General features: G+C 32.1%; 218 protein-coding genes, 5 tRNA genes, 1 pseudogene and 1 riboswitch (2 of these 225 running past the window's edge). Of the genes and pseudogenes, 113 read left to right on the forward strand and 111 right to left on the reverse strand.

Going from position 1 to position 230,686, the window contains the following annotated elements:
* The 4 genes in view from DFQ07_RS02050 to DFQ07_RS02065 are tightly spaced (at most 47 nt apart) and all read right to left on the reverse strand, a layout consistent with a single transcriptional unit that may run on beyond the window.
* On the reverse strand, window positions 1–734 hold the 5' portion of the coding sequence (locus tag DFQ07_RS02050) for an AIR synthase related protein (RefSeq protein WP_133534606.1). 445 nt of this gene lie to the left of the window's left edge; 734 of the gene's 1,179 nt are visible here — the first part of the coding sequence; the start codon lies at window positions 732–734; its stop codon lies off the left edge, out of view.
* Between the two features lie 47 nt (window positions 735–781).
* Window positions 782–1,276, reverse strand: a complete 495-nt coding sequence (locus DFQ07_RS02055) for a GNAT family N-acetyltransferase (protein ID WP_133534607.1) — start codon at window positions 1,274–1,276, stop codon at window positions 782–784.
* 2 nt (window positions 1,277–1,278) lie between these two features.
* Entirely contained in the window at window positions 1,279–1,746 is a 468-nt protein-coding gene (locus DFQ07_RS02060) for a GNAT family N-acetyltransferase (protein ID WP_133534608.1), read from the reverse strand.
* The gene (locus tag DFQ07_RS02065; protein ID WP_133534609.1) at window positions 1,746–3,929 is read right to left on the reverse strand and encodes a glutamine synthetase III family protein; all 2,184 of its coding nucleotides are present in this window, start codon (window positions 3,927–3,929) and stop codon (window positions 1,746–1,748) included. Before DFQ07_RS02065 ends, DFQ07_RS02060 begins: the two co-directional genes overlap by 1 nt.
* A 196-nt stretch (window positions 3,930–4,125) precedes the next feature.
* Here DFQ07_RS02065 and DFQ07_RS02070 point away from each other — a divergent pair, with 196 nt between their 5' ends.
* On the forward strand, window positions 4,126–5,151 hold the full coding sequence (locus tag DFQ07_RS02070; protein WP_133534610.1) for a glutamine synthetase beta-grasp domain-containing protein: 1,026 nt from the start codon (window positions 4,126–4,128) through the stop codon (window positions 5,149–5,151).
* A gap of 73 nt (window positions 5,152–5,224) precedes the next feature.
* Here DFQ07_RS02070 and DFQ07_RS02075 read toward each other — a convergent pair whose 3' ends face one another.
* The 3 genes from DFQ07_RS02075 to DFQ07_RS02085 form a co-directional block, all read right to left on the reverse strand.
* Window positions 5,225–6,166 carry a calcium/sodium antiporter gene (locus tag DFQ07_RS02075; RefSeq protein ID WP_133534611.1) on the reverse strand — a complete coding sequence of 314 codons (942 nt, stop codon included), beginning with the start codon at window positions 6,164–6,166 and terminating at the stop codon, window positions 5,225–5,227.
* 80 nt (window positions 6,167–6,246) lie between these two features.
* Complete coding sequence (locus DFQ07_RS02080; RefSeq protein ID WP_133534612.1) at window positions 6,247–7,320, reverse strand: PepSY-associated TM helix domain-containing protein; 1,074 nt, start codon at window positions 7,318–7,320, stop codon at window positions 6,247–6,249.
* Between the two features lie 99 nt (window positions 7,321–7,419).
* Complete coding sequence (locus DFQ07_RS02085; RefSeq protein ID WP_133534613.1) at window positions 7,420–9,804, reverse strand: TonB-dependent receptor; 2,385 nt, start codon at window positions 9,802–9,804, stop codon at window positions 7,420–7,422.
* A 593-nt stretch (window positions 9,805–10,397) separates the two neighbouring features.
* Between DFQ07_RS02085 and DFQ07_RS02090 the strand changes: the two genes are divergently transcribed.
* The 3 genes from DFQ07_RS02090 (at window position 10,398) to DFQ07_RS02100 (ending at window position 10,944) form a co-directional block, all read left to right on the forward strand.
* Window positions 10,398–10,550, forward strand: coding sequence for an SsrA-binding protein (locus DFQ07_RS02090; protein ID WP_133534614.1), 153 nt, complete (start codon window positions 10,398–10,400; stop codon window positions 10,548–10,550).
* A 12-nt stretch (window positions 10,551–10,562) separates the two neighbouring features.
* Window positions 10,563–10,796 (forward strand): putative signal transducing protein, encoded by a 234-nt coding sequence (locus DFQ07_RS02095; protein WP_133534615.1) that lies wholly within the window; start codon window positions 10,563–10,565, stop codon window positions 10,794–10,796.
* A gap of 74 nt (window positions 10,797–10,870) precedes the next feature.
* Window positions 10,871–10,944: transfer RNA gene (locus DFQ07_RS02100), tRNA-Arg, on the forward strand.
* Between the two features lie 124 nt (window positions 10,945–11,068).
* Here the strand turns inward: DFQ07_RS02100 and DFQ07_RS02105 are convergent.
* The 4 genes from DFQ07_RS02105 to DFQ07_RS02120 form a co-directional block, all read right to left on the reverse strand.
* Window positions 11,069–11,269 carry a hypothetical protein gene (locus tag DFQ07_RS02105; RefSeq protein ID WP_243743915.1) on the reverse strand — a complete coding sequence of 67 codons (201 nt, stop codon included), beginning with the start codon at window positions 11,267–11,269 and terminating at the stop codon, window positions 11,069–11,071.
* Window positions 11,270–11,337: 68 nt separating this feature from the next.
* Window positions 11,338–11,763, reverse strand: a complete 426-nt coding sequence (locus tag DFQ07_RS02110; RefSeq protein ID WP_133534617.1) for a VOC family protein — start codon at window positions 11,761–11,763, stop codon at window positions 11,338–11,340.
* Window positions 11,764–11,831: 68 nt separating this feature from the next.
* A complete protein-coding gene (locus tag DFQ07_RS02115) occupies window positions 11,832–12,233 on the reverse strand; it encodes a VOC family protein (protein ID WP_133534618.1) in 402 nt (133 codons plus the stop codon).
* Window positions 12,234–12,416: 183 nt separating this feature from the next.
* Window positions 12,417–12,920: a DinB family protein gene (locus DFQ07_RS02120; RefSeq protein ID WP_133534619.1), complete on the reverse strand. Its 504-nt coding sequence runs from the start codon at window positions 12,918–12,920 to the stop codon at window positions 12,417–12,419.
* Between the two features lie 216 nt (window positions 12,921–13,136).
* Between DFQ07_RS02120 and DFQ07_RS02125 the strand changes: the two genes are divergently transcribed.
* Window positions 13,137–14,117: a GlxA family transcriptional regulator gene (locus DFQ07_RS02125; RefSeq protein ID WP_133534620.1), complete on the forward strand. Its 981-nt coding sequence runs from the start codon at window positions 13,137–13,139 to the stop codon at window positions 14,115–14,117.
* Between the two features lie 86 nt (window positions 14,118–14,203).
* Here DFQ07_RS02125 and DFQ07_RS02130 read toward each other — a convergent pair whose 3' ends face one another.
* The 9 genes from DFQ07_RS02130 to DFQ07_RS02170 all read right to left on the reverse strand — a co-directional run bounded on the left by DFQ07_RS02130 (window position 14,204) and on the right by DFQ07_RS02170 (window position 24,932).
* Window positions 14,204–14,650, reverse strand: a complete 447-nt coding sequence (locus DFQ07_RS02130) for a heavy-metal-associated domain-containing protein (protein ID WP_133534621.1) — start codon at window positions 14,648–14,650, stop codon at window positions 14,204–14,206.
* Window positions 14,651–14,663: 13 nt separating this feature from the next.
* A complete protein-coding gene (locus tag DFQ07_RS02135) occupies window positions 14,664–16,364 on the reverse strand; it encodes an efflux RND transporter periplasmic adaptor subunit (protein ID WP_133534622.1) in 1,701 nt (566 codons plus the stop codon).
* 2 nt (window positions 16,365–16,366) lie between these two features.
* Window positions 16,367–17,077 (reverse strand): PepSY domain-containing protein, encoded by a 711-nt coding sequence (locus DFQ07_RS02140; RefSeq protein ID WP_133534623.1) that lies wholly within the window; start codon window positions 17,075–17,077, stop codon window positions 16,367–16,369.
* 5 nt (window positions 17,078–17,082) lie between these two features.
* Entirely contained in the window at window positions 17,083–18,318 is a 1,236-nt protein-coding gene (locus tag DFQ07_RS02145) for a TolC family protein (protein ID WP_133534624.1), read from the reverse strand.
* Complete coding sequence (locus DFQ07_RS02150) at window positions 18,308–22,069, reverse strand: efflux RND transporter permease subunit (protein ID WP_133534625.1); 3,762 nt, start codon at window positions 22,067–22,069, stop codon at window positions 18,308–18,310. The genes DFQ07_RS02145 and DFQ07_RS02150 overlap by 11 nt, the downstream gene beginning before the upstream one ends.
* 105 nt (window positions 22,070–22,174) lie before the next feature.
* Window positions 22,175–22,594, reverse strand: a complete 420-nt coding sequence (locus DFQ07_RS02155) for an HYC_CC_PP family protein (RefSeq protein ID WP_133534626.1) — start codon at window positions 22,592–22,594, stop codon at window positions 22,175–22,177.
* A gap of 50 nt (window positions 22,595–22,644) precedes the next feature.
* On the reverse strand, window positions 22,645–23,709 hold the full coding sequence (gene corA, locus DFQ07_RS02160; protein WP_133534627.1) for a magnesium/cobalt transporter CorA: 1,065 nt from the start codon (window positions 23,707–23,709) through the stop codon (window positions 22,645–22,647).
* 9 nt (window positions 23,710–23,718) lie between these two features.
* On the reverse strand, window positions 23,719–24,096 hold the full coding sequence (locus DFQ07_RS02165) for a hypothetical protein (protein WP_133534628.1): 378 nt from the start codon (window positions 24,094–24,096) through the stop codon (window positions 23,719–23,721).
* Between the two features lie 2 nt (window positions 24,097–24,098).
* Window positions 24,099–24,932, reverse strand: coding sequence for a universal stress protein (locus tag DFQ07_RS02170; protein WP_166627701.1), 834 nt, complete (start codon window positions 24,930–24,932; stop codon window positions 24,099–24,101).
* Between the two features lie 96 nt (window positions 24,933–25,028).
* Between DFQ07_RS02170 and DFQ07_RS02175 the strand changes: the two genes are divergently transcribed.
* The 8 genes from DFQ07_RS02175 (at window position 25,029) to DFQ07_RS02210 (ending at window position 31,119) form a co-directional block, all read left to right on the forward strand.
* Window positions 25,029–25,556, forward strand: a complete 528-nt coding sequence (locus tag DFQ07_RS02175; protein WP_133534630.1) for a mechanosensitive ion channel domain-containing protein — start codon at window positions 25,029–25,031, stop codon at window positions 25,554–25,556.
* Between the two features lie 403 nt (window positions 25,557–25,959).
* Window positions 25,960–27,351 carry an arginine decarboxylase gene (locus tag DFQ07_RS02180; RefSeq protein ID WP_133534631.1) on the forward strand — a complete coding sequence of 464 codons (1,392 nt, stop codon included), beginning with the start codon at window positions 25,960–25,962 and terminating at the stop codon, window positions 27,349–27,351.
* A gap of 16 nt (window positions 27,352–27,367) precedes the next feature.
* Entirely contained in the window at window positions 27,368–28,306 is a 939-nt protein-coding gene (gene speB, locus DFQ07_RS02185; protein WP_133534632.1) for an agmatinase, read from the forward strand.
* Between the two features lies 1 nt (window position 28,307).
* Complete coding sequence (locus tag DFQ07_RS02190; protein WP_166627702.1) at window positions 28,308–29,087, forward strand: RMD1 family protein; 780 nt, start codon at window positions 28,308–28,310, stop codon at window positions 29,085–29,087.
* A 74-nt stretch (window positions 29,088–29,161) separates the two neighbouring features.
* Entirely contained in the window at window positions 29,162–30,130 is a 969-nt protein-coding gene (locus DFQ07_RS02195) for a deoxyhypusine synthase family protein (RefSeq protein ID WP_133534634.1), read from the forward strand.
* A 4-nt stretch (window positions 30,131–30,134) separates the two neighbouring features.
* Window positions 30,135–30,416 (forward strand): hypothetical protein, encoded by a 282-nt coding sequence (locus DFQ07_RS02200; protein WP_133534635.1) that lies wholly within the window; start codon window positions 30,135–30,137, stop codon window positions 30,414–30,416.
* Window positions 30,417–30,427: 11 nt separating this feature from the next.
* A complete protein-coding gene (locus DFQ07_RS02205) occupies window positions 30,428–30,841 on the forward strand; it encodes a VOC family protein (RefSeq protein ID WP_133534636.1) in 414 nt (137 codons plus the stop codon).
* A gap of 17 nt (window positions 30,842–30,858) precedes the next feature.
* The gene (locus DFQ07_RS02210; protein ID WP_133534637.1) at window positions 30,859–31,119 is read left to right on the forward strand and encodes a hypothetical protein; all 261 of its coding nucleotides are present in this window, start codon (window positions 30,859–30,861) and stop codon (window positions 31,117–31,119) included.
* Window positions 31,120–31,155: 36 nt separating this feature from the next.
* Here the strand turns inward: DFQ07_RS02210 and DFQ07_RS02215 are convergent, their stop codons facing one another.
* The 9 genes from DFQ07_RS02215 to DFQ07_RS02255 form a co-directional block, all read right to left on the reverse strand.
* Entirely contained in the window at window positions 31,156–31,581 is a 426-nt protein-coding gene (locus DFQ07_RS02215) for a TerB family tellurite resistance protein (RefSeq protein WP_133534638.1), read from the reverse strand.
* A 2-nt stretch (window positions 31,582–31,583) separates the two neighbouring features.
* The gene (locus DFQ07_RS02220) at window positions 31,584–31,913 is read right to left on the reverse strand and encodes a hypothetical protein (RefSeq protein ID WP_133534639.1); all 330 of its coding nucleotides are present in this window, start codon (window positions 31,911–31,913) and stop codon (window positions 31,584–31,586) included.
* Window positions 31,914–32,398: 485 nt separating this feature from the next.
* Window positions 32,399–32,683: a hypothetical protein gene (locus DFQ07_RS02225; RefSeq protein ID WP_133534640.1), complete on the reverse strand. Its 285-nt coding sequence runs from the start codon at window positions 32,681–32,683 to the stop codon at window positions 32,399–32,401.
* A 2-nt stretch (window positions 32,684–32,685) separates the two neighbouring features.
* A complete protein-coding gene (locus tag DFQ07_RS02230) occupies window positions 32,686–32,961 on the reverse strand; it encodes an ATP-dependent Clp protease adaptor ClpS (RefSeq protein ID WP_133534641.1) in 276 nt (91 codons plus the stop codon).
* A 5-nt stretch (window positions 32,962–32,966) separates the two neighbouring features.
* Window positions 32,967–33,800 carry a 50S ribosomal protein L11 methyltransferase gene (gene prmA / locus DFQ07_RS02235; RefSeq protein ID WP_133534642.1) on the reverse strand — a complete coding sequence of 278 codons (834 nt, stop codon included), beginning with the start codon at window positions 33,798–33,800 and terminating at the stop codon, window positions 32,967–32,969.
* The gene (gene tpiA / locus DFQ07_RS02240; RefSeq protein WP_133534643.1) at window positions 33,800–34,558 is read right to left on the reverse strand and encodes a triose-phosphate isomerase; all 759 of its coding nucleotides are present in this window, start codon (window positions 34,556–34,558) and stop codon (window positions 33,800–33,802) included. The genes prmA and tpiA overlap by 1 nt, the downstream gene beginning before the upstream one ends.
* Before the next feature lie 41 nt (window positions 34,559–34,599).
* On the reverse strand, window positions 34,600–35,094 hold the full coding sequence (locus DFQ07_RS02245) for a TlpA family protein disulfide reductase (protein WP_133534644.1): 495 nt from the start codon (window positions 35,092–35,094) through the stop codon (window positions 34,600–34,602).
* A gap of 1 nt (window position 35,095) precedes the next feature.
* Complete coding sequence (locus DFQ07_RS02250; RefSeq protein ID WP_133534645.1) at window positions 35,096–35,578, reverse strand: TlpA family protein disulfide reductase; 483 nt, start codon at window positions 35,576–35,578, stop codon at window positions 35,096–35,098.
* A 2-nt stretch (window positions 35,579–35,580) separates the two neighbouring features.
* Window positions 35,581–36,657: an ABC transporter permease gene (locus tag DFQ07_RS02255; RefSeq protein ID WP_133534646.1), complete on the reverse strand. Its 1,077-nt coding sequence runs from the start codon at window positions 36,655–36,657 to the stop codon at window positions 35,581–35,583.
* Between the two features lie 63 nt (window positions 36,658–36,720).
* Here DFQ07_RS02255 and pyrF point away from each other — a divergent pair, with 63 nt between their 5' ends.
* Entirely contained in the window at window positions 36,721–37,533 is an 813-nt protein-coding gene (gene pyrF / locus DFQ07_RS02260; protein ID WP_133534647.1) for an orotidine-5'-phosphate decarboxylase, read from the forward strand.
* A gap of 266 nt (window positions 37,534–37,799) precedes the next feature.
* Here pyrF and DFQ07_RS02265 read toward each other — a convergent pair whose 3' ends face one another.
* Together DFQ07_RS02265 and DFQ07_RS02270 are read right to left on the reverse strand one after the other, a co-directional pair.
* Window positions 37,800–39,287, reverse strand: coding sequence for a RagB/SusD family nutrient uptake outer membrane protein (locus DFQ07_RS02265; RefSeq protein ID WP_133534648.1), 1,488 nt, complete (start codon window positions 39,285–39,287; stop codon window positions 37,800–37,802).
* 12 nt (window positions 39,288–39,299) lie between these two features.
* Window positions 39,300–42,515, reverse strand: a complete 3,216-nt coding sequence (locus tag DFQ07_RS02270) for a SusC/RagA family TonB-linked outer membrane protein (RefSeq protein WP_133534649.1) — start codon at window positions 42,513–42,515, stop codon at window positions 39,300–39,302.
* Window positions 42,516–42,909: 394 nt separating this feature from the next.
* On the opposite strand from DFQ07_RS02270, the gene DFQ07_RS02275 reads away from it, so the two are divergent.
* Both DFQ07_RS02275 and DFQ07_RS02280 read left to right on the forward strand, forming a co-directional pair.
* Window positions 42,910–43,692, forward strand: a complete 783-nt coding sequence (locus tag DFQ07_RS02275) for a LytR/AlgR family response regulator transcription factor (protein ID WP_166627703.1) — start codon at window positions 42,910–42,912, stop codon at window positions 43,690–43,692.
* Window positions 43,693–43,886: 194 nt separating this feature from the next.
* Window positions 43,887–44,231 (forward strand): hypothetical protein, encoded by a 345-nt coding sequence (locus DFQ07_RS02280; RefSeq protein ID WP_133534651.1) that lies wholly within the window; start codon window positions 43,887–43,889, stop codon window positions 44,229–44,231.
* A gap of 87 nt (window positions 44,232–44,318) precedes the next feature.
* Here the strand turns inward: DFQ07_RS02280 and tnpA are convergent, their stop codons facing one another.
* Window positions 44,319–44,735, reverse strand: coding sequence for an IS200/IS605 family transposase (tnpA, locus tag DFQ07_RS02285; RefSeq protein ID WP_133534652.1), 417 nt, complete (start codon window positions 44,733–44,735; stop codon window positions 44,319–44,321).
* A gap of 220 nt (window positions 44,736–44,955) precedes the next feature.
* On the opposite strand from tnpA, the gene DFQ07_RS02290 reads away from it, so the two are divergent.
* Window positions 44,956–45,714, forward strand: a complete 759-nt coding sequence (locus tag DFQ07_RS02290) for an ABC transporter substrate-binding protein (RefSeq protein WP_133534653.1) — start codon at window positions 44,956–44,958, stop codon at window positions 45,712–45,714.
* Here DFQ07_RS02290 and DFQ07_RS02295 read toward each other — a convergent pair.
* The 5 genes from DFQ07_RS02295 to DFQ07_RS02310 all read right to left on the reverse strand — a co-directional run bounded on the left by DFQ07_RS02295 (window position 45,697) and on the right by DFQ07_RS02310 (window position 49,605).
* Window positions 45,697–45,894, reverse strand: a complete 198-nt coding sequence (locus DFQ07_RS02295) for a hypothetical protein (protein WP_133534654.1) — start codon at window positions 45,892–45,894, stop codon at window positions 45,697–45,699. The genes DFQ07_RS02290 and DFQ07_RS02295 overlap by 18 nt on opposite strands.
* A 170-nt stretch (window positions 45,895–46,064) precedes the next feature.
* A complete protein-coding gene (locus DFQ07_RS02300) occupies window positions 46,065–46,772 on the reverse strand; it encodes a DUF4197 domain-containing protein (protein WP_133534655.1) in 708 nt (235 codons plus the stop codon).
* A gap of 53 nt (window positions 46,773–46,825) precedes the next feature.
* Complete coding sequence (locus DFQ07_RS15475; RefSeq protein WP_166627704.1) at window positions 46,826–46,990, reverse strand: DUF5522 domain-containing protein; 165 nt, start codon at window positions 46,988–46,990, stop codon at window positions 46,826–46,828.
* A gap of 84 nt (window positions 46,991–47,074) precedes the next feature.
* Complete coding sequence (locus tag DFQ07_RS02305) at window positions 47,075–47,599, reverse strand: DUF4136 domain-containing protein (protein WP_133534656.1); 525 nt, start codon at window positions 47,597–47,599, stop codon at window positions 47,075–47,077.
* Window positions 47,600–47,610: 11 nt separating this feature from the next.
* Window positions 47,611–49,605 (reverse strand): urocanate hydratase, encoded by a 1,995-nt coding sequence (locus DFQ07_RS02310; RefSeq protein ID WP_133534657.1) that lies wholly within the window; start codon window positions 49,603–49,605, stop codon window positions 47,611–47,613.
* Window positions 49,606–49,907: 302 nt separating this feature from the next.
* Between DFQ07_RS02310 and DFQ07_RS02315 the strand changes: the two genes are divergently transcribed.
* Window positions 49,908–50,231: a hypothetical protein gene (locus DFQ07_RS02315; RefSeq protein WP_133534658.1), complete on the forward strand. Its 324-nt coding sequence runs from the start codon at window positions 49,908–49,910 to the stop codon at window positions 50,229–50,231.
* A 70-nt stretch (window positions 50,232–50,301) separates the two neighbouring features.
* Window positions 50,302–53,727 carry a methylmalonyl-CoA mutase family protein gene (locus DFQ07_RS02320; RefSeq protein WP_133534659.1) on the forward strand — a complete coding sequence of 1,142 codons (3,426 nt, stop codon included), beginning with the start codon at window positions 50,302–50,304 and terminating at the stop codon, window positions 53,725–53,727.
* 36 nt (window positions 53,728–53,763) lie between these two features.
* On the opposite strand, the gene DFQ07_RS02325 is transcribed toward DFQ07_RS02320, so the two are convergent.
* The 10 genes from DFQ07_RS02325 to DFQ07_RS02370 form a co-directional block, all read right to left on the reverse strand.
* A complete protein-coding gene (locus DFQ07_RS02325; protein WP_133534660.1) occupies window positions 53,764–54,498 on the reverse strand; it encodes a hypothetical protein in 735 nt (244 codons plus the stop codon).
* A gap of 6 nt (window positions 54,499–54,504) precedes the next feature.
* Window positions 54,505–56,610, reverse strand: coding sequence for a DNA helicase RecQ (gene recQ, locus DFQ07_RS02330; protein WP_317126678.1), 2,106 nt, complete (start codon window positions 56,608–56,610; stop codon window positions 54,505–54,507).
* A gap of 72 nt (window positions 56,611–56,682) precedes the next feature.
* Window positions 56,683–59,850: a S41 family peptidase gene (locus DFQ07_RS02335; RefSeq protein ID WP_133534662.1), complete on the reverse strand. Its 3,168-nt coding sequence runs from the start codon at window positions 59,848–59,850 to the stop codon at window positions 56,683–56,685.
* A gap of 69 nt (window positions 59,851–59,919) precedes the next feature.
* The gene (trpA, locus tag DFQ07_RS02340; RefSeq protein WP_133534663.1) at window positions 59,920–60,690 is read right to left on the reverse strand and encodes a tryptophan synthase subunit alpha; all 771 of its coding nucleotides are present in this window, start codon (window positions 60,688–60,690) and stop codon (window positions 59,920–59,922) included.
* Window positions 60,691–60,752: 62 nt separating this feature from the next.
* Entirely contained in the window at window positions 60,753–61,928 is a 1,176-nt protein-coding gene (gene trpB / locus DFQ07_RS02345) for a tryptophan synthase subunit beta (protein WP_133534664.1), read from the reverse strand.
* 75 nt (window positions 61,929–62,003) lie between these two features.
* Window positions 62,004–62,627, reverse strand: coding sequence for a phosphoribosylanthranilate isomerase (locus DFQ07_RS02350; RefSeq protein ID WP_133534665.1), 624 nt, complete (start codon window positions 62,625–62,627; stop codon window positions 62,004–62,006).
* Window position 62,628: 1 nt separating this feature from the next.
* Window positions 62,629–63,417, reverse strand: coding sequence for an indole-3-glycerol phosphate synthase TrpC (gene trpC / locus DFQ07_RS02355; RefSeq protein WP_133534666.1), 789 nt, complete (start codon window positions 63,415–63,417; stop codon window positions 62,629–62,631).
* A 123-nt stretch (window positions 63,418–63,540) separates the two neighbouring features.
* Entirely contained in the window at window positions 63,541–64,527 is a 987-nt protein-coding gene (gene trpD, locus DFQ07_RS02360) for an anthranilate phosphoribosyltransferase (RefSeq protein ID WP_133534667.1), read from the reverse strand.
* A 69-nt stretch (window positions 64,528–64,596) separates the two neighbouring features.
* Window positions 64,597–65,175, reverse strand: a complete 579-nt coding sequence (locus tag DFQ07_RS02365) for an anthranilate synthase component II (protein ID WP_133534668.1) — start codon at window positions 65,173–65,175, stop codon at window positions 64,597–64,599.
* 1 nt (window position 65,176) lies between these two features.
* Window positions 65,177–66,568: an anthranilate synthase component I family protein gene (locus DFQ07_RS02370; protein WP_133534669.1), complete on the reverse strand. Its 1,392-nt coding sequence runs from the start codon at window positions 66,566–66,568 to the stop codon at window positions 65,177–65,179.
* Between the two features lie 401 nt (window positions 66,569–66,969).
* Between DFQ07_RS02370 and asnB the strand changes: the two genes are divergently transcribed.
* The gene (gene asnB / locus DFQ07_RS02375) at window positions 66,970–68,631 is read left to right on the forward strand and encodes an asparagine synthase B (RefSeq protein ID WP_133534670.1); all 1,662 of its coding nucleotides are present in this window, start codon (window positions 66,970–66,972) and stop codon (window positions 68,629–68,631) included.
* Between the two features lie 89 nt (window positions 68,632–68,720).
* On the opposite strand, the gene DFQ07_RS02380 is transcribed toward asnB, so the two are convergent.
* Entirely contained in the window at window positions 68,721–69,890 is a 1,170-nt protein-coding gene (locus tag DFQ07_RS02380) for a DUF3103 family protein (RefSeq protein ID WP_133534671.1), read from the reverse strand.
* 483 nt (window positions 69,891–70,373) lie between these two features.
* On the opposite strand from DFQ07_RS02380, the gene DFQ07_RS02385 reads away from it, so the two are divergent.
* The 5 genes from DFQ07_RS02385 to mdh all read left to right on the forward strand — a co-directional run bounded on the left by DFQ07_RS02385 (window position 70,374) and on the right by mdh (window position 76,585).
* Entirely contained in the window at window positions 70,374–70,904 is a 531-nt protein-coding gene (locus DFQ07_RS02385) for a hypothetical protein (RefSeq protein WP_133534672.1), read from the forward strand.
* Window positions 70,905–71,079: 175 nt separating this feature from the next.
* The gene (locus DFQ07_RS02390; protein ID WP_133534673.1) at window positions 71,080–72,174 is read left to right on the forward strand and encodes a helix-turn-helix domain-containing protein; all 1,095 of its coding nucleotides are present in this window, start codon (window positions 71,080–71,082) and stop codon (window positions 72,172–72,174) included.
* A 291-nt stretch (window positions 72,175–72,465) separates the two neighbouring features.
* Window positions 72,466–74,403 carry a DNA topoisomerase (ATP-hydrolyzing) subunit B gene (gene gyrB / locus DFQ07_RS02395; protein WP_133534674.1) on the forward strand — a complete coding sequence of 646 codons (1,938 nt, stop codon included), beginning with the start codon at window positions 72,466–72,468 and terminating at the stop codon, window positions 74,401–74,403.
* A 92-nt stretch (window positions 74,404–74,495) separates the two neighbouring features.
* Window positions 74,496–75,515, forward strand: a complete 1,020-nt coding sequence (locus tag DFQ07_RS02400) for a DUF6588 family protein (protein ID WP_133534675.1) — start codon at window positions 74,496–74,498, stop codon at window positions 75,513–75,515.
* A gap of 143 nt (window positions 75,516–75,658) precedes the next feature.
* Window positions 75,659–76,585, forward strand: a complete 927-nt coding sequence (gene mdh / locus DFQ07_RS02405) for a malate dehydrogenase (RefSeq protein ID WP_133534676.1) — start codon at window positions 75,659–75,661, stop codon at window positions 76,583–76,585.
* Window positions 76,586–76,792: 207 nt separating this feature from the next.
* On the opposite strand, the gene DFQ07_RS02410 is transcribed toward mdh, so the two are convergent.
* Window positions 76,793–77,476, reverse strand: a complete 684-nt coding sequence (locus tag DFQ07_RS02410; RefSeq protein ID WP_133534677.1) for a cell division ATP-binding protein FtsE — start codon at window positions 77,474–77,476, stop codon at window positions 76,793–76,795.
* A 125-nt stretch (window positions 77,477–77,601) separates the two neighbouring features.
* Between DFQ07_RS02410 and DFQ07_RS02415 the strand changes: the two genes are divergently transcribed.
* The 15 genes and pseudogenes from DFQ07_RS02415 to DFQ07_RS02485 all read left to right on the forward strand — a co-directional run bounded on the left by DFQ07_RS02415 (window position 77,602) and on the right by DFQ07_RS02485 (window position 94,478).
* On the forward strand, window positions 77,602–80,622 hold the full coding sequence (locus DFQ07_RS02415; protein WP_133534678.1) for a tetratricopeptide repeat protein: 3,021 nt from the start codon (window positions 77,602–77,604) through the stop codon (window positions 80,620–80,622).
* A gap of 38 nt (window positions 80,623–80,660) precedes the next feature.
* On the forward strand, window positions 80,661–82,442 hold the full coding sequence (locus DFQ07_RS02420; protein ID WP_133534679.1) for a TonB-dependent receptor: 1,782 nt from the start codon (window positions 80,661–80,663) through the stop codon (window positions 82,440–82,442).
* Window positions 82,443–82,492: 50 nt separating this feature from the next.
* Window positions 82,493–83,932, forward strand: a complete 1,440-nt coding sequence (locus tag DFQ07_RS02425; RefSeq protein WP_133534680.1) for a M20/M25/M40 family metallo-hydrolase — start codon at window positions 82,493–82,495, stop codon at window positions 83,930–83,932.
* 3 nt (window positions 83,933–83,935) lie between these two features.
* The gene (locus DFQ07_RS02430; protein ID WP_133534681.1) at window positions 83,936–84,295 is read left to right on the forward strand and encodes a DoxX family protein; all 360 of its coding nucleotides are present in this window, start codon (window positions 83,936–83,938) and stop codon (window positions 84,293–84,295) included.
* Window positions 84,296–84,719: 424 nt separating this feature from the next.
* Complete coding sequence (locus DFQ07_RS02435; protein WP_133534682.1) at window positions 84,720–85,466, forward strand: outer membrane beta-barrel protein; 747 nt, start codon at window positions 84,720–84,722, stop codon at window positions 85,464–85,466.
* A gap of 12 nt (window positions 85,467–85,478) precedes the next feature.
* The gene (locus DFQ07_RS02440) at window positions 85,479–87,239 is read left to right on the forward strand and encodes a S41 family peptidase (RefSeq protein ID WP_133534683.1); all 1,761 of its coding nucleotides are present in this window, start codon (window positions 85,479–85,481) and stop codon (window positions 87,237–87,239) included.
* 109 nt (window positions 87,240–87,348) lie between these two features.
* The gene (locus tag DFQ07_RS02445; RefSeq protein ID WP_133534684.1) at window positions 87,349–88,962 is read left to right on the forward strand and encodes an amidohydrolase; all 1,614 of its coding nucleotides are present in this window, start codon (window positions 87,349–87,351) and stop codon (window positions 88,960–88,962) included.
* 51 nt (window positions 88,963–89,013) lie between these two features.
* Window positions 89,014–89,349 (forward strand): DUF3703 domain-containing protein, encoded by a 336-nt coding sequence (locus tag DFQ07_RS02450; protein WP_133534685.1) that lies wholly within the window; start codon window positions 89,014–89,016, stop codon window positions 89,347–89,349.
* A gap of 261 nt (window positions 89,350–89,610) precedes the next feature.
* The gene (locus tag DFQ07_RS02455) at window positions 89,611–90,150 is read left to right on the forward strand and encodes a sigma-70 family RNA polymerase sigma factor (protein ID WP_133534686.1); all 540 of its coding nucleotides are present in this window, start codon (window positions 89,611–89,613) and stop codon (window positions 90,148–90,150) included.
* Window positions 90,151–90,190: 40 nt separating this feature from the next.
* A complete protein-coding gene (locus DFQ07_RS15865) occupies window positions 90,191–90,568 on the forward strand; it encodes a potassium channel family protein (RefSeq protein ID WP_133534687.1) in 378 nt (125 codons plus the stop codon).
* 42 nt (window positions 90,569–90,610) lie between these two features.
* Window positions 90,611–91,300 (forward strand): NrtR DNA-binding winged helix domain-containing protein, encoded by a 690-nt coding sequence (locus DFQ07_RS02465; RefSeq protein ID WP_133534688.1) that lies wholly within the window; start codon window positions 90,611–90,613, stop codon window positions 91,298–91,300.
* Window positions 91,301–91,364: 64 nt separating this feature from the next.
* Window positions 91,365–92,201, forward strand: a complete 837-nt coding sequence (gene prs, locus DFQ07_RS02470; protein ID WP_133534689.1) for a ribose-phosphate diphosphokinase — start codon at window positions 91,365–91,367, stop codon at window positions 92,199–92,201.
* Window positions 92,202–92,254: 53 nt separating this feature from the next.
* Window positions 92,255–93,178: pseudogene (locus DFQ07_RS02475) on the forward strand (ADP-ribosylglycohydrolase family protein).
* Window positions 93,168–93,674: an O-acetyl-ADP-ribose deacetylase gene (locus DFQ07_RS02480; RefSeq protein ID WP_208107661.1), complete on the forward strand. Its 507-nt coding sequence runs from the start codon at window positions 93,168–93,170 to the stop codon at window positions 93,672–93,674. Before DFQ07_RS02475 ends, DFQ07_RS02480 begins: the two are co-directional and overlap by 11 nt.
* A 75-nt stretch (window positions 93,675–93,749) precedes the next feature.
* Entirely contained in the window at window positions 93,750–94,478 is a 729-nt protein-coding gene (locus DFQ07_RS02485) for a metallophosphoesterase family protein (protein WP_133534691.1), read from the forward strand.
* Between the two features lie 95 nt (window positions 94,479–94,573).
* Here DFQ07_RS02485 and DFQ07_RS02490 read toward each other — a convergent pair whose 3' ends face one another.
* Both DFQ07_RS02490 and DFQ07_RS15480 read right to left on the reverse strand, forming a co-directional pair.
* Window positions 94,574–96,208 carry an adenine nucleotide alpha hydrolase family protein gene (locus tag DFQ07_RS02490; RefSeq protein WP_133534692.1) on the reverse strand — a complete coding sequence of 545 codons (1,635 nt, stop codon included), beginning with the start codon at window positions 96,206–96,208 and terminating at the stop codon, window positions 94,574–94,576.
* Between the two features lie 73 nt (window positions 96,209–96,281).
* Window positions 96,282–96,437, reverse strand: a complete 156-nt coding sequence (locus DFQ07_RS15480; RefSeq protein WP_166627705.1) for a hypothetical protein — start codon at window positions 96,435–96,437, stop codon at window positions 96,282–96,284.
* Window positions 96,438–97,077: 640 nt separating this feature from the next.
* Here DFQ07_RS15480 and DFQ07_RS02495 point away from each other — a divergent pair.
* Together DFQ07_RS02495 and DFQ07_RS02500 are read left to right on the forward strand one after the other, a co-directional pair.
* Complete coding sequence (locus tag DFQ07_RS02495; protein ID WP_133534693.1) at window positions 97,078–98,550, forward strand: nicotinate phosphoribosyltransferase; 1,473 nt, start codon at window positions 97,078–97,080, stop codon at window positions 98,548–98,550.
* Window positions 98,551–98,687: 137 nt separating this feature from the next.
* A complete protein-coding gene (locus DFQ07_RS02500; RefSeq protein ID WP_133534694.1) occupies window positions 98,688–98,942 on the forward strand; it encodes a hypothetical protein in 255 nt (84 codons plus the stop codon).
* Window positions 98,943–98,997: 55 nt separating this feature from the next.
* Here DFQ07_RS02500 and DFQ07_RS02505 read toward each other — a convergent pair whose 3' ends face one another.
* Together DFQ07_RS02505 and DFQ07_RS02510 are read right to left on the reverse strand one after the other, a co-directional pair.
* A complete protein-coding gene (locus DFQ07_RS02505) occupies window positions 98,998–99,555 on the reverse strand; it encodes a hypothetical protein (protein WP_133534695.1) in 558 nt (185 codons plus the stop codon).
* 349 nt (window positions 99,556–99,904) lie between these two features.
* The gene (locus tag DFQ07_RS02510) at window positions 99,905–101,857 is read right to left on the reverse strand and encodes a YgiQ family radical SAM protein (RefSeq protein ID WP_133534696.1); all 1,953 of its coding nucleotides are present in this window, start codon (window positions 101,855–101,857) and stop codon (window positions 99,905–99,907) included.
* Window positions 101,858–102,034: 177 nt separating this feature from the next.
* Here DFQ07_RS02510 and DFQ07_RS02515 point away from each other — a divergent pair, with 177 nt between their 5' ends.
* From DFQ07_RS02515 to DFQ07_RS02580, 14 genes are all read left to right on the forward strand, one after another.
* Window positions 102,035–103,957 (forward strand): CocE/NonD family hydrolase, encoded by a 1,923-nt coding sequence (locus DFQ07_RS02515; protein ID WP_133534697.1) that lies wholly within the window; start codon window positions 102,035–102,037, stop codon window positions 103,955–103,957.
* Between the two features lie 235 nt (window positions 103,958–104,192).
* Complete coding sequence (locus DFQ07_RS02520) at window positions 104,193–105,167, forward strand: serine hydrolase domain-containing protein (RefSeq protein WP_166627706.1); 975 nt, start codon at window positions 104,193–104,195, stop codon at window positions 105,165–105,167.
* 441 nt (window positions 105,168–105,608) lie between these two features.
* The gene (locus DFQ07_RS02525) at window positions 105,609–106,217 is read left to right on the forward strand and encodes a Pr6Pr family membrane protein (RefSeq protein ID WP_133534699.1); all 609 of its coding nucleotides are present in this window, start codon (window positions 105,609–105,611) and stop codon (window positions 106,215–106,217) included.
* 85 nt (window positions 106,218–106,302) lie between these two features.
* On the forward strand, window positions 106,303–106,656 hold the full coding sequence (locus tag DFQ07_RS02530) for an META domain-containing protein (protein WP_243743916.1): 354 nt from the start codon (window positions 106,303–106,305) through the stop codon (window positions 106,654–106,656).
* A gap of 1 nt (window position 106,657) precedes the next feature.
* Window positions 106,658–107,461, forward strand: coding sequence for an META domain-containing protein (locus DFQ07_RS02535; RefSeq protein ID WP_133534701.1), 804 nt, complete (start codon window positions 106,658–106,660; stop codon window positions 107,459–107,461).
* A gap of 17 nt (window positions 107,462–107,478) precedes the next feature.
* Window positions 107,479–107,946, forward strand: a complete 468-nt coding sequence (locus DFQ07_RS02540) for a hypothetical protein (protein ID WP_133534702.1) — start codon at window positions 107,479–107,481, stop codon at window positions 107,944–107,946.
* An 89-nt stretch (window positions 107,947–108,035) separates the two neighbouring features.
* Window positions 108,036–108,719, forward strand: a complete 684-nt coding sequence (locus DFQ07_RS02545; RefSeq protein ID WP_133534703.1) for an aspartate/glutamate racemase family protein — start codon at window positions 108,036–108,038, stop codon at window positions 108,717–108,719.
* Window positions 108,720–108,835: 116 nt separating this feature from the next.
* Entirely contained in the window at window positions 108,836–109,495 is a 660-nt protein-coding gene (locus DFQ07_RS02550) for an SDR family NAD(P)-dependent oxidoreductase (protein WP_133534704.1), read from the forward strand.
* Between the two features lie 53 nt (window positions 109,496–109,548).
* The gene (locus tag DFQ07_RS02555; RefSeq protein WP_133534705.1) at window positions 109,549–110,208 is read left to right on the forward strand and encodes a VOC family protein; all 660 of its coding nucleotides are present in this window, start codon (window positions 109,549–109,551) and stop codon (window positions 110,206–110,208) included.
* A gap of 205 nt (window positions 110,209–110,413) precedes the next feature.
* The gene (locus DFQ07_RS02560) at window positions 110,414–111,469 is read left to right on the forward strand and encodes a sugar-transfer associated ATP-grasp domain-containing protein (protein ID WP_133534706.1); all 1,056 of its coding nucleotides are present in this window, start codon (window positions 110,414–110,416) and stop codon (window positions 111,467–111,469) included.
* 234 nt (window positions 111,470–111,703) lie between these two features.
* Window positions 111,704–112,459 carry a helix-turn-helix transcriptional regulator gene (locus tag DFQ07_RS02565; protein ID WP_133534707.1) on the forward strand — a complete coding sequence of 252 codons (756 nt, stop codon included), beginning with the start codon at window positions 111,704–111,706 and terminating at the stop codon, window positions 112,457–112,459.
* A gap of 65 nt (window positions 112,460–112,524) precedes the next feature.
* Window positions 112,525–113,064, forward strand: a complete 540-nt coding sequence (locus DFQ07_RS02570) for a dihydrofolate reductase family protein (protein WP_133534708.1) — start codon at window positions 112,525–112,527, stop codon at window positions 113,062–113,064.
* Window positions 113,065–113,466: 402 nt separating this feature from the next.
* Window positions 113,467–115,539: an NHL repeat-containing protein gene (locus DFQ07_RS02575; RefSeq protein WP_133534709.1), complete on the forward strand. Its 2,073-nt coding sequence runs from the start codon at window positions 113,467–113,469 to the stop codon at window positions 115,537–115,539.
* Window positions 115,540–115,741: 202 nt separating this feature from the next.
* Window positions 115,742–116,626 carry a hypothetical protein gene (locus tag DFQ07_RS02580; RefSeq protein WP_133534710.1) on the forward strand — a complete coding sequence of 295 codons (885 nt, stop codon included), beginning with the start codon at window positions 115,742–115,744 and terminating at the stop codon, window positions 116,624–116,626.
* 164 nt (window positions 116,627–116,790) lie between these two features.
* Here the strand turns inward: DFQ07_RS02580 and aat are convergent, their stop codons facing one another.
* Together aat and DFQ07_RS02590 are read right to left on the reverse strand one after the other, a co-directional pair.
* The gene (aat, locus tag DFQ07_RS02585) at window positions 116,791–117,414 is read right to left on the reverse strand and encodes a leucyl/phenylalanyl-tRNA--protein transferase (RefSeq protein ID WP_133534711.1); all 624 of its coding nucleotides are present in this window, start codon (window positions 117,412–117,414) and stop codon (window positions 116,791–116,793) included.
* Window positions 117,415–117,507: 93 nt separating this feature from the next.
* Window positions 117,508–118,887 carry a short-chain fatty acid transporter gene (locus DFQ07_RS02590; protein ID WP_133534712.1) on the reverse strand — a complete coding sequence of 460 codons (1,380 nt, stop codon included), beginning with the start codon at window positions 118,885–118,887 and terminating at the stop codon, window positions 117,508–117,510.
* Window positions 118,888–119,044: 157 nt separating this feature from the next.
* On the opposite strand from DFQ07_RS02590, the gene DFQ07_RS02595 reads away from it, so the two are divergent.
* From DFQ07_RS02595 to DFQ07_RS02605, 3 genes are all read left to right on the forward strand, one after another.
* On the forward strand, window positions 119,045–120,601 hold the full coding sequence (locus tag DFQ07_RS02595; RefSeq protein WP_133534713.1) for an NAD(P)/FAD-dependent oxidoreductase: 1,557 nt from the start codon (window positions 119,045–119,047) through the stop codon (window positions 120,599–120,601).
* Window positions 120,602–120,679: 78 nt separating this feature from the next.
* Window positions 120,680–121,312, forward strand: coding sequence for a YqaA family protein (locus tag DFQ07_RS02600; RefSeq protein WP_133534714.1), 633 nt, complete (start codon window positions 120,680–120,682; stop codon window positions 121,310–121,312).
* A gap of 6 nt (window positions 121,313–121,318) precedes the next feature.
* On the forward strand, window positions 121,319–121,555 hold the full coding sequence (locus DFQ07_RS02605) for a DUF1456 family protein (protein WP_133534715.1): 237 nt from the start codon (window positions 121,319–121,321) through the stop codon (window positions 121,553–121,555).
* A gap of 219 nt (window positions 121,556–121,774) precedes the next feature.
* Here DFQ07_RS02605 and DFQ07_RS02610 read toward each other — a convergent pair whose 3' ends face one another.
* Together DFQ07_RS02610 and DFQ07_RS02615 are read right to left on the reverse strand one after the other, a co-directional pair.
* Complete coding sequence (locus DFQ07_RS02610; RefSeq protein WP_133534716.1) at window positions 121,775–122,140, reverse strand: DUF3127 domain-containing protein; 366 nt, start codon at window positions 122,138–122,140, stop codon at window positions 121,775–121,777.
* Window positions 122,141–122,147: 7 nt separating this feature from the next.
* Window positions 122,148–123,008 (reverse strand): flavin reductase family protein, encoded by an 861-nt coding sequence (locus tag DFQ07_RS02615; RefSeq protein ID WP_133534717.1) that lies wholly within the window; start codon window positions 123,006–123,008, stop codon window positions 122,148–122,150.
* A 131-nt stretch (window positions 123,009–123,139) separates the two neighbouring features.
* Here DFQ07_RS02615 and DFQ07_RS02620 point away from each other — a divergent pair, with 131 nt between their 5' ends.
* Window positions 123,140–124,288 carry a sensor histidine kinase gene (locus DFQ07_RS02620; RefSeq protein WP_133534718.1) on the forward strand — a complete coding sequence of 383 codons (1,149 nt, stop codon included), beginning with the start codon at window positions 123,140–123,142 and terminating at the stop codon, window positions 124,286–124,288.
* A 29-nt stretch (window positions 124,289–124,317) separates the two neighbouring features.
* On the opposite strand, the gene DFQ07_RS02625 is transcribed toward DFQ07_RS02620, so the two are convergent.
* The 3 genes from DFQ07_RS02625 to greA all read right to left on the reverse strand — a co-directional run bounded on the left by DFQ07_RS02625 (window position 124,318) and on the right by greA (window position 126,215).
* Entirely contained in the window at window positions 124,318–125,199 is an 882-nt protein-coding gene (locus tag DFQ07_RS02625) for a hypothetical protein (RefSeq protein ID WP_133534719.1), read from the reverse strand.
* A gap of 69 nt (window positions 125,200–125,268) precedes the next feature.
* Window positions 125,269–125,661, reverse strand: coding sequence for an HIT family protein (locus tag DFQ07_RS02630; protein WP_133534720.1), 393 nt, complete (start codon window positions 125,659–125,661; stop codon window positions 125,269–125,271).
* An 80-nt stretch (window positions 125,662–125,741) separates the two neighbouring features.
* Window positions 125,742–126,215 (reverse strand): transcription elongation factor GreA, encoded by a 474-nt coding sequence (gene greA / locus DFQ07_RS02635; protein WP_133534721.1) that lies wholly within the window; start codon window positions 126,213–126,215, stop codon window positions 125,742–125,744.
* Between the two features lie 173 nt (window positions 126,216–126,388).
* Between greA and DFQ07_RS02640 the strand changes: the two genes are divergently transcribed.
* The 4 genes from DFQ07_RS02640 (at window position 126,389) to DFQ07_RS02655 (ending at window position 130,698) form a co-directional block, all read left to right on the forward strand.
* A complete protein-coding gene (locus DFQ07_RS02640; protein ID WP_133534722.1) occupies window positions 126,389–126,799 on the forward strand; it encodes a Rieske (2Fe-2S) protein in 411 nt (136 codons plus the stop codon).
* Between the two features lie 65 nt (window positions 126,800–126,864).
* The gene (locus tag DFQ07_RS02645; protein ID WP_133534723.1) at window positions 126,865–128,022 is read left to right on the forward strand and encodes a 5-(carboxyamino)imidazole ribonucleotide synthase; all 1,158 of its coding nucleotides are present in this window, start codon (window positions 126,865–126,867) and stop codon (window positions 128,020–128,022) included.
* Window positions 128,023–128,113: 91 nt separating this feature from the next.
* Window positions 128,114–128,593 (forward strand): 5-(carboxyamino)imidazole ribonucleotide mutase, encoded by a 480-nt coding sequence (purE, locus tag DFQ07_RS02650; RefSeq protein ID WP_133534724.1) that lies wholly within the window; start codon window positions 128,114–128,116, stop codon window positions 128,591–128,593.
* 77 nt (window positions 128,594–128,670) lie between these two features.
* The gene (locus DFQ07_RS02655) at window positions 128,671–130,698 is read left to right on the forward strand and encodes a M3 family metallopeptidase (protein WP_133534725.1); all 2,028 of its coding nucleotides are present in this window, start codon (window positions 128,671–128,673) and stop codon (window positions 130,696–130,698) included.
* A gap of 59 nt (window positions 130,699–130,757) precedes the next feature.
* Here the strand turns inward: DFQ07_RS02655 and DFQ07_RS02660 are convergent, their stop codons facing one another.
* Both DFQ07_RS02660 and DFQ07_RS02665 read right to left on the reverse strand, forming a co-directional pair.
* Window positions 130,758–131,996 carry a glycosyltransferase gene (locus tag DFQ07_RS02660; RefSeq protein WP_133534726.1) on the reverse strand — a complete coding sequence of 413 codons (1,239 nt, stop codon included), beginning with the start codon at window positions 131,994–131,996 and terminating at the stop codon, window positions 130,758–130,760.
* Complete coding sequence (locus DFQ07_RS02665; protein ID WP_133534727.1) at window positions 131,996–132,466, reverse strand: heme-binding domain-containing protein; 471 nt, start codon at window positions 132,464–132,466, stop codon at window positions 131,996–131,998. The genes DFQ07_RS02660 and DFQ07_RS02665 overlap by 1 nt, the downstream gene beginning before the upstream one ends.
* 98 nt (window positions 132,467–132,564) lie before the next feature.
* Between DFQ07_RS02665 and lpdA the strand changes: the two genes are divergently transcribed.
* From lpdA to DFQ07_RS15905, 4 genes are all read left to right on the forward strand, one after another.
* A complete protein-coding gene (gene lpdA / locus DFQ07_RS02670; RefSeq protein ID WP_133534728.1) occupies window positions 132,565–133,965 on the forward strand; it encodes a dihydrolipoyl dehydrogenase in 1,401 nt (466 codons plus the stop codon).
* Between the two features lie 87 nt (window positions 133,966–134,052).
* Entirely contained in the window at window positions 134,053–134,919 is an 867-nt protein-coding gene (locus DFQ07_RS02675) for a helix-turn-helix transcriptional regulator (RefSeq protein ID WP_133534729.1), read from the forward strand.
* A gap of 46 nt (window positions 134,920–134,965) precedes the next feature.
* The gene (locus DFQ07_RS02680; protein ID WP_133534730.1) at window positions 134,966–135,688 is read left to right on the forward strand and encodes a metallophosphoesterase family protein; all 723 of its coding nucleotides are present in this window, start codon (window positions 134,966–134,968) and stop codon (window positions 135,686–135,688) included.
* Window positions 135,675–135,893, forward strand: a complete 219-nt coding sequence (locus tag DFQ07_RS15905; protein ID WP_449649459.1) for a DUF7220 family protein — start codon at window positions 135,675–135,677, stop codon at window positions 135,891–135,893. Before DFQ07_RS02680 ends, DFQ07_RS15905 begins: the two co-directional genes overlap by 14 nt.
* A 32-nt stretch (window positions 135,894–135,925) precedes the next feature.
* Here DFQ07_RS15905 and DFQ07_RS02685 read toward each other — a convergent pair whose 3' ends face one another.
* The 7 genes from DFQ07_RS02685 to DFQ07_RS02715 all read right to left on the reverse strand — a co-directional run bounded on the left by DFQ07_RS02685 (window position 135,926) and on the right by DFQ07_RS02715 (window position 143,540).
* Window positions 135,926–138,043 carry a peptidylprolyl isomerase gene (locus tag DFQ07_RS02685; protein WP_133534731.1) on the reverse strand — a complete coding sequence of 706 codons (2,118 nt, stop codon included), beginning with the start codon at window positions 138,041–138,043 and terminating at the stop codon, window positions 135,926–135,928.
* A gap of 107 nt (window positions 138,044–138,150) precedes the next feature.
* Entirely contained in the window at window positions 138,151–139,443 is a 1,293-nt protein-coding gene (locus DFQ07_RS02690; RefSeq protein ID WP_133534732.1) for a hemolysin family protein, read from the reverse strand.
* Between the two features lie 5 nt (window positions 139,444–139,448).
* Window positions 139,449–139,640 carry a hypothetical protein gene (locus tag DFQ07_RS02695; protein WP_133534733.1) on the reverse strand — a complete coding sequence of 64 codons (192 nt, stop codon included), beginning with the start codon at window positions 139,638–139,640 and terminating at the stop codon, window positions 139,449–139,451.
* Window positions 139,640–140,212, reverse strand: coding sequence for an LPS export ABC transporter periplasmic protein LptC (lptC, locus tag DFQ07_RS02700; protein WP_243743917.1), 573 nt, complete (start codon window positions 140,210–140,212; stop codon window positions 139,640–139,642). The genes DFQ07_RS02695 and lptC overlap by 1 nt, the downstream gene beginning before the upstream one ends.
* A 9-nt stretch (window positions 140,213–140,221) precedes the next feature.
* Window positions 140,222–141,532 (reverse strand): tetratricopeptide repeat protein, encoded by a 1,311-nt coding sequence (locus DFQ07_RS02705; protein ID WP_133534734.1) that lies wholly within the window; start codon window positions 141,530–141,532, stop codon window positions 140,222–140,224.
* 15 nt (window positions 141,533–141,547) lie between these two features.
* The gene (locus DFQ07_RS02710; RefSeq protein ID WP_133534735.1) at window positions 141,548–142,816 is read right to left on the reverse strand and encodes a hypothetical protein; all 1,269 of its coding nucleotides are present in this window, start codon (window positions 142,814–142,816) and stop codon (window positions 141,548–141,550) included.
* Window positions 142,809–143,540, reverse strand: coding sequence for a type III pantothenate kinase (locus DFQ07_RS02715; RefSeq protein WP_133534736.1), 732 nt, complete (start codon window positions 143,538–143,540; stop codon window positions 142,809–142,811). The genes DFQ07_RS02710 and DFQ07_RS02715 overlap by 8 nt, the downstream gene beginning before the upstream one ends.
* 109 nt (window positions 143,541–143,649) lie before the next feature.
* On the opposite strand from DFQ07_RS02715, the gene DFQ07_RS02720 reads away from it, so the two are divergent.
* Window positions 143,650–143,722, forward strand: a tRNA-Phe gene (locus DFQ07_RS02720).
* Between the two features lie 65 nt (window positions 143,723–143,787).
* A tRNA-Phe gene (locus tag DFQ07_RS02725) sits at window positions 143,788–143,860 on the forward strand.
* A gap of 93 nt (window positions 143,861–143,953) precedes the next feature.
* On the opposite strand, the gene DFQ07_RS02730 is transcribed toward DFQ07_RS02725, so the two are convergent.
* Complete coding sequence (locus tag DFQ07_RS02730; protein ID WP_133534737.1) at window positions 143,954–144,931, reverse strand: endonuclease/exonuclease/phosphatase family protein; 978 nt, start codon at window positions 144,929–144,931, stop codon at window positions 143,954–143,956.
* Window positions 144,932–145,033: 102 nt separating this feature from the next.
* Between DFQ07_RS02730 and DFQ07_RS02735 the strand changes: the two genes are divergently transcribed.
* Window positions 145,034–145,498 carry a hypothetical protein gene (locus tag DFQ07_RS02735; RefSeq protein ID WP_133534738.1) on the forward strand — a complete coding sequence of 155 codons (465 nt, stop codon included), beginning with the start codon at window positions 145,034–145,036 and terminating at the stop codon, window positions 145,496–145,498.
* A 75-nt stretch (window positions 145,499–145,573) separates the two neighbouring features.
* Here DFQ07_RS02735 and DFQ07_RS02740 read toward each other — a convergent pair whose 3' ends face one another.
* The 3 genes from DFQ07_RS02740 to DFQ07_RS02750 are packed head-to-tail and all read right to left on the reverse strand — an operon-like array spanning window position 145,574 to window position 149,028.
* Window positions 145,574–146,092 carry a gamma carbonic anhydrase family protein gene (locus tag DFQ07_RS02740; protein ID WP_133534739.1) on the reverse strand — a complete coding sequence of 173 codons (519 nt, stop codon included), beginning with the start codon at window positions 146,090–146,092 and terminating at the stop codon, window positions 145,574–145,576.
* 7 nt (window positions 146,093–146,099) lie between these two features.
* Window positions 146,100–146,831, reverse strand: a complete 732-nt coding sequence (locus tag DFQ07_RS02745; RefSeq protein ID WP_133534740.1) for a LytR/AlgR family response regulator transcription factor — start codon at window positions 146,829–146,831, stop codon at window positions 146,100–146,102.
* Window positions 146,832–146,838: 7 nt separating this feature from the next.
* A complete protein-coding gene (locus DFQ07_RS02750; protein WP_133534741.1) occupies window positions 146,839–149,028 on the reverse strand; it encodes a histidine kinase in 2,190 nt (729 codons plus the stop codon).
* A 239-nt stretch (window positions 149,029–149,267) separates the two neighbouring features.
* Between DFQ07_RS02750 and DFQ07_RS02755 the strand changes: the two genes are divergently transcribed.
* A complete protein-coding gene (locus DFQ07_RS02755; protein ID WP_133534742.1) occupies window positions 149,268–150,398 on the forward strand; it encodes a vWA domain-containing protein in 1,131 nt (376 codons plus the stop codon).
* Between the two features lie 177 nt (window positions 150,399–150,575).
* Here the strand turns inward: DFQ07_RS02755 and DFQ07_RS02760 are convergent, their stop codons facing one another.
* From DFQ07_RS02760 to DFQ07_RS02770, 3 genes are read right to left on the reverse strand one after another with little or no spacing between them, the layout of a single operon-like run.
* A complete protein-coding gene (locus DFQ07_RS02760; protein WP_133534743.1) occupies window positions 150,576–151,373 on the reverse strand; it encodes a glucosaminidase domain-containing protein in 798 nt (265 codons plus the stop codon).
* Window positions 151,373–152,314 carry a 1-aminocyclopropane-1-carboxylate deaminase/D-cysteine desulfhydrase gene (locus DFQ07_RS02765; protein WP_133534744.1) on the reverse strand — a complete coding sequence of 314 codons (942 nt, stop codon included), beginning with the start codon at window positions 152,312–152,314 and terminating at the stop codon, window positions 151,373–151,375. The genes DFQ07_RS02760 and DFQ07_RS02765 overlap by 1 nt, the downstream gene beginning before the upstream one ends.
* Before the next feature lie 31 nt (window positions 152,315–152,345).
* Complete coding sequence (locus tag DFQ07_RS02770; RefSeq protein ID WP_243743918.1) at window positions 152,346–153,185, reverse strand: winged helix-turn-helix domain-containing protein; 840 nt, start codon at window positions 153,183–153,185, stop codon at window positions 152,346–152,348.
* 162 nt (window positions 153,186–153,347) lie between these two features.
* Between DFQ07_RS02770 and DFQ07_RS02775 the strand changes: the two genes are divergently transcribed.
* On the forward strand, window positions 153,348–153,971 hold the full coding sequence (locus tag DFQ07_RS02775; protein WP_133534746.1) for a hypothetical protein: 624 nt from the start codon (window positions 153,348–153,350) through the stop codon (window positions 153,969–153,971).
* A 493-nt stretch (window positions 153,972–154,464) separates the two neighbouring features.
* Here the strand turns inward: DFQ07_RS02775 and DFQ07_RS02780 are convergent, their stop codons facing one another.
* The gene (locus tag DFQ07_RS02780) at window positions 154,465–156,381 is read right to left on the reverse strand and encodes an ABC-F family ATP-binding cassette domain-containing protein (protein WP_133534747.1); all 1,917 of its coding nucleotides are present in this window, start codon (window positions 156,379–156,381) and stop codon (window positions 154,465–154,467) included.
* A 121-nt stretch (window positions 156,382–156,502) separates the two neighbouring features.
* On the opposite strand from DFQ07_RS02780, the gene DFQ07_RS02785 reads away from it, so the two are divergent.
* The gene (locus DFQ07_RS02785; RefSeq protein WP_133534748.1) at window positions 156,503–156,898 is read left to right on the forward strand and encodes a DUF983 domain-containing protein; all 396 of its coding nucleotides are present in this window, start codon (window positions 156,503–156,505) and stop codon (window positions 156,896–156,898) included.
* A gap of 91 nt (window positions 156,899–156,989) precedes the next feature.
* Here the strand turns inward: DFQ07_RS02785 and DFQ07_RS02790 are convergent, their stop codons facing one another.
* From DFQ07_RS02790 to topA, 7 genes are all read right to left on the reverse strand, one after another.
* Window positions 156,990–158,036 (reverse strand): NAD(P)/FAD-dependent oxidoreductase, encoded by a 1,047-nt coding sequence (locus DFQ07_RS02790; RefSeq protein ID WP_133534749.1) that lies wholly within the window; start codon window positions 158,034–158,036, stop codon window positions 156,990–156,992.
* Window positions 158,037–158,111: 75 nt separating this feature from the next.
* Complete coding sequence (gene porN / locus DFQ07_RS02795; RefSeq protein ID WP_133534750.1) at window positions 158,112–158,972, reverse strand: type IX secretion system ring subunit PorN/GldN; 861 nt, start codon at window positions 158,970–158,972, stop codon at window positions 158,112–158,114.
* Between the two features lie 19 nt (window positions 158,973–158,991).
* Window positions 158,992–160,527, reverse strand: coding sequence for a type IX secretion system motor protein PorM/GldM (gene porM / locus DFQ07_RS02800; RefSeq protein ID WP_133534751.1), 1,536 nt, complete (start codon window positions 160,525–160,527; stop codon window positions 158,992–158,994).
* A 42-nt stretch (window positions 160,528–160,569) separates the two neighbouring features.
* Entirely contained in the window at window positions 160,570–161,208 is a 639-nt protein-coding gene (porL, locus tag DFQ07_RS02805; RefSeq protein ID WP_133534752.1) for a type IX secretion system motor protein PorL/GldL, read from the reverse strand.
* A gap of 50 nt (window positions 161,209–161,258) precedes the next feature.
* Complete coding sequence (gene porK, locus DFQ07_RS02810; RefSeq protein WP_133534753.1) at window positions 161,259–162,638, reverse strand: T9SS ring complex lipoprotein PorK/GldK; 1,380 nt, start codon at window positions 162,636–162,638, stop codon at window positions 161,259–161,261.
* Window positions 162,639–162,736: 98 nt separating this feature from the next.
* Entirely contained in the window at window positions 162,737–163,897 is a 1,161-nt protein-coding gene (locus tag DFQ07_RS02815; protein ID WP_133534904.1) for a formimidoylglutamase, read from the reverse strand.
* 57 nt (window positions 163,898–163,954) lie between these two features.
* On the reverse strand, window positions 163,955–166,441 hold the full coding sequence (topA, locus tag DFQ07_RS02820; protein WP_133534754.1) for a type I DNA topoisomerase: 2,487 nt from the start codon (window positions 166,439–166,441) through the stop codon (window positions 163,955–163,957).
* Between the two features lie 198 nt (window positions 166,442–166,639).
* On the opposite strand from topA, the gene miaB reads away from it, so the two are divergent.
* The 7 genes from miaB to groL all read left to right on the forward strand — a co-directional run bounded on the left by miaB (window position 166,640) and on the right by groL (window position 173,200).
* Window positions 166,640–168,094 (forward strand): tRNA (N6-isopentenyl adenosine(37)-C2)-methylthiotransferase MiaB, encoded by a 1,455-nt coding sequence (gene miaB / locus DFQ07_RS02825; RefSeq protein ID WP_133534755.1) that lies wholly within the window; start codon window positions 166,640–166,642, stop codon window positions 168,092–168,094.
* A 76-nt stretch (window positions 168,095–168,170) separates the two neighbouring features.
* Window positions 168,171–169,403, forward strand: coding sequence for a sigma-54 interaction domain-containing protein (locus DFQ07_RS02830; RefSeq protein ID WP_133534756.1), 1,233 nt, complete (start codon window positions 168,171–168,173; stop codon window positions 169,401–169,403).
* A gap of 36 nt (window positions 169,404–169,439) precedes the next feature.
* Entirely contained in the window at window positions 169,440–169,946 is a 507-nt protein-coding gene (locus DFQ07_RS02835) for an LptE family protein (protein ID WP_133534757.1), read from the forward strand.
* Entirely contained in the window at window positions 169,940–170,689 is a 750-nt protein-coding gene (locus tag DFQ07_RS02840) for a hypothetical protein (RefSeq protein ID WP_317126679.1), read from the forward strand. Before DFQ07_RS02835 ends, DFQ07_RS02840 begins: the two co-directional genes overlap by 7 nt.
* Complete coding sequence (gene secG / locus DFQ07_RS02845) at window positions 170,690–171,034, forward strand: preprotein translocase subunit SecG (protein WP_133534759.1); 345 nt, start codon at window positions 170,690–170,692, stop codon at window positions 171,032–171,034.
* 162 nt (window positions 171,035–171,196) lie between these two features.
* Window positions 171,197–171,472 carry a co-chaperone GroES gene (locus DFQ07_RS02850; protein ID WP_133534760.1) on the forward strand — a complete coding sequence of 92 codons (276 nt, stop codon included), beginning with the start codon at window positions 171,197–171,199 and terminating at the stop codon, window positions 171,470–171,472.
* A 96-nt stretch (window positions 171,473–171,568) separates the two neighbouring features.
* On the forward strand, window positions 171,569–173,200 hold the full coding sequence (gene groL, locus DFQ07_RS02855; protein WP_133534761.1) for a chaperonin GroEL: 1,632 nt from the start codon (window positions 171,569–171,571) through the stop codon (window positions 173,198–173,200).
* Between the two features lie 71 nt (window positions 173,201–173,271).
* Here groL and DFQ07_RS02860 read toward each other — a convergent pair whose 3' ends face one another.
* Complete coding sequence (locus DFQ07_RS02860) at window positions 173,272–174,249, reverse strand: polyprenyl synthetase family protein (RefSeq protein ID WP_133534762.1); 978 nt, start codon at window positions 174,247–174,249, stop codon at window positions 173,272–173,274.
* Window positions 174,250–174,310: 61 nt separating this feature from the next.
* Between DFQ07_RS02860 and DFQ07_RS02865 the strand changes: the two genes are divergently transcribed.
* Window positions 174,311–174,832, forward strand: coding sequence for a hypothetical protein (locus DFQ07_RS02865; RefSeq protein ID WP_133534763.1), 522 nt, complete (start codon window positions 174,311–174,313; stop codon window positions 174,830–174,832).
* Here DFQ07_RS02865 and rlmN read toward each other — a convergent pair.
* From rlmN to DFQ07_RS02930, 13 genes are all read right to left on the reverse strand, one after another.
* Entirely contained in the window at window positions 174,829–175,869 is a 1,041-nt protein-coding gene (gene rlmN, locus DFQ07_RS02870) for a 23S rRNA (adenine(2503)-C(2))-methyltransferase RlmN (protein WP_133534764.1), read from the reverse strand. The two genes, DFQ07_RS02865 and rlmN, sit on opposite strands and share 4 nt — an antisense overlap.
* A gap of 68 nt (window positions 175,870–175,937) precedes the next feature.
* Window positions 175,938–176,987 carry a tRNA preQ1(34) S-adenosylmethionine ribosyltransferase-isomerase QueA gene (gene queA, locus DFQ07_RS02875; RefSeq protein ID WP_133534765.1) on the reverse strand — a complete coding sequence of 350 codons (1,050 nt, stop codon included), beginning with the start codon at window positions 176,985–176,987 and terminating at the stop codon, window positions 175,938–175,940.
* 67 nt (window positions 176,988–177,054) lie between these two features.
* Window positions 177,055–178,284 carry a 3-phosphoshikimate 1-carboxyvinyltransferase gene (locus DFQ07_RS02880; protein ID WP_133534766.1) on the reverse strand — a complete coding sequence of 410 codons (1,230 nt, stop codon included), beginning with the start codon at window positions 178,282–178,284 and terminating at the stop codon, window positions 177,055–177,057.
* 6 nt (window positions 178,285–178,290) lie between these two features.
* Entirely contained in the window at window positions 178,291–178,539 is a 249-nt protein-coding gene (locus DFQ07_RS02885) for a hypothetical protein (RefSeq protein ID WP_133534767.1), read from the reverse strand.
* Window positions 178,540–178,866, reverse strand: a complete 327-nt coding sequence (locus DFQ07_RS02890; protein WP_133534768.1) for a nucleotide pyrophosphohydrolase — start codon at window positions 178,864–178,866, stop codon at window positions 178,540–178,542.
* A gap of 69 nt (window positions 178,867–178,935) precedes the next feature.
* Window positions 178,936–180,192 carry an MDR family MFS transporter gene (locus DFQ07_RS02895; RefSeq protein WP_133534769.1) on the reverse strand — a complete coding sequence of 419 codons (1,257 nt, stop codon included), beginning with the start codon at window positions 180,190–180,192 and terminating at the stop codon, window positions 178,936–178,938.
* 235 nt (window positions 180,193–180,427) lie between these two features.
* Complete coding sequence (locus DFQ07_RS02900; protein ID WP_133534770.1) at window positions 180,428–181,177, reverse strand: cyclase family protein; 750 nt, start codon at window positions 181,175–181,177, stop codon at window positions 180,428–180,430.
* A 12-nt stretch (window positions 181,178–181,189) separates the two neighbouring features.
* The gene (hemW, locus tag DFQ07_RS02905; RefSeq protein WP_133534771.1) at window positions 181,190–182,350 is read right to left on the reverse strand and encodes a radical SAM family heme chaperone HemW; all 1,161 of its coding nucleotides are present in this window, start codon (window positions 182,348–182,350) and stop codon (window positions 181,190–181,192) included.
* A 56-nt stretch (window positions 182,351–182,406) separates the two neighbouring features.
* On the reverse strand, window positions 182,407–182,766 hold the full coding sequence (locus DFQ07_RS02910; RefSeq protein ID WP_133534772.1) for a four helix bundle protein: 360 nt from the start codon (window positions 182,764–182,766) through the stop codon (window positions 182,407–182,409).
* A gap of 46 nt (window positions 182,767–182,812) precedes the next feature.
* Complete coding sequence (ruvC, locus tag DFQ07_RS02915; protein ID WP_133534773.1) at window positions 182,813–183,367, reverse strand: crossover junction endodeoxyribonuclease RuvC; 555 nt, start codon at window positions 183,365–183,367, stop codon at window positions 182,813–182,815.
* An 8-nt stretch (window positions 183,368–183,375) separates the two neighbouring features.
* The gene (ade, locus tag DFQ07_RS02920; protein ID WP_133534774.1) at window positions 183,376–184,998 is read right to left on the reverse strand and encodes an adenine deaminase; all 1,623 of its coding nucleotides are present in this window, start codon (window positions 184,996–184,998) and stop codon (window positions 183,376–183,378) included.
* Between the two features lie 80 nt (window positions 184,999–185,078).
* Complete coding sequence (gene pckA / locus DFQ07_RS02925; protein WP_133534775.1) at window positions 185,079–186,686, reverse strand: phosphoenolpyruvate carboxykinase (ATP); 1,608 nt, start codon at window positions 186,684–186,686, stop codon at window positions 185,079–185,081.
* Window positions 186,687–186,772: 86 nt separating this feature from the next.
* Window positions 186,773–187,153, reverse strand: a complete 381-nt coding sequence (locus DFQ07_RS02930; protein ID WP_133534776.1) for a DUF423 domain-containing protein — start codon at window positions 187,151–187,153, stop codon at window positions 186,773–186,775.
* 81 nt (window positions 187,154–187,234) lie between these two features.
* On the opposite strand from DFQ07_RS02930, the gene DFQ07_RS02935 reads away from it, so the two are divergent.
* The 4 genes from DFQ07_RS02935 (at window position 187,235) to DFQ07_RS02950 (ending at window position 193,076) form a co-directional block, all read left to right on the forward strand.
* Window positions 187,235–188,605 (forward strand): saccharopine dehydrogenase family protein, encoded by a 1,371-nt coding sequence (locus DFQ07_RS02935; RefSeq protein ID WP_133534777.1) that lies wholly within the window; start codon window positions 187,235–187,237, stop codon window positions 188,603–188,605.
* A gap of 198 nt (window positions 188,606–188,803) precedes the next feature.
* Window positions 188,804–189,748: a gliding motility protein GldB-related protein gene (locus DFQ07_RS02940; RefSeq protein ID WP_133534778.1), complete on the forward strand. Its 945-nt coding sequence runs from the start codon at window positions 188,804–188,806 to the stop codon at window positions 189,746–189,748.
* A 120-nt stretch (window positions 189,749–189,868) separates the two neighbouring features.
* Window positions 189,869–190,056: riboswitch (cobalamin riboswitch) on the forward strand.
* A 187-nt stretch (window positions 190,057–190,243) separates the two neighbouring features.
* The gene (gene metE / locus DFQ07_RS02945) at window positions 190,244–192,568 is read left to right on the forward strand and encodes a 5-methyltetrahydropteroyltriglutamate--homocysteine S-methyltransferase (protein ID WP_133534779.1); all 2,325 of its coding nucleotides are present in this window, start codon (window positions 190,244–190,246) and stop codon (window positions 192,566–192,568) included.
* Between the two features lie 79 nt (window positions 192,569–192,647).
* On the forward strand, window positions 192,648–193,076 hold the full coding sequence (locus DFQ07_RS02950; protein WP_133534780.1) for an acyl-CoA thioesterase: 429 nt from the start codon (window positions 192,648–192,650) through the stop codon (window positions 193,074–193,076).
* Window positions 193,077–193,114: 38 nt separating this feature from the next.
* Here DFQ07_RS02950 and DFQ07_RS02955 read toward each other — a convergent pair whose 3' ends face one another.
* The 5 genes from DFQ07_RS02955 to DFQ07_RS02970 form a co-directional block, all read right to left on the reverse strand.
* Window positions 193,115–193,834, reverse strand: coding sequence for a tRNA1(Val) (adenine(37)-N6)-methyltransferase (locus DFQ07_RS02955; RefSeq protein WP_133534781.1), 720 nt, complete (start codon window positions 193,832–193,834; stop codon window positions 193,115–193,117).
* Between the two features lie 417 nt (window positions 193,835–194,251).
* Window positions 194,252–194,611: a hypothetical protein gene (locus DFQ07_RS15715; RefSeq protein WP_208107662.1), complete on the reverse strand. Its 360-nt coding sequence runs from the start codon at window positions 194,609–194,611 to the stop codon at window positions 194,252–194,254.
* 6 nt (window positions 194,612–194,617) lie between these two features.
* Window positions 194,618–195,277, reverse strand: coding sequence for a tRNA (5-methylaminomethyl-2-thiouridine)(34)-methyltransferase MnmD (gene mnmD / locus DFQ07_RS02960; RefSeq protein WP_133534782.1), 660 nt, complete (start codon window positions 195,275–195,277; stop codon window positions 194,618–194,620).
* 7 nt (window positions 195,278–195,284) lie between these two features.
* The gene (locus DFQ07_RS02965) at window positions 195,285–195,704 is read right to left on the reverse strand and encodes an acetolactate decarboxylase (RefSeq protein WP_243743919.1); all 420 of its coding nucleotides are present in this window, start codon (window positions 195,702–195,704) and stop codon (window positions 195,285–195,287) included.
* Window positions 195,704–196,207: a DUF4920 domain-containing protein gene (locus tag DFQ07_RS02970; RefSeq protein ID WP_133534784.1), complete on the reverse strand. Its 504-nt coding sequence runs from the start codon at window positions 196,205–196,207 to the stop codon at window positions 195,704–195,706. Before DFQ07_RS02970 ends, DFQ07_RS02965 begins: the two co-directional genes overlap by 1 nt.
* Before the next feature lie 121 nt (window positions 196,208–196,328).
* On the opposite strand from DFQ07_RS02970, the gene DFQ07_RS02975 reads away from it, so the two are divergent.
* Entirely contained in the window at window positions 196,329–197,378 is a 1,050-nt protein-coding gene (locus tag DFQ07_RS02975) for a branched-chain amino acid aminotransferase (RefSeq protein ID WP_133534785.1), read from the forward strand.
* A 68-nt stretch (window positions 197,379–197,446) separates the two neighbouring features.
* The gene (locus DFQ07_RS02980; protein WP_133534786.1) at window positions 197,447–198,373 is read left to right on the forward strand and encodes a TlpA family protein disulfide reductase; all 927 of its coding nucleotides are present in this window, start codon (window positions 197,447–197,449) and stop codon (window positions 198,371–198,373) included.
* Window positions 198,374–198,401: 28 nt separating this feature from the next.
* Here DFQ07_RS02980 and DFQ07_RS02985 read toward each other — a convergent pair whose 3' ends face one another.
* On the reverse strand, window positions 198,402–198,788 hold the full coding sequence (locus DFQ07_RS02985; protein ID WP_133534787.1) for a pyrophosphohydrolase domain-containing protein: 387 nt from the start codon (window positions 198,786–198,788) through the stop codon (window positions 198,402–198,404).
* Between the two features lie 7 nt (window positions 198,789–198,795).
* Window positions 198,796–199,476 (reverse strand): HAD family hydrolase, encoded by a 681-nt coding sequence (locus DFQ07_RS02990; protein ID WP_133534788.1) that lies wholly within the window; start codon window positions 199,474–199,476, stop codon window positions 198,796–198,798.
* A gap of 211 nt (window positions 199,477–199,687) precedes the next feature.
* Between DFQ07_RS02990 and DFQ07_RS02995 the strand changes: the two genes are divergently transcribed.
* Window positions 199,688–199,900, forward strand: a complete 213-nt coding sequence (locus tag DFQ07_RS02995) for a hypothetical protein (protein WP_243743920.1) — start codon at window positions 199,688–199,690, stop codon at window positions 199,898–199,900.
* A 5-nt stretch (window positions 199,901–199,905) separates the two neighbouring features.
* On the opposite strand, the gene DFQ07_RS03000 is transcribed toward DFQ07_RS02995, so the two are convergent.
* The 3 genes from DFQ07_RS03000 to DFQ07_RS03010 all read right to left on the reverse strand — a co-directional run bounded on the left by DFQ07_RS03000 (window position 199,906) and on the right by DFQ07_RS03010 (window position 203,553).
* Complete coding sequence (locus DFQ07_RS03000; RefSeq protein WP_133534789.1) at window positions 199,906–200,826, reverse strand: ion channel; 921 nt, start codon at window positions 200,824–200,826, stop codon at window positions 199,906–199,908.
* 86 nt (window positions 200,827–200,912) lie between these two features.
* Entirely contained in the window at window positions 200,913–202,946 is a 2,034-nt protein-coding gene (locus DFQ07_RS03005) for a dipeptidyl-peptidase 3 family protein (protein ID WP_133534790.1), read from the reverse strand.
* Window positions 202,947–202,992: 46 nt separating this feature from the next.
* On the reverse strand, window positions 202,993–203,553 hold the full coding sequence (locus DFQ07_RS03010; RefSeq protein ID WP_133534791.1) for a DNA-3-methyladenine glycosylase I: 561 nt from the start codon (window positions 203,551–203,553) through the stop codon (window positions 202,993–202,995).
* A 100-nt stretch (window positions 203,554–203,653) separates the two neighbouring features.
* Between DFQ07_RS03010 and DFQ07_RS03015 the strand changes: the two genes are divergently transcribed.
* Entirely contained in the window at window positions 203,654–204,085 is a 432-nt protein-coding gene (locus tag DFQ07_RS03015; RefSeq protein ID WP_133534792.1) for a DUF6146 family protein, read from the forward strand.
* Window positions 204,086–204,148: 63 nt separating this feature from the next.
* Window positions 204,149–205,894, forward strand: coding sequence for a signal peptide peptidase SppA (gene sppA / locus DFQ07_RS03020; RefSeq protein WP_133534793.1), 1,746 nt, complete (start codon window positions 204,149–204,151; stop codon window positions 205,892–205,894).
* 60 nt (window positions 205,895–205,954) lie between these two features.
* Here sppA and metK read toward each other — a convergent pair whose 3' ends face one another.
* Window positions 205,955–207,208: a methionine adenosyltransferase gene (metK, locus tag DFQ07_RS03025; RefSeq protein WP_133534794.1), complete on the reverse strand. Its 1,254-nt coding sequence runs from the start codon at window positions 207,206–207,208 to the stop codon at window positions 205,955–205,957.
* Window positions 207,209–207,523: 315 nt separating this feature from the next.
* Between metK and trxA the strand changes: the two genes are divergently transcribed.
* The 15 genes from trxA (at window position 207,524) to DFQ07_RS03100 (ending at window position 218,010) form a co-directional block, all read left to right on the forward strand.
* Window positions 207,524–207,841: a thioredoxin gene (gene trxA, locus DFQ07_RS03030; protein ID WP_133534795.1), complete on the forward strand. Its 318-nt coding sequence runs from the start codon at window positions 207,524–207,526 to the stop codon at window positions 207,839–207,841.
* A gap of 68 nt (window positions 207,842–207,909) precedes the next feature.
* Window positions 207,910–208,830 (forward strand): DUF58 domain-containing protein, encoded by a 921-nt coding sequence (locus DFQ07_RS03035; RefSeq protein WP_133534796.1) that lies wholly within the window; start codon window positions 207,910–207,912, stop codon window positions 208,828–208,830.
* A gap of 55 nt (window positions 208,831–208,885) precedes the next feature.
* A tRNA-Asp gene (locus DFQ07_RS03040) sits at window positions 208,886–208,959 on the forward strand.
* 42 nt (window positions 208,960–209,001) lie between these two features.
* A tRNA-Asp gene (locus DFQ07_RS03045) sits at window positions 209,002–209,075 on the forward strand.
* Window positions 209,076–209,340: 265 nt separating this feature from the next.
* The gene (locus DFQ07_RS03050; RefSeq protein ID WP_133534797.1) at window positions 209,341–210,165 is read left to right on the forward strand and encodes a prephenate dehydratase; all 825 of its coding nucleotides are present in this window, start codon (window positions 209,341–209,343) and stop codon (window positions 210,163–210,165) included.
* On the forward strand, window positions 210,162–211,304 hold the full coding sequence (locus DFQ07_RS03055; RefSeq protein WP_133534798.1) for a pyridoxal phosphate-dependent aminotransferase: 1,143 nt from the start codon (window positions 210,162–210,164) through the stop codon (window positions 211,302–211,304). The genes DFQ07_RS03050 and DFQ07_RS03055 overlap by 4 nt, the downstream gene beginning before the upstream one ends.
* On the forward strand, window positions 211,301–211,678 hold the full coding sequence (locus DFQ07_RS03060; RefSeq protein ID WP_133534799.1) for a nuclear transport factor 2 family protein: 378 nt from the start codon (window positions 211,301–211,303) through the stop codon (window positions 211,676–211,678). Before DFQ07_RS03055 ends, DFQ07_RS03060 begins: the two co-directional genes overlap by 4 nt.
* 1 nt (window position 211,679) lies before the next feature.
* Window positions 211,680–212,546, forward strand: coding sequence for a prephenate dehydrogenase (locus tag DFQ07_RS03065; RefSeq protein ID WP_133534800.1), 867 nt, complete (start codon window positions 211,680–211,682; stop codon window positions 212,544–212,546).
* A 10-nt stretch (window positions 212,547–212,556) separates the two neighbouring features.
* Window positions 212,557–213,639 (forward strand): bifunctional 3-deoxy-7-phosphoheptulonate synthase/chorismate mutase type II, encoded by a 1,083-nt coding sequence (locus DFQ07_RS03070; RefSeq protein WP_133534801.1) that lies wholly within the window; start codon window positions 212,557–212,559, stop codon window positions 213,637–213,639.
* A 69-nt stretch (window positions 213,640–213,708) separates the two neighbouring features.
* Window positions 213,709–214,461, forward strand: a complete 753-nt coding sequence (locus DFQ07_RS03075) for a DUF5995 family protein (RefSeq protein ID WP_133534802.1) — start codon at window positions 213,709–213,711, stop codon at window positions 214,459–214,461.
* A 41-nt stretch (window positions 214,462–214,502) separates the two neighbouring features.
* Window positions 214,503–215,444, forward strand: a complete 942-nt coding sequence (gene rsgA, locus DFQ07_RS03080) for a ribosome small subunit-dependent GTPase A (RefSeq protein ID WP_133534803.1) — start codon at window positions 214,503–214,505, stop codon at window positions 215,442–215,444.
* Window positions 215,445–215,490: 46 nt separating this feature from the next.
* Window positions 215,491–215,943, forward strand: a complete 453-nt coding sequence (gene dtd, locus DFQ07_RS03085; RefSeq protein ID WP_133534804.1) for a D-aminoacyl-tRNA deacylase — start codon at window positions 215,491–215,493, stop codon at window positions 215,941–215,943.
* Window positions 215,944–216,588 (forward strand): TatD family hydrolase, encoded by a 645-nt coding sequence (locus DFQ07_RS03090; protein ID WP_133534805.1) that lies wholly within the window; start codon window positions 215,944–215,946, stop codon window positions 216,586–216,588.
* Window positions 216,585–217,301: a tRNA threonylcarbamoyladenosine dehydratase gene (locus tag DFQ07_RS03095; RefSeq protein WP_133534806.1), complete on the forward strand. Its 717-nt coding sequence runs from the start codon at window positions 216,585–216,587 to the stop codon at window positions 217,299–217,301. Before DFQ07_RS03090 ends, DFQ07_RS03095 begins: the two co-directional genes overlap by 4 nt.
* A gap of 64 nt (window positions 217,302–217,365) precedes the next feature.
* Window positions 217,366–218,010, forward strand: coding sequence for a YceI family protein (locus DFQ07_RS03100; protein WP_133534807.1), 645 nt, complete (start codon window positions 217,366–217,368; stop codon window positions 218,008–218,010).
* Window positions 218,011–218,065: 55 nt separating this feature from the next.
* Here the strand turns inward: DFQ07_RS03100 and lipB are convergent, their stop codons facing one another.
* Window positions 218,066–218,770, reverse strand: a complete 705-nt coding sequence (gene lipB, locus DFQ07_RS03105) for a lipoyl(octanoyl) transferase LipB (protein ID WP_133534808.1) — start codon at window positions 218,768–218,770, stop codon at window positions 218,066–218,068.
* 84 nt (window positions 218,771–218,854) lie between these two features.
* Here lipB and DFQ07_RS03110 point away from each other — a divergent pair, with 84 nt between their 5' ends.
* Window positions 218,855–221,806, forward strand: a complete 2,952-nt coding sequence (locus DFQ07_RS03110) for a reprolysin-like metallopeptidase (RefSeq protein WP_133534809.1) — start codon at window positions 218,855–218,857, stop codon at window positions 221,804–221,806.
* 158 nt (window positions 221,807–221,964) lie between these two features.
* Window positions 221,965–222,579, forward strand: a complete 615-nt coding sequence (locus DFQ07_RS03115) for a deoxynucleoside kinase (RefSeq protein WP_133534810.1) — start codon at window positions 221,965–221,967, stop codon at window positions 222,577–222,579.
* Here DFQ07_RS03115 and DFQ07_RS03120 read toward each other — a convergent pair.
* Window positions 222,571–223,305 carry a TrmH family RNA methyltransferase gene (locus DFQ07_RS03120; RefSeq protein ID WP_133534811.1) on the reverse strand — a complete coding sequence of 245 codons (735 nt, stop codon included), beginning with the start codon at window positions 223,303–223,305 and terminating at the stop codon, window positions 222,571–222,573. The genes DFQ07_RS03115 and DFQ07_RS03120 overlap by 9 nt on opposite strands.
* Before the next feature lie 71 nt (window positions 223,306–223,376).
* Here DFQ07_RS03120 and tamL point away from each other — a divergent pair, with 71 nt between their 5' ends.
* The 5 genes from tamL to DFQ07_RS03145 form a co-directional block, all read left to right on the forward strand.
* Window positions 223,377–225,830 carry a translocation and assembly module lipoprotein TamL gene (gene tamL, locus DFQ07_RS03125; protein ID WP_133534812.1) on the forward strand — a complete coding sequence of 818 codons (2,454 nt, stop codon included), beginning with the start codon at window positions 223,377–223,379 and terminating at the stop codon, window positions 225,828–225,830.
* 95 nt (window positions 225,831–225,925) lie between these two features.
* Window positions 225,926–226,984 carry a class II fructose-bisphosphate aldolase gene (gene fbaA, locus DFQ07_RS03130; protein ID WP_133534813.1) on the forward strand — a complete coding sequence of 353 codons (1,059 nt, stop codon included), beginning with the start codon at window positions 225,926–225,928 and terminating at the stop codon, window positions 226,982–226,984.
* 50 nt (window positions 226,985–227,034) lie between these two features.
* Window positions 227,035–227,892, forward strand: a complete 858-nt coding sequence (gene accD, locus DFQ07_RS03135) for an acetyl-CoA carboxylase, carboxyltransferase subunit beta (RefSeq protein WP_133534814.1) — start codon at window positions 227,035–227,037, stop codon at window positions 227,890–227,892.
* 141 nt (window positions 227,893–228,033) lie between these two features.
* Complete coding sequence (rpsO, locus tag DFQ07_RS03140; RefSeq protein ID WP_133534815.1) at window positions 228,034–228,303, forward strand: 30S ribosomal protein S15; 270 nt, start codon at window positions 228,034–228,036, stop codon at window positions 228,301–228,303.
* Window positions 228,304–228,491: 188 nt separating this feature from the next.
* On the forward strand, window positions 228,492–230,686 hold the 5' portion of the coding sequence (locus DFQ07_RS03145; RefSeq protein WP_133534816.1) for a polyribonucleotide nucleotidyltransferase. The gene runs 43 nt beyond the window's last position; the window shows 2,195 of its 2,238 coding nt (coding positions 1–2,195); the start codon lies at window positions 228,492–228,494; its stop codon lies beyond the right edge, outside the window.

The raw sequence follows: 230,686 nt of genomic DNA on the forward strand, positions 1-230,686 counted from the left end.
GTATTTCCTGAATACACCAAATCAGAAGGCACTGAAGCATCAAAACTTTCTGGATATTTCTCTGCTAAATAGTTGTGGAATACATCGTGACGTGCAGAAGTTAATCCATTACTTCCCATACCTCCGTTATATTCTTTCTCGTAAGTAGCTTGTCCGAAAGATTCTAAACCAACAATTACATCTCCTTCTTTGATGTTTGCATTATCAATTACATCCGAACGCTTCATACGAGCAGTTACCGTAGAATCTACAATAATGGTACGTACTAAGTCTCCTACATCAGCAGTTTCTCCACCAGTTGAATGAATCGTTACTCCGAATTCCTTTAATTCAGCAATCAACTCTTCTGTTCCATTGATAATTGCCGACAAAACTTCACCTGGAATATTGTTTTTGTTACGTCCAATGGTAGAAGACAACATAATATTGTCGGTAGCACCTACACACAATAAATCATCAATATTCATGATTAAAGCATCTTGAGCAATCCCTTTCCACACCGAAATATCTCCTGTTTCTTTCCAATACATGTACGCTAAAGAGCTTTTCGTTCCTGCTCCGTCTGCATGCATGATTAAACAATAGTCTTCATCGTTCGTTAAATAATCTGGAACAATTTTACAGAAAGCTTTTGGAAATAATCCTTTATCAATATTCTTGATAGCATTGTGTACATCTTCTTTAGATGCCGATACTCCGCGTTGTGCGTAGCGTTTAGATACTTCGTTACTCATGTGTTGTGTTGTTGTTGCCGCGAAATTACTTTAAAAACAGTAAACTATCAAAGTAATTGTTGTTTTTTACTTCGTCTTTCATACAAAACGGTATCTCTCCATACCCCATCTAACTGAGCTATTTTTTCTCGATATCCTATCTTTCGAAAGTCATATTTAACATGTAGTTTTTCACTTCCTATATTTTCAGGAAATAAACTAGAATACAGTGTCCAAATTCCATTATTTTCAGAAGAGCCTATAACAGCTTCCATCAATAAACTTCCTATTCCTTTTCCTACCACTCCTTGTTTCACATATACACTTACTTCTGCCACTCCTCGATACTCAAATCTTTTGGAAACCGGAGCTATTGCACACCACCCTACTACCTTATTTTCTTCTACAGCAACAAACCGAGAATGTTGATGATGTGACGCATTCCATTCTTCCCAACTTGGAACTTCTGTTCTAAAAGTAGCATTTTTAGTATCGATTCCTTCCTTATATATTACTGCTACTTCTTGCCATTGGTTTTGAGTGAATTTAGCTATACTTATCATATTTATAGGCTTATTAATTCTTTCTTAAAGCAAATACTAGATAGTACGTCTTTATACGGTTCATAATTAGCTATAATATTGTATCCATTTTTTTGATACAGGTTTACTGCTGGTTGCATTGTTTTACTCGTTTCTAAAATAACTGTATCAAACTGCTCTTCTCCTGCCCATTTTTCTAGTTCTTTTAAAACCAGTGTTGCAATATGTTTTCCTCTATATGTTGGTTTAACATACATTCGTTTGATTTCAACTGTCTTATTAGCAATTGCTTTAAACGCTCCACAACCTACAGGTGTTATACCTACATAACATACAACTACATTCTGTAACGCGTCTATCGTATTAAACTGACTAAAAAAATCATCCTGATCACCATTAATTCCTGAGAGGTACTTATCTAGCTCTTGTACCAAAGCAACAAAGTCCTCATCTTTAGAATTGGTTCTCTTTAAGTTTACTGCATTATTCATTACCTCGTAAACAGTAGTTCTCTATACTTTGTTAAAGGCCAAAGATTGTCATCTACCATCAATTCTAATTTATCACAATGGTAACGAATCTCATCAAAATAAGGTTTTACCTTATTACAGTATGCATCCGCATTTTTTTGCCCTGTCAACTTATTCGCTTTTTTACGCTCTTCAATCATTAATTCTACTTTTGAATTGATTTCGGCTATATGAAGTGATATTTTTTGGATTAAATCGATTTGCTCATTGGCATATTTTTCGAAATTATTCCCGAAAATTTCTTTCAACCCTCTTACATTTTCTATCAATGTATTTTGATATTGAATAGCGATTGGTATTACATGGTTTCTTGCAATATCTCCCAGCACTCTACTTTCAATTTGAATCTTTTTTGAATACTCTTCTAATTCAATTTCATGACGCGCTTCTACTTCTACTTTATTCATCACTCCCATTTCTTCAAAAAGAGAAATTGCTTTTTTAGAGACTTTTGCTTTTAAGGCCTCAGGAGTAGTCTTATTATTTGACAGACCTCTCTTTTTTGCTTCCTTTTCCCAAGCTTCTCCATATCCATCACCTTCAAATCGGATACTTTTAGACGCTTTAATATATTCTCTTAATACATTAAAAATAGCCTCGTCTTTTTTAAGGTTTTTCGCATCAATTAACTTATCAACCTCCTCTTTGAATTCATTCAACTGTTTTGCTATAATGGTATTCAACACCGTCATTGGTCCTGCACAGTTAGACCATGATCCCACAGCACGTAACTCAAACTTATTTCCTGTAAAAGCAAAAGGTGAAGTTCTGTTTCTATCTGTATTATCTAATAAAATTTCAGGAATTTTACCAACAATATTTAATTTTAAATCTGTTTTTTCTTCTGGAGACAACTTCCCTTTCGTTACATTTTCTAACTCATCAAGTACTTCTGATAATTGTGTTCCGATAAAAACCGATATGATAGCTGGTGGTGCTTCATTAGCTCCCAGACGATAATCATTACTTGCACTTGCAATTGAGGCTCTGATTAACTCTTCGTAATCGTGAACTGCTTTAATGGTATTAACAAAGAAAGTTAAGAATTGTAGGTTCTTCATTGGAGTTTTACCTGGACTTAATAGATTAATCCCTGTATTGGTAGACAAACTCCAGTTATTATGTTTTCCAGAACCGTTTATCCCTTGAAAAGGCTTTTCGTGAAATAACACTTTAAATTTATGGCGTTGCGATACTTTTTCCATCACATCCATTAATAATGAATTATGATCTACCGCTAAATTTGCTTCTTCAAAAATTGGTGCTAGTTCAAATTGATTTGGTGCCACCTCATTATGACGTGTTTTAACTGGCACTCCCAAAAGCATACATTCTTGCTCTAAATCGCGCATAAAATTTAAAACTCGTGTTGGTATTGACCCGAAATAATGATCATCTAATTGTTGCCCTTTCGCTGGCGAATGACCTAATAAAGTTCTTCCTGTCATCATAATATCAGGACGCGCATTAGCCAAAGCTACATCAATTAAAAAGTATTCTTGCTCCCATCCTAAGGTTGCATTTACTTTACTTACATTCTTATCAAAATATTTACAAACTGCTGTTGCTGCTGTATCTACCGCCTGTAAAGCTCTTAGCAAAGGGGCTTTATTATCTAACGCCTCCCCTGTATATGCTACAAAAACCGTAGGAATACATAAAGTTGTTCCATATACAAAAGCTGGAGAAGTAGGATCCCATGCGGTATAACCACGTGCTTCAAAGGTATTTCTTATCCCTCCGTGTGGAAAACTAGAAGCGTCTGGTTCTTGCTGTACTAATTGTCCTCCATCAAAACGTTCCATCGCTCTGCTTCCTTCAACTGTTTCAAAAAAGGCATCGTGTTTTTCTGCAGTTGCCCCTGTTAAAGGCTGAAACCAGTGTGTATAATGAGTTGCTCCTTTAGACAAGGCCCAATCTTTCATACTAACAGCTATTTGATCTGCAATCTTTCTATCTATTTTAGTTCCAAACTCAATAGCATCGATAACGCTTTGATACGCTTCTTTGGTCATGTATTGACGCATTGCTTGCTCATTAAATACATTTTTTCCAAACAACTCCGAACGGCGTTCGTTTTCTTCAACTAAAACTGGGTTTCTATGTAAAACCTCTTGTAACGCACTGAATCTTAAACTTGACATATATAATAAAGTATAAATTAGACTTCTCAAAAATACAAAAACTAATTTAAACTTAAACACCCCTTAAAAAACAGGGGTCAAATTAATTTAATGTTAATATTTAACAAATTACCCCTTAAAAATTTTGAGTTAACGCAAAAAAAACTCATTTTTGCACCGTAATTAATTCCATAACAACACAAAACAAATATAAATCATGATAAGATCTAAACTAGAGTACATTTGGTTAGACGGTTACTATCCAACTCAAAACATGAGAAGCAAAACTAAAGTTGTTGAAGACTTTAGCGGTAAATTAGAAGATTGCCCAATATGGTCTTTTGATGGTTCTTCAACCAAACAAGCTAAAGGTGGTGACTCTGATTGTTTATTAAAGCCAGTTGCTATTTACCCAGATCCTGCACGCGAAAATGGTTTTTTAGTAATGACAGAAGTTTTAAATGCAGATGGAACTCCACACCCTACTAATGCACGTGCTAAAATTGATGATGACGATAACGATTTCTGGTTTGGTTTTGAGCAAGAGTACTTTATTATGGATACTCATACACAACTTCCATTAGGATTCCCTATTGGTGGTTATCCAGGACCTCAAGGTATGTACTACTGTTCTGTAGGAGGTAAAAACACACACGGTAGAGATTTTGTTGAAGAGCATGCTGACTTATGTATTGCTGCTGGATTAACTTTTGAAGGAATTAATCAAGAAGTAGCTAGCGGACAATGGGAATTCCAATTATTTGCTAAAGGTGCAAAAAAAGCTGGTGATGAAATTTGGGTTGCTCGTTACTTACTAGACAGATTAACTGAAAAATATGGTTACTACATTGAGTACCACCCTAAACCTATTAAAGGTGACTGGAACGGTTCTGGAATGCACGCTAACTTCTCTAATACTTTATTAAGAACTTGTGGAAGTAAAGAAGTTTACGAAAAAGTTTGTGAAGCTTTCCGCCCAGTAACTAAAGAACATATTAACGTTTACGGTGAATACAACGATCAACGTTTAACTGGTTTACACGAAACAGCATCTATTAACGATTTTAGTTATGGTGTTTCTGATCGTGGAGCTTCAATCCGTATTCCAATTATTACAGTTGAAAAAGGATGGAAAGGTTGGTTAGAAGACAGAAGACCTGCTTCTAATGCTGATCCATACAAAGTAGCTGGAAGAATTGTTGAGACTGTAAAGAAGGCTAAAGTTGAAGCTACAGTAGCTTAATAATTCATAAAACTTTTTAATCCCTAATAAAAAAAAACCGTCGCTGACGGTTTTTTTTTATTTTTTATCTTTCTTAAGATACTGTCAAATACACAAAAATGATATAAGTTGCCATTAACAATATACCATCCCTCCAACCTAAACGTAATCCTTTTGGAAAAAAAACCAACGGTAAAATTGCAAATGAAATTCCCAACATCCAATAAATATCATTATTAATCAAACTCAATGCATCAGGCTTTACCTCAATAGGAGTAATAATTGCCGTAAGCCCTAAAACGGCCAAAATATTAAACACATTAGACCCTATTAAATTCCCTAAAGAAATTGCCTTTTCTTTCTTTAACACCGCTATTACAGAAGCTGCTAATTCTGGAATACTTGTACCTACTGAAACTACTGTTACTCCTATTACCGCATCACTCACACCTAAGTTTCTAGCTAAAGAAACTGATCCATTAATTAACAATTCTGAACCTCCCCATAAACCTAGTCCTCCAACCGCTAAAAACAGTGCTGTTTTATATAACGGTAACTCTTCATCATCCTCAGGCATTTCATCTACAACAGCTTGTTTTTGAAAACGCAAAAGGTAAATTAAAAATACGATAAGCATTCCAAAAAGTATCACCCCTTCATAAGTTTGTATAGTTCTATCATCCACAATAAAGAAGTACAACATTATTGAGGCTATCATCATTACAGGCCAATCGGTTTTATAAAAACTCTTCTCTACATAAATAGGAGATAAAATGACAGTTATAGCCAACACTAAAGCCAAGTTTGCTATGTTAGATCCTATCACATTTCCTACCGCTAATCCTGTTGCTCCATCTAACGCTGATTTAATACTAACGATTAATTCTGGAGCTGAAGTAGCAAAAGACACTATCGTCATACCTATAACTATCTTAGGAATATTAAGTTTTAACGACATAGCTACTGCCGCTTTTAACAACCAGTTTCCTCCAAGAATCAAAAACACTAAACCAATAACGATGTATACAATACTCATGAATTATTTTTTTTTGCGAAGATAGGTTTTTTACCAAGTAAAAATGAAAACAAATCCTCCTGCTACCTCTAACAAAAATGTTAATTAACAACCTTTTTTAATCGTTTAGTTTTTGAGCTATAAACCTTAAATCCTGTGATTAGTAAAATTATGGGTACTAAGCCTGATATAAACACGAGTACCCTACCCAATACCCCTGCTATCTCTCCTATATGTACTGGATAAAACTGAGCTGCTATTCGATTACTATTAAGGTCAAAATCAAAACTTGATATCGTTCGTAATTTCCCTTGCTTATTTAGCTCCATTTCTTTTGTTCTTCTAAATCCTGCTTGGATGAACCGATCTTTTATGTACCTAAGTTTATAAACTCTTGAACTATCTTTCGGGTAATAAATAGCTCTTAAAGCATATTTTCCATCAGTTTGTAGTACTGCTTCTTTTAATGAAAATATCTTTTCTTGCTTTGCTTCTTCATCTGATACGATTTTATCTGAACTATTAAAAATAGACAAAGCTGATTTATAGGTTTTATAATAAGTGAAATAGCCTCCTGTAAACGCTATTACCAACAAAGGCAATAAAAAATAAATTCCGAATACTTTATGTATATTGAAGTAAAATCGTTTCTTTTTAGGTTTCCACTTCATCGTAAACCCTTTTGATAAGTTATTTTTATATGCTTTCCACCACATATAAAATCCTGTTGTTAATAAAAAGAAACAGAACAATAAAGTACTTGTTCCTATAATATACTTACCAATTTTAGATATTCCTAACGTACGGTGTAACTTCAGAAGAGTTTCGAAAAACTGTATAGACTCAGATTTTTCACCTAAAAAAACTCTAGTTTTCGGATGATAATAAAATGTTTTTCCGTCTTTATAATTTATTGAAATTGTTTGTTGTTCTCTATAAGGCAAAAAAATCTTACTTACTTCTCCTTCATTCTGTGTGGTCAAAAAATAAGCAGAACTTAAAATTGTTTTTTCATTTACTTTAGAAAAATCTTTAACCTTTAATAATTTCGGATTTAGTAATGAAGTTATTTCTGGTTGCCAAACATACAAGGCTCCTGTTAAACCAGAAAAAGAAGCAATGACTCCACAGCTAAGACCTAGCCATAGATGTATTTTCCAAATTATTTTATGCATCTGTTGCAATTGTACCTCTTGTTTTTTTAAAACCCAGAATCTAAAATATGATAGACCCTGGGTTTTTAATTTTGCAAATGTAAAATGTTGTTAATTATCTTAGAAATTATACAACATACTTAATTTAGCATTTATCCCTTCTCCAGTTCCTGTAAAAGTTCTTAAAGGAGCTGCCCATTGTGATCTTGCTGGTAAATAATATTCGTTTAACAAGTTATTTACCGCTAAGGAAACCGATATATCTTCCTGCAACTTATAATTCATTGACCAATTAAGTAAGGTATAACCTTCTACTGGAAACTGCGTATGTCTAAAAGTATAATTATCATTTGCATCTAAATACGGATTAAAGCGATTTCTATCTCCCAAATTAGTCATTCGTAAAGACGTGCTAATTTTTTCTGTTGGAATCCAAGTTACATAAGCTGTTAATTTTGGAGCAGCAATTACATCACCCCCTAAGTAAGTTAAATTATTTTTATCTCCTACATCATGAGTTAAACCTTCAACATAAGAATACGATGTTCCTATCTGTAATTTGCTATCAAAAGCAGTATAGTCAATTGCTATTTCTCCTCCATAAATATTCTGCGGCTTTTTAGATGGCACAAAAGAATTTATATTTTCATCAAACGTAACCCCTGTACCTAAATTAGAAACACTATAATATCCTACGGCTTCTAACCTAAAATTCTTGAACTTAGATAAAAAACCAAACTCGTAGTTTTTAGTTACTGCTGGTTCTAATTGAATATCCTCAACACTATCTGCTTTCGCTGAACGTAAAACAGAACCTAAATCAGCGATTGAAAAACCTTGAGAGTAACTTACATAAGGAATAAACTCTTGATGTTTAATATATCTTACACCCGCATTAAAAGCTAAATTATCAAAGCCTACCTTCCCTCCTTCTACTGCTACTGAAGGATTAAAATTACCATCTCCTAAAGGTGAATATGGTAACGTATTATAATCATCTATCGTAAGATTCATATCGTCATACCTCAACCCAGCTTTAAGCACCCATTTGTTATTAAATTTAATAGTAGATTGCATGTATGGCGCCCAACTTAGCATGTTAATGTTTGGTACCCAAAGCCTCCCATCTAAAAGTCCTTGATTCGTTTTGTCTTTTAATAAATCTAAACCATAAGTTAAAGAAATATTGGTAGTTGGGCTTATATCTAATGTTGTATTGAAGTTTGGTCTTACACCATACTTTTCAGCATTAATTACAGACTGTCCGCCATTTTCAAACTTATCAGAATAGAAGAATGTATTTTTAGCTTTTTGATAATAAACATCTGTCTCTAAATCTGTAGAACCTCCAAATATATGATTCAGATTATAAGTTAACTGCCCATTTGAAAGTTTAGATCCTGTTGGCTCTTGTCCTTCAATAGAACCTTCAACACCATAACCTGGAGTTAATGAATAATCTCCGTTTTCATTGTATACTTCAAAAGTTCCTGGTACAGCAATAAAAGGCGAATCTTGTAAAGAGTTATATAAATTTCCTCCAAGAATTATTTTTTGATTATCGGATATTTGATATTCCAATTTTGCTAAAGCAGTATAAATATTGGTATTATCAAATCCATAAGTAGGAAGAATAACCTTGCCTTTGGCATCGTACTTATTACCTGTTCTTTCATAGCTTCCACTTACATAGTAAGTAAACTTATTTAAATTCCCTTTTAACGATTGGTATATTCCAATTCCTTGAGCATCTTTCATTTTAGTCAAACTAGAAGTTTGCCAAAGGTTTGTTGCTCCTTCAATTTCTTTACTAGCCTGTGGTTTTTTGGTAATATAGTTAATAAAACCACCATTACCTCCATTTCCAAAAATAGATGTTGCTCCCTTTATAACTTCTACACGACTAATATCGTTTGGACTTATAGACTTTATTCCTAACTGACCATTACGCAATGGGGTTGATTGCGGAATACCATCAATCATCACCAAAAGTGAACGCCCCCTTAATGTTTGCCCCCAATTAGAATATGTTCCTGTAGATACAGCCAAACCTGGAACCGTAAATTCTAAAATTTCATTGATATTGGTTGTTGAGTTTGATAAATCTACTAATTGCTTTTGGTTGACAACAGTTATTGAGGCTGGTATTTCTGAAAGATACTCTGAACGCCTACTTGCCGATACAACAACTTCATTTAAACTCTCTGAATCTTCCTTTAATATTTGCAAAACCTCTATAGTACTATTTTTAGTAAATAGTATTTTTTTTATTTCAGTTTGAAAACCTACTATACTAAAAGTAACCTTCAAGGTTCCTTCTTTTATATTAGTTAGTATAAAATCACCGTTTTCATCAGAAGTCGTACCTTTTTGAAGTTCAGAAATGTGAATATTAACTCCATAAATTGGTTGACCTTTTTCATCTTTTATTTTTCCTTTTAAACTAGACTGAGCTGATACTCCGAAGCTTAAAAATAAAGCTGCTACTATTATGTAAAATTTCATTATATTTATTTAGATTTATTTCAAATTGCAAATATATCTCCTATCAAAATAGCACCAAACATTTATTAAAAAAATCTTATTTTTTTATTTCAGAAAAACGAAACACCCCAAAAAGACCTACTTACAAGACAACCCTCCCTTTGCTTTTTTAAAAACTAAAAAAAGCGCCCTTTACTTTATTACATTTACAAACAATAACTGATATTTTTAATTACAATTTAAAACAAAAACAAAGGAAACTAAATTTCACTCTAAAACAAAAAGAACTTTTTAAACTTCATTTATATATTCAGTTAAATTAATTCTTATTTAAAAATTTGACTAGCATATTTCCTTTCTCATATCTTCATAAAACGATTCTAGAATTCATCAAAAATTACTAACTAAAAAACACAAAAATTAAATGATTGTATTCGCATTAAAACTGATTATTATAGTTATTAAAATTGCTATCTTTTTTACAGAACTGGTATTTTAATCACAGTTCTACCAACTTACAAATACTTAGTCTCTTTATTTTAAGCGAAGTATTTTATACTCCGCTTATTATAACCAATTATTTTTCGTTATTTTTGATATAGAATCAACGACTAATGAAAAAAAGTATTTTTAAGCTTTTAGCCAAGCTAAACAAGACACTGCTACCCTCTTTTACAAAAAAAGAGCTGGATATATCTAAAGCTTCAAAATTTCAATTAGCTATTATTGGATGGAGAGCTTTTGTTACTATAAATTCTTTGGATTAAAACCTATGTATTATGAACAAACATGTAAAAGTTTTTTCAGGAAGCTCAATCACAGCAAATCGGTTGGGACAACTCTTAAATCAAATTGAAGTCCCTTTTTTAATAAAAGACAATAAAGAAGCAGGACGAGTAGCAGGTTTTGCAACACTAGGTGACTCTGTAGATATATTTATCTATGAATCAGACGTTAAAAAAGCTGAAGAAACTATTCACAATTTTAAAGTAGAAATAAACGAGGAGGAATAATTTTAAAAGCGCAAAAAAAAATATTTTTTTGCTTTACAATTTAAAAAACATTCTTATATTTGCACCCGCAAAACGGCCTCGTAGCATAACTGAATAGTGCACTTGATTACGGCTCAAGAGGTTGCAGGTTTGAATCCTGCCGAGGTCACAAAAGACCAGTAATTCTAAATTGAATTACTGGTTTTTACTTTTTTAGAATTTTGTCAATCTAACAAAAAACATCTATACTTTTCTCTTCATAGATTAATTCATAAGTAAATAATCTAGTTCTATCAAACCTCATCAGAGAGCACCTCTATGTTAAATCCGTAGCTTTTCACCAATCTAATAACTGGATTAGGATCAATTATTTCATCCACAATTTCAACACGAAGAATCTTATCACAATCTTCTAAATCAAAATTAATTGTATAGCTAGGAAACTCCTTCTGAAATTTATCCAGAAGGAATGTTGTTTCTTCAACGGTTTGCACAGATGTACTAAATACTTCTACCATTTATCTTTTATCAAACCTATTACTAGACTTAATTTAGTACAGTACTAGACATTCTGTTCACTATAATTCACCATCCAATGAATTCCGAATTTATCTATAAAGCTTCCAAAATAATCTCCCCAAAACTGCATTTCTAAAGGCATTTCTATATCTCCTTCTTTAGACAAACCGTTAAACAAACGATCTGCCTCTTCTTTACTTTCTGGATGTATAGAAATGTAAGAGTTATTTCCTTCTTTTAAAGTGTGTCCTTCATAAGGCAGTATATCAGACGCCATTAAGATAGTATCTTTTGATAATGGTAATGAAATGTGCATTACACGATTTTTATCTTCTTCTGGCAACTTATCTGCATCAGGAGCATCACTCATTTTCATAAGAGCTGTAAACTCTCCACCAAATACAGATTTGTAAAAATTGAATGCTTCTTCTGCATTTCCATCAAAATTTAAATAAGGATTTACTTTCATTTTTTTTAATTTTTATATGTTGTTATATTTAAACTTACTTTATATTCTTCTTTTTCTACTAATTCTTTTTATTTCTCAAGATTCATATGTAACATACTCCATCGGTGCCCATCTAAATCTTCAAATCCAAAGGCATACATCCATCCTTGAGATTCACCAGGTTCTGCAAAAATTGTTCCTCCAGCATTACGAACAGTTACTGCCATTTCATCCACTTCTTGTCTACTTTGTGCGTCTATATTTATTAACACTTCCGTACCTTTTTTAGTATTGCTAATGTTATTTTGCGTAAATGCTTTAAACTCGCTTTCTGGAAAAAGCATCATTACAAAATTGTTTTCTCCTATTAAGAAACTACCAACATGTTCAGCATCTTTACACATTGGATTTTCTTTAAAACCAATTGCGCTAAAAAACTCTTTTGATTTTTTAATATCTTTAACAGGAAGGTTTAACCAGATAGTTTTCATATAATTTTATTTTTAGATTACTTTCTTACAAATTATTACTTGTTCGAATTACAAAACAGATTAAACAGATATCCTCCCAAATCCGCAAATCTGCAAATACACAAACATAATAGCCGTTGTCATCATAGAACTTTTCGATCTTTTCTATGCTTTCCACACCCAAATCCGCCCGTATCCTCCTTATTATTGTTTTATGTTTTCTATAATTTGCTCTAACTGGTGAATATGACGTTGAGTATGCACTGTATTGAACCCAATCCATTCAAGCCTTGTAAAAGATCCAAAACCTGGAATAGAAAAATCTAAGCACGTTTTTGACAAATCCATATTCTTCGTAGCCTTTTTCAGATTCTGAATTTTATCTTGTAAGCTAGTAAGCAACTTTTTTTTATCAATAGTTTCCTCACTAGGCATGATATCTTTAGGAGAATCCATTTTGGTTTCAAGATCTAAAAACAAACCTTGTATATCGTTTAGTTTTTGATCTGGAGAACGATGAGTTTCCTCTACTTTTCCTTTTAAAACCTCGGAGATATCATACGATCTACTTAAATGATCTCCTACCTGTGCTGCAGACCAACCTCCTGTGCTTGGCAAAGTATTCAACTGCTTATCTGACAACGACGAAAGTAATTGAATAAGCTTTCCTGTTACCTTTTCATATTTTTTTACAATCTCTTTTTCCATTATTCCTGTTTTCAACAATTAAACAACAAATTATCAGAATAATAAACTTCAATTAATTCATATAAAGTATTATTACTTTTTTTAACCACATATAGTTAGCACATCAAAGATACATGTACTATTCTACACTTTAAGGGTATGTTTCCGTCAACATAACGGGTTGATTGCGACAAAATGTTAACGTATATTTGAAGTTAATTATCATATTTTCAGTATATGAAACATATTTCCGTACTTGTTCCAGAGGGAGATTCTAGCTTAAGTAACTTAGAAGCCACCTACAAAATGTTTACCATGGCTAACGATGCACTTAAAAGAGCAGGAAAGCCTCCTTTGTTTTCTATTCATCTTGTTGGTATGCACAAAAAAGCAAAATTGAGTAACGGTTTGTTTAGCATAACACCCAACACTACTATTTCCGACATTCAACAAACTGATTTAATTATAATCCCTGCCATTCATGGTGATTATAAAAAGGTAATTAGTGATAACATTCCTTTCATTCGCTGGATAAAAAAACAATACGATAACGGTGCTGAAATAGCCAGTTTATGCATAGGTGCATTTTTACTGGCCAGCACAGGACTACTTGACGGGAAAGATTGCGCTACACATTGGTTAGCTGCTTGTGAATTTAGAGAAATGTTTCCTGAAGTTAACCTTATTGACGATAAAATTATTACCGACGAAAATGGTTTATATACTAGCGGAGGTGCCTACTCCTCTTTAAACCTAAACCTTTATTTAATAGAGAAATTTGCCGGACGTGAAATGGCTGTGCTTTCATCTAAAATTTTTGAAATAGATATTAGCCGTGATAGCCAATCTCCTTTCATTATTTTCAAAGGACAAAAATCTCACGATGATGAAGAAATATTAAAAATACAGGAACATATTGAGCAAAACTTTCAACATAAAATAACTGTTGATGACCTGTCTGAAAAAATAGCTGTAAGCCGAAGAACATTTGAAAGACGTTTTAAAAAAGCTACATCAAATACTGTTGTAGAGTACCTACAACGAGTTAAAATAGAAGCTGCAAAAAAAGAATTGGAAAGAGGAAGAAAAACAGTTAATGAAGTAATGTATGAAGTTGGATATACAGACCCCAAAGCTTTTAGAGAGGTTTTTAAAAAATACACAGCTATCACTCCTTCTGAATACTCAAATAAGTACAACAAAGTAAAACAGGTATAACTCTAAAAAATATTGGTATTTATTTTTCCGAAAGTTTTAAAGCAAAAAAGTGTAACGAAATATAAAATCGTTACACTTTTTTAGAATTAGTGATTAGACATCTCGTCTGCTTTCACATCACCTTTTAAGCTCATTTCCATACTGTGATCATATTGACAACAACCTGGTAAATTACTATAAGCCTCTTCGCTACCTGCTACTTTATCAGTATCATATCCTGAAGCTGCAATTGCGTTATGAATAGCATCTAAATTGGTTTTAGAATCGTCAAACGATACATTAATTTGCTTTCTTAACTTATCCCAATCTGCCGATACTACTCCTTCAACATCATTTACCGCCTTTTCAATTGTACTCTTACACATACCACAGTTACCACGAACACCAAACATTGCTGTAGTCATCGCTACTTCTTGAGTTGAAGTTTGCTCTGTTTGCACTTCTTTTGTTTCTGTTTCTTTTTTAGCCTCGTTTTTACAACTTACTAAACCAATAGTAGCTAACATAGCTACCCCTAAGATTACTTTTCTCATTTTAAATTGATATTTAATTATTATTTATTGTTTCTTTTACTTCACCACATTTTAGCATCATATCGCCAAAATACGGATTTAACACTTGTTTTTCTTTACTTAACCAATAAGCTCCCTTATCACTATCCGCCATAGGACAGTATTGTTTGTAAGTAACTTCTTTAATTCCGAAAGATTGAACTGCCATAATAAAATGCTCTGACAATACTTTAAAATGCTTTCGCTGCATATTAACATCAGAAGCCTGTGCTATTTTTTCACTATTTGTTTTTAACGCCGGAATCAACATCATCCATTCTTTATGTGCCGATTCACTAGCAAGTAATTTCATATCAATCACCTCTAAATCTCTTTTAAGATTTTCAGCGTTTATTTTAGCTGCCCCTGCATCTGTTTTTACCAAAGCATCTTTTAAAACAATATAATTATTGTACGCTTTTTGTAATTGCTCTTTAAATTTTTCTGGAACCTCAAATGATTCTACTATTTCTTTCGTATGATTCATCATTGATTTTTTCCCTTGAAGCTGTGCTGATGCATCTATGGTAAACACACCATTGGTTACAATCTCTTCTCCTGGTTCCAATCCTTTTACCACCTGATAACTCTCTTCTATTCTCCCTCCTAACAACACTTCTCGCATCTCAAAAATTGGTTGATCACTTTTCACTTTGACATACACTACCGATCGTTTTCCCGTCCACAAAACCGCTGTTGCAGGAATACTTAACTGTTGTTCTGTTTGTTTTTCTTTAGTCGTTATTTTTCCTTCAACAAACATGGCTGGCTTAAACTTTCCTTTACTATTATTCAAAACAGCACGCATTGTTACCGTTCTTGTTTTAGGGTTTAATACAGGATCGATAAATGATACTTTCGCATTAAAGACTTCATTTGAATATGCATTTGTAGTAATTGCAATATTTTGCCCTACTTTAAAATTACTTATTTGATTTTCATATACGTCAAAATTTGCCCACACCGAATTCAAATTAGCTATTTTCAATAACGCTTGTCCTTGGCTTACATAATCTCCTTGCTCTACCAATTTCTCTGATACTGTACCAGAAACTGTGGCATATACAGGGAAGTTCTCTTTTACTTTACCTGTTTTTTCAATTTGATTAATTTGATTTTCAGATAGCTTCCATAATTTTAGCTTATTTCTAACCGCTTTGTATAACGCTGGCTGATTTTCTTTTACTGACGCTGCTGTTAATAATTCTTGTTGTGCTTTTACCAATTCAGGGGAATATACTGTTGCCAACAACTGACCTTTTCTTATTTTTTCTCCTGTAAAGTTCACGTTTAAACGTTCTATTCTTCCTGCAAAATAACTCACTTGTACTGCATTTGACTTTTCGTTTTCTGCTATTTTTCCAGATAGCGTAATTGTATTATCAGCACTTATAGCATTACCAATCACAGTTGTTTGCACATTAGCCAATGCCATTGCGTTTTTAGTTAATTTAAACTGATTAGCTGCTAACCCTTCTGCTCCTACTTCTGCAGGGATTAAATCCATTCCGCAAATAGGACAGTCTCCTGGTTCTGGTTGCATAATTTGTGGGTGCATAGAGCATGTCCACATTTTACCTGTTTCTGCTGTATTATGGTCATGAGCTACTTCACTTTTTGAAGAACCTCCAAAAAGTAGCCATCCTAAGAACAAGCCAGCAATTAAAATTACTATGTATATTATATATTTTTTCATTGTTATTTATTTTTATTTTTTACTAGTTTTCTAATAGATGGCGATGTGATATACCATAATAAAAAACCACTTAATACTGTTATTAAACCTAATAATGAAAACACCCTTAAAACAGTAGTATTAAAATTATCTCTTCCTTCATAATCCATCGTATGCGTCATCCATAAAAAGTCGAACCAACGCCAACTTTGATGTCTTACAGTTTGAAATTTTCCATCATTAACAGATACATAAGCTTTTATATTTTCGTCTGCTTTGTATGTTATAACGTAAGCTGGTAGCAACTTCCCTCTGTATTCATGATGTTTTCCTACTTGATTTACTTGTTCTACTGAAGCAACTTCAAGATCACTTTTCATATAGTTATTAGCTATATACAGCGCTTCTTCTTTTGTTATACTTTCTTTTAAGTTTCCATTTAAACCATTGTATAAATACTTTTTATTTACCCAATAATGTGGAACATTGTTAACATCTCTTAACTCAATGGTTTTGATTCCTTTAGAAATATTAAGTTCCGACGGACTAATTAAGTTATTAAATTCTTTAGGTTTAAATTCAGTTTTCTTCAAATGGTCTCCATGAATTTCATCAATATTAGTCCAACTAAAATACAATCCACTTATCGTCCACATTAAAAACTGAATCCCTAAAAACAGTCCTAAGTATCGATGTATTTTCCTAATTTTTAACGATGTCCTTCTATTTACCATTATATTTATTTAATTAAGTAATTAATGATAGCACTTTGCGTATAATAATTTAGCTCAGACGTAATCATATTCATTTGGAATTTTAACTGTAATTCCTGAATGTCTAACACATCATTAAAGTCTATTGTTCCTGTTTCGTAACTTTTTACCAAAATTTGTTCAGCGTTTTTAGCTTGGTTCAAATTTTTAAGCTGCGTACGATAACTTATTACAGCTGTATTTCTGTCTGAAATTGCTCTGTACAACACAGTTTCCAACGTATTATATCGCTGTTCTTTTTTCGATAAAATTTCTTGTTGCTGCAACTTATTCTGTTTACTTACTGAGTTATTTTTCTTATTGAAAATAGGAATTGACAACGACACCATTGGCATGATAATATCTTTTCCATTATCTACCACGTTCATATCCGTACGCTTTTCAACATTTACATAATCAAGCCCGAAACCTATCATTGGTTGCTTTTCTTTTTGGTTTAACAGCTCAGATTTTTCAACAGAGACATACAATTTATCAAACTTGATTAACTCTGGGTGCAATTGTAAGTTACTCGGTTGTATCTCTTCTACATCAGTAGGAATTGGCAAACTATCTGCAACAGAAATAGAGATATTAACCTCTTGATTCAATAATTTATTAAAGGCTTTTTGCATTCCTGAAAAAGTTTCTTGCAATACTTCTTTTTGTTGATTCAGTTCGTTTTGCCTAATCTGTAATTTTAAAACATCTACTGCAGATGCTTTTCCTACTTCGACAGAGGTTAATGCTAACTTTTCGTATGTTTTCAATAAATCAATATTCTCTTCCAATACTTTTTGCTTAGCATTGATTTCATACAATTTATAATACGATTGTGCGACAGAAGTCGCTAACTTACGTTTCACAATTACCATATCTTGGTAAGTAGCATCTGCCAACGACGACACATAGTTTTCTCTTGCTGTTATGGTTCCGAAAAAAGGAATCATTTGTTTTACAGACAACTTAAATCGCTGCGGACCTGTACGTGTTTCTGGAGTACTTACAAAATAACCAGCTCCAAACTCAGTATTTGGCAACGTGTTTACTTCTTCTTTTTTCTCTGAAATACGCTTGTACTGAGCATCAAACTGTTGTACTTCTGGATTATTTTCTAAGGCAATCTTTATATATTCTTGCAAGTCTTGTCCTTGTATACTCAAAACTAAAAACATAGAAGCAAGAAATAAGACTACCTTTTTATTATTTATTTTAAAACTCATCTCTTTTCAATTTTCGTTTCAATAAAAATTCTTCACGCCAACTATACAACACTGGCACTATAAAATAAGAAGTCACGTCTATAATCATTCCTCCAAAAGCGGGTATTGCCATCGGAATCATAATATCACTACCTCTTCCTGTAGAAGTTAACACAGGCAACAATGCTAAAATGGTGGTTGCCGTTGTCATTAAACAAGCTCTAATACGCTTATTCCCTCCGTGTAAAGCAGATGCACGAATAGCTTCGATAGTTTGAGGTTTATCCCTGTTAAATGTTTGTGTTAAATAAGTAGCCATAACTACACCATCATCAGTTGCAATTCCAAATAATGCTATAAAACCTACCCAAACAGCTACACTCAGGTTAATTGGATGCATTTGAAACAGTTCTCTTAAATTCTCTCCAAATACACTAAAATTTAAAAACCAATCTTGCCCGTATAACCACATCATGATAAAACCACCTGCAAAAGCTACTGTTATTCCTGTAAACACCATTAATGAAGTAGTTACTGAACGGAACTGGAAATACAGTATTAAAAAGATAATCATCAATGCTAATGGCACCACTACCGATAAGGTTTTCTCTGCTCGCAATTGATTTTCATATGTTCCTGTAAACTGATATGAAATTCCTTTAGGAACCTCCAATTCACCAGAATCAATCTTTTGTTGAATTGCTTTTTGAGCAATTTCTACCACATTCACTTCTGCAAAACCATCCAACTTATCAAATAAGACATATCCAATTAAAAACGTATCTTCACTTTTAATTACTTGTGGTCCTTGCTCGTAACGAATCGTTGCCAATTCACTTAACGGAATTGGAGTTCCTTTTGCTACTGGTATGTAAATATTTTCTAAATCTGTAGGGTTAGAACGCAACTCTCTCGGGTAACGAACACGAATTCCGTAACGCTCTCTTCCTTCCACTGTTTGCGATAATTGCATACCCCCAACCGCAACTTTCAACACATCTTGTACCGTTTGAATAGCAATTCCGTAACGAGCTAATTTTTCTCTGTCAATATCAATTAATAAATAAGGCTTCCCTACTATTCTATCGGCAAAAACAGCTTCTTTTTTAACTCCTTTAACCTCTTTTAAAATTCCTTCCAACTCAACTCCAAAAGCTTCAATTTGCTTTAAATTTTGTCCTTTCACTTTGATTCCCATTGGTGCACGCATTCCTGTTTGTAGCATTACCAATCGAGTTTCTATAGGTTGTAATTTTGGCGCTGATGTTACTCCTGGTAACTTGGTAACTTTTACAATTTCATTCCAGATATCATTAGGCGATTTGATATGCGGACGCCAATTACGATAAAACTCACCATCTTCATCTTCTATTAATTGATTTGAAGAAACCTCATAAAAAACGACTTCTGATGCCTTATCTGTCAAACTTGGGTTTGCTACCATTTTACCATTTTTTAACAGAAACAGTCCATCCTCATTTACTCTATAACGTTGACGCTCTCCATCAGAATTTAGCGCGTATTCTGGCTTATAATTAATGATGTTTTCATACATTGATAAAGGAGCAGGATCTAATGCAGAGTCTGTTCTTCCAGCCTTTCCTACAACTGTTGCTATTTCTGGAATATTAGCAACTGCCATATCTAATTGCTGCAACACTCGTTTGTTTTCTTCAGTTCCAGAGTGTGGCATTGAGGTTGGCATCAGTAAAAATGATCCTTCATTTAATGAAGGCATAAACTCTTTTCCTGTATTTTTAAAAATGAGGAATCCACAAATTAATACTGTCATTGGGATACCCAAAAACAATAATTTATTGTTCAATGCCCATTTTAATATTAGGCTGTAATATTTTTGAAGCAGGCTAAAAAAACCTAACAAGCCAAAACAGACAAATGCCACAAATAACAGGTTCGTAAAAATAGTTCTATCAACTCCTAAAGGCCTCCAGTACTCAGCTAACAAACCGACAATAGCTAGAGTTGATATGATAATATTAATAGTATTTACTGAAAGTGAAAAATCATAAGTAGAAAATGAAAAATGAGTTGTTGTTTTACCTGAATAACTACTCCAAAGTTGTACAACTCCAAAAGCTGCTAATGCAAAACCTAACCAATACCCATAAATGACAGCTATAATTCCTAATACTATCAAAATTCCATTCAAAATGTATTTATACCCTTTGTTAAGGTTGTTCTTTTTGAATAGAATAGCAGCAAATGGCGGAATAAGAAATAGCGCTACAATAATTGCTGCTATTAATGCAAAAGTTTTGGTAAATGCTAGTGGACGGAATAATTTTCCTTCCGCACCAATCATGGTAAACACTGGAATAAAACTAATAATTGTCGTCATTACCGCAGTTACTATCGCTCCTGAAACTTCTGCAGTTGCATTATAAACCAGCTTATTTATTGGTAATCTTTCTTTTTCTACCTCTAAATGACTTATGATATTTTCAGAGAGTATGACCCCAACATCAACCATAGTTCCAATTGCAATAGCAATTCCTGATAAGGCTACAATATTTGCATCTACTCCAAAGGCTTTCATCGCAATAAAAACCATTAACACTGCCACAGGTAACAACCCTGAAATTAACACCGAAGCACGTAAATTAAACACCATTACGACAATTACCAGAATGGTAATCAATATTTCTAAAGTAAGTGCTTCATTCAATGTTCCTAAGGTTTCGTGAATTAATTCTGTACGATCATAAAAAGGAACAATTGTTAGTTGAGAAGTTCTACCATCTTTTAATTTCTTGGTAGGTAAACCAGCACTTAATTCTTTAATTTTTGCTTTTACATTCGTAATTACTTCTAGGGGATTTGCTCCGAAACGAGACACAACCACACCTCCTACTACCTCTGCTCCTTCTTTATCTAAAATACCCCTACGTGGCATTGCTCCTAACGAAACATTTGCTACATCTTTTACTCTAATTGCCGTGTAATCTTCAGCGGTTACTACTGCGTTTTCGATATCTTCAATGGATTTGACATATCCTAAACCACGCACTAAATATTCTGCTTGGTTTATCTCTATTGTTTGCGCCCCAATATCTTGATTGCTTCGCTTAACAGCTGCTACAATTTGCTGCAAACTGATATTGTATTGACGCATCAACTCTGGTTTTACATCTATTTGATATTCTTGTACATATCCACCAATAGAACTTACTTCCGACACTCCATTTGCTGATGATAGAGCATATTTTACATAGTAATCTTGTACGCTACGCAATTCGTGTAAATCCCAACCACCAGTTACATTTCCGTTTTCATCACGTCCTTCGAGTGTATACCAAAAGATTTGTCCTAAACCTGTTGCATCAGGTCCTAATGACGGACTTACTCCTTCTGGCAATAGATTACTCGGTAATGAATTTAATTTTTCAAGAATTCGAGAACGACTCCAATAAAAATCGACACCTTCATCAAAAATGACATAGATGCTTGAGAGTCCAAACATAGAAGAGCTACGGATGGTTTTTACTCCTGAAATACCCAATAAAGAGGTAGTTAATGGGTAGGTTATTTGGTCTTCAATATCTTGTGGAGATTGCCCATCCCACTTGGCAAAAACAATTTGTTGATTTTCACCTATATCTGGTATAGCATCTACCGCTACAGGATTACTAGGTAAAAAACCCGTATCCAAATTAAAAGGTGCATTCACAGTTCCCCATCCTATAAATAAAACGAGTAATATGACAGCTACCAGCTTATTTTCTATTAAAAATTTAATGCTTTTATTCAGCATAAGAAATGATTTTTAAACAATTAAACATTGATGTTAAAAAAACACCGAATACGACGAATCACCCTTATGAATTTTTCAAAAGGACAACTAGTTATTGTTTAAAAATCATATTAAATATACCTCATCAAGTACATGAATATCCTTGACGACGAGTGGTGGAGTGTAGTTTTTAAAAGGAATTACCTTATCGTGTAATTCTTCAAAAAGATTTATATAACTATAATAAAATGAAGCTATAAAGACTTGTTGATCTAAAGACAAGTAATCTAAAGAAGTTATTTTCAAGTCATCTTGTCCTTGAATCACTGATGCTTCATCATGGCAACAGTTCTCTTTCATCACAGAACAATCGTTTGATTTTGTTTCTTGTGACATTTCCATTCCGCAAGACTTTGCTTTTCCAAAATAACTCGTACCAACTAGTATATCACCACAAAAGTGACTACTAACAGTAAATGACATCGTAGAAAACACTACTATTAATGCCATTGTTATAGACGCTATTTTTTGAAATGCTTTTTTCATTCTTACCTACAAAAGTACAAATTTTTCAATATCAAAAACTTAAACAAAACTTAAAACCACTTTTTGTACTTAAAAAAACCTAACATTATCACTACTATCAACATAATAACTCCTAGCATTGCATAGTATCCGTAACGATATGTTAACTCTGGAATATATTCAAAATTTGTACCATAAACACCTGCTATAAATGTAATAGGTATAAAAATCACCGAAAATATCGTCAATATTTTCATGATGTCATTTAAACGATTATTTACATTTGTTGAATATACAGTAAGTTGCTCACTCAACATATTTTTGTAATTCTCAACCAAATCATGGCTTCTTTGAATCAAATCGTGTAAGTCATTAAAAAAAGGTTGCTCTTTTTTAGTTATTAAATCGGTTTTAAAATCTTTAAAGCTACTTATCGCCTCGCGTGCTGGTCTTATTGCTTTTCTAAAATAGTTAAGCTCAATCTTATTTTTATTAATCTCTTCTAAAATGTTCTTATTGGGTTCTAATAAAATTTTGTCCTCCAAATCTTCTACTTTCTCTCCAAAAGTTTCCATTAAAAAATTGTAATTATCTACAATCAAATCCAACAAACAATATTTTAAATATGTGACATTGTAATTACGAACTCTTCCTTTTTTATTACGCAACCTATCTCTTACTGGTTCAAAGACATCTCCTTGCTTTTCTTGAAATGTGATAAGAATGTTTTTTAATAAATACATAGAAATTTGCTCCGCTTCAAGCTGATGTTTATTTTCATCTAAAAACATCATTTTAATACTTGTAAAAATGTAATTTTCTTCAATATCTACTCTTGGCCTTTGTCCTGTATTTGCGATATCTTCAAGAATAAGTGTATGGATATCAAAAAGTTTACCTATTTCTCTTAGTAACTCAACATCATGTAAACCATCAATATTAATCCACGTTTTTTCGTATTTATTTAAATAATTTGAAAGCTCACTTATCGTTTGTAATTCTATTTCAATAATTTCATCTTCATCATAACCAATTAACCGTATTCTAGTATTTTCTTCTTTTTGACTCCCAACAAAGACAGGCTTTCCTGGAATTACGTGCTTTGTGTGTTTTTGTTTTGTAATAAATCGAGTCATACCCTTATTTTAAACGAGTTTGAATAGTTTATACAATTTAGCAAGAATTATGAGTTCTGACTTATTTTTTCCTGCATAAGAGTTCGTAATTTCATGTGATGCTACTAGCAAGTCATGAACTACTTCCTTTGAAAATTCTTTTTGATGTGTTAGATAATAATTTTTAAAGTTATCGTACGCCTCTTCTGAGCTTACTTTTTCACCAATAAGATGTCTTAAACTTTCATAAATTAATTCACTACCTGATTTACCTCCTGAACTAGACCAGTTTTTTTGTACTCTTTTAACAATACTCTTTTTTTCTTCTACGGTCATTTTTTTATCTGCCATAGAAACCGCATAGAACAAGTTCGCTATACTCTCATAAAATTTTTCCGAAAACCCCATAGTTAAGCTATTTCTGGTAATATTAGTATTGGTATTTTACTGTGAAATGCAGATTTTTTAATCACATTTTCTTCCAACAAACGGTTAAAAAAATTGTGTTTGTAATTTATTAAAACTAACAGTTCACTTTCTGTCTCTTCGATATGTTTTTCTATCGTTAATGTTTCTGAGCCTTCCCAGTCTATTTTTTTATACGCTACATTCAAATTTTGTAATATCTCTCTTAACTTTACTTTATTTCTTTGTTGATTTTCGGTTAGTAATTTTTCTTCGGATAAGTTTACAACCTCAAGTAAGCAGTTTTTTACAACACTCAAGTTAATCAAAAGTTCTAACTCTTTTGTTGTGTATTGTCTTTTATAGTTCGTAAAAAACACTATTTGGTGTAGTGCTTTATATTTATAATTCATCGGAACTACCACAATTGGACATTCATTAATCGCATTAATCATTTTCATTGTATTGGTACCTATAAATGTTTCTGCCAAACTCTTTGCTCCCTTGGTACCTGTAACAACAACATCAATATCCTTTTCCTTAATTGCCTTATTTATTGCTTTAGTTAATGAGTTTGATTCTATTAAATATTGGTAGTGAAAAGTACTCTCTTCTCTTTTCAAAACATCTAACAAATACTTTAACTCATCTTCTATTTCATTATCCATTTCGTTAAACCATTTCTCATTTTTTTCATCACTCAATAATTCTGAGGGTTGACTTATATACACATCTAACAAATAAATATTAGCTTCAACTCCTTTAAACAATTGTTTTGTGTAATTCAAGGCATTAATGGCTGATTCAGAAAAATTATACGGAATTAGAATGTTTTTCATAACGATTAAAATCATGGTTACCAATCAAATATAATTTTTTATTTCGAGATTCTATTTACAAAACCATAAGTATATTTGTATTAAAAAAAATCAATCATGAAAAATCATTTTTTAGAATTGTCCATCTACAATCCTCTCTTACAATTCTTACTTTTATTAGTAATTTTATTTTTTTTGATTTATGTTACTAAAAAACTTACAAGATCATATATAGTAAAAAACGCTATAGAACCTCATAGAAGAAAGCTTATTTTAAATCTAAGTTACTTTTTATACTATACGTTAGCACTATTTATCTCATTAATAATTTTTGGTATTAATTTTAAAGAGGTAATTGTTTTTGCTTCCTCTATACTTGCGGTACTTGGTGTTGGTTTTTTTGCTCAATGGTCTATTTTATCAAACCTAACGGCTAGTATTATTTTGTTTTTTTACCACCCTATGCGTATAGGTGATACTATAAAAATTATTGATAAAGACTTCGATTTACAAGGAGTTGTAAAAAATATTACAGGTTTTTACGTTCTTTTGTACATGCCTGAAGAAAAAAGAGAAATCACCATACCAAATACCACTATTTTATACAAAGGAATTGAGTTAATCAAAAAACAAAAAGACAACTAAACACCTGCAAACCAATAGTTTAAAAAAAATAAAAAAAAGTTTGTTATATTAAAAAATAGCTTACATTTACGACATCTTATTACATAAGTCGAATGTTACGTTTTACTTATTTCGGTAATAGCTTTTATGGGAAGACTAAGAGTTATTTAGTGTTTTGGAAACACAACGAAAAAATAAAGGTTTCTTCCATACCTCATTACTCTCTACCACTGAATTTTTATAAACAGTGCGGTGATTGCTTAGCTTTAAGAGTCTAACTATTCATTTATTTTGGTTTAACAATCTTGTTATAAAATAACAATGATACTTGTTATACGACTTATTTAAAAAAGTTTTGGTCCAGCCTTAACTGCTTTTTGAATAATTTTTCTGTACTCAAAATACAGATACAACTAAAATAATAATGAATACTAAATATAAAGACTTAATAGAACAAACGTTTGATTTTCCTCAAGAGGAATTTCATACAGAAAGCAATAATTTATTTTTTCATGATATCGACATGATGCAATTAGTGAAACAATACGGAGCCCCATTAAAATTCACATATTTGCCTAAAATATCTGAAAATATAAACAAAGCTAAGAACTGGTTTCACAAAGCAATTGAAAAATACAACTATCAAGGAACGTACAACTACAGCTACTGTACTAAAAGTTCTCATTTTAAGTATGTGTTAGACGAAGCTTTAAAAAATGATATACATATTGAAACATCATCTGCTTTTGATATTGACATAGTAAAGTCATTAAAAGAAGAAGGAAAATTAAAAGATGATGCTTACGTGTTATGTAATGGTTTTAAACGTGATCAATATATCGCCAATATTGTTAGCTTAATTGATGGTGGGCATACAAACTGTATACCTATAATTGACAATTATGAAGAACTCGATTTACTTTTAGACGAAACTAGAAGTAAATTTAAGGTAGGAATACGCATCGCTTCTGAAGAAGAACCTAAATTTGAATTTTATACTAGTCGATTAGGAATTGGATACAAAAATATCGTATCTTTTTACGAGCGTGAAATTGCTAATAATCCGCAAGTAGAATTAAAGATGTTACACTTCTTTATCAATACAGGGATTAGAGATAACGCCTATTACTGGAACGAATTATTAAAATGTTTAAGTGTATATATTAAATTAAAAAAAGTATGTCCAACTCTAGACAGTTTAAATATTGGTGGTGGTTTTCCTATTAAAAACTCATTAGCATTTGAATATGATTATGAGTATATGGTAGAAGAAATTATCAATCAAATTAATGTAGCATGTAAAGAAGCTGATGTAGAAGTTCCTAATATTTTTACTGAGTTTGGAAGTTTTACTGTTGGAGAAGCTGGAGGTGCTATTTACGAAGTATTGTATCAAAAAAGACAAAACGATCGTGAAAAATGGAACATGATTAATTCATCTTTCATTACCACTTTACCAGATTCTTGGGCTATTAATAAGCGTTTTATTATGCTGCCTATTAATAAATGGAACCATCGATATGAACGAGTACTTTTAGGTGGTTTAACTTGTGATAGTGATGATTATTATAACTCTGAACAACATGTAAATGCAATATATTTACCTGTGTACGAAAAAGAAAGTCCTTTATATGTAGGTTTTTTCAACACAGGTGCCTATCAAGAAACCATTGGTGGTTTTGGCGGATTACAACACTGTTTAATTCCAACACCAAAACACGTATTAATTGATAGAAACGAAAATGGTGATTTCACCACTAAATTATTTAAAGAACAACAAAAAAGCGAAGAACTATTATCAATTCTAGGGTACTAGTTTAATATTTATAAAAATGGAAAAAAGAAATTACGCAGGTATTCCTGATCAATACGCAAAGTTAGAAACTGCAAAAGTAGTATTAATCCCTGTTCCATATGACGGAACTAGCACTTGGCAAAAAGGAGCTGATAAGGGACCAGAAGCATTTTTAAATGCTTCTGAGAACATGGAATTGTATGACATCGAAACTGATAGTGAAGTGTACAAAGAAGGTGTTTATTTAGCAGCTCCTGTTACTGAAGATTCTTCTCCAGAAGCTATGATTGAAGCGGTACATGCAACTACCAAAAAATACATCAATAAAAACAAATTTGTAACCCTTTTTGGTGGTGAACATTCAATTTCTATCGGAACTATTCGCGCTTTCAATGAGTGTTTTAACAACTTAACTGTGTTACATATTGATGCACATGCTGATTTACGTAAAGAGTACGAAGGAACTAAATGTAACCATGCTTGTGCAGTATACGAAGCAAGCCAAACTACTAATCTAGTACAGGTAGGAATTCGTAGTATGGACGTAACTGAAAAGTCTTCTATGAACATGGAAAAAGTATTCTTTGCTCATGACATGGCGGTTAACGAATACTGGATGGATGATGTAATTGATCAATTAACAGGTAATGTTTTTATTACGTTTGATTTAGATGCTATCGATCCTTCATTATTGCCTAGTACAGGAACACCAGAACCAGGAGGATTGTTTTACTACGAAACTTTAGAGTTTTTAAAGAAAGTGTTTACTGAACGAAATGTAGTTGGTTTTGATATAGTAGAATTGTGCCCTAACGAAAATGAAAAATCATCAGACTTTTTAGCGGCGAAATTATACTATAAAATGTTGAGCTATAAATTCGCTTCTAACATGGAAGACGAAGAAGATTACGACGACGATGCTAGCTCACCTTTTAATAAATTATCAAAATTTAAAAACGACGACGACGATTATTAAAATGCGTTTACAAGCTATTGCATATCATTTAGAAAAACGAATTACACTTAGTACCGTTCGCAATCAATTTAAATCGTACAATTTGGTAAAAAGAGAACATTCCTTTTTACTATACAAAATTAAAAACGGTTCTTACATCTATTTAAAAGATTATGGAAGTGTTGTTTTTATTAATTGCGAAGACGTATTAATAAACAAAATTGTTAGTTTTTTAACAGGTAAAGAGAAGTCAACTACTACTCATTTACCATCAGAAAAGTACACTATCGTTTTTTCTGATATGATTGAAGTTGATTTTGGAAGCATTCAAATTAAAGAATTAAATGATGATGTAGCACATACCATCATGCTCAATTTAGCACAATCGGTAGCATTGATGAATTATGTAAACAAAACATCTGATTTACATGATAAAACATTAGTATATTCAAGGCAATTAGAAAGGACAGGAAGCTTTAAGTTATCTAAAGTTCAAATGAGAAAATTCATTGGTAAAACCATGAATTTAAAAAACAACATTGCAGAAAACCTATTTGTTTTTGACTCACCAGATGTGGCTTGGAACAACAAAGATTTATCTGATTTAGATTATAAATTAAAAGATGAATTAGATATTATAAAACGTCATCAAGGAATTGAAAATAGTTTAAACGTAATTAAAGAAAATTTAGATTTATTCAGTGATATATTACAACACAAATACAGCAGTATGTTAGAATGGATTATTATAATTTTAATCCTTTTTGAAGTTGTACAGGTTATTATTGAAAAGTTAATTTAAAAATATTGAGGTTTATGAAATTATCCCTTCAAATACTTTAGAAGCAATTTCATAAACACACAAAAAACAATAAAATGAATACACCTATAACCAATTTTATAGAAAAATACTTCTTACACTTTAATGCTGCAGCTCTGGTAGATGCAGCAAAAGGGTACGAAGCACAATTAGAGCAAGGATCTAAAATGTTAGTCTCATTAGCTGGTGCAATGAGTACTGCAGAGTTAGGGAAAATTTTTGCTGAAATGATTCGTCAAGATAAAGTTGACATCATTTCATGTACAGGAGCAAACCTTGAAGAAGACATCATGAACCTAGTAGCGCACTCTCACTATAAAAGAGTTCCTAACTATCGTGATTTAACTCCGCAAGAGGAATGGGATTTATTATTAAAAGGATTAAACCGCGTAACTGACACTTGTATTCCTGAAGAGGAAGCTTTTAGACGTTTACAAAAACATATCTTTAAAATTTGGAAAGATGCTGAAGAAGCAGGTGAACGCTATTTTCCTCACGAATATATGTACAAACTTTTGCTTTCTGGAGTTTTAGAAGAGTATTACGAAATTGATTTAAAAGACTCTTGGATGTACGCTGCTGCAGAAAAGAACTTGCCTATTGTAGTTCCTGGATGGGAAGATAGTACTATGGGTAATATTTTTGCTTCATATGTAGTAAAAGGAGAATTAAAGGCTTCTACCATGAAATCTGGAATTGAATACATGACTTTTTTAGCTGATTGGTATACTAACAATTCTGAAAAAGGAATCGGGTTCTTCCAAATTGGTGGTGGAATCGCAGGTGATTTCCCTATTTGTGTGGTACCAATGTTATATCAAGATTTAGAGAGAGAAGACACTCCTTTCTGGAGCTATTTCTGTCAAATATCAGATTCAACTACAAGTTATGGATCATACTCTGGTGCTGTACCTAATGAAAAAATTACTTGGGGAAAGTTAGACATCGATACTCCTAAGTTTATTATAGAAAGTGACGCTACTATTGTTGCCCCTTTAATATTTGCTTATTTATTAAAAATGTAATTTTATGAAACGAGTTATTGTAGACTATGCAAAATTAACTACTGATATTTTGGATTTATTGGTAGAAAAATATCCAGACGGATATGATCACTCAGACATTATCTCCTTCAAAAACAGTAAGGGTGAAACCGTAAAAGCTGTAGAAGTAAGTACTGATGATACCTTATTTTTAGTTAAGATAAGTTCTCAATTACAACAAACAATGGAGGACCATGAAGCTGAAGAAGATGAAGACAATGACGAGTTTGATGAAATTGAAGTATCTGAAGATTTTGACAACGAATAAACAGGTAGCTTATGAAACCAACCTTTCACATATCACTTCCATGTTTAAACATTGAAGAAACGATAAAATTTTATACCGAAAACTTAGGTTTTGAATGCGGAAGAAAAAACACTAAATGGGTTGACATTAATCTATTCAACAATCAATTAACCTTTGTTTTAGCAGATCAATTCAACTTTGAATACCCAAGTTATTCTTTTGAAAAAGACATTTTACCTTCCTTTCATTTTGGTGTTGTTTTAGATACTAAAACATGGGAAGAAATGTATCAGAAAGTTAGCTATAATTCTTCTGAAGACATTATGCAAAAAACTTTTTTAAAGGATAAAAACGGAGAACATATTTCATTTTTCATAAAAGACCCTAATGGATATACTTTAGAGTTTAAACACTTTTTAAAAGAAGATCTAATGTTTGCCTCATAAATAAATTTTAGGTAGCCATGACTTATTACAACTCACAACCAACAGTTACATTAGTCGGTGTTTATCAGGGATATACAAACGGCTATTACGTTTTTGAATTAGAAAACGGTGATATTATAGATTTTGAACGAGTAAATAAGCAAAACTTAGGTCATTTAGACTTAAAATCATCTGCTTTCAAAAACAAGAAATTTGAAATTACCTACAAGGAAATTTTTGATGATGTAGACGATGAAGACATCGTTATTTTTAAGTTAGAAAACTTACACTTACTTTAAAAAAAATCCCATTCTTTTTAGAATGGGATTTCTTTTTTATAAAATTTTGAGCATCGATTTATACTGATCAATATCTATTTTACCACTAAATACTTTAACCGTTTTTGTTATGATCTCTTCAGCTGTATCATGAGAAAAACCTAACTGAATTGCATACTTTAATATTAATTTTCTTTCAGAATCATCAATTCGATGATCTGCATAAATAATTTTAAACAAATCTAGTAAACGTTCTAACCTATCATCAGATCTAAGCTGTGGCACTACTGGATATTTTTTTGAGTTTTTCATTATCTCTTCATATTCAGCCTCCGTAATATCTAATTTTCTAGCAAAACGGCTTACCAATGCTTCTTCATTTTTGTTTAAATCACCATCAACCATAGCAATATTTACTATGGCGCTAAAGTGTGCCACATTATTTCTATGCTTACTTGACTCGTATAAATCTACAATACTCATAGTTAATCTATTTTTTTTATTGAATACAATACAGGAATACCAATTTCATCATCTGAAGTTTCATAGTTGTATGTAATTTCAAATTCCTGATCTATAAATTTGTTATCGTTTAAATTATAAATTTCTAATAACTTTTCAGAGATAACCTCAAAAATAATAGTCTCTTCATCTCCTTCTTCATTTATGAATAAAAAGTTATATCCATAATCATCATGCCCTAGGAAAGTTGCAGTTACCTTTATAGGATCTATTATTCTTTGATTACCATCTGTTCTTGCAAAAATGCTTGTTACAAATAGTATAAAAACTATTTTAATAAATACTTTTTTCATTTTCTTTAAAACTTTTGATTATTAAATCTTCTTTTCTTGGATATTAGCCACAACAAGTCCAAATCTTTTAGCAAAAACCTCCTACAGTTATGCTCGTGACTATAAAGAAAATGATGTTACATAGGCATTATTTTTTAGCAACAATTATTTAACACTCATAAAGATACGTTATTTTTTAATCAATTTCCATTGCTTCTTTTTTATTTAACTAAAAAGATAACCTTAATTAAAAAGACCTTGAATTTTACATCCAAGGCCTTTTTGTCTAACCAAACTTAGTATAAAACTAACTACTACTATTTTTAATTCTATTTCAAAAACTTCTCCTTTCAGCTTCTCTCAACCTAGTAAGAGAAGTTTTTTCATTTAAGGATTAAATCTTTATAAACTTTTATTATCTCTTGTTTGTATTATTTATGACACTACCTTTATGTAAATAGTCACATAAAAACATAAAAAAACTCAAAAAAAGTTTTTTTGAGTTTTTAATACAAATATTTTCTCAGTACAATTCTATGTTCTGGTATTGATTTATCATAATCTTCTACTAAGAGTTCGAGTATTTCTGGCGGCTTTTTTCCTATCTCTTTCTTCGAATTGTATTTTGACACATACAAACTATATACTGGATTTGTATCTTGATTTTTTCTTTCAAAAATTAAAAAATGTTGCTCATTCAATTCTGAAAAACATATTTCATTTTTTTGAAATACTCCAGAGTTGTCTACAAAAAAATCTGAAAATTCGTAATACCTAAAAACATTTTCCATTCTTAAACAATCTCTGCTGATAAACCTAATTCTAATAATTTAGAACATCTAGGCTCTAAATCTTTATATTCTCCTGTTTTTACAGCACATTTGCCCTTGTAATGTACTAAAATGGTACACTGTTCAGCTTGTTCTAATGTATGATCACATACTGTGACTAAACTATCAATTACAAAGTCAAAGGTATTTACATCATCGTTGTACAAAACAATTTCGTATTCTTTGACATCTTGTAATAAAACTTCAAGCTCTTCTTGTATTTTTTCTATCGTACTCATTTGTTTTATTTTTGATATTGCAAAGCTACCCAATTATTTCTTTTTATGGTATTTTTTAGTGTTAAACCATACTTAGAAACCTCATTATCAATCACTGGAATATCTTCTGTATAAAATCCACTTAATAATAAAACTCCTTTTTCATTTAAACAATCAGTATATACTTTCATATCATTTAACAAGATATTTCGATTGATATTTGCTATAATCAAATCATACTTTTTACCTACTAAAAGAGAGGCATCTCCTTCATATACTGATATATGTTGACAGTTATTTCTTTCAACATTTTCTAACGAATTTTCGTAACACCAAGCATCAATATCAATTGCATCGATAGGTTTCGCTCCTTTCATTTCGGCAAAAATTGCTAAAATTCCAGTACCACATCCCATATCTAACACTTTTTTATCTCTAACATCTAAATTAATTAAATGTTGTACCATCATGTGTGTCGTTTCATGATGTCCTGTACCAAAACTCATTTTTGGTTCAATAACAATATCGTACTTCAAATTAGGGTTTTCATGAAATGGTGCTCTAATACTCACCACATCGTCAACTTGAATTGGATTAAAATTCTTTTCCCATTCTTCATTCCAATTAGTCTGTTCTATTTCTTTATGCTGATATTCAATTGAAAACTCATTTGAGTTTAAAACAAAGACATCATTTAAAATATCTGTATTCCAATCTTCTTTTTGAATATAAGCTATAACTCCATTCTCATTTTCAACAAAACTTTCAAACCCTAACGCTCCTAATTCTGCAATTAAAATTTCTGTTGTCGGTTCTTTAGGTGTTACCTCAAAAGTATATTCTATATAAATATTGTCCATTAAATCGATTTAATAATTGCTTTAAAATCTTCTGCTTTCAACGCTGCTCCTCCTATCAAACCACCATCTACATCTGGCTTTGAAAATATTTCTTTAGCATTAGCCGGCTTTACACTTCCACCGTATAAAATTGAAATCGCATCCGCCACTTCATTTCCATATTCTTTAGCAAAAAGCTCTCTTACAAAGGCATGTATTTCTTGAGCTTGTTCTGGCGTAGCAGTTTCTCCTGTACCAATAGCCCAAACAGGTTCATAAGCCAAAACTATATTAGCATAATTGCTCTTTTCTAGATGGAATAATGCCTTTTTAATTTGATTTTCTACAATTTTAAAGTGATTTCCTGATTTTCTATCTTCTAACAATTCACCAAAACAAAAAATAACCTCTAAACCTTGCCCTAAAGCGGTATCAACTTTTTTCGCTAATAATTCATCAGTTTCAGCAAAATATTCTCTTCGCTCTGAATGTCCTAGAATTACAATATTAACACCAATATTAGTTAACATATCAGCTGATACTTCTCCTGTAAAAGCTCCACTTTTTGACTGATGCATGTTTTGTGCAGCGACTTCTATATTTGACTTTTTGGTCTTTTTAGCAGCATAGTGCAGATTCACAAAACTCGGAGCAATAATTACTCTAGTATCTTCATTTACATTTCCTTTAATTTCTTTCTTTAACTGCTTGATGAGTTTTTTAGCTTCATCAAGGTTTTTATTCATCTTCCAGTTACCTGCTACTATCTTTTGTCTCACTTTTATACGTTTTTCTGGTTATTGATTTAATGTTTGCAAAATTACATTATTTCTAAGCTTTGACGAATTAATTTATCAGTAGCTTTTGTCGCGTCAAAAACAATGATTTTTCCTTTTTCATCAATTACCATAAACCTAGGAATCCAATTTAAACCTAAAAACTCACCAAATTTCCCTTCCCATCCTGATTGCATAAAGTAATGATCTCCATTAATTTTTAATCGGTTAACTCCATTTTTCCAATCTTCTTGATTTCTATCTAATGATAAATACATATAAGCTATCTCTGGATTTTCTTCTTGAATCTTTTTTACCTCTGGCAAACTTTTTAAACAATCAGTACACCATGAAGCCCAAACATCAATCAAAACCTTTTTTCCTTTATGCTTTTCAATAACATCTTTGAATAGAACTTTTTTTCCTTCTAAAGAAATAAAAACATCATTTAATGCTTCTTTTGAGAATTGAGTTGAGTTTTTTGTTGAACAACTTAATATTGTTATTCCGATAAAAAATATAATTATGAAGTTTTTCATTTTATTGAACATGATTTTCTAATTTTTCTGACACTTTAGATGATTTGAATACTGTAATTTTTCCTGTTTCATCAAGCACTAAAAATCTTGGAATTGTTTTTAATTTTAAAAACTTACCCAAAGCCCCTTCTCCTTTTTTTGGTATGTAATAATGCTGCCCTTTTACAGGAATATTTTCTAGTTCTCTTTTCCAGTCGAAATAAGAATGATCAACTGACAAAAAAATGTATTCAATTTTTGGATTTTTCTTTTGAAAAACCAATACATCATCAAAACTATCCTGACTTACGGGACAGTAGGTAGCAAAAACTTGTATAAATTTTTTCTTGCCTTTATTTTTATTTAAAACCTCTTGGAGTGAAATCGGATTTCGATCTAAAGTAAGTAATTCTTCACGTAATGCTTCTGTTGTAAAATTTTCAGGTTGAAAAACAGCACAACTTGTAAGTGTTAAGAACACTAATGATAATACAAAAAATCTCATAATTAATGTAATCTTATTCGTGGGTCTAACCAACTATATAAAATATCTACTAAAATATTAATGATAATAAATAACGTTGCTACGACTAATACAGCTCCCATAATTACTGGTAAATCAAGCGTGTTTAATGAGTTTACTATTTCTTTTCCTAATCCGTTCCAGTTAAAGATATATTCTACAAAAACCGCTCCCGCCAACATCGAAGCAAACCAACCAGAAATTGCTGTAATTACTGGATTTAAAGAATTTTTTAAAGCGTGCTTTCGAATTACTTGATACATCGTTAATCCTTTCGCTTTAGCCGTTCGAATATAATCTTGGTTCAGGGTTTCTAGCAACGAATTACGCATCAACTGAATTACTACTGCTAACGGACGAATACCTAATACTATTGCTGGTAAAATCAAATTTTTCCATTGAATGGAAGCTCCTTCTCCAAAATCATCTACTTCATACAAACTTCCCGTCATTTCTAAGTGAGTGTATTTATGCAATACAAAACCAAACAACCAAGCAAACAGTATAGCAGAAAAAAATGACGGAACACTCATTCCTAAAGTACTTACAACAGCTATTATTCTGTCAAAAAAAGTATCTTTAAACAATGCGGAAAATATTCCTAAAACAACTCCTAAAAAAAGTGCTATTGTTATTGCCACCACTGCTAAAACAGCTGTATTGGGTAATGTTTCTTTAATTACTTCAGAAACATTTTTACCATTCTTTTGAAATGATTGACGTAAATATGGAGTTTTTATTACCACCTCTATATCTCCTAAAGAGAATAAGGATTGAGCATTGTATTTCCCTTCAGATAAAAATGTATAACTGTCTTTATTCTTACTATGAAACGACAACGGAGAAACATCATTCAAATAATACAAATACTGTGTAAACACAGGTTTATCAAATCCGTATTTCTTTCGGATATTTTGTAATTGCTCAGTATCTTCTCGTTGGTCTAACATCATACGAGCAGGATCACCTGGTAAGATGTTAAACAGTAAAAAAATTACAGTAACTACCCCATACAGTGTTAAGAAACCATAAAAAAATTTGTTAATGATATATTGAAACATATCTAACAAAGATAACAGAAACTGCTAAATTTATGTACTTTTGCTTAACTTTTACAACAACACATGACAACACAACAACTTGTATCAGAAATTCGAAAAAAGAAATCGTTTTTATGTATTGGACTAGATGTTGATTTAAACAAAATTCCAGCACATTTACTTCAAGAAGAAGATCCTATTTTTGCTTTTAACAAATCAATTATTGATGCTACTCACCATCTTTGTGTAGCTTACAAACCAAACACAGCTTTTTATGAAGCATATGGTATTAAAGGTTGGAAATCTCTTGAAAAAACCATCAATTACTTAAACGAAAAACATCCTGAAATTTTCACTATAGCTGACGCCAAACGTGGGGATATTGGTAATACAAGTACCATGTATGCAAAAGCTTTTTTTGAAGACTTAGCTTTTGATTCGGTTACAGTTGCCCCATATATGGGAAAAGACTCTGTAGAACCTTTTTTGGCTTTTAAAAATAAACATACTATTATGTTAGCATTAACTTCTAACCAAGGTGCTTTTGACTTTCAGACGCTAAGCGTCAATAATAAAGAACTTTATAAAGAAGTTCTTGAAGTATCTAAATCTTGGAATAACTCACAAAACTTAATGTACGTAGTTGGGGCTACCAAGGTTGAATATTTAGCCGATATTAGAAAGATTATTCCTGAGAGTTTTTTATTAGTTCCTGGAGTAGGTGCCCAAGGCGGAAGCTTACAAGAGGTTTGTAAATATGGAATGACAGATACTATTGGTTTATTAATTAACTCTTCTCGTGGAATTATTTATGCTTCTAATAAAGAAGACTTTGCCGAAGCTGCTGCTACAAAAGCAGAAGAATTACAATCTCAAATGGGAAGTATTTTAAAATAAAAAAGCCAAGGTTAATGACTCCTTGACTTTGTAATTAATTCAAATGATTACACCAATGAAAACAAAGTTGGTATAAGTGGTACAAATGTATAAAGCTTAGCTCTTCTCACTTCTAACTTTGATTTGAATCACCTTTTTTTTGAATTAAACCAACCATTATTTAATTTATCAAAATAAAAAGCTGAGAGTAAACTCTCAGCTTTTCTATTTATTAGGGGAATTATCTATTTTTACAAGTAAACTCCTTACTTACAAAAATTAATTCGTTAATTAATGAATGGATTATTTTGTATTTCTGATTGAGGAATCTCAAGAACCAATCTATCATCTTTATAAGTCATAGATTCTCCTGCTAAATACGCATGGTTTGCTCCTCTTGTTAATGTAGCTTTATTTCTTTTTAATGCTAAGAAACTTTTTCCTTCTCCCCAAAATTCAATTCTTGTTTGTAAGTAAATTTCATTTTGTAAAGCTTGACCTGATAAAGCATCTATGTATGCATAATCAGCTGCATCATCAAATCTTTGAGCTAATAAGTCTTTTAAACGATTTTTAGCTTCAGTTTCTAAGCCCTCTTTAGCTGCCATTTCAGCTGATAGCATATACATTTCATCTACTCTCATATAAATGTAATCAGACTCAATATTTCTTTGTCCTCTATACTCTTTTGCAGTATCATAAAACTTGTCTATTGGCATTAAATAACTATCTGATGTTTCATCGCTATCAAACTGTGTTCTTCTAACATCTTCATCTTTTATAGAATTGTATAAACCTAAATCTATTTGTTTTATATCTCCAAATGACTGATAACTAAATGTATAATAATCCATTTGTCCCCACCAAGATGCTAAACTTAAACCATTATCTATAGTGATATCAACTCCCCACATCCAACTTGGGTTTTCTGCCACGCTATTAAATCCACCTGTAGCTCTTTCTTTAGATGTTATAGGAAACCCTCCTTCTGCAATAACTTCCTCTGCTAAATTTCTTGCTTTAACATTATCAGCTCCTTCACCTCTTGATGCATAAACATATGCTAAAAGTCCTTTAGCTACATACTTGTTTATTTGGTATACCTCATCTCTATTGTAAGACTCTAAAAGTGTAATTGCTTCTTCTAAATCTTCTATCATTAAGTTATATACCTCTTCTGTTGTACTTTGTGGTTGTGCTTCAGAATTTGCTTCTGTATATATTGGTAAAACTTTTGAGGTAGGTATATACTCAGGAATATATAACTGAGTTAAATAGAAGTATCCATAGGCTCTTAAAGCTTTTGCTTGTCCCATTTGCTCTCTATTTGCATCTGTAATTACAGCATCATTTCCTCCTAATGATTTAATTACCAAGTTACTTGAATTAATTATTCTGTAATAATACCTCCATGCCGTATAGTTTGGCTTAGTAAAGGTAAAATCGTTAGTAGCAACTAATTGAGCAATACTGCTATATCTATTATAAACATTTTGAGCTAAAGCAAGATCTCCAGACAACATATCGCTTATAACATCATATCCTTTTTGCCCATAATCTTCATGAGAATCAGTCCCACCTGTTCCTGTTTGCAACATTGTTTCATATATACCTCTTAGTGTTCCATTTAAAATACCTGGATATATTTTTCCTGTATCAGCTACATCCTCTACAGAAACATTTTCAGTTGGGCTTTCTTCAAGAAAATCATCACTACAGCTTAACGATAAAGCTGTAATTGCTCCTAATAATATTGGTTTTATATATTTTTTCATATTGTTTTAATTTTAGAATTTAGCTCTTACACCAAAAGTAATTGTTGATAATGGTTGGTAACGATATACATCAGACGAACCAGTTTCAGACGTTATTGGGTTAAATCCATTTCTTGCACTTAATAAAAATAAGTTATCTCCAGACACCCATAAATTTAAAGACTTAACACCTGAGTTTTCAATAAGGTTGCTAGGTATAGTGTATCCTATTCTTACATTACTTAAAGCCAAGTAATCTGTTGATGTTATAAAGCGAGAAGAAACAGAGTTAACTTGTAAATTTCTATCACTTATTAACCTAGGTACATCAGTAACATCTCCAGGATTTTTCCAGCTATTTCTAATATCTGTATGCCAGTTGTCAGAGCCTATTTGACTATTCCCCATTAAACCTGCATATACATTATCGTAAGAGTATCCTCCTAAACTATAACCAAACAATGTATTTATAGTAAAATCGTGTACTTTTGCATTTAATCTAAATGAACCTCTAACTTTAGGAATTATAGATTTCCCTATAAATTTCTGAGTAGCATCACTATATTCGCTCGTAGTAGTTTTACTAATAGCATTGTTAGGGAACTGGTTCTTGTATTCTGCCAAACTTCTAATTCCTTCACCATCATCTATTGTCCCATTACTATTAGCATCATGATAGTATTGATTCCATAGAGGGTTACCTGTTTGTTTATCTACACCTGCCCACTCTCTCATATAATAATCATAAAGTCCTCTATCTTTAGCTCTACCAAAACTTTCAGCAATATCTAAAAACTTTCTTTCTCCCGTAGATGGATCAATAGGCATTTCTGTCAATTTACTATCAAACATTTCACCATTAATACCGAAATCTAATTTATAATTTTCTTTATCAATTAAATGTGCTGTTAAATCAAACTCTAATCCTGAATTTCTTAACTTTCCATCATTAACATCAACAAGTGCATTACCTGTAGAAGGTGCTAATCTTCTCTCGAAAAGAAGATCTTCAGTGTTCTTAATATAATAATCTACAGATCCTTCTAACTTATTATTTAAAACAGTAAACTCTAATCCTGTTTGGAACATTTTCGATGTTTCCCATGTTAAATTAGGGTTTTGAATCGCATTAGGTCTTAATGAAATTTGTCCTCCTAAATTACCTATGGTATAACTATCTCTACCTGAATAGATATCTGCTCCTGCTTGGTCTCCTAAAATACCATAACTAGCTTTTAATTTTAGAAAATTGATGACGTTTACAGTTGAAATAAAACTTTCTTCAGACAATACCCATGAAGCTCCTACTGAACCAAAAGTACCCCATTTATCTTTAGCAAACCTAGAAGAACCATCACGTCTTATAGATCCTGATAAATAATATTTTCTTTTATAATTGTATGATACTTGACCAAAGTAACTTTCTAAAGCTGATCTCGTGCTATAGCCTGTTGGAGGAGAAGAAACTACCACATAATTATTAGGATCTTTCAACCCACCTTGCAAATTCACTACCTTATTTTTACTAAGTGTGCTAGTTTCAAATTCAGTCTGGTTAGTTTCTTGTGCTACTAAAGCAGAAATATTATGATTTCCTAAATTTTTATTATATCTAAAGATATTTAAAAAGTTTTGCGTCAAAGCACTTGTATTTTCTTTATATAAAGTTCCTTCTTGTTGAACAGCAAATCCATAAAAAGGATTTTGAACTTCATTATGAATCTCACTGTAGTACTGAGCTCCATACTGAGTTTCAAATTCTAATCCTTCTAGAAGAGATACTTTAAAAGAAAAGTTCCCATTTAATGAATGACGATCTGCTCCTATAAAATTGTATTCTGCATTCCCTATAGCATTACTACCACCTCCAAAACTTCTGTCTCTATAATCGTACTCATAGCCTCCATATTTGGTGTCTTTGATAAGATTACCATCAGCATCACGCTCAAATAAAGGGTAAATAGAAGGGATATTATCTACAAACCAAAAAATACTTCCTGCATCTTCAGATTGTCCATTCTCTATAGTTTTCCCTAAAGTATAACCTACATTAGCTTTTGCTGTTAACCACTCAGCTGGTTTGTGTGTAATATTTAACCTTGATGAATATCTCTTATATCCAGAATTAACTGAATATCCTTTATCATCTAAATAACCAAAAGAACTAAAATATTTAGTATTCTCACTACCTCCGCTCATCTTAACATTCGCCTCTGTTCTCATTGAAGATTGAAAAGCGTAATCTGCCCATTTTTCTGGAGTATATTTTCTAGATAATCCTGATCTAACTTTTCCTGTTGCTGGATCAATTATTTGAGAAACGTCATTTGTAGTAAAATAGTTAAATTTATTACTAATACCTTTTCTCGAATTAAATAAGTTTTGATTTGCATAAGCAGCTCCGTTAATTGTTGGATCATCAAACAAACCTTGATTTGCCATTGCTTGCCATGACAACTCGATATATTCATCTGGAGTATTTATAACATCATATCTTGGTAATAATTGAAAATTAACTCCTGTCTTTAAATCAACTTCTACAGATGTAGCTCCTGATTTACCTGATTTAGTTGTAATCATGATAACCCCGTTAGCCCCTCTAGACCCATAAATAGCAGTAGCTGATGCATCTTTTAAAACTGTTGTAGATGCAATATCTGATGGGTTTATAGAATTTATTGAACCTGAAAAAGGCACCCCATCAACTACATATAATGGATCTCTACTTCCATTTACAGAACCAAATCCACGAATACGAATCGTTGCAACGGTTCCTGGTTGACCTGAAGTATTAATTACGTTAACTCCTGCAATTTCACCAGCTAAAGCTTGTGATACATTTGATACACTTTTCGCTTCTAAATCTTCGGTTTTTACTACCTTAGCACTACCTGTAAAAGATTGCTTGGTTGTTGTTCCATAACCAACAATTACAATTTCTTCTAACAAATTAGCATCTTCTTTCATTAGAACATTTAGTTCTGAATCCAAACCTATAGTTCTTTCAGTAGTTTGCATTCCTACAAAACTAAATACTAAAACATCTCCTTGGTTGACTTTTAATGAATACTTACCATCAAAATCTGTTTCTGTACCTATGGTCGTACCTTTTAAAATTACACTTACACCAGGCAACGGTCCTGCACTATCAGATACCGATCCAGTGATTTTTTTCTCCTGTGCATTCATATTCAGTAAAAAACCAAAAAAGAACAATACACAGATTACATTCTTGTAATGTAGATTCATAAATTATTAAATTTTTATTAATTAACAGTTGTAAAACTAAAGGCAATAAATATTTTTCATTACCCATTTGAAGCTAACCACCTTTAATTTGATGTGAATAGATAATTTTAAGAGGTTAACATCTTTTCGCATTTAACCAGTAAATTGTTAATGAATGTTAAAATTTTTCTTCTTCATCATTTTGCTTATTTTTTACTCTTTTCTTCATTAAACTTCAGTAATTTTGCGCCCCTATAATGATTTAAAAATTAATTCAACTTAATACCATTACATAGCTATTTTAAAACACTCCCAAACAAATAAAATGAATACTTGTTTTAATAAAAATTTAACTGTTCTTTTATTAGGGTTAGTTTAAATACGGCTGTTATAATTACCCCAAAACAAAATGCAAATGGAAATATCAATTCTAATTGTTGATGATGAAAGTAAGGCTCGAGCAAGATTTAAAAAACTGGTAAATCAGTATAGTTTTTTAAAAATTGTTGGTGAATGTTCTTCTGGAATAGATGCTATTAAGAAAATTAACATATTAAATCCTGATGTAGTTTATCTTGATACAAAAATAAACGATATGACTGGATTTGATATTATAGAAAAGATTACGCTTCCTAAAAATCCAATTTTTATTTTCACTGCCTCATCTAATGAGCATGCTCTTAAAGCTTTTGATTATTTTGCTTTCGATTATTTATTGAAACCTTTAAAAGAAGATCGATTTTACGCTTCTATAAAAAAAGTAATTAGTTATAAAAAGATAGAAGAACGTTCTAACTTCAACAACAACTTGGACAACATTTTAGATCTTGTAAAAGAAAACACACCTGTAGAAACTCCTGTAAAAGGCACAAAGATTAACATCAAATCAGGTAATAAGATTATTTTCTTAGAACGAAATGCCATTAAGTATATTTCTGCCTCTGGTTATTATGTCGAAATTTTTACCACAGATAATAAAAAATATTTACTTAGAGAATCTTTATCAAGTATTATAAAAAGGTTAAACTCTAATCTTTTTGTTAGAATTCACCGATCTACAATAATTAATTCAAATTTTATTGATGAAATCATCACCTCCAATTATGGTGAAACTGATGTAAAGATTAATGATAACAAAACTTTTAGAGTTAGCAAGAGTTACAAGAAAGATTTTCAAGAACTTATGGGGGTTAAATAAATAAAAAACAGCTCTTTTTTATTAAAAGAACTAAAAATCTATTTACTAATAAACTTGTGTTCAACAAACTATACAACCATAATATTTAATAAAAAACTATTGTTAAAACAGGAGACAAACACTACTTTTGGCTGACAAAAAAAACAGGTAGTCGAAAATGTAACAGAGTAGACAAAAAAACTAAAAAAAATTATATGAAAAAAATTATTTTACTATTAACCTTTTTTATAACCATTACTGTTAATAGCCAATCAAAGTCCGAAGTAGAAACTATGGCAATAAAACATGCCGAGTCTGGTTTAAGTTTAATGAATGACTATTCTCAATCCTTGAACATAACATTATTTGGATACTATGATGAAGCATTCAGAAAACGAAAACAAGAACTAACAAATAAGAGTTCCGAAAGCGCTAACAGTTCTTCTAAGCCCTCTAGTATCTCTTCATCTGGAGATAATGAAGGCCTAATCGATGGAGGATCAACTTTAGACAAACTTCTAGATGAATTAATAGAGGAACTAGAGGATGTTTTTAATTAATCCTTATAGCTAAAAATAAACTAAATCACTCTGTACTGAAAGTACAGAGGTTTACTATACTGGGGACTAAAAGTCCCCTTTTTCATTCTAATATAAAATGTTCGGTTTCCTATGATGTTCTAAATATTCGTTAACCATTTCATCTGTAATATTGCCTGTACTCCAAACTCCATAGCCAACTCCCCAAAAATGTTTCCCCCAGTAAAGATCGCTTAACTTTCTAAATTCTTGTTGAAGCTTACGAGAACTTCTACCCTTCAGTTGCTTTACTAAGTAACTCTCACTTTGTTTAGGTGCATATTCTATATGCATATGAATATGATCTGAACTAACTACTCCTTTTAAAATCGATACGTCTTCTGCATCACAAATTTGAACTAGTAAATCTCTACAACGTTCTTGTATATCTCCTTTCAATATCTGATAACGATATTTGGTAACCCAAACTATATGACAGGTTAACCTACTTACTGTATGAGAACCTTTTCGTATTGATCTTTCCATATCTGAAAGGTATTAATTTTTTATATAACTGAAAGTGCTGCAATAAAATTGCAGGGTTTTGAACCCTAAATTGAAACCAATAACTGAAAGGGAGAAATAATATTATTTCTCCCTTTTTCTTGATTTCAAATAATCTAACTTTTAAAAATAAAAAACTAGAAAAACAGAAATAATCTTTTCCAACTTATCTCTATTATTATTGAATTATTATTTTTACGTAATGAGTTTCAAAAAAAACTACAAGCGAATCATTTCTTTAGTACCTAGCCAAACAGAATTATTAGTTGATTTGGGGCTCGAAGATCAAATTGTTGGTGTCACAAAATTTTGCATTCACCCTAAGCGTTTAACCAAAACAAAAACTATTGTAGGAGGTACAAAAAACATTAAAATTGATGTAATAAAAGCCTTGAACCCTGATATTATCCTATGTAATAAAGAAGAAAACACCAAAGAAATTGTTGAAGCTTGTGAGCAAATAGCAATAACTCATGTTTCTGACATTTACACCCTTGCAGATGCTAAAGAATTAATTTCGTTATATGGGAGTTTTTTTAACAAACAAACTGAAGCTCTCAGAATGATTAATCTCTTAGAATCTAAAATAATAGATTTTAAAAAGTTTATAGATAATAAAAAAACAAGGAAAGCAGCCTATTTTATCTGGAGAAAACCATGGATGGTTGCAGCTAATAATACTTTTATAAATCATTTACTTGAGTTAAACAAGTTTGAAAATATTTATGCTAATGAGCAAAGATATCCTGAGGTAAATATTGAAAATATTTCATACAAAAACCCCGAGCTCATCTTACTTTCTTCAGAGCCTTTTCCTTTTAAAAAGAAACATATTTTAGAAATAGAGGAGTATACAAACAAAACCTCCTTTATTTTGGTTGATGGAGAGTTTTTTTCTTGGTACGGTAGTAGGTTGTTAAAAGCTTTTGATTATTTTAAAAAATTACATAATAGTATTTGACAAATCTTCATCTAAATATTTAATTCTATTTAGTTTTTCCAAGATTTTCATTGCTTTAAATGCTGAGCGATCGCTTTTACATTCGTCTACATACTTATAATCATTAGCCCTTTCAACCAACTTACGATACCTATCTTCTAAATGCATTCTATACCTGCGTAATTGGCTAATTCTTGACATTCTTATTAAAATTAAGTGGTTTATAAATATACATAATTATTTGATTTACAACTAAATAAAAATACCCCAAAATATAAAATGGGTGAATTTCCTATTTTTACTATCTAAAACAACAAAAAAGCCCTTGATTTCTCAAGAGCTTACATGTTTATTTTTTTCTGAATCTATTTCTATCTATTGTCCTGCAACGCAAAAACTTGACGTAACAATGCTGTATCTCTCAACCCTACTTTTTCACGGATTCCTTTTTCCTCTACCGCAATCATTGTAAACACTCCTTCTAAAGCTTCGGTAGTAACATAATCTGTTAAATCTGGATTTACCTTTTTTACAAACGGAATACTATTATATTTCGTGATTAAGTTTGACCATATTTTATCGGCTCCTACTTTTGCAAATGAATTCTTAATCACTGGATTAAACTCACTGTATAAAGCTGTTGTTGTTTTTCCTTCCAAATATGAAGTCGCAGCGTTGTCAGCTCCTAATAATATGTTTTTTGCATCAGCGAATGTAATTTCTTTAACAGCGTTTACAAAAATTGGAGTAGCTGTCTTTACTGCATCTTCTGCAGTTCTATTAATTGCTTTTAAACCTTCATCAGCTAAATTCCCTAGACCAATCTTACGCAACCCTTTATCAACAGCTTGTAACTCTTCTGGTAATAAAATTTTTACTAAATCATTTTTGTAAAAACCATCAGTAGCCGTTAATTTACTTACTTGATGTTGAATACCATTATCTAACGCTTGTCGCAAACCATTTCCAATTTGCTCCTGTGTTAACACTCCTCCTTGTGGTAATTGATTCACTACTTTTTGTAATTCTGCACAGCCAATAAAAGCAAGTGCGATAAAGAATACTGTAATTTTTTTCATGTTTACTTGTTTGATTTTATCTATTAGAAACAATAAACTAATTTTTGTCACATTTATTTGAAACTATCGGTATTTTTATCATATCCATACGGACAGTGTTTACAGCCACTCTTACAACAATACCCACGTCGTAAATGGTATGCTTCTTTAAAAACTCTATACCCTTGTTCGTTGATATAATACTCATCAGGAGTGGGTTTTAATATCTCTTTTCTCATACTACAAATATCATAAAAAAAATACGTTAAACAGGTTTTATATTCCTCCTTAACGTATTACTCTATTTCAAAAATATAATTTTACTACTTAACCTTTGGAGGATATTGCGCCATAATTTCGGCTACAAATTCTTTAATACGCGCTTCTTTACGTTGTACACTACTTGTACTCAAAGCTCCGGTACCTATTCCTTGCCATACTAACTCTTTTTTGCTAGCATCTAACAAATCAATAAACAAAGTTCCTTCAGTATATTGAGAAACGGTTACAGGACTTGGACCATAATACCATGGATAATAAAATCCTCCATAGTAATTATCGTTCACATTTATACGCTCTCGTGATTTGGTAAATAAACTTACCAATACATCAGGCGAAGCTGATTTAGTCATTCCTTTGGCCATCAATTCCGCTTCAATAGCACGCATAATACGTTTCTTATCCAAATCAGAGATTGGTGCTTTGTCTATTCCTGTTTTATAAAACGCAAAGGTTTTATACTGATTAAAATTAGTTTGGGTATCATAATCAGTTGTTACTCTTACCGAGCTACATGAGGTTACCAACAAAGCTATGATTGGTAATACTAGTAATTTTATTTTTTTCATTTTCTTAGGATTTACATATTCTCTAATAATGCATCATCTACTAAGTTTGGAAGTGTAACCTTCAGTTTCTTTTCTGCTTCCATGGCACGTTTGATAGCAAAAACAGCTTCGTCATTTCGTGCCCAACTACGTCTTGCAATTCCGTTATTCACATCCCAGAAAAGCATTGATTTTAAGCGTCTTGATGCATCTTTAGAACCATCAAGAAGCATGCCAAATCCACCATTGATTACTTCTCCCCAGCCTACTCCACCTCCGTTATGGATAGAAACCCAAGTAGCTCCTCTAAAACTATCTCCAATTACATTATGAATTGCCATATCTGCTGTAAAACGAGAACCGTCATAAATGTTTGATGTTTCTCGGTATGGTGAATCTGTTCCTGAAACATCGTGGTGATCGCGACCTAACACTACTGGACCTATTTTTCCTTTCTTAATTGCCTTATTAAACGCTTCTGCTATTTTCATACGCCCTTCAGCGTCTGCATATAAGATACGTGCTTGCGAACCTACTACTAACTTATTTTCTTGTGCTCCTTTAATCCACTGAATATTATCCGCCATTTGCTGTTGGATTTCTTCTGGAGATTTTTTCATGATTTTCTCCAACACCTTACAAGCAATAGCATCTGTCTTCGCTAAATCTTCAGGTTTTCCAGAAGTACATACCCAGCGGAAAGGACCAAAACCATAATCGAAACACATAGGCCCCATAATATCTTGTACATAACTAGGATACTTGAACTCTCTTCCTAAAGTCGGATTCGCATTCATTACATCAGCACCTGCTCTACTCGCTTCTAATAAAAAAGCATTACCGTAATCAAAGAAATAGGTTCCTTTTTCTGTATGCTTATTGATTGCTTTTGCATGACGACGCAACGTTTCTTGCACCTTTTCTTTAAACAACTCAGGATTGTTTGCCATCATCTCATTTGATTCTTCAAACGACATATCAACTGGATAATATCCTCCAGCCCATGGATTGTGTAATGACGTTTGATCTGAACCTAAGTCGATATAAACATCTTCTTCAGCAAACTTCTCCCAAACATCAACCACATTTCCTAAGTAAGCTAACGAAACAACTTCTTCGTTTTCCTTTGCTTTTCTTACACGCACTACTAATTCATCTAAATCAGTGATTTTTTCATCAATCCAACCTTGATCTAATCGAACCTGGGTTATTTTTGGATTCACCTCAGCACATACTGTAATACAACCAGCAATATTTCCTGCTTTCGGTTGCGCTCCGCTCATTCCTCCTAAACCAGCAGTAACAAATAAGTTTCCTTCTGGTGATTTTCCTATCTTTCTAAATCCGTTTAACACGGTAATCGTTGTTCCATGTACAATTCCTTGTGGACCTATATACATGTAACTTCCTGCTGTCATTTGCCCATATTGAGTTACACCCAAAGCATTAAACTTTTCCCAATCATCTGGCTTTGAATAATTAGGAATCATCATTCCGTTTGTAACTACCACTCTTGGAGCATCTTTATGTGATGGAAATAATCCCATTGGGTGCCCTGAGTACATTACTAACGTTTGTTTATTTGTCATTTCAGACAAGTACTTCATGGTCAACAAGTACTGAGCCCAATTAGAAAATACTGCTCCATTCCCCCCATAGGTAATTAATTCGTGAGGATGTTGCGCTACTGCGTAATCCAAATTATTTTGAATCATCACCATAATAGCCTTTGCTTGTTCAGATTTCCCTGGGTACTCCTCGATAGGACGCGCATACATTTTATAGTCAGGACGGAAACGGTACATATAAATTCGTCCGTACTTTTCTAATTCTTCAGCAAACTCTGGTAATAATTCTTCATGGTGTTGCTTATCAAAATATCGTAACGCATTACGTAAAGCTAATTTTTTCTCTTCATCAGTTAAAATTTCCTTACGCTTTGGTGCGTGATTTATTGTAGTATCATACTCCTTTTTTGGAGGTAATATAGCTGGTATTCCTTGTTTTATTTGTTCTTTAAAAGTCATTTTATACGTTTTTTGAGTTTTCAATAAAAACTTGAAAACTTGTTAATGTTTAGATTATAGATAAGCGTAAAAAATGAAAAAGCTAGGGATAGCGGATATCTGCTCTGTGATACTGAGCTTCAATCCTCTTCTTATATTTTAAAGTTAAAAAATCCATCTTCTTTGAAGTTTGCACAAATATAAGTTTATACCATTAAAAAAAATGAATTTAAAAAGTATAAAATTCTTTTTCGTTTCTTTATTTATTCTCCTATGCTTACAATAAATTGTACCTTTGGTTAGTTTATTGCATAAACAGGTTTATGATATTTATTTCAAAACATATAATTCCAAAAGGTTTTGCTGGATTAACACTCTATCCGTTCATCTTTTTAAAAAGAGAAGACTTAAAAGGTAATCCTGTTTTAATAAACCATGAAAAAATTCATTTAAAACAACAATTAGAATTGTTAATTGTTTTCTTTTATCTTTTTTACTTCCTTGAATGGTTTATTAGACTACTAATTTACCGTAAATCATCTTTAGCTTATAACAATATAAGTTTTGAGAGAGAAGCTTATCAAAACGAAAATAATCTGGAATATATCACCACTCGAAAAAAGTGGGCTTTCCTTTCCTATTTATAATTGTTAAAACATCTAACTATTTTTTAAGATTTCCGTAAATTGCGTACCCGAAAATTAAGACAATTTACGAATGGAACAAATAACTCCCTATAAACCTAAACACAAAGTACGAATTGTAACCGCAGCTTCCTTATTTGACGGACACGATGCTGCCATTAATATTATGCGCCGAATTATTCAATCTACTGGGGTTGAAGTAATTCACTTAGGACATGATAGAAGCGTTGAAGAAGTAGTAAACTGTGCTATTCAAGAAGACGCAAATGCAATTGCTATGACTTCGTACCAAGGTGGACACAACGAGTACTTTAAGTACATGTACGATTTATTGCAAGAAAAAGGAGCTGGACATATTAAAATATTTGGTGGTGGTGGTGGAGTAATTCTACCAGAGGAAATCAAAGAATTGATGGACTACGGAATTACTCGTATTTACTCTCCTGATGATGGTCGTGAATTGGGATTACAAGGAATGATTAATGATTTAGTTCAACAATCAGACTTTGCCATTGGAGATACATTAAATGGAGAAGTAGATAAATTAGCCGATAAAGAAGTTGGTAGTATTGCTCGTGTAATTTCTGCTGCTGAGAACTTCCCAGAAGTTGCTAAAGAAGCTTTAGAAACCATTCACAAAAAAAATAAAAATTCTAAAACCCCTGTTTTAGGAATTACAGGTACAGGTGGTGCTGGTAAATCGAGTTTAGTGGACGAATTAGTTCGTCGTTTCTTAATTGATTTTCCTGAGAAAACTATCGGATTAATTTCTGTAGATCCATCGAAAAGAAAAACAGGTGGTGCTTTATTAGGTGACCGTATTCGTATGAATGCGATTAATAACGAACGTGTGTATATGCGTTCATTAGCTACACGTCAGTCAAACTTAGCATTATCAAAATATGTAAATGAGGCTGTAGAAGTTTTAAAAGCAGCGGAGTTTGACCTAATTATTTTAGAAACTTCAGGTATTGGGCAATCTGACACAGAGATTATTGAACATTCTGATACTTCTTTGTATGTAATGACTCCTGAATTTGGTGCTGCAACTCAGCTAGAAAAAATCGACATGCTTGATTTTGCTGATTTAGTAGCCATCAACAAATTTGATAAAAGAGGAGCTTTAGATGCCTTACGCGATGTAAAAAAGCAATACATGCGTAACAACAACTTATGGGATGTTCATATGGATGACATGCCTGTTTTTGGAACGATTGCATCTCAATTCAACGATCCAGGAATGAATTCGTTGTACAAAGCAATCATGGATAAATTGGTTGAAAAAACTGGAGCTGATTTACAATCTACTTTTGAAATTACAAAAGAGATGTCTGAAAAGATATTTGTAATTCCACCTAGTAGAACACGTTATTTATCTGAAATTTCAGAAAACAACCGCGCCTATGATAAAACGGTTAATGAGCAAGAAAAAGTAGCTCAAAAATTATATGGAATTTTCAAAACTATTGAAAGTGTTTCTGAATCTGAAATAGTACTAGATAAATCAGGAATTGAAGAAACTTCTATTAACAAAACAGAAGAAAACAAAGATTTTCTTAAGCTTTTAATTGCCGAATTTGATCGTGTTAAAATGGATTTAGACCCTTATAACTGGGAAATCATTTTAAACTGGCAAGAGAAAGTAAAAAAATACAAAGATCCTATATACTCGTTCAAAGTACGTGATAAGGAAATTAAAATAGAAACTCATACAGAGTCACTTTCACACACTCAAATTCCGAAAGTAGCCTTACCAAAATACCAAGCTTGGGGTGATTTATTACGTTGGAATTTACAAGAGAATGTTCCTGGTGAATTCCCTTATGCTTCAGGATTATATCCTTTCAAACGTACGGGAGAAGATCCAACACGTATGTTTGCTGGTGAAGGTGGACCTGAACGTACTAACCGTCGTTTCCACTATGTAAGTTTAGGAATGCCAGCAAAACGTCTTTCTACAGCTTTTGATTCGGTTACTTTATACGGTAACGATCCAGGACACAGACCTGATATTTATGGTAAAATTGGTAATGCTGGAGTATCTATTTGTTGTTTAGATGATGCTAAAAAATTATACTCTGGTTTCGATTTAAGTCATGCTATGACTTCAGTTTCTATGACTATTAATGGTCCTGCTCCAATGTTATTAGGATTCTTTATGAATGCAGCGATTGATCAGAATTGTGAGAAATACATCAAAGAACACAAATTAGAGAAAAAGGTTGAAGCGAAACTTAAAGAATTATACGACGATAAAGGTTTAGAGCGTCCTAGATATAATGGAGAACTTCCTGAAGGTAATGACGGATTAGGTTTGTTATTATTAGGTGTTACAGGTGATCAAATCTTACCTGCAGATGTATACGCTGAAATTAAAGCGAATACTTTAGCACAAGTTCGCGGTACGGTTCAAGCAGATATTTTAAAAGAAGATCAAGCACAGAACACTTGTATTTTCTCTACGGAATTTGCTTTGCGTTTAATGGGAGATGTACAAGAATATTTTATTGAGAAAAATGTTCGTAATTTCTATTCGGTATCTATTTCTGGATATCATATTGCAGAAGCTGGCGCAAACCCTATTACGCAGTTAGCCTTAACCTTAGCAAACGGGTTTACCTACGTAGAATACTATTTATCAAGAGGAATGGATATTAATAAGTTTGGTCCAAACTTATCGTTCTTCTTCTCTAATGGTATTGACCCTGAATATGCAGTTATTGGTCGTGTAGCTCGTAAAATTTGGGCAAAAGCTTTAAAATATAAGTACGGAGCGAATCCAAGAGCACAAATGTTAAAATATCATATTCAAACTTCTGGACGTTCTTTACACGCGCAAGAAATTGATTTTAATGATATTCGTACAACGCTGCAGGCATTATATGCTATTTATGACAACTGTAACTCGTTACATACGAATGCCTATGATGAAGCAATTACAACTCCAACTGAAGAGTCTGTTCGTAGAGCCATGGCAATTCAATTAATTATTAATAAAGAATTAGGATTGGCTAAAAACGAAAACCCAATTCAAGGTTCATTCATTATTGAAGAATTAACTGATTTAGTTGAGGAAGCGGTATTAACTGAGTTCGATAGAATTACGGAACGTGGTGGTGTATTAGGAGCGATGGAAACCATGTACCAACGTTCTAAAATTCAAGAAGAGAGTTTATATTATGAAACCTTAAAACATACAGGTGAGTTCCCAATTATTGGAGTAAACACCTTCTTAAGTTCTAAAGGTTCTCCAACAGTTACTCCGCAAGAAGTGATTCGAGCTACTGAGGAAGAAAAACAATTCCAAATCAAAACAAAAGAGAACTTAAATAAAGCTCATGAAGATAAAATAGAGCAACTTTTATCTGAAATGCAATCGGCTGCAATTAACAATCAAAATCTTTTTGAAAAGTTAATGGACGCTACCAAAGTTTGTTCGTTGGGTCAAATTACTGCTTCATTGTTTGAAGTTGGTGGTCAATACAGACGAAACATGTAAACAAACAATGTTTGCAAATAAGTATAAAGAAACCTCTTAGAAATTTCTAAGAGGTTTCTTTTTTGTTCTAGTTCGTTTACGGAGTTTAAAAATCCTATCGTCATAATACACTTTCAATTCATCGACAAATGACATAGGATTTTTGTACGTTGTTAAAACTTTGTAGGTATAACTATCTAACAAGTCAGTTAGTTGATTTTCTAAACGCTCAATCTCATTTTTTAAATAAGTAGCATTACTAGTTGTTTTCTTAACTAATGAAATATCTTTATTAAAATTCATCATCGTATTACCTCCAAAGATATGTGCATGAAAAGCTTCTAACTCTTCTAAGCTTCCGTTTTGATATATTTCTATTAGCTTTGTTGTTGTTTCTAATGCCTTTTGTTGCTCATTTTCTTGCATTGAAAATTTATCAGGATGCACATACAACATTGCCTCTTTATATAATCTTTTCTTCTCTTTTTGATTTGTTTTTTCTGCTACTTCTTTTTTTGAAATGGGTACAATACCTGTAGGTTCTTTGTAATTTTTACCTTTCCGCTTTTGCTCTAACCTTTTCTCTTTTTTAGCTTTCTTTTGCTCCTTATATAAAACCGTTAATTCTCTTTCTTCTATTAACAAATCGGCTATTTCATTTCGTAACGATTGTTCAAAAGGAAATAACTTAGTCTCAATTGCTTCAATCTTAGTTTTTAACGCATTAATTTTCTCTTTTAAGTTTAAAATAGCGTCTGAATTAGCATCGACAGGAAGATGGTTCTCACTCATAACAACCTATCTTTTCCTTTGTAAAATGGTCAGCCCAACTCGTATTTTTTCATACGAAACTTTCTCTCCCAAAAACTCAAAATAGGGCTTTAAAGTAGTTTCATTTTTCAAAACTTTTTTGGCATTTGCTACCAAAGCTAACGTATCTGCCTCGATAAACTCATCCAAACTCACGTCTTTTCCTTCTAGGTATAACTTAGATAGGTGAGAAAAAATAGTGGCAGGTTTTAGTCCACGGTTTTCAGCTATCTCTTCGACTGTAAAACCTTCTTTATACAACTTAAAAGTCTCTAAAGTAGTGTCTTTTTTAGTCCGCTTCTTCTCGTTTAAAAAAGTTTTAATCTCTTCCATAAACTCAGCTCCATACACTTCTAATTTTCGTTGTCCTACTCCGCTTATTGCCAAAAACTCTTCATCGGACTGTGGCCTTTCTCTTTCTATTTCTTTAAGTGTAGCATCATTAAACACCAAATAGGCTGCTATATCTTCTTCTTGAGCAATACGATAACGTAGTTTTCGCAAACGCTCAAATAATGTATCTTTAACCGCTTTTTTCTTCTTCTCTTTTGTTACTGTTTGTACTTCTTTCTGAAATTCAACTGGAGTAGTTAACTGTACTTTTTCTCCTTCAAAGAGCACTTTAGTTGAAAAATCGGTAAGTTGTAAGCTATTATTTAAATGAAAAGCGATTTGACAATAACCTTGGTTTGTTAACTGTATTAAATAATGCTGCCAATCTCTCCACGAAATATCTTTTCCAACTCCATAGGTTTTTAACGTTTGATAATTCTTGTCTAAAACCCCAGCGTTTTTTGCTCCTCTTAGCACATCTATTACAGTCCCCATAGCTTCTTTTCCTTGTAATCGATAAATAGCTGATAGTCCTTTTTGCGCGATAACAGTACCATCAAAAAACTGCGGCGGGTTCTTACACACATCACAATTTCCGCAGTTTTCTTCAATTAATTCTCCAAAATAACTAAGCAATATTTTTCTTCGACAAACTGTAGCTTCAGCAAATTGCTTCATACGTTCTAATTTTGCCTCTTGCACTTCCTTATTTCCGGTATTCTCTATAAACTGACGCAACTGAATAACATCTGCATAACTGTGAAATAACAAGGCTTTTGCAGGTAAACCGTCACGACCTGAACGTCCAATTTCTTGATAATAACCTTCAATATTTTTAGGCATATTATAGTGAATTACCCAACGAACGTTTGACTTGTCAATTCCCATTCCAAAAGCAATAGTAGCACAAATGACTTCACAATCATCTTTGATAAAAGCCTCTTGTGTTTTAGCTCTTTCCTCAAAAGATAATCCCGCATGATATGCTTTCGCTTCAATATTATTTTGTTGCAGTTTACTAGCTAATTGCTCTGTAGCTTTTCTGCTCAAACAATAAATAATACCTGTTTCATTAGGTCGTTTCTTAATAAACTTAATGATTTGTTGCACTCTATCATTTGCAGGACGAACTTCTAACGCTATATTCTCTCTATTAAAAGAACTAATAAACTGCGTAGCATTAGGTACGGCTAATTGCTCTAAAATATCTTGTTGCGTTGCTTTATCTGCTGTAGCCGTTAATGCAACTATAGGAACTTCAGGTAATGATTTTTTTAAAAATGCTAATTGTTTATACGAAGGACGAAAATCGTGCCCCCACGCAGAAATACAGTGAGCTTCATCAATCGCAATACAACTAATATATGTTTGATTCAATATATTTTGAAGCAAGGACAAACTCTCAGGAGCCACATATAGCAATTTGATTTTTTTATTAATTACAGCCTCAAAAACCGCTTCTTGTTCTTCGGTTGATTGACTACTATTGTAAAAAGTAGCTGGAATTCCGTTAGCTTTCAAGCTATCCACTTGATCTTTCATCAAAGCTATTAATGGAGAAATCACTAAGGTAATTCCTTCAAAAAACAATGCTGGTAATTGATAACAAATAGACTTTCCTCCACCCGTAGGCATAATAACCAACGTATCTTTTTTTGATAAAATATTTTCAATAATAGTTTGTTGTTCTAAGCGAAAACTATCGTAACCAAAATTTACTTTTAACTTTTCTAACAACTCTTGTTCTGTAACCTGCATCATTTGGCAAAAATAGTAATAAAAAAAGCGTAGAGTTTAAACTCTACGCTTGATATTTTCGATGATTTGTTATTGCTATTTTATATCCTGTAACAACACCTCAACTGCTTTCTTTAATTGAGCATCTTCTCCTCTAGCTTTCCATCCTGGTGCATTCTTCACCAAATAATCTGGTACTGCTGGTGCTTCATTCTCCATATTCTCACCTGTTTTCTTTACATACCATGCTCTAAAAGGCATACGAATCATTCCATTTTGTAAACGTTTACCTCCTGTAGAAATTACTGCTCCAAAGGTTGGTTGCCCCACTAATTTTCCTAAACCTAAGTTTTTAAATGCATGTGAAAAAATTTCAGCGTTTGAATAACTATTTTCATTACATAAAGCCACCATTGGTTTTGTATTTACCGATAAAATAGCTCTTTCATTAAACGGATAGTTCTCTTTAAACTTTTTATGATTTTTTAAGCTTTTTGCTGCTCCTCTTGGAACCGTGTATGCATGTTGATCTACATTTAACACTGCCATTAATCGGTCGGTAGTCCAACCTCCACCATTATAGCGAACATCAATTACAATTCCTTTTTTACCATAACCACTTGCTTTTAATTCACGTTCAAAACGCTCAAAACTTGGCATATTCATTCCTTGAATATGAATATATCCTAATTGACCATTAGAATATTCATCTACCAACTTCTTTCTAGAATTCACCCATTCTTCATATTGTAACCTTCTTAATGATTTTTCTGGACGTAATACTACTTCTTTACCATTATCTAAACTCAATAAAATCTCTTTCGATTGCGTATTCTTTAGTAAACTGTAGAAATTTGTATTTCTTTTAATTTCTTGTCCGTTAACAGCTGAGATAATATCTCCTACTTTTAACTTACTGGTTGATTTATCTGCTACTGAATTTGGTAACACATAAGAAACCTTAACTCCTTTTTTAGTGTTCTCTACTTCTAATCCTAATACTCCTACTTTATCACTTGTATTTCTTGGTCCACGACCACGATACCCCATGTGACTCGCATTTAACTGCCCTAAAAGTAGGTTATACATATACTCATAATCTTCATGTGTCGTTGCTGATAATACCCAAGGCTTGTATTTTTTCACCAAAGCATTCCAGTTATACCCATGGAACTCTGGATCGTAAAACCCAGCTGTTAATGCACGAATACCTTCTTCAAAAATTTGTTGATATAATTTTTTTTGATCTATCGTATAGGTAGCACTATGAGGTAGATTAGTAACTTTATCTGACTTTGTATCTAATTGAGCTAACTTTCCTTTAGATATAAAATAAATTTTTCCTTTGCTATCAGTAAAATTACCTGCATTTGTTATTCCTTTTACTAATTTAGGCTTGCTTCCATCCCATTTTACCTTGTAAGTACTTCTTTTTTTAGTTGCTGGATCGGTTGCTGAAAAATAAATAAAATCACTATCAGCACTAAACACAGGACTATATTCATCGTCTTGTAAAGATGTTACCTGTACTAAACGATCATAAATCTTATCTGCATCAATTTTTACAATTACTTCTTTCTTCTTTTTCTTACTTTTTTTATCATCTTTACCCTCAGATTCTTCTTCTTTTCTCTCTGGATAATATGCCCCTTCTTCGTGATCTAACTTCGTTTTTTCCCAATCTGATTTTTCTAACCAAACCATCCATACATCATAATTGATTCCATTTCTATTCGATAAGAATGCTAATTTTTTCCCATCAGCACTCCAAACAGGATTACGATCACTTCTTGGATGCATAGACACATTCATTTTGGTAGATGGATTTTCTATAGATTGAATAAAAATTTCACTATCAAAATTTAAATCCTCCTGAGAATAAGCAATGTATTTACTATCTGGACTCCATGATACTCCTGTTGCTGCTGCCCAAGAATTAGAGTACTCTTTAGCATTTGTTATCTTTCCTTTTTTAACATCAGCAATCATTAAAACTCCTCTTCCTACCTGATACGCTATTTTTTTACCATCAGGTGAAACTAAAGAATATTCAATATCTTCTTTACTATTTGTTAGTTTAGAAACTTTTGTTTTTAAACTGCGCTGTAAGCCTACCAAAGTATCAGTTGACACAACACTGTATAATTGATACACTCCTTCTCTATCTGATGAAAAAACAACTGTTTTATCATCTAACCATTGTGGGTTTATATCTCTATATGGGTGCTTACTTACATTGTTTGAATGCTTCTTTTCTTTGTTATTTTCTTTTACAAAGATCTCTCCATTAATTTCAACTGCAATATTTTTTCCATTTGGCGAAACTGCATAACTGTTAATTTCGTTTGTAACGGTTTTAGTTTCTTCCTCCGCAAAACGATTATCCGACACAATATTTAGCCTAATTTTCTGAACTTTTCCTTCCTCTAATTTATAGGTATCAACTCCACTTAAGTATACAATAGTTCCATTATTACTAACTGAAAAAGTACGAACTCCGTCTTTTGTGTGTTTTGTTAATTGAGTTGCTATCCCACTTACAGTTCCATTAGCTGAAATCACTTGTTTATAAATATTATAACGTCCACTCTCAGCTCCTATATAATACAAGTTCCCTTCTGCATCCCAAGCTGGTGAATGGTCATTTTTATTACTAGTTGTTATCTGATTATATTGGTTTGTTTCTGTGTTATATATCCAAATATCTCGTTGTGCTGAACCTGTATAATCTTCTCGAGAAATACGACAAGCTCCTTTGGTAAAAGCAATTAATTTCCCGTTAGGAGACACCGTTGCCATTTCACCATATGCCGTTAGTAAACGACGTGGTGTTTCCCCTTCTTCATTTACCACATACATTTGAGCATCCCACTCTGGACCTCTAAGTACTCGACGTGTTGTAAATACAACATCTCCATTTTTTCTCCAATCAGTCGGAGTGTTATCTGTAGGGTAATAAGTTAACTGTTTAGGAACTCCCCCATTTACAGAAGTAATAAATACATTATCATTTCCTTTTCTATCAGATGAAAATGCTATTTCAGTCCCTTCATTATTCCATACAGGGTTACTTTCATACCCTTTATTAATAGTGAGTCTTTTTGTTTGTTGATTATTAAAATTATACAACCAAATATCACCATAATAACTAAAGGCCATTTGAGAAGCATCAGGGCTAATGGCAGGTTTACGTATTAAAGCTTGTTGAGCTGACAAGAAGTTACTTGCTAACAATGCCAGCACTAAAAATATCTTTTGGGTCATCTTATTTGTAATTTTAGAATGACCAAATTAATTCTTTACAACTATATTTTCACTAAAATTAGCAATACATTAACACTTCTTAACATTTGAAATAAAGTCAGATACTCCTTTTACTCCATCTTTATCTAAATTCCTTATAAAAGCTGAACCTATAATTGCTCCATTTGCATATTCGCAGGCAGTGGAAAATGTTTTTTGATTGGAGATTCCAAAACCTACAATGAGTTTACTTTTTAAATTCATATTTTGAATTCTTCTAAAATAACCTATCTGTTCTTCGGAAATTTCTCCTTTAGCTCCAGTTATAGAAGCCGAGGCAACCATATAAATAAAAGCTTTGGTTAAACTATCAATCTTACGAATTCGTTCTTCGGAAGTATGTGGTGTAATTAAAAACACATTGGTTATTCCATAGTTGTCAAATAATTGCTGATAATGATTTTCGTATTCAACCATTGGTAAATCTGGAATAATCACGGTATCAATTCCACAATCTTTTACTTTTTGACAAAACCTATCTTCTCCGTATTTTATAATCTGATTTACATACCCCATTAATACCAAAGGAGTTTTGTTCGTATCTTTTATAGAAGATAATTGTTCAAAAACCACATCGAGGTTCATGCCATTTTTTAGTGCTATATCACTACTATGTTGAATAGTTGGTCCATCTGCTAACGGATCAGAATATGGCAAACCTACCTCTATAAAATCTACTTCCGTATTACTTAGTTCAGTAATGATTTTTGTAGTATCATCTAATTTTGGAAAACCTGCGGTAAAGAATATTGATAATAAATCGTTCTCTTTTTGATTGAATATATTTTGGATTGAGTTCATTGTTGCGCTATGTTTTTAAACCTATTTTCTCTGAGATTTCTCACTTCGTTCAGAATTGCAGATTACTCTAAATGTTTAATATATGTTTCTAAATCTTTATCTCCTCTTCCTGATAAATTCACCACAACCACTTGATCTTTTTGTAGGTTCATTTTTGGTAATACCGCCAAGGCATGTGCACTTTCTAGTGCAGGAATAATTCCTTCTATTTTTGTCAATTCGTAAGCAGCGGCTAACGCTTCTTTATCAGTAGCGTTCATAAACATTGCTCGTTTAGTTTCGTGCAAAAAGGCATGTAAAGGACCAACCCCTGGGTAATCTAATCCTGCTGAAATTGAATAAGGCTCTATAATTTGTCCATATTCATCTTGCATTAAAATAGTTTTACTTCCATGAATTACACCTACTTCTCCTAATTGTGAAGTTGCTGCACTTTCTCCTGAATCTACTCCTAATCCTGCTGCTTCAACAGCAATTAATTCAACTTCTTCGTCTTCTAAATAATGATAAAAAGCACCTGCAGCATTACTTCCTCCTCCCACACAAGCTATAATAGTATTAGGATTTTCTTTACCTGTTTGTTCTTTCAACTGCACTTTCATTTCTTCTGAAATGACCGCTTGTAAACGAGCTACCATATCTGGATAAGGATGTGGACCTACCACTGAACCAATTAAATAATAGGTATCTGGATGTTGAATCCAATAACGAATGGCTTCGTTTGTAGCATCTTTCAGCGTTTTACTTCCACTAGTGGCAGGCACTACTTTTGCTCCTAGCATTTTCATTCGAGCTACATTTGGTGCTTGACGCTTGATATCAGTTTCTCCCATAAAAACAACACATTCCAAATCCATTAAAGCACAAACCGTTGCTGTGGCAACACCATGTTGTCCAGCACCTGTTTCAGCAATAATTTTCGTTTTCCCTAAGTGCTTTGCTATTAAAATCTGACCAATCGTGTTATTTACCTTATGTGCTCCCGTATGGTTTAAATCTTCTCGTTTTAAATAAATAGTTGCTCCGTATTTTTGCGATAATCGTTTCGCTAAATACAACGGACTCGGGCGTCCAACATAATGCTTCAATAAATCTTTATATTCTTTTTGAAAAGATTCAGATTCTATAATTTGTATATAGTTATCTTCTAATTCTTTTACGTTTGGATACAATAATTCAGGAATAAATGCTCCTCCAAATTGTCCGTAATAACCGTTATTGTCTGGTTGAAATTTCATCTTCTTGCCGTATGTTATTTAGCTATAGAGAGATTTCTCACTTCGTTCGAAATGACACTTAACTCTTAACTCTTTTTAACTAATATTTTTTTTTAACTTCTTTAATTTCTCTACTGATTTCACTCCTGGTTTGGTTTCAAACTTGCTATTCACATCAATTACATGACAGTATTGTGATTCTTTTCTTTTAAAAAAGGATTGTAATTCAGCTACTTCAGCTAAACCTATTCCTCCACTTAAAAAGTAAGGTTTTGTCGAATTGTAATTTTTTAAAATTCCCCAATTAAACACTTCTCCATTTCCTCCTCGCTCTTTTCCTTTAGTGTCAAATAAAAAATAGTCTATCTCCTCTTCATAGGGTTTCAAAATCTCAAAATTAAATTCGTCTTTAATTCCAAATACCTTGATAATTTCTACTTTTGGTAAATATTGTTTTAACTCTTTTATATAATCGATCGTTTCATCTCCATGTAACTGAACTACATCCAATCGATACTCTTCAATCAATGAAACTACTATTTCTACATACTCATTAACAAAAACACCAACTTTTTTAATTTCACTAGGTAATTCTGGAATAATTCCTTCAAAATTTCTCGGCGATTTTTCATAGAAAATAAACCCAAGATAATCAGGTTGTAATTCAGCTACTTGCTGAATATTTTCTACTGAGGTCATACCACAAATTTTCAGTTTCATATTATCTAATTTGATTGATAAACTCTTGACATGCTTGTCCTGGATTTTCTGTCTTCATAAAGTTTTCACCTATTAAAAAACCTTGAAAATCATATTCTTTTAACCCTGTTATTATTCTTGGATTAGAAATTCCACTTTCAGAAACTTTTATTGCACTTGCTGGAATTTGATTTGCTAACTTTATTGAGTGTTCTAAATCCACTTCAAATGTTTTTAAGTTTCTATTGTTAATTCCTATGATTTTATTATCTAAGTCTCCTATTTTATCTAAATCTTCCTGAGTATGGATTTCATACAAGACCTCTAAGCCTAAATCATTAGCTAATTGCCCGTAGTTTTTTAATTCTTGCGCTGTTAAGCAAGTAGCTATTAATAAAATTACATCGGCTCCAATAGCCTTAGCTTCTACGATTTGGAATCCGTCAACAATAAAATCTTTTCTTAAAATTGGTTTTTGCTCATTGAGAGCTCTTGCTTCCATCAAATCTGCCATGGTTCCTCCAAAAAATGAAGTATCTGTTAAAATTGATAAAGCAGCAACGTTAGCATCTAAATATCCTTCAACAACTTCAGACAATGTAACTTTATCATTAATAATCCCTTTAGAAGGTGATTGACGTTTGAATTCAGCTATAATTCCTGTTGAATACGGATCTAATAATGATTTTTTTAGTGAAATTGGCTGTCTTTTAAAATTAGGACTTTCAACTAATTTTTTAACTGGAACCTCAGCTTTTATTTTTGCTACTTCTTGTTTTTTGAAATTTATTATTTTATCTAAAATAGTCATCTTGTATTCTTTTTGTTATTACGAACAAAGTGAAGCAATCTAAATTATCTTCTTTTACTGAAAGATTCCTTCACTACCACTTCGACTACGCTCAGTGTCCGTTCGGAATGACGGCTTTATATTTTAATTTACTAATTTTTCTAACGATTGTTTTGCTTTTAAACCTAACAAAGAGTCTTTCGCCTCTTCAAAAGCAGTTTCAAAACTCTTCTGTTTATCAAAGGTTTTTAAGGCAAATGCAGCATTTGTTAATACTACATTATTTTGTGCTTCTGTTCCTTTTCCTTTAATAATATTCACAAATATTTCAGCAGCTTCATTAACGCTATTTCCTCCAAAAATAGAGGAAGGAACAATTTGCTTTTGTCCTAAATCAGATGGAGAAACTTGTTGCTCAGCTTCTTTAGTAAATAATTTAAAATCTCCTGTTAATGAAATTTCATCATAACCATCTAACGCATGTACCACTCCATAGTTTACGTTAGATTGTTGCAACATATAGTTGTATACTCTTGCAACCTCTAAATTAAATACTCCTACTAACTGATTTTGTGGTTGACTTGGGTTTACCAACGGTCCCAACATATTAAAAAATGTTTTTACTCCTAATTCTCTGCGGATAGGAGCCACCACCTTCATCGCTGGATGAAATAATGGGGCATGTAAAAAACAAATGTTTGCTTCGTCTAACTGTCTCTTCAAAGTGATTTCATCATTTGTAAAGTTGTACCCTAAAAACTCCAACATATTAGATGATCCTGAAGCAGAAGAAACCCCATAATTTCCATGTTTTGCGACTTTATGTCCTGTTCCTGCTACAATAAATGAAGTTAATGTTGAGATATTGAACGTGTTTTTTCCATCACCTCCTGTTCCACACAGATCAATAGTATTAAAATCCGATAGATCTACTTTTATTGCTAATTCTAATAAAGCTTCTCTAAACCCCGATAATTCATCTACTGAAACTGGACGCATTAAAAACACGGTAATAAATGCGGCTATTTGTGAAGCATTGTATTTTTCTTGTGCAATGTTTAGCAATACTTCTTTCGACTGCTCTTTAGTCAATCGTTTTTGTTCAAATAGAGTGTTTAATATTTTTTTCATTTCTTTTTTGTTTTCTACAGAATAAGTTGACTCTCTTTTAACAGATTTCTCACTTCGTTCGAAATGACATTATTTATTTACACTTTCTATAAAATTCTGAATCATCTTTTTACCTTCTGGCGTTAAGATACTTTCTGGATGAAACTGTACTGCTTCAATAGCAAATTCTTTATGACGTAATGCCATAATACTTCCGTCTTCATCAATTGCTGTCACCTCTAATTCCTCTGGAAAATTAGTATGAGAAGCAATCCAGGAATGGTAACGTGCGGCATCAAATGTTTCTGGAATATCTTTAAAGGTAACTGTGTTATTTTTTGTCACTTTCATTTCGGTAGCTACCCCATGAAAAACATCATTTAAGTTTTCTATTTCACCTCCAAAAACTTCAGTTATTGCTTGTAAGCCTAAACACACCCCAAAAATTGGAATTTTCCCTGCATACGTTTTTATGGTTTCTTTTAAAATACCTGCTTCATCAGGAATCCCTGGTCCTGGTGATAGAATAATAGCATCATAATTTTTAATTTCTTCTACAGAAATTTCGTCATTACGATACACATCAGGCAACTTTCCTGTGATATCTTCTACATAATGTACCAGATTGTAGGTAAATGAGTCGTAATTATCTAAAATTAGTATATCCATCTTATATGTTTTCTGCTAACACTAATGCTTTTTTTAATGCTGCTAATTTGTTATTTACTTCTTGTAATTCGTTTTCCTCTTTTGAGTTGATTACTATTCCTGCTCCTGCTTGATAAAACAAGGTATTATTTTTACTTACAAAAGAACGAATCGCTATAGCTTGATTTACATTTCCGTTTAAACCAATAAAACCAACGCATCCACCATAAAATCCACGAGTTTGGTTTTCATAGGTATCTATTAATTCCATAGCTTTATATTTTGGGGCACCACTTAATGTTCCTGCAGGAAATGTATCTCCTACAATTTCTATCGGGTTCCCTGTGATTTTTCCTGTTACTGTTGATACTAAATGAATTACATGACTAAAATACTGAACTTCTTTATAGGTTTCAACCGTTACATTGGTTGCGTGTTTACTTAAATCATTTCGAGCTAAATCAACTAACATTACATGTTCTGCATTTTCTTTCGGGTCATTTGCCAACTCTTTTGCTAGCTTTCTATCTTTTTCATCATCACCTGTCCTTCTGAAAGTTCCTGCAATAGGATTGATTACTGCTTGACCTTCATCAATCTTAATTTGTGCTTCTGGTGAAGATCCCATTAACTTAAAACTTCCATAATCAAAATAGAATAAATAAGGTGATGGATTAATGGAACGCAAAGCTCTATACACATTAAATTCATCTCCTTTAAACTGTTGTTGAAATTGACGCGATAGTACCAACTGAAAAACATCTCCTCGTTTACAATGTTCTTTCGCTTTAGTTACACTTTGTTTAAACTCTTCATCTGTAATGTTTGAAGTTTCTTCTCCTTGAAAAGTAAAATCGTATTTGGCAAACGACTGAGAATTCACTAAGTTTTCAATTTCAGATAGTCGGGATTCTTCTTCATTAGGAATATTTTCAATCAAAATCATTTCATTTTTAAAATGATTAATTGCTACAATAAATCGGAAAAAACTGTATTGCAACAATGGTATTTCAGAAGAAGCCTTTTTAGAGTTAAACAGGATTGTCTCAAAATATTGTACAGCATCAAAAGTTGTGTAACCGTACAACCCGTTGAATGATTTAATCTCTTCTGAACAATCAACTTCTATTAAATTACTGTAAGCATCAAACTTCTTATAAAAATCTCTTTGAATCGATTCCCTTTTCTTTTCTTCTTTTTTATAAACCAATAACAATTCATCATTTTCTGCCTTAATTGTCACCAAAGGTTCTATACATAAAAACGAATAACTATTTTCTTTACTATGATAATCTGAACTTTCTAATAGCAAACTATTTGCATACTTATCTCTTGTTTTTAAGTACAAACTCACTGGCGTAACCATATCTGCCAATTGTTTTTTTGCTATTGTTTTAAATTTTATTTTTTTCATTTTAGTTTGATGTATAAAAACAAAAAAGGCTTATCATGAGATAAGCCTTTTCGTTGTATTATAGATATAACAAGATGGTCTCACTAACGTAAGTTATGAGTTTTCCACCACCAGTTATTTAATTGTTGATTCATCATTATGGCACAAATGTATAAAGTGATTTTGATTTTTACAAAGTTTCTTTCAATTTATTTTTTTCAACCTTAAAACTATAACCTTTCATGTACTTTTTTGTAAAAAATATTTACATTTTAAACAAAAACAAACAATATAACTTATAATTTAAAACCATTTACCTGATTCTAATTTATAAAAACAAACAACATCTAGTTATTTGCATTGTAAATAAAACGAATCAATAATTACATCCTAAACAGGTTAAGGATACAAAATATAAAATTATGTGTGGAATTGTATGTGCTTTCGATTTGAAAGAGAAGTCTGAGAAATTAAGACCTCAAATATTAGAAATGGCGAAGAAGGTTCGTCATAGAGGTCCAGATTGGAGTGGAATTTATAGTGATGAAAAAACAATAATGGCTCATGAACGACTAGCTATTGTTGATCCTGCTTCGGGTCAGCAACCTTTATTTAGTCATGACCGTCGATTTGTCTTAGCTGCCAACGGAGAAATATACAACCACAAAGAAATTAGAAAACAACTAAAAGAACAACATGAGTTTTTAACAAAATCTGACTGTGAAGTTATTTTGGCTTTATACAAAGAAAAAGGTGTTGAGTTTTTAGATGATTTAAACGGAATTTTTGGTTTCGCAGTATATGATTCAATTACTGATGAATATTTAGTTGCCCGCGACCATATGGGAATCATTCCCCTGTATATGGGATGGGATAAACATGGTACTTTTTATGTTGCTTCTGAATTAAAGGCTTTAGAAGGAGTTTGCAACAAGATTGAAGTTTTTCCTCCGGGACATTATTATACACGTGAAGATGGTTTACAAAAATGGTACTCTCGTGACTGGATGGAATATGAAGCTGTTAAAGACAACCTAACCTCTATTGATGAAGTACGCGATGCTTTAGAGGCTGCTGTGCACCGTCAGTTAATGAGTGACGTACCTTACGGTGTTTTACTTTCAGGCGGATTAGATTCTTCTATTACCTCAGCAATTGCTAAAAAATATGCAGCTAAACGTGTAGAGTCTGATGATAAAGATGCTGCTTGGTATCCTCAATTACACTCATTTTCTATAGGTTTAGAAGGTTCCCCTGATTTAGCAGCTGCTAAAAAGGTATCTAAACATATAGGTACTATTCATCATGAAATCACTTTTACAATTCAAGAAGGACTCGATGCTATAAGAGATGTGATTTACAACTTAGAAACCTACGATATAACAACAGTTCGTGCATCAACTCCTATGTATTTAATGGCTCGTGTTATTAAATCAATGGGAATAAAAATGGTATTATCTGGTGAAGGTGCTGACGAACTTTTTGGAGGGTATTTATACTTCCATAAAGCACCAGATGCTGATGAATTCCACAAAGAAACAGTGCGCAAATTAGATAAGCTATATCAATACGATTGTTTACGAGCAAACAAAAGTTTAATGGCTTGGGGAATTGAAGGTCGTGTTCCTTTCTTGGATAAAGAATTTATGGATGTTGCGATGCGTATTAACCCAGAAGATAAAATGATTAACGGTGAACGCATGGAAAAATGGGTGTTACGTAAAGCTTTTGAAAGTTACTTACCAAAAGAAGTCGCTTGGAGACAAAAAGAACAATTTTCTGACGGAGTAGGCTATAACTGGATTGACACCTTAAAAGAAGTTGTTGAAGCTGCGGTTACTGATGAAATGATGGCAAATGCCTCATACCGTTTTCCTACTCAAACACCAAGAGCTAAAGAAGAATATTATTATCGTTCAATATTTGAAGAGCATTTTCCGAGTGAAACTGCTGCTTTAACTGTCCCGTCAGTTCCTTCAATTGCTTGTAGTACACCTACAGCATTAGCTTGGGATATAAGCTTTCAAAACCAAAACGAACCTTCTGGTAGAGCAATCAAAGCTGTACATGAAGACGCTTACTAAGAAAAATTCTTAGTCTTTTCAAATTTTAGTTGTGAAAAAAACCTCGCTGTTTAGCGAGGTTTTTATATTTATTCTTCTCTTTATTAATATTAATTTGAAGCTATAAAATAAGGAGATAAATTCACCTTTGCATTTCCTCTTGCTCCGTAATAGTTTGTATAACTCTTATTCTTCTCAATAGTATAAAAAGAATCTACATAATCGTCATTATTAGTATACCAACTATCAGGCATTGCTTGAATTATAGCTCCAGCTACTTGCCCTAAAACACTCACCCAAGGCTGAGTAGAAACTGTTCCTATAATTTGGAATACACCATTTACAATAGCAGAAACCAAGTCTTTATAGTTTACATTATCATCTTTTTCAAATAATTGGATATTTGCTGCTTGGTATTGATAATCATCCCAAAATAATAAAACCTGATTCGGGTAATAATCTGTGCCATCATAATCTAAATAATACATAGGTATCACTTTAATTTCTGGATTATTGTTTCCGTCTTTAATCCCTGATGTAACTGCATAAACCTCAGCTGCGCCGCTAATCCAAGGTTCTTCATCATCGTTTAACCTAATCTTATCTAACTTAGTTGTTTCTAAGCCTGCACTTTTTGAAAAAGCAGTTTTTAAGTTTGAATCATTAAACCTAGTATTTTGCACTCCTTCTTCTCTAAGGTATTTATTCATGTATGCTACCTCTCTTTTCAATGTTTCAAAACCATCAGTTTCAATCACAATTACAGGTTGGTTTGGTGCTTCATTTACATCTAAGAAAACTTCCTTTTTATCAATAGTAAAGGCTTTAATTGTAGACCATGTATCTTCATCTCCTTTAGGAGCAAAAGAAAACAACACATTAGAAAAGTCAAGATTTCCTTTAGGATTGTTCATCCAAACTTCGACTATCTCTATCTTTTCTGGAGCCTCATCTTGACTTGCTTTTTTTTCTAGTGTATTTGTTTCTTTAACCAAGCTTTTAAATGATTCTTGATTTTCAACAAACTCAGACGTCTTTTCTAAAATGTCTGACATTACTACACTTGGTTTTTGATTTTTCAGTAAATCCAATGTGACTTCCTTAAAATCTTTGTTTTGCATTAAGTCAATAAACTTAAGAGCTATTTCCTCCTTGTTTACCAAGTTTAATTCAACTTGTTCAGAGGCTTCTAATTGTGTATTTAGTTCATCAGAACTATTACAACTTACTACAAATAATGAAACCAATAAGGTTTTCAAAAGAAATCGGGGGGTTTTCATTTTTTTAAATTTTAAATATTAATTTATATTTACTCAAACATACAAAAAAACACATATAAAACAACAAAACAGAAAAATAACAATAAAAAAAACAACAAAACCAATATTTTAATAGTAAAAAAATATTTTCTTAACATTTACAAAACACAATACAATTTTATCTTCAAGCATTTAAAATGTACTATTCTTACTTCTATTTAACGCCCCTCCTCTTAAATCTCTCTTTTATGCTTCACACAAAAACCAATAAAGTCTTACCATAAAACGCAAGACCAACTTCTTAAAATCTTTATTTTTTTTTATAAAAACTTAAGGTTTTGTTAAACCTTTATATAAAAGTATTGTTTGAATCATTTTTAATACTAAAATGAACAATTTTAACAACTCTTTCTTCATCTCTCGCTTAATTTTGTTACTCCAAAAACTAAATAACCTTTCATTCAATACTCCTTACTTTTTAATAACCATAAAAATCTTAGTATTATGAAAAAATTAATATTTGGTTTACTTTTCTTAGGCCTGACCAACCTAGTACACTCACAAAGTAATGGCACTGCAAAAAACATTATTCTAGAACCCGTTACTATTAAACCTTTAAACTTAAGTTACCTTAAAGAAGTTCAACATGAAGACACTCCCGAATTAGTTAAAAATTTAGAAAATGAAGCTGCCAGATATGATATTACCGAATCTCCTATTTTTGACAGAGAATTTGAAGCTTATGAAGTTATATTCGAAACTAAAAAAGAAGGAGGTACTACTGGATTAATTACTGCTACTTACGATTCAGAAGGTAAAATTTTAAGTTCAATTGAGCATTACAAAAATATTCTACTTCCTAAAACCGTTAGAACTGCTATTTTAAACAAATACCCAGGATGGAATATATACAAAGATGTTTATCTTGTTACTTACAGAAACAATAGCAACTCAAAGAAAGTATTTAAAGTTCAAATTAGAAAAGATGGCAAACGAAAAAATTTAAAACTAGACTACGAGGGTAACATTCAATAAAACACAAACTTGTTAAAGATTTCTACACGATTAAGAAAGTATTTTACACCTAAGTAAAATACTTTTTTGCTTTCTTACCTTTTTAATTATAGTTTTCTTTTTTATATAAATAAGGTTTATTCCCCTTTAACATCTAATTAACGACTACTTCATTTTCTATTCACTAAATTTACATATGTCTGTATATTTAATTCAACATATAACCAATAATAAAACAATAATAGACCTTGCTATAACTTTTTATACCAAACTAAAGAAAACATATAATAAAAAATGCATTAATTGTTGGGTTGATTATAAAAAAAACAGTGTTTTTTATCTAATAAAAGCTGTTGATAAAGAATTTATTAAACAACTTTACCGTAACACCTCACAAATCGCTCCTTATAAAATATCGCTAGTCAACAGTCATTTAGTGTATGAGCTTTTAAAGAGTAAACAACAAGTTAAAAATTTACAGTTAAAATCAGTAAACAATACAAAAAAGCATTTAATAGCTTTGGTTACCCAGACACTCAACGAAAAATTGTATCGTAATAAATTTAATCAAGCTGATTTTTTTGAAGCCTTTTTATATAAAAAAACGATTATTCAAAACCTAATTCACTCATACGATGGCATTCAAGTAAACATTAAAGAAGAAGGTTTTGTTGCTTTGTTTACCTCTAGTAAAAAAGCCTTAGATTGCTCTATTTCAATCCAAAATAAGCTAAACAAAAAAGGAAGTAAAATATCATCAAAACTACTTCTCTACTCTTATTTTGATAGCGACAAAGATAAAATGACTTCTGATAAGATATCCAACCTTGTAAACTCATTACATTTTTTAAACCCAAAGAAGCAACTTATTTTTTCGTCAAGCATTCAAAACTTGTATAACAACAATTATACAAACATCAACCTCACTAACAATATCAAATGGTTATACCCTGAAGAAGAAGCATTTCTCTTTTCTCTTATTGATGTTCTTTCAAAAAATTACCATAATTCCAAGTTTAACATTCCCTCAATTTGTAAATTGATGATGATGTGCAAAACTAAATTATACAGAAACTGTAAAATAACTACAGGAAAATCTATTAATCAAATATTAAAAGAATTCAGACTTTTAAAATCATTAAATTCATTAGCTCAAAATACAACAAACATTAATCAGACTTCCATAGATATGGGATTTAGTAGCAGCTCTTATTTTTCTAACTGTTTTAAAAAACAATTTGGTATTTCTCCTAATCAATTACTTAAACAGCAACTAAACTTTATATACTAATTTTCCTTTTTCGCCACTATTTAGAGTATTCAATTTATTTAAAAAATCGTTTTTAAGCTGTTTTTTTATCGTGTATTGTTTTACAGGAGAAGAAAAAACTTTAAAAATTCATTTAAAGCTATTTTTAAACGTTTTTAGACACTTTTTTCTTTTTAACAAATGTTGATAATTTTAATTCAAAACCGCTTAAAAACTTTAATTTAAACTTAAAAAGCCGTAAATTTGTAAGATAACAAGAATCGCTTTCGAGCGATTTTTTCATGAAAAGACTTTAATTTAATTCACTTTATAATGAGCGAAGAAAAAAAACATAATTATTCCGCCGATAGTATCCAAGCCTTAGAAGGAATGGAGCACGTACGTATGCGTCCATCGATGTATATTGGTGATGTTGGTGTACGTGGTTTACACCACTTGGTATATGAAGTTGTAGATAATTCTATTGATGAAGCCTTAGCTGGTCATTGTGATACCATTGAGGTTACTATTAATGAAGATAACTCAATTACTACAAAAGATAATGGTCGTGGTATTCCTGTAGGAATTCATAAAAAAGAAGGAGTTTCTGCTCTTGAAGTTGTAATGACCAAAATTGGTGCTGGTGGTAAATTCGACAAAGATTCTTATAAAGTATCTGGTGGATTACATGGTGTTGGGGTTTCTTGTGTTAACGCACTTTCTGATCACTTAACTGCTACCGTACATAAAGAAGGTAAAATTTGGCAACAAGAATACGAACGTGGTAAAACTTTATACCCTGTAAAAACTATTGGAGAAACGGACTTTACAGGAACCATCGTTACCTTCTTACCAGACAAATCTATCTTCCAACAAACTACAGTATTTAATTACGATACCTTAGCTACTCGTATGCGTGAATTAGCATACTTAAACAAAGGTATTACCATTACGTTAACTGATAAGCGTAATAAAGATGACGAAGGAAATGATATTGTTGAAGTATTTCATTCTGATGAAGGATTACCTGAGTTTGTGAAGTTTTTAGACGGAACAAGAACACAGATAATTCAAGATGTAATTTCGATGGAAGGTGAGAAAAATGGAATTCCTGTAGAAGTTGCTATGGTCTATAACGATTCATATGCTGAGAATTTACATTCATATGTAAACAATATTAACACACATGAAGGTGGTACACATTTATCAGGTTTCCGTCGTGGATTAACTCATACTTTAAAAAAATATGCTGATGATTCAGGATTACTTAAAAACGTCAAGTTTGAAATTGCTGGTGATGATTTCCGTGAAGGTTTAACTGCTATCATATCGGTAAAAGTAGCTGAACCACAGTTTGAAGGGCAAACAAAAACAAAATTAGGTAACCGTGAAGTAAGTGCTGCGGTATCACAAGCAGTATCTGAAATGCTAACGGATTACTTAGAAGAGAATCCGAACGATGCTAAAACTATTGTACAAAAGGTAATTTTAGCTGCACAAGCACGTCACGCAGCTCGTAAGGCTCGTGAGATGGTGCAGCGTAAAACAGTGATGAGTATTGGTGGTTTACCTGGTAAATTATCAGATTGTTCTGAAACTGATCCGGCTGAATGTGAAATTTTCCTAGTTGAGGGAGATTCGGCAGGTGGTACTGCAAAACAAGGTCGTGACCGTAATTTCCAAGCTATTCTTCCTTTAAGAGGTAAAATCTTAAACGTAGAGAAAGCAATGCAACACAAAGTTTTTGAAAACGAAGAAATCAAAAACATGTTTACAGCACTAGGAGTAAGTATTGGTACCGAAGAAGATCCACGTGAATTAAACTTAACTAAATTACGTTATCATAAAGTAGTTATTATGTGTGATGCCGATGTAGATGGTTCTCACATTGCTACCTTAATTTTAACTTTCTTTTTCCGTTACATGCGCGAAATGGTTGAACAAGGATACATTTATATTGCTACCCCTCCTTTATATTTAGTTAAAAAAGGACAAAAACGTGAGTATGCGTGGGATGATAACCAACGTGATTTGATTGCTCAAAAATTGGGCGGTGGAGTAACCATTCAACGTTATAAGGGTCTTGGAGAGATGAACGCTGAACAATTATGGGACACTACTATGAATCCTGAGTTTAGAACCTTACGACAAGTTACTATAGATAACTTAACAGAGGCTGACAGAATCTTCTCTATGTTAATGGGAGATGAAGTTCCTCCTCGTAGAGATTTCATTGAAAAGAATGCGAAATATGCAAATATTGACGCATAATTAAACACCCTATTCTTAAAAAAAGCTCAATAATTTTATTGAGCTTTTTTTTTATTTTATACTTTTATCAACTTAAAACATAACCCCATATTATGAAAAAAAGTCTTTTATTAATTTTAAGTGTAATTACATTTACTTTGAAAATTAATGCTCAAAATGGTCCAGAAGGAATTTTATTTGCTGATTCAGAAGATACAAATCGCCTAACCAATGCCTATATGGCTCCTGCTATGAAGGGTTTAATATATGGCATGAACAACGGTTGGTACCATACTGCCAAAGTGCATAAAAAATTTGGTTTTGACATCTCAATTGGTTTTAATGGCTCAATGGTTCCTTCAAAGGATGAAATGTTTTCTTTATCAAATTTAAAATCAATTAACCAACCTACAGGAAACATAACTTCTGCTACTGTGGCTGGTTCTGAAAATGATGGTAGTTTAGCTACAGTTACTTTTCAAGAAAATGGAATCACTTATACTGGTACTTTTGAAATGCCTGGAGGTATCAAAGAAGATTTACCTTTAAATGCTGTTCCCGCTCCTGCTATTCAAGCGAGTATGGGATTACCTTTTAAAACCGATGTTATTTTACGATTTGTTCCTAAGGTAGGAAGCGATGACGTAAAAGGAGGTTTGTTTGGTATTGGATTAAAAAAGGAAATTACCGACTGGTTTGGTCCTTTAGATAAAACACCTTTGCATGTTTCTTTATTAGCTACCTATACAAACATGGGAGTTGATTACACTATTACAGATGAAGATCCAGGTGATAATATTGACATACAAAATGGTAAGGTTGACTTTGATTTAAACTCTTATACTGTACAGGCAATTGCTTCTTTAAATTTCCCTGTAATTAATGTGTATGGAGGTGTTGGATATACAGGAGGTTCATCTTCTTTAGATATGTCAGGAACATATACACTTTCTTATAACGGTTCTCTAAACCAGAGAACTTTGACCGATCCCTTAAACTTAGATTCTAATGCCAGCGGTTTTAAAGCTACAGTTGGTACTCGTTTAAGCGTAGGTTTCTTTAAACTATTCGCAGATTACACACTTCAAGAATACAATGCTTTTAATGCTGGTATTGCTTTTAGCTTTAGATAATTCTACAAAAAATAAACATTACTAAAAACCCGTTGAAATATCAACGGGTTTTTCTTTTATATCCATAGTCAAATCGCTATTTTTGTGCATCTTGTGCGGAATCCGCACTTATAAACATATTAATTACAAAAAACATATATAAAATGAAAGTAACGGTTGTAGGAGCAGGTGCAGTAGGTGCAAGTTGTGCTGAGTACATTGCTATTAAAAATTTCGCTTCAGAAGTTGTTTTAGTAGACATTAAAGAAGGTTTTGCTGAAGGTAAAGCTATGGATTTAATGCAAACTGCTTCTTTAAATGGTTTCGACACTAAAATTACAGGAACTACTGGTGATTATAGCAAAACTGCTGGATCTGATATTTGCGTAATTACTTCTGGTATTGCTCGTAAACCAGGAATGTCTCGTGATGAATTATTAGGAATCAATGCTGGTATTGTAAAATCAGTAGCTGCTAGTTTAGTAGAACAATCTCCTAACACAATTATCATTGTAGTATCAAACCCAATGGATACAATGACGTATTTAGTACACAAAGCAACTGGATTACCTAAAAACAGAATTATTGGTATGGGTGGTGCTTTAGATTCTGCTCGTTTCAAATATCGTTTGGCAGAAGCTTTAGAAGCTCCTATTTCTGATGTTGACGGAATGGTTATCGGAGGTCACTCTGACAAAGGAATGGTACCTTTAACTCGTTTAGCTACTCGTAATTCTGTTCCTGTATCTGAATTCTTATCTGAAGAAAGATTAGAGCAAGTAAAACAAGATACAAAAGTTGGTGGTGCAACCTTAACAGGTTTATTAGGTACCTCTGCTTGGTATGCTCCTGGAGCTGCTGTATCTGGATTAGTACAAGCAATTGCTTGTGACCAAAAGAAAATCTATCCTTGTTCAGCTTTAGTAGAAGGTGAATACGGTTTATCTGGTTTATGTATTGGTGTACCTGTAGTATTAGGTAAAAACGGAATTGAAAAAATCGTTGAAATTAACTTAAGCGAAGAAGAAAAAGAAGCTTTAACTTCTTCAGCTGAAGCTGTAAAAAACAACAACGCTGCGTTAACTTTCTAAAAAGTTAAGAGTACATAATTTTAAAAGTCCTGAGCAATTATTTTGTTCAGGATTTTTTTATAAAAAAATGTTAAAGTTGTAATAATGATGTAAGATTCTACAAATCTATACGTCTTTATAGTAGAGAAACATTAGTAGTGTTTCTTTTCATAGTTTTTCATAGCAATTTTCCCACTTCATCCTTGAAGTGGGTTTCTTTTTATAATATTATACCGCTTGCTGTACTACTTCAAACAATTCTCCTCCCTCGCATTTAATCACTTTTTGTTTAAATTTTACAATTAATTGATAATCGTGGGTTGCCATGAGAATTGTTTTTCCGCTTTGATGAATTTCATTCAATAACTCCATTACTTCTAATGAAGTTTTCGGATCTAAGTTACCTGTAGGCTCATCTGCCAATATTAATTCTGGATCATTTAGCAAAGCTCTTGCAATAGCAACACGTTGTTGCTCTCCTCCTGAAAGTTCAAAGGTTTGTTTGTAGTACTTTTCCTTCATTCCAACTTTATCTAAAACTTCATGAATTTTATCTTTCATGTCGTTTTTATTTTTCCAACCTGTAGCTTTTAATACAAATTCCAGGTTTTCAAAAACATTTCTATCATTCAACAACTTAAAATCTTGAAAGACGATTCCTAATTTTCTTCGTAAAAAAGGGATATCACTCTCCTTTATTTTCTTCAAATCAAAATCAACAATACTCCCCAAACCACGTTGCAAACGCAAGTCTCCATATAAGGTTTTTAACAAACTACTTTTTCCACTTCCTGTCTTTCCTATCAGATAATAAAAATCACCTTTATTCAAGGTAAAATTCACTTTTGACAACACTAAATTGTCTTGTTGATAAATATCTGCATTCTCAAGATGTAAAACAGGATTTTCCATGTAATGTATGTTTTTTACAAATCTAAAATTTTATAATGTAATTCTGTAACATTTCTTACTTTTGGTAAAAAATCTTCCAACAAAAATAAAAAACTAACGTTATAGTTTCTAGATAACTAAAAAATATGAGATTTAATTGTTTCAAAAAAAGCTATTGTTTATTCTTTTTTTTAACCATCACCACGTCAATAATAGCACAACAAACGGCTATAAATTATGACATTAATGCCAATTTTCATAAGGCTACTCGTTTATATAATAACAAAGCATATGCTGCTTCTCAAGTACTTTTTAGAGAGGTTTCTAATAACTCAGAAAAACATCATAGTTTAAAGGCTGATGCCGATTACTACGATGCCATGTGTGCAATAAAGCTACAGCAAGATGATGCTGATGATAGAGTGATGCAGTTTGTTGAAAACTATCCATACAACAATAAAAAAGAAAAGGCTTTTTTAAATGTTGGAAACTATTATTTTGCGAATAGAAAAGCTGCGCATTCTTTAAAATGGTATCAAAAAGTAAACGAAAAATTACTAAATCAAGAAGAAAGAGATGAACTAAATTATAAAATGGGGTATGCTCTGTTAGTTTCTAATTATTTGAAAGATGCCAAATCACATTTTCAAGCTTTATTAGGAAACCCTATTTATGGTAACGATGCTCGTTATTACTACGGATTTATTGCTTACAAGCAAGAAAATTTTGGTGAAGCTGAAGACAACTTAAGTCAACTAGCCAATGACGCAACCTACCAAGCAAAAGCAAATTATTATATTTTAGATATTAGTTTTAAAGCTGGAAGATTTGATAAATCAATTCAAATTGGAAAAAGATTATTAGAAACATCTAAAGACCCTAAAGAGGTTTCTGAAATTTCTAAAATAGTAGGTGAAAGCTACTTTAATCTTAAAAAATATGAGAAAGCAATTCCATATTTAAAAGAGTACAAAGGAAAAAATGGTCGTTGGACAAATACCGACTATTATTATTTAGGATATGCTTACTACCAACAAAAAGATTATGAAACTGCGATTAGTAATTTCAATAAAATTATTGGTGGAAACAACAAAGTAGCGCAAAATGCTTATTATCACTTAGCTGAATGTTATTTAGAGTTAGGTAAAAAACTCGAAGCCTTAAACGCATTCAAAAATGCTAGTGAAATGGATTTTGATGCTAAAATTACTGAAAGCGCTTCTTTAAATTATGCTAAATTGAGTTATGAAGAAGGAAATCCATATGAAAGCGTCCCTGATGTTTTAAAAGGGTTCTTAACAAAATATCCAACTTCGCCAAATACCGCTGAAATTAGTAATTTACTAGTTACCTCATACCTACACCAACAAGACTATCAAGGAGCATTGGATTTTTTAAAGACTTCTGAAACACCAGAAAGTAAAAGTATCATTAATGAAGTGTCTTTGTACAGAGGTATTCAATTATTCAATGAAAATAAAATAACAGAAGCCAAACCATATTTTATAAATGCGACAAAGTCTGAGAATGTTATTATTCATAACAAAGGAGCTTATTGGTTAGCTGAAACAGAATATTCACTTGGGAATTACCAGAATGCTCTTGAATACTTCTTGTCTGTTACCGATAAAGAAATTAGTGAAGCTAAGATGTTAAACTATCAAATCGGATATACCAATTTTAAACTAAAAAGTTATCCGAATGCTGCAAAATACTTTCAACAATTCTTAGAACAAAATCTTGATGATAATGGTTTAAACGATGACGCATCTAACCGTTTAGGAGATGCTTTTTATGCTTCTAAAAGCTATACAAATGCTATCAATGCGTATAACAAAGTAATTCAAGAAGGTGGTTTGGGCGCTGATTATGCGCAATATCAAACAGCTATGAGTAATGGTTTTTTAGGGAAAAATGACGTTAAAATTAAAGACTTAGAAACACTTATTAATGAATATGAAGGATCTCAGTTAAAAGATGATGCTTTATTTCAATTAGCAACAACCTATACAACAATAGATAATACTTCAAAAGCACAAAAAACTTATGAACGTTTATTAGCTAATTATCCTACAAGTAATTATGTACCAAATGTTTTATTACGTCAAGGACTATTATACTACAGTAAGAATAACAACAGAAAAGCAATTGAAAAGTATAAAGAAGTAGTAGCAAAACATCCAAACTCTAATGAGGCTAGACAAGCAGTTACCAATATTAAAAATGTATATATCGACTTGGGTAAAGTTGATGAGTATGCAACTTGGGTTAAAAATGTAAGCTTTGCCAATGTTACCAATGCAGAATTAGATAATGCTACCTATCAATCTGCTGAGAATAAATTCTTAGAAAACAACAACGCAAAAGCTATTGAAGGATTTAATAAGTATTTACAAGCATTCCCTAACGGAATTAATGTATTAAAAGCTCATTTTTATTTAGCACAAGCCTATAATAACACTAAATTATTTGATAACGCAATTCCTCATTACACCTATGTAATGAAACAAAGTAAGAGTGAGTTTACCGAAGAATCATTGACAAAACTGGCAAACATCTATCTTGAGAAACAAGATTGGAATAATGGAATTTTAGTACTTCAACAATTAGAAAAAGACGCTAACTATCCACAAAACATCATTTTTGCTCAAAGTAACTTGATGAAAGGATATTATAAAAAGAACGATTATTCAAATGCCATTACCTATGCTGAAAAGGTATTAACCAAAGAAAAACTAGACACTAATATTGCTGAAGATGCTAAAATTATCTTAGCGCGTTCTTCTTTTAAAAACAATGATTTTTTAACTGCAGAAGAATATTTTAACGAAGCCAGTAAAAAAGCTACCGGAGAGTTAAAAGCCGAGTGTTTATACTACAATGCTTTCTTTTTACACGAAAACAAAGAATATGAAGCTTCAACTAAAGCTGTTCAAGACTTAATAGCAAATTACTCATCATACAAATACTGGGGAGTAAAAAGCTATATAATCATGGCTAAAAATTACTATGCTCTAAAAGATGCGTATCAAGCTACATACATCTTAGAAAACATCATCAAAAACTTTACACAGTATAAAGATGTAATTGAAGAAGCTAAAAACGAACTTCGTACCATTAAAAATAAAGAAGCAAAAACAAACGAATCAGTAACTACCCAAAACTAAATTTGTTAATAACAAACGAAAGTTAAATGATTAGATCGATGAAAAAGCACCTAAGTTTACTTGTTTTATTTGTGATAGCATATGCTAATGCGCAAGAAAAAAAAGCTCCTAATAAAGCAAAAGACACCATTATAAAAACAGAAGTTGTAAACGTAGTAACTTCTTATGTTCCTAAAATTACTGACGCTTTTAAAATAAAGCAAAAACCTATAATCGAACACACCAAAGAAACTCAGAAAAAAGCCTTAGAATATCAAATTTTTTCGGTTCCTGTAGCTTCTACTTTTATCCCAAAAAGTGGAACTATGAAAAAAGTAGATCTAGGAAAAAGAGAAAGGCTATACGACAACTATGTATCGGTTGGTTTTGGAAATACGCTTTCTCCTTTTTTGGAGGCTTATGTTAGACGTAGCCAAAGTTACAACAGTGAATTAGGTGCACATTTTAAGTTTTTATTGTCTTCTGATCCTGTTGCAGACACTGAGTTAAGTAGCACTTTTTACAACATTGATTTAAACTTAATCTACACTCAGCAAGAGCGCTATTTTGAATGGACTGCTGGTTTAGATGCTGAAAAAGACAAATACAATTGGTACGGTTTACCTACCAATATTACTTTTACTGAAGCTACTGTAAGCGCCATTGAAGAAGCTCAAAGTTACAATCACTTTAAAATATTTGGGCAAGTAAAACCAGATGATTCTTATTTAGAGGAAGCTAATGGAGCAATTTCTTTCTTTTCAGACTCATTTGAAAGTGCCGAGTTTTTAGTTGATGGTAATGCCCTATTCAAATTTCCTTTAGATAATTTTCACCGTCAATTAAACGATATATACATAAACACTACTCTTAATTATTTAGGAGGTTCTTATGCTTATGCTTACGACGCTACTACACCTATTGATTTTAATTTTATGACGTTAGGTGTGCATCCAACCTATAAATTTAATGTACAAGATGTAGCTATTCAATTAGGAGCAAAAAGTTATTTTTCAATGGATACAGAACGTAGTGAATATAACTTTTTCATCTATCCTGATGTAGAAATCTCATATCCTATTATAAAAGATTTTACCAATGTATTTATCGGAGCTTCAGGTGATTTAACCACCAATATGTATCAATCATTTACAGATGATAATCCATACCTGTCTCCTACTCTTGACATTCGTCAAACTAATAAAAAATATGATGTTTTTGGAGGAATTAGAGGTAATTTAGATCATGAATTCAGTTATAATGCTAAAGTAAGTTATGCTGATATTGAGAACAATCCGTTTTTTGTGCTAAATCAATCAAAATCAGACGGTGATAACATTGCAGGAACCAACGGATTCACTTTTTATGGATATGAATACGGAAACTCTTTTAAAGTTGTATATGATGACATTAAATCCATATCCTTTTTAGGTGAAATTGCTTATGATGGCATAAAGAACCTGACTATTGGAGCCAATGCTCAATTCAATAAATTTACGTTAACCAATGAAGCAGAAACCTGGAATACACCTAAAATAAAAGGTGAAATTTTCGGAACTTACAAAACCAATAAATGGTATGCAGGGGCAAACTTCTATTTTGTTGGAAACAGAAAAGGAAAAGTTTATGATACTTTACCTGCAGACACCTTTACTTCCGTTGATTTAAAAAGTTATTTTGATGTAAATTTTAATGGAGGATATCATTTTGACGACACCTTCTCTGTATTTTTAAATCTAAACAATGTTTTGAACAACAGTTATCAGCGATTTAATAACTTCAATGTACAAGGATTCCAAGCCATGGGAGGTTTAACATGGAAGTTTGATACGCTTTTCTAAAATTTAAAATATAAAACTTACATTTAGGGTGTTAAAAACTAATACCCTAAATGAAAAAATCAACCCTTTTACTAGCGGCAAGTATCACTTTTTTTGCTTGTAAAACAGAACAAAAACAAACCACAAAAGCTTCAAACAACTACACAGAAGCAAATTACAAACAAGATTCAACACAAATAAAACAACTATTCAACTCAGCTCTTACACAAGGTAAATCCTATGAATGGTTACGTGACTTAACTCAAAACATCGGAAGCCGTTTATCAGGATCTGAAGGAGCGGCCAAATCGGTTATTTGGGGAGAACAACTTATGAAAGAAGTTGGATTAGATTCTGTTTGGTTACAACCAATTATGGTACCTCATTGGATTCGCGGAGAAAAAGAAGTAGCTAATTACGAGTTTAATGGAGAGAAAATAAATGTTCCTATTTGTGCATTAGGAGGTTCGATTGCTACCCCTTCTAGCGGAATTACAGCAGAAATTATTGAGGTAAAAAATATAGAAGAAGCAAAAAAAATAGGCGATAAAGCCAACGGTAAAATTGTATTCTTTAATGGCGCTTTTGATAACACACTTATCAATACATTCCGCGCGTATGGAGGCTGTGTTGCACAACGATTTGCGGGGGCTTCAACCGTAGGTAAATTTGGAGCTAAAGGAGTTATCGTTCGCTCAATGACTAACGGAATTGATGATTATCCACATACTGGTTCTATGGGATATGGTGATATTCCTAAAGAAGAATATATTCCTGCGGCAGCAATTAGTTCACGTGCTGCTGAAAATTTAAGTAAGCATATAAAAGAAAAACCGAACTTACAGTTCTACTTTAAACAAAGCTGTAAAAATTTACCTGATGCTCCTTCACACAATGTTGTAGGTGAAATTAAAGGAAGTGAAAATCCTGATAAAATTATGGTGATTGGTGGACATTTAGATTCTTGGGATTTAGGTGATGGAGCACACGATGACGGTACAGGAATTGTACAATCTTTAGAGGTAGCTTATCTATTAAAAAAGAATAATATCCAACCAAAAAACACAATTCGTATTGTGTTTTTTATGAATGAAGAAAATGGTTTACGTGGAGCAACTGAATATGCCCGTTTAGCCAAAGTAAATGGCGAACTACATATTGGGGCTTTAGAATCGGATGCTGGAGGTCATACACCAAGAGGTTTTACTATTGATGCTAACGAAAAGAATTTACAACTTTTACAAGGTTGGAAAAAACTCTTAGCTCCGTACGGATTACATGATATCATCGCTGGAGGCGGTGGTGCTGATATTGGCCCACTAAAAGATGACCATGTTACTTTAGTTGGTTACAGACCTGATTCGCAACGTTATTTTGATTATCATCACGCTGCCACAGACACCTTTGACAAAGTAAACAAACGCGAACTAGAATTGGGTAGTGCTTCAATGGCGAGTATTGTATATTTAATGGATAAGTATTTATATAATCAAGAAAATATAAAACCTTAATTAATGGAAATTTTAATATTAATATTACGGATAATATTTGGTCTTTTATTAGGTTTTGCTGGTGTTATGCATTTTGTAAAGCCAAAAGTATTTAATCGGTTTATTCCTCCTTTTCTTCCCAAATTAGCAGTAAATTATATAGCAGGTTTTTTTGAATTTACTATAGGTATTTGTTTACTTATCAATCAAACCGCTAAACAAGCCGCTTTAGCGATGTTTGTATTAATGCTCATTTTTTTACCAATCCATATTTGGGATGTTTTTAGAGAAAAACCAGCCATTGGATCTAAAAAAATAGCCATAATAAGAGTACTTCTCCAATTTCTATTGTTATACATTGCCTATTTAATTTACACTCACTAATGAGAACTTTTCCTTAATAAAGCTAAAAAGCCTCATATCTTTTAGATGGTTATTTCATAAAAAAACTACATTTAAGTTTAAAAATCTTGAATGTAGTTTTCGTCATTTTCAACTATATTATTAGCAAATAAAATACATGAAGAACATTTTTTTGCAAAAAAAATAAAATTTATTTTAAATTTTATTCGTCAGAACATATAGTAAACTATAATACTACTAACCAAACCACTAACTAACTTTTGTTTTTATACTTTTCACATTAAAATAATGCGAAATTCATTTCTTTTTAACATTAGTTAAAATAAAACATTAGGGTTTTCACCTATTCATCTGTTTTAGTACCGCAATTTTATTCTAGAAAAAAATTACGCTATATCCTTATTCGGATACCATTTATTATTTATTAATTTAAACATTAACACGCATGAAAAATAAAAAAACTCATGGGCGAAAGTATTCTTTTACCCCTAAAGTATTCTTACTCCTCTTTGTTTCCTTTTTAATTAGCTCTTCCCTTTCTGCCCAAAACAAGTTTAGGGTAAGCTTCTCAGGTGGATTGAATAACAATGATATTACATATAGTGCTAGCAATAGAGTAGATACTGAGTATGTAGATGAGGATGGAAATTATTTTAAAACTGGAGTCAACTTTAAAGTATATAAACATATTAGCATACAAACAGGGTTAACCTACCTTAATAAAAACTATAGGTTTCAAAGAACAGGAACACGTGAAGGTGTTTCTACTCTTCATAAATCGAGATATTTTAACATCCCAGTAATGGTAGGAATACAACCACTACACCAAGCTTTAAAAAGTACCAAATTCAACTTTGAGGTTTTTGCTGGTACCTATGTAGGCTGGTGGGACTCACTTAAAAGAGAAAGTACAATTGAAGTTTTTGGAGAATTGGATTTTGATGGCTTCCCTAAGAAAACAGTGACAGAGTCTTACGACTTTGATAAAAATGAAAATCATTTTAACAGAGTAGATTATGGTTTACAAGCTGAAACCAGAATAGGCTATAACTTTTACAAAAACCTAAGTCTATTTGTTGAGTATTCTTTTATGTATGGTTTATCTGATAACCAGAAAAAACAATTAAGAAAAACTTCTAATTATTATTATACCACCTCTAATTACGGTATGGGAATATCTTACAACTTTTAAAAACTAATTATTATGAAAAAACTTAAATACTTATTACAAATATTTATACTAGTTCTATCATTACATACTCTTCAATCTTGTAGAGAAGATTCTTTAGATGTAGCAGAGTTAAACAGAACTGAAGTTGCTAATTATTCTGATCTTTTCAATGCATTTTGGGATACCATGAATAACGATTACAACTATTTTAGCGAACAAGAAGAAAGTTGGGATAATGTATATAAAAAATATAGCCCTAAGTTTAAAAAACTAACAACTTTTAATAAGGCAGATGCAAATCCTATTGACGCTGAAAAAGAAGCTAATTTAGCTTTTAAATATTTTGCTGAAATTATTACTGGAAAAGTTTTAGACCAACATTTCGGTTTAAATGTAACCATCCCTTTACCAAGTGTTAAATTACCTGGTCGTAGCGCTTCTATCTCAGCCGGTTTTTCTAGCAACATGAAGTACAAATACACTGAAGAAGACGGCTTTGTTAGCTTTGGAAGAAATCAAAGAAACCCAAAAATTGACAACGATGATGTAGGTTTCGTAATGACAAATGACAAATTAGATCCTACTACAATTGTTCAAGAAGGTCCTATTTTAGCTGGTTTCTTAAAAAGTGATCCAGAAACAATGTATGTTCAGTTAACTGGTTTTGAAGTTTACCCAACTGCTATAACAGACGGAGCATTCCCTTTATTGGAGGATATAAGTGATATTGAAGGAATTAATCAATCGTATTTTGATGACTTAAAAAAATTAGATAACGAAGCTGGTACTGAGTTTGAAACTCTATTGAAAGAAAACTTAAGTTCTTTTAAAACATTAGTAAGTACAATAATTAACTCTAACGAGTACAACACTTACATAGAGGCTCTTAACAAATTTAAAAACACTGAGTTAATTGACGATTTTGAAAACAGTTTAACTCCTTTAGCCAACTTCACACAAACTGCTAAAAATGAGTTCAAAACAAAACATGCAAATGTGCTACCTACATTAGGTGCTTATTATAATGCTTCAAGTACTACTGAAGCACAAAAAGAAGCTGTTAGTATACTTTACGGAATTTACAATAAACGCATAGCAACTTATCAAAAAGTTTCTAGCTTTGCTAGTACCGTTTCTTTCTTTGGTTTTACTTTTACTGATGAATTTGACGTACTCTTAAACTCTATTACTTCTAATTACAATTTTGATCTTTATCAAAAATTATACAACCCTATAACCAATGGTAAAGCAAAAAAAATAATTTTAGATTTACGTGGTAACGGCGGTGGATATGTAATTGATGCTCGCATTTTCACTGAAAGATTTATAACTCAACAAAAAGTTTGGGGATACCAAAGAACTAAAGAAGGAAACGGTCGTTTCAACTACAGTCCATGGACACCTGTAGAAACAAAACCTCACAAATTTGCCCTTCAACAAAATGTTCCTATCGCAGTCTTAATTGATGAAAACTCTTTTAGTATGTCTGAAATTAGTACTATGATGATTAAATCTCAAGGAGATCATATAACTATTGTTGGAGATAATAGTGGTGGTGGTACTGCTGGTTTAGGAGGTCAAGATTCATTTAATGGTGGTAATAGATTAAGCAATGGATACTTACAGTTTTACATGCCTTTAATGGCGTTTAAAAACAGTGAAGGAAAAGTTGTTGAAGCTATTGGTGTTGCTCCAGATGTAAAAACTATCCCTACACAAGAACAAGTAGACGAACTAACAACAACTTATATTGACCCTGCTTTTGACGCTGCTTTAAAAGCCGTTAGTAAATAGGAACTTTTTCTCTTATGTATTTTTATAAAAGGAAAACTAGTTTTAGTTTTCCTTTTTTTGTTTAAGTTTAAATACATTTGAACATATATACTTTTAATGTAACGCTACCATGAAAAAAACACTACTCTCTCTACTCGCTTTTAGTTTCCTGTTTTCTTGCAAACAAAAAGAAAAAGTAGACACTATTGTTATTAATTCCAATACTTATACAGTAAACTTTAATTTTGACACCTCAGAAAGTTTCGCTATTAAAGATGGAAAATTTATAGCCATAGGAAACAATAAAGAAATACAAGAAAAATACACAGCATTAAACATTATTGACGCTAAAAACAAACCAATATATCCAGGATTTATTGATGCGCATTGTCATTTTTACGGGTTAGGTTTACAACAGCAAAAAGTAGATTTGGTAGGAACTGAAAGTTATGATGAAGTACTACAACGCTTAATTGATTTTCAAAAAGAAAAAAACACAAGTTACATTACAGGTCGCGGTTGGGATCAAAACGATTGGGAAGTAAAAGAATTTCCTACCAAAGAAAAATTGGATAGTATATTTCCAAACACACCTGTAGCCATTCGTAGAATTGATGGTCATGCAATGTTAGTCAATCAAGCTGCTATTGATTTAGCTGGAATAACTCTTGACTCAAAAATTAACGGAGGAGAATTTATAAAAAAAGACGGCAAGCTAACAGGAGTGCTTATTGACAATGCAATGAATTTTATTAATAATCCAAAACCATCAAAAAAGGAGCAAATTCAAGCTTTAAAAGATGCTGAAAAAATATGTTTCGATTTAGGATTAACTACCGTTGACGATGCTGGTTTAGATAAAGAAGTTATTGAATTAATTGACAGCTTACAACAATCGGGTGATTTAAAAATGCGTGTATATGCAATGATTTCTAACAATCAAAAAAACCTTGATTACTACCTCAACAAAGGAGTTATAAAAACTGACAGACTAAATGTTCGTTCTGTAAAAGTCTATGCAGATGGTGCTTTAGGCTCTCGAGGAGCTGCACTTAAAGATGAATATTCCGACAAAAAAGGTCACTTTGGAGCTTTGGTTAACTCGTATAAGAACTTACAAAAAGTAGCCAAAAGAATTGCAGATTCAGAATACCAAATGAACACCCACGCTATTGGAGATTCTGCCAACTATGTAATGTTGAAAACCTACAATGAAGTATTGAAAAACAAAAACGACAGACGTTGGCGTATTGAACACGCTCAAATAGTAGATGTAAAAGATTTTGATTTATTTAAAAATGTACTTCCATCTATTCAGCCAACACATGCTACTTCTGACATGTACTGGGCTGAAGATCGTGTAGGTGCTGAAAGAATAAAAGGAGCCTATGCATACAACGATTTATTAAAAGAATATGAAAAAGTTGCTTTAGGAACCGATTTTCCTATCGAACATGTAAGTCCTATATATACTTTTTATGCAGCTACTATCAGAAAAGATTTAAAAGGTTATCCTGAAAATGGTTATCAAATGAGCAACGCCCTGTCAAGAGAAGATGCCTTAAAAGGAATGACGATTTGGAATGCTTATGCCAATTTTGAAGAAAATGAAAAAGGAAGCATAGAAGTTGGTAAAGTAGCTGATTTTATCATTTTAGATAAAGACATCATGAAAATCGATGGAAAAGAAATTCCAAACACAAAAGTTTTAGCAACCTATATTAATGGAGAAAAAGTAAATTAAAAATGCATCTTTTTCTATTCACTGTAGTCTGATTTACAAAATCAATAAATCATGACACAACTACAACGAAAACAAGAATTTTACAGGCAGTTAACCTTAGCTAAAAAGGCACTTAAAAGCAAAAGCTTTCAGGTGTCTTTTTATCATTTAGAAAACGCTCATGTATTAGGACAAAAGCATGTTTATAGACACACTCTATCTCATTATTGGATGCTAGTTTACGGAATAAAAACAAGCAGTAGTAAAGAAATTATTGGACAATTTTTTAGAATTATAGCTTCAATTTTATTCACTTTAATTTGGGTTCCTACAGGGAATACAGGAGGTACAAATATTTCAGCAGTCAAACCTATTCCTATTAGAAAAGAACTTCGAAAATATTTTTAAAAATAAATGCATCTTTTTACTCTTTTTCTAGTCTACTGTATAAACACACAAAACATATAATATCATGAAAAATAATAATCAATGTAGCTGCACTTGCGAAGGATGTAAAACAGGTGACTGTTCAAATTGTACTTGTGAAAATTGCACATGCAACAATTGTAACTGTTAATTAAATTAACTTTTTAATATTTTGTCATTCTGAATATAATGAAAGTAAAACGTTCATTTTATTCAGCGTGACATTTTTCGTAAATTTATACTATGACAACGCAACAAGTTTGGAAAAAATACGCAGATGATGTAAAACACTTTATTTTAAGTAAAGTGAAAGACTCTACTGTGACTGATGATATCTTACAAGAAACATTTATAAAAGTTCACACAAAACTTCATACACTAAACGATATTACCAAACTAAAATCTTGGATTTTCACGATTGCTCGCAATACAATGATGGATTACTTCAAAAACACTAACCAAACAGTTGAATTAAAAAATTTTGAAGCTCAAACAGACATAAAAGAACACGAACATACAGAGAAAGATTGTTTACGCGGAATCTTACAAAGCTTACCAAAAAAGTATAGAGATCCGCTTTTTTTATCAGATATCAAAGGACTAAAACAACAGGAAGTTGCTGATACTTTAAAACAAAATTTACCTACAACAAAATCTCAAATTCAACGTGCTCGTAAATTAATTGCCCAAGGTTTTATGGATTGTTGTGGGTTTTCACTTAACGAAGACGGGAAATTGGTAGGTGAAATTCAAGACAAAGAAGATTGTAAAGTTTGTAAGTAAGTTATATATTCAACTTTTCTTCTAACTTATTTTTCAACTTATGGTTTCGTTCTTTATCAACTTTTATCGTTTTTGTAAACTTGTTTTTATAGGTATCAAAAAAGATACTGAATTTAGATATTTATTCTTTTTTCTCTCTTTACTATTAACAAGCTCTACTATATTCTATCACAAAATTGAGCATTGGGAGGTTATAGACTCTTTATACTTCTCTGTGATGACAATGGCAACTGTAGGTTATGGAGATTTTGTACCCACACATAACATTAGTAAAATATTTACTATTATTTACACTTTTCTATCTATCGGAACTTTTGTAGCCTTTACAGCAAAAATTGTTCAATTTACGTTGCAAAAAGACAATCGAAAAACACCTTTGCATAAGATAACCTCCAAGTTTAAAAATAAGAATCCTTAATTTTTTTAAAACTTTCGTAACTTTGTGTAAATTCAACACTAAATGAAGATATCACAAAATATAAAAGTTGCTGTAGATGCTGTTGTTTTTGGCTACCAACAAAAAGAACTTTCTGTCTTATTAATAAAAAGAGGGATTGAACCTTTTAAAGGAACTTGGGCATTGCCTGGTGGATTGGTGTTAGAAAACGAATCACTAGAGCATGCTGTTGAAAGAGAGTTATTAGAAGAAACAGGAGTTACTATTGATTATCTTGAACAACTATACACATTCGGAACTCCCAAAAGAGACCCTAGAAATAGAGTTATTTCTGTTACCTATTTTGGCCTAGTAAGCCCCAATCATTTTAAAATCAGTGCGAACACAGATGCAGATGAAGTTCAATGGTTCTCTATTCATGAATTACCCAAATTAGCATTTGACCACAATCTTATTTTAACTACAGCTTTACAAAGACTTCAAAACAAAATAAACTACCAACCTATTGGATTTGAACTTCTAAAAGAAGAATTCCCTTTTTCTGACTTAGAAAACTTATATCAAACAATTCTTGATAAAAAAATTGATCGTCGTAATTTCAGAAAAAAAATTATGAGCTTCGGAATACTTACCGAAACAGACAAAATACACCAACCCTCTAGTGGTAGACCTGCAAAACTTTTTAAATTCAATACTAAAAAGTATAAAGAATTAGAAAAAGAAGGATTCCATTTCGAAATTAAGTTTGCGTAAAAAAAACACTAAAACATTTTTTCTTTTAAAAAACCGTACTATATTTGTGTAAAAATTACGCAATATGATTTTAAACTTAGATAAAAACTTTACTCCCTACGGGACGGAAAACAGTATATACTATAACTTCTTTACTTTTTCAGGAGGAGAACCACACATTAAAATCATTTCTGAACTTGAAAATGTAACAGAAGTAACCATTACACATCGTATTCAGTCTTTTAATGATATAGGTACGTTATTATTGGCTACCAATGCATTAAAAAACATGGGGATTAAAAAGTTACACGTGGTACTTCCCTATTTTCCAGCAGCTCGTCAAGACAGATTGATGGTATCTGGGGAACCTTTATCAGTAAAAGTATATGCTGATATTATAAATGCTCAGAATTACGAGTCTGTAACTATTTTCGATCCACATTCGGAAGTAACTCCTGCCTTATTGAACAACTGTAAGGTTGTCGACAATCACAAGTTCATAGAGAAAATAACACAACAGCTATCAGACGATTTACTTTTAATTTCTCCTGATGGTGGTGCGTTAAAAAAGATTTATAAAGTTGCTGCACATCTTCAAAACTATGAAGTAGTTGAATGTTCTAAAAGCCGAAATGTAAAGACTGGTCAGCTAACAGGTTTCAAAGTATATGCTGATGACTTACAAGGTAAAGATTGTTTGATTGTAGATGATATTTGTGATGGTGGCGGAACCTTTTTAGGACTAGCTAAAGAACTAAAAGCTAAAAATGCAGGGAATTTATATTTAGCCGTAAGTCATGGAATATTTAGTAAAGGTTTCGAAGAGCTTGAAAAATATTTTACTAAAATTTTCACTACAGATAGTTTTAAAACTACTGAAAACAAGAATTGTATACAAATTGAATTGGGAAAATTGCTATAAAACCATAAAAAAATTGCTATGAAAAAAACATTATAAAATCAACATTTATTGGATTGGCAGTAGCTGATGCCCTAGGGGTACCAGTAGAGTTTAAAAATAGGCAGGAGTTAAAACAAAACCCTGTAACAACTATGAGAGAGTTTGGAACACATCATCAACCAAAAGGAACTTGGTCTGATGACAGTTCTCTTACATTTTGTTTAGCTGAGAGTTTATGTCAAGGATACAATTTAGTGGATATTTCATATAAATTTATCCAATGGATGAATGCTGAGATATGGACTCCACATGGTAGCGTTTTCGATATAGGAATTCAAACAAGAAAAGCTATTTATTGACATCATAAAAAAAAAGACTATAAAGAACTAGAAATTTTAAAATATTCTGATGATGAATATACGAATGGTAATGGTTCATTAATGAGAATTATTCCTTTACTTTTTTACATCAAGGATAAAAAAATAAATGACCAATTTAATATTATTTGGCATGTTTCATCACTAACACATCCACACATAAGGTCGGCAATTTCTTGTTTAATATATTTAAAATTAGCTGAACATATTTTAAATGGATTTTCAATTATAGATTCATATAAAAAAATGCAAAAGGAAATTACTGCCTTTTTTTCAGAAAGAAATATTTCTTCTTACGAACAAAATCATTTCTCTAGAATTTTAAAGCAAGATATATCGAGTTTAAAAGAAGAATACATTAGTTCAAGCGGCTATGTTCTACATACACTAGAAGCTTCATTATGGTGTTTACTCAATACTTCTAGTTATAGTGAAGCAGTTTTAAAAGCTGTAAATTTAGGTGATGATACAGATACTACAGCTACTGTAGTTGGGGCTATTGCTGGAATGCACTATGGAATAGATAATATACCTCAAGAATGGGTAGATTCATTAGTAAGAAAAGATGATATTCTTCAATTAAGTCAACAATTTGCTAAAAAATATGGTCATGAAAATTAACCTTATAAAAGGAGATATAACCAAAATGAAAGTTGACGCAATCGTTAATGCAGCTAATTCAAGTTTATTAGGAGGAAGTGGAGTTGATGGAGCGATTCACAGAGCGGGTGGTTCCTCAATTTTGGAAGAATGCCAACAAATTAGAAACAAACAAGGCAAGTGTAAAACAGGGGAAGCAGTAATTACAAATGCTGGAAATCTTCCTGCTAAAAAAGTTATACATACTGTTGGTCCTGTATACCAAAAAGGGGAAAGTAATGAAAAAGAATTATTAGTCAATTGTTATAAAAACAGTATGTTACTTGCTAAGGAAAACGGTTTACACTCCATCGCTTTTCCCTGCATCAGTACGGGAATTTATCGTTTCCCTAAACAAATAGCAGCTGAAATAGCTCTTTCAGTAATAAAAAGTAATCCAATATTGGATGAAGTTATTTTTGTGTGTTTTGATAATGAAAACTACACGATATATAAAAACTTATTAAGCTATGAGTGAGAAAAGCATAAAAAGAAATGGAGTTTGGTTAACTAATCATGTACCATCTGAATTTATCAAATTTGAAGATTTATAATTATGAGAACATTTGTTATTGGAGATATCCATGGAGGACTGAAAGCTGTTCCACAAGTTTTAAAAAAAGCACAAATCACCCCTAATGACACACTCATTTTTCTTGGTGATTATGTAGATGGTTGGAGCGAATCAGCTCAAGTTATTGACTTTTTAATCGAATTAAATAAAAAAAACCAATGTATCTTCATTAAAGGAAATCATGATTTATGGTGTGAAGACTGGTTGAGAACTGGTGAAGGTGAAGCTATTTGGTTAGCACATGGAGGTGAAGAAACCAAAAAAAGCTACGAATCTTATTCAGAAGAACAAAAACAAAAACATCTGGTATTTTTTCAACAAATGAAGCCTTATTATATCGATGACAAAAACCGTTTGTTCATTCACGCTGGTTTTACCTCTATGCACGGAGTTGAAAAAGAGACTTTCAAATTAAATTATCATTTTGATAGAACCTTATGGGAAACTGCTTTAGCTACTGATAAAAACTTATCTAAAAAATCTGAACTATACCCAGAAAGGTTCAAACACTATTCAGAAATATACATTGGCCACACACCAACTATACGCTATAATTCATCAACCCCTATAAACGCTTTAAACCTATGGAATATTGATACGGGAGCTGCATTTACAGGATATTTAACAATTATGGATATTGACAGTAAAAAGTTTTGGCAAAGTGATCAAGTAAAAACTTTGTATGCAAACGAAAAAGGAAGAAACTAGAAGATATTTTTCGTCTATGTCAATTGATTTTAAATAAAATCCTTAAAAATCATATATGGAGTGTAACTTTATATTTCAAATTCAATATATCTAATTTAAACCTCTGCGCACTGTAAAGTCATTTCCATAATGGCTGTAGAATAAAAAAACACTGTACTTTCTTTCATTTCTTCTCCTTCACAATACTCCTTATAAAGTTGAAGAAAAAGTTCAGAATTAATACTCTCCCATTTATTAAGTATTGAATTTTGCATCGCTTTTCGAATTATGCTGCCACTTTTTTTTCGTAAACTATACTCCATGAAAGGAGTGAATGATTCGGTTATTTTTGGAAAAGTAACCTTCTCAGAACAGCCTTTTTTAGCTAAAAATTTTCTTTCTAATATTCGGTTTTTCCTCCAGTTCTCAGGTAGACTCCTGCAAAACCAAATAATTTCTTTAGAACAAAAAGGATCAACAGGCCATACTCCTCTACGTAGATACAATGCTGCACCATAGGCTACAGCTTCTTTAGAAGAAGTTGGTATTAAAGAGCGTGGTGCTCTATCAATAGATTTTTGAGAACTTAAATATATATCAATAACCTCTTTATTAATAAAAGCAGGAACTTTTAAATCTTCAAAAGAAACTTCTCTTAAAATATCTTCTTTTTCCATTAAATCTAGTTCATCCCAATGAGGAAAAAAGAGTTCATCTCCACCAACTCCAGTATACATTATAGTTCTTCCTGGCTGAATACACTCCTGTAACAACTTATCAGTTACTTCATAATAACACTCTTCCCAAGGCATTATTAATTCTTTTTTTACTCGGATACTATCTGCATCCAACGGTGGATAATTTTCAGCTATTATTTCGTAATCAGTATACCCAAATTTTTCAATCATCTCTGCTCTCCTTTCTTGTTGTATTACTCCTTCTTTTCCAGGAACTAAAATACCACACGTATTAATAGACTCATTACTTATCGTTGAGCAAACTGCAGATACAACACCACTATCTAATCCACTGCTTAATTCAGAAACAACATGTGCTTCAGGTGTAAGCCATCGATTAGCTGATTGAGACATTATTTTTTCAAATATTGATAGAACATCTACATTAGGTTTTAACTCCTTCTTATTTGGAGGTTTTATCTCTTTAGGGTAATCTATCTTAATAGAAGCACTTTCTTTATTTTTACTTTCCCAATTTGCGACAGCTCCTTCTGTAAGCATATACATATCTGAAAAGATTGTTTTTGTTGAATAAGGTGTTTCAAAAGCAGTTAAGAAATGAGCTAAACGTTCTTTATCTATTTTTTTACTCTGCATAGATTTACAAACTATTATAGGGTCCCATCCTCCAACAAGACCTTGTTTAGATACAGTAAGGAAAATTGGAGCTGTAGCCCATCTACCATTTTTTATTGACACTTTTAGATTATTAGATGTTGTAGATAAGCTAATTATCATAAAATGCAAAGGCCACTCTTTCATTTCCAACATGATATCCGAAAAATACTTCGTATTTATATCTCCTATTTCAGGAAAAGATAACTTTATTGGTTCAGAATATCCGTTTAATCTTTCTCGTACAATAAAAATCATTTCAGAGTTGCCCTTAAAAGCAAAATATTCTAAAGCAACATGATTAAAAGGTTCTATAAAACTTTGACTACTTTTCCATCTATAATTTTCGGCTTTCCACGACTCTTTAAGCGCATCTTCTGAAAGGTAAAATTTTAGCATAATAATATAATTATTGAACTTGTTTTTTTACAAGAAAGAGATAAGCTTTAACCTACCTCTTTCTTATAGAAGTTTAGCTTTCTCTTTTTTGTCTCTTATCACCCGTATTAGATGTTTTCTTAGACATTTCAACACCGTAATGTTCTTCTTGTTCGTAAACTTCATTAATAATAGAACTTGTCCTTGCTTCAACGAACAATTCTTCACCAGTTTGAATTTTAGGGATCATAATACTTATAAATTATATTTTTCCTACTCTATTGGATAGGCTTTTCAGAATCCGCCTCCACATTTAACTGCGTGGAACAGGTTTATTAAAAATATCGTCACTTATTTTGTCATTACTTTTATTATGTAGAATAACCTTTTTGTTTCCATTATTAAGCCTTAATAATGGAAGTTTTAAAGTATCTCTTTAATACCCAACAAAACATAAACAACTGTATTACAGGCATTAAAGTTAAAAACTAACATGTATCATATTAATTTAAATGTCATGTTCGAGCTCTTTTACTATGTAGATGTGAACTATTTGGGTTTATTCGTAAGAAATAAGCATACATAAGTTACAAATTACCTTTTATACAAATCCTAATAAAGAAACTCACAAAACCATAAAACCCTCATTAACAATTACTTTAAATTAAAATAAAGGCACAATAAGTGAGACCTTATTAAACAATCTCTAAAGGCTACTTTTGAAAACTAGCTTTAGATACATCATGAAACAGAATTAAACCTTAACTTATGAGAAAGTAAAAACTAACAACCTAAACTTTGATAGAATTATAAACGTTTAAATAAAAATAGAAATATATTGTATGAATAATTTAATTTGCGTAAATTTGACACAAACAAAATAACAAACTATGAACCCATTATTATATACAGACGGTTATAAAGTAGACCACAGAAGACAATACCCTGATAACACTACTTTAGTATATTCAAACTGGACACCAAGAAAAAGTAGAATTCAAGGAGTTGAAAAAGTAGTTTTTTTCGGACTACAATACTTCATCAAAAAATATATAATTGAAGAATTTCAAACTAACTTCTTTAACAAACCAAAAGAAGAAATTTGCAAACAATACATTAGAAGAATCAATAATTATTTAGGTGAAAACTCAGTAGGTATTGAACATATTGCAGCATTACACGATTTAGGATACATTCCTATGACTTTTAAAGCATTGCCTGAAGGTGTTGAAGTTCCAATTAGAGTACCAATGTTTACCATGTATAATACTTTGCCAGAATTCTTTTGGCTAACCAACTATTTTGAAACCTTATTATCTACTACAGTTTGGTTACCATGTAATTCTGCAACCATCGCAAAACAATACAGAAAAATATTAGATAAATATGCACAAGATACCTCATCTGTTCCTGAAATGGTAGATTGGCAAGGACACGACTTTTCTATGAGAGGAATGGCTGGTTTAGAAGCTGCAGAAATGAGTGCTGCTGGTCACCTATTAAGTTTTACTGGTACAGACACAATTCCTGCTGTAGACTTTTTAGAAAAATATTACAACGCAGATTCTGACAACGAATTAATTGGAGGTTCTGTTGCGGCAACTGAACACTCTGTAATGTGTATGGGAACCAATAGTGGTGAAGAAGAAACTTTTAAGAGATTAATTACGGAAGTATATCCAAACGGTATCGTTTCTATTGTTTCTGATACTTGGGATTTATGGAAAGTACTTACCGAATATTTACCAAACTTAAAAGAAGAAGTCTTAGCCAGAGATGGTAAAGTAGTGATTAGACCTGACAGCGGTGATCCTGTGGATATTATTTGTGGAAACCCTAACGGTAAGACAGAAGTAGAACAAAAAGGAGTTATACAACTGCTTTGGGAAGTTTTTGGAGGAACAACCAATGAAAAAGGCTATATGGAATTAGATAGTCATATCGGAGCTATTTATGGGGATAGTATTACCCTTGAAAGAGCAACGCAAATTTGTGAACGTTTAAAACAAAAAGGGTTTGCCTCTACTAACGTAGTCTTAGGAATAGGTTCTTTTACCTATCAATACAACACCAGAGATACCTTTGGATTTGCTATGAAAGCTACCTACGGGGAAGTAGATGGAGAAGGAAGAGAGATTTTTAAAGATCCAATTACCGATGACGGAACAAAGAAATCTGCCAAAGGATTATTAAAAATTACTTTAGAAGATGGAGAGTACAAATTACACGATCAAGTTACTTGGTTAGAAGAACAAGAAGGCGAATTACAAGAAGTTTTTAGAGACGGAAAATTGTTAGTTGATGAAAAACTAAGTGAAATAAGACTCCGTACTAAAAACAGTGTATTAGAATTTTCAGAATAACAAAAAAGCAGGAATAAAACTCCTGCTTTTTTATTTAGAAGCCTCATAAAAACACTAAATACCAACACCTTACAAAAAACTCAATTTGCTTAACTCTTGATTTTTTCATATCTTAATTGCAACTAAAAAAGAAACTTATGACAGATCAAGAACAAAAAAGACTAGATACCATGAACGCAGTTTTGGTTAAAATGGAAGACATTAAAAACACCCAAAAAAGTTTAATTGAAAAAATAGGGGTTGTTGAAGTTCAGTTATTTGACATACAGTCTAAAGACCTAGATAAAGAATTAGAAAAAGTAATGATAAGAGCTTCTGATACATTAAATATCATAAAACAAGCTACCGAAGCTTTTGAAATGAAACGTAATCGTTTAGAAAACGAAGCATAAATAAAAAATCCGCAATTAAGCGGATTTTTTTATTCTTTTTGTATAGAATTACTATTTAAGCCATTTCAAGCTTAATAATACATCCAGCTGGGCTTGTTTCCTCTGTGGTAATTTCTGCATTAATAGTTTTATTCTTGTTTTTTACATTTAAAGCCCCTTGACTTCCATAATGCTTATCCATATCATCCAAATCATCCGAAAGGTCTTCAAATGACATATCTTTTGTATAATATTTAGCTTTCACATAATTTGTTTTATTAGGTGGTGTTGCTGCCATAACTCCAAAGTAACTATCAGAATCACCATTTAACATTATTTTTAGAACAACATTACACCCAGCTCCTACTGCATGAAAACCAAGCTCAAAAGTAGTAGCATTAACAGGTTTACTACTATATGGGTCAATCGGTTGTAAAGTACTATTACCTTTAGAATCGTGAAAATCTCCATGACCAACATCGTTATTCCAAGCTACTTTCCATTGAACATTTGTTCCATTTTCAACAGCAATAGCTAAATCATTTCTTTCCGAGTTGCCTCCAAATATGTCTTTAATTAATTGTACGGGGTCAATATTGAAATTAACGGTCGTTTTCCTTTTTGTTTTTAACATTGTTTCTCTTTTTAAGTTAGTAAAAATTGCTACAAAAAATCTTGTAACACCGATTTTTTTCGCTTTATGGCATTTTTAAATAAATAAAAACATAAATATTGTCTTGAGTAATTATAATTCCTCAGCTATGCTTTTATATATTTTAATGCTTCATTTATACAACCTAAAAGTAAATTAGTAGCTACTTAATCAAATATTCAACTTTAGGTTAAACAAATACACATAATTGTATATTTACAAACCAAAAATAAAACATATAAAATTGAATTACAGTTATTTACCCTTTAAACTATCATTAAAAGTTATAACCTAATGTTATTCAGGAATAAGCGTGAAGTTTTTTTCTTTATTAATTTCTTCTCTTCTTTTTAAAACCTTTATTCTTCCTTCTTGATGGCTTTTCTTTATAAGTTACAGTATCATTGAAAGTGTTCTTTGTTTTTCCTGGTTTATTTTTACGCCACGAAGTATCTTCTGGAAGTAATTGTTTCAGTAAATCAACACGTCCAACTTTTGTTAAAGTATCTTTAATCCACTGCTTATTTTCTTTTTTATACCAAAAGAAAAACTTGTGTTGATCTTCCTTCTCCTTTTTAGTTTTTGGAGTTTTTACCTCTTTTAAAGTATATGGATGATAACCACTATAATAAATTACCGTAGCCACTGTCATAGGTGTAGGCGTAAACCCTTGAACTTGTTCTAACTGAAAGCCCATATCTTTAGTTTCAGCAGCTAAATTTGCCATATCTTCTGCCTCACAAGCTGGATGACTCGAAATGAAATACGGTATTAATTGAAGTTTTAATTTCTTTTTTACATTGATACGATCAAACCTGTCTTTAAATAAATGAAAATATTTAAACGATGGTTTACGCATCAACTTTAATACAGGGTCAGAGGTGTGTTCAGGCGCAACTTTTAGTCGACCAGAAACATGCTTTGTCATTACCTCTTCTGTGTAGGCATCCAACTCTTTAGGGTCAGCATTCTTATTGAATTCAGGCACCAACATATCATGTCGAATTCCACTTCCTATAAATGATTTTTTCACCTTAGGATGAGCATCAACAGCTTGGTATAACTTGGTTAACGGTTTATGTGAAGTATCTAAATTACTACAGATTACTGGTGAAATACACGATGGGGCAACACATTTATCGCAAATCGACTGTACTTTACCTTTCATTTTGTACATATTTGCCGAAGGACCTCCAATATCTGATAAGTACCCTTTAAAATCATCCATCTGCGCAACTTGATCTACTTCTCTTAAAACAGATTCTTGACTTCGGCTAGCAATAAACTTTCCTTGATGTGCAGAAATGGTACAAAAGCTACACCCTCCAAAACATCCTCGGTGAATGTTGATAGAAAACTTAATCATTTCAAACGCAGGAATTGGTCCACGTTTGTTATATTTTGGATGTGGTAATCGTGTATATGGTAAATCGAACGACGCATCAATCTCTTCTTCCGTCATGGTAGGAAATGGTGGATTGATCATCAACTTTTTATTTCCAACTTGTTGAAAAATACGACGCGCATATAATTTGTTCGACTCCTGCTCTATCACTTTAAAGTTAGATGCATATGCCTTTTTATCCTTTAAACACGTCTCATGCGAGCTAATTTCAATATCCTCCCAATTCTTATTTTTTGGGACTTTTTCTCCTTCCTCTAATAAAACAGCTGTTTGCTTAATGGTTTTTAAACTTGAAAACGGAACTCCTTTTTGTAACAACTCTACAATTTCACGTAATGGCTGCTCTCCCATTCCGTAGACCAACATGTCTGCTTTAGAAGTTTCTAAAATGGTAGGTAATAGTTTATCAGACCAATAATCGTAATGAGTTACTCTACGTAATGAAGCTTCAATCCCTCCAATTAATACAGGAACATCTGGAAACTTTTCTTTTAAAATCTTAGAATATACCGAAGTAGCATAATCAGGTCTAAAACCTTTATCTCCATTAGGAGTATAGGCGTCTTTGTCTCTACGACGTTTACTTGCCGTATAATTACTTACCATCGGATCCATACAACCACCTGTAACTGCAAAAAACAAACGAGGAGTTCCTAACTTCTCAAAATCTTGCAAATTATCATGTACACTTGGTTGTGGTACAATAGCCACTCGTAAGCCGTAACTTTCTAAAATACGACCAATTACTGCAGGTCCAAATGATGGATGATCTACATATGCATCTCCACTGAATAGAATTACATCTAATTCATCCCATCCACGTAACTTAACCTCCTTATTTGTAGTAGGTAACCAATCTGAAACTCGTCTTATTCTCATGCCGCTGCAAAGGTACGTTAATTATCAATTAGTTTCTATAATTGATATACTTCTCTGTAGAAAATATTGAAGTAAATACATTAATTTTTCTATTGCTAATTAACTACGATGATAATTTGTAATGTATTAGAAAATAATTCCCGCTATTTTTTATATTTACCCTAAATCAACCATATTATGAAAAATCTTTTCAGACTTACAGTCTTATTGCTATTTATAACTGTGAGCTGCACTAAAAAAACGACCACCAAAAAGGCTGAAACACTTGAAGATACCTATGTTAAAGACAACTACACAAAAAAAGAGGTAAAAATTACGATGAGAGATGGTGTAAAGCTTCATGCCACTATCTATTCACCAAAAGATACCAGTAAAACCTACCCTATTTTATTACAACGTACTCCGTATAGTTGTCAACCTTATGGAGAAGATAAGTTCAGAAAAAAAATTGGTCCAAACCCAGTTTTAATGAAAGAGGGTAACATTATAGTATATCAAGATGTTCGCGGGCGTTGGATGAGTGAAGGAGTATACGACAACATGCGTGCTTATATTCCGAATAAAACAGAAAAACAAGCCGATGAAACTACCGATACGTATGATACTATTGATTGGCTAGTTAACAATGTTCCAAACAATAATGGTAAAGTAGGTACTTGGGGAATTTCATATCCGGGTCACTACGCTACTGTTTCAACCATTGATGCACACCCAGCTTTAAAAGCTGCTTCACCACAAGCGTGTATTGGAGATTTCTTTTTCGATGATTTCCATCATAACGGAGCTTTTTTGTTGAGTTATTTTAAAGCTATTTCTTTATTCGGAACTTATAAAGATCAACCTACCGATTCTGCTTGGTATTCGTTTCCTGATATGAAAACACAAGATCAATACCAATTCTTCTTAGATAAAGGACCATTAAAAAACTTAAACGAATATTTTCAATACGACAAATTAGACACCAAAGTTGCCGATAATAAAGAGCGTATTGATGATTTCTTTTGGAAAGAAATGGTGGAGCACCCTAATTACGACTCAATATGGCAAAGCAAAGGAATTATTCAGCATTTAGATAAAGTCCCTTCTACTGTAGCGACGATGATTGTTGGAGGTGAATTTGATGCTGAAGACTTATACGGACCTATAGAAACCTATAAGAACATAGAAAAAAATCAACCTAATAATTACAATACTTTAGTTTTTGGACCTTGGGATCATGGCGGATGGTCTAGAAATAAAGTAGCTAACACCGTAGGAAACTATTATTTTGGAGATTCAATTTCTTTAAAATTCCAAAAAGAAGTAGAAACAAAATTCTTTAATCACTTCTTAAAAGGTGATGGCACTAAAAACTCAGGATTACCAGAAGCCTATGTTTTTGACACAGGAAAGAAAACTTGGAAATCGTATGATGTATGGCCTCCAGAAAATGCACAAAAACAAACATTTTTCTTATCAGAAAACCAAGAATTAACAGCTACTCAAAAAGGAAATGAAAAAATGAGTTTTATTAGTGATGTTAAGCGTCCTGTTCCTTATTCAGAAGATATTAAAACGGTGTTTACTCCGCGTAAATATATGACAGACGATCAGCGTTTTACTGCTCGAAGACCTGATGTATTAGTATTTGAAACAGAAGTATTAACTGAAGATTTTACACTTACTGGTGATATTTTAGCAAAACTACAAGTAGCTACCACAGGTTCTGCAGCCGATTGGATTGTTAAGGTTGTTGATGTGCATCCTGCCGATTTAAAAAACGACAACAAAGAAATGCAAACACATCTAAAATTGAGCAACTATCATTTAATGGTGCGTAGCGAGGTAATGCGTGGACGTTTTAGAAATAGTTTTTCTAAACCAGAACCATTTACACCAAACCAGAAAACAGCCGTAAATATTAAACTACAAGATGTTTTCCATACGTTTAAAAAAGGACACAAAGTTCAAATACAAGTGCAAAGTACCTGGTTTCCTTTAATCGATTTGAATCCGCAAACCTATGTAGACAATATTTACAAAGCAGACGAAAAAGACTTTAAAACACAAACACATTCGGTATTTACCGATTCTAGTATAGAGTTTACTGTGTTAAGGTAACAACAAACTTTTTTCTATTTAAAAACTTACAATACCTTAGAGTATTGTGAGTTTTTTTATGCTCTTTTAGCTATTTCTATCTTAAAATTTAATTTCATCACCTCAAATAATAAACCTCTAAACACAAAATGAAAAAAATAATAATTCTAACAGTTTTTACCTTTTTAATAGTTGCTATTCAAAAAAGAGTAAGCCTATAACGACAGAAGAAATAAAAAACATTGTAAGCAAAGAGGTGAATAATTTTTTAAGACCTCCATACACCTCTTTGTCTGGTGTTTTATATATAAATGGAGTCTCACATCAATTTCACTTTGGGGAGTTGATTGATAAAAATAAAGCAACCAATGAAACCTTATATGAAATAGGTTCTTTGACCAAAACCTATACAGGATTATTACTTTCTCAAGCTGTTTATGATAAGAAGGTTAATCTTGAAAATAACATACAAACATATCTACATGACAATTACCCTAACTTAAAACTAAATAATAACGCTCCTATAACCTTACGCCATTTAATAACTCATACTTCCGGACTTCCTCTTAACATTAATTGTACAGATGTTTACGCTCCTGTGGAGGAACAAATTAAATGTTTTGAATCTTTTACTAAAGAAGATTTCTTTACCACACTAAAAGACATAAAACTAACTCACGCAACTGGAAAAGATTATAACTATTCAAATGCTGGAGTACAACTTGTAGGATATATATTAGAAAACGTTTATCAATTATCTTTTCAAGAGTTATTAAAAAAATATGTTTTCTCTCGTTCAAAAGAACAACATACAAGTTATAATACAAACAACGAGTTTCCTGTTTTAAAAGGTAAGAATAATGAACGACAACCTATGCCTTTAATAAATGGCTTTTATAAACATGCAGGAAGTTTGATTTCCTCTACAAGCTCAATGCAAAACTACCTTAAAATGTATTTAGAAAGTGATGACCCAGTTATAAAACAAGCCATGAATAAATTAGCTGGTAATAATCAACATGGTAGAGCCTATGCTTGGAATACTTATAATTATGATAGCCATAAAAAAATGCTTTATCATAATGGCGGAACTTTTGGCTACTCTTCTTGGGCTGCTCTTTACCCAAACCAAAAAGTTGGTATTTTCTTAGTAACAAACATTATTAATAATCAATCTCAAGGTGACTTAAACGAGCTTTCTAACAAAATAATTGATCAAGTTATTGAGTAACGCAACCTTTTTATAGTCTATACATCTATTTTAAAATGTATAGACTATAAAGCGATGAAAAAGCAAATACTACTTTTAATAATTATCGGAGCTTTTTCTCTTGCTCTAAAGACAATAACGACACCATTAATGATACACCTAATTCTTCAAACCTAAAGAACAATTAATAGGCAGATGGATGCCTGTAAAAACAGTATTAAACGGTCAGGTAACATACGACAGAAACACTTATACTGGATTAGAAAATGATACACATTACGAACGCAGATTACACTAGAGAAGTTACTTTGTTAGAACTTAATGAAAATAAAATGATTTTTTTATTTAAAAACTCACAAGATAATAACATTAATTACCAAATGGATTTTTCAACATATTAAGTATTGGATTTACATTTTAAAATAAAACAGTATATTTAAGACACTGATAAAAAAGCCTTAAATGAAAAAGAAAGCTGAAATTATTGGGGTATGTGTTACTTGGTTGACCATTATAACCCAATTTGTTTTAATGATTTTAAACAGACAAACAGATATACCCGAAACAATTATCCGTTTTTTTAGCTTTTTTACCATCCTAACAAATACACTTGTTGCTTTGTACTTTACCAGTAAGATCACAAGAACAATGAGTATTTTTAACAAAAACGGAGCTTTAACTGCCATTACTACCTTTATTTTAATCGTCGGACTCGTATATCAAATTATACTTCGAGCTACTTGGACCCCTACAGGATTACAACTTATAGTAGATGAATTATTACATACTATAATTCCAGTTTATATGTTAGTTTACTGGTTACTGTATGCTAAACCTAATAACTTTAAACTAAAACCTATTTTACCTTGGTTAGCGTATCCTGTTATTTATATAACTTATATTATGATTCGAGGCAAGTTATCTGGCTTTTATCCTTATCCTTTTCTTAATGTTTCAAAAATCGGACTACAACAATCAATAATTAATATTTCAATAATACTTATTGTATCACTCATTCTTATGAGCTTTTTAATATTTGTAGGAAAAAAAATAAAATCAATAAAACTATAAACCACTACTAATCATGAAAAAAAATGTTTTCTTAACACTATTTGTGTTCACTATGCTTTCTTTCTCATGTTCTTCATTAAAGAATATGAATAGCAAGAAACTTTACGAATCTAAATGGGAATTAGAGTATATTTCAGGTCCTCGAATTGCTTTTCAAGGGTTGTATCCAGATAAAAAACCTCAAATTACTTTTAATAAAGACAGTCAAAAAGTTGAAGGAAATAATAGCTGTAATGGATATTCTGCATCGTATACATTAGATGGTGAATCAATTTCTTTTGGTGAACCAACACCTACCACTATGATGTTTTGCGGACAAGGTGAGCAAGTGTTTTTAAACACAATTAAAAAAGTTAACAAGTTTAGTATCGATACAGAAGGCAAACTAAACTTAATGATTAATGATGTATCAATGATGCGCTTTAAAAAAACTGAATAGTATGAAAAATTTCATACCTGTACTACTAGGTTTATGTTTAGTAGTTTCATCGTGTTCAAATAAAAAAGAAAAGAACAATTCCAAAGAAAATACTGTCACTATCAATGCTTTAACTCAGGAAAAACCTTCAGTGAAAAAACAACTTATAACTGATGCTTATTTTAAAGCTCAGGGTGTTGAACCTTTTTGGATCGTAACTATTTCTGACAAAATAATCAAGTTTAAAACGCCCACCGACTCTATTTTAACACCACATACAGAACCGATTTACGCACAAGACAATAATGTAAAAATGTATAGCATACATACCGAATTAGCTGCAATTAAGATTGAAGTTATTCAAATGGAATGCATCAATGCCATGTCGGGTAAATCGTTCCCATATTCGGTAACTCTTAAATACAAAAAGGGTAAGGATACTGAATTTACGACCTTAGAAGGGTGCGGACAATACATTACCAATTACCGACTGCATGATATATGGGCTCTAGAAGAACTCAATGGCACTAAAGTTAGCAAAGAAGATTTTGGTAAAGAACTTCCTTATATAGAAATAAATGCTGGCGAAAACACCTTTATGGGAACTTCAGGATGTAACAGAGTTACTGGCGAACTTTTTTCTGAAAGAAACAAAATTCGATTTACCAATATCATTTCAACAGAAATGTTATGTGCTAAAGGGAATGAAAAAGAACAAGAGTTTACAAAAGCATTAGCAAGTATTATTTCTTATACAATTGGCAATAATCGATTAACGTTTTCCAACCCTGATAAAACCCTATTGGTATTTAAAAAAGTTGATTAATCTTTTACTCTATAAAAATGAAAAAAATCTTAGTACTCTTCTTAGTAACAGCAGTAGCTATTAGCTGTAAAAAGAAGGAATCAAAAAATGACACGACCAAAGAATCGAAAGAGGCTATAGCTGAAACTCCTACTACATTATTACAAGTGGGTTGTTACGAATACAACAAAGATGAAAACCTAATTTCAATAGAAATTATTGAAATAGATGACACCATTAAAGGAACTATTGAATATGCATTGGCTGAAAAAGATGCTAATATAGGAACATTTATAGGCATACTAAATAATGATAAATTGATAGGTACTTACACCTTTATTTCAGAAGGAACAGAAAGCGCCAGAGAAATTGCTTTTATGGTAAAAGACAATCAGCTAATTGAAGGGTTTGGTGAATTAAACGAAACGGGAAATGCATTTAAAGATAAAAATAACATTAGTTATACCTCAACCATGCCATTAACCAAAATAGATTGTACTAAATAAAGTCCTTATTTATTTTATTACAATAGTTCATTTGTTCAACTAGGCTAAGTAAACAACTCATATAACGACAAGTTAAAAATTGATATCAAATGAAAAAAATAGGATTGGTAGGTGGTATTAGTTGGACTTCTACTCTAGATTATTTCAAGTATATAAATGAAGGAATAAACCAAAGATTAGGAGGTTTAAATTCTGCCGAATGTTTAATTTATTCATTAAATTTTTCAGATGTTCAAGACAAAGGATGGATAAATTCTTTTGATCTAATTTATAATGCTTGTACAAATCTAGTAGCTAGTAATGTAGACGCTATAGTTTTGGGCGCTAACACAGCACACTTATTTGCGGATGAAATTCAATCAAAAATCGATATTCCAATTATTCATATTGCTGAAGCGACAGCTAAAGCTATAAAAGAAGAAAAGCTTAGTAAAGTAGGATTATTAGGTACAAAATTTACAATGGAAATGGACTTTTACAAAGACAAATTAAAAGAAAGTAATATCGAGCCCCTTATTCCATTAGAAAAAAAAGATATTGAAGATATACAGCACATTGTAAAAAATGAACTTGGAAAAGGTGTTGTAAATAAAGAATCGAAGCTGAAGTTTATACGATACGCAAACGAGTTAATAAACCGAGGTGCTGAAGGAATTATTTTAGGATGTACTGAAATCCCTATGCTAATTAGCCAAAATAATTTCGACTTTCCTGTATTTGACACAACAAAAATCCACGTTGAAAACATTATAGATTTTGCATTAAATAGTTAACATTTACCATAATCAAAAACTATAAAAAGCTATAAAATAACTATGTTAGTATTACCTTAATTGATGTATTTTTCAATAGGTTTGATATACTAATACTGTATAAAACCCAACCAATTATGAAAACTGGAATAATAACTGGATGTAGTAGAGGTATTGGATTTGCTATTGCCAATTTATTAACTGATAACCCAAACTATAAAATTATTGGAACTTCTACTTCTGGAAATTGCCCAATTACAAAGTATAATTTTGAATCCTACCAGCTAAACCTTTCTGAAAGTGAGTCTATAAACAATTTTAGCAAAAAGATTAAAAACATAAAGATTGACTTTCTTATTAATAATGCAGGAATTTTACTAGAAAGGTGGGAAGATTCATCCATAAATATCCAACAATTAAAACAAACGTTTAATGTAAATTTATTTGGAACAATTGAATTAACTGAAAAATTAATTCCTAACTTTAAAAAAGACGGACAAATAATTAACATTACATCTGATTGGGGTTCATTTAGCGAAAAGAATTTTGATGAGTTTCAGCCACACTATAAAATGTCGAAGACTGCTTTAAACATGTACACGAAGCTATTAGCTAAAAGACTAGAAAAACAACAGATAATTGTTTCAGCTCTTGATCCAGGATGGACACAAACCAATATGGGAGGTGATGAAGCTTCTAGAAAACCCAACGAAGTTGCAGAAGACGTTAGAAATTTAATAACTAACAATTCTAAAAGTGGATATTTTTGGCATCAAGGAAATATCAGAGAATGGTAAAACATTATGCTTTTACTTAATTAAAATTAACTCTAAGCTTAAAAACTACCAAGATGACGCTAAACGAAATTGAAATAAAAACAACTGATATAAAACCAATTAAGGAATTTTATCAAAATGTATTGGAACTTCCAACCATAAAGGTTGATGACAAATTGATTCATATCAAAATTGGTACTTCCAATTTAAAATTCATAGAAGATTCTGAAAATCCTTCACCTGCTTATCATTTGGCTTTTAATATCCCCGAAAACAAATTACAGGAAGCAATTGATTGGTCAGCTAACAGATTTGAATTCGTGAAAAAAGAAAATGAGGTATTAATTACTAACTTCGAGAATTGGAACGCCAATTCAGTATACTTCTTTGATATTGATGGAAATGTTTTAGAGTTTATTGCTCGACACGATTTAGACAATGCCGCTACAGCACAGTTCAATAGTAGTCAAATTTTAAACATCAGTGAATTTGGAATTGTTAAAGACCAACCTGATGTGTATGGAAAACACCTAGTCGACACCTACGGACTACATTTATTTAAAAAAAACCACAATAGTGAAACGTTCACTGTTATTGGTGACGATAATGGATTGCTGGTTATCGTTAAAACCAACCGAAATTGGTACCCAACAGAAACCCCATCTAAAGCTAGTTGGGCAAACATTAAACTTAACAATTCAGGTATCGAGACAGTTTTAAACATAAGAAAATAAAGTTAGTTCAAACATTGAAAACCTCTTAGAAGCATTATTTATAGGGTTCTTGTACTCTTTTTATTTTTTATATTTGGATAAAAAAAGTGTTTTTATAATTCCATATCGTTAGTATAAAAACACTAAAAACTTCTATATAAATAAGTTATGAGTAAGTTGATTACACAATACAGAGCCGTGCAAAAAATAAAAAAATGTTAGTCTAATGAAAAGAACAACAAAGAAAATCAAGAAAATTAAAAAAGATTTAAGTGATCGATCATACCATTCTCGACATAAAAGACAAGCCTTAAAGATTTTAAAAGACATTGAATCTGTTAAGGGTAAAACCGATAATAAAATAATTGAGTTAGCAAATAAATATGCCAAAGATGTTCTGGGTTCAAAAAAATTCGCACCTTGGCTATATGTTTACAGTGCTATAAATGGAGAATTTGTAGAAGGCTGGATACCTGATAATTATTATGGTAGAATATTAGTGCCCAAACTTAAAGGGAATTATGGTAAAATTGCAGATTATAATTCTCTAACAAATAAATTTTTTAACTGTTCCAATTTCCCTGATATTGTTTATTTTTCAAATGGACTTTGGTTATCTACGAGGTATGATGTTCTATCGAAAACTGAAGCTTTAAATATTATTAATAATGAAGATTCAATGTTATTGTTTAAAACGGACAACTCTAGTCAAGGTAAAGGAGTACATTTTCTAAAAAAAGAAGACTTAACTATTGAATATTTAGAGTCCTTAGGTAATGGTGTATTGCAAAGATATATAAATCAACATCCTTTTTTCCGAGAAATATCTCCTAATTCTGTGGCCACTGTAAGAATCACTAGTGTAATCAATAATCGCGGTGAGGTTTCAATAAATGCTTGCTATTTACGAGTAGGTAGAAATTTTGATACACATGTTAAATCTAGTTCCCATATTAGAATTCCTGTTAATATAACTACGGGAGAATTAGATGAATACGGTTATTCAACAAAATGGCTTAAAATAAATGAACATCCTGATACCAAATTTATTTTTAAAGATAAAAAGATACCTCACTTTGATAAATTTCTTTCAACGACAATTAAGTTTCATAAAATGGTTCCATTTGCAATTTGTATTGGCTGGGATATGATAATAGATATTAATAATGAAATACAAATTATGGAATGGAATGGTTCACATAACGATATTAAATTTTCAGAAGCTACACAAGGTCCTTGTTTTTCAAATTTAGGATGGGATAAATTATGGAAGGAAAACTAGAATAATAAACCTATCCATAACAACACCTATAATTCAGCGTGGTAAATGAACATAGTAAAGTTGGTTTAAATATTAAAAACACATATAAACCGCTATTAAACAACCATTTACCTGTCTTCGTTTTTTTTAAAAATTTGGGCAATTAGGATTTTAAATAATCTACAAATAACTTATATAGACAAAATTTTAGTTTATATATGTGTTAGTATTCATATAAAAAACTTAAAACTAAATTTGATTTCTGAAAAAACATATAGACCAAATGCACCACTTAATCAATTTGTAGATTATATATGGATTGGACAAGCACCTGAATTAAATATTGAATCTAACCATTATGCTCCTTTGTTTACAGAACTAATCTTTAATTATGGTAATATATTTCAAGTAGAAGGGCAAAATATCGAAAACTTCAAAAGCAAATTTGTCCATCAAATAATCTCAGGATTAAAAACAGAACCTTTTAAAACCAAGGTATCTGGAACTTATAATTGTGTTGGTCTTATTTTGAAACCATTTTGCTATGGTTTTCTTATAGATAAATTAGGAACTCATGATTTTGAACACCTTTCTGAAATCATTTACGAATCTCTTTTTGATTGTAACACCCCAAATTTTATAAAATTAGAATCCCATTTAGTAAATCTCTTTAGTAAACATAAAATGGATTCAAACCTAATAAAGTATGAAGAATATATTTCAAAAAAGAATATACATAATGGAGTGATTAAAGATTTTAATCTATCAATTGATATTTCTCAAAAAACCTTTATTCAAAAGTTTAAAAGGCATTATAAAATAACCCCAAATCAATATTTTAAACTTAAAAAAATTAATAAGGCGATCCAGTTAATTCAAAATAACAAAACCTATAATTTAACCGAAGTTGGTTTGAGTTCTGGATTTTATGACCAATCACATTTTATTAAGACTTTTAAAAAATTTTGTGGTTATAGTCCCAAAAAACATTTAAGCCTTAATCAAAGGTAAATTTTGTACAATTTTTTCATCAAAAATTATATGAGTTTTGCATCTGAAATTTTCAAACGATAATTATGGATGAAAAAAATAAAGTGTTTATTGCAACAAGTTTAGATGGTTACATTGCTGATAAAAATGGCAATTTAGACTGGCTACATTCTATTCCTAATCCCAATAACGATGACATGGGGTATATGGAATTTAATAAGGAAATTGATGCACTTGTTATGGGGCGTACAACTTTTGAAACTGTTCTTGGTTTTGATGTCGAATGGCCATATGACAAACCAGTATTTGTATTAAGTAATAAATTAAAAGAAATTCCTCAAAGCCATAAAGAAAAAGCTTTTCTAATTAAAGGAACTTTAACGGAAGTTTTAAATTACATTCATAAAAAAGGATTTAGCCGATTATATATAGATGGAGGAACTACTATTCAGAACTTTTTGAAAGAGGATCTAATTGACGAAATGGTTCTTACGACAATTCCCATTTTATTAGGTGGCGGATCTTCTTTATTTGGAAAACTTCCTAACGAATTAAACTTTGAACTAGTTGGAACTAAAACATATTTAAATCAAATAACTCAAAATCGCTACAAAAGAAAAAAATGAGATATAAAACACCAACATTATATATAAAAACTACTTATATCAAGTAATTTGTTGGGTTGTGTATTTGATATATTTATTTTCATTCAGGTAATGCATCTTCAAACACATAACCTTTTGTATTCAAAAAGAATTCTACCCCCAAAAAACTCCTTTCTTGAAAACATCTACAAAAAACACGATTAGCTAACCTACTACATCTCTCATTTTTTATACTTAAAAAAAGCACTTTTATACCCTATTTTTAGGGTGTAAGAACATCAATAGTACTTATGTAAACTAGTTATTAGTAATTTAGAAAATAAAACTATATACAACAACGGTTACTAAGTAATAACTACTACTTAAAAGAATCAACTATAAAATTCTTTCTCAATATTAAAACTAACTAAACAAATTAAAGCTATGTCTAATCAAACCACTATTAAAGGAGACACAACATTAAAATCAACTAAGGCTATATCTAACCAAATCACTATTAAAGGAGAGGTATCGTTTAATCAATCTAATAATGTTGCTGCAATTGTAAAGTTGTGGGAAGCAAACAATAAAAATGCAATTGGTGAGCATATCATTGCACCTGAGGCAAAAGGAAAATTTACCCTAAAAGCAACTCCAACCTCAAATGATACTATTCTCTACATTACTGCTGAATTAACTGACGCTAAAGTTGTACTGCTATCTGTGCTTTCTCCTAATTTTAAAGAGGACATTACAAAAAATGGAGTTATCATAAACGAGTTAACAACCGTAGCCTCTGCTTTTACCTGTGCTCAGTTTTTTAACGAACTTCAATTAACTGGGAATCTACACGGAATAAGAATTGCCGCTAAAAACACTCCTAACCTTATCAATCCTGTAACAGGAACTTATGGAGAGGTGTTAACAGATCCTTTCAATATTACACAAAATGAAACACTGGCTCGATTAAATACATTAGCAGCATTAATCGCAGCCTACGGAATAGTAGAGATTGAAGGATACAATTGGAAGGAAAATTTCATGAAGTACACAACACCTTTAGGAGGTAATAAACCCAAAAATACTGCCGAAGCTATGATTGGTGTCGCTCAATCTCCTTGGTTATATACAGCAGATTTATTTCATCTTTTTGACAAAGCCTATCCATCACCAGAAGATGGTTTCCCTGCCAAACCCAACAGCAAAGTTCCTACGAGTCGACGCAATGCTCCTTTTGTACCTTATCTAAGTTTTGCTCCTGAGGATTTCGCTATGATTTTAGCTTTCGGTCAAGGGGGAATCTGCGCTCCTGGAAAACTATCTCTTGACAAAGAAGGAAACTTATGGACAGGTTTAAACTGGATGCCAGGAGCACAAAATGGCGTGTATCAAGGTATCGGTGGCGGACTTGTTAAGCTCGATTCAACAGGTAAATTATTATCTCCACCTGTTACGGGGTATACCGGAATGGGCGTTGATGGTGCTGGTTGGGGTACGGCTGTAACCAAAAACGGTACTTGCTGGGTAACGAGTTTTAACGGTTCTATTGGAGTGTATAAATTAGAAGACGGTTCACCAGTCGTTGAAAATGTTCCAGAACATATAGCAGAAGCTTTAAATGAAATTGGAGGTTTACAAGGTATTGGAGTAGCACCGAATGGTGATATTTGGATTGTTGGAACCTCATCTAACATCATGCTTCATTTTCCTGATGGAGACCTTACCAGAGGTAGAGTTGTTGTAAATGAAAAACTTAATGAATCTCTTTCTGCTCCATTTGCTGCTTCGATAGATGCTAACAATCGTGTATGGATTAGTAACACCAATGGTGTATCGCTAGTTCGTTATGCTCCTTCTGAAAAAAACAGACCTGTAGAACGTTTTATTCTTGCTGGTGGCGGACGTGGAGTTGCTTTGGACTCCAAAGGAAATTGTTGGGTAGCCTGCAATACAAGTCCAGATTTCCCTCATACCACTACTACAGATGGCGTTTCCATTATTGAAGGATTTGCGCTTGGATATCCGCACTTACAACAAACAGTGGGTCGTAAGCATAAAACAGGTGCCGTTTTTATGATTCCTGCAGATGCTAAGCCTGTAGATACGATTGATAAAATTACCCATAAATCAAATTTAACACCTTACGGAGATGGTGAACTAAACGCTCCTTGGGGAGTATCTATTGATGGAAATGATGATGTTTGGGTTGCCAATTTTATGGGAAGAGGCGTATCGTTTATGGCAGGTGCTTCACCAACTGGACGAACCGAAGATTTTACTACAGGAGAGGTGATTCACACCATTCATTCGGGTAGTATCCAAATGTTGACCGATGTAGTAGTTGACCAAGCAGGAAATCTTTGGTGTGCCAATAACTGGAACCTACCTCAAACGGTGATGGAAGCAAAACCTGACCCTGCCTATTCTACTTGGGGTGGTGGCTCTGGTGTCGTAGTGGTTTACGGAATTGCCAAACCTGCTCAAACTCCACTTACTGGTCCCGTTAATGCTGTTTAAAATCTATAACAATAAATAAGCGTCTGTTTTAAGGACGCTTATTTAGTTAAAACTTTTTTAGATTCTTCTTCTCTTTTTATCTTTATATTTGGATAACTAAGAATTAAAAAGAAGCCTAGATATATTATATATGGACAAAAATGTTCGCATATATATTTGTTAGTTACAGGCAAAAGAAACGATAGAAAACAACAATAACTAATTGAAAATTATTCAAGAAATATTTAGCAATAGAGAAATTTCACTTCTAATATGGTTGTTATTGATATTATTAGGAATTCTTACTCAAAAAACAATTCGAAATAGTTTATGGGACGTTTTCAAAATGCTATTTCAAAAACAATTCTTAAAAGTCTATTTTTTCTTAATAATATACTTGTCCATAATGTTTTGGTCATTAAACAAAATGAAATTGTGGAATGTAACAGATCTTAAAGATAGCCTGTTTTGGTTTTTTACTGTTGCAATGGTTATGGTTTTTAGCACAAATTCAACTAAGAAAATCACTGACTTTAAAAAACTATTATTTGACACAATCAAAATCACAATTGTCTTAGAGTTTATTATAAACTTGTTTAGTTTTAGTCTATTAACAGAACTAATAATGTTGCCTTTTTTAACTTTTATAGTTATGCTTCAAGTGTTTTCTGAATCTGATCAGAAAAACTTTCAAGTAACAAAACTTTTGAACAATGTTTTGAGTTTTATTGGTTTGTCTATTTTACTGTTTTCAATTTATAAGACTTATACCGAGTTCAATAATATTGCTAATCTTGGAACATTAAAATCATTCATACTACCTATTATTTTAACTATATTATTCATTCCTTTTGCCTATTCGCTTTCTCTTTTCAGTATTTACCAATCATATTTTATTCGTTTAGATTTTATGACTGTAAAAAAAGATAAAGTCAAAATTGCAAAAAAACACATACTAACAATTGCTAATATCAATCTAAAAAAACTTAATAATATAATTGACAATTTTGATAAAAAAGTATTTTATGACGATACTGATTTAAAAGTATACATTAAAGATATTAGTAAAATAAAAAAGCCTATTACTAACACTGTATATAGTAAATAGATTTTTATCGATTCACGAAAATTAAGTAATATTTACAAACAGAGCCAAATCAAGTATTTGGCTTTAAAATAAATAAGATAAAAATAAAATAGAACGTTTTGGTTCAGTGCATATTCGAAAGAGCTTACAGCTTTCTATTACCCTACCTCACTATATACTGAGCGTTACAACCACTCCAAAAACTCCTCTCTAGGAATTTCTCTCGCGCCTAAACTTGCTAAATGGTCATTATATACTTGGCAATCGATGAGTTTATAGCCTCCTTTTTGAGCTAAATGGATAAACGCTACTTTGCTCATATTACTTACTTTGCTAAACATACTCTCGCCACAAAACACCCCGTTTCCTAAATCTACTCCGTACAAACCTGCAACTAATTTATCGTCCACCCATACCTCAATAGATTTTGCATAGCCTTTGTCGTGTAAGTTTATATATGCATCTTCCATTTCATCGGTAATCCAAGTACCTAATTGATCAAAACGATTGATGTGTCGGCAATTAAAAATAACATCGTCAAAAGCTTTGTTTTCTGTTACGGTAAAACCTCCTTTTTTCAATATTTGTTTCATCGATTTGGAAATTTTCACCTCCTCAGGAAACAACACCATGCGTTCCCATGGCGAGTACCAAATTATCGGCTCATCTTCATTAAACCACGGAAAAATACCATGTTGGTATGCGTACACCAATCGTTCAACTGATAAGTCACCTCCTAAAGCTAAAACGCCATCATCAGTAGCCAATTCATATGGCGGAAATTCTATTTTATCTGAAAGCCAAATCATATCATCTGTTATAATAAAAGTCGTCACTGCGAGGTACAAAGCAGTCTCTTGTTTAAAAAGATTACTTCACTCATCTCTTCGTTCGTAATGACACTAAAATAGTAATAATCCCAGCAAATATATAGCACTTCCTACCACCATTGCAATTAATGTATAGGGTAAAATTTCTTTCGCTTTTAACTTTGTAATTCCCAGTAACGGTAATGCCCAAAAAGGCTGTAACATATTGGTGATTTGATCTCCGTAAGCCAGTGCCATAATCGCTTTAGGTAATGAAACTCCTAATTTCAACGCACTCTCCACCACAATAGGTCCTTGTACTACCCATTGTCCTCCTCCACTCGGTACAAAAATGTTCACCAAACCTGCACTAAAAAATGTAAAAATAGGCAAGGTGGTTGCTGTTGAAATCGACACAAAAAAATCGGAAATTAAAGTAACCATCCCTGTACTTTTCATCACACCCATTATACCAAAATACAACGGAAACTGAATTAAAATCCCAGAAACATCACTAATCGATTCTCCCACCGCATTGGTGAACTTTTTAAAACTTCCATGAAGGATAATTCCCAATCCTAACATAAAAAAGTTAATTAAGTTCGGCGTAATTTTTAACTGCTGAATATCTGCCCAATAACGATACCCAAAGGCTATTAAAATCAAAGCTCCAAAAACTATTGCCAAAAGTTTAGAGCTATCCAATTTTTCTGCTTGGGTAGTTGCTTTCTCTTCAGCATTCATTTGATATTCTGGTAAGTGAATCGCTGTAGGATTTGCTTTTTTTCCTAAGAAATAAAAAGTTGCAGATACTGTAATTACCACCACCAAAAAAATCAACAAATTCCACCAACTAAATATGGTTTGTGAATAATCAATCACCTCTGGTATTTGAGCTAAAACCTCTTCCGAAGAAACCGATTGCATAATACTTTTGATATGTCCGCTCTCGTTAATTTTTATGGGTGCCGATCCAGAAATTCCACCATGCCAAACCATCAATCCCATATAGCCAGCTGCTCCAATAATCGGGTAATTTAATTTGATATTATTTTTTTGTGCATGTTCCGCAACTTTACGTGCTAACAACGCTCCAAAAATGAGACCTAATCCCCAATTAAAAAATGCCACCAACATGGTTGTACAACTTACAATAGCAGCGCTATTTGCAGTATTAGTACAATACTTTGTTACTCTTAAAATTAAATTACTCACAGGTTTACTTAACACTAATACGTGTCCTAACACTAAAATCAACATCATTTGGTAGGCGAAAACCAACAATCCGTTAGACCAAATTCCGTTTTCCCAAAACTGTAATACTTCTAATGAATAATTAACAACAGAACTTTCATTTGGTTTGGTAAAAATCAGTGCTAAAAAAAGAGTAACTAAGGTTAATAAAATGGCAATGGTAAAAGGTGAGGGTAAATATTTTTTAAATACATTCTCTATAACCTGTGTAATTTTCATAGTGTAGGGTTTGATTTGCTAAAATAATCAAATAGCAATAAATTATTTTAGAACAAGTTTACAGTCATAAGGTAAAACTTGAAATATTTCTTTTAATCTGCTATAGTATTTAAATCTCATTGAGGGAGTAAATTGTTTTTTTAACTAGCTTTGCAGCATGGTAAAAGAACTTCAATTACGTGTTAATTTAGTAGAAGAACGTAAAGACAATATATTACAGCTAAAAGCTGCTAAAAAACTAGGTATTAACATTGCTGATATTACTAGTGTAAAAGTATTGCGTAAATCGATTGACGCACGTAAAAAAGAAGTTGTTTTCAACTACAAAGTAGCGGTTTATATTAGCGAACCGCAACCTGATACTCCCGACTACATTTTTGAATATAAAGATGTGTCGAATGCCAAAGAAATTCATATTGTAGGATTTGGCCCTGCAGGAATGTATGCAGCGCTACGTTGTATTGAACTAGGGTATAAACCTATCGTATTAGAACGTGGTAAAAATGTGCAAGACCGTCGTAGAGATTTGCGTGCTATTAACCAATTTCATGAAGTAAATCCAGATTCTAACTATTGTTTTGGTGAAGGTGGGGCTGGAACCTATTCTGACGGAAAGTTATATACTCGAAGTTTAAAACGCGGTGATGTTCGTAAAATATTTGAAAACTTAGTATATCACGGAGCTACTGACCAAATCTTGGTAGATGCACATCCTCATATTGGAACTAACAAGCTTCCGAAAATTATTCAAAATATTCGTGAAACGATTTTAAAACACGGTGGCGAAATTCATTTTGAAACCCGTGTTACCGATTTTATCGTTAAAAACAATAAACTACAAGCCATACAGCTACAAAATGGTTCTGAAATGGCTGTGAATGCTGTGATTTTAGCTACAGGTCATTCAGCAAGAGACATATACGAACTACTGCATAAAAAAGACATTTTACTAAAAGCAAAGTCGTTTGCTATGGGGGTTCGTGTAGAGCATCCGCAAGAAATCATCGACCAAATTCAGTACAGTTGTACAGGTCAACGAGACGAGCTACTTCCGGCTGCTGCCTACAGTTTAGTGCACCAAGTTGGAAACCGTGGTGTGTATTCATTCTGTATGTGTCCGGGCGGGTTCATCGTTCCTGCAGCAACAGCCAATGGTGAAGTTGTGGTAAACGGAATGTCGCCATCGCGTCGTAATAACAAGTTTGCTAACTCTGGTATTGTGGTTGAAATTAATGTAGATAAAGACTTACCGAAGTATGAAAAATACGGAGTTTTAAAAGGCTTACAATATCAAAAAGATTTAGAAAAAATGGCATTCAATGCTGGCGGAAGAAGTCAGGTTGCCCCAGCACAACGTTTAACAGATTTTGTAGAAGGCAGACTTTCTTCTTCATTAAATGATTGTTCGTATCAACCAGGATTAAATTCTTCTCCTCTTCACTCGTTACTTCCTAAATTAATTGGTAGTAGATTACGTAAAGGTTTTGCTGCTTTCGGACAAAAAATGCACGGGTATTATACAGCTGAAGCAAATATTGTTGGGGTAGAATCTAGAACCTCATCGCCCGTAAATATTCCTCGAAAAGAAAACTTAGAGCACCCACAAATTAAAGGTCTTTTTCCTTGTGGTGAAGGTGGTGGGTATGCCGGAGGAATTGTTTCTGCTGCAATGGATGGTGAACGCTGCGCCGAAGCTGCCATTGCTAACCTGTAATAATTAACAAATATTTGTTAGTGTAATTTCTAATTACCTCGTACTTTTGCAGTTCCTTAAAATAGAGGCTTTTTAACAATGAGTAAAAAGAATAAGAAAAATAAAAAGAAAATAGACAAACCTCATTATAAACGGTTACATAATTACTATAACCGTACAGGTTTTTATATGTTTATATGGATTAGTTTAAAGAAAGCTTTTTGGCCTATTATTGGAGCTGTTGTCGGATTGCTTTTGTTTAATAAATATGTTTACAATATCAACGATGGTTTGCAAACCATGACCGAGACTTTTTCTAGAGTTGGTATTTTAACTACTTTTTTTATTTCTGAAACGATTTTAGGGTTAATTCCACCAGAAATTTTCATCGCTTGGTCTAAAAAAACAGAAGATCCTATTGTAAACATTTCAATTTTAGCTACACTATCTTATTTAGGAGGATTGTGTGCTTATTTTATAGGAAGAGCTTCTTTAAAAATTGACTCTGTAAGAAATTATTTGGAAGTTAAAATGGCTAAAAACCTTAAAAACACTAGTAAGTGGGGAGGTTTTTTAATTTTAGTAGGAGCTTTATTACCACTACCTTTTGCTATTAGCTGTTTAACTGCTGGTATGATTAAATATCCATTTAAGAATGTAGTTTTTGTAGGCTTGTTTCGTTTTGCACGTTTTGCCGTTTATGCTTGGGCTATATTTTCTGTAGTAAACTAATATAATATGGCACTAACAAACAATGACATTTTTAAAAAGCTACGAGTAGCACATAAACTAAGAGATACAGATATCATCGACATTTGTGCCTTAGTAGATTTCAAGGTTTCAAAATCGGAAATCAATGCTATTTTTAGAAAAGAAGACCATCCAAAGTATATGGAATGTGGCGATCAATTTTTGCGTAATTTTTTAAACGGATTGATTATACACCTGAGAGGCCCAATGCCTGAAAAGAAATAATCATAAATACATTATAATAAAAAACCTTCTGAACTTAATCAAAAGGTTTTTATTTTCCCCTTAAATTCCTCACTCAATAATTCTTATTGAATGATTATATTACAAATGTACTACAGTTCCTTTGTGTACAAAAGTGGATATCCGTAATAGAATATGTATTTTTCCGCAAAACAAAAAAGAGAGCTAAAAAGCTCTCTTCTATATCAATATTCCTTTTAATTAAAAAGGTAAATCATCTGGTTCGTTTGCAGATAAATCTGGAGCTGGTTCAAACTGATCTGCTGGTGGAATGTTTTGTGAAGCTCCTTGTGCTAAATTTTCAATTCTCCATCCTTGAACAGAATTAAAATACTTTGCTTCACCTTGAGGATTAATCCACTCTCTTCCTCTTAAATTAATAGAAACCTTTACATCTTGTCCTACTTGGTAATTGTTTAACAAATCACATTTATCTTGAATAAATTCAATTAATATCATTTGTGGGTATTGCTCATCGGTAGTAACTACCATTTCGCGCTTTCTAAATCCGCTAGACCCGAATGTTTGTGTCTCGTTAATTAATTTAATTTTCCCTATTACTTCCATTTCTATTCTATTTAATTAAAAGTACCTTCCAAGCACTTTCTACATCATTATTTTGTAAATACTCTTGTGCAAAAGTATGTTTTTTTTCAGTTGAAATGCCTACATACTGCGTATGTTCTTTCGCAAAGTTATTAACAGCTTCTTCGTTAGGTAACTCTTCTACATTAGCTAACATCCCTAAATTATTCCCTGTTAACACCGAACTATTTCTTATTTCTGAAGGAATTTGATCTACTCCTATTCCCAATGTAGTTAATGGTTTAGGAATTTCAAAAAAACCATCTCTAGCTCTACTGTAATAATTCCCTCCTGCTCTTGCTACTAAATCAATTTTGTATTGATCTATGCTTCCATCTTCTGCTAATACATCTTCATTAATATGAAGCTTTACCACTTCACACACAATTAAATTTCCTGCCCCACCTTCTTCTCCTGTATAAATAATGTCTTTTACTTTACATTCAAATTGTACTGGTGATTCTGCTACTCTAAAAGGCTTTACCTCATCAGATGGCAACATAGTGAAACCAGCTTTTACAAACTCGTTTACTCCTTTAGGATACATGGTGCTACTCAACGACATTTGCTGTACAATATCGTAATTTACAATATTTATAACTACCTCTTTGGTAGCTTCTGCATTGTCTAAAGTATGCTTAGTTTTATTTCCTCTAACACTTCGTGATGGAGAAAAAATCATGATAGGTGGATTTGCCCCAAATACATTAAAAAAACTAAATGGTGATAAGTTCGGATTTCCTTCTTCATCTATGGTACTAGCAAAAGCTATAGGTCTTGGAGCCACGGCTCCTAATAAATAGCTATGAAGCTTTGCTGTAGGTATATCTTTAGGATTAATTGATAACATTTATAATTATTTACAATATCACCCTAAACTAAGTTTAGGAATGACGAGTATTAATATTCTTGATTTTCAACTGTAAATATACTACCAATTTATAAATTTAGTTATTGTACAGAATAGTTTATATTTGATTGATGACTTTTTTTACAAATACTTATTGGGTAAAACGGATTTCGATTAGTATTTCCTTACTTATTGTTTCTTTTATCTTATGGAACACCTATGTGTTCTTTCAAAAATTCAAAGAAGAGGAGCGTGCTAAAATGGAACTTTTTGCTGCTGCAATGAAAGAATTTGAAAGCAATAAAGATTTAAATGCTAGTTTTAATTTAGAGTTTAAGGTTTTTGAAAATATTGAAAACATTCCCACTATTTTAGTCGATAAAGATGGTACCATTAAACAGTTTCATAATTTAGATTCTATAAAATCAAAAGAACCAAAATACCTTCAGCAACAATTGGCTATAATGAAAAAACAGAACGAGCCAATTTTACTCGAATATTTAAATGTTAAAGAGTATATATACTACAGAAACTCTGATATTTTATACAAACTTAAATACTACCCACTAGCATTAGTGATTATCTTAGGGCTTTTCCTAACCATTATTTACATGGTATACAAATCCAATAAAGTTGCTGAGCAAAATAAACTTTGGACGGGTATGGCAAAGGAAACTGCGCATCAAATAGGAACCCCTCTCTCTTCGCTATTAGGATGGATTGCTATTTTACGTACTGAAAATATAAGTGGCGATTATGTAGATGAAATTGAAAAAGATGTTCGTCGTTTAAATACCATAGCCAATCGTTTTTCTAAAATTGGTTCACTTCCTGAATTAAAACAACATAATATTGTTGCCATTACCAAAACTGCTTTCGACTACTTAGAAAACAGAAGCTCAAAACAGATATCCTTTAATTTTAATACAGAAAAAGAAGAGATTCTTAGTAATTTGAATACTGAATTGTACGGTTGGGTAATTGAAAACTTAATAAAAAATGCTATTGATGCTATGCAAGGTAAAGGTAGTGTTACCCTTAACCTTAAAGAAACGTCTAAACATGTAAAAATTACGGTTATTGATACTGGTAAGGGAATTCAAAAATCGCAATTTTCTCAAATTTTTAAACCTGGTTTTACAACCAAAAAACGCGGTTGGGGCTTAGGTTTATCACTCTCTAAACGTATTATTGAAGATTACCACAACGGAAAAATACATGTGTTAAAATCAGAAGTAGGAAAAGGAACTACTTTTGAAATCTTATTGAATAAGGTTTAGTAATTCCTTCTCTCCTATTTAATGTCGCCTTAATTAATAACCAACTCTGTTGTTACAGTAATTTCTTTTGATGAATTCTCGTCTTTTAACTTTGCTACTAACTTACATGGATTACTTATTTTCCCTTTAGAGAAGCTGATTTTTGCTGTTAATTGGTTTTCTAAAGCTTTAGGGGCAACTCCTTCCTTATAAGCACTCAATAGATTCGGATTAGATATAATTTTACCTCCTTTACTATCTGAAAGTTCAAGTGAAAAAACAGGAAAAACTTTGTTATCACTTAACTCTAAACCTTTTGCTCCCTCAATTATTAAAATAAATAAATGTTCAGGACTTATATTTTTATTAAAAACTGGTTGTTTAAGCGTCTCATTCCACAAATAAATGTTTGTATACTCAATATCATTATTTGTTATTTTGAGTAAATCATTTTCTTTTATAGTAAATGGTAATTCATAGTTGAATTTCCCCTCTCCTTTTTTATCCCATATTTGTACATAAGCCTTATACTTTTCATTATTTTGATATGGTAATGCTGCTCTAAAGTTAGCTTGTAGTTTAAGAGGAAAAAGTGCTGTTCCATCAGTTATATTTCCTAATAAATCAGGGTTAGAAAGTACAGTGTCTTTTTCATTTTTAACAATATACATTGAAAGACCTGGATAAGTTTTTTCATCCAATCTTGTTAAACCAGTAACATTGTTAAAAACTAAATTTACTTTTTCACCAAAAACAAATTCATTTCTCTTTTCAACTTCCCCATTAACTTCTATAACTACATCATCAGATCCTAAACCGTCTCCTCTTGAATATGCTCCTGTTATTAAATCTTTATTCACTGATTGATTAAATTGACAAAAACTAAATAGTATAGTAAATGTTAATAAAATAGGTATGATAGTTTTCTGCATTAATCTTTTTCTTATTTGGTTACTTAATCTTTTGTGTTTATAATCTCGTTAAAATGAATGATGACTCAATTATTCAAAATTCTTAGCAATTTCTTCTGCAACAGCAACAAACTCTTCGTTTGTTAATTTTTCTTTCTTCGTAAATCGAATATCCTCCATTGTTTGCAACGGAATTAAATGTACATGTACATGAGGTACTTCTAAACCTATTACACTCATTCCAATACGCTCACATGGAATCGTTTTTTCTATCGCTTTTGCTATTCTGTAAGAGAAAGACATCAATCCATTGTATTCTTCTTTTGATAAATCGAACAATTTATTTTCCTCTCGTTTAGGTACTACTAAGGTGTGTCCTTTCGCATTTGGGTTGATATCTAAAAAAGCAAAATAATTATCATCTTCTGCAATTTTATATGATGGAATTTCTCCGTTTATTATTTTAGTAAAAATACTAGCCATTATATTTAATTTTAAGTGTTCAGTAAAAATAAAAAAAGCGTTGCATAAGCAACGCCTTAACTGTAAATATTTTTAGAGTTCTATCTAGAAATTTCCATAACTTCAAACTTCATAATCCCATTAGGAACCTGTATTTCAGCAACATCCCCTACTTTTTTACCTAGTAATCCTTTACCGATTGGTGAGTTCACAGATAACTTTCCGTTTCTTACATCACTTTCGCTGTCAGCTACTAATGTGTACGAAAATTCCATACCATTAGCAGTGTTTTTAATTTTTACAATTGAATGGATTAAAATTTTTGAAGTGTCTAACTGACTTTCATCAATAACACGAGCATTTGCTACCACGTTTTTAAGTTTCGCAATTTTTGTTTCTAACAACGATTGTTCTTCTTTCGCTGCATGGTATTCGGCATTTTCACTCAAATCTCCTTTATCACGTGCATCTGCAATTTCTTGAGATACACGAGGTCTTTCCACCTGTTCTAAATGTGCTAACTCTTCTTTAAGTTTTTTTAATCCTTCTTCCGTGTAATATGATACGTTACTCATCTCTTCTCTTTTAAAAATCAATAAACTTCTTTTTTCTTTTATAAACTCCTACTATACTGAATTAGTGCTTATAAAATTTAAAAATCTCACACCGCTAGGAATGAGATTGTAAAACAAATGTACAAAATTTTCGTAAATTCGTTGCGTTATGATTGTAACTCCGTTTAAAAAAAATGAAAAAACTATTCTTTTTATTTCTTATTGCAACATGTTTTAGTTGTAGTGATAGTGTACCTGTAAACAACTGTTTCTCTGGCGTAACGATGAATGCTATTATTGATTTATCACTACCTGAGTATAGTGGCTTACTGGTTCCAGGAGGTGAATCTCAGAACACAATTCAAGGAAGGAATGTTTTTATTTTTAGAACAGGAACTTCAGGATTTAAAGCCTTTGACCAACAATGCCCAAATAGAAATTGTAATTCTTTAATGACCTTTAATGGAGTAGAAATTACATGCCCTTGTGATGACAAAAAATACAATTACTTAGCAGATGGCGCTCCCCTTGATGGTGAAGGATGCAATGCTTTAATGTATTTTGTAACTCCAATTAACAATTCTCAACTAAGAATATCTCGTTAATAGCATTTATACTAACAATTAGATTCTTATTTTTGCGCTAACAACAACACACTAACAACAATACTGTGAAAAATTATTTTTCTTCAAACTTTAAATTGGGCGTTCTTGGAGGTGGTCAATTAGGAAGGATGTTACTTTCCGAAACGCAAAAGTTCGATATCTACACCGTTATTTTAGATGGAAATACTGACGCTCCATGCGCACAGATATGCAACGAATTTCATCAAGGAGATTTATTAGATTATGATACCGTTTACAATTTTGGGAAGCAAGTAGATTTGTTAACTATAGAAATTGAAAATGTAAATATTGATGCCTTAGATACTTTAGAAGCTGAAGGACTAACCATTTACCCTAAGCCTAAAAACTTAAGGACAATTCAAAACAAAGCGTATCAAAAGGTATTTTATCACGACAAAGGAATTCCAACAGCTGATTTTTCAAGGTTTACTTCTATAGAAGAATTGAAACATGCTATTAGTAACGAGGCTGTCACTTTTCCTTTTGTATGGAAATCTGCTCGATTTGGTTACGATGGCAATGGTGTAAAAGTAGTTCGTTCTATTAACGATTTAGAAAACTTACCAACTGGCGAGTGTATTTCTGAAAAACTAATTCCGTTTAAAAATGAATTAGCCGTTATTGTAGCCAGAAATGTCAATGGAGAAACCAAAACCTACCCTGTAGTTGAAATGGAATTTCACCCAGAAGCTAATCAGGTAGAATACGTCATTTGTCCGGCAAGGATTGATGAAACTGTCGCTAAAAAAGCACAAGAAGTTGCTCTTAATGTTGCTAATTCTTTCAACTTTGTTGGTTTATTAGCAGTAGAAATGTTTCAAACAAAAGACGATGAGATTTTAGTAAATGAAGTAGCTCCAAGAACTCACAATTCAGGACATTATTCAATTGAAGCAAGTTACACGAATCAATTTGAACAGCATTTACGTAGCATCTTAAACCTTCCGCTAGGTAATACCGAAAGTAAAGTAGCTGGAATTATGGTGAATTTAGTGGGTGCTGAAGGTTATACTGGTGATGTGATATATGAAAACATCGAAGAAATTTTAAAAATTGACGGAGTTACCCCTCATATCTACGGAAAAAAGACTACAAAACCTTTCCGTAAAATGGGACACGTAACCATCGTTAATCAAGACATAAATGAAGCGAGAAAAATCGCTCAGCAAGTAAAAGAAACTATTAAGGTAATAGCAAAATAAAAAACATGTCATTACGAGTGAAACGAAGTAATCTCACCGTTAACAGATTGCTTCGTCATAAATTCCTCGCAATGACACTAAAAATAAAATTATGGTAGGAATTATCATGGGAAGCGATTCAGATCTTCCAATCATGCAAGAAGCAATAGATATCTTAGAAAGTTTTGATATCGCTGTTGAAGTAGATATCGTATCTGCACATAGAACCCCTGAAAAATTGTTTGATTATGCAAACAATGCGCACAAACGTGGAGTACAAGTTATTATTGCAGGTGCTGGTGGTGCTGCACATTTACCAGGGATGGTAGCTAGTATGAGTCCATTACCAGTTATTGGAGTTCCTGTAAAGAGTAGAAACTCTATTGACGGTTGGGATTCTGTATTATCTATCTTACAAATGCCTGGAGGTGTTCCTGTTGCTACCGTGGCTTTAGACGGAGCAAAAAATGCAGGAATCTTAGCTGCTCAAATTATTGGTGCTTCAGATAAATGTACCTTAGACAAAATTGTAGCCTATAAAGAGGGCTTAAAACTTAAAGTTGAACAAGCCTCTGAAAGAGTAAAAAAATAATAGTATTTTAGTGCTATAAAAAGTAAACCTCACAGAGTATCTTTGTGAGGTTTCTTCAATTTTTAAACTTATTTTTTATGACTAAGAATCCTCTTTTACAAGATTTTAATACACCTCCTTTTTCTAAAATAGCTGAAAAAGATTACAAACCTGCTATTAAAAAAGCTATTGAATTAGCTAAAGAAGAAATCAATACTATTGTAGAAAATTCAGAAGCACCTACTTTTGAAAACACTACTGCTGCTTTAGATTTTACTGGTGAAAAACTAGATAAAGTAACTTCAATCTTCTTCAATCTAAATTCCGCTGAAACCAATGAAGAAATTCAAAAAATAGCGAAAGAAATTTCGCCATGGTTAAGTGAATTTAAAAACGATATGATTTTAAATGAAGCTTTGTTTAAAAGAGTGAAGACTGTTTACGAACAAAAAGACAGTTTAGAATTAACTCCTGAACAGGACATGTTGTTAGACAAGCAATACAAAGGTTTTACAAGAAACGGAGCTAATTTAAATAATAAAGATAAGACTGAACTGCGTAAGCTTGATGCTGAATTAGCGAAATTATCATTGCAATTTGGAGAACATGTATTAGCTGAAACCAATGCTTTTGAAATGCTTTTAACTGATGAAAATGATTTGGCTGGTTTACCAGAAAGTGCAAAAGAAGCTGCGAAAGAACTCGCTAAATCAAAAGAAAAAGAAGGTTGGATGATAACTTTAGATTATCCAAGTTATATCCCTTTTATGACCTATGCTGATAATAGAGAATTGCGTAAAAAACTAGCAATTGCAATGGGTAAAAAAGGTTTTCAACAAAATGATTTTAACAATGAACAAATTGTAAAAGACATTGTAACATTACGTCACCAACGAGCAAACTTACTAGGTTATAAAACTCATGCTCATTTTGTTTTAGAAGAGCGTATGGCTGAAACTCCAGAAAAAGTAATGGAGTTTTTACATGAATTGTTAGAAAAGGCTAAACCTGCTGCAGAACGTGAGTTTAAAAACCTAACAGATTACGCAAAAAAATTAGATGGTATTGACCAATTACAAAAATGGGATAGTGCCTATTATTCTGAAAAATTAAAAAAAGAACTATTTAGTTTAGACCAAGAATTACTAAAACCTTATTTTAAGTTAGAAAATGTTATTAATGGTGTTTTTGAAATAGCCAAAAAACTATACGATTTACATTTTGAAGAAGTGTTTGATATCGATAAATACCACGAAGATGTTAAAACCTATTTGGTAACCGATTCAAAAGGAAATTTCATTTCTTATTTCTATGCTGATTTTCATCCTAGACCAGGAAAACGTAATGGTGCGTGGATGACTTCTTATAAATCGCAACAAGTTAAAAACGGAGTGAATGAACGTCCACAAGTTTCCATTGTTTGTAATTTTACCAAACCTACTCAAACAAAGCCTTCTTTATTAACTTTTAATGAAGTTACTACCTTATTCCACGAGTTTGGTCATGCTCTTCACGGAATGTTAGCTAACACTACTTATAGTAGCTTATCGGGAACTTCTGTTTCTTGGGATTTTGTTGAGCTTCCTAGTCAAGTTTTAGAAAACTGGTGTTACGAAAAAGAAGCTTTAGAGCTATTTGCAAGACATTACGAAACTGAAGAAACTATTCCGATGGAATATGTAAAAAAAATAAAAGAATCTGCAAATTTTCATGAAGGAATGCAAACACTTCGTCAGTTAAGCTTTGGGTTACTTGACATGTCTTGGCACGCTGGTGAATCTCCAGAAACAATTGCAGATGTAAAAGCTTTTGAAAAAAAGGCTTTTGAAAATACTCAATTATATCCTGATGTAGCTGAAAACTGTATGAGTACTTCTTTTTCTCATATCTTTCAAGGTGGATATTCTGCTGGGTATTACTCGTATAAATGGGCAGAGGTATTAGATGCTGACGCTTTCGAATATTTTAAAGAAGAAGGTATTTTTAACAAGGAAATTGCCAATAAATTCAAAAACAATGTACTTTCTAAAGGAGGTACAGAAGAACCTATGGAGCTATACAAACGTTTTAGAGGAAGAGAACCTAAACCAGACGCTTTATTAAAACGCGCTGGGTTAATCAGTTAGTTTACAGTCTTCAACTACCAATAATAAACAGCTATCTGTAGAGTTTTACAGATAGCTGTTTATTGTTTAGTATACTTTGATTTTATCTCAATCCACTTACTCATATATTTGGTGGCTTGTAGTGTTTGATGCTGTAATAGACTTCCTAAAAAATTATTAGCTCGATGTGCTTCTAAATTTTCCTGAACCTCTACTATTTTATCAATGAAAGAGGGTATTAATTTTTCTTTATCATATACTGAATTGATAATTGTTATTCCTTTTTGCTGAGATTTTTTCCAAAGAATTTCATAAGAGTATAACTCAACAGCTTTACTGGCAAACTTTTCAAAATCATCCTCAATAAATCCGTTCCAAGCTAAGTTATCATGCATTCCTTCTGCCCCTATTAAAGTGGTAACACTAGGAGTTCCACATTCCATAGCTTCTGTTAATTTCCCTTTTATTCCTGCTCCAAAACGAATAGGTGCTAAAACAACCCTAGCATTTTTAACCACCTCTAAAACATCTTGCGCAAAGCCTTTAACTATAAATCTTTCTTTTGGGTTATGCAATTGTTGAACCTGCTGTGTTATATAGGCTCCATAAATATGCAATTCTGCTTTGGGTAGTTGTTTCCTGATATGTTTCCATATTGTTTTTAATTGTAAAACGGCATCGACATTTGGAGCATGAAAAAAGTTTCCTACAAAAACAAAATGTTGTCGTTCTTCGAATGGCTTCCAGTTTTCAATAACTTTCTCATCTATTTTATCCAGTAAAAATGGTAAATGATGTAACAAAGCTTCATCAATCTTAAAAACCTCTTTTAATAATTGAATTTCATAAGCAGAAATAATCAAGCTTATATCACAACGTAAAATAGCAGCTATCTCTCGTTTGGCTTCATCAGATTTCAATAAAGCTTCATTAGAAAACACCTCTCCTTTTTTTAGCTGTTGGTGACGTACTTTTCTTAAAAAATGTAAATCTTCAGTATCTAAAATCCGTAAGGCATTCGGACAATTTTCTGCAACACGCCAACCAAATTGTTCTTCCATCATAAAACGATCGAACAACACAATATCTGGTTGCAATACTGTTACAAAATCATCAAAAGAAGATGAGTTTAATTCAATTGATTTCTCTTCTATCCCTAATTCTGTTAAACTTAAAGAATTCTCTGTTTTTTGAGCAGGTGTCGCAAAAGTGATGGTATAATTGTTGGCTTTAAAAACATTGATTATCTGTAACATTCGGTTACCTGCTCCGGTTGTTTTTTCTACCCAAACATACCCAATAATTAAAAGTTGTTGCATTAATTAGCTAGTTGTTGCTCGTATTTAGATTGTACTTCCTTAGCCCAATCAACTACTTGTTGAATTTGTTCTTGCGTTAATTTTGCATTGGTATGCGTCCAAGTATATGAATTTAATAGCATTTTTTTCTTTTCTACCTCTTCCCATACTTCTTTCATCTTATGCTTTTTTTTCTTTAAAGAATACGAAGCCCAGTCAGAAAAATTCAATTCTTCTTTTCCTTCTGATACGTGATTTGCCATCCAATAATTAACTGGGGTAACACTACTATACCACGGATAATTAGTAGTGTTCGTATGACAGTCAAAACATGCAGTTTTTAAAATTTGATGTACTTCTTTAGAAGGATTTACTTCAGCAATAAATGGTTCAAGTGTAGTTACCTCACTTTCATTCTTTTCAGGCTGAAAAAACTGTAAAATAACTAATAAGACTAATAATAATCCAATGATTTTTTTAAGAATCCCCATCTTTTACTTTTTAAGTTTTTAAAGATATGAAAACTAATTTTATCGACAAATAATTGTACTTTTGTACCCATTATTTATGAAAAAATAAAACACAACTCATGAAATACGATGTTATCGTTATTGGTTCTGGTCCAGGAGGATACATTTCTGCCATCAGAGCTGCACAATTAGGTTCTAAAGTTGCAATTATTGAAAAATATTCAACTTTAGGTGGAACTTGTTTAAATGTAGGATGTATTCCTTCAAAAGCTTTATTAGATTCTTCGCACCATTATTATGATGCTGTTCATCATTTTGAGGAGCATGGAATTTCGGTTGAAAAGCCATCTTTCGACTTCAAAAAAATGGTAGACCGTAAAGCAAACGTAGTTGAAACAACTACTGGAGGTATCAAATATTTAATGGATAAAAACAATATTGATGTTTATGAAGGGTTAGGATCTTTTGAAGATGCTACCCATGTAAAAATCACAAAAAATGATGGTACTTCAGAAGTTATTGAAGGTACAAATATCATCATTGCTACAGGTTCTAAGCCATCAACTTTACCATTTATTTCAATTGATAAAGAACGTGTAATTACTTCTACCGAAGCTTTAAAATTACAAGAAGTACCTAAGCACTTAATCGTAATTGGTGGAGGTGTTATCGGATTAGAATTAGGTTCAGTATATAAACGTTTAGGAGCTGAGGTAACGGTTATTGAATTTATGCCTGCAATTACTCCAACTATGGATAAAGATGTTTCTAAAGAACTTACCAAAGTTTTAAAGAAACAAGGAATGAAAATCAATACTAGCCACGGTGTAACTTCTGTTGAAAGAAACGGTGATGAAGTTATCGTAAAAGCTACTAACAAAAAAGGAGAAGAAATTACCTTTACTGGTGACTACTGCTTAGTTTCTGTTGGTCGTCGTCCGTATACAGAAGGATTAGCTTTAGACAAAGCAGGTGTAAAAGTTACTGAAAGAGGTATGGTTGAAGTAAACGATCATTTACAAACCAACGTTTCTAACATTTATGCTATTGGTGATGTAGTTCGTGGAGCTATGTTAGCGCATAAAGCAGAAGAAGAAGGTGTTGTGGTTGCTGAGTATTTAGCTGGACAAAAACCTCATATCGACTATAACTTAATTCCAGGAATCGTTTACACATGGCCAGAAGTTGCGGCTGTTGGTAAAACAGAAGATGAATTAAAAGAAGCTAAAGTTGATTACAAAGTTGGAAAATTCTCTATGCGTGCATTAGGACGTTCTCGTGCCAGTGGAGATTTAGACGGATTTGTAAAAGTATTAGCTGATAAAAATACTGACGAAGTATTAGGAGTTCACATGGTAGGTGCTCGTGTTGCTGACTTAATTATGGAAGCAGCCGTAGCAATGGAATACAGAGCTTCTGCGGAAGATTTAGCTCGTATTTGTCATGGACATCCAACCTACTCTGAAGCTGTAAAAGAAGCAGCCAAAGCAGCTTGGGACGGACAACCTTTAAATGCTTAATAAAAAACTTTAAAACATACTTAAAAAAGCAATCTCATTAGAGGTTGCTTTTTTAACTTTATATAATATCTTATTTCTATTTTAACTATGGTTGAATTTAAAAAAGTAACAAAGCTTCCAAGCTTTTCACATCAGCTTGACAATAAAATATTATATTCAGAACATAACGAAGATATTGAAGTTAATTATAAATCTACCTATACATTAAAATATGTTATTGAAGGTTCAAAGTGCTATAATCTCAACAATAAAGACATTCATGTTTCTTCTGGACAATATTTAATCTTAAATGACAGTAATATTAACACTAAAGCCTTTAAAGGTACTAGAGGGTTTTCTCTTTTCTTATCTCATCAATTAATATCAGAGATACACAACAACCTATATTCTAACAGTGATTATTCTTTAGATTTTTTTGAGTATCCACAATCAAGCTACAACAATGAAATTGGCTATCAGCTGTGTAAAACAACCTATCTTTTTAACAATAATCCTTCTGTTTTTAAACTTCAAATGCAAGATTTATTTATTAAACTTTCAGAGATAATTATTAAAGAACAAGTTGATTTAGAAAAGAAATTTTCTGAGTTAAAAATTCAGAAATACAACACGAAAAAAGAAATTTTTAAACATGTTATTTCTACTAAAGAATTTATTAATGATAGTTTTTCTCATAAAATCACATTAGAAAAATTAAGCGAAAGTATAGGTATTAGTAAATATTATCTGCATAGATTATTTAGTGAAGTTACAGGAAACACTCCTATAGAATATTTAACCTTTGTACGATTAAAAAATGCTAAACAACAGTTAAAATATTCAAACAAATCTATTTTTGAAATAGCTATTGATTGTGGCTTTGATAACACTCCATATTTTTCAAATATTTTTAAAAGCTATTTTGGTGTTCCACCTACAGTATATAGAAAAACTAAAATCAGCAAGATTTTATAAATTCTACTTATAAAGTGTAATTATTTTTACCCAATAAAAATAACTTATGCTAAAGAGAATAGCTCATATTACCGACTTACACTTAGACGAAAAGTTTCCTGAAGAACATAAAATTTCCACAAGAACTAGACTCCGTAATGTTCTACAGGATATTTTAGAACAGAATATTACAGAAATTGTGTGTACTGGAGATATAGGAGAAAGTCAAAGCTTAGAATTCTTTTTTAATGAATGTAATAACTTTAATTTATCAATCACTTTAGGCAATCACGATTCATTTGAAAAAGTTCAAAAATATTTGAATCATCAAAAATCAAAAGAATTAAACAAGCTATACTATAGTCAAGAAAAATCACACTATAAATACATATATCTAGACTCTTCATCGGGCCAAATTGACAACAATCAATTAGTTTGGTTAAAAGAAGAACTTGTTAGTTCAACACCTATTATTATTTTCATACACCATCCCATACTTGGTTTACCTTTAAAAGTTGACGAAATTGGCTATTTAAGGAACAGAGAAGATGTTTTATCCTTACTTAGTATACAACCAAATGAAATCACAATTTTTTGTGGTCATTACCATTTAGAAAGCTTTATTCCTTATAAAAACATTAAACAATATATTACCCCAGCTATATCTTTTCAGATTAAAAAAAATTCTCATACTATAGAAATCGGTACAGAAACGTATGGTTATAGGATAATACATATTAATGACCATAATATTTCATCTAAAATACAGCTACTTCATGATTCAAACTAAAAAACAATCTTTAATAGAAAGCTTGATTAATGTCTCGATTGGTTTTATTATAACTATCATTTCTTTAAACATTATCTTTCCTATTCTTGGTATAAAAAGCAATCCTGAGAAAAATATTGTTTTGACTATTTACTTTACTATACTTAGTATTATTAGAAATTATATAATCAGAAGGTTTTTTAATAAAAAATCCCGAACTAGTTAGTTCGGGATTTTTTATTTGTATGACTTTATTTCTTATTGAATTCCGTAGAAAGAACTCATATTATCTTCAATCTTAGCCGCCTTTTTAACAGCTTCATACATTTGGAAAGTCTTGCTCTTTCTTTCGTTTGCTATACGCTTTCTAAATGTATCGTAGTTAGGTAATGCCGTTGGTAATTCTTTTTTCTCAACTACAAAAGCAAATACTCCTTTATCTCCTGCTACGTTTTTAATTACTTGGTTTTCTTTTGCGTTTAACATAGCTCCTACAATCTTAGGCTCATATCCTACTCCTGAAATTGTTGGTGAATTTAAGTTTACATCAGTAGCTACTCTTACTGTTTGACTAACAGACTTTGCTATTTCATCTAACGTAGATCCACTAATTTCATCTTCAATCATTTTAGCTTTTCTCTCGTTTGTTAAAATAGGACGTACACTTGAAATTGCTTTATCTACAGGCATTAAACCTTTTTCTACTTTAGCTGTTAACACAGCTACTACATAACCTCCATCAACATCAAAGCGCTTGTAGTCACCTTCATTCACATCTCTATCAAAAGACCAAGTAATGATTTCTCTTTCGTTTCCTACTCCTGGTACATTTTCATCTAACGACTTTAATCCGATAGCTGGTAAAGAACTTAAGTTCTTTTCTTTTACAGCTTCATCAAAATCTTTTCCGTTTGCTAACTCTAATGCAAAAGTTTCAGCATTTTGAAAAACGGTATTCTCTGTAGCTTCAGAAGCTTCTATTTTTCGTCCGTAAGTTGCTAATTTTACAACTGGTTGGAAGTTCTTTTGTCCATCAATTTTAATAACATGGAATCCGAATTGAGATTTTACTACTCCCATATCTCCTTCTTTACCTTCAAAAACAAAATCTCTAAACGACGGTACCATTCTGTTATAAGAGAACCAATCGTAGAATCCACCTTTATCTGAAGAACCTTTATCAGAAGACATCTCTTTAGCTAAATCAGCAAACTTAGATTTATCAGCTTTTACAACTGCTAATAAACTATCTGCTGTTATTTTTGCTTCTTCTTCAGACTTTACTACCGTAGCATCTGCACTTGAAGCACCAACAAAAGGTATTAAAATATGACTTGCTTGAGCAGAATCTGGTAATTGAGCAACTTTTGTTACTTTAGATATTTTGAAGTAATCAGCATCTTTATAAGGACCAAAAACATCTCCTTCTTTACCACTAAAAACTTCTTCAGCTATCGCTTGTGGTACTTGAACTTTAAACTTGTAGTTATCATCAAAAGCAATATCAGAATTATTTTCTTCTAAAAACTCGTGGTAATCTACCGCATTTTTCAATCCTTTAACTGGAGTATTATTTACCTCAGAATCTTCAATTAATTTAGCTACTTCTGCTTTGATAGCTTCTTCATCTTCTGACGTAGGTGCTATATCAAACTTTACAAATTTAATATCTCTTGAAGCCTCTACTTGAAAAGCTTCTTTATGACTGTTGATATAATTGCTAACATCACTTTTCTTTAAAGTCACTAAACTATCTGCTATAGTAGAATAAGGTACGTACACGTATTTACCTGATACTTTAGTGTTTTCAGTTAAATATTGAGCTTCACCTTCTTTTAATGAAGCACCTAAACCAGCTGCTACTAAGTTATCGTAAGTAGTTTTTTCTATATTATTTTTTAAAGAAGCCATATAATTTTGCCACGCAGCCCACTCTTCTCCATTTTCTTCTTTAATAGTAGCTAAATGCTCTTTTAATTTATTTTTATCGAAAATACCTGAAGTTTGAAATCTTGGATCTCCTTGAAGTGCTGGCGACTCATACAATGCATTCATGATATCAGCTTCACCAACAGTAATTCCTGCTTCTTCTAACTGTGTTTCATAAATTTTTTGACGGATTAAGTTATTCCAAACAGTTTTAGCTGCTTGCATTTCAGAAACTCTATTACCTGTTTGTGCTTTATAAGCATCTAAAGCTTCTGCAAATTCTTGACGCGAAATACTTTCGCCATTAACTTGTCCTATTTCGTTTACTTTGCTTGCACTGAAAAAATCTGATATTGTAGAAGGGTCTAATACAAAAGCAAAAAGTGCTAAACCAATTACAAGAATTAAGAACATTGAACGTTCTCTAATTTTCGATAAAATTGCCATACCTCGTTTATTTTATTAACAGTGTGCGAAAATACAATTTCATAGTTAATAATGCAATGTTTTTTTATGCTGTTTTTGAGGGAGTTCCTCGATGAAAGAAGAAAAAGTTAATCTTCTTTATTAGTTACTTTAAAGTAAATATCATCAATTTTGGTTGCGCTTACTTTTAGTATTTTAATTTGGAAGTTTTCTATATACAAAACTTCATCTTGTAGTGGTATTGTTTCGGTATGATTTAAAATAAAACCTCCTAAGGTTTCGTAAGCTTCTTCTTTAGGGATATTCAATCCGTATTCTTCATTTAAATAATCAACTTCTAAGCGTGCAGAAAAGTTAAACTCAGTTTCACTAACTCTTTCTTCTAACAATTTTTGAGTATCGTGTTCGTCTTCAATTTCTCCAAACAACTCTTCAACAACATCTTCAACCGTTATGATACCAGAAGTTCCACCATATTCATCTACAACTACAGCAATGCTTTTACGTTTTTTAATTAGGCTATTTAACACATCGTTAATAATCATAGACTCAGGAACAAACTCCACCGGTAATAAGATAGACTTAATTGTTCGTGGTTTTTTGAATAGTTCGAAAGCATTCACATACCCCAAAATATCATCCAGTGAATTTTTATAAACTAAGATTTTTGATAACCCTGTAGAAATAAACGTCTTTTTTAAATTACTTACCGATTCGTGTAAATCTACTGCTACAATTTCGGTCCTAGGCACCATAATTTCACGTGCTTTTACCTTGTGAAACTCTAACGCATTTTGAAAAATTTGTATTTCAGAATCAACTGCCTCTTCATTGTTCCCAGCATCTAACTGTTCAGAAATATAATTACCAAGCTCCTCCTTACTAAACTCCGTTTGAATTTCATCTTCTTTAGTTCGAAAAAAAACACGCAAGAAAAAGTCTGAAATCTTCGTAATGACAGAAGTTATTCCATAGAAAAACACATAAAAAACGTAGGCTGGTATAGCAAATAGCTTCAGCATTTCATTTGCGTAAATTCTAAATATTGCTTTGGGTAAAAACTCTGCTGTAACCAATATAATTATCGTTGAGATAAGTGTTTGAGTAAGTAAACTTACATCAGACAGTATATAATTGATTATTACATAATCTGAAGGTAAAAATGTTTGAAACCACCTCATTAATAACTCTCCCATAAAGTAACTGTAAATTACTAGAGATACGTTATTTCCTACCAACATAGTAGTAATAAATTTGGAAGATTTTTCAGTAAGTCTTGTTAAAACTTTAGGTAGTATACCTTCGCGCTTTTTTTCTAATTCAATGTGTAGCTTATTTGCAGAAATAAAAGCTATCTCCATACCAGAAAAAAAGGCAGAAAATAAAATAGAAGCAAAAATTATTACGACTTCAGCCTGCATTAACGTTATTGATTTCTTTTTTCTATTTTTCTTCTAAAATGTCTTTTAAAGAAGAAAATTAATATGATAAAGATAGCAAATCCGAACATAATAAAAGCCTCTTCTCTATCTGAATTCCATTTCAAAATTCCTTCAACAAAAAAGATAGCTCCTACTACAAGGTATCCGTATTGTAAATATTTCCAAAGTGTATTCATTATATATCTTTTTGAGTTGTTTCTATGTCACCTGTAATATCTTTGGCCATCCATTTAGTCAAATCTTCGTTAGATTCAAATCCAAAGCCATTAATTACACTTTCTGGAGTTGTAAACCGAAAACCATCTTCCGTAAAGAAATAGTGTTCTTTTTGATCCCAAAACAACTGATTCGTTTCTAATTTTGTTTGCTTTGCGTGATTGGTAATTACCACATTTCCTCTAATCTCAGATATTTTTGTTTTATTGTAAGTTAACGCATAATTACCTGAAATTGTTGTTGAATCTGTACCTTGCTTATTGATGGTTATAATTTTTATTCCTTGTGGAAACTCATTGTAAGGATGTTCTTTTCGGTTTGAAAAATCATAAAAAACAGGTGCCTTTGTTTTGGAGGTTATTCTTCCTGAATCTTTATGCACATGATAAATATTTACAGCCGAACCTACAGGTAAATTTTTATCTGCTAAAAAATCTCGCACTTCCTTTTTTGAGTTGGTGCAAGAAAAAAACATTGCTATCAAACAAATGATAGCAATGTTATTATATATGTGTTTTGATTTTGTAATCATTCCGTACTATTAAGGAATACGAACACTCTCACCAATCCAACATCCAACTCTATAGCTTCCACCTGAAGCAAGTCCTTTTTGGAAAATTAATTTTTTAGAAGGAACATTCTTTTTGTAGCTACTAATATATCTACCTGCTCCACAACCTGGATCAACTTGATTCGCTTTTAATGCTTTATTTAAAGCCGCAACATATACCATTCTTTTTTCAAACTCATCGCTACCACAAGAGTTTGCACTTTTTTGGTATAAACTAGCAATAAATAAATATGCTTTACCCATGTTAGGGTTATACTTTAATGCCTCGTATGCTAAAGCTCTTGCTCTGCTTCCACTAGCACTTTGTGCTTCTCTTAACTTATACTTCGCTTTTTTGAATGGATCAGTTTCTAAATCGAATGCTTTCTTTCTCATTTCAGCAGCACTACTTTTATCTCCATTCTTAGCTAAAACTCCTGCTAAGAAATTATAAGCATCAGCAGATTGTGTTACCTCAGCATAAGCATTTGCTAACTTTTCAAATAACGGATCAGCTGTACACTCTTTGTTATACATTCTTGATACCGCTCTTTTTAACCAAACTCCATCAGTTTTGTTTTGTTCGAAATCTCTAGAGTAAATAGGTATTAATCTTTCACATGTTGCTATCTTAGAGATTTTTGCATCTAAACCACCCTCTACTTTACCTAATAATCCTGAGTTAATTGTATAAGCTTTTAAGTTTTTCTTTTCTCTAGAACTAATAGTTCCTAAAGAATCCTTTTCTTGCAACTTAGCAATCTTCTTACTATAGTCTTCTAACTTCTCATCTACAGATTCCATTACATCATCATAGGTATCAAAAACTTTTTGAGGATTAGAATCTTGATACTTTTCAGCAATAGTTTCAAAATATCTAAAAATATTCTTCACTCCCATATCTTTAGCTCCAGCCTTATATCCTTTTTCTAAGATTTTAAAGATTTCTTCATCTGACGCTAATTTGTTTTCACTTAAAAAATCTGCATAATCACTATGCGCTTTAGCTGGGTCTTTATCTGGAAAATTAGCTAACCTTGTTTCATATACTTTCTTTGCTAAAACTGGATCTTTTAGATTTTCAGCAACTTTGGCCCCGTATTTATAGATGTTAATAGATAATCCTGCACAGTTATCTAATAAATATTCTAAATCTGGTTTAGCTTGTGTGTATTTTTTTGTAGTAGCATATCCTTTAAAAAGGTTATACTTTATATTACACTCCTGACTTGCTTGCGCTTTCGCTCCATTTACGGCTACAAACAAAAATAATCCTGCTAGTAAATACGTAATTTTTTTCATCATTCTCGGTTTTTGTTAATCTATTCGTGTTTTATGGAACCATTTAATACTATTCAAAGATAAACTTAATCTTACATTAAAGTAGTTTTCTTTTATTAAGTTATTGTTAGTCGTTCCCCTCTGTCCGTACTCAAATCCAACGTTTACGTTAGATAATTGTCTTGGTAATGGCAATCCTAAACCAACATTTATGCCAAAGTCTTTTACTGCTGTAAAATTATCTGTTGTTTTCACTAATAACCCTGTATCTTCAAAACGCAAACCTGCTCGATATGTAACTCTATCCCAGTAACTTGAAATAGAATTAATCTTAGGAATATAGTATCCTCCTATTGCAAATTTATTTGAATCATCATATTTATATGAACTTCCGTTAGCAACAAATACATTATCATTTTTTAATGCACCTTGAAACTGTTGATTTACTCCCAAATACCACTTATCTTCTTTTCCAATACCAAATCCAAAAACACTTTTCAATGGTACATTAATTTCTCCATTTTGTGATCTGTTGAACAATTCATCTCTTGGTGTTTCTAATCCCGAACTACTAAGCGACAAAGAATACATTTTTTCTGTCCCTTTTGCTGTTAAATCTGTTGATAAGGTAAAAGAAGCTCCTGTATATAACTGTAACTTGTTTTTCAACTCCTTTTTATACTGTGCTCCTAATTTAAATTGTCCTCCTCTTATATTAAGAGATTCTTCATACTTCGTAGCTAATGCTACATCTGCTCTTTGATTTAAAATACTATTATCTATGTTTCCGAAAATAAAACTCGCCTCAGCTCCAATCGATAATCCTTCGTAGATATATCCTCCTAAGGCTGCATAAATTTTATTTGTCCCTCCTTCTCCTCTAAATAACGTAGCATTATCTTCATTATTATCATCTAATAATGAATAACCTACAGAAGAAAAAGGTTGTAACCCAACAGTAAAACCTGCTTTTTTTCCAATTGGAAATCCTAGTGATATATATCTTAAGTTTGTTGAATTTCCTGTTTGAGAAGCATCTTGTTCTTTTACTGTTAAAAAAGTTAAACTCCCACCAATAGCATAGGTTGCTGCTCTTAAATCAGCATTAGATGCCGGGTTTGTAAAATTTAAATGAAAATTATCTTTCATTGCTACTCCAATCCCCCCCATAGAAGCCTGCTCTACAGTAACAGCTTCAAAATTTTCACCTATCCCAAAATAAGAATATGGTGATGCACTATTTCTTTGTGCTAATATTGCCGATGTAGTAAATACAAAAACCCCTAATATAAATCTCTTAATCATTCGCTATATTGTGTATCAAAATAGTATGTAACCCTTCCAAAACAAAATTTGGATGGGCAAATATGACACTTTTTAATTGTTTAGACAAAAAATATGTATCTCCTCCTGTTAAAACTACTGTTAAATCTTGATACTTTTTTTGATATTGTTTAATTATCCCGTCTATTTCATTAGAAATTCCATTAACTATGCCCGAATGTATTGAACTATTTGTATCTCTTCCTATAAAACTTTCAACTTCACTAGGTTCTAGCAATGGTAGTTTAGAAGTAAAAGTATGTAATGCCTTATATCTCATCGCAATTCCAGGTGAAATTGCCCCTCCTAAATACACTCCTTCTTTAGTAATAAAATCATACGTTATGCATGTACCTGCGTCTAGCACTAATACATTTTTATTAGGATATTTTTTTACTGCTGCTGCTGCTAATGCTATTCTATCAACCCCTAACGTTTTAGGTGTTTTATAATTATTTTTAAATGGAACTTTTGTTTCCGAATTTAAATAAACTGGATTCAGGAAAGTATCTATTTTTTCTTTTTCTTCTTCAGAAAAAATAGCCACAGAAGACACAATACTACTAGAAATTGAATATTTAGAAGTAATTTTTTTTAGCTCAGAAATAATCTTTTCTTTTTCAAAAATAAAAACTTCTTTAACAGTATCTATTTCAGTAACAGCCACTTTAACTCTTGTATTTCCTACATCAATAATTAGGTACATATTTCTTTTCTTAGAGGACGTAAATTTACGTTACATTTTTTTAAAGCTTTTACTTTGTATAATTAAAAAACGATTGTATATTTGCATCCGCTTAACGAAAGTAGCAACTGGTGCCTTAGCTCAGTTGGTAGAGCAAAGGACTGAAAATCCTTGTGTCCCTGGTTCGATTCCTGGAGGCACCACAATAAAACTCGTATCGTAGGTTACGAGTTTTATTTTAAAAATGTTACTTTTTTAAGCTATGACTGGTGCCTTAGCTCAGTTGGTAGAGCAAAGGACTGAAAATCCTTGTGTCCCTGGTTCGATTCCTGGAGGCACCACGATAAAAACCCGAACAAAATTGTTCGGGTTTTTTAGTTTCTAATTTTATTTTTAAATAAAAAAGCTCGACAACAATTACCGAGCTTCATATTTTATTTCAATTTAAATTGCATTTCTATAGGCAAATGATCTGATACCTGCCCAAACTCTTTAAGTACTTTACCTCCTATATATTCTATAGTGTTTTCTGTATAAAATATATAATCAATACGTTCAACAGGATCTTTGGTATCAAAAGTGTTTTCTGGACTTTCAGAAGAAAATGCCGCATTTCCAATGCCATCCATCGCAAACATTTTTCGAATAACAGCTTCCTTATCTCTTGCCTTTGAGTTAAAATCACCTAATAAAATCGTAGGATAATCATTTTTATATTTATTGAAAAGATTCTGTACATATTCAAACTGATGTAATCTTGTTAATTTATCAAACGCTTCTAAATGTAAGTTTATCACTACCACTTCCTTTCCTTCCAACTTAACTTTCACTACTTGTACTAACCTGTCTAAATACAAAGCATCTCTATAAAAAGGATTATTAGCAACGCGTTCTAACACAATACGTTCATAATCTTTCAACTCATACTTACTTAAAATTGATTGTCCTGAAACTATTTTACCAAAATGCATACTTGGTGGCCAATACGGAAAAGGTACATAATGTTCATCCCAATTTATCCCTCTTGCCACATAATTGTAACCTAATTTTGCAATCTCATCTTCTTGATTTACCTCATACGATCTTGCAGCATTATAATCAATTTCCTGAAAAGCAATAATGTCTGGGTTTACCTTTTCAATTTCTGTAACTACCTTTTTTAAATTCACATCAAACAGTTCTTTAGGCTTAGCAACGGCTCTATTGTTTGTCATCCCACTTAAATAACCAATATTATAGGTAACAATACTATAAACAGAATCGTTATCTACCTTACTATCATAATTATGTGTGATTATTTTAGCGTATTCTGCTTCATCCATTGTTGGCGATGACGCCCAGAAAAAAAACACGACAACTAAACCTGTAACTAACAGTAATAACTTTACTATGACTCTGAAAATGTACTTCATAAAGGATTAAAAAAATGTTAAATTCTTTTTCAAATTTAAACTTTTTCGCACTTGGAATGTCAAATAGGTGTAAATAATTACAAAACTTTAAATTTTAAACATATGAAGAAATTACTAACAGTATTGATTTTAGCGATAGGATTTACCGTTACAACTCATGCCCAAAGAGGAGATAAAGGTCAACATGAACAATTAACCGTAGAACAACAAACAGAATTAGCGGTTAAAAAAATGACTTTAAAATTGGATTTAACTGCTTCTCAGCAAAATCAGTTAAGACCTTTAATAGCTAAACAAATTGCCGAAAGACAAGAAATGAGAGCCAAAAGAAAGGCAATGAAAAATAGTGATAATAAGCCTACTGCTGAAGAACGCTACGTTATGAAGAATAAAATGTTAGATAAGCAAATTGCTTACAAAGCAAAGATGAAACGTATTTTAAATAAAGAACAATATGAGCGTTTTGAAAAAATGACCGCTAGAAAAATGAACAAACATAAAAAGAAAGCTGAGCATAAAATGCATGAGAAAAGAAAACTTCATAAAGAACACATGCAAGAGAAATAATTTTGGTGGATTGATAAGTTAGTTTTGATTGAAAAAAACCCAGTTTTAACTATAAAACTGGGGTTTTATTTTTGTTTACTCCTCTTTAAACCAACTTGAATATTTTACATAGTTATTGGCTATTCTATCAATCTCTCCAGAAATAAGTTCTTGAGAGATATCTTTTACTTTTTTTGCTGGAACTCCTGCATATACACTTCCGCTTTCGATATGCGTATTTTTAGTAACTACAGCACCTGCCGCAATAATAGAATTCGATTCTACCACGCAATCATCCATAATTATACTACCCATTCCTACCAGTACATTATCATGAATCGTACACCCATGTACCAAAGCATTATGTCCAATAGATACATTATTTCCTATAGTTGTAGGTGATTTCTGATACGTAGCATGTATTACCGCTCCATCTTGCACATTCACTTTGTCTCCCATTTTTATATAATGTACATCTCCTCGAATTACGGCATTGAACCACACACTACATTCATTTCCCATTTGTACATCTCCGACAATAGTAGCATTTTCTGCTACATAACAACCCTTTGGTATTTGTGGATGTTTTCCGTTTACAGGTTTTATAATTGGCATATATTTTTTATTTAAAAAATGATAATAAATTGGCTTTTTTTGAGGAAGAAACCATAATTTCTTTTCCATTTGATAGTATCACGCTTCCTCCCTTTCCTTTTTTATACTTTGTTATTTCGTTAACGTTTACTAAAAACGATTTATGAATCCGTGCAAAAGAATTCTCGTTTAAGATATCTTCAAAATATTTTAGTGTTTTACTTACTAGTTTTTTAGAATCTTTAAAATACACTTCGGTATAGTTATCATCTGCTTTGCAAAACACAATATCATGAATATTTACCACTTCAAAACCATCTTGTTGTGGAATGGTTATTTTCCCATTGATAGTAGTTGCTTTGGGGGTTAAAATAGCATTCTCTAACTCGTTTTCTTTTTCTTTAATTTCTGTAACTAAACCTACCGCTTTTATCAATTCATCTATAGAAATAGGTTTTAGCAAATAATACGTTGCTTGATTATTCAACGCTTCGATAGCATAATGATCGTAAGCCGTAACAAAAACGACTTCAAAAGTTCTATTCTCTACTTTTTCTAATAAATCAAACGCATTTCCAAAAGGCATTTCTACATCTAAAAACACCAAATCTAATTCATGTTTTTCTATTAACTTTTGTGCATCCTCAATATTACTTGCTTCTCCTAACAACTCAACATTAGGGCAATATTTAGCAATATAATTTCGTAGAATGTCTCTACTGATTTGCTCATCTTCAACAATAATTGCTCTTATTTTCATAATCCCATTAATCTTTTTTTAAGGTCAACCCAACTTTGGTTCCGCTTCCATCTTCAAAAGCATCTGAAACAGCAACCATGATTTTATCTTGATACATATCATTGAGAATAGCTATTCTTTTTTTGATAGTACTCATTCCTTTCGATTTTTGTTTCAACTGATTCTTAGTTTTCATTTCCATCGATTGTTGTCTTCCTACACCATCATCTTCAATCAAAATTTGAATCGCATCTGAATCTTTATAAGTCATTGAAATATTCAAATTTCCTTTTTCTTTTTTATATCGAAGTCCATGCCAAATCGCATTTTCTATATACGGTTGTAACAGCATTGGCGGAATCGAATATTCATCTAACGGTATGTTTTTATCTATATGGATACTGTAATCGAACTTATCTTTAAATCGATTGTGCTCCAACTTTACATACAACTCTAACAATTCTATTTCTTTGGTAAGCGGAATGAAATCTTCATCTGAATTTTCTAAAACCGCACGCATCAACACCGAAAATTCTGACAAATATCGGTTAGCACTTCTCTCATCACTTACTGCAATAAAACTGTTTACTGAATTCAATGCATTGAAAATAAAATGCGGATTCATTTGCGAACGCATCGATTTTAATGCCAATAAGTTATTGGCTAATCTTTGCTGTTTGTTAATTCTAAACATAAAATACACCAACAAAATCATTAGTAAAAAACCAGCTACTAACGAGTAAATAACCCATTGTTGACGTTTGTTACTCTCTTGAATTAACTGCTGATCTTTATACGCTAAACTAATTTTACTCTCGCTTAATTCTTTATCCTTTTCTAAACTTGCTATTCTATTTTGGTTGTCTAAAATCCGTTTACTAAAGCGTTTTACTTGTTGAATTTCCTGTTCTTTTCGTGAGTATAATGTATCAACTAACGTTACGTAATCTTGGTAAGTTTTTAATGCTTTTGTATAATCTCCAACAGTTTCATATACTTCAGACAATCGTTTTGTTGCGTCTTTCTGAATGATTAAATCCTCATTTTTATCGGCATCTGCAATACTCTTTTTTAAATACGGAATGGCTTCTTTATACGCTGCTTTTTGCATGTAAGCATTTCCAATTTTATAATTGATTTTTTGCGAAGTAATCGAATCAACTAAAGACTCACTGTTTTCAGCTTCAACAGGTATATCTTCTGCTTCTTTCAAGCTTTCTTTTCTAAGCTGAATTTCCTCATCATAACGTTGAGATTGGTTATAAAAATCAGCTACTTTTTGCTGTTCTTTTAACGAGCGTTTCTTATTCTCTTCGGATGCTAACCTTAAAGAATTTTGATAATATCCGTCTGCTTCTTGAATATTTCCTTGTGCTGCATATACTTCAGCTAGCTTAGAATTTAAATCGGTTATTTTTGGGGTAATTAAATTAGTTTTGGCTATTTCTAAGGCTTTTTGATAATTGCTTTTAGCTTCATCAAAGTTTTCTTGAACCATATACACATCTCCCAAACCTTGAAATGCTGTTAATTGCTGATAATTATTCAACTTTCCCTTTAATGTAGTTTTATAATTTTGTTCACTATCACTATAATTTTTAACTAAATAAGCAGTTTTAGCTAATTGTAACCGAACAGCTGGATTATTAACTTGTAGTAAAGATGTTTGATAATTCTCTATAGCCAAATCGTACTGATTCCAGTAAAAATATACATCTGCTAATTCCTTATAAGTGGTTGCTAACCTATTCCTCGATAAATCATCTAGTAACATTTTTTCTATAAAGGATAAACTTTTATCGATATCTTTCTTTTTGTAAAATCGAACAGAATCTAAATATTGAGGATATAAACTAACTCGTTTTCCGGAACTATAAGGACTTAACTTTGATTTTTTATTTGGCTCAAAACCTTCTACCTGTACTTTTATATCTTCATCATCTTTGATTGTATAAAAGATCGTTTCAAAACCTGAATGCGATACTACCAACTGATCTCCTGCTTTTGCTTTTACAGTATAATTCCCTTTGATGTCTGAATAGTAAAACACACGTCCGTTAACTTCAACTCTCGCATCTTTAATCGGTTGATGAGTTTCACTATTAACCACCTGAACTTTTACTGAAAACTCACTAGCTACATTTTTCTCTATTTGAGAAAAAACAGTAGAAAAACTCAATAAAAAGATTACACATATTATGTAGTATACTTTATTCATACTTTATTTCTTACTGTAAACATACTCACAAAAAGCCATACAAAAAAACGTGTTTCATTTCTAAACACTCTAAAAAACAAGCAAAAAACTCGGTTTACTCATTTAGGCAACTACTTTACTAAACTAAACTGACAGTTTACTCATTCTCGATTTTTTAAGAAAAAAGTTGGAAGTAGTTTTGAATAGAAATTGACCACAATCAAACTTTTAATCCAATAAATAATTAAAAACAAAAAATTATGAAAACGCAGGCTTTAAAAACATTTTTTATTTGTGCACTATTAGTAACTACAAGTACTTATGCAAATGGGTTCCTCTCTAAAAAACCAATTAAAAAGCAAACTGTAAAAGTAGCTTTACTACTAGACACTAGTAATAGTATGGATGGACTCATTAACCAAGCAAAGGCTCAATTATGGGAAATCGTAAATGAATTATCTTATGCCAAATGCAACGGTAGTACTCCTAATTTGGAGATTGCTCTTTACGAATATGGAAACTCTAATTTATCATCTAAAGAAGGCTACATCCGTCAGGTTTTACAATTTACAAGCGACTTAGATGAAATTTCTGAAAACTTATTTTCTTTAAATACAAATGGAGGTAGTGAGTACTGCGGACAAGTAATTCAAACGTCGTTAGAGGAATTGGATTGGGGGTCGAATAAACGTGATTTAAAAATGATTTTCATTGCCGGAAATGAACCTTTTACTCAAGGAAAAGTAAACTATAAAGATGCTATTACCGATGCCAAAGAAAAAGATATTATCGTTAACACGATATTCTGTGGCGATTACAACCAAGGTGTTTCTGGAATGTGGCGAGATGGAGCGATGTATGGCGGTGGTGATTATATGACCATCAACCAAAACAAACACATAGTACATATTGTAACACCATACGACAACGACATTATCATCTTAAACAAACGATTAAACAACACCTATATTCACTACGGAACATATGGATCTTCAAAATACAGTAATCAAGCAAAACAAGATATGAATGCTGAAAGCTTAGATGAAGCTGTGGCAGTAAAACGCGCTGTTACCAAAAGTTCTAATTTATATAAAAATGCTGAATGGGATTTGGTAGATGCTTCGGAAGAAAAAGAGATTGATTTTTCTAAAATTAAAAAGGAACAACTTCCTAAACAACTACAAAATAAATCGGCTAAAGAGATCAAAACCTATGTAGATAAGAAACGTAAAGAGCGTTCTGAAATTCAACAGAAAATTCAAGAATTAAATAAAAAGAGAAAAGCTTATGTAGCCAAAAAACAACAAGAAAACACTAAGAAAAATGAACTTGAAAGTGTAATGATTAAAGCTATTAAAAAACAAGCAGAAAAGAAAAATTACTCTTGGTAATTTGATTGGGGATTTAGTTTGATTGAAGCGGGGTTTTACTCCGCTTTTTTATGTCGTCATTGCTACCTACGAGAGAAATCGCAAGGTTCAGCGAAGCTAAATCTAATTCAAAGAAATAGAATTAAAAACCTCAGATTTCTCACTTTTGTTTCACTTCAGTTCGAAATGACATTTCGTTTATTTCACTAGTAAATCTTGACCTATACTAATATTATTACTACTCAAACCATTTACTTCTTTCAATCTTCTTACTGAAATGTTATATCTCCTTGCTATTGAGTATAGCGTATCTCCCTTTTGTACCTTATAAGACTTAGCTGCGATGGTTTTTGTTTTTGACACTAAAGAACCTTGAGGTTTTACTCTATCATACTGAGTTAAATTATATTTATTAATGATAGCAATCAACTTTTGAGGATATTTTCTATCCGTTGCATACCCCGCTCTTTTCAATCCATATGCCCAACCTTTATAATCGGTGTGTCTTAGCCTAAACAAACTTGCATATCGCTTACGAGTTAATAAAAACTGTGAATGATCTTCGTACGATGTTTCTGGATACTTATATTTTCTAAAACACTCTCCTTTTTCATCATCATCATGAGTTACACTATGCCCTTCCCATCCTCTATGACACTTAATTCCGAAGTGATTGTTAGAACGAAGCGCTAACTGACTTCTTCCACTACCCGACTCTAACACTCCTTGTGCTAATGTAATACTTGCAGGAATGCCGTGTTCGTGCATTTTCTTAACCGCAATCAGTGCAAACTTTTGAATATAGGTTTCGGTATGATTTGTAGTTGTTGTTACTGGTCGTTTTATCTGTTCTAATTGAGGTAACTCTGGAGCTTTTTCTTCCTTTGTTTCTAATACGACTTCTCTCTTAGGTGTAGATTTTACCACATTTTTACCTGAACCACAACTTGTCAACAACACAGCACATGCTGCTAAAAAAACTACTCTTATCTTCATTAAACCTTGATTAACTCTTGATTTTTATTCTTTAATTTTTGATTTACTCCGTCAATTCCTTGCAAACCACCTGTATGAATCGCTAAAATTTTACTGTTTACAGGAAACACATCTTTCGAAACCAAATCTATAATTCCGTATAATAACTTTCCTGTATAAATTGGATCTAACGAAATATTCGTTTGCTCTTTAAATTCATTTATAAAACGAATCAATTCCGGAGTATATTTTCCGTAACCTCCAAAATGATAGTCGGTTTGCAAACTCCAATTTTCATTTTCTTTTACATAAGGTTTAATTTCATCTACTAAAAAATCACCTTTTAGTGCAGGGAAACCAATTACTTTCTGGTGTTCTTTTGCTGAATTTATCAATCCAGAAATGGTTCCTCCAGTACCAACTGCACAACAAATATAATCGAATTTTTCATCTTCATTTGTTAAAATCTCCTCACAACCTTGTACCGCTAATGCATTGGTTCCTCCTTCTGGAACCAAGTAAAAATCACCAAATTCCTTTTTTAATTGGTTGATAAATTCTTCGGAAGTTTTATTTCGGTAGGCTTCTCTAGAAACAAATTGGAACTGCATACCATTATCGAACGCATTTTTTAAAGTTTTGTTTTGAGAAAGTGTCTTCATCAAATCCTTTCCTAATTCATCACCTCGAATGACTCCTATAGTTTTGAATCCTGCTATCTTACCTGCTGCTGCAGTAGCTGCAATATGATTTGAAAAAGCACCTCCGAAAGTCAACAGCGTTTCTTTTCCTTGTCGTTTTGCTTCTTCAATATTATACTTCAGCTTTCTGAATTTATTCCCTGAAACAAATGGATGAATAGTATCTTCTCTTTTTACAAAAAGCTCAATTCCTTTGGTTACTAAAACAGGCAATTGAATTTGCTGATTTATGGGAGTAGGTATGTTGAGTTGAAAAAGCATTCAAAAAAATTAACATCACAAAAATACAGGTTTAATCTATTTCTAGCTTATATCCTACTCCATGAATATTGGTAATTTTTATAGACCTGTCATCTTTTAACTTTTTACGAAGTTTTGATATATAAGTATCTAAACTTCTTCCTACCACAACGCCATTTTCTTCCCAAACCTTTTTCATCAATTCCTCTCTTTTTATAACTTCGTTGGGTCTGTCAATAAAAATCGTTAACAACTCACACTCCTTTTTAGATAACGGAATCTCTTCCGCTTCTTTAATCAACTTATTTTGTTCAGGATAAAACTTAAAACTTCCTAAAGTTAGCGAATTGTTCGAGCCAGTATCAATTACTGTTTTTCTTTTCTTTGTTTGATAAACACCAAAACCTAGAACAGAAATTAAGAATAAGAATCCGTAGAAAAAATATTGATTACTATTTTCCTTTTTAAGAAATTGGACTTCTATAAAATAGCAATTGGTAGGCAACACTCTTCCTTTACAAGGTACAATCGCATTTTCTTCGCTCTGCATCATTTCGTAGCTATAAGCTACTTCATCATTCAAACATTCTTTGACTTCAATACGGTAGTTAGAAGGCAATTCTGATTGAGAGAAACTTCTTTTTACTATCGACACCAAACTATCAGGTGATACTTGTAAATTACTTTGAAAAGTTAACTCGTATTTACGTTTGCTTAGTTCTTTTATAGGCAATACCAATGAGGTAGAATCTTGATTAGTTAACAACAATTGATGCCCTACATTTCGAAGTGAAACTTTTACTTTTTCAGAAAACTCATTAGCTTTTTTACAAGAAATAAGTTGTACTAAAATTAAAATTATACCTATATAAAAAATGGTTCTTTTACTCATACAACTTACAAATAACACACTTTTTATCTTCTTTTTAAGGGAATTGACATTTCTTTTACACTTTTTTGACAATTCTAAGATTCATATTCTCATACAGTAAAACATAAAAACAAACTGTATATATTTGCTTTCATCAACTAACAATTTTAAACATCATAATTAATGAAAGCTTATAACAAAATTAAATTTTTAGTATTTTTCTTATTGACAAGTCTATTAAGTTTAGGAATCGAATCTACACATGCCCAAAACTCAGAAGGAACTCTTATGGTAGATTTAAAACCTTTTGTTTCTGACATCAAATTAAAGAAAAAAGTACTTAAACAACTTGAAAGTGGAGCTTTAGAATGGGGGGTATCTGGAAACCAATTTGTAACAACCTTAACCAATAAACGTTTTATAAATTTTGATATTCCTTACATGACCAGATACGGAACATCTAAAGAAATTAAATTAAAACCTGGTAAGTACACTATTACTTGTGTTGGTTTTAAATATAAGGGGGGATTAAGTATTCAAAAAGTACTAAAAAAAGCTGCCTTTTTTAATATTGATGAACTAACTTTTGAAGTTATCGAAGGAAAAACTACAACACTAGAAATTTTGCCAAAAATTGAAAAGAATAGTTCTCTTGTTATGAAAGTATTTTCCCCAGATTTATTTGTAACAGTTACAGAGGATAATGAAGTTAAGGCTGAACAAAAATTAATAAGTATCAGACATGAAAACTCTATTAATTGGGAAGACTACAACGGACCTCTAAAATTTGAAAAAGAAGTTGAATAAACTAAAATAATTTTTTTAAAAGGCTGTTAGTAATTTACTAACAGCCTTTTAATTTTATAATTTTCACACTCCTTATAACGTAGAGTTAAACATTGTAGTTAGCTTACTCTTACTAAAACAATACCTCTCGTCATTACGAAAGAGGAACGACTGAAGTAATCTGTTTATCTCAAACTATAAATACAAAGATTGCTTCGTTACCACTCGCAATGACGCCTTTCGTCATTCCGCCCAACAGAAAAAACACTTACTGTCATTTCGAACCGAGTGGCAACGAGTGTGAGAAATCTCATTAATGGATGTAATCTAAACCTTTAGATTTCTCAATCGCTCATAAAATCGCTTATTCGAAATGACAAACAAAAACATCATTACAAAGGAGGAAAGACCGAAGTAATCTGTTTATTTTGACTATAAACACAAAGATTGCTTCGTTACCACTCGCAATGACACTCCTCGTCATTCCGACTAGAAGGAGGACATTACATTTCCTTTAAAAACTAGCTACCTGTTCTTCTACTTGCTCCCATTCTTCCATTAACTTGTCAACCTTTGCTTTTTTAGCTTTGTAGTTTTCAAAAAAGTTAGGGCGTGCAGAAATTTCGTCATAATTCTGAGCTAATTCTAAATCTATTTTTTCAATTTCAGCTTCTAAATCCGCTATTTGGTTTTCAATTTTATTGAGCTTATTTTTTAGCTTTTTTAGTTCTTTTTCTTGCTCTCTCGATAATTGATACGCTTCTTTTTTAGACGTATCTTTTTCTTCCTTTACTACGGTTCTTTTTTCAGCATCACGCAAACTTTCCATTTTGTGCTGCTCTAAGAAATAATCGATATCTCCTAAATATTCTTTTATTACTCGGTCTTTAAACCCGTATACAGTAGTCGTTAATCCTTGTAAGAAATCACGGTCGTGAGATACTACAATTAAAGTTCCGTCAAAGTTTTGCAGAGCTTTCTTTAATACATTTTTAGAGGCTATATCTAAGTGGTTGGTAGGCTCATCCATTATTAACACATTAAAAGGTGATAATAATAGTTTACATAACGCTAAACGGTTTCGTTCCCCTCCTGATAGTACTTTTGCTTTTTTATCTACCGCTTCTCCACCAAACAAAAACGAACCTAACATGTCTCGCACACGCATCCTATTACTATCAGTAGCAGCATCTTCCATAATCTCTAGCACTGTTTTTTCTGGTGGTAATTCTTCCGACTGATTTTGAGCAAAATACCCTATCTCTACATTGTGTCCGAGTTTTAAGCTTCCTTCAAACGGAATTTCCCCCACGATCATCTTCGCTAAAGTAGATTTACCTTGTCCATTTTGTCCTACAAAAGCAATTCTGCTATTGCGTTCAATGAGTAAATCAACATCTTTCAACACATCTTTATCTCCGTAACTCTTGGTTAAGTTTTCTGCTTCTACAATAATTTTACCTGGTTCTTTTGAAATTTCAAAACGAACATTCATTACTGCGTTATCATCTTGATCTACTTCAATGCGCTCTACTTTTTCTAATTTTTTAATCAGCGATTGGGCCATAGTAGCTTTACTCGCTTTCGCACGGAACTTCTCTATCAGCTTTTCTGTATGTTCAATTTCTTTTTGCTGATTTTTCTGTGTTTGTAACTGTTTTTCTTTAATCTCTGCTCGCAGTTTCAGAAATTCTGAATACGGTTTTTTATAATCATAAATCTGCCCTAAAGAAATTTCTATGGTACGATTAGTTACATTATCTAAAAACATCTTATCGTGCGATACCAATACAATAGCGCCTGCATAACTTTTTAAAAAATTTTCTAACCAAATAATAGACTCAATATCTAAGTGGTTGGTAGGCTCATCTAGTAATAAAATATCATTATTCTGAAGAAGGAGCTTTGCGAGTTCGATACGCATACGCCAACCTCCAGAAAAAGTATCTGTTAACTTATCAAAATCTTCTCGTTGAAACCCTAAACCTTGTAAAATCTTTTCAGTTTCTCCTTGATAGTTATATCCTCCTAACAATTCGTAACGCTCAGTCTTCTCATTCAAATCTACCATTAATTGATGGTAGGCTTCACTTTCATAATCGGTTCTTTCAGCTAATTGTAGATTGATTTCGTCTAACTCGAACTCAATTTCTTTAATTTCGGTAAATGCTTGGTACGCTTCTTCTAAAATAGTTCTTCCTTGTTCAAAATCGATATCTTGACGTAAAAAGCCGATACGCACATCTTTATCAAAAGCCAAAGTACCACCGCTACTTTCTATGTCTTTAGCTAACACTTTTAATAAGGTAGATTTTCCTGCTCCATTTTTTCCAATCAATCCAATTCTGTCTCCTTTTATTAATTTAAAAGTGATACCAGAAAACAAATCTGTTCCCATAAAAGAAACCGATAAATTATGTACGTTTAACATAAATTTTTTTATGATTTACTGAGCTTTTATAACTATTGTTACAAAATACTGTTTTATTTTTGTTGAAATTTGTGCAAACTTACAAAAAGCAAATAGTTAATCGTATTAATCCCCATAAGATATGTTCGGAAAAGGAAGTAAATTATACAGTATTTTCAATAGTAAATGTCCACGTTGCCATGAAGGTGACTTTTTTAAATATAAACTCAATTTCAATCCAAAAAAAGTGACCGAATTACACGAAAATTGCCCGAAATGCAATTTGAAGTATATGATGGAACCTTCATTTTTCTTTGGTGCGATGTATGTTAACTATGCTATTGCTGTAGCTCTTTTTGTAGCTGTTTTTATTATTGCTAAAATGTTTATTGGCTTATCTATACTACAAAGTTTTATAGCAATAATAGTAGTCTCATTACTTTTTACTCCGATAACACTACGTCTTTCAAGAATAATTTGGATTAACTTTTTTGTGAGTTATAATAAAGATGCTGAAAAATTACAAGCTGAAAAGTAGTTTATAAAATATAATTATTTCAAAACAAAATAGCTTCCTATAATTAGGAAGCTATTTTTGTATATAACATACATGTATTTTCACATTCGTATCATCCAAATCTTTTAATATCAATCTCACTGTCTAATTTTTCGCCTTTTTCAAGGTAATTAAACAAGTTTTTAGCAACTGTTGGCGCTACCATAACACCCCGAGTTCCTAAACCGTTTAAAACAGCTAATTGGGTGTATTTTGGATGAACTCCTACCAAAGGCCTTCTGTCTTTTACTGTAGGTCTTATTCCTGCAGATTGCTCTATTACGGTATATGGAACGGAAATTATTTTTTGTAGTTTTTCTTCTAACTCTTTTCTTCCTTCTTCTGTAGGAATAGAAGTTTTGTCTGTCCAATTAAAAGTTGCCCCTACTTTGTAATTATCATTTCCTAAAGGCATTACAAAAACACTTCCTTTTAATAAAAAATCTATTTGTAATTCAGGAGCATGGATTGTTATCGTTTCTCCTTTTGTTCCATTCAAAGGTAAATAATTAAAAAATGGATTCTTTTTTAACCCAAAACCTTCACTAAACACCACTCGCTTTCCCGTAATATTGTTATACTGAACTGTGTTATCTTCAAAAGTTAATTTTTCATAATCAAAAGCTTCTTCAATAAGATTTCCAAGTGATTTTATATATTCTTTATAAGCGGTAACTAACAAAGGCGTATCTATTCTCCCTGTTCCTTTTAACTCTCCAAAGCCAAAATCTCCAATAACTCCTTTTATTTTTTCTTTTTGAACCTTAGGATTCATATAATGACTTAACATTGGTTTATCGGATGCTATGAACCAATTATTTTCATCACCTACACTTGTAAACACCTTTTTGGTAATAAAACTATACTCTAAAGTTAAATTTAACTTCTCTTCTAATTGTTTGTAAAAAGGAAGCGCCTTTTGTAATTGCTCGTGTCCATTCCAAACTGGAGTAAAACGCTTTAAAATTACAGGATTATACACTCCACCAGCAACTACTGAAGAAACTTGTGAACTGTTTTCAAAAACCACAAAACTTTTGTTGTTTTCTATTAACTGTTCTGCAAAAGCAATGCCTGATAAGCCTAAACCAACTATGATATAATCTACCTTTTTATTCATATTTCAAAAGTACTATTTATACAATAAAAAAGAGCTTGCATTGCAAGCTCTTTTTTATTGTATTGAAAAGGGAATTTAGTAATTCCACATATCCATTTCTTTATTACGAATACCTTCTTTAATTCTGTTAGCTTCTAATAATTGGAATAAAGAGTTTCCTCGAATATAATCTGAGATAGCTCTATCTCCGTAAATATTCTCTTCTTTAAGAATTGTTGAATTAAAACGTCTCGCATTTAACAAGTTATCGTATGAAAGAGGTTGCGCAGAATTTTCTGGATTAAACACCTTAGACTTATGTAAGGTTTCACGTGCATCTGGGAAATATACCCAAAACAACTCATATACATTCTCTTTATCATCAATCTCTTCAACTCCCATCACTTGTACATCAGGTCCCATTGGAGCTAAAGCTAATAAACGATATTTTAATTCACCCTGACGCTTATCAAAATACCACAGTCCTTTTAAAAGATAACCTTTAATATCAGCTGATTGCACAGAATAAGGATCAATGTAGTCTCCATTTTGACGCTCATTATAGGTCATCATCTTAACTTCATCCATTCCTATTTTAGTGGTGAAATAAGAATCGTTGTATACTTCTTTAATTTCTCCATTTTTAATACCTGCTAATAAGGTATCAAATAAAGAACGTCTTGTTAATCCAGCATTCGTGGTATCAATTGGGAAATAATAAGGAAGATTTATTTTTTGATTTAAATCTACATATTCCCACACCACTTTAGACCATAACACATCTCTATCGCTAATATAACCGTAAGGAAGTGGTTTGTCATCTTCTAAAGCTATTTGAGCTTCAGATTTAAATCCAATTTCATCTACCTTTTTAGCATTTAAAAGGTTAGCTTGTGCACTTGCATAACTCGTTGTCGCAAATGCGAATAAAACCATATAAAAACGCTTCCAATTCATACTTTCTTGTTTTTACTTATTAATTTGTAATTTCTACACTAACAGGTAATACTCTTTTAATCCTATAGTTAGATCCAGAAACTGATGCTTTAATATCAAAAATAGTAATTACATCATTTCTTCTTGCTTTAGTAATAGCTGCTTTAGCTCTTGCATTTAAAATTGTTCCATTAACTGGAATAGCTACTTGCCCTGGTACTTTAATTTTAAAGCTAGATACATTTAATTTTAAATCGAATAAGAAATCTGGTAAACCAGCAGCTACACTTATTCTTCCTAAACTGGCCTTAGGCATTTTTACAGTACCATACTGACCTCTTACCATACCAACTGCTGGTGGTATGTCTTTAATTCTAAATTTCTTAACAGAACGAATACCTTTTGAAGCTCCAGTTGGAGTACCAGTAACAACAATGTTTACTTCACTTCCTTTACCTGGGTTCATTACATATTTATCTCCTTTAACTCTTCTTAAACCAGGTGCTTTCGCTGATATTTTGTTTCCAGGAACACCAGGAATCGAAATAGTCATTGGGTTAGATAAACCACGGTATACAACATTCATTTTATCTGCAGCTACTAATGCTTCATTAGGTCTAGGAATTACAGCATACGCTCCTTTAATATCTATTTTAACAATAGAATCTCCTTCTTTAAATTGGAACTCTCCTTGTAATTCTTTATCTCCTACATTACCTGCTGGTCCGTCTAAAATAACTTGTCCTGCTTGGATTTTCTCTTTGTCAATTTCTTCTCCATTAACAATTACTTTCTCTGCAGTTAAGTTTGGATCTTTCTTACCTAAAACGATTTTTCCTGATAAGTTTTCTCCTGGGTAGTATGCGCTCTTGTCGAAAACAACCATCGCTTCATACTTTGTCATAGAAACTGCACTTTGTAGCTCTCCTTGTAATAAAGCAGACAATGCATCAGACTCAGTCGCTTTAATATCTGCTTGAATCTGTGTGAACTTAGTTAAAGAAGCAATTAAAGGGAATCCTTCATAATGATACTTTAACCAATCTACTTTTCTTCCGTCTTTATTAGTAACCTTTTCGGTACTGAAACGTGTTTTTATTACATCTGCAACTTCAGTTCCTTCTAAAAGAGAAACAGCTTCTGTTCTAAATCCATCAATTTTAGAAACAAATTCTTTTCCTGCAGGTGTAATTTTCCCTCCTTTAAAGAATAACTCATCTAAAAATTTAGACTTATCCATTGTTTCATATGCCTGTGGATCTTTTACACCACCAGTCATTTGCGACTTTAAATCTCCTATATAAGCATATAACTCATCAGCTGCTACTTTTAATTTGTCGGTTTTTTCTTTTGCTTCACCGTACTGCTTAGCTTGTTCAAGTGCTTTTTGTTTTAACGTTTCGTAAGCACCTTTATTTTTTTCAGTTGCTTTTACGTTTGCTTCAGTTAATTTTTCATTCATTAATCCGAAGGCAGATAATACCTCTTTACTCATATTCATTGCTAACATTGCAATAAATACTAAGTACATCAGGTTAATCATCTTCTGCCTTGGTGATAGTTTTCCTCCTGCCATATTAATCAGTTTATTATGTTAATAATTAGATAAACTAATTAATTAGTTTTTGTTAGACATTGCAGATAACATTCCACCATATACTCCATTTAACGAAGATAAGTTTGTTGCTAAAGACTGCATTTGCTCTTGTAAACGTTGAGAATTTTCTACCATTGCAGAGTTTAAATCAGCTTGCTTACTAGCATTTTCAACTTGTGTTTGATATAAGCTATTTAAAGACTCCATTTGAGCTGCTGCTCTAGACATTTGCTCATTATAACTGTTTGTTGCAGAAATTGATTGAGATGCAGATGCTAAAGGCTCTACTGCTCCTTGGAAATTTTTAATACTATCTCCTAAACGAGATACTAACTGTGCATCTAACTTAGCTTCACTTAAAATATTATCTAATTTTTGAGACAACAAGCTTTGAGCTTCTGCTGGTGATGCTTCTCCATTCTTTCCTATTGATTGTCCATCTGCTAACTCTGGGTAAACTTTTGTCCAATCTAAATCGTCTTCAACCGCTTCGAAAGCAGATAATGCGAATACAATTGCTTCAGTAATCATACCTATAATTAACATTTCATTACCAAATGGCCAGTGTAATATTTTGAATAAGGCTCCAAGGATAACCACCGAAGCTCCTAAACCATAAGCCATGTTAAATAATTTCTTAGTTGATTTTGATTGTGCCATAATTTTTAATTTTTGGGGATTAATATTTATTCTTGTTTATACTCTAAATTTTAGTTGCTTTTATTTACACCTAAGTAATCTTGCACGGTTCTAAACCCGATGTAACTTCTAGCAGTATCAGCATACTCCCAGTCACGTGAACTTACTTCTAAGAAATACGCTACATCTTTCCAAGATCCACCACGGATAATCTTTCTTCTATTCTCTTTGATCTCAACATTTGGGTTCATTGTAGATCCCATGTAATAAGACATTTGGTTATATGCTGTATTAGTCCATTCAGATACATTTCCTGCCATGTTAAACAATCCGTATTCATTTGGATTATAAGACATTGCTTCTACTGTATATAAAGCTCCATCAGCAGCATAATCTCCACGTACTGGTTTAAAGTTTGCTAAGAAACAACCTCTATCACTAGTGGTACTAGGTCCACCCCAAGGATATTTTCCATAATCTAATCCACCACGAGCTGCATATTCCCATTCTGCTTCAGTAGGTAATCTAAATGCAGGTACTAAACCTAATTTCTTTCTTGAACGTTGGTAATTATTTTTTGTTTGAGTTCTCCAGTGACAGAAAGCTTTTGCTTGATTCCAAGTTACACCCACTACTGGATAATTCTCATACGCTTTATGCCCGAAATATTCTTGGTGCATTGGATCATTATAAGAATAGTTAAAGTCTTTAATCCAAACTGTAGTATCTGGATACACATTAATTACTTCATCTTTCAAGAAATCTTTTCTATTCTTTCCTGTTCTTGCCGCAGCTTCATTATCAAACCAATAATACCTATAATTTAACAACTTAGTATTAAACGTTCTAATTCCGTTTAAGGCTTCATCTTTCTTGATATATAGAGAATCCATAACTTCTACATAATCTGCATCAGGATATTCTTGAGAGTTCCAAACTAGTTCTTCTTCCCAATTTAATGGCTTTAAAGAATCTAATCCTTCTCCTAATTCGTAGTAATTTTCACGCATATACTTTTCATATGGCGTTTCATTTACTGTATCTTTTGAAGCAAATGCATATAATTGAATTCCTTCTGCATTTTTACCTGTGCTTGCTACATCACTACCTCCCATAGAAGCAAACTCTGCTTGATACGCTAACTTAGTTCTAGTTACCGAGTCTCTTACCCAAAACACAAATGCCTTGTATTCACTGTTTGTTATTTCTGTTTCATCCATATAAAATGGCTGAACAGTAACCGTTTTTGTTGGTGCATTCATAGCCCCTAAAGGATCCTCATCTTGTTTACCCATTGTAAATGATCCTCCTGGTATTTTAGCCATTCCGTATGGTTTTTCAGCAAACCATTTTCTTTTAGATTTTGCTCCAACCAACTCTCCTCTATCTCCACTTGACCCACAAGAGTAGATAACAGACACTAACAATACAAATGCTACTATTTTTTTCATACTATATCTTTCTTATAAAAGAGGCGTAAACCTATTATTTTTTTTATTAAAAAACAATCACGAACTATTATTTTTAAGCGCTTATAGATAACTCTCTACTAAACAAGCTTTTGCAAAGCCTTATACCATCTTTCAGGTGTTTTTTGTTGTAACGCTTGCTCATAATCTCGATAGTTACAAGGTATTAACGCATGTCTTTTGTGTTTATTATTTGATATTAAATTTATTTCCATCCACCAACGACCACTTTTATCACTTTTATAAAAGTTTATTGGGTCATCATCGTTTAAAAGTACCGTGAATTTTTGGTAATTTTCTTTAGTTACAAATGGGTAGTCTTTTGCCCTAGAATTAACTCCTTCGATAAAGTACCAAATCATTTGAGCTATTAAGTTTGCCGTTTGGCAATTTGAATCGAGTTTACTATTGTACTCATATACTCCAAACGAAGTAACTTTATCGCTAATTCCTGCATAGCGTGCTATTGCACAAATTTCTTCTCCGTAAAAACCATTGGGCGAAGCATTTTTATTGGCTGGAGCTTCACTTTGACGAATACTACCTACATCAACACTTACTACATCTGCATCACGCATTATTGGCTCGACCAACGTAACATCTTTTACTTCGCCTAACCTGTAAGCATCAAAATACAATTTATCTAACAAATCTATTTCCTCTTGAGAGTTGAAATATGTTTGATAACCTATATTACTAAAATTAAATAAATTATTTGGCTCCTCCATTACAATCCTACTCACATAGGATTTTGAAGTTAACTCTTCTTCTAACGTTCCTAAATCGAATCGACTATCTACAGTTACTAAGTTAACTGTTTGCTCTAAATTATCGTAAGCTCTATAATTAGCATAGGTAATATCTTGCCCACCGCCTATTATAATAGGAAGGATGTTTTTTTTCAGTAAAAACTCTACAGATGATTTAACTGCGAAATAAGTATCTTCTAAAGTACTCCCTTTCTCAATATTTCCTAAATCGGCAATTTTAACATGCCAATTCCCTGGAAATAATTGATATAAATGTTTACGAATTTCGTGCAATTCTTTTCCACAACCATGATTATCTACAGCTCCTCTATCGTCTTTAACTCCTAAGATAGCTATAGAAATCTCTGCTAAATCTGGAAAACCATTTTGAACAGTATGAAGCTGAACTCTCTTACCTAACACAGAAGAAGGCTGTAATATTGCATGAGCAATTACAGATTCTTCAATAGGGGTAAAGAAGTCAATATTCATCATTTGGGGAATTTAGGGGTCGCAATATACTAAACTATTTTTTTTCTGAAAGCCTCTTTATTTTTTTTTAGTTGCTTTCTTTTTAACTGCTTTCTTTTTAGGTGTTTTAGCTTCAATTAACTTAACAGCTTCTTCTTGCGTTAGCTTTTCTATTTCTGTAGTTTTTGGGAGTTCTACTTTAATTTTTCCTTTAATTACATTGAAACGTCCCCAACGTGCTTTCTCCACTCGAATGCCTACTTCTTCAAAATTATGAATTAGTTTTTCTCGTTCCTTTTTCTTTTTATCTTCTATTAATTCTTCTAAATCTGCCTGACTTAGATTATCAAAATCGTATTTTTTATTTACGTTAATAAAAATAGAATTCCATTTAATAAAAGGCCCAAAACGACCAACTCCTTTCTGAATTGGCATTCCTTCATATTCACCTATAGGCGCATCTGCTTTACGCTTGGCTTCAATTAACTCAATAGCTCTATCCATATCAACTGACATAGGATTCTCATCCTTATCTAAAGACACATACTTCCCATCAAACTTAATATAAGGTCCAAAACGTCCGTTAGCTACTTCTACCTCACCTCCTTCATACTTACCCAATACTTTTGGCAATTTAAACAAATCCATTGCTTCTTCATAAGTAATAGAATTCATGGTTTGCTCACCTTGTAAACTTGCAAAACGAGGTTTTTCCTCATCCGTAGCCTCCCCTATTTGAACCATCGCTCCGTAACGTCCTAAACGTACATATACATTTTTTCCACTTTCAGGATCCACTCCTAACAAACGTTCTCCTTTTGCTCTCTCTGCATTAGCAGCTACATCTTCAACAACTACATGAAAGTTTTTGTAAAAATCTTTAATCATTGCCGTCCAGTCTTCTTTTCCTTCAGCAATATCATCAAACTCATTCTCTACTTTAGCAGTAAAACCGTAATCTAAAATTGTTTCGAAATTAGCTACTAAGAAATCATTTACAATATTTCCTATATCAGTAGGAACTAACTTTCCTTTATCTGAACCTACTCGCTCTGTTAACATTTGTTCAGAGACTGTTTGATTGGCTAAACTTAGTTGCGTATAGTTTCTTTCTTTTCCTTCAACAGTTCCTTTTTCTACATACTCTCTTCTTTGAATCGTCGAAATTGTTGGTGCATAAGTAGAAGGACGTCCAATACCTAACTCTTCTAATTGCTTTACCAAAGCAGCTTCCGTATATCTTGCAGGCGGACGTGTGTATCGTTCTGTTGCAGTAATTAACTCATTTATTAACGATTCATTTATTTTCATTTTTGGCAACATTCCTGCTTGCTCTTCATCTTCATTATCTGTTCCTTCTAAATAAACCTTTAAGAAACCTTCAAAAGTAATCACCTCTCCGTTTGCCGTAAATTGTTTTTTATTCTTTGTATTATCAATCTTCACGACTGTACGCTCTAATTGCGCTTCACTCATTTGTGAAGCTAGGGTACGTTTCCAAATCAAACTATATAATCTATTTTGGTCATAATCTACAGAAACCTCATTACGTTTCATATCTGTAGGGCGAATGGCTTCGTGCGCCTCTTGTGCTCCTTTAGTTTTGTTTGAAAAATTACGAGGCTTACTATATTCTGCTCCGTAAGAAGCAGTAATTTCTTCTTGCGCTGCATTTTTAGCGTCATCAGATAGGTTAACACTATCGGTTCTCATATAAGTTATCAATCCCGCTTCATACAAACGCTGCGCTACCATCATTGTCTTAGCTACAGGAAAGCCTAACTTTCTTGACGCCTCCTGTTGTAATGTTGATGTAGTAAATGGTGGTGCAGGTGATTTTTTAGCCGGTTTCTTTTGTAAATCAGCTACAGAAAACTCAGCATCTATACAAGAATTTAAAAAGTTTTCTGCTTCTTTTTTTGTCGAAAAATTCTTCGCTAACTTCGCTTTAAACTTTTTCCCTTCAGCATTTACAAACTCTGCATCTACTCTATAAGAAGCTTCTGTTTCAAAACTTTCTATTTCTCGCTCACGTTCAACGATTAAACGTACCGCCACCGATTGCACTCTACCTGCTGACAGCCCTGGTTTTACTTTTCTCCATAACACAGGAGACAACTCATAACCTACTATTCTATCTAACACACGTCGTGCTTGTTGTGCATCAACTAAATTATAATTGATAGTACGTGGATTTTCAATTGCTTTTAAAATCGCTTGTTTAGTAATAGAGTTAAAAACAATACGTCTTGTGTTTTCTTCTTTTAGCTTTAATTGTTCAGCTAAATGCCATGCAATAGCCTCTCCCTCACGATCCTCATCGGAAGCTAACCAGATAGTCTCTGCTTTCTTTGCTAAATCTTTTAGTTTTTTAACTACCGCTTTTTTATCGGTAGAAACTATATACTTGGGTTTAAAATCTCCTTCAACATCTACTCCTAATTCTTTAGAAGGTAAGTCTGCAATGTGACCAAAACTCGATTCAACCTGAAAATCTTTTCCTAAAAATTTCTCTATTGTTTTTGCCTTAGCAGGTGACTCAACTATTACTAAATTTTTTGCCATACGTCTTTATCTCTTATCTCTATTTACACCTTATTAATATAGGTATATTTCAATTTGCAAAAGTATATAGTTTTTTTTTAATGAATCATTTTTAGCAAAACTTTACCTTTTATTAAACAAAACTATCCATGTCAATTTGTCACAAATCACACTTTTTGGTTGTATATTTGCTCCCTATTTAGCACGATTTTAGGATTTATGGAACACGTAGAAAAAATAATTGATGAGAAAAAACAAGGAAAAGCCCTTGTTACAGATCACAAAGACGGAAACACCAAAAAACTTTTTATAGAAAGCTATGGTTGTCAAATGAATATGAATGATAGCGAAATTGTGGCGTCAATTTTAGCAGAACAAGGTTTTAACACTACTCAGAGTTTAGAAGATGCCGATTTGGTATTGGTAAACACATGCTCTATTCGTGAAAAAGCAGAGACCACTGTTCGTAACAGACTACAAAAATACAATGCTGTAAAAAAAATAAACCCAACTATGAAAGTTGGTGTATTGGGCTGTATGGCAGAACGATTAAAAGAGAAATTCTTAGAAGAAGAAAAAATCGTTGATTTAGTCGTTGGACCAGATGCTTATCGTGATTTGCCAAATCTAATTGAAGAGGTTGATGCTGGGCGCGATGCAGTGAACGTTATCTTATCAAAAGAAGAAACCTATGCAGATGTTTCTCCGGTACGCTTAAATTCAAATGGAGTTTCAGCTTTTGTGTCAATTACCCGTGGTTGTGATAATATGTGTACGTTCTGTGTAGTTCCTTTTACTCGTGGTCGTGAACGTAGTCGTGACCCTAAAAGTATTATTGAAGAAATCCGCAGCATGCAAGAAAAGAACTTCAAAGAAATCACTTTATTAGGTCAAAATGTCGATTCTTATTTATGGTATGGTGGCGGATTGAAAAAAGATTTCAAAAAGGCTTCTGAATTAGCACAGGCTTCAGCTGTAGACTTTGCTCAGTTATTAGATATGTGCGCTACTGAATTTCCTAAAATACGTTTCCGTTTTTCTACCTCAAATCCACAGGATATGACGTTAGACGTAATTCATGTAATGGCGAAACACAAAAACATTTGTAAATACATTCACTTACCTGTTCAAAGCGGAAGCAATGCTATGCTAAAAGCCATGAACCGTCAACATACTCGTGAAGAGTATATGGAGTTGGTTGATAATATTTATAAAATCATTCCTGAAATGGCGTTAAGTCAAGATATGATTGCTGGTTTCTGTGGAGAAACAGAACAAGATCATCAAGATACTTTAGATTTGATGCGTCATGTAAAATATAGTTTCGGATTTATGTTCGCATACTCTGAAAGACCAGGAACACTTGCTGCTAAAAAAATGGAAGATGATGTTCCGTTAGAAACTAAAAAACGTCGTTTACAAGAAATCATCGATTTACAACAAGAACACAGTTTATACAGAACAAAAGAGAATCTTGGTCAAATTCAAGAAGTGTTGATTGAAGGAACATCAAAGAAAAACCCTAACGAATGGAAAGGTCGTAATACACAAAACACCGTAGTTGTTTTTCCTAAGGAAAATTATAAAATGGGTGATTTTGTAAATGTTCGTATTGACGACTGTACAAGTACCACTTTAATAGGTACTCCTGTTGGGTATTCAGAAAACAATTAATTTTAGACCAAAATGAATCAAGAATAAACATATTTTATCTTAATTCTTGATTTCAAAAACCTTGATTGAAAAATAAATGGAAAACCTACAAGCTATAAAACAACGCTTTGGTATCATTGGTAATGATATACACTTAAATCGCGCTATTGAAAAAGCGATTCGTGTTGCTCCTACCGATATTTCAGTACTTGTTACTGGAGAAAGTGGTGTTGGAAAAGAAAATATCCCAAGAATTATTCATCAATTATCACACAGAAAACATGCAAAATATATTGCGGTAAACTGTGGTGCCATTCCTGAAGGAACCATTGATAGTGAATTATTCGGGCATGAAAAAGGTGCCTTTACTGGTGCCACACAAACCCGAAAAGGATATTTTGAAGTAGCAGACGGCGGAACCATTTTTTTAGACGAAGTGGGTGAATTACCATTAACAACTCAAGTACGTTTGTTACGTGTATTAGAAAATGGTGAATTTATTAAAGTAGGTTCTTCTCAAGTGCAAAAAACAAACGTTCGTATTGTAGCTGCAACTAATGTAAATATGCATGAGGCTATTTCTAAAGAAAAGTTTCGTGAAGACTTGTATTATCGTTTAAGTACTATTGAAATACCTTTACCTTCCTTAAGAGATCGCGGAGAAGACATTCATCTATTATTCAGGAAATTTGCTGCTGATTTTGCCCAAAAATACCGAATGCCTACTATTCGATTGGAGGAAAATGCAGTAAAAATATTGTTAAGCTACAACTTTCCTGGTAACATTCGTCAATTAAAAAATATAGCAGAACAAATATCAATTGTTGAAGAAGATAGATTAATTACACCTGAAAAGCTATTGCAATATTTGCCCAAAAACCGTAGTAATTTACCTGCTGTTATTGGAGGAAAATCAAGTAGTCAATCTGATTTTGCTAACGAACGAGATATTATGTATAAAATCTTGTTCGATATGCGTAACGATATTAACGACTTGAAAAAATTAACGCTCGATTTAATGCAAAGCAGTGACTCTGAGCAAGTTCAAGAAGACAACCATCGATTAATTGAACGTATTTACCAAGATCATGATTTACCTGAAGTTTCAAATGTTGAAGTAGTGCAAATTCCAAAAGTTCCGTCACCACAAAATGATTATGATTATGCCGAAACTATAGAAGAAGATGAAAGTTTATCATTGCAAGACAAAGAAATTGAAATGATACGAAAGTCTCTAGAAAAAAATAACGGAAAACGTAAACTAGCCGCTAAAGAACTAGGAATTTCTGAAAGAACCTTATACCGAAAGATTAAACAGTATGATTTATAATTCATTTGTTTATTTTTACCTTACACTCAATTCTCAATGAAAAAAATTCTATATACAATATCATTAGTTATTGGTTTAACAACAATAATAGGTTGTGGCGCTTATTCTTTTACTGGAGGAAATACAGGAAATGCGAAAACTATCCAAGTTGATTTTTTCCCGAATCAAGCTCCAATAATAGAACCTACATTAAGTCAAAAATTCACACAAGATTTACAAGATTTATTTACTCGTCAAACTAATTTAACGTTGGTAAACACGGGTGGTGATTTACATTTTTCTGGTGAAATTGTCGATTACCGAATCACCCCTATGAGTGCAACGGCACAACAAACTGCTGCACAAAACAGGTTAACAATTTCTGTAAATGTAAACTTTGTAAATACTCTTGAAGAAAAAGATAATTTTGAAAAACGTTTTTCTTTTTATTACGATTACGGAGCCAATCAGCAATTAACTGGTAGTGTATTAGAAACTGCTTTGGATGAAATTTTAGAACGAATTACACAAGATATTTTTAACGCCTCAGTGGCAAAATGGTAAACTTGGATACAAACAAATACATACAGTTATTAGAAAAACCTGAATCTGTTTCAACAGAACACAGTTCAGAAATAACTGCTATTATTCAAGAATACCCTTATTTTCAATCTGCAAGAGCTTTACGTTTAAAAATCTTAAAAAATCAAGAAAGCTACAAATACAATAATGAGTTAAAAATTACAGCTTCTTATACAACCGACAGAACGGTTTTATTTGATTTTATTACTTCTGAAGCTTTTAAGGAAATTCCTAAAAAAGAGGAAAAACTAAGTATAAAAGACAAAATTCTTCCGAAGAAAAAAACAACAGAAGTTGAAATTATTGAAGAAGATTTAGCAATTGGAAAACCACTCTCTTTTAATCAAAATGAAACATTTTCTTTTAATCAATGGTTACAACTATCCTCAAAAACAGCCATTGTAAGAGATAACACGAACGTTGAAAAAGCGCAAAAAGAAGAACCTTCAATAAAGTCAGAATATGATGCAATCATTGATCGTTTTATAGAAACTGCTCCTAAAATATCTCGTCCAAGTAAAACATCAGCTCCAGACATTAAAGTAGCCGAAAACCAACAAAGTAATCAGTTAGCTACTGAGACTTTAGCCAAAGTTTATCTAGAGCAAAAGAAATATGACAGTGCTATTCAAGCATATAAAATATTAAGTTTGAAATATCCAGAAAAAAGTGGTTTCTTTGCAGACCAAATTAAAAGAATACAAATTTTACAAAACAATAAATAGATGACAACGTATACTTTACTTTTAGTTTTAATATTGATTGTTGCAATAGCATTAATCTTAATTGTAATGGTTCAAAATCCTAAAGGTGGAGGATTATCTTCATCATTTGGAGGCGGTGGTGCTCAAAATATTGGAGGTGTACAAAATACAAACAGCTTTTTAGACAGAACTACTTGGACATTAGCTATTACTATGTTTGCTTTAATTTTATTGGCAAACTTCGCTATTCCAAGAGGTAATGCAGCTGATACTCCTCAGTTAGATGACACTTTAAACAATATTGAAACTACAACTACTCCTGCTACACCAGCAGCAACTGATACTGCTAAAGATAGCGCTCAGTAGTCACAAAAAACAAAATACAAAATGCCAACGTAAATGACACGTTGGCATTTTTTTTATGCGTAAGTTTGACTAGTTAGAAAAATTGTCAGCAAAAGTCTAATGGCATAATTTCTGCCAAAAACTAACCAGTAAATTTTAATTTAATCAATCAAAATATATAAAATGGGATTAAACATTAAACCTTTAGCAGACAGAGTTCTTGTTGAACCAGCTGCAGCAGAAACTACTACAGCATCAGGAATTATCATCCCTGACAACGCAAAGGAAAAGCCACAAAAAGGAACTATCGTTGCCATAGGAAACGGCACTAAAGATGAGCCTTTAACCGTAAAAGTTGGCGATACTGTTTTATACGGAAAGTACGCTGGTACTGAACTTAAATTGGAAGGTAAAGACTATTTAATCATGAGAGAAAGCGACATATTCGCTATTATCTAATTTTTTTGCTACTAGCTTTTTGCTATTAGCCTCTAAACAACAAATTAAAAACTCAGCCAATTGCTATAAGCTAACGGCTAAAAAACTAAAACAAACATGGCAAAAGATATAAAATTTGATGTAGATGCTCGCGATGGATTAAAACGCGGAGTAGATGCATTAGCAAATGCAGTAAAAGTAACTTTAGGACCTAAAGGACGTAACGTAATTATTTCTAAATCATTCGGAGCTCCTCACGTAACCAAAGATGGTGTTACTGTAGCTAAAGAAGTAGAGTTAGAAGACGAGTTAGAAAACATGGGAGCTCAAATGGTTAAAGAAGTAGCTTCTAAAACTAACGATTTAGCAGGTGACGGTACTACTACTGCAACTGTATTAGCACAAGCTATTGTAAAAGAAGGATTAAAAAACGTTGCAGCAGGTGCTAATCCTATGGATTTAAAACGAGGTATCGATAAAGCAGTTGCTGCTATTACTAAAGATTTAGCGAAACAATCTCAAGAAGTAGGAAACTCTTCCGAAAAAATACAACAAGTTGCTTCTATCTCTGCTAATAATGACCAAGTTATTGGTGATTTAATTGCTACTGCTTTTGATAAGGTTGGTAAAGAAGGTGTTATTACCGTTGAAGAAGCTAAAGGAATGGACACTTATGTAGATGTTGTTGAAGGAATGCAGTTCGATCGTGGATACTTATCTCCATACTTCGTAACAAATGCTGATAAAATGATTGCTGATTTAGAAAATCCATACATTTTATTATTCGATAAAAAGATTTCTAACTTACAAGAAATCTTACCTATTTTAGAACCAGTAGCGCAATCAGGAAGACCTTTATTAATTGTTGCTGAAGATGTTGATGGACAAGCATTAGCTACTTTAGTAGTTAACAAATTACGTGGTGGTTTAAAAATTGCTGCAGTTAAGGCTCCTGGATTTGGAGATCGTAGAAAAGCAATGTTAGAAGACATCGCAATTTTAACTGGTGGTACTGTAATTTCTGAAGAAAGAGGATTCTCTTTAGAAAATGCAACTTTAGATTTATTAGGTACTGCTGAAACTGTAACTATTGACAAAGACAACACGACTATCGTAAATGGTTCTGGTGACGAAGCACAAATTAAAGCTCGTGTAAACCAAATTAAAGCACAAATTGAAACGACTACTTCTGATTACGACCGTGAAAAATTACAAGAGCGTTTAGCTAAGTTAGCTGGTGGAGTTGCTGTATTATATGTAGGTGCTGCTTCTGAAGTAGAAATGAAAGAAAAGAAAGACCGTGTAGATGATGCTTTACACGCTACTCGTGCTGCCGTAGAAGAAGGTATTGTTGCTGGAGGTGGTGTTGCATTAGTACGCGCTAAAAAAGTGTTAGAAACTATCACAACTGAAAATTTAGATGAAACTACAGGTATCCAAATCGTAAACAGAGCAATCGAAGCTCCGTTACGTACGATTGTTGAAAATGCTGGAGGAGAAGGTTCTGTAGTAATCAACAAGGTTTTAGAAGGAAATCAAAACTTTGGTTACGACGCTAAATCTGAAACATATGTAGATATGTTAGAAGCTGGTATTATTGATCCTAAAAAAGTAACTCGTGTAGCTTTAGAAAATGCTGCTTCTGTTGCTGGTATGATTTTAACTACGGAGTGTGCTTTAGTTGACATTAAAGAAGATAATCCAGGTGGAATGCCTCCAATGGGTGGTGGAATGCCAGGAATGATGTAATGGCGAATCGCCATAGATAATTATAAAAAACCTCGAGAAATTCTCGAGGTTTTTTTATAATATAATTTCTTTTAAATCTTACGTTCTACTACGTAATCAATCATTTGAAGTAATGATTTTTTATACTCTGAATCTTGATAATTATCTAAAATAGCCAAGGCTTTGTTTTTATAATCGTGCATTTTGGTTGTAGTATATTCCAATCCACCTTTTTGCTTTACAAAAGCAATTACTTCCTTTACACGTTTCTTGTTAGTGTTGTGTTTTTTTACAGAGTTAATCAGCCAAGATTTTTCTTCTTTAGAACAATTATTCAAGGTATAAATTAACGGAAGAGTCATCTTTTGTTCTTTAATATCTATTCCTGTTGGCTTCCCTATTTTTTCTTCGGTATAATCAAATAAATCATCTTTAATTTGGAATGCAATACCAATGTACTCTCCAAACTTACGCATCTGCTGAACGGTTTCATTATTCGCTCCAACTGATGCTGCTCCAATACCACAACAAGCCGCTATTAACGTCGCTGTTTTTTGGCGGATAATTTCAAAATACACCTCTTCTGTAATATCTAATTTACGCGCTTTTTCAATCTGCAACAACTCACCTTCACTCATTTCTCTAACCGCAATAGATATGAGTTTTAGCAAATCAAAATCTTCATTATCTATCGAAAGTAACAAACCTTTTGACAATAAAAAATCACCTACCAATACGGCAATCTTATTTTTCCAAAGAGCATTGATTGAAAAAAAACCACGACGACGATTACTATCATCAACTACATCATCATGCACCAACGTTGCTGTATGAATCAACTCAACTACTGAGGCACCTCTATAAGTACGCTCATCAAATCCTCCGTTAGAAACCATCTTTGCCACCAAAAACACAAACATTGGTCGCATTTGTTTTCCTTTTCTACGGACGATATAATAGGTAATTCGATTTAATAACGGAACCTTAGACAACATCGAATCTTTGAACTTAGTTTCAAAGAGTTCCATTTCTTTAGCAATCGGAAGTTTTATTTGCTCTACTGGCTTCATCTAGGAATCAAAAATAAGAAATATATTAGGATTTGGTATCTTTGAAAAAACAATTATTTAAATGAAAAACTTTTTCTTATTCTGTAGTCTTTTCTTACTAATTTTCATCAGTGTTGCTCAAGAAAAAAACACCTCTTTTCCAAATGATTTTTTGGGAGTTTACAAAGGTACATTAGTTATTTCTACTAGTAAGGGCACAAAGGAAATCCCAATGGAATTTCACTTAACCAAAACAGATAGTATACATCGTTTCAATTACATATTGTCGTATAATGGACAACCCAGAAATTATACATTAATAGCTAAAGACTTAGAAAAAGGAATATATGAAGTTGATGAAAACAACGGAATTATTCTTCCTTCTAAATTTGCTAATAAAACATTGCATAGTTTTTTCGAAGTACAAGGTAACTTCCTTAGCTCTCGTCTAGCTTTTTCTGAGAATCAATTAGATTTCGAAATTTTGTTTACGGCTACCAAAAACAAAACAACAACAGGTAAAGGAACCAAAGAAATTCCGTTTGTGTATGGATATCCTATCTCTGTTGTTCAAAAAGCTATCTTAAAAAGAGAACTTAATTAACTCTTGTTTGCTAATTGTCCGCAAGCAGCATCAATATCTTTACCACGAGAACGACGTACATTTACCACTATATCATGCATTTCTAAGTTAGAAATGTAATTATTAATGGCTCTTTCTGAAGCTTGTTGAAACTCACCATCATCGATAGGGTTGTATTCAATTAAGTTCACCTTACATGGAATGTATTTACAGAATTCAACCAGAGCATTGATGTCTTCTTTACGGTCGTTAATTCCGTTCCACACTACATATTCGTAAGTCACTTTTCGTTTGGTCTTTTCATACCAATACTCCAATGCTTCACGTAAATCTTTTAGCGGAAAGGTAGCATTAAAAGGCATAATAGATGTTCGAACTTCTTCAATAGCTGAATGTAACGAAACCGCTAAATTGAAACGCACCTCATCATCTGCCATTTTTTTTATAATTTTCGGAACTCCAGAGGTTGACACCGTAATTCTGCGTGCCGCCATTCCTAAGCCTTCTGGTGAGGTAATTTTATCTATCGCCTTGATTACATTATTATAGTTCATCAAAGGCTCTCCCATGCCCATAAAAACAATATTTGATAACTTATGATTATGGTATAACCTACTTTGTTTGTCTATAGCTACTACCTGATCGTAAATTTCATCCGCATTTAAATTACGCATACGTTTTAAACGTGCCGTAGCACAAAACTTACAATCTAAACTACAACCTACTTGACTTGACACACAAGCAGTTGTCCTTGTCTCTGTTGGAATTAGAACTGACTCTACTATCAACCCATCGTGTAACTTAATGGCATTTTTTATGGTACCATCATTACTGCGTTGCATAGTGTCAACTTCAATATGATTTATCACAAAATTATCATCTAACATCTGACGTGTTACTTTTGATAGGTTTGTCATATCATCAAATGAATGTGCTGCTTTATGCCACAACCATTCATATACCTGATTTCCTCGAAAGGCTTTATCGCCATTTTCAACAAAAAAATCACGAAGTTGATCTTTGGTTAACGCGCGTATGTCTTTTTTCTTCACTGTCATCAGGTACAAAAATACGCAAAACCTCACAAGTAACTTGTGAGGTTTTGCAAATGATTATATAAACTATCTTATAAAATTAACATCGCATCTCCGTACGAGTAGAATTTATACTTTTCTTTGATTGCTTCATGGTATGCTTCCATCATAAAATCGTGACCAGCAAACGCTGAAACCATCATTAATAAGGTAGATTTTGGAGTATGGAAATTTGTTACCATACAGTTAGCTATGCTAAAGTCGTATGGAGGAAAAATAAACTTGTTTGTCCATCCTTCATAAGCATTTAATTGCTTACTTGAAGATACTGAAGACTCTACAGTTCTCATTACTGTAGTACCTACTGCACATACTCTTTTTCTCTTTTCAATAGCATTATTTACAATATCTGCACTTACTTGTGGAATCACAATTTGCTCAGAGTCCATTTTATGCTTAGATAAATCTTCTACTTCTACAGGGTTAAATGTTCCTAACCCAACGTGCAACGTAGTTTCAGCAAAATCTACACCTTTAATCTCTAAACGTTTCATCAAATGCTTAGAAAAGTGCAATCCTGCCGTTGGCGCTGCTACAGCTCCTTCATTTTTAGCAAAAATAGTTTGGTAACGTTCTTCATCTTCAGGCTCTACCTCACGCTTAATATATTTTGGCAATGGAGTTTCTCCTAATTCGATTAATTTTTTTCTGAATTCTTCGTAAGAACCATCAAATAAGAAACGTAATGTTCTACCACGAGAAGTCGTATTATCAATTACTTCTGCTACTAAACTATCATCATCTCCAAAGAATAACTTGTTTCCTATTCTTATTTTTCTTGCTGGATCTACTAATACATCCCACAAACGATTTTCAGCATTTAATTCACGTAATAAAAACACTTCAATACGAGCTCCAGTTTTTTCCTTATTTCCGTACATACGAGCTGGAAAAACTTTCGTATTATTTAACATCATTACATCTCCCTCATCAAAATAGTCGATTAAATCTTTAAATAATTTATGTTCGATTTTTTGCGTATCACGGTGTAATACCATTAAACGTGCTTCATCTCTATGCTCTGAAGGATATTCTGCCAATAACTCTTTAGGCAATTCAAAATCAAAATTTGATAATTTCATTTGTAAAATTTTCTTAACGTTGGCAAATATACAATTTCAACATAGGGGTTGTCAAGTGATTGTCGTTTTATTTTACAGTAATACTTTTTATTCCTACACTTGTCATATCATTCCAAAAGTTTCGATATGATTTAGTTACCACCTCTGCTTCTAAAATTTCAATCGGTACTTTTAAGGCTAACGGAGCAAATGCCATTGCCATTCGGTGATCGTTATAGGTTGCTATTTGAACATTTTCTTTAATTACTGACGAAGTTTTTAAGTGTAAACTTTCATTAGTTACCGAAATATCTGCTCCTAATTTGGTTAACTCCTCACGTAGGGCTTCTAAACGATCTGTCTCCTTAATTTTTAAGGTGTGTAATCCTGTTAAATCACAAGCTATACCTAAACCAAAACAAGTAACAGCAATAGTTTGCGCAATATCTGGAGCATTTTTTAAATCTTGTACCAATACCGTTGATTTTCCTTCATTTTCTTTTGTTAAAAGAATTGAATTTTCTTCAAAAATTGTGGTTACTCCAAAATGTTTATAGATATCTGCTAAACAACTATCTCCTTGCAGACTATCTTTTTTGTAGGCTGATAATTTGACTGATGCCCCCACCTTACTCAATGCTATAATGGAATAGAAATAAGAAGCAGAACTCCAGTCTGATTCAACTACAATCGTTTGATTATTTATGATTGATTTAGGAGCAACTTTAATAAGTTGATCGTTAAAACTTGCTTCAATATCTAGTTGATGTAAAAGTTGTAAAGTCATATTGATATATGGAACCGAAGTTATTTTACCCACCAACTCAATTGTTAATCCGTTTTGCAAACTTGGTGCGACTAACATCAATGCCGAAATATATTGACTACTTACATTTCCGTTAATCGAAATTTTATTTTTTGTAAGTTTTTTTCCTGTAATTTTTAATGGTGGATATCCTTCTTTTTCAACATATTCAATTTCAGCACCTAAATCACGTAATGCATCTACCAATATTTCGATAGGTCTGTTATGCATTCGCTCTGAACCTTGTAAAACTTTTACAACATCTTCTTGTGTTGCAAAAAAGGCTGTTAAAAAACGCATTGCAGTACCTGCATGACCAATATCAGCTATGTCATTAGCTAATGATAATGCTTCTTGTAAATGATGTGTATCGTCTGAATCTGATAAATTTTCAATATATAAATTTGGATATATCTGTTGCAAGATTAACAATCGATTTGATTCACTTTTTGAACCAGAAATAGTTATATCCTTGGCTGACTTTAACAACTCTACTTGTAATTTTAAATCCATACAGACTTACTTCATTTTTTTATTAACGATGTACATACCGTATACCATAGCTATAACTACTTTACTTAACCAAAATCGAATCCACTGTTTGTTCGCAAAATGCACATTGTAAACGGTTTCAAAATCTCCTGAAAAAATAGCTCCTCCTGTTTTAAATAATAAAGAAAACACTGCTACAATTATTAAAAATGGAATTCCAATCTTTAATACATTTAACCAAAAACTTCCTTTTTGTATGTTTTTTATAAGGCTCATCTATTGTAGTTTTTCATTGTTATGATGACGATCGTGATCTCGTTTTGTCTTAATGTCTAATTTTTTATCAAAAGCTTCTTGTAAATTCACTCCCGTTTGATTTGCTAAACATAAAACGACAAACATAACATCGGCAAGTTCTTCGCCTAAATCTTTGTTCTTGTCACTTTCTTTTTCGCTCTGTTCACCATAACGACGCGCAATAATTCGAGCAACCTCCCCTACTTCTTCAGTTAATTGCGCCATGTTTGTTAACTCATTAAAGTAACGAACTCCATGATTCTTTATCCATTCATCTACTTGTTTTTGTGCGTCTTGAATATTCATTTTTTACTGTTTTTAGTATACTTTGATAAAAGTTTCAAAGATAAAACTTCTGTGTCTTAATCAGTTTAACTATACTGTTTTTTCTAGGTTTATTGATGGATTAATTCCTACTTCTGAACTGCTATTTTTTTCTTTTTTTACAATTTGCATCAACATAAATAAAAATAGCACCCCAATTCCCGATAATACAATCATAAAATTCCATGTATTATCAAATCCAATATTATCTATTAATTGCATTCCTGAATTATGCCCAAAAATATGAGACATTGAAAATGCAATACTATAATATGCCATATATTCTCCTTGGTTTCCTTTTTTGGCTCGCTCCATCACAAAAGCATTTGAGAAAGGGAATGCAATCATTTCTCCGATAGTCATTAACAACATTCCTACAATTAAAATTCCAACCCAACCTGTTAAATTGATTACTACAAAACTTAACCCTGTAAGTAATAACCCAAAAAACATTAAGAACTCTTTGGTATGCTTACTTTTCTCTAACCAAGAAATAAGCGGCATTTCTAATAGAAAAATGAAAAATCCGTTCATTCCCAATAACAACCCTATTTCTAATTCTGTTAAATGATGTACATCTTTGTAATACAGCGGCATAGTAGAAAAATATTGTAAGAAAATAAATCCGAAGACAAACATCCCTACAAAAAACACCCAAAAAGCTTTGTCTGAAAATACTGATTCTGGATTTTCTACCTTTATTTCGTCCTGTACTCTTGCCTTTTTAGGATGTAACACATTTACCAATAGCAAAGTTGCTAAAATACAAGTAACTCCATCTACCCAGAACAATCCGCTATAACCTATTGAGGTAATTATTAACCCTCCAACAGCAGGCCCTGCAGAAAAACCTAAGTTAATTGCTAAGCGAATTAAAGTTACCGAACGCGTTTTATTTTCTATTTTACTATAGGTATTTAAAGCCACAAACATAGCAGGTCTGAAAGTATCTGCTACTAGCATCACCAAAAAAATACCTATACAAAATCCCCAAAAAGTATCTACAAACTGTAAGGCTATAAAAAGTAAACCTGTTAAAAACAAACTGGTTTTCATCACTTTGTAAAACCCTATTTTATCTGCTAATTTCCCTCCTAGCCAAGATCCTACAACAGAACCTAATCCGAAGCAAGTCATAATCCAACCTACATCATTTAAGGTAAAATGTAAGCTTTCTCTCAAATACAATGACATAAACGGAATTACCATAGTTCCGGCTCTGTTAATTAAAGTTATTAAAGCCAACCACCATACCTCTTTTGAGAGCCCTTTAAACGTATTTAGGTAGTTAAAATAAAGTTTTTTCATAGTATTTAGTTAATTATTATTGATTAGTATAAAAATAAAAAGCCCGACTTTACAGTCGGGCTTTTTGTTATAGTTATATTTTATATAAACATAGTTATAATACATGTATAGCCCGATCCTCTCTGTGTCTCACCACAGTCGATTTACATTGCTTATATGTATTAAAAATTGTCATTATTATTTCTTGATTGAGATGTAAAACTAGTAAAAAAATAAATATCCCAACAAAAAAGTTTTAAATAATTTCGTAAAGCGTAGGTTTACTGGGTGTAGCGTCGTTTTCAAACGGTGCAATCATCAAATTTAGAAAATAGGTTCCGTCTTTGATATTATTTGATACATAAATAAATTCGGTAATAGTTGCCCTCATTCTAATCGCTCCTTTCGTATTCCAAAAGGCATTATGTGCTAATAATTTTCCTTCATCCTTCTCTTTATCTACCGAGGGTAAATCAATTAACAAATGCTCAATCCCTTTTTCTTTTAGATACTCTGCAGCTTCTTCTAACAAATAAGGTGGATTTGTATTAGAGTATCGCATCGATTTTTTATCTGATAAATTCGGGATTGTTCTAATTACTATAGCTTCTCTTTTTTTGTTTCCTAAAGCATATTGTAACTGCTTTTTAGAAATTACAAAATCTTTATTTTCTATTTGTTCTGGAGCTATAGTTACTACTTCGGTTAAAAAGAAAAACTTTTCTAAATTCTTATTTATTGAATAGACTTTTTCAGTAATATGACCTACACACTCGGTATGTGTTATATGCGAATGTGGATTGAACTGTATATTATTAAAGTTTACATCGGCCCCTTCTTTTACACTTCCTGTCCAATCACCCTCAGACACTGGATATATTTTAGGATCGTCAAGATACCAAGCATTCACATTTTCTTTAGAAGTATCAATGGCTATTGAAATATCAAGTGGCTTTGATAAATCAATTTTATATTTTCTCGAATTATATTCAATAGTTGCTATCATACTCAAATATACTTAAATAATAAATAGTTCTGAAGCCAACCCGTCTGCTAGAAACTTTCCTTTTGATGTAGTTTTTAAAACACCTCCATCATTATAAGAGGGTTCAGTTTGATTTTCTTCGTTCACAATGATTAATAGACCTTGAGTAATAAACTTCTCAGCATTTTTGAGAAGTTCTTTTCTAAATTCTTCCCCGAAATCCTGTGCAATTTTTTCTAACGACACTCCCCAAATGGTTCTTAATCCTGTCATTAAATATTCATTAAACTGATCTTTTATAGTGAGTTTTTCTTGTTCCAAAGGGAGTTTTCCCTCTTGAATTGCTTTGATATATTTTGCATTATTGGCTACATTCCAGCTACGATGTGTTTTATTAAACGAATGTGCTGACGGGCCAATTCCTATATATTTTTTACCTAACCAGTAACTCGTATTGTGTTTTGAAAAATAGTTCGGTTTTCCAAAGTTGGAAATTTCGTAGTGAACAAATCCATTTTTAGCGGTTTCTGCTACCAGAATATCAAAATGTTCTTTGGCTACAGCTTCGTCAACATCTGGGTATTTTCCTTGTTTGATAAACGAATCTAACGCTGTTTTAGGTTCTACCGTTAACGCATATGATGAAATATGATTGATACCGAAATCAAAAGCTATTTGCAGATTTTCTCTCCAACGTTCATTACTCATATTCGGAACTCCGTAAATCAAATCGATCGTAATATTATCAAAGTGGCGAGTCGCCACTGACAAACATTCTGTTGCTTCTTGTGCATTATGAGCGCGGTTCATTAACTGTAAATCCTCTTCAAAAAAAGATTGAATTCCAATACTTAAACGGTTAATAGGTGTATTCGCTAACTCTATTATTTTTCCTTCAGACAAATCGTCTGGATTGGCTTCTAAAGTAATCTCAGGTTTGTTTACTACTGTATAGTTTTTACAAATCGTTTTCAGTAATAGTTCTATTTCTTGAATAGATAGCAAACTAGGTGTTCCTCCTCCAAAATAGATAGTTTCTATTACTTCATTTTGTAGTTCTTCCTTTCGCAATTCTAATTCTCTCACCAAGCAAGAAACTAACTCCTTTTTCTTTTTTAAAGAGGTAGAAAAGTGAAAGTCGCAATAATAGCACGCTTGCTTACAAAATGGGATATGTAGATAAATTCCTGCCAAATCAGTTATCAGTTATCAGTTATCAGTTATCAGTTATCAGTTATCAGTTATCAAGATTACTTATTAATTCTTGTTTTCTTTAAAATTGAAAATAAAATTTTAGCTATTTCATCAGCTTTTTCAAACAACTCCTCATACTCATCTATTCTTAACTCTTTACTATCTTTTAACAAAGACAACCAATATTTAGTTTCTAAACATTCTTTATAAGCTATTGAAATTTTTGCTGAAAAATCTGCTTTAGAAATTGATCCATTTGCTTCTACAATATTTGCTCCAACAGAGGTTCCACTTCTCAATACTTGTTTAGATAATACAAACTCTTTGTTTATAGTCATTAAGCTCTTACTTAATTTTATAATAGAGAGCGCAAAATCGTACGATTTATTTTGAAGTGGGTTATTCTCTAATTTCATAGCTATAAATTGATAATTTGTTACTGTTAATTGAGCTTTGAAAAAATCAGTTTTTGATTTTTTTCGGGTTTTGTTTTACAAACGCTGCCCAACCTGTATAGTTCTTACCTCCTACTTTAGTTCCTGAATTATAGTAATGACATACAGCAGCTGCCAAACCATCAGTAGCATCCAAATTTTTAGGCAACTCTTTTAAGTTTAATAGCGATTTTAGCATTAATGCTACTTGTTCTTTACTAGAGGTACCTTTACCTGTAATTGCCATTTTTATTTTTTTTGGCGCATACTCCGTTACAGGAATTTGACGTGACAATCCTGCTGCCATGGCTACTCCTTGTGCACGTCCTAGTTTTAACATGGATTGTACATTCTTTCCAAAAAAAGGAGCTTCCAACGCAATTTCATCTGGATGATAGGTATCAATCAACTCAATAGTGCGTTCAAAAATGATTTTCAACTTTAGGTAATGATCATCATATTTTTTTAAGAGCAATTCGTTCATTTGAACAAATTCCATCTTTTTTCCTACTACCTTTATAATTCCGAACCCCATAATGGAGGTTCCTGGGTCAATACCTAATATAATTTTTTCTGTCTTCAAACTCTCGCTTATTTAACTTCTAATGAAGTAAATTTAAATGTATTTCCGTCAAACAATCCTTTGTCAGATAGTTTTAAGGATGGAATTACCAACAACGCCATAAAAGACAATGTCATATACGGAGCTCGTAACTTACTACCTAGTTGTTTTGCCATGGCATCCAATTCTGCATAAGCTTTTCCTATTTCAACCGCTGGTTTATCTGACATGATTCCTGCAACGGGGAGCGAAACTACTTTTTCTTCTGAAGTGGTTACGGCACAAACTCCTCCTTTATTTTCAATCAGTAAGTTTACCGCTTTACATATCAACTCATCCGACACTCCAACTGCTATAATATTATGAGAATCATGACCAACTGAACTCGCTATCGCCCCTTCTTTTAATCCAAAATTTTTAATAAAAGCTATCGAAGGTTCAGTATTTTGATAACGATTTACTACGGTCATTTTTAACACATCGTTCTCTACATCTGAAACTAAATTTCCATCTTTTATCAACGAATTTGCTTCTATTTCATTCGTCACTAATTCTCCATCTAAAGCTTCAATAACTCGGATCTTTTCAGATGCTGAATGAAACTCAAAATCAACAACGTTTTTTTTATCAGTATCAAAATTATTCAACACTTCAAAATCTACATGCTCTACAAATGATTTTCCATTTTCAGCCACTAATTCACCATTAATGTATGTTTGGAGTACTTCAAACTTTTGCAAGTCTTTTACTATAATAAAATCGGCATCATCTCCTTCGTTTAACGTACCTACATCAAGATTATAATGCTCCACTGGATTGACACAAGCTGCTTGTAATACTTTAAACACATCCATTCCTTTTGCTACTGCACGCTCACATAACTGATCGATATGCCCTAATAACAAATCATCTGGATGTTTGTCATCCGAACAGAACATCATATTCTCATAATATTCAGGGAGTAGATTTATCAATGCTTTAAAGTTTTTTGCGGCACTTCCTTCTCGAATGATTACTTTCATTCCTTTTTGAAGCTTTTCTAAACCTTCTTCATACGTAAAACATTCGTGGTCTGTATAAATTCCTGCTGCTATGTACTTATCTAAATCTTCTCCTCTTAGTCCTGGTGCATGTCCATCCACTGGTTTGTTGTAGTGTTTTGCCCAAGCGATTTTTTTCAATACCTCTTTATCTTGATAAATGACTCCCGGGTAATTCATCATTTCTGCTAAATATTTGACATCAGGATTCTGCATCATCTTTTTGATATCTTCTGAATCAATTACCGCTCCGGCACTTTCAAAAGAAGTCGCTGGCACACAAGATGGAGCTCCGAAATTGAATTTTAACGGAACCTTCTTTCCGTTTTCAATCATAAAATCTACACCTCTTACACCTAATACGTTCGCAATTTCATGCGGGTCAGATACGGTTGCTACCGTACCATGCGTTACGGCTATTTTTGCAAACTCTGATGGCACTAGCATTGAACTTTCAATATGAATATGAGCATCTATAAATCCAGGTAAAATATAGTTTTCTTCAGCATGATCTACTTCTTTTATTTTCGTAATTTTTCCTGCTTCAACCTCAACTTCTCCTTTGAAAATTCTTTTGTTTTGTATATCGACTATATTTCCTTGTACTCTCATAATTCTTGATTTTACTATGCTAAAATACGTAGTATTTATGCATAAAAAAAGCATCCTGTTCTGGATGCTTTTTAAAGTTATTATTTTTCTGCTACTGGAGGTCCACCAGCTAAAATTTCATCATTCGCATAGTCTTTAAACTTTTTAAAGTTGTTTCTAAACGAATCTGCTAATTTATGTGCAGTTTTGTAATATTCTTCGTCATTATCCCAAGCTTTACGTTGACTTAACAACTCATCTGGAACTCCAGGACATGTTCTTGGTTGTGCTAAACCGAATACAGAGTGAATTCTGAAATCCTCAGGAGTGCTTCCTAACTCACCGTTTAACGCTGCATTAATCATTGCACGCGTGTATTTTAACTTCATACGGTTACCAACTCCATAAGGTCCTGCAAACCATCCTGTATTTACTAACCAAACATTTACATCTGTTTCTTTCATCTTTTTGCTTAACATCTCAGCATAACGAGTTGGATGTAATGGCATAAATGGAGCTCCAAAACACGCTGAAAAACTTGGTTGTGGCTCAGTTACTCCTGCTTCAGTACCTGCTACTTTCGCAGTATACCCAGAAATAAAGTGATAAGCCGCTTGACCTGGTGTTAATTTTGAGATTGGAGGCAATACTCCAAAAGCATCAGCTGTTAAAAAGAAGATGTTTTTAGGGTTTTTACCCATTGATGGAGTTTGAATATTTTCAATGTGATAAATTGGATAACTTACACGTGTATTTTGTGTAATAGTTGTATCAGCAAAATCAACATTTCCTTTATCATCCATTACAATGTTTTCTAGGATTGCTCCTCTTTTGATTGCTCCGTAAATTTCTGGCTCTTTTTCTTGAGATAAGTCGATTACTTTTGCGTAACATCCTCCTTCAAAATTGAAGATGGTGTTTTCAGCAGTCCAACCATGCTCATCATCACCAATTAAACTACGGTTAGGATCAGTAGATAAAGTTGTTTTACCTGTACCTGATAATCCGAAGAAAATAGCCGTATCACCTTCTTTACCAACATTTGCAGAACAGTGCATTGGTAAAGTGTTTTTAAATACTGGTAAAATAAAGTTTAACGCAGAGAAAATTCCTTTTTTAATCTCCCCTGTATAACCTGTTCCTCCTATTAATGCTATTTTTTTACCAAAGTTTAAGATAGCAAAGTTGTGTTGACGTGTCCCATCAACTTCAGGGTCTGCCATAAAACCTGGAGCATTTACTACTGTCCATTCTGGTGAAAAAGTTTTTAACTCTTCTGCTGTAGGACGTAAGAACATATTATATGCAAACATGTTACTCCATGGATATTCGTTTACAACACGAATATTTAACTTATAAGCTTCGTCTGCACATGCATAACTATCACGTACAAATACTTCTTTATTTGATAAGTAGTTAGTTACTTTATCATATAGTTTATCAAATTTTTCTGAATCGAAAGGAATGTTGATGTCTCCCCACCATACTTCATCTTTCGTTATATCGTCTTTAACGATAAAACGATCCATAGGAGAACGTCCTGTAAACTCACCTGTTTCAACAGCTAATGCTCCGAAACTAGTTTCTTTCCCTTGTCCCTTTTCAATAGTGATGTCGTGTAACTCGTCTGAAGTTAATTGATAACGAACCGTAGCGTCTTTTATGCCTAAGTTATCTAACGATATCGTTTTCGTATCAAGATTTGTCATCTTAAAAGATTTTAGTTGTGTTTAATTTTGGACAAAAATAGTTCTTTTTGATTAAACAGCTATATCATTAAAAGATTTTATCACCTTTAATTTTTAATCGCTTTCTTAAAAAAACTATATGCTAACAAGCCCCATCCTATGATTAACAAGACTCCTCCCAAAGGTGTTACAAACCAAATTATTTTAGCAGGAATATTCAACAAATAAATTAAGTAAATAGATCCCGAAAACATTAAAATACCTGTCATCAAAAAATAACTAATTCTATTCTTTTCTTTACTTGTAAACTCGCTAAACATATTTACAAAAAGTAATAATAACACATGTAAAAACTGATAGCGAACTGCAGTTTGAAAACTCTCTAACGCTTCAGGTGTTAACTTTGTTTTTAATGCATGTGCTCCAAAGGCTCCTAAAATTACAGCAATCACTCCTAAAACTGCTGCTATTGTTAAATTTTTATACATTTAATCTATTTTTGTTTAAATTTAAACTTTTTTAGCGATATTGTCGCCTCAAATTATTTAGATAACAAAAGTACATTATAAATGAGAAACATACTGATTATTGGTGCTGGTAGATCGAGCTCTTCACTTATAAAATATTTATTAGATAAATCTTCACTAGAAAACTTACATATAACTATAGGTGATGTCTCGCTAGAGAGCGCGCAATCAAAAATTAACAACCATAAAAATGCTACAGCGATTCAGTTAGATGTCTTCAATGCTGAAGAACGCGCTAATGCAATTCAAAAAGCTGACATTGTTATTTCTATGTTACCAGCTAGCTTTCATATTGAAGTAGCTAAAGACTGTATTACTTACGGAAAGCACATGGTTACCGCTTCTTACATTTCTAACGAAATGAAAGCCTTAGACGAAGAAGCTAAAGCCAAAGGGTTGGTGTTTATGAATGAGATTGGTTTAGATCCTGGAATTGACCACATGAGTGCGATGCAAATCATTGACCGAATCAAGGAGCAAGGTGGAAAAATGTTGCTATTTGAATCATTTTGTGGAGGATTGGTAGCTCCTGAAAGTGACACTAACTTGTGGAACTACAAATTTACTTGGAACCCAAGAAATGTTGTTTTAGCCGGACAAGGTGGTGCTTCAATGTTTATTCAAGAAGGAACTTATAAATACATTCCGTATCACAAATTATTCCGAAGAACAGAATTTTTAACTGTTAACGGTAGTGGAAGATTTGAAGCCTATGCCAATAGAGATTCTTTAAAATATAGAAGTATTTATGGTTTAGAAGATATTAAAACCATGTACCGAGGAACCATTCGTAAAGTTGGTTTTTCTCGTGCTTGGAATGTGTTTGTTCAATTAGGAATGACAGATGATACTTATACTATCGAAGATTCTGAAAACATGAGTTATCGTGATTTCACCAATCTTTTCTTAGCCTATTCTCCTTCTGATTCTGTAGAGTTAAAATTCCGTTCGTACTTAAAGATTGATCAAGATGATTTAATGTGGGACAAATTTGTTGAATTGGACATTTTCAATCCAAACAAAAAAGTTGGATTGAAAAATGCTACTCCAGCACAAATCTTACAAAAAATATTGATGGATTCTTGGACTCTTGAAAAAGAAGATAAAGATATGATTGTAATGCATCATATTTTTGGTTACGAATACAAAGAAGACAAATATCAAATAGAAAGTAGTATGGTGATTAAAGGTGATGATCAAACCTATACTGCAATGGCTAAGACTGTAGGATTACCTGTAGCCATGGCAACCGTACGTATTTTAAATGGTGAGATTACCACTCCGGGAGTTCAATTACCTATTCGTAAAGAAGTATATGAACCTATTTTAAAAGAATTGGAAGACTACGGAATTAATTTTGTTGAAAAAGAAGTACCTTATTTAGGGTATAATCCAGAGAGCATAAAGGGATAAATTTGACTTAATTACAAACCCCATTTCACATAAAAAATATTTCATAAATTACTATAAGCATCAGTTTTACTGGTGCTTTTTTTATACTCCAATCTAAAAAGCAACTTAAAGATTCGCATATTTTTTAACACTTAAGTTTCATAAAAACCTATCGTAAAAAATTATATTGCAAATTATTTTATTTTTAAAAAAGGACGAATGAAACTAATTTTTACTGCGATTTTATCTATTCTACTTACGAATGCATTTTCTCAAAATTCTAATAAAATATTCACTACTGATATTGACAATTTTTGGGTTGCTTATGACAGCATTCAAGAAACAAATGATTATTCAGAAAAACTGAACTTCATTAATAAGCTTTATATTGAAAAAGGAACAAAAGGTCTGAATGCTTTTATGAGAGTACGAAATTATAATGATACTCTTTACGTGAAACTGATAGAAGAATACCCTAAATTCTGGAACTCTATAAGACCAAATACTTTAACTATTAAGAACAAAACCCCTGAGTTAAATAAAATTGTTGCAAACTTAAAGAAACTTTATCCTGAATTAAGAGATGCTGAAATGTATTTTACAATAGGAGGTTTACGTTCAGGTGGAACAGTAACCAATAATATGGTTTTAGTTGGAGCTGAAATTGCTACTGGAACCCTAGATGTTGACATGTCTGAATTTAAAAGAGATTGGCTTAAAAAAGTTTTTGCTAAACAATCTTTAGACAATATTGTTTACTTAAATATTCACGAATACGTACATACACAACAAAAAGAAGGCAAGAAAAGAGTTTTAAATCATAGTATTAAAGAAGGTGCTTGCGATTTTATAGCTGAACTAGCTCTTCAAAAACCAATTCAAACTCAGTATTTATCTTATGGTAAAGAACACAAAAAAGAAATAAAAGAACTATTTAAAAAAGAGATGTTCTCTAGTAAACTTTCAAATTGGTTATATAACGGTTCAAAAAAAGGAGAAAGTGCGGATTTAGGTTATTATATTGGTTATGAAATATGCAAGTCTTATTATAAAAATGCTAAAGACAAATCTCAGGCGATAAAAGATATTATTGAGCTAAACTACAACGACGATCAAGTTGTAGAAAATTTCCTTAAAAAATCTGAGTTCTTTAAAGATGAATAAAGCTATAGGTTTTTAAATTGAATTAAACTTACACATATATAAGCATCAATTTATTGATGCTTTTTTTATTATCAGTTCTAAAAAAATAATACATACATTTACCCCGATAAGTTCTTTACATACTTCATCAACCGAAAAGGTTTTACTTAGCTGTAGATTAATAGGGAATCGTGTGCAAATCACGAACTGTCGCGCAACTGTAAGTAACACACCAAAAGTTTTTATCCTTAGTATATCCACTGCCAAAAGCGGGAAGGATGATAAAAGCTGTTATAAGTCAGGAGACCTGCCTATTCGGATATTGACAATGCTTTCGCGATTTGAAGCTTTTGGGTCATACCGATGATATATTTTAACGCACACTTTCTTCTATGAAATGCTGTGCTTTTTTGGTATGTCATTATTTTTTCTCAAACATCTTATCATTTTTTAGCATTGCGAAGCATCTAAAAGAACTTTTAAAATTAATGTTTAATTATAAAAGTTTAAAAGAAAATGCAAACGCACATTCTTGGCTATCCGCGTATTGGTAGCAACAGAGAACTCAAAAAAGCCTGCGAGCAATATTGGTCGGGCAAAACTAGTTTACAGGAACTTCTTGAAACAGGAAGAAACATCTGTCAACAAAATTGGGAAACCCAACAAGAAGTAGGTATAGACCTTATTCCTTGTAATGATTTTTCTTATTACGACCAGGTGTTAGACATGACGCTTACTGTTGGCGCAATTCCTAAACGTTACAACGAAGTAGCTTTAAAAGCTTCAAATTCTGAACTTGATCTTTACTTTGCCATGGCAAGAGGATATCAAAAAGATGACCTTGATATTACTGCTATGGAAATGACTAAGTGGTTTGATACTAATTATCATTATATCGTTCCTGAATTTTATAAAGATCAAGAGTTTAAACTATTTTCTAACAAAATTGTTAATGAGTTTGTTGGAGCCAAACAAGCGGGAATTAATGCCAAACCTGTAATTATTGGTTTGATTAGCTACCTTCTTTTGGGTAAAGAAAAAGAAGAAGGCTTTGATAAATTAGATTTAGCCTCAAAACTACTTCCTGTGTATATTGAAATTCTACAAGAACTTCAAACACAAGGAGCTGAGTGGATTCAGTTTGACGAACCTTTTTTAGCGTTAGATTTGAGCGAAAAAGCCAAAGAAACCTATCAAGTTATCTATAATGAAATTAGAAAAAAGTTTCCTAAACTAAAGTTTATAGTTACTACTTATTTTGAAGGTTTAAAAGACAATCTTTCTTTAGCTAACACGCTCCCTATAAACGCATTGCACATCGATTTAGTTCGTTGTGAAGAACAATTAGATGATGTATTAAATACTCTTCCTGAAAATAGAATCTTATCTCTAGGAGTTGTAGATGGAAGAAATATTTGGAAAAATGATTTTGAAAAATCATTACAACTTATTCAAAAAGCTACTGATGTATTAGGTTCTAACAGAGTTTTTGTAGCTCCTTCATGTTCTTTATTACACACGCCTTGCGATTTAGAGTTAGAAACAACTTTAGATAATCAAATTAAACAATGGTTAGCTTTCGCTAAACAGAAACTTACAGAAGTAAGCTTGTTAAAAAAACTATCTGAAGATACTACTGATAAGGTTATTTTAAATGCTTTTGAAGAAAACAAAAAAGCTATTGCCAATAGAAAATCTTCAACATTAATTCACCACAATGATGTAAAACTTCGTGTTGACTCTATTAACGAAACAGACTCTAGAAGAAAAAATAGTTTTTCAATTCGTAAAGAAGTACAAAATAGGGTGTTGAATTTACCACTATTTCCTACCACTACCATTGGTTCATTCCCTCAAACTAAAGAAGTAAGAAGTTGGAGAGCTCAATTTAAAAAAGGTATCTTAAGTAGTGAAGATTACAAGTATTTACTAAAAGAAGAAACTCAAAAAACCATTCAATGGCAAGAAAAAATAGGACTAGATGTATTAGTTCACGGTGAATATGAGCGAAATGACATGGTAGAATATTTTGGCGAACAACTTGCTGGTGTAACTTTTACAAAAAAAGGATGGGTACAAAGTTATGGTAGTCGCTGTGTAAAACCTCCTATTATTTATGGGGATGTTTACCGACCTCATCCTATGACCGTTTTCTGGTCACAATACGCTCAATCTTTAACTAATAAGTGGGTTAAAGGTATGCTTACAGGTCCTGTAACGATTTTACAATGGTCTTTTGTTCGAGATGATCAACCTCGTAACATTACTTGCCAACAAATTGCACTGGCTATACGTGATGAAGTTAGAGACCTAGAAAATGCTGGTATTCGAATCATTCAAATTGACGAACCGGCTATTAGAGAAGGACTTCCTCTTCGAAAATCAGGTTGGAATGATTATCTAAAGTGGGCTGTAGAAGCCTTTAAAATTTCTTCTTGTGGTGTAGATGACGCTACTCAAATACATACACATATGTGCTATTCAGAGTTTAATGACATCGTTCAAAACATTGCTGATATGGATGCCGATGTAATTACTATTGAATGTTCTCGCTCTCAAATGGAACTATTGAATGCCTTTGCCGATTTCAAATATCCGAATGAAATTGGTCCTGGTGTTTATGATATCCATTCACCAAGAGTTCCTTCAAAAGAAGAAATGGTTAAGTTACTACAAAAAGCACAAAAAGTTATTCCTGCTAACCAACTTTGGGTAAATCCAGATTGCGGGTTAAAAACCAGACATTGGGAAGAAACAGAAAAAGCTTTGATAGCTATGGTTTCAGCTGCAAAAGAAGCTTCTACTAAACATGCCTCAAAAACTCTAGAAACAATCAACTAATATTAATTAATAAAAGGTGCCTAAAAATGATATTTTACATTTTTTGGGCACTGATTATCTCAAAAACCCTCAGTAAGAAATGACCACAGAAGAAAAAATAACAAAGTCGGAAACACGTATTTTCAAAGCCGTATTTCCTAACACCACCAATCATTATGACACCCTTTTTGGAGGAACTGCTATGCAACTAATGGATGAAGTTGCTTTTATTACTGCAACACGTTTTTGCAGGCAAAAAGTAGTAACTGTTAGTAGTGATAAAATAGATTTTAAAAAGCCTATCCCTGCTGGAACTATTATTGAATTAATAGGAAGAGTTAGTTATATAGGTAACAAAAGTTTAAAAGTTACCGTTAAAATTTTTACTGAACACATGTATTCACACCACAGAGAAAAAGCCATTGAAGGTGAATTTACCTTTGTTGCTATTGATGAAAATAAAAAACCTATCGCAGTAATAAAAACTGACACAGAGGAACTACATTATTCACAACAAGAACATAATTAAACCAAATAAAGTTTTCGAAAATGTAACCACATAAAAGGTTACATTTTCAAATAAAAATCTTTCGTAAGGTTAATATAGGCTTCAGTATACTGATGCCTTTTTGTTTCTATTATCAACTCTTCTTCTTGGATTGGAGTTTCTACAAAAGATAATTCTAATAAACTTCGTTTAATCTCTGTATCAGGTGTTCCTTTTACACGACAAACTCTGTTAACTTGTAAGTTATAGTTTTTAGCTAATTCTATAAAACCTCCTTCTTCTTTAAAAGGAATAATGGTTGAAAACTTTCCGTTATCAGATAAAATTTTGCTTACACCTTTTAATAATTCTTCAAAAGATAATGAACTCGTAAACCGTGCTTTGTTACGTGCTTTATCTTCCGTTTCATAATTATCTGTATAAAACGGAGGGTTTGACACAATTACATCGTACACTTCTTCCTCTTCTTCCATTTCTTCTGCAAACTCTACAAAAGATGCGTTGTAACAAAACAATCGATCTCCCCAATCTGATTGCTCAAAATTTTCAACAGTCTGCTCATAAGCATTCTCATCAATCTCAACCGCATCTATAGTCATGGCATCACTTCGTTGTGCTAACATCAATGAAATGACCCCAGTACCTGAACCTACATCCAACAACATATCAGGAAACTCACCTAAATTACACCACGCTCCTAACAATACTGCATCGGTACCAACTTTCATCGCTGTTTTATCTTGACACACCGAAAACTCTTTAAATTGAAATGGCTTCATCTATAAAAATCTACTCAATATGTTCTCTGCATTGAAAAACAAATACAATACAATTATTAATAAGATTACTAAAAATAATCCACGTTTTGAATTCCCTCTTTTTCGCCTACCAAAGCGTCTTTTAAACTCCATTATTTATTTTTTATTAAACCATTAAACAGTCTTTCCCAATCTTTATCTCTCATTGGAGATGATAAATACCTCTTAGACTTATAGTCTCTTTTCAATACTCTCAATCCTTCAATACAAAACCTATGAGTGTTAATATATTCAACTCTTAAAAATATTATATTCTCTAAAGAGTATTCCTTTCTAAACCAAAAAAGAATATGATTCTTTATAACTAGCTGGTTGTTCTCAATTGAAAAGTAATAAAGCAACCTTGTTATTAAATAACTCATTATTAAAAAAATCATGCTAACGATAAAAAGTCCATCTATAAAAACCTTTAGAAAACTCAATTACCATACCCTCATATCCTCGTACTTGTTTTAATCTAACTTGTTTTATTTCTGATGTTAAATATCGTTCTCTTTTAAAAAAATTTAAAACACTTACCGTTGAATTTGAAACTTCTATAATTGGAGTTAATTTGAGGTAAAAATATATAACATAAACACCAACCCCCAAAAGAAAAACTCCACCTATTTGTTCTTTAATTCCAAAATTTTTTACGATAAAAAAATAACCTAGAAAAATAAAAAAAACAACTAATAATATAAAGGCTGTGAAACTTAATAATCTAATTTTTGACCTTACCATACTTATCTTTTTCAAATTTAGCTACACTAAATATTTTACTCCACGAAGCATTTCTCTTTTCCCTGGCGGTCCAGGTAAACGTTCTACCTCAAAACCTACTGCTTGCATTGCACGTCGTACACTTCCTTTTGCTGAATAGGTAACTAATACTCCATCAGGTTTTAAAGCAGCGAACATAATTTTAAAAATATCCTCTGTCCATAAGTCGGGTTGCACTCTTGCTCCAAAAGCATCAAAGTAAATTAAATCGAAACAATTCTCATCAGTAATTTCGGTAAAAAACTGTTTGCGTTTAGTTAATGAGAAATTAGGAGTGATTTTGTGTTGTTCTTCCCAAGAAACTTCGTGTATTTTTTCAAATAATATTTGTTTATTTTCAGCTTCTAATTCACTTACATAATTTAGTTTTTCAACCTCTTCTTTTGCTACTGGGTATGCCTCCACTCCAACATAATCAACTTTTTTATCAGCTTCTAAAAGTGTGATAAAGCAATTAAGTCCTGTGCCAAATCCGATTTCTAAAATTGAAATATTTTCAACATCAACATACTTCAATCCGTTTTTGATAAACACATGATACGCTTCTTGTATAGCTCCATGCTTAGAATGATATTGTTCATTCCATTCAGGTAAATGAATGGTGGTAGAACCATCGGACGTTATGATAATTTCTCGTTTTATAACTAAACTATTTAATTAATAATTTTTTAATTCTTGGAATTGGTCCTGTACAGGTAGTTTGGTGACATGCTATACAACTATTAATTGTCTTGTTGAAGTTTTCTTTTAAAGAATCTTTAGCCCCTGTATATACTTGTTGCATGTTTTGTATATATAATTTTGAAAAAGCTTCAAAACTTGCATTTCTATCAGCTGGATCAGTTAAAACTGCATTATGAATATTCAGGTAGGTCTCTGGAAAATCACCTATTGATTCTCCTTCTAGAATCTTATTTTTAATTGTCATATTTCCTTCATACATAGCATTCATTAAAGCTGCCATTTCTGAAGATTGATACATGATTAATTCTTCTTTAGGTTGCTTTAGTTCTTTTTTACAGAAAAAAAACAATAAAGACATTAATAAAACACCAAATACACTTCTCATTATTTCTTCATCAATACTCCATCTGCTTCAAAAGCATAGGTATATTTTGGTTCTGTAATTTGTGCTATTTCTTCTTCTGATTTCCCTGCATCTTTAGCATAGTGCTGTAACTCATCAACAGAAATCTCAGTAACAAAAGCCTTGCCGTTTACTACAACTTCTTTACTATCTGCATTCAAAGGCATAAAAAAACCATAATCTTTAAAGCGCACCATTGACTCTTTCTCTTCACCTAAATCTAGCTTCATCCAACATCCTTTTTTCTTACATACTTCATTTATTGTTGAAGCATATTTTATATTAAGGGTGTCTCCTGCTTTTAAGTTTTCGTATTTAACACGCATTTCATCAGCTGATATTGCTTCTTCATTAGTTATTGCTTCTCCAAAAGACATGTACTCTACTTTCACCTCTTTTTCACTAGTTTTAACGTCCTTTTTTTCTGTTTTACAAGAAGTGAGCACAACACTTCCTACTAGAGCAATCATCAATAGTCTTTTCATTATCAAAAGATTAAATTTAAACATATAACAAAGATAGCTATAATTGTTTAAGTCAACTAGCTAAGACATTAATATACCTCCAGTTTTTGTATCTTCGTAGCACTTCTAAAACAACAACACAATGAATATTGATATTGAGCTTATACAAGAATCAAAAATAGACAAGGTAGATTTTAACAACTTAGCATTTGGAAAGGTTTTTTCTGATCATATGTTGGTTTGTGATTTTGCCGATGGCGAATGGAAAACCCCTAAAATAATGCCTTACGGTCCTTTATCGTTTGAGCCTTCTGCTAGAGTTTTTCATTATGGACAAGCTGTTTTTGAAGGTATGAAAGCTTATAAAGACGATAATGATGATGTCTTTTTATTTCGTCCTGATGAAAACTTTCATAGACTTAATAAATCGGGAGAACGTTTAGCAATGCCTCCCGTACCTGAAGAAGTTTTTATTGAAGGTTTAAAAAAATTACTTAAAATTGATAATACTTGGATAAAAAAAGGAATGGGTAATTCTTTATACATCCGTCCGTTTATCATTGCTTCAGAAGGAGCTATTTCTGCTTCACCCGCAGAAGAATATAAATTCATCATTATTTGCTCTCCAGCACAATCGTACTACGCTGGTGAGGTTCGTGTTATTTTCGCAGAAAAATATAGTCGTTCTGCTGATGGTGGTGTCGGATTTGCTAAAGCTGCCGGTAACTACGCAGCACAATTTTACCCAACAAGTTTAGCTCATAAAGAAGGCTATCAACAAATAGTATGGACAGATGCCAACACACACGAGTATCTTGAAGAAGCAGGTACTATGAATGTGTTTTTTAGAATAGGAAATAAACTTATTACAGCACCTACAAACGATAGAATTTTAGATGGTATCACTCGTAAGTCTATCATTCAACTTGCCAAAGATTATAATATTGAGGTAGAAATACGAAGAGTTTCGGTTGCTGAAATTAAAGAAGCTGCTAGAGATGGTGAATTAAAAGAAATTTTTGGTTCTGGTACTGCCGCTGTTATTAATCCTATAAAAGGGTTTAAGCATCAAAATGAGACTTTTGAATTACCTGACTTAAATGATTCATACGCTTCTTTCTTTAAAGATAAACTACTTAAAATTCAGTATAACATCCTGGAAGACAAGCATAGCTGGAGAGTTAAAATTTAATTATTTGGTTAAAAAAAGCTATATTAGTAATCAAAATTGAGTTTTTTCACCCAAAAAACCCCAGAAAAATGAAAAACATTGTATTAGCATTATTATCAATAGGAGTAGGTTTTACTGTGGCTACTTTTGGACTTAAAAGCTATTCAAACTCTATTTCAGGAAACAGCAATAATATAGTAGTAACTAAAAAAACAGATACTCCTAAAGAAGAAGTACATACCTCTTCTAAAGAAGAGAAACCAGTTGAAGTTACCAAATCTCCTGAAGAGGAGTTAACAGTTGAAGAAAACACTTTTCCTACAACCTCTGTAGCTGTAAAAGATATTCAAAAAAGTTTTGACAATTGGGAAGCCTATACAAAAGAAAACATTGATTTAATGTCAACATTTATTCCATTAGATGAGAAGAGTGTTAAAATAGAAAAAGGAATATTTTTAACCTTACTACGTACGGGTGCATATATTCCAGTTAAATCAGAAAAAGAAGGCAAAGTACAATATCAATTAACTAATATTGAAGATTCGGCTGATCCTAAAATAAAAAAATCTATTACCAGTAAAGCTTCTATTGCTCATCAGTATTTTAGAATGGAAGGTAAAAAACTTCCTGAATATAGTTTTATTGATTTAGATGGAAAAACACACAACAAAGCCGACACTAAGGGTAAATTACTTGTTCTTAAATGCTGGTTTATTACTTGTAAAGTATGTGTTGAAGAATTTCCTGAACTAAATGAATTAGTTGATAAATATAAAGACGACAATATAGAGTTTGTTAGTTTGGCTTTTGATAAAAAAGATGAATTAATTGAGTTTTTAAAAACTAAAGAGTTTAAATACCCTACAATTCCTGAGCAAAAAGAATATATGGCTAAGAAATTGAAGGTAAAACAATATCCTACACATTTAATTGTGGACTCTAACGGGGTTATCATTAAAATGGTAAATAACGTTAAAACCCTTACTTCTGAACTGGAAAGGATTATGGGTAAATAAAAAAAAAGCTCCTTTTTCGGAGCTTTTTTTATTTATCTAATACTTCTTTAATATTAGGACTAAAATAATTAGGCCCTTTTAACACCTTACCATCTTCACGATAAATAGGTTTACCGTCTTCTCCTAATTTACTCATATTACTTCGTTGAATTTCATTAAACACTTCTTCTATTTTGTGTTGCATTCCGTGTTCAATAATAGTACCACATAAAATATACAACATATCTCCTAAAGCATCAGCTACCTCTACTAAATCGTTATTCTGAGCTGCTTCTAAGTATTCTTCATTTTCTTCTTTCATTAAATTGTAACGAAGTAAATTTCGTTCTTCACCTATATTAGCTGTTGGTTCATTTTTTATTCCCAATCCAAATGCGGTATGAAATTCGTGTACTGCTGCGATTCTTTTCTTCATTATTATTTTATTGTATTTGTAATTCTGTTTTTACTGTGTTAAAATTAAAACCATCCCAATCTTCAATATGACTTTTAATTCCTTCTGCCTTAAAATCTGATAAATTCTTATTTCTAATTCCTAAAAAATGAATATCTAAATTTTTAGCTGTTCTTAAATCCCAAATACCGTCTCCAACCGAAATGATATTTTTAAACTCTTGAACTTGAAAATAGTTTTTCGCCTTGTTAATTGCTGAATTTACTATTTCCTCTCTAGTAAACAAACTATTAGAAGCTTCGACTAAAGTTGGGACAAAGTTTATCTTTGCTTGCTCTAATTTAATCAATGCTGGTTGCAATAGAGAACCTGTAGCAAAGCAAATAGCATAATCGGTCTCCTTCATAAAAAAATCAACTATTTTTTTCGCTCCATTAATTTCTTTTGTTCTAGAAAAGGTTAGCATTGATTCCGTCATTTTTTCTTCAAATTTTGGAATAAAAGAAAAACTAAAACTCCTATTCAGATTAGCTTCATAGTTCTTCTTCAAAATATAACTATCGGTCATGTTTTTATAGCTCTTCCAATCTTGATTGATATTGACAATACCAAAGCTCTTCATCGCGTTCACGTATGCTGTTTGATGTTGATTTTCGCTTTTAGTTAATGTATCATCAATATCAAATACAATTAAATTTTCCTTTTTCATTTAAGTTCTATTTTTAATATTCTTGCTAGCACTACTTTGAGCATCCTGTCTATAAGCCTCCATCGTTTGGAAATATAAGCTACTCATTTTTCTTTTTATTATTGAATAAATTTGTTGAAAGGCTTTTTCTAAAGAAACTATCAAAAATAATAGCTGTTTTAGTTTTCTTCATTCTAAAATCATTCTTTAACTTTGCTAAAAATACAATTTTATGTTCATACTAATCGCTGCTAAAATGTTTACAACTGGCAGAATCATTTTTGCAAGTTTATTTGTTATAGCTTTTATCGTTTTGATGTATTTTAGCTATAAAAAAGATGCTGAAAACAACAAAAAGCATTATCAAAATGGAGCTTTGTATGTTGCTATAGGACTAGCAGTGGTTATTGCTCTTTTGTTTTTATCAAAACTACTAACAAAGTAGCTTTTTTAATTCATAGATTCTACTTTACTTAACTTTCCGTGGTCTAGAACAGTAAATCCATTTTCGTCAAAATAGTATGAAGGAACGTATTTTTTATCTATTTCTAAATTAGAAAAATCATACGATGAAATCTGATATACTTTTTGTCCGAAAGATTCTTCGTGATACTGTACTAAAACATAAAGTTTACCATCCATTTTTTCTATTTCTTTATTAGAATACTTTCTTAATGGACTTCCTTCATCTATTTCATGAACAATTGTCCAAACTGTAGGTAAATACATTATTTTATCTCGCTCTAACTTTAGTTGGTAGAACTTCCTTTTATACTCTCCCTCCTTATCTTTTTCAGATATTGACAAAGTAACTGACACTTCTGGCTCAATCATAACTGTTTTACGACGATTCATTAACCGGAACATTAGCGCTCTATCTTCTTTAAAATCTCTAAGGATTAAGTTTTCACTAAAACGAATTGATGCTTTTGCTTTTGAAAAACGACCGTACAACAAACCTGTAATAAAAGAAAAGCTAAGCAACCCAACCATTGCTTCAAAAGCCGCAATAGTGTTGGCTGCAATTCCTTTAGGAGCCATACCTCCATAACCAACAGTTGTTAAAGTTTGAGCACTAAAAAAGAATCCATTTAAAAAATCACCTATAAAATCTCCTTGAGTAGTAGTTACCTGTTCTATACCTATTAACATATATACTATTCCAAAAAGAATATTTAATAAAGTATACCCTGCTATAATAAACACAAAAAACTGCCACCAAGCTAGCTCAATAAAAAATGTATATAAATCATCTGCGCTAAACCTTCTATTCGCATGAATTACGTTTGATGTACCGTCTTTATTAACGATTGTTTGTGCATTTTTTTGCGAATTATATCCAAACCCTGGGTCTTTAACCTTTCTTGCCATACCTAATAATTTAACAACCTAAAAATACAAAACCGATTCTTTGCAGAATCGGTTTTGAGTTATTTTCATAATTCCAATTAAACTACTTAGTTTTTAATTGGTAAGAAATTATAGTTTTTAGCATAGAAATTCATTTGCTCTTCAAAAGTTTCTGGTTGCTTAATTTTAATATCAGTGATATTTCCTTCTGCATCCATTACTGGTTCTAATACTGGATTCACAAATCCGCTATAAGGTGCATCTTTAAACTTTTCGTTACGATCCAACACTTCTTTATGTAAGTCTTGATCAACTTTAACTCCGTACCCCTCTACTAACGCTTTGGCAGCTTCAAAATCTCCTTCAGACTTAATTCTTTGTGCTTCTTTTAATAAACGTCCAAAGATTTCACGAAGCTTGTTATAATCATTAATATTATAATAAGTTTTACCATCTCTAGTAATTTTTTCAATCACATTGTCTTTTGCTCCTTGCTCAAAAGCCCAAGCCGATACCCACTGACGGTTTACCATGTGATCCTCCTCAATATCATCTCCTAAACTAATTCTCACTAATTGAGTCATTAACCCATTTCTAATATATCCGTCATAAGCAGCTTTTCCTACTTTTTCCCAATCATCAACCAAACCTAATTCTTGTAATTTTGGATCCATTAAATAATATAATCCTACTAAATCTGCTCTACCTTCTTCCATAGTAGATGCATAATTTTTTAATGTTTCTTTAGGTTGACCAACTCCATCGTTAATTACACCGGAAGCGTGACCGATTACCTCATGTAATGCAGTGTGTAGTTTATCAGCTAACTTACCATATTTAATCTCTAAATCAATCTCTTCCTGATCGTTTGCAAACTCTTTTAAACGCCCCGTTCCGCCTGCATTGTTATATGACCCTATAATGTTACCTAACGATACAGACTTAGAACCATGCTGTTGACGAATCCAGTTGTTATTTGGTAAGTTTACTCCAATTGGCGTACTTGGAGATGCATCTCCTGCCTCACCTGCTACATTCACTGTTTTATATGAAACCCCTACTACATTTTTCTTTTTATGAGATGGATCTAATGTTGAATTATCTTCAAACCATTGTGCATTATCTGATAATACTTTCATCTTTTTAGACATATCAAAGTCTTTGATTTGCACAATTGTTTCATATGAACCTCTATATCCTTTAGGATCATTATAAACTTCTATAAATCCGTTAATCCAATCAATATTTCCTTCAGTAGATTCAACCCAAGCAATAGCATATTGATCCCAAGTATCTAAACTCCCTGTTTTATAATATTCAATTAAAAAACCTAAAGCTTTTGCTTGTTTTTCATTTTCTGCTACTTCTTTCGCTTTTTCTAACCAGTAAATGATTTTATCAATTGCTTGTCCATATAAACCTCCTGACTTCCATACTTTTTCTACAAGTTTCCCATCCTCTCTAACTAATTTAGAGTTCAAACCTGCTTCAATAGGTTGCCCTTTTGGTCCTTTATATGCTGTAGCATAAAAGTCTTCTACATCTTTACTTGTAATGTCTGCTCCATAAAAATTTACTGCTGATGCCAACACATTATCAACTCCAGCTTTTTTATTTACCTTTTTAACATCATTATCATTAAATATAACCTCTAGTGCTTCAGCTGATAATTCTGTATTGGTTTCTTTTAACAACGATTCAAAGTACTCTTTTGAAAACTCTGGCTTTAATTTATCGTTTGAGTAATGATGGTGGATACCATTTGAAAACCATACTCTTTTTAAATACGTTGTAAACGCTTTAAACTCTTCACTTTCTTTATCTCCTTTAAAATTGTTGTTGATGTTTTCTAAAGCAGCTCTAATTTCAAGATTGTGTCGATAGTTTTGATCCCACATAATGTCACGCCCAGACAAACCAGCTTGTGTTAAATAATACACTAACTTTTTTTCTTTCAGTGTTAATTCATCAAATCCTGGAATTTGGTAACGTAATACTTTTATATCTGCGAACTGTTCAACAACATATTCAAAATCTTTTGCCTTTTTTTCTGCCACTTTAGGCTCTTTTTTAGTATCCACACCACAAGAAGTTAACACTCCTGCTGCAGCTACTATACAAAGCATCTGTTTTAGTTTCATTTAGGTTATTTTTAATTATTTTTTTCGAAGGCTAAAATTACAAAAATTAAACTTCATGATATCTGAAGCAATCTGTAGTATGGTCATTAACCATTCCTGTTGCCTGCATATGTGCATAAATTACCGTTGAACCTACAAATTTAAACCCTCGTTTTTTTAAATCTTTTGAAATTGCATCTGAAAGTTCTGTAGTTGCAGGTACTTCTTCTCTTTTTGCAAACTTATTTTTAATAGGATTACCATCTACAAAACTCCATATATACTTTGAAAAAGACCCGAACTCTTCTTGCACTTTCATAAACAATTGCGCATTTGTTATCGTCGCTTTTATCTTCAGTTTATTTCTAATAATCCCTTCATCTTGCAATAACTCTTCGTACTTATCTTCAGAATAATTGGCTATTTTTTGATAATCAAAATTATCAAATGCCTTCCTAAAATTTTCTCTCTTTTTTAAAATGGTAATCCAACTTAATCCTGCTTGGAATGTCTCTAATATTAAAAATTCAAATAGTTTATCGTCATCATATACAGGCACTCCCCACTCAGTATCGTGGTATTCAATATATAACGGATCATCACTAACCCAAAAACATCTTTGCTTCATTTCTTTATATTTTATTTTCGAAAATTACTGTTAAACAAGTTAAAAATCAATGAAAAACGGAATATTTTTTGCAACTTTATATGTAGAAAATTCTCTGATTATGAAAACATTAAAACAACTTATATATATCATCTTCATTGGAGCTATGCTTTGGGCTTGTAGTTCTACTCCCTTAAAAAACACTACAAATACAAAAGAAGAGCCTGTAGTAATAGCCAATGATAGTTTAGAATATGAAATTATAATAATCGATCCTGGTTTTACCACCTATTTAAACACTATTGCCAAACCTGAAGGTTTTTATTCTCAAACTTATTTAGAGAACAAAAATCGACTGTATGTAACCACTTGGAATTATAGAGCTAATAATCCTTTACAATTCAATTCTAACATATACGAAAATGTAATTGACTATAGTCCTCATATAGACTACGGATATGAAGTGAACTATAAACTCTTTAATTATTTTGAGTTTGCTCAACGTAAATATCGAATGAACTTAGGTATAGGAGCAAATAGATATAGTAGGTAATTTTACTAAAATGCATCTTTTTAAAAAATGTATATTTGTTCTCAAAAAAATTAACCGTATTACATGAAGTTTTTAAGAAACCTACTAGCCTCTATTCTTGGCTTTTTTATCGCTATTTTTTTACTTTTTATATTTTTTATTGCCATTGCTTCTATAATAGGAGCTGAAGAAAAAGTAGTTATAAAATCAAACTCCGTTTTAGAGTTAGATTTATCAACCCCAGTAAAAGATTATGCACCTAAAGAAGATAACCCTATTGCTGAAGCTTTAGAATTAACCGACGAAAAATTAGCTTTAAATAAAATTATCAATGCTATTGAAAATGCTAAAACTGACGAAAGAATAAAAGGAATCAGTATTAAATCTACATATATAAATGCGGGAATTGCACAAACACAAGCTATTCGAAACAAAATAGAAGAGTTCAAAGAGAGTGGTAAGTTCGTATATGCATATAACGATATATACACACAGAAGAACTACTATCTAAGCTCTGTTGCAGACAGCCTATTTTTAAATCCTATAGGAGCTATTGATTTTAGAGGTTTATCTACCGAAATTTTATATTTCAAAGACTTTGAAGATAAGTATGGTATTAAAATGGAGGTAATTCGCCATGGAAAATACAAAAGCGCAGTAGAACCATTCTTACAAAATGAAATGAGCGAAGCCAATCGCGAGCAAACTTCTTCTTTTTTAAAATCTATTTGGTCTGAAATTACCGAAGACATTAGTAAAAGTAGAAATATTTCAATTGAAAAACTAAATGCTATTGCTGACAATTCAGGAAGTAGAAATGCTGAGTTATCAAAAGAAAATAATCTAATTGATGCTTCTATTTACAAAGATGAGTACAAGAAAAAATTAGATCATATTTCAAATGGAAAAACCAATACAATATCTCTTGAAGACTATATAAGTTCAGGTAAAGGAAGAATTTCTTCTACCTCAAAAAACAAGATTGCCGTTATTTATGCGCAAGGAGATATTATGTATGGTGAAGGAAATGAAAATTATATCGGTCAGGGAATCATTAATAAAGCCATTACAAAAGCTAGAGAAGACAAAAGTGTAAAAGCTATTGTACTTCGCGTAAATTCTCCTGGAGGTAGTGCCTTAGCCTCTGAGTTAATATGGCGTGAATTAGAATTAACTAAAAAAGAAAAACCTATAGTGGTTTCTATGGGTAATTATGCTGCCTCAGGAGGCTACTACATTGCTTGTAATGCTAATAAAATTATCGCAGAACCAACTACTATTACAGGATCTATCGGGGTTTTTGGAGCCATCCCGAACTTCAGTCAATTCACTGATAACATAGGTATTAACGCAGAGCGAGTTTCAACCAATAATAGTCCTTTTTATAGTGTTTTCGAACCAATGGACAAAAAGTTTTACGATGTTACAAAAGAAGGAATTGAGCAAGTGTATACTACTTTTGTTAATCGTGTTTCTGCTGGACGTAATATGAGCTTTGAACAAGTAAACGAAATTGCACAAGGTAGAGTTTGGACTGGTAAAGAAGCTATTGAAAAAGGCTTAGTTGACCAATTAGGAAGCTTAGACGATGCTATTAAAGTTGCTGCTGAATTAGCCGAAGTGGAAGATTATAGAGTTCGTAACTATCCTAATTATAAAACCGATTTAAAAGAAGCTTTAAAATTATCTCCTTTTTCAAAAGTATCAAAAGAAGAAGTACTTAAGGAAGCTTTAGGTAACGAAAATTATCAACTATACTACAATTTACAAAAGATGAAGAATTTAAAAGGAATTCAAGCTAGAATCCCTTTCATATTTCAAATAAAATAGCTCAAAAAAAAGCCTCGACAATGTCGAGGCTTTTTTTTTATAACTTAGCTATAGTTCTTCTTATAAACCGAAGCTTTCTTTTACTTTAGAGACATAATCTAATTTTTCCCAAGTAAATAATTCTACGTCAAGAGTTATACTTTCTCCATTAGGCTGTGTAAATGTTTTAGACACAACCTCATTAGTTCTTCCCATATGACCATATGCTGCTGTTTCGCTATACATTGGGTTACGTAACTTTAAACGACTTTCAATAGCATGTGGACGCATATCAAAAATTTCAGAAACCTTTTGAGCAATCTCTCCATCGGTCAAATCAACTTTTGATGTACCGTAGGTGTCTACAAAAATTCCCATTGGCTCTACTACTCCAATTGCATACGACACCTGTACTAGCACCTCATCTGCAACACCAGCAGCTACTAAGTTTTTAGCTATATGACGTGTTGCATACGCAGCACTCCTATCAACCTTACTTGGATCTTTCCCTGAAAATGCTCCACCTCCGTGCGCGCCTTTTCCTCCGTAGGTATCAACAATAATCTTACGCCCTGTTAATCCAGTGTCTCCATGAGGTCCACCAATTACAAATTTCCCTGTTGGATTGATATGATACTTGATATCATCATTAAACAACGCTTGAATTTCTGGAGTTAACTGTGCTTTTACTCTAGGAATTAAAATCTCAACAATATCTTTTCTAATTTTTGCTAACATTGTTTCATCATCAGCAAAATCATCATGCTGTGTAGATACAACAATTGCTTCAATACGTTGTGGTACATTATCATCAGAATACTCAATGGTTACCTGACTTTTAGCATCTGGACGTAAATAAGTAATTTCCTTATTCTCTCTACGTATTACTGCTAATTCTTTTAAAATTATGTGCGATAAATCTAACGCTAACGGCATATAATGTTCCGTTTCATTAGTAGCATACCCAAACATCATACCTTGGTCTCCTGCACCTTGCTCTTCTTTAGATGCTCTATCTACCCCACGGTTAATATCGTCTGATTGTTCATGAATTGCAGATAATACTCCACAAGAATTCCCATCAAACATATATTCACCTTTGGTATACCCAATTTTATTAATTACTTCACGGGCAATCTTTTGTACATCTAAGTAAGTCGAAGACTTTACTTCTCCTGCCAATACAACCTGACCGGTAGTTACAAGGGTTTCACAAGCTACTTTCGATTCAGAATCAAATGCTAAAAAATTATCTATTAAAGCATCAGAAATTTGATCTGCTACTTTATCTGGATGTCCTTCAGAAACACTTTCCGAAGTAAAAAAATATGACATAAAAACTTCTTTTTAAATTAACTAAAAGAAAAACTTGGATTGCTAAGTCGCTAAAAGGAGTAGAAAATTACTGCTTTAGCATTTTTATTCTGAACTTTTGTTCAATGAGGTTGCAATCAGTCAAATTTTTCCTCAAAAAAATATTCGGCAAAGTTATAGATTATTTTACACACATAAAAACAAACTTACAAGTAAATAGAAAGTATTGATAATATGATAATAAAAAGTAATTTTCCTAAAATTGTATTGGAAAAATATTTGATTACATTTGTATCCTATTACATAAGACACTAACTTATATTAAAATAAAATAAAATGGCATTAGAAATTACAGATGCTTCTTTTGAAGAAGTAGTATTAAAGTCTGACAAACCAGTATTAGTAGACTTTTGGGCAGCATGGTGTGGACCTTGTAGAATGGTATCTCCTATTGTTGATGAAATCAGTAGCGAGTATGAAGGAAAAGCTGTTATCGGTAAGGTAGACGTTGACGCAAACCAAGAATTTGCTGCAAAATATGGTGTAAGAAACATCCCTACTGTATTAATTTTCAAAAACGGTGAGGTAGTTGACAAGCAAGTAGGTGCTGCTCCTAAAAAAGCATATACAGATAAAATTGACGCTGCTTTATAAAAATATATTCATTGATATTACACAAAAGGTTTGGCTATCGCTAAACCTTTTTTTATTTTCGGAATTATATGATTGATCTGAAAAGTACATCTTCACAAATAAACAACCTTGAATTACTTGCCAAACAAGTAGTCGAGGGTTTTATTACAGGAATGCATAAAAGCCCGTTTCATGGGTTTTCGGTTGAATTTTCTGAACACAAGCTATACAATAAAGGTGAAAGCACTCGCCATATTGACTGGAAACTATTTGCTAAAACCGAAAAACTATACACCAAAAAGTACGAAGAAGAAACCAACCTTCGATGTCATATAATTATCGATAATTCAGCTTCCATGCATTACCCTGTTAGTAAAAATCAATCAATCAATCACCTAAACAAAATAGGGTTTTCAGCAATAGCCTCGGCTGCTTTGATGGATATTTTAAAACGACAACGCGATGCAGTAGGATTAAGTATTTATTCAGACACCTATGAATATTGCGCTCCCGAAAAAGGAAGTGAGCGCCATCGTAAAATGTTATTGAATCAATTAGAGCTATTATTAAACTCTAACTCTACTGCCAATACAGAAACTTATCAATATTTACATGAAATAGCAGAAAAGATTCATAGACGATCTTTGATTTTCTTATTTACCGATATGTTTCAAACTTCAAAAAATGAAGAAGAACTTTTTAATGCTTTACGACATTTAAAATTTAATAAACATGAAGTAATTTTGTTTCATACCTACGATAAAAAAACAGAATTTTTATTTGATTTTGACAATACTCCTAAAAAATTTATAGATGTTGAAACTGGTGAAGAAATAAATTTATATGCCGAAAATGTACAGCAAAAATACCAAGAATTAAGCGCTATTTTCTTCAACAACTTAAAAAACAAATGCTTACAATACAAGATAGATTATGTTCCGGTAGACATAAATGAAGGTTATGATAAAGTGCTTACCTCTTATCTTATCAGTAGACAGAATTTTTTATAAAATAACTCTTTTTTATTTAAAAAAAGGTTATATATTTGCATCCGCTTAGAGCAACGGTCTGGTAGTTCAGCTGGTTAGAATACATGCCTGTCACGCATGGGGTCGCGGGTTCGAGTCCCGTCCAGACCGCTAAAGTTTCTCTAAAAAATACAACATATTGCTTCAAGCAACGGTCTGGTAGTTCAGCTGGTTAGAATACATGCCTGTCACGCATGGGGTCGCGGGTTCGAGTCCCGTCCAGACCGCAAAAAGCTTCTCAAAAATTGAGAAGCTTTTTTCTTTTTTACATTTTTTCAAAAAAAAGTTTGGTTTAGTTAAATTTATTTCTAAGATTTGTCCCGTACAAAGAACACAAATACAATGATGTTACAAAACGTATGGCAAGGTTTCTATTTTTACTTTTACTTTTTTAGTAAGAGACGAGACTTTGTATCATATTGTTAACCTAACAAAAAATAATATATCCAATCAAAGTCTCGAATTTATCGAGGCTTTTTTTTTTGATTCAAAATGAAGAAAATAGCCATTCAAGGAATACAAGGAAGCAACCACCATATTGTTGCAAACAACTATTACGGAGAAAACATCGACCTAGACGAATGTTTATCTTTTGATGTACTAGTTGATAGCCTTTTAAACTCAAGAAGTGAGCAAGCTATTATGGCGTTAGAAAACACCATCGCAGGCTCAATCATCCCCAATTATGCCCTAATCGACAAGTATAATTTGCACATTTCTGGTGAGTATTACCTACCTATACACCATCATTTAATGGCGTTACCAAATCAACAAATTGAAGACATTACTGAAGTTTGCTCACACCCAATGGCATTATTACAGTGTAAAGAATTTTTCAAACAACATAATCATATAAAGCTGGTTGAAGATGTTGATACCTCAGCAGTGGCAAAAAGAATAGCTGAACAACAACTAAAAGGAGTTGCGGCTATTGCACCAAAAATGGCGGCTGATATTTTTAAATTATCAATTATTGAAGATGAAATTCAAACAATTAAGAATAATGCAACTCGCTTTGTATTTCTTCAGACAAGCCTTCCTAAAAATGGTAAAAGCGAAATTAACAAAGCTTCATTAAGGTTTGAATTAGACCATAAAAGAGGAAGCTTAGCTGCGGTGCTAAATGTAATGAGCGATTGTAAATTAAACCTTACCAAAATACAATCGTTACCCAAAATTGAAACACCATGGAAGTATGCTTTTTTTGTTGATGTAACTTTTGAAGCATACAAAGATTACGAAAAAGCAAAAGCCATTCTACAAATCATGGCAGAAGATTTTAAAATATTAGGCGAATACAAAAACGGAAGATTATGATACAGTTTGCCAATCGTTTACAAACCGTAAAAGAATACTACTTCTCTAAAAAATTACAAGAAGTACGTCAATTAATTTCAGAAGGAAAACCAATTATAAACATTGGTATTGGTAGTCCTGATTTACTACCTCCAACGTCAGTGTTAAAAGCTATTCAAGATAGCTTACAAGATAATGGAGCACATAGTTATCAAAGCTATCAAGGGTTACCAGAGTTTAGACAAGCTGTTTCAAATTTTTATCAAAACAACTATAAAGTTACCATAAACCCTGCTAACGAAGTACTTCCTTTAATGGGAAGTAAAGAGGGAATAATGCATATTTCATTGGCTTTTTTAAATGAAGGTGACCAGGTGTTAATCCCTAATCCAGGGTACCCAACTTATAGCTCAGTAACCAATTTATTAGGTGGAAAACCTGTTTTTTACGATTTAGAAGAAGCTACTAACTGGCAACCTAATTTTGAAGCTTTAGAAAAACTTGATACCTCAAGAATAAAGTTGATGTGGGTAAATTACCCGCATATGCCAACGGGTGCCGATGCCACCAAAGAAACTTTTCAAAAGTTGATTAACTTTGGGAAGAAGCACAATATTGTTATTGTAAATGACAATCCGTATAGCTTTATATTAAATGAACACCCTCAAAGTATTCTACAAATTGAAGGCGCAAAAGATATTGCTCTAGAATTAAACTCGGTAAGTAAATCTTTTAACATGGCGGGATGGCGCGTAGGAATGTTATTAGGAAAGTCTGAATTCTTAACTGAAGTTTTAAAAGTAAAAACTCAAATGGATTCTGGTATGTTTTACGGGATTCAAAAAGGAGCAACAAAAGCTTTAGAGTTAGACAAAGATTGGTTTACCCAACTAAACCGCTCTTATAAAAAGCGACAAAAATTAATTTTTAAGCTAGCAGAAAAGTTAGGATGTACCTACGATAAAAACACCTCAGGAATGTTTGTTTGGTGCAAACTTCCAAAAGGGAAAACATCTGAAGAGATGATTGATGATTTGTTATACAACAAACACATTTTTGCTGCTCCAGGAACCATTTTTGGCAGTCAAGGTGAAGGTTACATTCGCTTTTCATTATGCGTTCCAGAAGAAAAAATTAACGAAGCAATAGCTAGAATATGAAAAAAGAACTCAATTTGATAAAAACCTATATAGAAGGGTATAACTCTTTTAATGTAGACAAAATGCTTTCAGTTTTAAATAAAAGCATTGTTTTTGAGAATTACACTAACAATTCATTGACTTTAAAACTCGATGGAATAAACCCATTTAAAGAACAAGCTGAGAAAGTGCTATTATTTTTTTCAGAAAGAAAACAAGAAATAGAAGAAATTATCACAAAAGAAGAATACTATGAAGTTCATCTTAAATATACAGCAACATTAAAAGTTGACTTATCTGAAGAACTTAAAAAAGGAAATCAATTAAACCTAAAAGGTAAGAGTATTTTCTTCTTTCAGAACGATACAATAACTAAAATAGAAGATTACAGTTAATATGAACATATTTATTATAGGCTTAGGATTAATCGGCGGAAGTTTTGCCCTAGATATTCAGCAAGCATTTAAAAATGCTACTATCTATGGAATTGATTCCAACGAAGAGCATAGTAATCTTGCTTTAGAAAGAGGGATTATTCATCAAAAAGCAACATTTTCAGAACTGTCAAATGCTGATATAGTTATTATTGCCACTCCTGTAGATATTTCACTAGAGGTGATTTTGAAAACGTTAGATAGTATCTCTGATGATTGTTTGGTTTTTGATGTAGGTTCGACTAAAGAACTGATTTGTGATGCCGTTAAAAATCATCCTAAAAGAAGAAATTTTTTAGCAACACACCCTATTGCTGGAACGGAATTTTCAGGACCTAATGCGGCTTTGACAAATTTATTTAGAAGTAAAACCAATATTATTTGTGAGGTAGAAAAAACAGCTTTCAAATTACAAGAAAAGGCGTTAGATATTTTTTCAAAATTAGGAATGCGTATTCGGTATATGGATTCAAAATCACACGACAAGCATATTGCCTATGTATCACATTTATCACACATCAGCTCTTTTATGCTAGGTAAGACAGTCATCGAAAAAGAGAAAAACGAACGTGACATTTTTGATATGGCTGGTAGTGGATTTGCTTCTACTGTGCGTTTAGCAAAAAGTTCGCCAGCCATGTGGACACCTATTTTTAAACAAAATAAAGAAAATGTTGTGGAGTCTTTGAATGAATACATCACTAACTTACAACAATTCAAAACATTATTAGAAAAAGATGATTTTCCAGAAATATACACTGAAATGGAAAACACCAATCATATAAAACAAATTTTAAACGGAATTTTAGAGGCAGTACCTCAACAATAAAGACATTAAAATGGAAAACACAAAAGAATTAAGAACATGGTTAGATGCCTTCGGATTAGGGCATCCTTTAGTAATAGCAGGACCTTGTAGTGCTGAAACAGAAGAACAAGTGTTACGAATTGCACACGAACTAAAAGACACAGACGCTACTGTATTAAGAGCTGGTATTTGGAAACCTCGCACAAGACCTGGGAATTTTGAAGGCGTAGGTGCTCTAGGACTAAAATGGTTACAAAAAGCCAAACAAGAAACAGGAATGCTAATTGCTACCGAAGTTGCCAATAAAGATCATGTACAATTAGCATTAGAACATGATGTAGATATTTTATGGATTGGTGCTCGTACCACTGTAAGTCCTTTTATCGTTCAAGAAATTGCAGATGCTTTAGACGGAACAGATAAAATTGTTTTGGTAAAAAACCCTGTAAATCCAGATTTACCTTTATGGTTAGGTGCTATAGAACGTTTGTACTCAAAAAACATAAAAAAACTAGGAGTTATTCATCGAGGTTTCTCAACTTATGAAAAAACCCGATACAGAAATAATCCAGAATGGCAAATTCCTATCGAATTACAAAACCGTTTCCCTGATTTACCATTAATTTGCGACCCATCACACATTGCTGGTCGTCGTGATATCATTTTTGACATTTGTCAAACAGCTTTAGACTTAAATTTTGATGGATTAATGGTTGAAACACATTATGACCCAGACAATGCTTGGAGTGATGCTACTCAACAAATTACTCCAAAAACATTAATTCAAATGATGGTAGACTTAAAAGTTAGAAAAGCCACTGATACCGAAGCGGATTACCGAAATGCATTGAATACTTTACGTACTCAAATTGATGTAGTTGATCATCAATTAATTGAAATGTTAGGTAAACGTATGAAAATAGCTGATGCTATTGGTGAATTGAAAAAAGAGAAAAACGTAGCTATTTTACAAACCAAACGATGGAACGAAATCTTAGGCAAAATGATTTTAGAAGGTCAAGATAGAGGATTGAGTGAAGAATTTGTGCTTAAGATGTTTAAGGCAATACACCAAGAAAGTATCAACCATCAAGAAAAAATTATTAACTCATAAAGAAAGCGCCAGTAGGCGCTTTCTTTTTATTCTATTTATTGTATTTTCATTCTACCAAACTTTAAATAAATGAAATCTATTCATACAATTGATGATGTGATAAACATCTTACAAGACATCATTAACGAGTCTATAGAAAACAAAAGTCCGCTAGGATATTTCGCAGCTTTATATCAAAAAGTAACAATCAAAGTAAAAGAAGGTATACAAAACAACTATTTTGATGATAATCAACGAATGGAAAAACTAGATATAATCTTTGCTAAAAGATATATAGATGCTTATTACAACTACAAAAATAATACACCTATCACTTCTTCTTGGGAAAAAGCTTTTAGCATAGCTAATAAATATTGGTATATCGTTTTGCAGCATTTGTTAGTTGGTATGAATGCACATATTAATTTAGATTTAGGAATTGCAGCAGCAGAAGTTTCTAAAGGGCAAAACATTCAAAATTTACACGACGATTTCAATAAAATAAATGAAATTTTATCCTCTTTAGTTAACGATGTTCAAGATGATTTATCAAAGGTATATCCTTTTTTAAAGAAAATTCTTATCTGGACTAAAAATGTTGACGATTTTTTAATTGACTTTAGCATGGAATTAGCAAGAGATGGTGCCTGGGATTTTGCTGTTGAATTAGCCAATACACCTGCTAGTGATTTTGACAATGCTATAGAAAAGAGAGACATTAAAATAACTAAAAAAGCAGGTTTAGTTATTTCTCCAGGTTTTATCCCTCGATTAATTTTTATGTTTATTAGAGTTTCAGAAAAAGGAACAGTAGCTCAGAAAATTAAAGATTTAACAGATTAAACAATACTAAAACATTCAATTTTTATTCTCATCTTTGTTTTATGACAGGAACGGTTTATAAATCTACAGGAAGTTGGTATTGGGTAAAGTCTAAAGGCGAACTATATATGTGTCGTATTAAAGGGAAATTCCGTCTTAAAGGAATCAAAAGTACAAACCCTATATCTGTAGGTGATATTGTTGACTTTTCATTAGAAACCAAAAACGATGAAGAAACAGGTTTGATTACCAATATTCACGAACGAAAAAATTTTATTGTTCGTAAATCGGTTAACTTATCAAAACAAACTCATGTAATTGCTTCTAATATCGATCAGGTATTTCTATTAATTACGATTGACAACCCTCCTACGTTTACCACATTTATCGATCGTTTTTTGGTAACTGCTGAAGCCTATTCAATCAAAACTATTTTAGTTTTTAATAAAATTGATTCGTATGAAATTGAGCAGCGTGCCGAAATTATGTATCTAAAAGATATTTATGAAGCCATCGGTTACGAATGTGTAGAAGTTTCTGCTACTGAAAACATCAATATAGATAAAATTAAAAATTTGATGACAGGCAAAGTAAGTATGTTTGCAGGTCACTCGGGAGTTGGTAAAACTACTTTAGTCAACGCCATTGAACCTTCTTTAGATTTAAAAACCAAAGAAATTTCTGAACAACACAAACAAGGACAACATACCACTACGTTTGCCGAAATGTTCGATTTAAGTTTTGATGCTCGTATCATTGACACTCCAGGAATTAAAGGATTTGGAGTGGTTGATATGGACAAAGATGAACTAGGTGATTATTTCCCTGAATTTTTTGCTTTAAAACAAGACTGTAAATTCAACAATTGTATTCACGTAAATGAACCGCAGTGTGCTGTTAAAGAAGCCTTAGAAAATGAAGAGATTGCTTGGTCTCGATATAAAAGCTACTTGCAAATCATGGAAGGTGAAGACGAACATTATCGAACTGATATTTGGGAATAATTTCAACAGTATTCAAATAATCTAAAAATTCAATCATCTTAATAATATGAAAGCCGTAATTCAACGTGTTTCTAAAGCAAGTGTTACTATTGAAGGAGAAAAAGTTGCGAATATTCAAAACGGAATATTAGTCTTATTAGGAATTATAGACGAAGATGTTCAAGAAGATATTGCTTGGTTAACTAAAAAAATAGCAAATCTTCGTATTTTTAATGATGAAGGAGGCGTAATGAACAAATCATTACTTGACATTAACGGAGAAGCAATTGTAGTAAGTCAGTTTACTTTACATGCTTCTACCAAAAAGGGAAATCGACCTAGCTATATTAAAGCAGCAAAACCTGACGTTGCTGTTCCATTATACGAAAATTTCGTTCAACAATTTGAAACTGATTTAGGTAAAAAAGTTCAAACTGGTGAGTTTGGAGCAGATATGAAAGTAGAATTGTTAAATGACGGACCTGTAACCATTATTATTGATACCAAAGACAAAGTGTAATTGCAATTTATTGATGTTCATACCCATACTTCATCTACTCAAAAAGATGTCTTTTCAATAGAAAACAAATATCCAAATTCTAAAGATTTTAGTAAGCCTTTTTCTATTGGAATTCATCCATGGTATATTTCAGAAGATTCTTTGCAAAATGATTTGGCAACTGTTGAGAAACTAGTAATCTCTGAAAATTGTTATGCTTTAGGCGAATGTGGTTTAGATAGAATATCAGCTACTGGTTTTTCTCTTCAACTGGAAGTTTTTAAACAACAAATCCAACTCTCTGAAAAATATAACAAACCTTTAATTATTCATTGTGTAAAGGCTTTTCAAGAGATTATTCAATTAAAAAAAGAAATCAAACCAAAACAACCTTGGATTGTTCACGGATTCAATAAAAATTACCAAATTGCGCTCGATTTGATACAACATCAAATATGTATATCCTTCGGAGAAAGTTTATTGAAAAATAAGAAGCTACAAGAAACATTCTTAAAACTTCCCTTAGACTTTCTTTTTTTGGAGACAGATACCTCTGAAGAGAGTATTAAGAACATATACAAAACTGCTAGCGAATTAAGGAAAATCGAAAAACAAATAATTATAAAAACTGTAAAACAAAATTTTAGTAGAATTTTTAAAAGATGAGTTGGTTAGAGCGTACTGAGTTATTAACTCAAAAAGAAGGTTTAGAAAAAATTAAAAAAGCCAATGTTTTAGTAGTTGGATTAGGTGGAGTTGGATCGTTTGCAGCAGAATTTATTGCACGTGCAGGAGTAAACAAAATGACAATTGTTGATGGTGATGTCTTTGACAAAACAAATATAAATCGTCAATTACCAGCATTACATAGCACCATAGGAAAGTCGAAAGCACAAATATTAGCTAATAGACTTAAAGACATCAATCCAGATATTGAATTGACTGTTTTAGAAGAATTTTTATCACCAGAAAGAGCATTTGAACTTGTAACTCCAGATTACGATTACGTGTTGGATTGTATTGATAGTATTACACCAAAAATTAACCTTATTGTTGCAGCACGTAGAAAAAAAGTAAAAATAATTAGCTCAATGGGAGCTGGTGGTAAATTAGATGCTTCAAAAGTAACTGTTAAAGACATTAGCAAAACTAAGCACTGCAAAATGGCAAGAACCTTACGAAAGCGTTTAAAAGAATTAAAAGTAGATAAAGGTGTAAGAGCTGTATATTCAGAAGAAATTCAAATTGCTGAAAGTTTAAAACTAACTGATGGAAGCAACTATAAAAAATCATATTACGGAACTATAAGTTATATGCCTGCCGCATTTGGATTACAAGCTGCTTCGTATGTTATTAATAAAATCTTAACTAAAAAATAAATTCCCGGGAAATTATTTTAATTACATTTGCCACAATTTATTATCAATTATTAAAACCTCAAAAATGAAAAAAACAATTTTAGCTATTGCTTTTGTAGCAATTGGAGCAGTTTCTTGTAAAACTGAAAAGGAGAAAACAGCTGTTAATGACCAAATTGCAGAAGTAGCAAAAACAGAAAATATTATTAATGCTTACAAAGCGAATGTTGCTGAATCTACTGTAAACTGGAAAGGAGAAAAACCTACAGGATCTCATGTTGGAGTAGTTAGTTTAGAAAAAGGAACTATAGAAATTGAAAACGGACTTGTAAAGTCTGGTGAATTTGTTATTGATATGAATTCAATTTCTTGTACAGACTTAGAAGCAGGAAAAGGTAAAGAAGATTTAGAAGGACACCTAAAAAATGGTGATTTCTTTGATGTTGAAAAATTCCCAACTGCTAAATTTGAAGTTTCTAGCTCTGAATTAAAAGACGGAAAAGTACACGTTACTGGTAACTTAACTCTTAGAGATGTAACAAAAAGTATTACTATTCCTGCTACAGTTACTGAAGCTGATAACATGGTAGTATTTAAAAGTGATGCTTTTAGTATTGACAGAACTGACTTTGGTGTAACTTACAAGTCTAAGAAAATTGATGCTGCATTAAAAGACAAATTCATTTACGACTTAATGGAGATTTCTTTTGAAGTTAACGCTCAAAAATAATTTTAGCTTTTAATAGCTAAACAAAAAAATGGTTGACAATTGTCAACCATTTTTTTTATGCTTTGATAAATTCTTCTACCTCAAATAATTCTTTAAAATGCTTTAGAATTTTTTCTTTAACCTCTTGTTCCGATATTTTTCTTCCCAACTCAACTTCCATAGAAGTTACCGCTTTTCCACGGATTCCGCAGGGAATGATGTTGTCAAAATATCCTAAGTTAGCGTTTACATTTAGAGCAAAACCATGCATGGTTACCCATCTACTAGCTCTAATACCCATAGCACAAATTTTTCTTGCAAATGGTGTTCCTACATCTAGCCAAACTCCTGTTTCTCCTTCACTTCTTTCTCCTTTTAAACCATATTCTGCTATGGTTAAAATAATAGCTTCTTCTAACAAACGTAAATACTTATGAATATCAGTAAAGAAATTCTCTAAATCTAGAATAGGATACCCAACTATTTGTCCTGGTCCGTGATAAGTAATATCTCCTCCTCTATTAATTTTATAAAAAGTAGCTCCCTTTTCTTTCAGCTTTTCATCAGTCAATAATAAATTGCTAATATCTCCTGATTTTCCCAAGGTATATACATGAGGATGTTCAACAAATAAAAAGTGATTTGGAGTCACAATTTCACTTTCTCCGTTCCTCTTTTCTCTCTTTAAAGAAACTATCTCATCCAATAAGTTTGTTTGATAATCCCACGTTTCTTTGTAATCTTTTCTTCCTAGATCACTGATTCTTATTTTTTTATTCATAAATTAGACTTCTGAATAGCCCTACAAAGGTAGGGAAAATTAAACTTTTGCTGTTATAAATAAGACCTTTCAATTATTAAAATTATGCCTAACAAAACCCTCATTCTTTTTTTTCTTATTTTTTCCCTTTCAGTAACCAGTTTGTTTTCACAACAATTATGGACTAAAGTATATAAAGAAAAAATTACCCAACAGAAAAAAGAAATATTTGGTACCAGAACCAACCCCAAAGAATACATTCTGATGAGTTTAGATCTAGAAGGATTTAAAAATACTCTAGCTAGTGTTCAATCAAAAAGTACTACTTCTACTAAAACTATCGAATTACCAAATTCAGACGGAACACTGAAAAGGTTTTCTATTAAAGAGACATCTTATTTAGCTTCTGGATTAGCCGAAAAATTTCCTATGATAAAATCTTACTCTGCTACGAGTATTGATGATTCTTCTTCTTCTGCTAAAATCAGTATTGGTACAGATGGTGTTCATATTATTATCTTTTCAACTAACAAAAACACCTTATACATAGATCCTTACACTAAGGATAAAAGAGAATATATCATTTACAAAAAAAGTAGTGTTTCTTCTCCTAAAGATAATTTTGAATGTAAGGTTGAAGATACATATCAACAAAAAACTACATCTCTTAAAAGAAGCTATGCTAACGACGGAAAACTACGAACTTTTAGAATGGCTATAGCATGTACTGGTGAATACGCTCAATTCCATTTGAATAGACAAGGAACTTCTCCATCTGCCTCAGATGCAGAAAAAAAAGCAGTCGTCTTATCTGCCATGAATACAACAATGACACGTGTAAATGGTATTTATGAAAAAGATCTTGCTGTAAGAATGATTATTGTTGCTAACAATGACAGCTTAATATTTTTAGATGCTGACACTGATGGACTTTCAAATGACAATGCTAATAATTTAATTGATGAAAGTCAGAGTAAATGTGATAACATCATCGGTAATGCTAATTATGATATCGGACACACCTTTAGCACTGGTGGTGGTGGACTAGCTAGTTTAGCATCAGTATGCGAAACTAACTATAAAGCCCAAGGAATCACAGGTAGTAGCCAACCTGTAAATGATACTTACGATATAGATTATGTAGCTCATGAAGTTGGACATCAATTTGGAGCTACCCACACATTTAACAATTCTTGTGATGGTAATAGAAGCAGCTCTACTGCTGTAGAACCTGGAAGTGGTTCTACAATTATGGCATATGCTGGAATCTGTTCTCCTAATGTACAGAATGTAAGTGATGATTATTTTCATACAGTAAGCATCAATCAAATGTGGAACCATGTACAAGGAATTGGTAGTTGTGCTACTTTATCTGATACAGGTAATACTGCTCCTACAGCTAATGCTGGAAATGATGTAAGTATTCCTAAATCTACTCCATTTGTTTTAAAAGGACAAGCTACAGATGTAAATGGAACCGCTTCTTTGACCTATACTTGGGAGCAAATTGATAATGAAACAGCAACCATGTCTCCTCTACCTACTAACACTGGAGGACCAATGTTTAGATCTATAGCTCCTTCTTCATCTTTAGACAGGTATATGCCTGCACTTTCGACAGTAATAAGCGGTAATACCTCAACTACTTGGGAAGTTCTTCCTTCTGTAGCAAGAGACTTAAATTTTGCATTTACGGTAAGAGACAACCATTCTGGAGGAGGTAGTTCTGCTAGAGATGATATGAAAATCACAGTTGTAGATACTGAACCTTTTGCTATAACAAACCCAAGCTCACTAGTATCATGGGGAACTGGCGCTACAGAAACAATTACTTGGAATAAAGGTACTACACATCTAGCTCCTATTAATTGTACAAAAGTAAATATTAGACTTTCAATAGATGGCGGTCTTACCTTTCCTATCCTATTAAAAGCAAATACAGATAATGATGGTTCTGAAGATATTGTTATCCCAGACAACCCAACTACTAAAGCAAGAATATTAGTTGAAGCAGCGGACAATATTTTTTACAATGTAAACAACACCAATTTTACCATATTCCCTGCTGAGCCTACCTTTTCAATTTCCAATACTACAGGAGACATGTCGGTATGCAACAAAGGAACTAACGAGCTTGTTTTTGATTTTGACTACAAAGCTTTATATGGCTTCACTGAAACAGTGAGTCTTTCTTATTCTGGAGCTCCAACAAACTCAAACATTACACTGAGCACCACTACTTTGAATACTAGTGGAAAGTTTACATTAACCGTAACAAATCTTACCAATGTAACAAAAGGAGATTATACAATTACCGTTACAGCGACTTCTCCTTCAACAACTAAATCAGTGAATATACTTCTAAACGTAAATGATACTCTTTGTAATTCTTCTGGTAATACAGAATCACAAGTTAGCATTACCAATGTAAAATTTAACAGTATCGACTATAACTCAACAAAAACAACAGGTTATTCTGATTTTACAGCTGAAAGTACACAAATAGTTCGAGGTGAAAGCTACGATTTAACAACTACCATTAATACTGATGGAAGTAGTACTATTAAAACATTTGCTTGGATAGATTGGAATCAGAACTGTACCTTTGATAATGATGAAACTTACGAAGTAATATCAAACACCGTTACTATAACAGTTCCTGAAAATGCTCCTCTAGGCTCAACAATAATGAGGGTTTCTACAAGGCCTGATACTAACCCTAATTCTTGTAATACAAACTTTAATGGTGAAGTAGAAGATTATACAGTTACTGTTGAAGAAAGTTTTGCTACTAATAATACATTATTTAACGATCTTCAAATATACCCTATCCCATCTAATGGAATACTTACAGTGAACTTTACCGTAAAAGATAAAAACTCAACAATTATTAAATTATTTGACTTTAAAGGAAGATTAATTGAAACTCAACAATTTTCTACTATTTCAAGTGTATTTAACAAAGAGGTTCAGTTTAACAAAAGAGCTAGTGGGTTTTACTTTATGCAAATTGAAAATGCAGGTAAAATAGTAACAAAAAAAATAGCTATTCAGTAAAATACTTTAAAATAAAAAAGCGAGCAAAATTGCTCGCTTTTTTATTTTTGTAACTATTGATTTGTTAATCTTGTTTATGAATTCCTTTTTTTGTGTAATTTTACCGTCCTTGAACTGGTAACGCCAGTGATATAAAAACCTTTATTACACAAATAATTATGCACGTAGCAATTGCCGGAAACATTGGCGCAGGAAAGACCACATTAACTAAATTATTAGCAAAACATTACAATTGGGAACCTCATTTTGAATCTGTTGATGAAAACCCTTACTTAGATGATTTTTACGCTGAAATGGAACGTTGGTCTTTTAACCTACAAGTATATTTTTTGAACAGCCGTTTCCGTCAAGTGTTAGAGTTACGTAAATCTGGTAGAAAAATAATTCAAGATAGAACTATTTACGAAGATGCTCATATTTTTGCCCCTAACTTACATGCAATGGGGTTAATGACCAATAGAGATTTTAGTAATTACTCTTCGTTATTTGAATTGATGGAGAACCTAGTAACTCCTCCTGATTTATTAATTTATTTACGCGCAGATATTTCTACATTAGTAGGACAAATACACAAACGTGGCAGAGAATACGAAAACTCTATCAGCATTGATTATTTAAGTCGATTAAATGAACGCTACGAAGCCTGGATTAGCCAGTATGATAAGGGAAAATTATTAATTATTGATGTTGATAATTTAGATTTTGTAGACAACCAAGAAGACTTAGGATATGTTATTGATAGAATTGACGCTCAAATAAACGGATTATTTTAATCCTCTTCTAAATTCACTCAATAAGATTGCTGTAGCTGTGGCTACATTTAAACTCTCAGTTTGCTGCAAATCACCAAACCTTGGGATGGTTAACGCATGCTCTACTATTTTGGCTATTTCAGAAGAAATTCCATTAGCTTCATTACCCATTACTAAGACAGCTTTTTTTGGTAATGAAGATGAATATACATTTTTACCTTCCATATCTGCAGTAAAAACAGGCAACTTACAATTGGATAAAAACTCTTGTAAATCTACATACGTAATATTCACTCTTGTTAGAGAACCCATGGTAGATTGCACTACTTTTTGATTATAACAATCAACCGTATTTTTAGAACATACCAATTCAGTAACACCAAACCAATCACACAAACGGATAATAGTTCCTAAGTTTCCAGGATCGTTAACCCCATCTAAAGCTACCATAAAGCTATCCTGGATAATTTCTTTTTCCTTTGGAATCTTAAACAACCCTAAAACTTTATTCGGACTTTTTAAAGTACTTACCTTTTTCAGTTCATTTTCTGAAATTGAAGTAACCTCTATATTTTTCAAAGGCTTAAAAGATTCATCTGTAGAAAACAACTGTTCTACCTCTAATGAAGATGCTAATAATTCGTTTATGACTTTTACCCCTTCAGCTACAAACAATTGATACTTTTGTCTATACTTTTTTTGCTGTAAACTAGTTATTAACTTTATGTTGCTTTTAGATAAATTCATTAAATTATTTTTAACACTCTAAAACCACTAAAAAATAGTATTTTTGATGTTTAATACGAGGCGTAAAGTTAATGAAAAAACTTTCTTTCTTCTTTTTATTAGTAGTCTTATTCAGTTCATGCAGTACGATTAAATATGTTAAAGAAAATGAGTTATTGCTAGCCAAAAACACTGTATACATCGACAGTGTTAAAAACTCAAGTATAGATATTTCTGAATTACTAATGCAACGACCTAACGCTAAGGCTTTAGGTGTACCTTTATCGTTACATTTTTATAACCTTGGTAATCCTGAAGCTCCAAAAACTCCGAGTGAATGGGGTAAAAAACATATAAAAACTTATAACTTTTTTAAAGACGTTTTTTCAGAAAAACAAAGTATTTCTGTTGCTAAAACTTTTATTGGTTTTAACAATTGGTTCTTAAAAAGCGGGCAAGCACCAATCATTATCGATGATATAAAAACCAAGAGAACTGTAGGCAATTTAAAAGCTTATTATCAAACAGAAGGGTATTTTAGAGCTACGGTCACCTCAAAGAAAGATACTATTGGAAAGAGAAAAGGTGCTATAACTTATCACATTACAAAAGGGAACCCTTCATATTTAGACTCTATTAAAACCTTTATTACCTCACCAGTTTTAGATTCGCTATACCAACTAACTAAAGAGAATAGTTATTTAAAATCAGGAGACCACTATAAAAATGAAAATTTTATTAAAGAAGCTAATCGTTTAGTTAAGCTTTTTAGAAATAAAGGTATCTATCATTTTAATGAAAATTACATCTCTTTTGATAATGACACTTTAAAAAACTATGAAAAAACGGATGTAGATATTAATATTTCTGATAAGATAGAACCTTTCCAAATTCAGAAAATAAAAAAAGTTAATGTATACACCGATTATACCTATAATAGAAGAAATAATCCTCATAAAGATAGTGTAAGTTATAATGGAATTAATTTTTACGCACACCGTAAATTAAAATACAATCCTAAATACTTATCGCAATCGTTGTTTGTAAAACCCAATACAGTATATAGTGATTCTTTAAGAAATTTAACCCGTACTCATTTAAGAGGATTAAAAAACTTTAAAGCAACCTCTATTCGATATAATGAATTGAGTAGCAATGAGCTTGAAACAAATATTTATTTGACTCCTATTGAAAAATATACTCTTGGTTTTGAAACAGAGCTATCTCGCTCAAATATTCGTAATTTCGATGTATCACTAAAGTTTTCAATAACCAATAGAAACACCTTTAAAGGCGCGGAAATTTTTAAGTTTTCTACTTTCGGTTCATATTTTAATTCTAACAATGGACCTGGTTGGGAAGTTGGTTCTGATATTTCATTAGAAGTACCTCGATTTATGACTCCTTTTGGATTGAATAAATTAATACCTAAACGAATGTTTCCTAGAACCAAATTTTATGCAGGAGGGGGGATCCAAAAAAACATAGCCTTAGATAAGCAAAATATTTCTGTAGGTATTAATTACAAGTGGAATTACAATAATAAAAAATCAATTGAATTAGAACTTCTAAACACTCAATATATTAGAAATTTAAATGTTAATAATTACTTTACTATTTACAATTCGGAGTATCGAAAATTAGACGAAGTTGCAACAGCTTACGATCCTTCTTACACTTTACCTAATAATACTATTGGAAATTACAATCAAATTGTAGCATTTGTAAGAAACGTTCTTACTGATGAATCTTTCGCTTCTTCAAATCCAACTGAATATCAAAATACTCTTAACATTGCTAATAGGTTCAACATTATAACCTCAGATTTTTTGATTCCAGAGATTGCCTACAGCTATACATATAACAATAGGGCAAACATTAAAGATGCTAGCTTTTCATTTTTCAAATTAAGGATAGCTAATTCTGGAAATGTTATGGGACTTTTATCTAAAACCTCTAACAGTTTAGGACAAAAAACAGTATTTAAAATCCCTATTGCTCAATATTTCAAAACTGATATCGAATACAAAAAGTATTGGGATTTGGGTGACAATAATGTTTTAGCACACAGAACCTTTTTAGGAGCAATTGTTACCTATGACAATTCAGACATCCCTTTTTCTAGAAGCTATTTTGCCGGGGGGTCTAATGATATTAGAGCATGGAGAACATACGATTTAGGTCCTGGTACCAGGAGTCCTGTGTTAGAATATAACATAGGAAGTTTAAAATTTTTAACCAGTTTTGAGTATCGTTTTGATGTTTTAGGCTCTTTAAAAGGTGCTCTTTTTGTTGATGCTGGAAATATTTGGGATATCACCAATTCGGATTTTGTAGATGATGCTGCTAAATTTAATGGTATAAAATCGTTAAAAGATATGGCTGTTGCAACTGGTTTTGGTGCTCGTTATGACTTTAAATTCCTTGTTGCTCGATTAGATTTAGGTTTTAAAGTTCACGAACCCTACCTAACTGGTAATGGATGGTTTCAAAACTTCAATTTCTCTCGTTCTGTACTTAATATTGGGATTAATTACCCATTCTAACAAAGTACTTTCTATCAAAAATTTATCACAACTTATATAAAAAAGTGTAGATTTGTTCCCTAATTTTGTAACATACAACTAATAAAAAATAAAAAATGATTAAACCTGGAGTTGCCACCGGAAAAGAAGTTCAAGAAATTTTTGAATTAGCAAAGCAAAAAGGCTTCGCTTTACCAGCTGTTAATGTTGTAGGATCTAACACTATTAATACTGTTTTAGAAACAGCTAAAGAACTTAACTCGCCTGTAATTATCCAGTTCTCTAATGGAGGTGCTCAATTTAACGCAGGTAAAGGCTTATCAAACGAAAACGAGAAAGCGGCCATTGCTGGTGCAGTCGCAGGTGCAAAACACATACACTTATTAGCAGAGGCATATGGCATTCCTGTTATTTTACATACCGATCATGCTGCAAAAAAATTATTACCTTGGATTGACGGTTTATTAGATGCTAGTGAGCAGTTTTATAAAGAAACAGGAAAACCTCTATACAGTTCTCACATGATTGATTTAAGTGAAGAACCTTTAGAAGAAAACATCGAGATTTGTAAAGAATATCTTGCTCGTATGAGTAAAATGGGAATGACTTTAGAAATTGAATTAGGAATTACTGGAGGTGAAGAAGATGGTGTTGACAATACTGATGTTGATAGCTCAAAATTATACACACAACCAGAAGAAGTAGCCTTTGCTTATGAAGAGCTGATGAAAATTAGCTCTCAATTCACTATTGCTGCAGCTTTTGGAAATGTACATGGAGTATACAAACCAGGAAACGTAAAATTAACTCCGAAAATCTTAAAGAATTCTCAGGAATATATTTCAGAAAAATATAATGTTCCTCACAACACTATTGATTTTGTTTTTCATGGAGGATCAGGATCTACTTTAGAGGAAATTCGTGAAGCTATAAGCTACGGAGTTATTAAAATGAATATTGATACAGATTTACAATATGCATTTACTGAAGGTGTTCGTGATTATATGAAAGAAAAATCTGCATATTTGCAATCTCAAATTGGTAATCCAGAAGGAGACGATGTTCCTAATAAAAAATATTACGATCCTCGTAAATGGTTACGCGAAGGAGAACAAACTTTTAAAGCGCGATTAATAAAAGCTTTTGAAGATTTAAATAATGTTAATACCTTGTAACATTCTTTTGAAAAAGAAAACCAAACAACTAAAGAATAAAAAACTAAATTATGGCTTGGTTTAAACGTACAGATAAAGGGATTCAAACCCCTACCGAAGAAAAAAAAGACACCCCAAAAGGCTTGTGGTATAAAACCCCAAGCGGTAAGATAATTGACACAGACGAACTTAAAAAAAACTTATATGTAAGCCCTGAAGATGGGTATCATGTACGTATTGGAAGTAAAGAATATTTTGAATTATTTTTTGATGACAATAAGTTCGAAGAATTAAATCCTAAATTAACAGCAAAAGATCCGTTAAAATTTGAGGATACCAAGAAATACCCAGACCGTTTAAAAGAAGTACAAAAGAAAACAGGATTAAAAGATGCTGTTCGTACTGCAGTTGGTAAATCAATGGGTAAAGATTTGGTAGTTGCTTCGATGGATTTTTCTTTTATTGGAGGATCTATGGGTAGTGTTGTTGGTGAAAAAATAGCACGCGCTATTGATTATTCAATTGAAAACAACATTCCGTTTTTAATGATTTCAAAATCAGGAGGAGCTCGTATGATGGAAGCTTCTTTATCCTTAATGCAATTAGCAAAAACCTCTGTTAAATTGGCACAATTAGCAAAAGCTAAAATCCCATACGTTTCATTATGTACAGATCCTACTACAGGAGGAACTACAGCATCATTTGCAATGTTAGGAGATATCAATATTGCTGAACCAAATGCTTTAATTGCCTTTGCAGGACCTCGTGTAGTTAAAGATACCACTGGTAAAGACTTGCCAGAAGGATTCCAACGTTCAGAATTCTTATTAGAGCATGGTTTCTTAGATGCTATTTACGAACGAAAAGATTTAAAAAAACAGGTGAATTTGTATTTAGATTTAATACAAAACCAACCTGTAAGAGCATAATCAAAAAGCTAGCCTTTGCTAGCTTTTTTTGCTTTTTATTATTTTCAATACTTCGAGTTTATCAATCAAAAAAATAATTGTACATTTGCAACTTCAATGTAAATGCATTGAGTACATAATAATCATTTAAATAATATTGGCATGTATTTAACAAAAGAAGTTAAAGAACAAATCTTCGCAAAACACGGTAAGGGAGCAAATGATACTGGTACTGCAGAAGGTCAAATCGCGTTATTTACGCACAGAATTAACCACTTAACTGAGCACTTAAAAAGAAATCGTAAAGATTTTAACACAGAGCGCTCGTTAGTACGTATGGTAGGTAAGCGTAGAAGCTTGTTAGATTATCTAAAGAAAAAAGAAATTAACAGATATCGTGCGATTATTAAAGAATTAGGAATTAGAAAATAATTCTACAAAAAAAGAGGCTCTATAAACGTGCCTCTTTTTTATTTTTACATGAAATTTATTTCTGACTAACAAACAGAAATTTATATATAAAAAGCTCAAAATTACTAACAACAATTTTGATTTTTCCATTGGAGCAACAACAACACAACAACAAACAAAAACGAATTAAAATTTAGAAGAATTAATTTATGATTCCAAAAGTATTTAACCAAGTCATTGAACTTGGAGATGGAAGAACCATTACATTAGAAACAGGAAAATTAGCAAAACAAGCAGATGGTTCTGTTGTTGTAAGAATGGGAGATACAATGTTATTAGCAACAGTTGTATCAGCAAGAACAGCAAATCCAGGTATTGACTTTTTACCATTAACGGTAGATTACCGTGAAAAATTTGCTGCTGCAGGACGTTACCCTGGTGGGTTTATGAAACGTGAAGCAAGACCAAGTAATGACGAAATTTTAACGATGCGTTTAGTCGATCGTGTATTGCGTCCATTATTTCCAAAAGATTATCACGCAGAAACTCAAGTGATGATTCAATTAATGTCTCATGACGAAGAGGTAATGCCAGATGCTTTAGCTGGTTTAGCTGCCTCTGCCGCAATTCAATTATCAGACATTCCTTTTGAAACACCAATTTCTGAAGTACGTGTAGCAAGAATTAACGGAGAGTTTGTTATCAACCCTAGCTATACACAATTACAAGAAGCCGACATTGATATGATGATTGGTGCTTCTGCCGATTCTGTTGCCATGGTAGAAGGTGAAATGAAAGAAATTTCAGAAGAAGAGATGGCAGATGCAATTAAGTTTGCACACGAAGCTATTAAAATACAATGTGCTGCTCAGGTTGCTTTGGCTGAAGCTGTTGGTAAAAAAGAAACTCGTGAATATGAAGGAGAAAGAGAAGATGAAGAATTAGCTCAAAAAATTCACGAAGCTGCATATCAAAAATGTTATGATATTGCAAAAAAAGGAACTTCTAAACAAGAAAGAGGGTTGGCTTTTTCTGAAGTTAAAGAAGAGGTTACTGCAATGTTTACCGAAGAAGAATTAGAAGAATACGGAGATTTAATTGGTAAATACTTTAGCAAAGCTCACAAAACAGCTGTTAGAGATTTAACTTTAAATGAAGGTTTACGTTTAGATGGACGTACAACTACAGATATTAGACCTATTTGGTGTGAAGTAGATTATTTACCTAGAACCCATGGTTCATCAATCTTTACACGTGGAGAAACTCAAGCATTAGCAACAGTTACCTTAGGTACTTCTAGAGATGCTAATATGTTAGACTCTCCAACATTACAAGGTGAAGAAAAGTTTTATTTACACTATAACTTCCCTCCTTTTTCAACAGGAGAAGCACGCCCTTTAAGAGGAACGTCTCGTCGTGAAATTGGTCATGGTAACTTAGCTCAAAGAGCTTTAAAAGGTATGATTCCTGAAGACTGTCCTTACACAGTACGTGTGGTTTCTGAAGTATTAGAGTCTAACGGGTCATCATCTATGGCAACTGTTTGTTCTGGTACTATGGCGTTAATGGATGCTGGAGTTCAAATGAAAAAACCAGTTTCAGGTATCGCTATGGGATTAATTTCTGACGGTGAGCGCTATGCTGTATTATCTGATATTTTAGGAGATGAAGATCACTTAGGTGATATGGACTTTAAAGTGACTGGTACTGCCGATGGTATTACTGCTTGTCAAATGGATATTAAAATCAAAGGATTAAGTTACGAGATTTTAGTGAACGCCTTAAAACAAGCTCGCGATGGTCGTTTACACATTTTAGAGAAATTGACTGATGCTATCGCTACTCCAAATGCAGATGTGAAGCCTCACGCTCCTAAGATGGTTAACAGAGTTATTCCTAACGATTTAATTGGTGCGTTTATCGGACCACAAGGAAAACACATTCAAGAATTACAAAAGGAAACTGAAACTACTATTGTAATTAACGAAGACCCTGTTACTGAAGAGGGAATCGTTGAGATTTTAGGAACAAATCAAGAAGGGATTGATAAAGTTATCGCTCGTATTGAGTCTATGATGTTTAAACCTGAAAAAGGTTCTGTTTATGAAGTAAAAGTAGTAAAATTATTAGATTTTGGTGCCGTTGTTGAATATACAGAAGCTCCAGGAAATGAAGTATTATTACATGTTAGCGAATTAGCTTGGGAACGCACAAACAATGTAACTGATGTTGTTAACTTAGGAGATATTATTGATGTAAAATACTTTGGTATAGACCCAAAAACTCGTAAGGAAAAAGTTTCTCGAAAGGCCTTATTACCAAAACCAGAAGGTTATGTAGCAAGACCACCTAGAGATAACAATAAAGACAATAGAGGTCGCGATAATCGTAACCGCGATAATCG

Origin of the sequence: Tenacibaculum caenipelagi (assembly GCF_004363005.1) — a bacterium.
Taxonomy (GTDB): domain Bacteria; phylum Bacteroidota; class Bacteroidia; order Flavobacteriales; family Flavobacteriaceae; genus Polaribacter; species Polaribacter caenipelagi.

What these genes read in the sequence shown, in the direction of transcription:
- DFQ07_RS02055 (WP_133534607.1), bottom strand. Translation starts at nt 1,276, where the DNA reads ATGATAAGTATAGCTAAATTCACTCAAAACCAATGGCAAGAAGTAGCA.
- DFQ07_RS02060 (WP_133534608.1), bottom strand. Translation starts at nt 1,746, where the DNA reads ATGAATAATGCAGTAAACTTAAAGAGAACCAATTCTAAAGATGAGGAC.
- DFQ07_RS02065 (WP_133534609.1), bottom strand. Translation starts at nt 3,929, where the DNA reads ATGTCAAGTTTAAGATTCAGTGCGTTACAAGAGGTTTTACATAGAAAC.
- DFQ07_RS02070 (WP_133534610.1), top strand. Translation starts at nt 4,126, where the DNA reads ATGATAAGATCTAAACTAGAGTACATTTGGTTAGACGGTTACTATCCA.
- DFQ07_RS02075 (WP_133534611.1), bottom strand. Translation starts at nt 6,166, where the DNA reads ATGAGTATTGTATACATCGTTATTGGTTTAGTGTTTTTGATTCTTGGA.
- DFQ07_RS02080 (WP_133534612.1), bottom strand. Translation starts at nt 7,320, where the DNA reads ATGCATAAAATAATTTGGAAAATACATCTATGGCTAGGTCTTAGCTGT.
- DFQ07_RS02085 (WP_133534613.1), bottom strand. Translation starts at nt 9,804, where the DNA reads ATGAAATTTTACATAATAGTAGCAGCTTTATTTTTAAGCTTCGGAGTA.
- DFQ07_RS02090 (WP_133534614.1), top strand. Translation starts at nt 10,398, where the DNA reads ATGAAAAAAAGTATTTTTAAGCTTTTAGCCAAGCTAAACAAGACACTG.
- DFQ07_RS02095 (WP_133534615.1), top strand. Translation starts at nt 10,563, where the DNA reads ATGAACAAACATGTAAAAGTTTTTTCAGGAAGCTCAATCACAGCAAAT.
- DFQ07_RS02110 (WP_133534617.1), bottom strand. Translation starts at nt 11,763, where the DNA reads ATGAAAGTAAATCCTTATTTAAATTTTGATGGAAATGCAGAAGAAGCA.
- DFQ07_RS02115 (WP_133534618.1), bottom strand. Translation starts at nt 12,233, where the DNA reads ATGAAAACTATCTGGTTAAACCTTCCTGTTAAAGATATTAAAAAATCA.
- DFQ07_RS02120 (WP_133534619.1), bottom strand. Translation starts at nt 12,920, where the DNA reads ATGGAAAAAGAGATTGTAAAAAAATATGAAAAGGTAACAGGAAAGCTT.
- DFQ07_RS02125 (WP_133534620.1), top strand. Translation starts at nt 13,137, where the DNA reads ATGAAACATATTTCCGTACTTGTTCCAGAGGGAGATTCTAGCTTAAGT.
- DFQ07_RS02130 (WP_133534621.1), bottom strand. Translation starts at nt 14,650, where the DNA reads ATGAGAAAAGTAATCTTAGGGGTAGCTATGTTAGCTACTATTGGTTTA.
- DFQ07_RS02135 (WP_133534622.1), bottom strand. Translation starts at nt 16,364, where the DNA reads ATGAAAAAATATATAATATACATAGTAATTTTAATTGCTGGCTTGTTC.
- DFQ07_RS02140 (WP_133534623.1), bottom strand. Translation starts at nt 17,077, where the DNA reads ATGGTAAATAGAAGGACATCGTTAAAAATTAGGAAAATACATCGATAC.
- DFQ07_RS02145 (WP_133534624.1), bottom strand. Translation starts at nt 18,318, where the DNA reads ATGAGTTTTAAAATAAATAATAAAAAGGTAGTCTTATTTCTTGCTTCT.
- DFQ07_RS02150 (WP_133534625.1), bottom strand. Translation starts at nt 22,069, where the DNA reads ATGCTGAATAAAAGCATTAAATTTTTAATAGAAAATAAGCTGGTAGCT.
- DFQ07_RS02155 (WP_133534626.1), bottom strand. Translation starts at nt 22,594, where the DNA reads ATGAAAAAAGCATTTCAAAAAATAGCGTCTATAACAATGGCATTAATA.
- corA (WP_133534627.1), bottom strand. Translation starts at nt 23,709, where the DNA reads ATGACTCGATTTATTACAAAACAAAAACACACAAAGCACGTAATTCCA.
- DFQ07_RS02165 (WP_133534628.1), bottom strand. Translation starts at nt 24,096, where the DNA reads ATGGGGTTTTCGGAAAAATTTTATGAGAGTATAGCGAACTTGTTCTAT.
- DFQ07_RS02170 (WP_166627701.1), bottom strand. Translation starts at nt 24,932, where the DNA reads ATGAAAAACATTCTAATTCCGTATAATTTTTCTGAATCAGCCATTAAT.
- DFQ07_RS02175 (WP_133534630.1), top strand. Translation starts at nt 25,029, where the DNA reads ATGAAAAATCATTTTTTAGAATTGTCCATCTACAATCCTCTCTTACAA.
- DFQ07_RS02180 (WP_133534631.1), top strand. Translation starts at nt 25,960, where the DNA reads ATGAATACTAAATATAAAGACTTAATAGAACAAACGTTTGATTTTCCT.
- speB (WP_133534632.1), top strand. Translation starts at nt 27,368, where the DNA reads ATGGAAAAAAGAAATTACGCAGGTATTCCTGATCAATACGCAAAGTTA.
- DFQ07_RS02190 (WP_166627702.1), top strand. Translation starts at nt 28,308, where the DNA reads ATGCGTTTACAAGCTATTGCATATCATTTAGAAAAACGAATTACACTT.
- DFQ07_RS02195 (WP_133534634.1), top strand. Translation starts at nt 29,162, where the DNA reads ATGAATACACCTATAACCAATTTTATAGAAAAATACTTCTTACACTTT.
- DFQ07_RS02200 (WP_133534635.1), top strand. Translation starts at nt 30,135, where the DNA reads ATGAAACGAGTTATTGTAGACTATGCAAAATTAACTACTGATATTTTG.
- DFQ07_RS02205 (WP_133534636.1), top strand. Translation starts at nt 30,428, where the DNA reads ATGAAACCAACCTTTCACATATCACTTCCATGTTTAAACATTGAAGAA.
- DFQ07_RS02210 (WP_133534637.1), top strand. Translation starts at nt 30,859, where the DNA reads ATGACTTATTACAACTCACAACCAACAGTTACATTAGTCGGTGTTTAT.
- DFQ07_RS02215 (WP_133534638.1), bottom strand. Translation starts at nt 31,581, where the DNA reads ATGAGTATTGTAGATTTATACGAGTCAAGTAAGCATAGAAATAATGTG.
- DFQ07_RS02220 (WP_133534639.1), bottom strand. Translation starts at nt 31,913, where the DNA reads ATGAAAAAAGTATTTATTAAAATAGTTTTTATACTATTTGTAACAAGC.
- DFQ07_RS02225 (WP_133534640.1), bottom strand. Translation starts at nt 32,683, where the DNA reads ATGGAAAATGTTTTTAGGTATTACGAATTTTCAGATTTTTTTGTAGAC.
- DFQ07_RS02230 (WP_133534641.1), bottom strand. Translation starts at nt 32,961, where the DNA reads ATGAGTACGATAGAAAAAATACAAGAAGAGCTTGAAGTTTTATTACAA.
- prmA (WP_133534642.1), bottom strand. Translation starts at nt 33,800, where the DNA reads ATGGACAATATTTATATAGAATATACTTTTGAGGTAACACCTAAAGAA.
- DFQ07_RS02245 (WP_133534644.1), bottom strand. Translation starts at nt 35,094, where the DNA reads ATGAAAAACTTCATAATTATATTTTTTATCGGAATAACAATATTAAGT.
- DFQ07_RS02250 (WP_133534645.1), bottom strand. Translation starts at nt 35,578, where the DNA reads ATGAGATTTTTTGTATTATCATTAGTGTTCTTAACACTTACAAGTTGT.
- DFQ07_RS02255 (WP_133534646.1), bottom strand. Translation starts at nt 36,657, where the DNA reads ATGTTTCAATATATCATTAACAAATTTTTTTATGGTTTCTTAACACTG.
- pyrF (WP_133534647.1), top strand. Translation starts at nt 36,721, where the DNA reads ATGACAACACAACAACTTGTATCAGAAATTCGAAAAAAGAAATCGTTT.
- DFQ07_RS02265 (WP_133534648.1), bottom strand. Translation starts at nt 39,287, where the DNA reads ATGAAAAAATATATAAAACCAATATTATTAGGAGCAATTACAGCTTTA.
- DFQ07_RS02270 (WP_133534649.1), bottom strand. Translation starts at nt 42,515, where the DNA reads ATGAATCTACATTACAAGAATGTAATCTGTGTATTGTTCTTTTTTGGT.
- DFQ07_RS02275 (WP_166627703.1), top strand. Translation starts at nt 42,910, where the DNA reads ATGGAAATATCAATTCTAATTGTTGATGATGAAAGTAAGGCTCGAGCA.
- DFQ07_RS02280 (WP_133534651.1), top strand. Translation starts at nt 43,887, where the DNA reads ATGAAAAAAATTATTTTACTATTAACCTTTTTTATAACCATTACTGTT.
- tnpA (WP_133534652.1), bottom strand. Translation starts at nt 44,735, where the DNA reads ATGGAAAGATCAATACGAAAAGGTTCTCATACAGTAAGTAGGTTAACC.
- DFQ07_RS02290 (WP_133534653.1), top strand. Translation starts at nt 44,956, where the DNA reads ATGAGTTTCAAAAAAAACTACAAGCGAATCATTTCTTTAGTACCTAGC.
- DFQ07_RS02295 (WP_133534654.1), bottom strand. Translation starts at nt 45,894, where the DNA reads ATGTCAAGAATTAGCCAATTACGCAGGTATAGAATGCATTTAGAAGAT.
- DFQ07_RS02300 (WP_133534655.1), bottom strand. Translation starts at nt 46,772, where the DNA reads ATGAAAAAAATTACAGTATTCTTTATCGCACTTGCTTTTATTGGCTGT.
- DFQ07_RS15475 (WP_166627704.1), bottom strand. Translation starts at nt 46,990, where the DNA reads ATGAGAAAAGAGATATTAAAACCCACTCCTGATGAGTATTATATCAAC.
- DFQ07_RS02305 (WP_133534656.1), bottom strand. Translation starts at nt 47,599, where the DNA reads ATGAAAAAAATAAAATTACTAGTATTACCAATCATAGCTTTGTTGGTA.
- DFQ07_RS02310 (WP_133534657.1), bottom strand. Translation starts at nt 49,605, where the DNA reads ATGACTTTTAAAGAACAAATAAAACAAGGAATACCAGCTATATTACCT.
- DFQ07_RS02315 (WP_133534658.1), top strand. Translation starts at nt 49,908, where the DNA reads ATGATATTTATTTCAAAACATATAATTCCAAAAGGTTTTGCTGGATTA.
- DFQ07_RS02320 (WP_133534659.1), top strand. Translation starts at nt 50,302, where the DNA reads ATGGAACAAATAACTCCCTATAAACCTAAACACAAAGTACGAATTGTA.
- DFQ07_RS02325 (WP_133534660.1), bottom strand. Translation starts at nt 54,498, where the DNA reads ATGAGTGAGAACCATCTTCCTGTCGATGCTAATTCAGACGCTATTTTA.
- recQ (WP_317126678.1), bottom strand. Translation starts at nt 56,610, where the DNA reads ATGATGCAGGTTACAGAACAAGAGTTGTTAGAAAAGTTAAAAGTAAAT.
- DFQ07_RS02335 (WP_133534662.1), bottom strand. Translation starts at nt 59,850, where the DNA reads ATGACCCAAAAGATATTTTTAGTGCTGGCATTGTTAGCAAGTAACTTC.
- trpA (WP_133534663.1), bottom strand. Translation starts at nt 60,690, where the DNA reads ATGAACTCAATCCAAAATATATTCAATCAAAAAGAGAACGATTTATTA.
- trpB (WP_133534664.1), bottom strand. Translation starts at nt 61,928, where the DNA reads ATGAAATTTCAACCAGACAATAACGGTTATTACGGACAATTTGGAGGA.
- DFQ07_RS02350 (WP_133534665.1), bottom strand. Translation starts at nt 62,627, where the DNA reads ATGAAACTGAAAATTTGTGGTATGACCTCAGTAGAAAATATTCAGCAA.
- trpC (WP_133534666.1), bottom strand. Translation starts at nt 63,417, where the DNA reads ATGACTATTTTAGATAAAATAATAAATTTCAAAAAACAAGAAGTAGCA.
- trpD (WP_133534667.1), bottom strand. Translation starts at nt 64,527, where the DNA reads ATGAAAAAAATATTAAACACTCTATTTGAACAAAAACGATTGACTAAA.
- DFQ07_RS02365 (WP_133534668.1), bottom strand. Translation starts at nt 65,175, where the DNA reads ATGGATATACTAATTTTAGATAATTACGACTCATTTACCTACAATCTG.
- DFQ07_RS02370 (WP_133534669.1), bottom strand. Translation starts at nt 66,568, where the DNA reads ATGAAAAAAATAAAATTTAAAACAATAGCAAAAAAACAATTGGCAGAT.
- asnB (WP_133534670.1), top strand. Translation starts at nt 66,970, where the DNA reads ATGTGTGGAATTGTATGTGCTTTCGATTTGAAAGAGAAGTCTGAGAAA.
- DFQ07_RS02380 (WP_133534671.1), bottom strand. Translation starts at nt 69,890, where the DNA reads ATGAAAACCCCCCGATTTCTTTTGAAAACCTTATTGGTTTCATTATTT.
- DFQ07_RS02385 (WP_133534672.1), top strand. Translation starts at nt 70,374, where the DNA reads ATGAAAAAATTAATATTTGGTTTACTTTTCTTAGGCCTGACCAACCTA.
- DFQ07_RS02390 (WP_133534673.1), top strand. Translation starts at nt 71,080, where the DNA reads ATGTCTGTATATTTAATTCAACATATAACCAATAATAAAACAATAATA.
- gyrB (WP_133534674.1), top strand. Translation starts at nt 72,466, where the DNA reads ATGAGCGAAGAAAAAAAACATAATTATTCCGCCGATAGTATCCAAGCC.
- DFQ07_RS02400 (WP_133534675.1), top strand. Translation starts at nt 74,496, where the DNA reads ATGAAAAAAAGTCTTTTATTAATTTTAAGTGTAATTACATTTACTTTG.
- mdh (WP_133534676.1), top strand. Translation starts at nt 75,659, where the DNA reads ATGAAAGTAACGGTTGTAGGAGCAGGTGCAGTAGGTGCAAGTTGTGCT.
- DFQ07_RS02410 (WP_133534677.1), bottom strand. Translation starts at nt 77,476, where the DNA reads ATGGAAAATCCTGTTTTACATCTTGAGAATGCAGATATTTATCAACAA.
- DFQ07_RS02415 (WP_133534678.1), top strand. Translation starts at nt 77,602, where the DNA reads ATGAGATTTAATTGTTTCAAAAAAAGCTATTGTTTATTCTTTTTTTTA.
- DFQ07_RS02420 (WP_133534679.1), top strand. Translation starts at nt 80,661, where the DNA reads ATGAAAAAGCACCTAAGTTTACTTGTTTTATTTGTGATAGCATATGCT.
- DFQ07_RS02425 (WP_133534680.1), top strand. Translation starts at nt 82,493, where the DNA reads ATGAAAAAATCAACCCTTTTACTAGCGGCAAGTATCACTTTTTTTGCT.
- DFQ07_RS02430 (WP_133534681.1), top strand. Translation starts at nt 83,936, where the DNA reads ATGGAAATTTTAATATTAATATTACGGATAATATTTGGTCTTTTATTA.
- DFQ07_RS02435 (WP_133534682.1), top strand. Translation starts at nt 84,720, where the DNA reads ATGAAAAATAAAAAAACTCATGGGCGAAAGTATTCTTTTACCCCTAAA.
- DFQ07_RS02440 (WP_133534683.1), top strand. Translation starts at nt 85,479, where the DNA reads ATGAAAAAACTTAAATACTTATTACAAATATTTATACTAGTTCTATCA.
- DFQ07_RS02445 (WP_133534684.1), top strand. Translation starts at nt 87,349, where the DNA reads ATGAAAAAAACACTACTCTCTCTACTCGCTTTTAGTTTCCTGTTTTCT.
- DFQ07_RS02450 (WP_133534685.1), top strand. Translation starts at nt 89,014, where the DNA reads ATGACACAACTACAACGAAAACAAGAATTTTACAGGCAGTTAACCTTA.
- DFQ07_RS02455 (WP_133534686.1), top strand. Translation starts at nt 89,611, where the DNA reads ATGACAACGCAACAAGTTTGGAAAAAATACGCAGATGATGTAAAACAC.
- DFQ07_RS15865 (WP_133534687.1), top strand. Translation starts at nt 90,191, where the DNA reads ATGGTTTCGTTCTTTATCAACTTTTATCGTTTTTGTAAACTTGTTTTT.
- DFQ07_RS02465 (WP_133534688.1), top strand. Translation starts at nt 90,611, where the DNA reads ATGAAGATATCACAAAATATAAAAGTTGCTGTAGATGCTGTTGTTTTT.
- prs (WP_133534689.1), top strand. Translation starts at nt 91,365, where the DNA reads ATGATTTTAAACTTAGATAAAAACTTTACTCCCTACGGGACGGAAAAC.
- DFQ07_RS02480 (WP_208107661.1), top strand. Translation starts at nt 93,168, where the DNA reads ATGAAAATTAACCTTATAAAAGGAGATATAACCAAAATGAAAGTTGAC.
- DFQ07_RS02490 (WP_133534692.1), bottom strand. Translation starts at nt 96,208, where the DNA reads ATGCTAAAATTTTACCTTTCAGAAGATGCGCTTAAAGAGTCGTGGAAA.
- DFQ07_RS15480 (WP_166627705.1), bottom strand. Translation starts at nt 96,437, where the DNA reads ATGATCCCTAAAATTCAAACTGGTGAAGAATTGTTCGTTGAAGCAAGG.
- DFQ07_RS02495 (WP_133534693.1), top strand. Translation starts at nt 97,078, where the DNA reads ATGAACCCATTATTATATACAGACGGTTATAAAGTAGACCACAGAAGA.
- DFQ07_RS02500 (WP_133534694.1), top strand. Translation starts at nt 98,688, where the DNA reads ATGACAGATCAAGAACAAAAAAGACTAGATACCATGAACGCAGTTTTG.
- DFQ07_RS02505 (WP_133534695.1), bottom strand. Translation starts at nt 99,555, where the DNA reads ATGTTAAAAACAAAAAGGAAAACGACCGTTAATTTCAATATTGACCCC.
- DFQ07_RS02510 (WP_133534696.1), bottom strand. Translation starts at nt 101,857, where the DNA reads ATGAGAATAAGACGAGTTTCAGATTGGTTACCTACTACAAATAAGGAG.
- DFQ07_RS02515 (WP_133534697.1), top strand. Translation starts at nt 102,035, where the DNA reads ATGAAAAATCTTTTCAGACTTACAGTCTTATTGCTATTTATAACTGTG.
- DFQ07_RS02525 (WP_133534699.1), top strand. Translation starts at nt 105,609, where the DNA reads ATGAAAAAGAAAGCTGAAATTATTGGGGTATGTGTTACTTGGTTGACC.
- DFQ07_RS02530 (WP_243743916.1), top strand. Translation starts at nt 106,303, where the DNA reads ATGAATAGCAAGAAACTTTACGAATCTAAATGGGAATTAGAGTATATT.
- DFQ07_RS02535 (WP_133534701.1), top strand. Translation starts at nt 106,658, where the DNA reads ATGAAAAATTTCATACCTGTACTACTAGGTTTATGTTTAGTAGTTTCA.
- DFQ07_RS02540 (WP_133534702.1), top strand. Translation starts at nt 107,479, where the DNA reads ATGAAAAAAATCTTAGTACTCTTCTTAGTAACAGCAGTAGCTATTAGC.
- DFQ07_RS02545 (WP_133534703.1), top strand. Translation starts at nt 108,036, where the DNA reads ATGAAAAAAATAGGATTGGTAGGTGGTATTAGTTGGACTTCTACTCTA.
- DFQ07_RS02550 (WP_133534704.1), top strand. Translation starts at nt 108,836, where the DNA reads ATGAAAACTGGAATAATAACTGGATGTAGTAGAGGTATTGGATTTGCT.
- DFQ07_RS02555 (WP_133534705.1), top strand. Translation starts at nt 109,549, where the DNA reads ATGACGCTAAACGAAATTGAAATAAAAACAACTGATATAAAACCAATT.
- DFQ07_RS02560 (WP_133534706.1), top strand. Translation starts at nt 110,414, where the DNA reads ATGAAAAGAACAACAAAGAAAATCAAGAAAATTAAAAAAGATTTAAGT.
- DFQ07_RS02570 (WP_133534708.1), top strand. Translation starts at nt 112,525, where the DNA reads ATGGATGAAAAAAATAAAGTGTTTATTGCAACAAGTTTAGATGGTTAC.
- DFQ07_RS02575 (WP_133534709.1), top strand. Translation starts at nt 113,467, where the DNA reads ATGTCTAATCAAACCACTATTAAAGGAGACACAACATTAAAATCAACT.
- aat (WP_133534711.1), bottom strand. Translation starts at nt 117,414, where the DNA reads ATGATTTGGCTTTCAGATAAAATAGAATTTCCGCCATATGAATTGGCT.
- DFQ07_RS02590 (WP_133534712.1), bottom strand. Translation starts at nt 118,887, where the DNA reads ATGAAAATTACACAGGTTATAGAGAATGTATTTAAAAAATATTTACCC.
- DFQ07_RS02595 (WP_133534713.1), top strand. Translation starts at nt 119,045, where the DNA reads ATGGTAAAAGAACTTCAATTACGTGTTAATTTAGTAGAAGAACGTAAA.
- DFQ07_RS02600 (WP_133534714.1), top strand. Translation starts at nt 120,680, where the DNA reads ATGAGTAAAAAGAATAAGAAAAATAAAAAGAAAATAGACAAACCTCAT.
- DFQ07_RS02605 (WP_133534715.1), top strand. Translation starts at nt 121,319, where the DNA reads ATGGCACTAACAAACAATGACATTTTTAAAAAGCTACGAGTAGCACAT.
- DFQ07_RS02610 (WP_133534716.1), bottom strand. Translation starts at nt 122,140, where the DNA reads ATGGAAGTAATAGGGAAAATTAAATTAATTAACGAGACACAAACATTC.
- DFQ07_RS02615 (WP_133534717.1), bottom strand. Translation starts at nt 123,008, where the DNA reads ATGTTATCAATTAATCCTAAAGATATACCTACAGCAAAGCTTCATAGC.
- DFQ07_RS02620 (WP_133534718.1), top strand. Translation starts at nt 123,140, where the DNA reads ATGACTTTTTTTACAAATACTTATTGGGTAAAACGGATTTCGATTAGT.
- DFQ07_RS02625 (WP_133534719.1), bottom strand. Translation starts at nt 125,199, where the DNA reads ATGCAGAAAACTATCATACCTATTTTATTAACATTTACTATACTATTT.
- DFQ07_RS02630 (WP_133534720.1), bottom strand. Translation starts at nt 125,661, where the DNA reads ATGGCTAGTATTTTTACTAAAATAATAAACGGAGAAATTCCATCATAT.
- greA (WP_133534721.1), bottom strand. Translation starts at nt 126,215, where the DNA reads ATGAGTAACGTATCATATTACACGGAAGAAGGATTAAAAAAACTTAAA.
- DFQ07_RS02640 (WP_133534722.1), top strand. Translation starts at nt 126,389, where the DNA reads ATGAAAAAACTATTCTTTTTATTTCTTATTGCAACATGTTTTAGTTGT.
- purE (WP_133534724.1), top strand. Translation starts at nt 128,114, where the DNA reads ATGGTAGGAATTATCATGGGAAGCGATTCAGATCTTCCAATCATGCAA.
- DFQ07_RS02655 (WP_133534725.1), top strand. Translation starts at nt 128,671, where the DNA reads ATGACTAAGAATCCTCTTTTACAAGATTTTAATACACCTCCTTTTTCT.
- DFQ07_RS02660 (WP_133534726.1), bottom strand. Translation starts at nt 131,996, where the DNA reads ATGCAACAACTTTTAATTATTGGGTATGTTTGGGTAGAAAAAACAACC.
- DFQ07_RS02665 (WP_133534727.1), bottom strand. Translation starts at nt 132,466, where the DNA reads ATGGGGATTCTTAAAAAAATCATTGGATTATTATTAGTCTTATTAGTT.
- lpdA (WP_133534728.1), top strand. Translation starts at nt 132,565, where the DNA reads ATGAAATACGATGTTATCGTTATTGGTTCTGGTCCAGGAGGATACATT.
- DFQ07_RS02675 (WP_133534729.1), top strand. Translation starts at nt 134,053, where the DNA reads ATGGTTGAATTTAAAAAAGTAACAAAGCTTCCAAGCTTTTCACATCAG.
- DFQ07_RS02680 (WP_133534730.1), top strand. Translation starts at nt 134,966, where the DNA reads ATGCTAAAGAGAATAGCTCATATTACCGACTTACACTTAGACGAAAAG.
- DFQ07_RS15905 (WP_449649459.1), top strand. Translation starts at nt 135,675, where the DNA reads ATGATTCAAACTAAAAAACAATCTTTAATAGAAAGCTTGATTAATGTC.
- DFQ07_RS02685 (WP_133534731.1), bottom strand. Translation starts at nt 138,043, where the DNA reads ATGGCAATTTTATCGAAAATTAGAGAACGTTCAATGTTCTTAATTCTT.
- DFQ07_RS02690 (WP_133534732.1), bottom strand. Translation starts at nt 139,443, where the DNA reads ATGCAGGCTGAAGTCGTAATAATTTTTGCTTCTATTTTATTTTCTGCC.
- DFQ07_RS02695 (WP_133534733.1), bottom strand. Translation starts at nt 139,640, where the DNA reads ATGAATACACTTTGGAAATATTTACAATACGGATACCTTGTAGTAGGA.
- lptC (WP_243743917.1), bottom strand. Translation starts at nt 140,212, where the DNA reads ATGATTACAAAATCAAAACACATATATAATAACATTGCTATCATTTGT.
- DFQ07_RS02705 (WP_133534734.1), bottom strand. Translation starts at nt 141,532, where the DNA reads ATGAAAAAAATTACGTATTTACTAGCAGGATTATTTTTGTTTGTAGCC.
- DFQ07_RS02710 (WP_133534735.1), bottom strand. Translation starts at nt 142,816, where the DNA reads ATGATTAAGAGATTTATATTAGGGGTTTTTGTATTTACTACATCGGCA.
- DFQ07_RS02715 (WP_133534736.1), bottom strand. Translation starts at nt 143,540, where the DNA reads ATGTACCTAATTATTGATGTAGGAAATACAAGAGTTAAAGTGGCTGTT.
- DFQ07_RS02730 (WP_133534737.1), bottom strand. Translation starts at nt 144,931, where the DNA reads ATGAAGTACATTTTCAGAGTCATAGTAAAGTTATTACTGTTAGTTACA.
- DFQ07_RS02735 (WP_133534738.1), top strand. Translation starts at nt 145,034, where the DNA reads ATGAAGAAATTACTAACAGTATTGATTTTAGCGATAGGATTTACCGTT.
- DFQ07_RS02740 (WP_133534739.1), bottom strand. Translation starts at nt 146,092, where the DNA reads ATGCCAATTATAAAACCTGTAAACGGAAAACATCCACAAATACCAAAG.
- DFQ07_RS02745 (WP_133534740.1), bottom strand. Translation starts at nt 146,831, where the DNA reads ATGAAAATAAGAGCAATTATTGTTGAAGATGAGCAAATCAGTAGAGAC.
- DFQ07_RS02750 (WP_133534741.1), bottom strand. Translation starts at nt 149,028, where the DNA reads ATGAATAAAGTATACTACATAATATGTGTAATCTTTTTATTGAGTTTT.
- DFQ07_RS02755 (WP_133534742.1), top strand. Translation starts at nt 149,268, where the DNA reads ATGAAAACGCAGGCTTTAAAAACATTTTTTATTTGTGCACTATTAGTA.
- DFQ07_RS02760 (WP_133534743.1), bottom strand. Translation starts at nt 151,373, where the DNA reads ATGAAGATAAGAGTAGTTTTTTTAGCAGCATGTGCTGTGTTGTTGACA.
- DFQ07_RS02765 (WP_133534744.1), bottom strand. Translation starts at nt 152,314, where the DNA reads ATGCTTTTTCAACTCAACATACCTACTCCCATAAATCAGCAAATTCAA.
- DFQ07_RS02770 (WP_243743918.1), bottom strand. Translation starts at nt 153,185, where the DNA reads ATGAGTAAAAGAACCATTTTTTATATAGGTATAATTTTAATTTTAGTA.
- DFQ07_RS02775 (WP_133534746.1), top strand. Translation starts at nt 153,348, where the DNA reads ATGAAAGCTTATAACAAAATTAAATTTTTAGTATTTTTCTTATTGACA.
- DFQ07_RS02780 (WP_133534747.1), bottom strand. Translation starts at nt 156,381, where the DNA reads ATGTTAAACGTACATAATTTATCGGTTTCTTTTATGGGAACAGATTTG.
- DFQ07_RS02785 (WP_133534748.1), top strand. Translation starts at nt 156,503, where the DNA reads ATGTTCGGAAAAGGAAGTAAATTATACAGTATTTTCAATAGTAAATGT.
- DFQ07_RS02790 (WP_133534749.1), bottom strand. Translation starts at nt 158,036, where the DNA reads ATGAATAAAAAGGTAGATTATATCATAGTTGGTTTAGGCTTATCAGGC.
- porN (WP_133534750.1), bottom strand. Translation starts at nt 158,972, where the DNA reads ATGAATTGGAAGCGTTTTTATATGGTTTTATTCGCATTTGCGACAACG.
- porM (WP_133534751.1), bottom strand. Translation starts at nt 160,527, where the DNA reads ATGGCAGGAGGAAAACTATCACCAAGGCAGAAGATGATTAACCTGATG.
- porL (WP_133534752.1), bottom strand. Translation starts at nt 161,208, where the DNA reads ATGGCACAATCAAAATCAACTAAGAAATTATTTAACATGGCTTATGGT.
- porK (WP_133534753.1), bottom strand. Translation starts at nt 162,638, where the DNA reads ATGAAAAAAATAGTAGCATTTGTATTGTTAGTGTCTGTTATCTACTCT.
- DFQ07_RS02815 (WP_133534904.1), bottom strand. Translation starts at nt 163,897, where the DNA reads ATGAATATTGACTTCTTTACCCCTATTGAAGAATCTGTAATTGCTCAT.
- topA (WP_133534754.1), bottom strand. Translation starts at nt 166,441, where the DNA reads ATGGCAAAAAATTTAGTAATAGTTGAGTCACCTGCTAAGGCAAAAACA.
- miaB (WP_133534755.1), top strand. Translation starts at nt 166,640, where the DNA reads ATGGAACACGTAGAAAAAATAATTGATGAGAAAAAACAAGGAAAAGCC.
- DFQ07_RS02830 (WP_133534756.1), top strand. Translation starts at nt 168,171, where the DNA reads ATGGAAAACCTACAAGCTATAAAACAACGCTTTGGTATCATTGGTAAT.
- DFQ07_RS02835 (WP_133534757.1), top strand. Translation starts at nt 169,440, where the DNA reads ATGAAAAAAATTCTATATACAATATCATTAGTTATTGGTTTAACAACA.
- DFQ07_RS02840 (WP_317126679.1), top strand. Translation starts at nt 169,940, where the DNA reads ATGGTAAACTTGGATACAAACAAATACATACAGTTATTAGAAAAACCT.
- secG (WP_133534759.1), top strand. Translation starts at nt 170,690, where the DNA reads ATGACAACGTATACTTTACTTTTAGTTTTAATATTGATTGTTGCAATA.
- DFQ07_RS02850 (WP_133534760.1), top strand. Translation starts at nt 171,197, where the DNA reads ATGGGATTAAACATTAAACCTTTAGCAGACAGAGTTCTTGTTGAACCA.
- groL (WP_133534761.1), top strand. Translation starts at nt 171,569, where the DNA reads ATGGCAAAAGATATAAAATTTGATGTAGATGCTCGCGATGGATTAAAA.
- DFQ07_RS02860 (WP_133534762.1), bottom strand. Translation starts at nt 174,249, where the DNA reads ATGAAGCCAGTAGAGCAAATAAAACTTCCGATTGCTAAAGAAATGGAA.
- DFQ07_RS02865 (WP_133534763.1), top strand. Translation starts at nt 174,311, where the DNA reads ATGAAAAACTTTTTCTTATTCTGTAGTCTTTTCTTACTAATTTTCATC.
- rlmN (WP_133534764.1), bottom strand. Translation starts at nt 175,869, where the DNA reads ATGACAGTGAAGAAAAAAGACATACGCGCGTTAACCAAAGATCAACTT.
- queA (WP_133534765.1), bottom strand. Translation starts at nt 176,987, where the DNA reads ATGAAATTATCAAATTTTGATTTTGAATTGCCTAAAGAGTTATTGGCA.
- DFQ07_RS02880 (WP_133534766.1), bottom strand. Translation starts at nt 178,284, where the DNA reads ATGGATTTAAAATTACAAGTAGAGTTGTTAAAGTCAGCCAAGGATATA.
- DFQ07_RS02885 (WP_133534767.1), bottom strand. Translation starts at nt 178,539, where the DNA reads ATGAGCCTTATAAAAAACATACAAAAAGGAAGTTTTTGGTTAAATGTA.
- DFQ07_RS02890 (WP_133534768.1), bottom strand. Translation starts at nt 178,866, where the DNA reads ATGAATATTCAAGACGCACAAAAACAAGTAGATGAATGGATAAAGAAT.
- DFQ07_RS02895 (WP_133534769.1), bottom strand. Translation starts at nt 180,192, where the DNA reads ATGAAAAAACTTTATTTTAACTACCTAAATACGTTTAAAGGGCTCTCA.
- DFQ07_RS02900 (WP_133534770.1), bottom strand. Translation starts at nt 181,177, where the DNA reads ATGATAGCAACTATTGAATATAATTCGAGAAAATATAAAATTGATTTA.
- DFQ07_RS02910 (WP_133534772.1), bottom strand. Translation starts at nt 182,766, where the DNA reads ATGAAATTAGAGAATAACCCACTTCAAAATAAATCGTACGATTTTGCG.
- ade (WP_133534774.1), bottom strand. Translation starts at nt 184,998, where the DNA reads ATGAGAGTACAAGGAAATATAGTCGATATACAAAACAAAAGAATTTTC.
- pckA (WP_133534775.1), bottom strand. Translation starts at nt 186,686, where the DNA reads ATGACAAATCTTGATACGAAAACGATATCGTTAGATAACTTAGGCATA.
- DFQ07_RS02930 (WP_133534776.1), bottom strand. Translation starts at nt 187,153, where the DNA reads ATGTATAAAAATTTAACAATAGCAGCAGTTTTAGGAGTGATTGCTGTA.
- DFQ07_RS02935 (WP_133534777.1), top strand. Translation starts at nt 187,235, where the DNA reads ATGAGAAACATACTGATTATTGGTGCTGGTAGATCGAGCTCTTCACTT.
- DFQ07_RS02940 (WP_133534778.1), top strand. Translation starts at nt 188,804, where the DNA reads ATGAAACTAATTTTTACTGCGATTTTATCTATTCTACTTACGAATGCA.
- metE (WP_133534779.1), top strand. Translation starts at nt 190,244, where the DNA reads ATGCAAACGCACATTCTTGGCTATCCGCGTATTGGTAGCAACAGAGAA.
- DFQ07_RS02950 (WP_133534780.1), top strand. Translation starts at nt 192,648, where the DNA reads ATGACCACAGAAGAAAAAATAACAAAGTCGGAAACACGTATTTTCAAA.
- DFQ07_RS02955 (WP_133534781.1), bottom strand. Translation starts at nt 193,834, where the DNA reads ATGAAGCCATTTCAATTTAAAGAGTTTTCGGTGTGTCAAGATAAAACA.
- DFQ07_RS02965 (WP_243743919.1), bottom strand. Translation starts at nt 195,704, where the DNA reads ATGAGAAGTGTATTTGGTGTTTTATTAATGTCTTTATTGTTTTTTTTC.
- DFQ07_RS02970 (WP_133534784.1), bottom strand. Translation starts at nt 196,207, where the DNA reads ATGAAAAGACTATTGATGATTGCTCTAGTAGGAAGTGTTGTGCTCACT.
- DFQ07_RS02975 (WP_133534785.1), top strand. Translation starts at nt 196,329, where the DNA reads ATGAATATTGATATTGAGCTTATACAAGAATCAAAAATAGACAAGGTA.
- DFQ07_RS02980 (WP_133534786.1), top strand. Translation starts at nt 197,447, where the DNA reads ATGAAAAACATTGTATTAGCATTATTATCAATAGGAGTAGGTTTTACT.
- DFQ07_RS02985 (WP_133534787.1), bottom strand. Translation starts at nt 198,788, where the DNA reads ATGAAGAAAAGAATCGCAGCAGTACACGAATTTCATACCGCATTTGGA.
- DFQ07_RS02990 (WP_133534788.1), bottom strand. Translation starts at nt 199,476, where the DNA reads ATGAAAAAGGAAAATTTAATTGTATTTGATATTGATGATACATTAACT.
- DFQ07_RS02995 (WP_243743920.1), top strand. Translation starts at nt 199,688, where the DNA reads ATGTTCATACTAATCGCTGCTAAAATGTTTACAACTGGCAGAATCATT.
- DFQ07_RS03000 (WP_133534789.1), bottom strand. Translation starts at nt 200,826, where the DNA reads ATGGCAAGAAAGGTTAAAGACCCAGGGTTTGGATATAATTCGCAAAAA.
- DFQ07_RS03005 (WP_133534790.1), bottom strand. Translation starts at nt 202,946, where the DNA reads ATGAAACTAAAACAGATGCTTTGTATAGTAGCTGCAGCAGGAGTGTTA.
- DFQ07_RS03010 (WP_133534791.1), bottom strand. Translation starts at nt 203,553, where the DNA reads ATGAAGCAAAGATGTTTTTGGGTTAGTGATGATCCGTTATATATTGAA.
- DFQ07_RS03015 (WP_133534792.1), top strand. Translation starts at nt 203,654, where the DNA reads ATGAAAACATTAAAACAACTTATATATATCATCTTCATTGGAGCTATG.
- sppA (WP_133534793.1), top strand. Translation starts at nt 204,149, where the DNA reads ATGAAGTTTTTAAGAAACCTACTAGCCTCTATTCTTGGCTTTTTTATC.
- metK (WP_133534794.1), bottom strand. Translation starts at nt 207,208, where the DNA reads ATGTCATATTTTTTTACTTCGGAAAGTGTTTCTGAAGGACATCCAGAT.
- trxA (WP_133534795.1), top strand. Translation starts at nt 207,524, where the DNA reads ATGGCATTAGAAATTACAGATGCTTCTTTTGAAGAAGTAGTATTAAAG.
- DFQ07_RS03035 (WP_133534796.1), top strand. Translation starts at nt 207,910, where the DNA reads ATGATTGATCTGAAAAGTACATCTTCACAAATAAACAACCTTGAATTA.
- DFQ07_RS03050 (WP_133534797.1), top strand. Translation starts at nt 209,341, where the DNA reads ATGAAGAAAATAGCCATTCAAGGAATACAAGGAAGCAACCACCATATT.
- DFQ07_RS03055 (WP_133534798.1), top strand. Translation starts at nt 210,162, where the DNA reads ATGATACAGTTTGCCAATCGTTTACAAACCGTAAAAGAATACTACTTC.
- DFQ07_RS03060 (WP_133534799.1), top strand. Translation starts at nt 211,301, where the DNA reads ATGAAAAAAGAACTCAATTTGATAAAAACCTATATAGAAGGGTATAAC.
- DFQ07_RS03065 (WP_133534800.1), top strand. Translation starts at nt 211,680, where the DNA reads ATGAACATATTTATTATAGGCTTAGGATTAATCGGCGGAAGTTTTGCC.
- DFQ07_RS03070 (WP_133534801.1), top strand. Translation starts at nt 212,557, where the DNA reads ATGGAAAACACAAAAGAATTAAGAACATGGTTAGATGCCTTCGGATTA.
- DFQ07_RS03075 (WP_133534802.1), top strand. Translation starts at nt 213,709, where the DNA reads ATGAAATCTATTCATACAATTGATGATGTGATAAACATCTTACAAGAC.
- rsgA (WP_133534803.1), top strand. Translation starts at nt 214,503, where the DNA reads ATGACAGGAACGGTTTATAAATCTACAGGAAGTTGGTATTGGGTAAAG.
- dtd (WP_133534804.1), top strand. Translation starts at nt 215,491, where the DNA reads ATGAAAGCCGTAATTCAACGTGTTTCTAAAGCAAGTGTTACTATTGAA.
- DFQ07_RS03095 (WP_133534806.1), top strand. Translation starts at nt 216,585, where the DNA reads ATGAGTTGGTTAGAGCGTACTGAGTTATTAACTCAAAAAGAAGGTTTA.
- DFQ07_RS03100 (WP_133534807.1), top strand. Translation starts at nt 217,366, where the DNA reads ATGAAAAAAACAATTTTAGCTATTGCTTTTGTAGCAATTGGAGCAGTT.
- lipB (WP_133534808.1), bottom strand. Translation starts at nt 218,770, where the DNA reads ATGAATAAAAAAATAAGAATCAGTGATCTAGGAAGAAAAGATTACAAA.
- DFQ07_RS03110 (WP_133534809.1), top strand. Translation starts at nt 218,855, where the DNA reads ATGCCTAACAAAACCCTCATTCTTTTTTTTCTTATTTTTTCCCTTTCA.
- DFQ07_RS03115 (WP_133534810.1), top strand. Translation starts at nt 221,965, where the DNA reads ATGCACGTAGCAATTGCCGGAAACATTGGCGCAGGAAAGACCACATTA.
- DFQ07_RS03120 (WP_133534811.1), bottom strand. Translation starts at nt 223,305, where the DNA reads ATGAATTTATCTAAAAGCAACATAAAGTTAATAACTAGTTTACAGCAA.
- tamL (WP_133534812.1), top strand. Translation starts at nt 223,377, where the DNA reads ATGAAAAAACTTTCTTTCTTCTTTTTATTAGTAGTCTTATTCAGTTCA.
- fbaA (WP_133534813.1), top strand. Translation starts at nt 225,926, where the DNA reads ATGATTAAACCTGGAGTTGCCACCGGAAAAGAAGTTCAAGAAATTTTT.
- accD (WP_133534814.1), top strand. Translation starts at nt 227,035, where the DNA reads ATGGCTTGGTTTAAACGTACAGATAAAGGGATTCAAACCCCTACCGAA.
- rpsO (WP_133534815.1), top strand. Translation starts at nt 228,034, where the DNA reads ATGTATTTAACAAAAGAAGTTAAAGAACAAATCTTCGCAAAACACGGT.